192 protein-coding genes, 3 tRNA genes and 1 pseudogene (2 of these 196 only partly in view) are annotated in these 229,906 nt (G+C 67.6%); 110 read left to right on the forward strand and 86 right to left on the reverse strand.

Translation table 11 applies throughout. The annotated features are described in order from the left end of the window. The 8 genes from G5C50_RS14570 to G5C50_RS14605 form a co-directional block, all read right to left on the reverse strand. Positions 1-447, reverse strand: partial view of a right-handed parallel beta-helix repeat-containing protein gene (locus G5C50_RS14570; RefSeq protein ID WP_206107708.1) — the 5' end (the start) only. Its footprint begins 954 nt before the window's first position; only the first 447 of its 1,401 coding nucleotides appear in the window; it begins with the start codon at positions 445-447; its stop codon lies beyond the left edge, outside the window. A gap of 24 nt (positions 448-471) precedes the next feature. Next, entirely contained in the window at positions 472-945 is a 474-nt protein-coding gene (locus tag G5C50_RS14575) for a hypothetical protein (RefSeq protein WP_165070591.1), read from the reverse strand. Between the two features lie 112 nt (positions 946-1,057). Then, a complete protein-coding gene (locus G5C50_RS14580; RefSeq protein WP_165070592.1) occupies positions 1,058-1,381 on the reverse strand; it encodes a hypothetical protein in 324 nt (107 codons plus the stop codon). A 263-nt stretch (positions 1,382-1,644) separates the two neighbouring features. After that, entirely contained in the window at positions 1,645-3,024 is a 1,380-nt protein-coding gene (locus G5C50_RS14585; protein WP_165070594.1) for a c-type cytochrome domain-containing protein, read from the reverse strand. 111 nt (positions 3,025-3,135) lie between these two features. After that, a complete protein-coding gene (locus tag G5C50_RS14590; RefSeq protein WP_165070595.1) occupies positions 3,136-4,224 on the reverse strand; it encodes a hypothetical protein in 1,089 nt (362 codons plus the stop codon). Positions 4,225-4,305: 81 nt separating this feature from the next. After that, a complete protein-coding gene (locus G5C50_RS14595) occupies positions 4,306-5,229 on the reverse strand; it encodes a 5-oxoprolinase subunit C family protein (protein ID WP_165070597.1) in 924 nt (307 codons plus the stop codon). Continuing rightward, on the reverse strand, positions 5,226-5,948 hold the full coding sequence (locus G5C50_RS14600) for a 5-oxoprolinase subunit PxpA (RefSeq protein WP_165070599.1): 723 nt from the start codon (positions 5,946-5,948) through the stop codon (positions 5,226-5,228). The genes G5C50_RS14595 and G5C50_RS14600 overlap by 4 nt, the downstream gene beginning before the upstream one ends. Then, entirely contained in the window at positions 5,935-6,588 is a 654-nt protein-coding gene (locus G5C50_RS14605; RefSeq protein WP_165070600.1) for a 5-oxoprolinase subunit B family protein, read from the reverse strand. The genes G5C50_RS14600 and G5C50_RS14605 overlap by 14 nt, the downstream gene beginning before the upstream one ends. A 188-nt stretch (positions 6,589-6,776) precedes the next feature. Between G5C50_RS14605 and G5C50_RS14610 the strand changes: the two genes are divergently transcribed. Next, the gene (locus G5C50_RS14610; RefSeq protein ID WP_165070602.1) at positions 6,777-7,064 is read left to right on the forward strand and encodes a hypothetical protein; all 288 of its coding nucleotides are present in this window, start codon (positions 6,777-6,779) and stop codon (positions 7,062-7,064) included. A gap of 127 nt (positions 7,065-7,191) precedes the next feature. Then, positions 7,192-8,448, forward strand: a complete 1,257-nt coding sequence (locus G5C50_RS14615) for a hypothetical protein (protein ID WP_165070604.1) — start codon at positions 7,192-7,194, stop codon at positions 8,446-8,448. Here the strand turns inward: G5C50_RS14615 and G5C50_RS14620 are convergent. Together G5C50_RS14620 and G5C50_RS14625 are read right to left on the reverse strand one after the other, a co-directional pair. Then, complete coding sequence (locus G5C50_RS14620) at positions 8,369-9,829, reverse strand: glycosyltransferase family 39 protein (protein WP_165070605.1); 1,461 nt, start codon at positions 9,827-9,829, stop codon at positions 8,369-8,371. The two genes, G5C50_RS14615 and G5C50_RS14620, sit on opposite strands and share 80 nt — an antisense overlap. After that, on the reverse strand, positions 9,826-11,313 hold the full coding sequence (locus tag G5C50_RS14625; RefSeq protein WP_165070607.1) for a hypothetical protein: 1,488 nt from the start codon (positions 11,311-11,313) through the stop codon (positions 9,826-9,828). The genes G5C50_RS14620 and G5C50_RS14625 overlap by 4 nt, the downstream gene beginning before the upstream one ends. A gap of 225 nt (positions 11,314-11,538) precedes the next feature. On the opposite strand from G5C50_RS14625, the gene G5C50_RS14630 reads away from it, so the two are divergent. After that, entirely contained in the window at positions 11,539-12,339 is an 801-nt protein-coding gene (locus G5C50_RS14630) for an enoyl-ACP reductase FabI (protein ID WP_165070609.1), read from the forward strand. Positions 12,340-12,341: 2 nt separating this feature from the next. Continuing rightward, a complete protein-coding gene (locus tag G5C50_RS14635) occupies positions 12,342-12,767 on the forward strand; it encodes a (deoxy)nucleoside triphosphate pyrophosphohydrolase (RefSeq protein ID WP_165070611.1) in 426 nt (141 codons plus the stop codon). Between the two features lie 98 nt (positions 12,768-12,865). On the opposite strand, the gene G5C50_RS14640 is transcribed toward G5C50_RS14635, so the two are convergent. Both G5C50_RS14640 and G5C50_RS32950 read right to left on the reverse strand, forming a co-directional pair. Next, complete coding sequence (locus tag G5C50_RS14640; RefSeq protein WP_165070613.1) at positions 12,866-13,267, reverse strand: bacteriohemerythrin; 402 nt, start codon at positions 13,265-13,267, stop codon at positions 12,866-12,868. A 206-nt stretch (positions 13,268-13,473) separates the two neighbouring features. Then, positions 13,474-13,602, reverse strand: a complete 129-nt coding sequence (locus tag G5C50_RS32950) for a hypothetical protein (RefSeq protein WP_255487498.1) — start codon at positions 13,600-13,602, stop codon at positions 13,474-13,476. Positions 13,603-14,027: 425 nt separating this feature from the next. On the opposite strand from G5C50_RS32950, the gene G5C50_RS14645 reads away from it, so the two are divergent. Beyond that, positions 14,028-15,356: a glycosyltransferase family 4 protein gene (locus G5C50_RS14645; protein ID WP_165070615.1), complete on the forward strand. Its 1,329-nt coding sequence runs from the start codon at positions 14,028-14,030 to the stop codon at positions 15,354-15,356. Positions 15,357-15,410: 54 nt separating this feature from the next. On the opposite strand, the gene G5C50_RS14650 is transcribed toward G5C50_RS14645, so the two are convergent. From G5C50_RS14650 to G5C50_RS14670, 5 genes are all read right to left on the reverse strand, one after another. After that, positions 15,411-16,280 carry a hypothetical protein gene (locus G5C50_RS14650; protein WP_165070617.1) on the reverse strand — a complete coding sequence of 290 codons (870 nt, stop codon included), beginning with the start codon at positions 16,278-16,280 and terminating at the stop codon, positions 15,411-15,413. Between the two features lie 464 nt (positions 16,281-16,744). Next, the gene (locus G5C50_RS14655) at positions 16,745-17,365 is read right to left on the reverse strand and encodes an ATP-dependent Clp protease proteolytic subunit (RefSeq protein WP_165070618.1); all 621 of its coding nucleotides are present in this window, start codon (positions 17,363-17,365) and stop codon (positions 16,745-16,747) included. Between the two features lie 63 nt (positions 17,366-17,428). Further along, on the reverse strand, positions 17,429-18,079 hold the full coding sequence (locus G5C50_RS14660) for a ClpP family protease (RefSeq protein WP_165070620.1): 651 nt from the start codon (positions 18,077-18,079) through the stop codon (positions 17,429-17,431). A 102-nt stretch (positions 18,080-18,181) separates the two neighbouring features. Further along, positions 18,182-19,645, reverse strand: coding sequence for a trigger factor (tig, locus tag G5C50_RS14665; RefSeq protein ID WP_165070621.1), 1,464 nt, complete (start codon positions 19,643-19,645; stop codon positions 18,182-18,184). 106 nt (positions 19,646-19,751) lie between these two features. Then, positions 19,752-19,823 (reverse strand) — tRNA-Gly (locus tag G5C50_RS14670). 305 nt (positions 19,824-20,128) lie between these two features. On the opposite strand from G5C50_RS14670, the gene G5C50_RS14675 reads away from it, so the two are divergent. Together G5C50_RS14675 and G5C50_RS14680 are read left to right on the forward strand one after the other, a co-directional pair. Beyond that, the gene (locus G5C50_RS14675) at positions 20,129-20,788 is read left to right on the forward strand and encodes an FHA domain-containing protein (RefSeq protein ID WP_165070623.1); all 660 of its coding nucleotides are present in this window, start codon (positions 20,129-20,131) and stop codon (positions 20,786-20,788) included. Positions 20,789-20,974: 186 nt separating this feature from the next. Beyond that, complete coding sequence (locus G5C50_RS14680; RefSeq protein ID WP_165070624.1) at positions 20,975-21,778, forward strand: S24 family peptidase; 804 nt, start codon at positions 20,975-20,977, stop codon at positions 21,776-21,778. Positions 21,779-21,802: 24 nt separating this feature from the next. Here G5C50_RS14680 and G5C50_RS14685 read toward each other — a convergent pair whose 3' ends face one another. Further along, positions 21,803-22,183 (reverse strand): P-II family nitrogen regulator, encoded by a 381-nt coding sequence (locus tag G5C50_RS14685; RefSeq protein ID WP_240907083.1) that lies wholly within the window; start codon positions 22,181-22,183, stop codon positions 21,803-21,805. 176 nt (positions 22,184-22,359) lie between these two features. Here G5C50_RS14685 and G5C50_RS14690 point away from each other — a divergent pair, with 176 nt between their 5' ends. Next, a complete protein-coding gene (locus G5C50_RS14690) occupies positions 22,360-23,109 on the forward strand; it encodes a hypothetical protein (RefSeq protein ID WP_165070626.1) in 750 nt (249 codons plus the stop codon). 227 nt (positions 23,110-23,336) lie between these two features. On the opposite strand, the gene G5C50_RS14695 is transcribed toward G5C50_RS14690, so the two are convergent. Next, complete coding sequence (locus G5C50_RS14695) at positions 23,337-23,543, reverse strand: carbon storage regulator (protein ID WP_165070627.1); 207 nt, start codon at positions 23,541-23,543, stop codon at positions 23,337-23,339. A 390-nt stretch (positions 23,544-23,933) separates the two neighbouring features. Here G5C50_RS14695 and G5C50_RS14700 point away from each other — a divergent pair, with 390 nt between their 5' ends. Then, a complete protein-coding gene (locus G5C50_RS14700; RefSeq protein WP_240907084.1) occupies positions 23,934-25,376 on the forward strand; it encodes a DUF1570 domain-containing protein in 1,443 nt (480 codons plus the stop codon). A gap of 56 nt (positions 25,377-25,432) precedes the next feature. Continuing rightward, positions 25,433-25,507, forward strand: a tRNA-Pro gene (locus G5C50_RS14705). 104 nt (positions 25,508-25,611) lie between these two features. On the opposite strand, the gene G5C50_RS14710 is transcribed toward G5C50_RS14705, so the two are convergent. Next, the gene (locus tag G5C50_RS14710) at positions 25,612-26,544 is read right to left on the reverse strand and encodes a DUF1801 domain-containing protein (RefSeq protein ID WP_165070628.1); all 933 of its coding nucleotides are present in this window, start codon (positions 26,542-26,544) and stop codon (positions 25,612-25,614) included. Between the two features lie 39 nt (positions 26,545-26,583). Then, on the reverse strand, positions 26,584-29,184 hold the full coding sequence (locus tag G5C50_RS14715) for a carbohydrate binding domain-containing protein (protein WP_165070629.1): 2,601 nt from the start codon (positions 29,182-29,184) through the stop codon (positions 26,584-26,586). A gap of 209 nt (positions 29,185-29,393) precedes the next feature. Here G5C50_RS14715 and G5C50_RS14720 point away from each other — a divergent pair, with 209 nt between their 5' ends. Next, positions 29,394-29,984 (forward strand): ECF-type sigma factor, encoded by a 591-nt coding sequence (locus tag G5C50_RS14720; protein WP_165070630.1) that lies wholly within the window; start codon positions 29,394-29,396, stop codon positions 29,982-29,984. Continuing rightward, positions 29,981-32,245: a serine/threonine-protein kinase gene (locus G5C50_RS14725; RefSeq protein WP_165070631.1), complete on the forward strand. Its 2,265-nt coding sequence runs from the start codon at positions 29,981-29,983 to the stop codon at positions 32,243-32,245. Before G5C50_RS14720 ends, G5C50_RS14725 begins: the two co-directional genes overlap by 4 nt. 100 nt (positions 32,246-32,345) lie before the next feature. On the opposite strand, the gene G5C50_RS14730 is transcribed toward G5C50_RS14725, so the two are convergent. Then, positions 32,346-33,575 carry a hypothetical protein gene (locus G5C50_RS14730; RefSeq protein WP_165070632.1) on the reverse strand — a complete coding sequence of 410 codons (1,230 nt, stop codon included), beginning with the start codon at positions 33,573-33,575 and terminating at the stop codon, positions 32,346-32,348. Positions 33,576-33,809: 234 nt separating this feature from the next. On the opposite strand from G5C50_RS14730, the gene G5C50_RS14735 reads away from it, so the two are divergent. The 11 genes from G5C50_RS14735 (at position 33,810) to G5C50_RS14785 (ending at position 54,168) form a co-directional block, all read left to right on the forward strand. Further along, positions 33,810-36,401: a tetratricopeptide repeat protein gene (locus tag G5C50_RS14735; protein ID WP_165070633.1), complete on the forward strand. Its 2,592-nt coding sequence runs from the start codon at positions 33,810-33,812 to the stop codon at positions 36,399-36,401. Beyond that, positions 36,398-37,303 (forward strand): DUF4159 domain-containing protein, encoded by a 906-nt coding sequence (locus G5C50_RS14740; RefSeq protein WP_165070634.1) that lies wholly within the window; start codon positions 36,398-36,400, stop codon positions 37,301-37,303. Before G5C50_RS14735 ends, G5C50_RS14740 begins: the two co-directional genes overlap by 4 nt. 102 nt (positions 37,304-37,405) lie before the next feature. Beyond that, positions 37,406-38,416, forward strand: a complete 1,011-nt coding sequence (locus tag G5C50_RS14745) for an AAA family ATPase (RefSeq protein ID WP_165070635.1) — start codon at positions 37,406-37,408, stop codon at positions 38,414-38,416. A 2-nt stretch (positions 38,417-38,418) separates the two neighbouring features. After that, positions 38,419-39,399, forward strand: a complete 981-nt coding sequence (locus tag G5C50_RS14750; protein ID WP_165070871.1) for a DUF58 domain-containing protein — start codon at positions 38,419-38,421, stop codon at positions 39,397-39,399. Further along, a complete protein-coding gene (locus G5C50_RS14755; RefSeq protein ID WP_165070637.1) occupies positions 39,396-41,489 on the forward strand; it encodes a BatA domain-containing protein in 2,094 nt (697 codons plus the stop codon). The genes G5C50_RS14750 and G5C50_RS14755 overlap by 4 nt, the downstream gene beginning before the upstream one ends. Then, positions 41,486-45,463, forward strand: a complete 3,978-nt coding sequence (locus G5C50_RS14760; RefSeq protein ID WP_165070638.1) for a DUF4175 family protein — start codon at positions 41,486-41,488, stop codon at positions 45,461-45,463. Before G5C50_RS14755 ends, G5C50_RS14760 begins: the two co-directional genes overlap by 4 nt. Beyond that, positions 45,460-47,811: a glutamine amidotransferase gene (locus G5C50_RS14765; RefSeq protein ID WP_165070639.1), complete on the forward strand. Its 2,352-nt coding sequence runs from the start codon at positions 45,460-45,462 to the stop codon at positions 47,809-47,811. Before G5C50_RS14760 ends, G5C50_RS14765 begins: the two co-directional genes overlap by 4 nt. A 15-nt stretch (positions 47,812-47,826) precedes the next feature. Next, positions 47,827-48,810 carry a hypothetical protein gene (locus G5C50_RS14770; protein WP_240907085.1) on the forward strand — a complete coding sequence of 328 codons (984 nt, stop codon included), beginning with the start codon at positions 47,827-47,829 and terminating at the stop codon, positions 48,808-48,810. A gap of 6 nt (positions 48,811-48,816) precedes the next feature. Next, positions 48,817-49,617 (forward strand): acetolactate decarboxylase, encoded by an 801-nt coding sequence (gene budA / locus G5C50_RS14775; protein WP_165070641.1) that lies wholly within the window; start codon positions 48,817-48,819, stop codon positions 49,615-49,617. Between the two features lie 877 nt (positions 49,618-50,494). Continuing rightward, a complete protein-coding gene (locus tag G5C50_RS14780) occupies positions 50,495-51,586 on the forward strand; it encodes a Gfo/Idh/MocA family protein (protein WP_165070642.1) in 1,092 nt (363 codons plus the stop codon). Positions 51,587-51,624: 38 nt separating this feature from the next. Continuing rightward, positions 51,625-54,168, forward strand: coding sequence for an alpha-L-arabinofuranosidase C-terminal domain-containing protein (locus G5C50_RS14785; RefSeq protein WP_165070643.1), 2,544 nt, complete (start codon positions 51,625-51,627; stop codon positions 54,166-54,168). Positions 54,169-54,600: 432 nt separating this feature from the next. On the opposite strand, the gene G5C50_RS14790 is transcribed toward G5C50_RS14785, so the two are convergent. Further along, a complete protein-coding gene (locus tag G5C50_RS14790) occupies positions 54,601-55,296 on the reverse strand; it encodes a class I SAM-dependent methyltransferase (RefSeq protein ID WP_206107709.1) in 696 nt (231 codons plus the stop codon). A 115-nt stretch (positions 55,297-55,411) separates the two neighbouring features. Here G5C50_RS14790 and G5C50_RS14795 point away from each other — a divergent pair, with 115 nt between their 5' ends. Beyond that, positions 55,412-56,197, forward strand: coding sequence for a transglutaminase-like domain-containing protein (locus G5C50_RS14795; RefSeq protein WP_165070647.1), 786 nt, complete (start codon positions 55,412-55,414; stop codon positions 56,195-56,197). Further along, positions 56,197-56,766, forward strand: coding sequence for a hypothetical protein (locus tag G5C50_RS14800; protein ID WP_165070648.1), 570 nt, complete (start codon positions 56,197-56,199; stop codon positions 56,764-56,766). Before G5C50_RS14795 ends, G5C50_RS14800 begins: the two co-directional genes overlap by 1 nt. Positions 56,767-56,784: 18 nt before the next feature. Here the strand turns inward: G5C50_RS14800 and G5C50_RS14805 are convergent, their stop codons facing one another. Beyond that, a complete protein-coding gene (locus G5C50_RS14805; protein ID WP_165070650.1) occupies positions 56,785-57,186 on the reverse strand; it encodes a DUF7009 family protein in 402 nt (133 codons plus the stop codon). Between the two features lie 293 nt (positions 57,187-57,479). Between G5C50_RS14805 and G5C50_RS32645 the strand changes: the two genes are divergently transcribed. Genes G5C50_RS32645 through G5C50_RS14820 form a run of 3 tightly spaced genes read left to right on the forward strand, consistent with a single transcriptional unit; the run spans position 57,480 to position 60,266 of the window. Beyond that, positions 57,480-58,157, forward strand: a complete 678-nt coding sequence (locus G5C50_RS32645) for a phosphoribosyltransferase (RefSeq protein ID WP_165070651.1) — start codon at positions 57,480-57,482, stop codon at positions 58,155-58,157. Positions 58,158-58,203: 46 nt separating this feature from the next. Next, entirely contained in the window at positions 58,204-58,869 is a 666-nt protein-coding gene (locus G5C50_RS32650; protein WP_165070652.1) for a dienelactone hydrolase family protein, read from the forward strand. Between the two features lie 38 nt (positions 58,870-58,907). Continuing rightward, positions 58,908-60,266: an erythromycin esterase family protein gene (locus G5C50_RS14820; RefSeq protein ID WP_206107710.1), complete on the forward strand. Its 1,359-nt coding sequence runs from the start codon at positions 58,908-58,910 to the stop codon at positions 60,264-60,266. Positions 60,267-60,273: 7 nt separating this feature from the next. On the opposite strand, the gene G5C50_RS14825 is transcribed toward G5C50_RS14820, so the two are convergent. Next, positions 60,274-61,974: a porin family protein gene (locus G5C50_RS14825; protein WP_165070654.1), complete on the reverse strand. Its 1,701-nt coding sequence runs from the start codon at positions 61,972-61,974 to the stop codon at positions 60,274-60,276. 242 nt (positions 61,975-62,216) lie between these two features. Between G5C50_RS14825 and G5C50_RS14830 the strand changes: the two genes are divergently transcribed. From G5C50_RS14830 to G5C50_RS14865, 8 genes are read left to right on the forward strand one after another with little or no spacing between them, the layout of a single operon-like run. Next, entirely contained in the window at positions 62,217-63,125 is a 909-nt protein-coding gene (locus G5C50_RS14830; protein ID WP_165070655.1) for an urea transporter, read from the forward strand. Positions 63,126-63,143: 18 nt separating this feature from the next. After that, positions 63,144-63,446, forward strand: coding sequence for an urease subunit gamma (locus G5C50_RS14835; protein WP_165070657.1), 303 nt, complete (start codon positions 63,144-63,146; stop codon positions 63,444-63,446). Positions 63,447-63,477: 31 nt separating this feature from the next. Further along, positions 63,478-63,996, forward strand: coding sequence for an urease subunit beta (gene ureB / locus G5C50_RS14840; protein ID WP_165070658.1), 519 nt, complete (start codon positions 63,478-63,480; stop codon positions 63,994-63,996). Positions 63,997-64,015: 19 nt separating this feature from the next. Next, complete coding sequence (locus G5C50_RS14845) at positions 64,016-65,734, forward strand: urease subunit alpha (RefSeq protein WP_165070660.1); 1,719 nt, start codon at positions 64,016-64,018, stop codon at positions 65,732-65,734. A gap of 29 nt (positions 65,735-65,763) precedes the next feature. Next, positions 65,764-66,336 carry an urease accessory protein UreE gene (gene ureE, locus G5C50_RS14850; protein WP_165070661.1) on the forward strand — a complete coding sequence of 191 codons (573 nt, stop codon included), beginning with the start codon at positions 65,764-65,766 and terminating at the stop codon, positions 66,334-66,336. 36 nt (positions 66,337-66,372) lie between these two features. Continuing rightward, the gene (locus tag G5C50_RS14855; RefSeq protein ID WP_407673552.1) at positions 66,373-67,041 is read left to right on the forward strand and encodes an urease accessory protein UreF; all 669 of its coding nucleotides are present in this window, start codon (positions 66,373-66,375) and stop codon (positions 67,039-67,041) included. A gap of 17 nt (positions 67,042-67,058) precedes the next feature. Next, complete coding sequence (gene ureG, locus G5C50_RS14860; RefSeq protein ID WP_165070664.1) at positions 67,059-67,700, forward strand: urease accessory protein UreG; 642 nt, start codon at positions 67,059-67,061, stop codon at positions 67,698-67,700. Between the two features lie 2 nt (positions 67,701-67,702). Next, on the forward strand, positions 67,703-68,608 hold the full coding sequence (locus G5C50_RS14865) for an urease accessory protein UreD (RefSeq protein WP_165070876.1): 906 nt from the start codon (positions 67,703-67,705) through the stop codon (positions 68,606-68,608). 6 nt (positions 68,609-68,614) lie between these two features. Here G5C50_RS14865 and G5C50_RS14870 read toward each other — a convergent pair whose 3' ends face one another. Together G5C50_RS14870 and G5C50_RS14875 are read right to left on the reverse strand one after the other, a co-directional pair. Further along, the gene (locus G5C50_RS14870; RefSeq protein WP_165070666.1) at positions 68,615-69,619 is read right to left on the reverse strand and encodes a lipase family protein; all 1,005 of its coding nucleotides are present in this window, start codon (positions 69,617-69,619) and stop codon (positions 68,615-68,617) included. A gap of 4 nt (positions 69,620-69,623) precedes the next feature. Continuing rightward, on the reverse strand, positions 69,624-72,071 hold the full coding sequence (locus G5C50_RS14875; protein ID WP_165070668.1) for a response regulator: 2,448 nt from the start codon (positions 72,069-72,071) through the stop codon (positions 69,624-69,626). A 168-nt stretch (positions 72,072-72,239) separates the two neighbouring features. On the opposite strand from G5C50_RS14875, the gene G5C50_RS14880 reads away from it, so the two are divergent. From G5C50_RS14880 to G5C50_RS14905, 6 genes are all read left to right on the forward strand, one after another. After that, positions 72,240-73,721 (forward strand): sigma-54-dependent transcriptional regulator, encoded by a 1,482-nt coding sequence (locus G5C50_RS14880; RefSeq protein ID WP_165070669.1) that lies wholly within the window; start codon positions 72,240-72,242, stop codon positions 73,719-73,721. A 161-nt stretch (positions 73,722-73,882) separates the two neighbouring features. Beyond that, positions 73,883-74,500 carry a Dps family protein gene (locus tag G5C50_RS14885; protein ID WP_165070671.1) on the forward strand — a complete coding sequence of 206 codons (618 nt, stop codon included), beginning with the start codon at positions 73,883-73,885 and terminating at the stop codon, positions 74,498-74,500. Between the two features lie 87 nt (positions 74,501-74,587). Beyond that, entirely contained in the window at positions 74,588-76,180 is a 1,593-nt protein-coding gene (locus G5C50_RS14890) for an FAD-dependent oxidoreductase (protein WP_165070673.1), read from the forward strand. A 139-nt stretch (positions 76,181-76,319) separates the two neighbouring features. Then, positions 76,320-76,793 carry a Panacea domain-containing protein gene (locus G5C50_RS14895; protein ID WP_165070674.1) on the forward strand — a complete coding sequence of 158 codons (474 nt, stop codon included), beginning with the start codon at positions 76,320-76,322 and terminating at the stop codon, positions 76,791-76,793. A 22-nt stretch (positions 76,794-76,815) separates the two neighbouring features. After that, positions 76,816-77,478 carry an HAD family hydrolase gene (locus G5C50_RS14900; protein ID WP_165070676.1) on the forward strand — a complete coding sequence of 221 codons (663 nt, stop codon included), beginning with the start codon at positions 76,816-76,818 and terminating at the stop codon, positions 77,476-77,478. Between the two features lie 193 nt (positions 77,479-77,671). After that, on the forward strand, positions 77,672-80,110 hold the full coding sequence (locus tag G5C50_RS14905) for a serine/threonine-protein kinase (RefSeq protein ID WP_165070678.1): 2,439 nt from the start codon (positions 77,672-77,674) through the stop codon (positions 80,108-80,110). 18 nt (positions 80,111-80,128) lie between these two features. Here the strand turns inward: G5C50_RS14905 and G5C50_RS14910 are convergent, their stop codons facing one another. The 8 genes from G5C50_RS14910 to G5C50_RS14945 all read right to left on the reverse strand — a co-directional run bounded on the left by G5C50_RS14910 (position 80,129) and on the right by G5C50_RS14945 (position 88,483). Next, the gene (locus G5C50_RS14910; RefSeq protein ID WP_165070680.1) at positions 80,129-81,169 is read right to left on the reverse strand and encodes a vWA domain-containing protein; all 1,041 of its coding nucleotides are present in this window, start codon (positions 81,167-81,169) and stop codon (positions 80,129-80,131) included. Next, positions 81,153-81,839, reverse strand: a complete 687-nt coding sequence (locus G5C50_RS14915) for a hypothetical protein (protein WP_165070681.1) — start codon at positions 81,837-81,839, stop codon at positions 81,153-81,155. Before G5C50_RS14915 ends, G5C50_RS14910 begins: the two co-directional genes overlap by 17 nt. After that, positions 81,836-82,375: an ExbD/TolR family protein gene (locus G5C50_RS14920; RefSeq protein WP_240907086.1), complete on the reverse strand. Its 540-nt coding sequence runs from the start codon at positions 82,373-82,375 to the stop codon at positions 81,836-81,838. Before G5C50_RS14920 ends, G5C50_RS14915 begins: the two co-directional genes overlap by 4 nt. Beyond that, positions 82,372-82,896, reverse strand: a complete 525-nt coding sequence (locus G5C50_RS14925) for an ExbD/TolR family protein (protein ID WP_165070683.1) — start codon at positions 82,894-82,896, stop codon at positions 82,372-82,374. The genes G5C50_RS14920 and G5C50_RS14925 overlap by 4 nt, the downstream gene beginning before the upstream one ends. 19 nt (positions 82,897-82,915) lie before the next feature. Next, positions 82,916-83,860 (reverse strand): MotA/TolQ/ExbB proton channel family protein, encoded by a 945-nt coding sequence (locus G5C50_RS14930; protein ID WP_165070684.1) that lies wholly within the window; start codon positions 83,858-83,860, stop codon positions 82,916-82,918. Between the two features lie 162 nt (positions 83,861-84,022). After that, positions 84,023-84,865 carry a carbon-nitrogen hydrolase family protein gene (locus G5C50_RS14935; RefSeq protein ID WP_165070686.1) on the reverse strand — a complete coding sequence of 281 codons (843 nt, stop codon included), beginning with the start codon at positions 84,863-84,865 and terminating at the stop codon, positions 84,023-84,025. A 33-nt stretch (positions 84,866-84,898) separates the two neighbouring features. Further along, complete coding sequence (locus tag G5C50_RS14940) at positions 84,899-85,714, reverse strand: glycerophosphodiester phosphodiesterase (RefSeq protein ID WP_165070688.1); 816 nt, start codon at positions 85,712-85,714, stop codon at positions 84,899-84,901. Positions 85,715-85,882: 168 nt separating this feature from the next. After that, positions 85,883-88,483: a proton/sodium-translocating pyrophosphatase gene (locus tag G5C50_RS14945; RefSeq protein ID WP_165070880.1), complete on the reverse strand. Its 2,601-nt coding sequence runs from the start codon at positions 88,481-88,483 to the stop codon at positions 85,883-85,885. Positions 88,484-89,292: 809 nt separating this feature from the next. Between G5C50_RS14945 and G5C50_RS14950 the strand changes: the two genes are divergently transcribed. Beyond that, complete coding sequence (locus tag G5C50_RS14950; RefSeq protein ID WP_165070689.1) at positions 89,293-90,879, forward strand: glycosyltransferase family 87 protein; 1,587 nt, start codon at positions 89,293-89,295, stop codon at positions 90,877-90,879. Between the two features lie 21 nt (positions 90,880-90,900). Here G5C50_RS14950 and G5C50_RS14955 read toward each other — a convergent pair whose 3' ends face one another. Then, the gene (locus G5C50_RS14955) at positions 90,901-92,130 is read right to left on the reverse strand and encodes a serine hydrolase domain-containing protein (protein WP_165070691.1); all 1,230 of its coding nucleotides are present in this window, start codon (positions 92,128-92,130) and stop codon (positions 90,901-90,903) included. Between the two features lie 384 nt (positions 92,131-92,514). Between G5C50_RS14955 and G5C50_RS14960 the strand changes: the two genes are divergently transcribed. Further along, positions 92,515-94,020 carry a Mur ligase family protein gene (locus G5C50_RS14960; protein WP_165070693.1) on the forward strand — a complete coding sequence of 502 codons (1,506 nt, stop codon included), beginning with the start codon at positions 92,515-92,517 and terminating at the stop codon, positions 94,018-94,020. A gap of 219 nt (positions 94,021-94,239) precedes the next feature. On the opposite strand, the gene G5C50_RS14965 is transcribed toward G5C50_RS14960, so the two are convergent. The 6 genes from G5C50_RS14965 to G5C50_RS14990 form a co-directional block, all read right to left on the reverse strand. Then, positions 94,240-96,357, reverse strand: coding sequence for a redoxin family protein (locus tag G5C50_RS14965; RefSeq protein WP_165070694.1), 2,118 nt, complete (start codon positions 96,355-96,357; stop codon positions 94,240-94,242). A gap of 1 nt (position 96,358) precedes the next feature. Next, complete coding sequence (locus G5C50_RS14970; RefSeq protein WP_165070696.1) at positions 96,359-97,282, reverse strand: hypothetical protein; 924 nt, start codon at positions 97,280-97,282, stop codon at positions 96,359-96,361. Continuing rightward, a complete protein-coding gene (locus G5C50_RS14975) occupies positions 97,279-97,884 on the reverse strand; it encodes an RNA polymerase sigma factor (protein WP_165070698.1) in 606 nt (201 codons plus the stop codon). Before G5C50_RS14975 ends, G5C50_RS14970 begins: the two co-directional genes overlap by 4 nt. A 31-nt stretch (positions 97,885-97,915) precedes the next feature. Continuing rightward, entirely contained in the window at positions 97,916-98,374 is a 459-nt protein-coding gene (locus G5C50_RS14980) for a hypothetical protein (protein WP_165070699.1), read from the reverse strand. Positions 98,375-98,490: 116 nt separating this feature from the next. Further along, positions 98,491-100,875 (reverse strand): DUF4440 domain-containing protein, encoded by a 2,385-nt coding sequence (locus tag G5C50_RS14985; protein WP_165070701.1) that lies wholly within the window; start codon positions 100,873-100,875, stop codon positions 98,491-98,493. 57 nt (positions 100,876-100,932) lie between these two features. Continuing rightward, positions 100,933-101,217, reverse strand: coding sequence for a hypothetical protein (locus tag G5C50_RS14990; RefSeq protein WP_165070703.1), 285 nt, complete (start codon positions 101,215-101,217; stop codon positions 100,933-100,935). Positions 101,218-101,495: 278 nt separating this feature from the next. On the opposite strand from G5C50_RS14990, the gene G5C50_RS14995 reads away from it, so the two are divergent. Beyond that, positions 101,496-102,737 carry a serine hydrolase domain-containing protein gene (locus tag G5C50_RS14995; protein WP_165070705.1) on the forward strand — a complete coding sequence of 414 codons (1,242 nt, stop codon included), beginning with the start codon at positions 101,496-101,498 and terminating at the stop codon, positions 102,735-102,737. A 59-nt stretch (positions 102,738-102,796) separates the two neighbouring features. Further along, positions 102,797-103,177 carry a hypothetical protein gene (locus G5C50_RS15000; RefSeq protein WP_165070706.1) on the forward strand — a complete coding sequence of 127 codons (381 nt, stop codon included), beginning with the start codon at positions 102,797-102,799 and terminating at the stop codon, positions 103,175-103,177. Positions 103,178-103,273: 96 nt separating this feature from the next. Here the strand turns inward: G5C50_RS15000 and G5C50_RS15005 are convergent, their stop codons facing one another. From G5C50_RS15005 to rsmH (G5C50_RS15015), 3 genes are all read right to left on the reverse strand, one after another. Next, complete coding sequence (locus tag G5C50_RS15005) at positions 103,274-104,386, reverse strand: DUF4185 domain-containing protein (RefSeq protein WP_165070708.1); 1,113 nt, start codon at positions 104,384-104,386, stop codon at positions 103,274-103,276. A 232-nt stretch (positions 104,387-104,618) separates the two neighbouring features. Further along, positions 104,619-106,706 (reverse strand): LysM peptidoglycan-binding domain-containing protein, encoded by a 2,088-nt coding sequence (locus tag G5C50_RS15010; protein WP_165070710.1) that lies wholly within the window; start codon positions 106,704-106,706, stop codon positions 104,619-104,621. Continuing rightward, positions 106,658-107,629, reverse strand: coding sequence for a 16S rRNA (cytosine(1402)-N(4))-methyltransferase RsmH (rsmH, locus tag G5C50_RS15015; protein WP_240907088.1), 972 nt, complete (start codon positions 107,627-107,629; stop codon positions 106,658-106,660). Before rsmH (G5C50_RS15015) ends, G5C50_RS15010 begins: the two co-directional genes overlap by 49 nt. Before the next feature lie 335 nt (positions 107,630-107,964). Between rsmH (G5C50_RS15015) and nusB the strand changes: the two genes are divergently transcribed. The 16 genes from nusB (at position 107,965) to G5C50_RS15095 (ending at position 123,953) form a co-directional block, all read left to right on the forward strand. After that, positions 107,965-108,480, forward strand: coding sequence for a transcription antitermination factor NusB (gene nusB / locus G5C50_RS15020; protein WP_206107711.1), 516 nt, complete (start codon positions 107,965-107,967; stop codon positions 108,478-108,480). Then, positions 108,477-109,313, forward strand: a complete 837-nt coding sequence (locus G5C50_RS15025; RefSeq protein WP_165070712.1) for a PHP domain-containing protein — start codon at positions 108,477-108,479, stop codon at positions 109,311-109,313. Before nusB ends, G5C50_RS15025 begins: the two co-directional genes overlap by 4 nt. 84 nt (positions 109,314-109,397) lie before the next feature. Continuing rightward, positions 109,398-110,303, forward strand: coding sequence for a signal recognition particle-docking protein FtsY (gene ftsY / locus G5C50_RS15030; protein ID WP_165070714.1), 906 nt, complete (start codon positions 109,398-109,400; stop codon positions 110,301-110,303). A gap of 79 nt (positions 110,304-110,382) precedes the next feature. Beyond that, entirely contained in the window at positions 110,383-111,798 is a 1,416-nt protein-coding gene (locus G5C50_RS15035; protein WP_165070715.1) for a DUF1501 domain-containing protein, read from the forward strand. A 141-nt stretch (positions 111,799-111,939) separates the two neighbouring features. Next, a complete protein-coding gene (locus G5C50_RS15040; RefSeq protein ID WP_165070716.1) occupies positions 111,940-113,454 on the forward strand; it encodes a hypothetical protein in 1,515 nt (504 codons plus the stop codon). Continuing rightward, on the forward strand, positions 113,451-114,086 hold the full coding sequence (locus G5C50_RS15045) for a FliG C-terminal domain-containing protein (RefSeq protein ID WP_240907089.1): 636 nt from the start codon (positions 113,451-113,453) through the stop codon (positions 114,084-114,086). Before G5C50_RS15040 ends, G5C50_RS15045 begins: the two co-directional genes overlap by 4 nt. A gap of 47 nt (positions 114,087-114,133) precedes the next feature. Next, on the forward strand, positions 114,134-114,622 hold the full coding sequence (locus tag G5C50_RS15050; RefSeq protein WP_165070718.1) for a flagellar biosynthetic protein FliO: 489 nt from the start codon (positions 114,134-114,136) through the stop codon (positions 114,620-114,622). Next, positions 114,619-115,467: a flagellar type III secretion system pore protein FliP gene (locus G5C50_RS15055; RefSeq protein WP_165070719.1), complete on the forward strand. Its 849-nt coding sequence runs from the start codon at positions 114,619-114,621 to the stop codon at positions 115,465-115,467. Before G5C50_RS15050 ends, G5C50_RS15055 begins: the two co-directional genes overlap by 4 nt. A 17-nt stretch (positions 115,468-115,484) precedes the next feature. Next, a complete protein-coding gene (locus G5C50_RS15060) occupies positions 115,485-115,751 on the forward strand; it encodes a flagellar biosynthetic protein FliQ (protein WP_165070721.1) in 267 nt (88 codons plus the stop codon). Positions 115,752-115,774: 23 nt separating this feature from the next. Continuing rightward, a complete protein-coding gene (locus G5C50_RS15065) occupies positions 115,775-116,542 on the forward strand; it encodes a flagellar biosynthetic protein FliR (RefSeq protein ID WP_165070723.1) in 768 nt (255 codons plus the stop codon). A 13-nt stretch (positions 116,543-116,555) separates the two neighbouring features. After that, complete coding sequence (locus G5C50_RS15070) at positions 116,556-117,584, forward strand: EscU/YscU/HrcU family type III secretion system export apparatus switch protein (protein ID WP_165070724.1); 1,029 nt, start codon at positions 116,556-116,558, stop codon at positions 117,582-117,584. A gap of 195 nt (positions 117,585-117,779) precedes the next feature. Beyond that, positions 117,780-120,023: a flagellar biosynthesis protein FlhA gene (locus G5C50_RS15075; protein ID WP_165070725.1), complete on the forward strand. Its 2,244-nt coding sequence runs from the start codon at positions 117,780-117,782 to the stop codon at positions 120,021-120,023. Then, positions 120,020-121,156, forward strand: a complete 1,137-nt coding sequence (locus G5C50_RS15080) for a flagellar biosynthesis protein FlhF (RefSeq protein ID WP_240907090.1) — start codon at positions 120,020-120,022, stop codon at positions 121,154-121,156. The genes G5C50_RS15075 and G5C50_RS15080 overlap by 4 nt, the downstream gene beginning before the upstream one ends. A 550-nt stretch (positions 121,157-121,706) precedes the next feature. Further along, positions 121,707-122,483, forward strand: coding sequence for a FliA/WhiG family RNA polymerase sigma factor (locus G5C50_RS15085; RefSeq protein ID WP_165070727.1), 777 nt, complete (start codon positions 121,707-121,709; stop codon positions 122,481-122,483). Positions 122,484-122,736: 253 nt separating this feature from the next. After that, the gene (locus G5C50_RS15090) at positions 122,737-123,447 is read left to right on the forward strand and encodes a hypothetical protein (protein ID WP_165070728.1); all 711 of its coding nucleotides are present in this window, start codon (positions 122,737-122,739) and stop codon (positions 123,445-123,447) included. 62 nt (positions 123,448-123,509) lie between these two features. After that, positions 123,510-123,953, forward strand: coding sequence for a hypothetical protein (locus tag G5C50_RS15095; RefSeq protein WP_165070730.1), 444 nt, complete (start codon positions 123,510-123,512; stop codon positions 123,951-123,953). Positions 123,954-124,118: 165 nt separating this feature from the next. Here G5C50_RS15095 and G5C50_RS15100 read toward each other — a convergent pair whose 3' ends face one another. The 6 genes from G5C50_RS15100 to G5C50_RS33035 form a co-directional block, all read right to left on the reverse strand. After that, positions 124,119-125,234 carry a TlpA family protein disulfide reductase gene (locus tag G5C50_RS15100; RefSeq protein WP_165070731.1) on the reverse strand — a complete coding sequence of 372 codons (1,116 nt, stop codon included), beginning with the start codon at positions 125,232-125,234 and terminating at the stop codon, positions 124,119-124,121. After that, entirely contained in the window at positions 125,234-125,602 is a 369-nt protein-coding gene (locus G5C50_RS15105) for a hypothetical protein (RefSeq protein WP_165070733.1), read from the reverse strand. The genes G5C50_RS15100 and G5C50_RS15105 overlap by 1 nt, the downstream gene beginning before the upstream one ends. A 106-nt stretch (positions 125,603-125,708) precedes the next feature. Next, positions 125,709-126,497: a class I SAM-dependent methyltransferase gene (locus G5C50_RS15110; RefSeq protein ID WP_240907091.1), complete on the reverse strand. Its 789-nt coding sequence runs from the start codon at positions 126,495-126,497 to the stop codon at positions 125,709-125,711. A gap of 89 nt (positions 126,498-126,586) precedes the next feature. Beyond that, positions 126,587-127,213 carry a hypothetical protein gene (locus tag G5C50_RS15115; protein ID WP_165070735.1) on the reverse strand — a complete coding sequence of 209 codons (627 nt, stop codon included), beginning with the start codon at positions 127,211-127,213 and terminating at the stop codon, positions 126,587-126,589. Between the two features lie 226 nt (positions 127,214-127,439). After that, positions 127,440-128,801 carry a DUF937 domain-containing protein gene (locus tag G5C50_RS15120; protein ID WP_165070737.1) on the reverse strand — a complete coding sequence of 454 codons (1,362 nt, stop codon included), beginning with the start codon at positions 128,799-128,801 and terminating at the stop codon, positions 127,440-127,442. A gap of 186 nt (positions 128,802-128,987) precedes the next feature. Beyond that, entirely contained in the window at positions 128,988-132,485 is a 3,498-nt protein-coding gene (locus G5C50_RS33035) for a S8 family serine peptidase (RefSeq protein ID WP_206107712.1), read from the reverse strand. A gap of 369 nt (positions 132,486-132,854) precedes the next feature. Here G5C50_RS33035 and G5C50_RS15130 point away from each other — a divergent pair, with 369 nt between their 5' ends. Further along, positions 132,855-133,874 carry a DUF4886 domain-containing protein gene (locus G5C50_RS15130; RefSeq protein ID WP_165070738.1) on the forward strand — a complete coding sequence of 340 codons (1,020 nt, stop codon included), beginning with the start codon at positions 132,855-132,857 and terminating at the stop codon, positions 133,872-133,874. Between the two features lie 12 nt (positions 133,875-133,886). On the opposite strand, the gene G5C50_RS15135 is transcribed toward G5C50_RS15130, so the two are convergent. Continuing rightward, a complete protein-coding gene (locus tag G5C50_RS15135) occupies positions 133,887-134,471 on the reverse strand; it encodes a hypothetical protein (RefSeq protein ID WP_165070739.1) in 585 nt (194 codons plus the stop codon). A 346-nt stretch (positions 134,472-134,817) separates the two neighbouring features. Here G5C50_RS15135 and G5C50_RS15140 point away from each other — a divergent pair, with 346 nt between their 5' ends. Next, complete coding sequence (locus tag G5C50_RS15140) at positions 134,818-135,966, forward strand: DUF1559 domain-containing protein (RefSeq protein ID WP_165070740.1); 1,149 nt, start codon at positions 134,818-134,820, stop codon at positions 135,964-135,966. A gap of 38 nt (positions 135,967-136,004) precedes the next feature. Next, positions 136,005-136,214, forward strand: a complete 210-nt coding sequence (locus tag G5C50_RS15145; protein ID WP_165070741.1) for a hypothetical protein — start codon at positions 136,005-136,007, stop codon at positions 136,212-136,214. Positions 136,215-136,271: 57 nt separating this feature from the next. Here G5C50_RS15145 and G5C50_RS15150 read toward each other — a convergent pair whose 3' ends face one another. After that, entirely contained in the window at positions 136,272-137,648 is a 1,377-nt protein-coding gene (locus G5C50_RS15150) for a sulfatase (protein ID WP_165070742.1), read from the reverse strand. Positions 137,649-137,685: 37 nt separating this feature from the next. Then, complete coding sequence (locus G5C50_RS15155) at positions 137,686-139,074, reverse strand: sulfatase-like hydrolase/transferase (RefSeq protein ID WP_165070743.1); 1,389 nt, start codon at positions 139,072-139,074, stop codon at positions 137,686-137,688. A 257-nt stretch (positions 139,075-139,331) separates the two neighbouring features. Here G5C50_RS15155 and G5C50_RS15160 point away from each other — a divergent pair, with 257 nt between their 5' ends. After that, positions 139,332-140,273, forward strand: coding sequence for a DUF1559 family PulG-like putative transporter (locus tag G5C50_RS15160; RefSeq protein WP_165070744.1), 942 nt, complete (start codon positions 139,332-139,334; stop codon positions 140,271-140,273). Further along, on the forward strand, positions 140,273-140,740 hold the full coding sequence (locus tag G5C50_RS15165) for a hypothetical protein (protein WP_165070745.1): 468 nt from the start codon (positions 140,273-140,275) through the stop codon (positions 140,738-140,740). Before G5C50_RS15160 ends, G5C50_RS15165 begins: the two co-directional genes overlap by 1 nt. A gap of 627 nt (positions 140,741-141,367) precedes the next feature. Here the strand turns inward: G5C50_RS15165 and G5C50_RS15170 are convergent. After that, positions 141,368-141,799, reverse strand: coding sequence for a hypothetical protein (locus tag G5C50_RS15170; protein WP_165070746.1), 432 nt, complete (start codon positions 141,797-141,799; stop codon positions 141,368-141,370). Positions 141,800-142,071: 272 nt separating this feature from the next. Here G5C50_RS15170 and G5C50_RS32660 point away from each other — a divergent pair, with 272 nt between their 5' ends. Further along, positions 142,072-142,473, forward strand: a complete 402-nt coding sequence (locus tag G5C50_RS32660) for a hypothetical protein (RefSeq protein ID WP_240907092.1) — start codon at positions 142,072-142,074, stop codon at positions 142,471-142,473. A gap of 46 nt (positions 142,474-142,519) precedes the next feature. Here the strand turns inward: G5C50_RS32660 and G5C50_RS33245 are convergent. The 5 genes and pseudogenes from G5C50_RS33245 to nadD all read right to left on the reverse strand — a co-directional run. Beyond that, positions 142,520-142,618 (reverse strand): annotated as a pseudogene (locus G5C50_RS33245) (hypothetical protein); the annotation flags it as partial. A 3-nt stretch (positions 142,619-142,621) separates the two neighbouring features. After that, entirely contained in the window at positions 142,622-142,900 is a 279-nt protein-coding gene (locus tag G5C50_RS15180) for a type II toxin-antitoxin system ParD family antitoxin (protein ID WP_165070757.1), read from the reverse strand. Between the two features lie 91 nt (positions 142,901-142,991). Continuing rightward, positions 142,992-145,331, reverse strand: coding sequence for a TRAFAC clade GTPase domain-containing protein (locus G5C50_RS15185; RefSeq protein WP_165070759.1), 2,340 nt, complete (start codon positions 145,329-145,331; stop codon positions 142,992-142,994). A 121-nt stretch (positions 145,332-145,452) separates the two neighbouring features. Beyond that, positions 145,453-146,436: a hypothetical protein gene (locus tag G5C50_RS15190; RefSeq protein WP_165070760.1), complete on the reverse strand. Its 984-nt coding sequence runs from the start codon at positions 146,434-146,436 to the stop codon at positions 145,453-145,455. 117 nt (positions 146,437-146,553) lie between these two features. Beyond that, positions 146,554-147,174 carry a nicotinate-nucleotide adenylyltransferase gene (gene nadD, locus G5C50_RS15195; RefSeq protein WP_165070761.1) on the reverse strand — a complete coding sequence of 207 codons (621 nt, stop codon included), beginning with the start codon at positions 147,172-147,174 and terminating at the stop codon, positions 146,554-146,556. Between the two features lie 123 nt (positions 147,175-147,297). On the opposite strand from nadD, the gene priA reads away from it, so the two are divergent. The 4 genes from priA (at position 147,298) to G5C50_RS15215 (ending at position 155,600) form a co-directional block, all read left to right on the forward strand. After that, on the forward strand, positions 147,298-149,655 hold the full coding sequence (gene priA / locus G5C50_RS15200) for a replication restart helicase PriA (RefSeq protein WP_165070762.1): 2,358 nt from the start codon (positions 147,298-147,300) through the stop codon (positions 149,653-149,655). A gap of 409 nt (positions 149,656-150,064) precedes the next feature. Then, a complete protein-coding gene (locus G5C50_RS15205) occupies positions 150,065-150,715 on the forward strand; it encodes a PEP-CTERM sorting domain-containing protein (protein WP_165070763.1) in 651 nt (216 codons plus the stop codon). Between the two features lie 246 nt (positions 150,716-150,961). Then, positions 150,962-151,630, forward strand: a complete 669-nt coding sequence (locus G5C50_RS15210) for a sigma-70 family RNA polymerase sigma factor (protein WP_165070764.1) — start codon at positions 150,962-150,964, stop codon at positions 151,628-151,630. Then, complete coding sequence (locus G5C50_RS15215) at positions 151,614-155,600, forward strand: WD40 repeat domain-containing serine/threonine protein kinase (RefSeq protein WP_165070765.1); 3,987 nt, start codon at positions 151,614-151,616, stop codon at positions 155,598-155,600. Before G5C50_RS15210 ends, G5C50_RS15215 begins: the two co-directional genes overlap by 17 nt. 36 nt (positions 155,601-155,636) lie before the next feature. Here the strand turns inward: G5C50_RS15215 and G5C50_RS15220 are convergent, their stop codons facing one another. Together G5C50_RS15220 and pyk are read right to left on the reverse strand one after the other, a co-directional pair. Next, a complete protein-coding gene (locus G5C50_RS15220; RefSeq protein ID WP_165070766.1) occupies positions 155,637-156,974 on the reverse strand; it encodes a Gfo/Idh/MocA family protein in 1,338 nt (445 codons plus the stop codon). A gap of 98 nt (positions 156,975-157,072) precedes the next feature. Then, complete coding sequence (gene pyk / locus G5C50_RS15225; protein WP_165070767.1) at positions 157,073-158,572, reverse strand: pyruvate kinase; 1,500 nt, start codon at positions 158,570-158,572, stop codon at positions 157,073-157,075. A gap of 315 nt (positions 158,573-158,887) precedes the next feature. Between pyk and G5C50_RS15230 the strand changes: the two genes are divergently transcribed. The 4 genes from G5C50_RS15230 (at position 158,888) to G5C50_RS15245 (ending at position 163,243) form a co-directional block, all read left to right on the forward strand. Beyond that, complete coding sequence (locus tag G5C50_RS15230; RefSeq protein WP_165070768.1) at positions 158,888-160,831, forward strand: hypothetical protein; 1,944 nt, start codon at positions 158,888-158,890, stop codon at positions 160,829-160,831. A 220-nt stretch (positions 160,832-161,051) separates the two neighbouring features. Beyond that, complete coding sequence (locus G5C50_RS15235) at positions 161,052-161,330, forward strand: hypothetical protein (protein ID WP_165070769.1); 279 nt, start codon at positions 161,052-161,054, stop codon at positions 161,328-161,330. 601 nt (positions 161,331-161,931) lie between these two features. Next, positions 161,932-162,249 carry a helix-turn-helix transcriptional regulator gene (locus G5C50_RS15240; protein ID WP_165070770.1) on the forward strand — a complete coding sequence of 106 codons (318 nt, stop codon included), beginning with the start codon at positions 161,932-161,934 and terminating at the stop codon, positions 162,247-162,249. 1 nt (position 162,250) lies between these two features. Continuing rightward, positions 162,251-163,243: a reverse transcriptase family protein gene (locus G5C50_RS15245; RefSeq protein ID WP_165070772.1), complete on the forward strand. Its 993-nt coding sequence runs from the start codon at positions 162,251-162,253 to the stop codon at positions 163,241-163,243. Positions 163,244-163,455: 212 nt separating this feature from the next. Here the strand turns inward: G5C50_RS15245 and G5C50_RS15250 are convergent, their stop codons facing one another. Continuing rightward, the gene (locus tag G5C50_RS15250; RefSeq protein ID WP_165070773.1) at positions 163,456-164,211 is read right to left on the reverse strand and encodes a class I SAM-dependent methyltransferase; all 756 of its coding nucleotides are present in this window, start codon (positions 164,209-164,211) and stop codon (positions 163,456-163,458) included. Between the two features lie 269 nt (positions 164,212-164,480). Continuing rightward, the gene (locus tag G5C50_RS15255; RefSeq protein ID WP_165070775.1) at positions 164,481-165,560 is read right to left on the reverse strand and encodes a DUF1559 domain-containing protein; all 1,080 of its coding nucleotides are present in this window, start codon (positions 165,558-165,560) and stop codon (positions 164,481-164,483) included. Positions 165,561-166,453: 893 nt separating this feature from the next. On the opposite strand from G5C50_RS15255, the gene G5C50_RS15260 reads away from it, so the two are divergent. The 6 genes from G5C50_RS15260 (at position 166,454) to G5C50_RS15285 (ending at position 171,710) form a co-directional block, all read left to right on the forward strand. Then, positions 166,454-167,314, forward strand: coding sequence for an MIP/aquaporin family protein (locus G5C50_RS15260; protein ID WP_165070777.1), 861 nt, complete (start codon positions 166,454-166,456; stop codon positions 167,312-167,314). Further along, complete coding sequence (locus tag G5C50_RS15265; RefSeq protein ID WP_206107713.1) at positions 167,311-168,312, forward strand: bile acid:sodium symporter family protein; 1,002 nt, start codon at positions 167,311-167,313, stop codon at positions 168,310-168,312. Before G5C50_RS15260 ends, G5C50_RS15265 begins: the two co-directional genes overlap by 4 nt. A gap of 140 nt (positions 168,313-168,452) precedes the next feature. Next, positions 168,453-169,556: a hypothetical protein gene (locus tag G5C50_RS15270; RefSeq protein ID WP_165070778.1), complete on the forward strand. Its 1,104-nt coding sequence runs from the start codon at positions 168,453-168,455 to the stop codon at positions 169,554-169,556. Beyond that, positions 169,553-170,581, forward strand: coding sequence for a DUF1559 domain-containing protein (locus G5C50_RS15275; protein WP_165070780.1), 1,029 nt, complete (start codon positions 169,553-169,555; stop codon positions 170,579-170,581). The genes G5C50_RS15270 and G5C50_RS15275 overlap by 4 nt, the downstream gene beginning before the upstream one ends. 16 nt (positions 170,582-170,597) lie before the next feature. Continuing rightward, positions 170,598-170,987, forward strand: coding sequence for a hypothetical protein (locus G5C50_RS15280; RefSeq protein ID WP_165070782.1), 390 nt, complete (start codon positions 170,598-170,600; stop codon positions 170,985-170,987). Between the two features lie 69 nt (positions 170,988-171,056). Continuing rightward, complete coding sequence (locus G5C50_RS15285) at positions 171,057-171,710, forward strand: methyltransferase family protein (RefSeq protein WP_165070783.1); 654 nt, start codon at positions 171,057-171,059, stop codon at positions 171,708-171,710. Positions 171,711-171,734: 24 nt separating this feature from the next. Here the strand turns inward: G5C50_RS15285 and G5C50_RS15290 are convergent, their stop codons facing one another. From G5C50_RS15290 to G5C50_RS15305, 4 genes are all read right to left on the reverse strand, one after another. Further along, on the reverse strand, positions 171,735-172,202 hold the full coding sequence (locus tag G5C50_RS15290; RefSeq protein ID WP_165070785.1) for a hypothetical protein: 468 nt from the start codon (positions 172,200-172,202) through the stop codon (positions 171,735-171,737). After that, the gene (locus G5C50_RS15295; protein ID WP_165070786.1) at positions 172,189-173,145 is read right to left on the reverse strand and encodes a DUF1559 domain-containing protein; all 957 of its coding nucleotides are present in this window, start codon (positions 173,143-173,145) and stop codon (positions 172,189-172,191) included. Before G5C50_RS15295 ends, G5C50_RS15290 begins: the two co-directional genes overlap by 14 nt. Positions 173,146-173,524: 379 nt before the next feature. Next, positions 173,525-175,387: a hypothetical protein gene (locus G5C50_RS15300; protein ID WP_206107714.1), complete on the reverse strand. Its 1,863-nt coding sequence runs from the start codon at positions 175,385-175,387 to the stop codon at positions 173,525-173,527. Positions 175,388-175,507: 120 nt separating this feature from the next. After that, positions 175,508-176,812 carry an MFS transporter gene (locus tag G5C50_RS15305; protein WP_165070789.1) on the reverse strand — a complete coding sequence of 435 codons (1,305 nt, stop codon included), beginning with the start codon at positions 176,810-176,812 and terminating at the stop codon, positions 175,508-175,510. A 206-nt stretch (positions 176,813-177,018) separates the two neighbouring features. On the opposite strand from G5C50_RS15305, the gene G5C50_RS15310 reads away from it, so the two are divergent. Continuing rightward, the gene (locus G5C50_RS15310) at positions 177,019-177,822 is read left to right on the forward strand and encodes an NYN domain-containing protein (protein WP_165070791.1); all 804 of its coding nucleotides are present in this window, start codon (positions 177,019-177,021) and stop codon (positions 177,820-177,822) included. A 110-nt stretch (positions 177,823-177,932) separates the two neighbouring features. Next, a complete protein-coding gene (locus tag G5C50_RS15315) occupies positions 177,933-179,288 on the forward strand; it encodes a Gfo/Idh/MocA family protein (RefSeq protein WP_165070793.1) in 1,356 nt (451 codons plus the stop codon). Between the two features lie 80 nt (positions 179,289-179,368). Here G5C50_RS15315 and G5C50_RS33040 read toward each other — a convergent pair whose 3' ends face one another. Then, positions 179,369-181,126, reverse strand: a complete 1,758-nt coding sequence (locus G5C50_RS33040) for a hypothetical protein (protein WP_165070794.1) — start codon at positions 181,124-181,126, stop codon at positions 179,369-179,371. A 292-nt stretch (positions 181,127-181,418) separates the two neighbouring features. Here G5C50_RS33040 and G5C50_RS15325 point away from each other — a divergent pair, with 292 nt between their 5' ends. Then, positions 181,419-181,949, forward strand: a complete 531-nt coding sequence (locus tag G5C50_RS15325) for a cyclic nucleotide-binding domain-containing protein (RefSeq protein WP_165070796.1) — start codon at positions 181,419-181,421, stop codon at positions 181,947-181,949. An 89-nt stretch (positions 181,950-182,038) separates the two neighbouring features. Continuing rightward, positions 182,039-182,569 carry a hypothetical protein gene (locus G5C50_RS15330; protein WP_165070798.1) on the forward strand — a complete coding sequence of 177 codons (531 nt, stop codon included), beginning with the start codon at positions 182,039-182,041 and terminating at the stop codon, positions 182,567-182,569. Between the two features lie 39 nt (positions 182,570-182,608). Here the strand turns inward: G5C50_RS15330 and G5C50_RS15335 are convergent, their stop codons facing one another. Continuing rightward, positions 182,609-184,024 (reverse strand): glucuronyl esterase domain-containing protein, encoded by a 1,416-nt coding sequence (locus tag G5C50_RS15335; RefSeq protein ID WP_165070800.1) that lies wholly within the window; start codon positions 184,022-184,024, stop codon positions 182,609-182,611. Between the two features lie 405 nt (positions 184,025-184,429). On the opposite strand from G5C50_RS15335, the gene G5C50_RS15340 reads away from it, so the two are divergent. From G5C50_RS15340 to G5C50_RS15350, 3 genes are all read left to right on the forward strand, one after another. After that, entirely contained in the window at positions 184,430-185,401 is a 972-nt protein-coding gene (locus G5C50_RS15340; RefSeq protein ID WP_165070802.1) for a PIG-L deacetylase family protein, read from the forward strand. 56 nt (positions 185,402-185,457) lie between these two features. Continuing rightward, positions 185,458-186,255, forward strand: a complete 798-nt coding sequence (locus G5C50_RS15345) for a glucosamine-6-phosphate deaminase (RefSeq protein ID WP_165070803.1) — start codon at positions 185,458-185,460, stop codon at positions 186,253-186,255. Positions 186,256-186,424: 169 nt separating this feature from the next. Beyond that, entirely contained in the window at positions 186,425-189,370 is a 2,946-nt protein-coding gene (locus G5C50_RS15350; protein ID WP_165070805.1) for a beta strand repeat-containing protein, read from the forward strand. Positions 189,371-189,380: 10 nt separating this feature from the next. On the opposite strand, the gene G5C50_RS15355 is transcribed toward G5C50_RS15350, so the two are convergent. Further along, positions 189,381-190,562 carry a hypothetical protein gene (locus tag G5C50_RS15355; RefSeq protein WP_165070807.1) on the reverse strand — a complete coding sequence of 394 codons (1,182 nt, stop codon included), beginning with the start codon at positions 190,560-190,562 and terminating at the stop codon, positions 189,381-189,383. A 177-nt stretch (positions 190,563-190,739) separates the two neighbouring features. On the opposite strand from G5C50_RS15355, the gene G5C50_RS15360 reads away from it, so the two are divergent. The 7 genes from G5C50_RS15360 (at position 190,740) to G5C50_RS15390 (ending at position 198,670) form a co-directional block, all read left to right on the forward strand. Continuing rightward, positions 190,740-191,990, forward strand: a complete 1,251-nt coding sequence (locus G5C50_RS15360) for a sialidase family protein (protein ID WP_165070809.1) — start codon at positions 190,740-190,742, stop codon at positions 191,988-191,990. Positions 191,991-192,055: 65 nt separating this feature from the next. Continuing rightward, positions 192,056-193,162 (forward strand): 16S rRNA (cytosine(1402)-N(4))-methyltransferase RsmH, encoded by a 1,107-nt coding sequence (gene rsmH, locus G5C50_RS15365; RefSeq protein ID WP_240907095.1) that lies wholly within the window; start codon positions 192,056-192,058, stop codon positions 193,160-193,162. Positions 193,163-193,186: 24 nt separating this feature from the next. Continuing rightward, positions 193,187-193,594 carry a DoxX family protein gene (locus G5C50_RS15370; RefSeq protein ID WP_165070811.1) on the forward strand — a complete coding sequence of 136 codons (408 nt, stop codon included), beginning with the start codon at positions 193,187-193,189 and terminating at the stop codon, positions 193,592-193,594. Between the two features lie 128 nt (positions 193,595-193,722). Continuing rightward, complete coding sequence (locus G5C50_RS15375) at positions 193,723-195,318, forward strand: DUF1549 domain-containing protein (protein WP_165070812.1); 1,596 nt, start codon at positions 193,723-193,725, stop codon at positions 195,316-195,318. 229 nt (positions 195,319-195,547) lie between these two features. Then, on the forward strand, positions 195,548-196,792 hold the full coding sequence (locus G5C50_RS15380; protein ID WP_165070814.1) for a DUF1501 domain-containing protein: 1,245 nt from the start codon (positions 195,548-195,550) through the stop codon (positions 196,790-196,792). A gap of 328 nt (positions 196,793-197,120) precedes the next feature. Further along, positions 197,121-197,525: a VOC family protein gene (locus G5C50_RS15385; RefSeq protein WP_165070816.1), complete on the forward strand. Its 405-nt coding sequence runs from the start codon at positions 197,121-197,123 to the stop codon at positions 197,523-197,525. Between the two features lie 20 nt (positions 197,526-197,545). Next, positions 197,546-198,670, forward strand: coding sequence for a right-handed parallel beta-helix repeat-containing protein (locus tag G5C50_RS15390; protein WP_165070818.1), 1,125 nt, complete (start codon positions 197,546-197,548; stop codon positions 198,668-198,670). 7 nt (positions 198,671-198,677) lie between these two features. Here the strand turns inward: G5C50_RS15390 and G5C50_RS15395 are convergent, their stop codons facing one another. The 6 genes from G5C50_RS15395 to gltX all read right to left on the reverse strand — a co-directional run bounded on the left by G5C50_RS15395 (position 198,678) and on the right by gltX (position 205,629). After that, positions 198,678-199,517, reverse strand: coding sequence for a sugar phosphate isomerase/epimerase family protein (locus tag G5C50_RS15395; protein ID WP_165070819.1), 840 nt, complete (start codon positions 199,515-199,517; stop codon positions 198,678-198,680). Next, positions 199,514-200,680, reverse strand: a complete 1,167-nt coding sequence (locus tag G5C50_RS15400; RefSeq protein WP_165070821.1) for a dihydrodipicolinate synthase family protein — start codon at positions 200,678-200,680, stop codon at positions 199,514-199,516. Before G5C50_RS15400 ends, G5C50_RS15395 begins: the two co-directional genes overlap by 4 nt. A gap of 237 nt (positions 200,681-200,917) precedes the next feature. Continuing rightward, positions 200,918-202,069, reverse strand: coding sequence for a Gfo/Idh/MocA family protein (locus G5C50_RS15405; RefSeq protein WP_165070823.1), 1,152 nt, complete (start codon positions 202,067-202,069; stop codon positions 200,918-200,920). Between the two features lie 52 nt (positions 202,070-202,121). Next, entirely contained in the window at positions 202,122-202,862 is a 741-nt protein-coding gene (aat, locus tag G5C50_RS15410; protein WP_165070825.1) for a leucyl/phenylalanyl-tRNA--protein transferase, read from the reverse strand. 52 nt (positions 202,863-202,914) lie between these two features. Next, positions 202,915-203,886 carry a carbohydrate kinase family protein gene (locus G5C50_RS15415; RefSeq protein ID WP_165070826.1) on the reverse strand — a complete coding sequence of 324 codons (972 nt, stop codon included), beginning with the start codon at positions 203,884-203,886 and terminating at the stop codon, positions 202,915-202,917. 258 nt (positions 203,887-204,144) lie between these two features. After that, the gene (gene gltX / locus G5C50_RS15420; protein ID WP_165070827.1) at positions 204,145-205,629 is read right to left on the reverse strand and encodes a glutamate--tRNA ligase; all 1,485 of its coding nucleotides are present in this window, start codon (positions 205,627-205,629) and stop codon (positions 204,145-204,147) included. Between the two features lie 245 nt (positions 205,630-205,874). On the opposite strand from gltX, the gene G5C50_RS15425 reads away from it, so the two are divergent. Together G5C50_RS15425 and G5C50_RS15430 are read left to right on the forward strand one after the other, a co-directional pair. Then, complete coding sequence (locus G5C50_RS15425; RefSeq protein WP_165070829.1) at positions 205,875-206,261, forward strand: BlaI/MecI/CopY family transcriptional regulator; 387 nt, start codon at positions 205,875-205,877, stop codon at positions 206,259-206,261. Then, positions 206,258-209,413 carry a M56 family metallopeptidase gene (locus G5C50_RS15430; RefSeq protein ID WP_165070830.1) on the forward strand — a complete coding sequence of 1,052 codons (3,156 nt, stop codon included), beginning with the start codon at positions 206,258-206,260 and terminating at the stop codon, positions 209,411-209,413. The genes G5C50_RS15425 and G5C50_RS15430 overlap by 4 nt, the downstream gene beginning before the upstream one ends. A gap of 75 nt (positions 209,414-209,488) precedes the next feature. Here the strand turns inward: G5C50_RS15430 and G5C50_RS15435 are convergent, their stop codons facing one another. The 5 genes from G5C50_RS15435 to G5C50_RS15455 all read right to left on the reverse strand — a co-directional run bounded on the left by G5C50_RS15435 (position 209,489) and on the right by G5C50_RS15455 (position 213,925). Then, complete coding sequence (locus G5C50_RS15435) at positions 209,489-210,985, reverse strand: sensor histidine kinase (RefSeq protein ID WP_165070831.1); 1,497 nt, start codon at positions 210,983-210,985, stop codon at positions 209,489-209,491. Further along, the gene (locus G5C50_RS15440; protein WP_165070832.1) at positions 210,982-211,686 is read right to left on the reverse strand and encodes a response regulator transcription factor; all 705 of its coding nucleotides are present in this window, start codon (positions 211,684-211,686) and stop codon (positions 210,982-210,984) included. The genes G5C50_RS15435 and G5C50_RS15440 overlap by 4 nt, the downstream gene beginning before the upstream one ends. 56 nt (positions 211,687-211,742) lie before the next feature. Beyond that, positions 211,743-211,967 (reverse strand): hypothetical protein, encoded by a 225-nt coding sequence (locus G5C50_RS15445; protein WP_165070833.1) that lies wholly within the window; start codon positions 211,965-211,967, stop codon positions 211,743-211,745. Positions 211,968-212,095: 128 nt separating this feature from the next. Continuing rightward, positions 212,096-212,743: a hypothetical protein gene (locus G5C50_RS15450; RefSeq protein ID WP_165070834.1), complete on the reverse strand. Its 648-nt coding sequence runs from the start codon at positions 212,741-212,743 to the stop codon at positions 212,096-212,098. A gap of 24 nt (positions 212,744-212,767) precedes the next feature. Beyond that, positions 212,768-213,925, reverse strand: a complete 1,158-nt coding sequence (locus G5C50_RS15455) for a pyridoxal phosphate-dependent aminotransferase (protein WP_165070835.1) — start codon at positions 213,923-213,925, stop codon at positions 212,768-212,770. Between the two features lie 512 nt (positions 213,926-214,437). Here G5C50_RS15455 and G5C50_RS15460 point away from each other — a divergent pair. The 4 genes from G5C50_RS15460 to G5C50_RS32365 all read left to right on the forward strand — a co-directional run bounded on the left by G5C50_RS15460 (position 214,438) and on the right by G5C50_RS32365 (position 216,419). Continuing rightward, positions 214,438-214,803 (forward strand): ArsR/SmtB family transcription factor, encoded by a 366-nt coding sequence (locus G5C50_RS15460; protein ID WP_165070836.1) that lies wholly within the window; start codon positions 214,438-214,440, stop codon positions 214,801-214,803. A 2-nt stretch (positions 214,804-214,805) separates the two neighbouring features. Next, positions 214,806-215,270: an SRPBCC family protein gene (locus G5C50_RS15465; protein WP_165070837.1), complete on the forward strand. Its 465-nt coding sequence runs from the start codon at positions 214,806-214,808 to the stop codon at positions 215,268-215,270. A 97-nt stretch (positions 215,271-215,367) separates the two neighbouring features. Further along, positions 215,368-216,141 carry a DUF899 domain-containing protein gene (locus G5C50_RS15470; RefSeq protein WP_165070838.1) on the forward strand — a complete coding sequence of 258 codons (774 nt, stop codon included), beginning with the start codon at positions 215,368-215,370 and terminating at the stop codon, positions 216,139-216,141. Further along, positions 216,138-216,419 (forward strand): hypothetical protein, encoded by a 282-nt coding sequence (locus tag G5C50_RS32365; RefSeq protein ID WP_206107715.1) that lies wholly within the window; start codon positions 216,138-216,140, stop codon positions 216,417-216,419. Before G5C50_RS15470 ends, G5C50_RS32365 begins: the two co-directional genes overlap by 4 nt. A gap of 829 nt (positions 216,420-217,248) precedes the next feature. On the opposite strand, the gene G5C50_RS15475 is transcribed toward G5C50_RS32365, so the two are convergent. Then, positions 217,249-218,685 (reverse strand): UTP--glucose-1-phosphate uridylyltransferase, encoded by a 1,437-nt coding sequence (locus G5C50_RS15475; protein WP_165070839.1) that lies wholly within the window; start codon positions 218,683-218,685, stop codon positions 217,249-217,251. A 360-nt stretch (positions 218,686-219,045) separates the two neighbouring features. On the opposite strand from G5C50_RS15475, the gene G5C50_RS15480 reads away from it, so the two are divergent. Then, positions 219,046-220,758 carry a TIGR03118 family protein gene (locus tag G5C50_RS15480; RefSeq protein WP_206107716.1) on the forward strand — a complete coding sequence of 571 codons (1,713 nt, stop codon included), beginning with the start codon at positions 219,046-219,048 and terminating at the stop codon, positions 220,756-220,758. Between the two features lie 9 nt (positions 220,759-220,767). Here the strand turns inward: G5C50_RS15480 and G5C50_RS15485 are convergent, their stop codons facing one another. Next, positions 220,768-221,568 (reverse strand): MBL fold metallo-hydrolase, encoded by an 801-nt coding sequence (locus G5C50_RS15485; RefSeq protein WP_240907096.1) that lies wholly within the window; start codon positions 221,566-221,568, stop codon positions 220,768-220,770. 169 nt (positions 221,569-221,737) lie between these two features. On the opposite strand from G5C50_RS15485, the gene G5C50_RS15490 reads away from it, so the two are divergent. From G5C50_RS15490 to G5C50_RS15520, 7 genes are all read left to right on the forward strand, one after another. After that, positions 221,738-221,811: transfer RNA gene (locus tag G5C50_RS15490), tRNA-Arg, on the forward strand. 137 nt (positions 221,812-221,948) lie between these two features. Beyond that, positions 221,949-223,013: a tyrosine-type recombinase/integrase gene (locus G5C50_RS15495; RefSeq protein WP_165070842.1), complete on the forward strand. Its 1,065-nt coding sequence runs from the start codon at positions 221,949-221,951 to the stop codon at positions 223,011-223,013. 109 nt (positions 223,014-223,122) lie between these two features. Beyond that, positions 223,123-223,917 carry a hypothetical protein gene (locus tag G5C50_RS15500; protein ID WP_165070844.1) on the forward strand — a complete coding sequence of 265 codons (795 nt, stop codon included), beginning with the start codon at positions 223,123-223,125 and terminating at the stop codon, positions 223,915-223,917. Between the two features lie 106 nt (positions 223,918-224,023). Beyond that, entirely contained in the window at positions 224,024-224,209 is a 186-nt protein-coding gene (locus G5C50_RS15505; RefSeq protein ID WP_165070845.1) for a hypothetical protein, read from the forward strand. Next, a complete protein-coding gene (locus G5C50_RS15510) occupies positions 224,206-224,511 on the forward strand; it encodes a hypothetical protein (RefSeq protein ID WP_165070846.1) in 306 nt (101 codons plus the stop codon). Before G5C50_RS15505 ends, G5C50_RS15510 begins: the two co-directional genes overlap by 4 nt. A 56-nt stretch (positions 224,512-224,567) precedes the next feature. Next, the gene (locus G5C50_RS15515) at positions 224,568-224,870 is read left to right on the forward strand and encodes a hypothetical protein (RefSeq protein ID WP_165070848.1); all 303 of its coding nucleotides are present in this window, start codon (positions 224,568-224,570) and stop codon (positions 224,868-224,870) included. Beyond that, on the forward strand, positions 224,867-227,392 hold the full coding sequence (locus G5C50_RS15520; protein ID WP_165070849.1) for a DUF3987 domain-containing protein: 2,526 nt from the start codon (positions 224,867-224,869) through the stop codon (positions 227,390-227,392). Before G5C50_RS15515 ends, G5C50_RS15520 begins: the two co-directional genes overlap by 4 nt. Positions 227,393-228,237: 845 nt before the next feature. On the opposite strand, the gene G5C50_RS15525 is transcribed toward G5C50_RS15520, so the two are convergent. Both G5C50_RS15525 and G5C50_RS15530 read right to left on the reverse strand, forming a co-directional pair. Beyond that, positions 228,238-229,662, reverse strand: a complete 1,425-nt coding sequence (locus tag G5C50_RS15525) for a hypothetical protein (RefSeq protein ID WP_165070850.1) — start codon at positions 229,660-229,662, stop codon at positions 228,238-228,240. A 123-nt stretch (positions 229,663-229,785) separates the two neighbouring features. Next, positions 229,786-229,906 carry the 3' end of a hypothetical protein gene (locus G5C50_RS15530; RefSeq protein ID WP_165070851.1) on the reverse strand. It continues 470 nt past the right edge of the window, so 121 of the gene's 591 nt are visible here — the last part of the coding sequence; its start codon lies off the right edge, out of view — the gene reads right to left on this strand; the stop codon is at positions 229,786-229,788.

A 229,906-nucleotide genomic window follows, 5' to 3' on the forward strand; every position in this document is an offset into this window, starting at 1 on the left:
GCCGCCGTTGGAGATCCCATCCCCCAGGTCGACGATCGTCAGTCCGCTCAGCGTGTTGTGCGACCCTGATATGACGAACTCGTTGGTGTGGATGGGAGGGGCGAGCGCCTTCCGGATCACCGTGTCTTCCTCGATGACGACGCCGTCCAGCCGGAACTCGTTCCGATCGCCGCTGAACGTCAGGAGCTGGAACTCATTGCGATCGTGCCGGCGGCGGGCCTCCGCGATCGAGACGACGTCGGTGAGTCGGTAAACGCCGGGCTTCATCACGACGACGTTCCCGCTGCGCCCGGCGTAATCCGCCAACTCCTTCAGACTGGAGATCTGGACGACGTCGGCGACCGCGGCGAGAGGCCACGCGGCGACGAGGATCGTCGCCAGGCGGAGCGCCGTCGAGGGCCGACTCGGCAGGCGGACGTGATTCATATGAGAGCACTGATCATTCATGGTCGATCGGCTCGAGTGGGTGTGCTACGAATATCTGGGTCCGCTGTTGCGAACCGGGTCGGTTGTATCATCTGGCTTGGCGTTCAGTCTCCGCACCTTGAGCAACCCGGCCAACGCGCCGGCAACCAACCCGACCGGCACGCCGTACACCAACCCCACGTGCAGATAGGGCGCCTGCCTCATCGGCGAGGGGCCGCCCAGCCAGTTGGCGACGATGAAGGTCGGCACGGCCATCGCCGCGACACCGACTAACCCGCCGACGACGGCGGCTCTCACCCACGCGGGCAACGGCGAGTCGCCGAACGCCCAGGCCAACGCAACGGCTGTCAGGGAGCCGACTCCGCCGATCACGCCGAACGCCCAGGGTGGAAGTTCCACGAGCGCCTCGCGAGTATACCCGCCGGCCGCGAACATCGCATGGAGGACGAAGTCCGTCGTCTGCCAGGCGATGAGGGAGCCGACGAAGGCTGCGACACAGAGCCGAGTCAGCCTTCCCATGTTCCAGAATCCTCCGCCGTCGATCATGCCAGGCTCAGCGGACCTGGCGACAGGAGCGACCATCGATGTGGCTGGAAAGCCGGCGACGGGTTGTGGTTGCTACAGCACACCGTTAGCCATCCCGGCCCTCATCGTGGATGCCCGATCGTCGATGGGCCACCGCTTTCAGGGAGGCCGACACGAAGAGAAAGCCGACGCAGGCGGGAAACGCAATGATGCAGCCGGGCAACAGGCGCCACCATCGCAAGGCTCGCTCATCGCCCGGTGATACCAGGCCGCCGAGGCCAGCGACGATGACAGCCGCGATCGCGGTCGATAACGCGAGGACCGCGCCGAGCAAGCCGAGGTAATAGCCTCGGTCTCCGATCATCCAGAGCCGACCCAGGCGGCGGCTACGTTCGCGGATACGCAGGTAGTCGGGATAGTCGAGGGACATACCGCATGTCTCGCCGCCGCCAAATTCGGATTCGCCGGAATCCATCAAGAAACAAACACCGGTTCGCCCCAGCCCTTCCAAAGCGCGACGACCCTCATCCGCCCCTTCGGGGCACCTATTCCCGGGGGGAGAAGGGACGAGGCGCGAGGCGCCTTGATCGAGGTTGGGGGAGTGACGCGTTCAATGCCGGTCGCCCCCACATCCGGCCGTGCGGGCCACCTTCCCCCGCGAGAGGGGAAGGCCGTTATGGTTCAAATGCGGGCTTACTGATCGCCGCCGTAGGCGGAGGCGATCCATTCGCCGGTCTGGGTCAGGAACTCCCCGCGGTCGACGCCGTAGACGTCCTTGACGACGTCGTCGATCTTCGCGCCGCCCTGTTTGCTGATCTCCTTGAGGAACTGCGGGAAGACCGGCCGGAACATGGGGGAGGTGAGGCATTCGACGAGGCCGAAGCTGACGCCGTGGAATTCGTCGGGGGAGACGTTGTCGCCGCCGCCGGCGAGGACCTCGGTCGCCTTGGTGGGCCAGCCGCGACGGAAGGCGTCGAGGGCGTCCATCCGGAGCTTCTGCGCCGGGCCGCTGCGACCTTCGAGGGCGACGACGCCGCCGAGGCCCTCGGCCAGCCAGCGGGGGGCGCCCGCGGCGGCAGCGGCGCCTCGGGTGACGTTCTCCGTGAGGAGGCTGGTGGTCGAGCGTCGGCCGGCCTCGGCGGGCTCGGGTCGACGGCTGCGGCCCTTGCGGCGGGGAGCGGCGGCCGTCGCCGCCGATTCGGTCGCGGCCTCGGGGGGCGAGTAGACCACGACGTAAGGCTGGGTCGTCTTCAGATCGGCGTCGCCGTCCTCATGCTCGTCGACCTCGCGCTGCTTGACCGTGCGGACGAATTCCACGTAGTCCTTACGCTCAGGGAAGACGTACAGACCGACCTTCTCCGGCCAGTTCGTCATCTCCGCGCCCAGGGCGCGGCGGATCGCGCCGAGCGAGCTTTCCATCGACTTGATGAGTCGCGTCGCGCGATCTTTCGGGAGGGTGCTGAACAGGGCGTAGTGTTCGGAGGTCTCGATCTCGGGTTTGAGTTCAGGGTTGGCCTTCTTCCAGCGTTCGAGGCCCGCTTCCTTGACCTTGGCGTCGCGTTCCTCGGGGCTGAGCTTGGCCGTGTTGGCCTTGGCGACGTCGTCCAGCGACGCGGCGTAGCTCTTGAACGGGGCCTTGGGGTTGAGGCCAGCGTCGAGCTTGGCGCCGGCCTTGATCCAGGCCTCCATCGCGGCGATCGCCGGAGCGCCCAGGCGGACGTCGTTCCCCCCCTGGGGCATCCTCGGGGTTTCTTCGCCCTTGACCCGCAGGACGAGGTGGCTTTCCTCGGGCTTGCCGGGTTCGGCGGCGGGGCCGTCGTTGCCCCCCTTGATGAACTTGTCGAACGAGGTCATGTCGAGCTTGCCGCGATTCGCCCCCGGCCGGCCGGGGCTGTGGCAGCCGACGCAGTTCGCCACCAGGATCGGGGCGACGTCGCGGGCGAACGAGGGGCCCTCGGCCTTGGGGGCGTCGGCTTTCCCCGACTGGGCCCTGGCCGGACCGGCTGCGAGGAGGCCCCACGCTGCGGCGAGACCCAGTGCGAACACGCAGGGTCGGCTGGTGGCTGTCGTCATGCTGTCATCCCCCCAGGCGGCGGCGGGCGAAATGGACTTGCACTCCATTTTTCGCCCATCGATCCGGTTTGGCAAGGCGCGCGAAAGCGCCCCAGTATGGGGGAAACGGTCTTATCGGGCGATCGTGACGGGAATCTCGGCGGAGGCGGTCCGACCGTTGGCGGCGTCGGCCTGGTAGAGCCGCAACGTGTAGGGGCCCGGGGCGATCGAATCGGGCAGGGTGATGAGCGTGGCGACGTACGAGTCGCGCCGCTTCGTCCGGCAGCGGTCGGCGGCCTCGCCGGAGACCTCCCACGCTTTCTCGCCGTTTCCGGGGCGGATCAACTCAACGCGGGTGGCGACGTGCGAGGCGAATCCTTCCGCTTCGGGGCGGTATTCCAGGCCGACCAGCTCGCAATAGACCAGGGCGGATTTGCCCGGTCGGAGAGCCCTGGCGTTCAGGGGCTCGAACGAGCCGAAGCCGTTGATCTTGCGGCAGAGCTGCACCGCGCCGATGGTCAGCGGCGGGGGCTCGTCCGAGATGGGCGTGGGGAGCGACGCCTCCGATTCCACCGACTTCGCCTCAGGCTCCGGCTGGGGCTCGATGGGGGCCGATTCAGGCTCGGGAGTCTTCCTGGGCTCGGGGGTTTTCTCGGGCTCAGTCGCCTCGACTGGGACCTCGACCTCGACCGACGCCGGTTTGACGGCGACATCCATCGGGGGAGCCGCCGGGGCAGGCTCGGCCGTCGTCGTGGGAGCGGGGTCCGAGGTGGGTTCAGGGGCCGGGGCGGGGGCGACCTCCGGCTCGGAAGCCGGTTCGGGAGGGATCGGCTGGGCCGTCGCGATGGCCCGGAGGGTCCTCGCACGGTCGTCCTCGGCGGCCTCGGCCCGTCGCAGGGCGGCGTCGAGCATCGGGGTGGGGGCCGGGGTCGCCTCGGCCGTGGCCTCGGGCTGAGGTTCGGCCGGGGAGGGCGTCGGCATCGTCCGCGAGGGGACGGCGGGCGCTGCGGCCGGGACCGTCGCGGTCGTCGGGTTGGCGGCCACGACGGGAGCCAGTTCGGGGATCGCCTCGCGCTCCATGGTTGAAGCCAGCGTGGGAGCGCCGGGAGGCGCATCGGCCAGTCGTTGGAACGGCGATCGGCGGCAGCCGGCGGTGACTGCCAGGACGGCCGAACAGGCCATCAAAGCCAGAACGCGCCGGCCTGGGCGAGCATGCGACATCGAACGACCCCTGCCTGAAACACCTTCGAGAGGCGACGTGAAGAGGCCGTGATGTACCCCAAGACGCCCAAACCGGCAAGCTCAACCGAGTGCGTCTCGCGCCGCGGCGGCGATCCGCAGATCCCGGAGCCGCAAGGTCTCGCGACGTTCCCGGTCCAGCCGGCGAGCCTCGGCCAGTTCCAACGCCCTGAACGCGGTCGAGTCCCCCGGCCAGAGCCTTCCCAGGCGGTCGAGGTCGGCCGAGATCACCTGGGCGACGTGCGGATATCCTCCCATCGTGCCGCTGGCGACCCCCAGCACGATCAGCCCGCCCCTCGTCGCCTGGATCGCTCCCGGTATCACAGGGGCTGAGAGCCGATCCAGGTCGGCTGCAACCTCGATCAATCCCTCCAGTCGCAGACCCATCCGGTTGCTTTGAGGCGAGACGCGGAACGACCCGTCGACCAGCGCTCTCCGGTCGATCCGCGACCAGTCGGGGCCGGGGAGGATTCGGATCGGTCCCGTTTCCTCGTCTGCATCCGGGAATCGTCGCGATTCCAACTGGCTCGGCCCGGCGGGAAGGAAGTCGCCGGCGCGGAGGGGCTTCTCAGTCGACCGGCCGCTCAGGCGGACTTCTGTCCGAAATCCGCCGGGCGTCGCCAGATAGGCGCGGGCCGAGCCTTCGAGGCGGCCCAGGACGAGCTGGTCTCCCTCGCGGAGCCAGCCGCTGCCGGGCGAGGCCACGGGCCGCCGGCTGTCTTTGCCGACGATCTCCGCGTTCATCTCCGCACCGGCCAGGGCGATCCCCACGTCGCCGGTCGCCTGAAAGACCCCGCCCCGGAGCGTCATCTCGAGCGCGGCCGGGCCGGGGGCGTCCCCTGCCAGGGCCGTCGCTAGCTGGTACGACTCCCGATCGGCCGCACCGCCCAGGGGAACCCCGAACGCCCGCAGACCCGGTCGACCCAGGTCCTGAACCGTCGTGAAGAACCCCGGATCGATCACCAGCAGGCCGGCCGAGTTGTTCAAGGCGAGTCCCCCGCGAACGGTCGCACGGCGATCCCCAGACCGTCCAGAATCGCCCGCAGCCGGTCGGCGTGGGCGACGGCGTCCGGGTGGTCGCCGTGCAGGCAGAGGGTGCGGACGCGACCGCCTTCCAGCAGGGCGCGGACGTTGGCGGCCAGTTCGTCGGGGTCGTGGATGACGGCGTCCGGCTGGGTTCGGGGCGTTAACGAGCCGTCGGGGAGGTAGCGGCGGTCGGGGAAGCCTTCCGGGATGTACTCCACGCCCGCCGCCTTTGCCAGCGATTCCAGCCGAGTCCCCGGCTGCCCCAGCAGCGGCAGACCCAGCGAGACGGCCGCCGCGACAACCCCCCGGGCCGTGGCCTCCCCGCGCTGAGCCTGGTTGTAGAGAGCGCCGTGGGGTTTCAGGAACCGGATCGGGACGCCCTCCGCATCGGCCAGTTCCTTCAAGAAGAGCGCCTGGTTTGCAACCAGGAGGTTGACGGTTTCAGCGTCCAGGTCCATGTCGCGCCGGCCGAAGCCCTCGCGGTCGGGATAGCCGGGGTGTGCTCCGACGACCACGCCCCGAGTACGGGCCGCGGCGAGCGTCCGGCGTATCGCGGCCGGGTCGCCGGCGTGGGCGCCGCAGGAAAGACTCGCGGAGGAGACCCGCTCCAGCAGGGCCTCGTCATTGGGGAAACCTTCGCCGAGGTCGGCGTTGACGTCGATGGAGTCAGAGAGGTTCATCGGTCCTCGCCTCGAACTCGTCGCGATCGATGGGCTGGAACCGGATGCTGTCGCCGGCGCGGATGGGGAAGCGGCCGGCGTCGGGATCGGCGATCCGCAGCGGCGTGCGGCCGAGCAGCCGCCAGCCGCCGGGGGATGGGAACGGGTAGATCCCCGTCTGTCGCCCCGCGATGGCCACGGAACCCGCCGGCACGCTCGTCCGAGGGGCGTCGAGTCGAGGGAGGCCGCAAAGCTCCTCGGGAAGATACCCCGCGTACGGGAACCCGGGCAGGAAGCCGACGGCGAACACCCGGTAATCGCGCTCCGAATGCCGAGCGACCACCTCGGCCGGCGTCATCCCGAGCCGTTCCGCCGCGTCGGCCAGGTCGGGGCCGTCGTAGAGGACGGGGATCTCGTGGCGGACACCTTCGCCGGTCGGGGCGTCATCGGGATCCAATCCGGTCAGCGCCTCGGCGAGTGCATCCAGGTCACAGGCGGCCGGATCGGCAAGGACGGCCGTCGAGCGATACGCCAGCACAACGTCGATCACCCCTGGAAGGGCTCGGTTCCGGACCTCTTCCGCCCAGCGTCGAGCAAGGTCCTCGTGATCGAATCGAGCCATAAAGGCCCGATCGCCCAACGGTTCCAGCTTGGCGTGCATCGGTGGGCTCCCCCGGAGTCGCTTCATTCCTATGGTTTTAGGGCGATGTCCACGGGCGAGCAAGCCGTCGAGAATTTTCGGTATTCCAGGTTTTCTTGAAATGAAACCCCATCTCCCGCGTTGATAAGATCGTAGGGTTGCGCGTGGACTGATGAAATCGCGCCCGCAATATCCAGGGAAGGTCGAAAATGAAACTGCGGTCGATCATCGCCCTGAGCTTCCTGATCCTCACGGTCTTCGCGGCGATCCTCGGCAGTTTGCAGCCGGACGTCGAGACGCAGGCGGCCAATGACGACTGGTCGATCTTCGCCGTATGGAACGCCGGGGCCGAGCCTGGGGGTGTTGAGGCGATTCCCCCCCATCTGCTTGAAGTCTACGCCCCGGATGATGGGCTCATCGCCCCTCGTCCGCTCCAGCCCATGGGGATACCGTCGGTGCGTGGGGCTGTGGAAGTGGGTGAGCTGACCAAGCGCTGAGCTTGAGCCTGGCGATTCGGCCCCTTCCGGCTCGAGATTTGTTAGGATCGCTGATGAGTGAGGGTCGGCTGCGCGCGAGCAAGGGCTCGCAACCGGCCGCGACCCGAGGCCCTTGGCGAGGCCGAACATGATCTCGACGATGCTGGCGGCGTTCGCGGTCCTGATGTTCGCTCCTCCCCCTGTGCAGGAACCGAAAACCGGCGTGGCGCCGGTCCAGGTCCCCACGACGGCAGCCGACAGGGTGACGCTCCGCGACGGCAAGGTGATCCTCGGGCTGGTGACGTCGCAGGCGGCAGGGCCCAGGGTCGGGTTCGACATGCTCGTCCGACGTGACTGGGCCGAGGCCCACGTCCCCGACCTGGCCGCGAAGTGGGTCCGCAACGCCGGGACGATGCGCAAGCCGGCCGTCGCCGAACGTCGCCGGCGGCTGGAAGCCTGGCGCGACGAGCGCAGCCGGTTCGTCGGGGGCGGCGACAAGGTCCTGGTCTGGATCGACGCCGAGTTGAAGCGGCTGGAGGACCCCAAGGCGCTCGACGCCCCCTTGCTTTCGATCCACATCGCCCGCGACGGCTGCCGGACGGCCGAGCGGAACTCGGACGCCTCGCGCAGGATGCTCGCGCTGGCCTGGCTTTCCAATCTGCCGAACCCGGAAGATGCGACGCCGGGCGAGTTGACGGATTCCGTCGAGGCCCGCGGGTTCATGGTGGAAGGGACCGAGGTGCCGTCGCTCGATCGCCTGCTGCCGATCGTCACGGAGCCCGAGGCGAAGTGGCTGGCACGTCGCGCCGCGACCGAGCTGACCGTCGATTCCGGCCGACGCTTCATCCGCTACAACAACGTCCTGCTCCCCGAGCAGACCGACGGCCAGGCCCTCAACGCACCGCTCGACCTGAACTCGGCGCTCGGCCAACTCGCCGGCCTCCTCGATCCATCGGCCGCCGCGACGGACCCGCTCGCCCCGGCCCTGGCGAAGATCAGCGCCCAGGGAGGCCGAGGAGCCGTCGTGACCCGGATGGACATGGCCCCGGATCTGTCGCAGGTCCGCGTCGACATCGCCCTCTGGGTCCGCGGCCCGCAGGGGTGGGTCGAGTTCGGCTCGCGCAACGCGGTCGCCCGGCCCGACGACGCAGCACCAGCCGCGACGGCCGTCCTGGAGAACGATCCCCAGATCCAGTCCGTCTTCAACTTCGCCGACGCCCTCGGCCTGGGGACCGTCACCGCCGAGATGAAGCAGCGCGGCCTCCGCATGGGCGCCGCCACCTCGAAGGCGCTCGGGCAGGCTCGCTCGGCCTTCTCGCAGGACCTCAGCGGCCTGGCGTTCCCGGTGCTGGAGGCGGCTCCGGCGCCGGCGGCCGGGCCGGCGAATCCTCCGGGAGCGGGATGAGCTGGTACAGGATGAACGACGATTCCGTCCGTGAAGGGTCTGGGCCATCGTCCGAATAGGACATCCAACTGATCGGCCCCAGGGGGAGCAGGTCGTTTCTGAAGGTCGCCGAATCCGGATTGTTCCAGGCGACGAGCACGAAGCGTGATGGATCTCGGCGTTCGCGCGTCGCATCCTCGAGGCGGAACGGCCGGACGTCGACGGCCGGGCCGAAGTAGTAGCGGGCCGTCTCGGCTTCGACGTTCGGCTCGGCGGACGACATGACGAACACGACGAGTTTTGCGCCCGGGGGCAAGGGGGCACGGAGGGCCGCCTGGACGCAGGGCCGCCAGTCGGACTTCGTCGGGGTCGAGGGCGCGTAGACCGTCACCAGGACCCCCACGCCTACGGCGGCCGCCGTTGCCGTCAGAGCGGGCAGTCGGGCCATCCCCTGAGCCACAAGGATCAGGAACGCCGGGGAGCAATAGAGCGTGTATCGAGGAGGCCCGAAGATCGGGTTGCCGATCCACGAGTAGGCGTAGAGCACGGTCGGCGGCAGCACGAGCCAGGCCGCCAGGCAACTCGGCGCGGGCCAGGATCGTTCCCCGCCCCGATTCCGTCGCCACAGTCCCCAGGCGATCAGGGCGACGACCCCCGCGAGCGTCGCGAAGTTGCCGCCGAGGAATCCGATCGGCGTTCCGAGCAGAAATTTGATCGGCAGCTTTCCCGAGAGGAACTCGGGGGCATGGTCGAAGTAGAACCGCAGCCACCACGACGAGGCCACGACCGGGATCAGGTGCGCCGCCGTCCAGGTCCGCCACGTTCCGAAGAACCCCTTCGCGTCCATCGCCGAGGCGATCGCCAGCGTCGCCGCCATCGGCAGAGCCAGGGGATGCGTGAACATCGTCAGGAACAGGCAAGCGACGTAGGCGACGATCTTCGCACGCCTCGGCTCGGCTCGCATCCAGAACAACAGCGTCCACGCGAGCGTCGTCAAGAAGACGAGCAGGGCGTACATCCGGACCTCGCGCGAGTAGTACACGAGGAGCGGACTCAACGTCCCCAACCCCATCGCCCAGAGCCCTGTCTTCCGGTCGAAGGCCAATCGGCCGAGCGGATAGAGCAGGGCGACCGTCCCCACCCCAAACAGCACGCTGAGCGCCCTGCCCGAGGCCTCCGAAACGCCGAAGGCCCGCAGCCATCCCTGGAGAAGCATCGGATGCAGCGGCGCGCGGGTGGCGTCGATCCGGAAGAGCAGGTCGACGAGCGCCCGGGGCGACGACGTCTCCGCCAGCCGCATCGTGACGACCTCGTCATACCAGAAGGCGTCGTCGCCGAGGCGCCAGGCGCGAAGGCCCAGCGCGATGAACAGGACGGCTACGGCCGTCGCCCAGGCCCTCACGTCTGAGGGCCTTTTCGGCTTGAGAGCTCCTGGGATCGAGCCCCTAACGGCCTTCCCCCCTCGCGGGGGAAGGTGGCCGCGAAGCGGCCGGATGAGGGGGGATCGGCGGTGGGCTCAGGGCAGACTACCGATTGCGCGTCCGTGGCCGGTCGCCCCCTCATCCGGCCTTCGGCCACCTTCCCCCGCGAGGGGGGAAGGCCGATTCGCAACGCTTCCGATGGGTGCGAAGCTGACCGCGCGTCCGCCGGGGCTTCCTCCGCCGGCCTGAGTGCCGGAGGAGGCAGCTGCTTCGGGTTCCGGATGCGGTCCAGCTCGTCGAGCAGGTCGTCTTTCAGGTCGCCGTGGGTGTCGAACGGGCGGGAGCGGTTCTTGGGCATGACGAACTGGTTCCAGAACAGGTCGCCCGCCTGACCGCCGACGAACAGCAAAGCCAGCGCGATCGTCGCCCACGGCCGGGTGATTCGCCCCATGGCCGCCATCCCCTCGCAGAGCAACAGGTGGTACGTCGGGACGAGCGACAGGATCAGCCGACCGTGGAACGGATACTGCCGCAGGGCCGACACCGCCAACTGCACCACCAGCGGGCTGACCACCATGAAGAGCCCGCCCGGCCAGCGCCGGGCCATCGAGACCGCCCCAATGATCGCCACGAGCGACGCCAGCGCGGCCGTTACGATGAAGTCGAACGGCGTCAGCACGCTCCCCGGGTTGATGAAGACGTTGGCGATGGTCTCCAGCGTGAACCGGGCGTCGGTCCAGCTTTTGGGGGGGATCGGCATGAAGGCGAAGTCCCACCAGACCCAGAGGAAATCCCGCTTGGGGGCGATCGACCGTGAGAGCAGGAAGCAGCCCAGGAAGCTGACGAACCACACGCCGCACACGAGCACCGCTTTCGACGCTCCCCGGCGGCCCTCGGCCTTCCAGGATCGTGCGGTCAGGTGCAACCCCACACCCGCCAGCGCGAACACGACGGGGAACGAGAACCAGGGGGCCACCGCCCCCCAGATCCCCAACCGGACGAGGCGGCGTTTGGACGGCTCCCCCGGGCCAGGGGGAACGGCCAGCAGAAGCGTGATCATGGCCGCGAGGAGGTCGCACACGTACGGCTTGATCTCGGACGAGTAGTAGATGAGGTGGTCGGCCAGCGCCAGCATCCACACGGCGATCGGCACGGCGTGGGGATCCAGATATTTTCGGGCGAGCGGCAGGATCAGGAGCATGCTTGCCAGCCCGCAGATCAGCGGGAAGAGCCGGCCGGCCGCCTTGTTGGGGATCGGCAGGCGGACCATGACCCGCTCGACGGCCAGGAAGCCCGGCGGCGCGAGCTGGTCCTGCTTCATCTCGTGGGAGAACTCGAAGATCGGCACGCCGACGAGGTTCTTCAGCAGGGCGCCCTCGTCGATATAGAGGTCGCGCATGTCGCTGTATTCGCTGATCCGGAGCAGGATTCCGACCAGAACGCCCAGGCGGATGAACCAGCCCATGCGGCCGATTCCGCCAGTGGAGTCGTCGGATGCTGCTATTACGACGGGTTGGGACGGTTCGGTTTCCAACGCGAGCCTCGCCTCGTCGCGCCGTCGCGCGGGTAAACTGGACGTTGTCGGTTTTTTGGGGTCCGGGTATTGTACAGGACTTCGCCCGCGACGATGAATCGGGCCGATTACGGAACCGTGGAAAGCCGTGCCGAGAGGCCGCCGAAAGGGATCACGATGGGACTGTTCACCGGGAAGAAGGGCGTCGTGCTGGGGGTCGCCAACGATTTCAGCATCGCCTGGGCCGTGACCCGCAAGCTCCTGGACGAGGGGGCTGAGGTCGGCTTCACGCACCTGCCCGGCGACAAGATGGAGCGCCGGGTGCGGAAGCTCGCCGACCCCATCGGCGCCAAGCTCATCACCCCCTGCGACGTGCAGAAGGACGAGGACATCGCCCGCGTCTTCAAGGAAGCCGGCGAGGTCTACGGCAAGCTCGACTTCGTCCTGCACTCGATCGCCTTCGCGCCGCTGGACGACCTGAAGTGCTCGTTCGTGAACTCCAGCCGCGAGGGCTTCAAGACGGCCATGGAGATCAGCGCCTACAGCCTGGCGGCTGTCTCCCGAGAGGCCGCGAAGGTCATGCCCGAAGGGGGCTCGATCCTCACGCTGACCTACTACGGCGGCGAGAAGGTCGTCCCCGGCTACAACATGATGGGCGTCTGCAAGGCTGCGCTCGACGCCTCGGTGAAGTACCTGGCGTATGACCTCGGCCCGAAGAACATCCGGGTCAACGCGGTTTCCGCCGGCCCGGTGAAGACGCTGGCGGCCTCCGCCGTGGGCGACTTCGACGACCTCTCCGGCCTGTACGACGCCGTCTCGCCCATGCAGCGGAACATCACCCGCGACGAGGTGGGGGCCTCCGGCATGTTCCTGCTCTCCGACCTCGCCACGGGGATCACCGGCGAGATCCTCCACGTCGACTGCGGCTACAACGTGATGGGCTCCCCCGGCCGGGCCCTGGAAAAGGCCAAGGCCTGACCATGACCGAACCGTCCCATGCCTACGAGGGGTTCAAGACGACCCTCGTCGGCATCGGCATCATCCGACGCCCCTCCGACGGCCGCTTCCTGATCCGCGAGCGCCCGCCCGGCACCGTCTACGCCGGTTACTGGGAGTTCCCCGGCGGCAAGGTCGAGCCCGGCGAGACGCCGGCGGAGACGACCGAGCGCGAATGCCTCGAAGAGACCGGCCTCGCCGTCAAGGCCCACCACCTCCGCGCCCAGATCGAACACACCTACCCCCACGGCCGCGTCCGTCTTCACTTCTTCGATTGCACCCCCATAGACCCCTCGGCCCAGGCCGACGCCGCCTGCCGATGGATCCCCGCCTCGGAGTTGACCTCCTACCGCTTTCCCGAGGCCAACGAGCCGATTCTGGCGCAGCTTGTCGCCGAGGCGACGGCCTGAAGCTGGGGGGGGCTCACGCTCGGTCAAGCCTTGCCGAGGAAGGGGCCTCAGAGGATCGGCCGAGCATGGGATGCTCTTGGTGATTGGGCTGGTCGCTCCTAACGCCTGACGCACTCGCGGAGCTTCACGTCGATCGAGCAGATGTGGCGCTGGAGCCAGTCGCCCAGGGTGCGTTCGATTTTGACGAGGTCGACGAGGGGGAGGCCGTCGGCCTTCAGGTGCGTTTTGATCTCGGCGACGTCGCGGCGAAGCGCGTTGTGGGCGGCGAGATTCGCGGCGGCGGCGGGGCACCGGAGTTCGGCCATGCACTTCTCCTCGTGGGCGAAGTGCGTCTCGGTGTAGTCGACGATGAAGGAGAGCAACCGCGATGCGGCGTCGCGGCCCTGGCCGTGGGCCATGGCGTCGTGGAACTCGTTGAAGCGTCGGATCAGCTCCTGGTGCTCCCGATCGATCACATCGACGCCCGTAGTCATCCGCTCTTGGTTCCAGACGATCGCCATCGCACACCTCCCGGAGGTCGCGACGATCCTCTTGAACCTCTCGCACACATGCGCCGCAGCCTCGCTGGACCTCCATCGTACCCCGTTCCGCAGCCCTGCGACACGATGCCGAGGCCGCCTCAACACGAAGCGGCCGGCGTCGCTCCCATTGGTGCGACGCCGGCCGCTGGATTGCGACGGGCCACTGGCCGTCGATCAGGGCGTCGTCATTTGTTGAAGGCCTTCGCGATTGCGAAGACGACCACCGCGCCGACCACGCCGCCGCCGCAGAGCATGTACAGAAGCGAATATTCGATCGCCGCGTAGACGACGGGCGTTTGCATCAGGATGGACATCGTCGAGCACCTCGTTCGGTGTGGTTTGCGAAGAGAAGAAGACCTCGCCGGCGGCTGGCCGCCTGAAGGTCGTTTCATCGCTCGAAACCCAATGCAAACTCGGCGCCGATGACGTGAACGAGCCTAGAACGACGCGACGATACGCCGTTTGCGTCGACTTCATGGAACGGATGGGTTGAAAACCCGGTGGGACACTCAAGTCGGGAACGACGAGGCGCTTAGATTAGACTTGGAGACAGCCCCAGTGTAAGCTACCGAGGGGCCAAAGTTCGTCGTCGTCCACTTGGGGGTGCTTGGTTCGGGCCGTGGCGGCCTGAATAGTCACCCACCGGCGGCGCAGGTTCTGCACCTGCGTACGGCGAGGATCGCCGGCCGGTCCCCTCGGATCGCCGGTTTGCAGCTGGCGGCGCCTCCAGGAGCGAATGATGACACAAGAGAAGGCCGTCGACGTCGTCAGCACAGACGTCGCGGTCGAGGATCCGCGCATCCTCGTCGTGGCCGAGCACGCCTCGGCTCGATTCGGTGGCGAGGCCATTCTGCCGCTGCACATCTTCCAGCGGCTGAGGCAGCGTGGGATCGACGCTCAGCTCGTGGTTCACGCACGGACGCGCGGCGAGTTGGAGGCCCTGTTGCCCGACGACCGCGACCGCATGCATTTCATCCCCGACACCCGCGCCCACAAACTGCTCAACAGCATGGGGAAGCGACTCCCCGCGCGAGTCGGCTACTTCAGCACAGGTCTGATCAGTCGCATCATCACCGGCGTCTACGCTCGGCGAATCGTAAAGCGGCTGGTGGCGGAGCGCGGCATCGACGTGGTCCACCAGCCCATCCCGGTCTCTCCCCGAGAGCCGTCGATGATCTACGGCGTCGGCGCGCCGGTGGTGATCGGACCGATGAACGGCGGGATGTCGTATCCTCCGGGCTTTCGAGGCCGCGAGTCGGCCTTGGTCTCGGCCTACCTCGGGGTGGGTCGCGTCGCCGCTGGATTAATGCACCGGCTCATGCCCGGGAAGCTCCGGGCTGACATCCTGCTCGTGGCCAATGAACGGAGCGGAAAAGCCCTGCCGGCGGGAATCCGCGGGGAAGTTCAAACGATCATCGAAAACGGCGTCGACCTGAAACTCTGGCCGCCCACCGAGCCCACGTCCACGCCCGGCGAACCGCTCCGCGTCGTGTTCATGGGACGCCTTGTCGACTGGAAGGCGGTCGACCTGCTGCTGGAGGCGATGCGGGATCTCGTCGCCCGCACCCCCGCGCGGTTGACGATCGTCGGCGACGGTCCCATGCGGCCGCAACTGGAAGCCCAGGCGGCTGAACTCGGCATCGCGGATAAGATCGACTTCATCGGCTGGCTGTCTCAGCCGGACTGCGCCGAACTCCTGAAGAAATCAGACGTTCTGGTTTTGCCGAGCCTCCTCGAATGCGGCGGCGCCGTGGTTCTGGAGGCGATGTCGATGTCCTTGCCGGTCGTCGTCACGAACTGGGGAGGGCCGGCGGACTACGTCGACGAGACGTGCGGGATTCTGGTTGAGCCCACCTCGCGCCCGGAATTCATTACGGGTCTCACCGAGGCCCTGGCACGTCTCGCCGCCGCACCGGAACTGCGCCGAAGCCTGGGCCGCGCCGGTCGTGAGCGGATCGTCCGTGAATTCGACTGGGACAAGAAGATCGAGCGGATGCTGGAGGTTTACGAGCCGCTGATCCGGGCGCGGCGGGCGTCGAAGCGGGGCGCGGGCGTCAGCTCGACGTGAGCAAGTACGTCGACATCGAAACGCACGCTGAAACGGGACTTCGAGACCAGGCCGTCAACGGACCCGTCGCCAGTCGGAATCGTAGGGCGTGCGGGGGTCGAAACTCGGGTCGTGGGAGTGGACCTCGCGGCCGTCGCGGCTGACCCAGATGCATGCGGGGGTGGTCGACCGACGCATGTCCGGGTTCCCGTAGGGGTCGGACGACCACTGCTGGCCGGTCAGCATCGGTCCGAGCGCCTCCTGCCTCTGCGCATCGGACGCCCACCGCTCGTTGACGACGCCCTGCCAGTTGCTCTGCGACCAAGCGCGGTAGTCGGCGTTGGCCTGGCCCTCGCGCTGGGTGATGTCGTGCATCGTCTGGCCCATCGCGGTCGAGCCGTAGGCGTTGGACCCCATGTTCCGCGCGGCGAGGGCGACCTGCGGGAGCCAGTCTCGGTACGAAGGCCAGAGGTGGGCGGCCGAAGCGGCGAGGGTGATCACCCCGCTGCAGGTTCCATATCCAATCGCCACATGGCTGAAGACAACCCCCTGGATGGGCACGGGCCCCATGGGAGTTTGAAGCGTGTAGGTCGTCTGCATGACCGCCGCGTGCGTGTAACCTGGCAGCGGTTGAAACGGTCGGGACTCGAAAAGGCGAACGTCCGGGGCGATCCGCATCACTCCGGCCATCGCCTGATGGGCGAACTGCTCGGGCGACAATGCGGCCATCAAGCCGCTCTGGCCGAACACGACGATGGCCGCGAGCATATCGGGCGATCGCAGCACCAGCGCGAACGGTCCTTCTTCACCCACCGACCAGCCTGGCGGCAGCAGATAGCTGAAATTCGGCCCCTGCATCGGTCGCGGAGGCGGCGGCCCCTGGGGCGGCTGCGAGCCTGGCGGCGGGGGCATGAACGGCGGCCCGGGATGGAAGGGATTCGACACGCTCAACCTCCCGAAACGCGGAACGGAGTCATCCATCAGCGGATTGATACAGCCGTTTTCGGTTCTGGCGATCGCGTAAGTCGAGTCGATTTTGTGGAAGACGGCGGATCTGTGGATTTCGGCGTGCCGTTTCTTCCTGGACGCCGGCTCGAGCGTCGACCAGTTTCGGCGTCCAGAGACCAGATTATCTACAGGAAGGCCATCCTCGCCGGGCGAGGCTCGATCATCGTCATGAGAACAGCGAGCTTGCCGAGAGCCGCGAACCGGTCAGCGAGAATCGGCCGATCAAAGCCAAAAGCGGTGGCGAAAATATCTTCCGCAAAGTCCTTTGGCGAAGTCTGTTACGGTGAAAGCAGGGCTCTGTGAAGTCGGGCGATCGAAGCCAAATCGAAGCCGCCGAAGCGCATAAAAAACGCCGCGCCCGGAGGGGGCGCGGCGTGAGTTTTGGCGAGGCCGAGAGCCGGTCAGGACTTCTCGGGCGTCTCGGTCTTGGTCGGGAAGGCCGGGGCGCGGTCGACGACATGGTCGATGAGGCCGTAGTCCTTGGCCTCCTCGGGGGACATGAAGCGGTCGCGGTCGGTGTCTTCCTGCAGCCGTTCCAGGGTCTGGCCGGTATGCTTCTGATAGATGCCGTTGAGGGCCTTCTTCATACGGAGGAACTCCTCCGCATGGATCAGGATCTCGGTGGCCGTCCCTTCCATGCCGGCGAGCGGCTGGTGGATCATGATCCGGCTGTTGGGCAGGGCGTAGCGCTTGTTCTTGGCGCCGGCCGTCATGAGCAGCGAGCCCATGCTGGCGCACTGGCCCATGCAGTAGGTGGCGACGTCGCAGGGGACCCACTGCATCGTGTCGTAGATGGCCATGCCGGCGGTGACGCTGCCGCCGGGGCTGTTGATGTACAGGTGGATGTCGGCCTTGGCGTCCTGATGCGCCAGGACGAGCATCTGGGCAACCACCAGGTTGGCGACGTTGTCGTCGATGGCGGTCCCCAGGATGATGATGCGGTCCTGGAGCAGGCGGGAGTAGATGTCCATCGCCCGCTCTTCGCGGCCGCTACGTTCGATGACGATCGGAACCAGTGGCATCGGGGTCGGGCCTCTCTATCAATCTTTGGGCGATGCGTTCCGGCTTTCCGCAGCGGGGGGACGTCAAAAGGTGCCCGGCGTCGGCGCGGAGGCGCCGTCGGCACCCTTGAGGCCGCCGATGCGTCCGACGACCTCGTCGACCAGGCCGTATTCCTTGGCCTGGACCGCCGACAGATAGCGGTCGCGTTCGGTATCCTTGGCGATCCGCTCGATGGGCTGGCCTGTGTGTCGGGCGAGAATCTCGTTGATGACCTGACGGCTCTTAACGATCTCCTCGGCCTGAATCTCGATGTCCGAGACCTGGCCCCCCACCTGGCCGTAGGGCTGGTGGATCATGATCTTGGAGTGGGGCAGGGAGAACCGCCGCCCCTTGCTGCCGCCGGCGAGCAAAACCGCCGCACCGGAGGCGGCCAGGCCGATGCAGTAAGTGGCGATCTGGCACTCGATGAACTGCATCGTGTCGTAGATCGCCAGCGTGCTGCTGACGCTGCCGCCGGGGCTGTTGATGTAGAAGCTGATCCCCTGGGTCCGGTTCTCGTACTGGAGGTACAGGAACTTCATGACGGCCGCGTTGGCCACGCCGTCGTCGATGACGCCTTCCAGGAAGACGATTCGGTTTTCCAGCAGGAGGTCGCCGAGGGTCATCTGCCTCTGGCGCGCGTAATCGCGGTAGCGCTGAAGCTTCGGCTCCGCGAGCGGGTGGTCGAAGGCCATGCGACAATCCCTTTCGATGACGAGGAAGCGGGCGGGCCGAACGCGCGACCCCTTCTTATTGAAGGGGCCCGCGGGCGGAATTCAAGGGGGGCCGGCGACGGGTTATTCCGACGCGGCGGCCTCTTCGCCTTCCCCGGCCTCAGGCGCGGGGCTGGCAGCCTCGTCGAGGGTCTCGACGGCGACTTCGGGCTCGTCGGCGGCGACGTCCTCGTACTCGACCGACTTGAGGATGTGATCGAGGGCCCGACGTTCGAGAATCTGGGTGGCCAGGGCGTCGGCGAGGCCTTCCTTTTCGACCCGGGCGCGGACGCGGCGGACGTTCTCGCCGGAGCGTTCGGCCATGGCCTCCACTTCAGCCTCCAGGTCCTCGTCCTCGACCTTGATGCTCTCGGCCTCGGCGACCTTGGCGAGGATGAAGAACTCCTTGAGGGAGCGGAGGGTCATCTCATGGGCGTTGGCCCGGATTTCTGCCTGACGGGCCCGGACTTCCTCGGGCGAGAAGCCTTCCTCGCGAAGCTCCATCGCCAGACGGCTGGCGGTGCTCCGCTCCTGGCGCGAGACCAGGTCGGCGGGGAGGTCGAACGGGGTGGCTTCGATCAGAGCGTCGAGCACCTGGCGACGGACGGCCTGCCGCTGCTGGGCTTCGACCCGGCGGACAAGGGCGTCGCGGACGGCTTCACGCAGCTCGTCGACGCTCTCGAAACCGATCGACTCCAGGAAAGCGTGGTCGACTTCGGGCAGCTCGACCTTCTTGAGGTCGTGGATCGTCGCCTTGACCTTCACGGTCTTGCCGCGGAGATCGGGGTCGGCGATCGAGGTGCCGAGCTCGGCCTCGACCTCGCGGACGTCGCTGGGCTTGGCACCCGTGAGCGCCTCACCCATCTTGGAGATCCGGCCGTCCTGGAACCGCAGCTCGGGCTGCAGGCGGAACTGGATTTCCTTGACCTCGTTGAGCGTCGAGCCGTCTTCGCGGAAGAACGTCAGGTCGGCCGTGACGTAGTCGCCGATCTCGGCCCCGCCTTCAAGCTTGGGGACGATCCGGGCGTAGCGCTCAAGGAAGCGCTCGTACTGGGTGTCGACGTCCTTATCGGAGACCGTTCGGACGGGCCGCTTGACCTTCAGGCCCTGATAGCTGGGGAGCGGGAACTCGGGCCGAACCTCGACCTCCATGTCGAAGGCGAGGGGGCCTTCTTCGGGAAGTTCGATGGCGGCGACGTCCAGCTTGGGCTGGGTGATCGGATTCAGCTGATAGTCGCGATCGACCTGCTCCAGCGACTCCATCAGGAGTGCGGACTTGACCTGATCGGCCACCTGCTTTTTGAACCGCTTGACGACGAGCGTCTTGGGGGCTCGTCCAGGGCGGAAACCGGGAACGTGAGCCTCCTTCTGGAGGCTTCCCAGCGATTCCTCATATTGGCGGTCGATTTCCGCCCGAGGGATCGTAATCGTGATATGCTTCTTGCAGGCGCCGGCGTCCTTGACCTGGACTTCGAGATCGAGCTTCCGCTTCGGCTCTTCAGTCGAGGTTTCGACGGTGGTCGACTCGTGCGCTTCGCCAGGGGTCATGAGAGGCGTTTCCTCGGGTCACGTCGGGCTGGGAGGCTTGAGTCGCCAACACGCACCCGGAGCGCTCGGACGAAAACGGCCGTCCCAGATATGGCTAATCGGCAAGAGCGGGAGAAGGGATTTGAACCCTCGACAACCACGTTGGCAACGTGGTGCTCTACCCCTGAGCTACTCCCGCAGTACGCCCCGAAGGGCTGCGACGTCGACAAGGGGGGTGGGCCGGTTGGGCCCGTCTCGTCGAGCGGTAGACTCAGTATAGGGACGCCGCGTCGGATTGCAAGCGGTCTCCCCGGAATCCTGGAAAATCGCGATGCGGGAGGAGGCCCAGGTCTGGATTGGCACGCGCCGCGACAGCCTTTCCATTTGCGTGCCTGGGGGCCAGGATGTAACTTGAAACATATACGCGAGCGCGTCGTGCGGCTTTCTTCAGGCCGCTCTCGCGGCCCTTCTCCCGCGGTTCAGACCAGCCGAGATCGATTCGCGATGAAGTACACACTCCAGGTGCTCAAGGGTCGGAGCGACGTCACCGCCCTCAGGCTGATCGACGGCGTCAACAGCGTGGGACGCCACGACGACTGCGTGATCCGCATTCGGTCGTCTCAGGTGAGCCGTCGTCATTGTGAGATCTTCGAGGCCGACGACCGCCTGGTCGTGCGCGACCTGGGGAGTTCCAACGGGACGTTCGTCAACGGTCTGCGCGTGCTGGGGCAGCAGCCGCTGAAGCCGGGAGACGTGATCACCATCGGAGGCGTCGCCCTGAGGGTCGACCCGATCGGCGGCCACGTCCCGGCGGCCGCGGCGGTGGTCGCGCCTGCGTCGGGCGGCGATACGACCGACGCCGACGCGCTCATCGACGACGAGGTGGAGATCGTCGACGCGATCGAGATCGACGAGCCCGACGATTTCGAGATCTCCGCGGACGTCGCCGAGATCGAGCCCGACGACTTCGTGCTCAGCGACGCCATCCCCCTTGAAGAGGAGCCCGCTCCTCCCCCGCCTCCTCCGGCTCCGGTCGAGGGCAAGAAGAAGAAAAAGAAGAAGGCCAAGGAAGAAACCGTCGACGCTTCCGCCGAACCCGAGGGCGAGCAAGACGACGCGGTCGCTCAGTTCTTGATGGATCTCAAGCTCGACGAAAACGATTGACCTGCGCGGCGAATCGCGGGGTCGGATGTTGAACTTTCGCATCGTTTCCAATTCAACAATTGATTTCGTGGCCGAGGGTGCTATAAATAGCTCCCGGATATCCCTCCCGAGGGAGCGGGAAGGGGTGGTTGCGTGCGCCCATTCTCCAGGAGCTTGGAAGCGGAATTTCTTCAGGACGGGATGCTCATGGCTCGTCGCAAAACCCTGCCGGAATCGTTGCGGGCCAAACTTGACCTCGCGGAGCGGCTCGCTCTGTTGCGTCTGGAATTGTTCGGCGAGCGGGGCGGTCCAGAGATGGCCCGTCGCCTGGGGATTCCGGTTCGCACCTGGTACAACTACGAAGGCGGGGTGACGGTTCCGGCCGAGGTCGTGCTCAAGATTATCGAGCTGACGTCGGTGGAGCCGACCTGGCTGCTGCGAGGCAAGGGCCCGAAGTTCCGCCCGGCCGGTCGAGACGACCGCAGCGATGGACCGCCCACGATGATGGTCGGCGCCTTGTTGCGGACCGCCTTGCAGCTTCTGGAAGGAGAAGCCTCCCCCGAGTTGGGGACGGCGACGGCCCGGTTCCTGGAGTCCGAGAAGTCCCTGGTCGATTCGACCGACGACGACGAGGACGACGAGGACGACGACAAGGAGATCTCCTCGCATCGCGGCGGGCCGGATGAACTCCGCGCCGGTCGGGGTGAACGCGAGTGGCTGGAGGCTCGCCGCGAGGGCCGCTGTCTGACCGTTCCCGATGCGGCGATGGAGCCGGTCCTGCCGCGAGGGGCCATGGTCGCCTACACGTCCGAGGAAGAGTCGGCCCGAGAGCTCGACGGCCGAATGGTCGCGGCCTGGATCGACGGCCAGCCGATGGTCCGCTGGTTCCAGGACCTGGGCGACCACGGTTTGCTCCGCGCTCAGGACCCCGCCGAGCGGCCGTTCCAGGTCAATCTCGACGACGAGCTTCCGCGGATTCGCCGTATCCTCTGGATCGAGGCCGTGCGTTGAGTTGAACCGGCTTTCCCCGCGCGTCTACCACGCTAGGTAGTCGTGAAAGCAGCGCAGTACGAGGATCTTGCCGTCGCCGATCCTCCCCGTGCGCGCATGGTCGGTGATTGCCTTGACCGCCGCCGCCAGGTGTTCCTCCTCCACGAACACGGTCAATTCCACCTTGGGAAGGAACGAGGTGTTGTACTCGCTTCCCAGGTACTGGTTCAGCCGGTTCTTCTGTCGACCGTACCCCATGGCCTCTCGGACGACGCCGCCGAGGATTTCCACCTCTTCCAACGCCGCCAGCACGGCCTGGGCGCGGAACGGCTTCATCAGGGCGATGATCTGCATGGGCCGGCCGGTTCGGACCGAATCGTCGTGGCCGGCGGGCTGAGACTCGGGGTCGTCGTCGAACTCGGCCATCGCTCGCTGATCTCCCCGGTCGAACCGCCAAACTCGGCCGCCCGCTGGCGTCGAACCGGCCAGAGGACTATGATCTGAAAATACCACGATCCGCGGTTCGCCGGGAACGCCCGGGGCCGTCGAACGACCATCCGCGAAGCGAGGCGGGACGGACGAGACCAGGGGGCCTTTCGGCGATGAAACGCGCACGGGCGATGCTGATCAGCTTCGGGATGCTCATGGCGGTCGGCTGTGGGATGAAGAACTACGACTACCGCATCGAGCAGACTCTCGACCGCATGAAGTACGAGAAGCGGCTCGACGAGAACCTGGCCGCCCCGATCGCCAAGGGGAAGCTTGAGGAGGAGGGCATCTTCATCAGGCCCCCCAAAGGTCTGAGCGGGCCGACCCAGACGTTCCAGTTCGCTGCGCTCGAGCCGAACCAGTTCGATCTGGCGAACACCTTCCTGGAAGGTGAGAAGCAGAGCCTCCACGTCCTCGTCTGGCATGACAAGCCCAAAGTGCCCGCCAAGAAGGGGGCCGATGCTCAGGCCCAGCCGGCGCCTCGCGGCGACTTCGAGGCGTTCAAGCAGATGGTCGTCGACATGATCCGCAACGCCAGCGGCGCGGAACTCGACCTCTCCCAGTTCAAGCAGGAGACGAAGCAGGTCAAGGACCGTCGGCAGTCCAACGCCTTCCTGACGAAGACCCTCGACCTGAACGCCAAGGAGATGCAGATCTACCTGTACGGCTCCAAGGCGTCGCCCTACAAGATCGCCCTGATCTTCGAGTATCCGAAGGCCGAGAAGAACGCCGTGGCCCCCAAGATCGGCCTCTGCCTCGAGAACTTCCTGGTCGGCGAACCTGCCCGCCTGGCTTTCAGCGGCGGCGAGTCCGAGGAAGGCGGCGAGGGGGGCGAAGGCGGTGAGGCCGCTCCGCCCATTTGAACCGGACCGTCGAAATCACGGGCGTATCCGGCCGACCGTTTCCACGGTCGGCCGCACCCGGCTGTTTCGACGTATCTCCAACGCCCCCAGAAAGCCGAAGGCTGTACAGCCTACCCCTCGCCATAAGCGTTGAGTTCAGGCGTCGGCCGCTCGCCGCGCGCGGAAGACCGACCGCAGCCCCAGGTTGGGCCCGGTCGGTCGTGGTCGAGAATTCTCAATGAGTGGAGTCAGGAGGTCGTCGAGACCTCGAGCGTCAGTTCGGCGTTCGCGAAGCCTTCCTCGGCCGCTTCAAGCAGCTCGCCGCGGAGGATCCGGACGTTCTGAGGGGCTTCGATCCCGATCCGGACCTGATTTCCCTCGACGCGCACCACGGTGATCCGGACCTCTTCGCCGATCACCACCGACTGCAACGCTTTGCGGCTGAGCACCAACATAACTGACCTCCTTGTCTTCACCAATCGCCCTGGAGTCCAACCCAGCTGTCTGGCGTTTCCATTTCCGCCTTCACCTGATACGACGAAGTTCAGGCCCGGGCGACGACAGGTTTTCCCCTCAATCCGAGGGATTTTCATCACACCCGACATCCCCGATTACGCCGACGATCCCAGGATTGTTCGTGAAGTCAGGACATGCGGGTGGATCCATGACCCACGACGGTCGTCGTCGCGTATCGACGCAAACCTTGTTCCCGCCTGGGCTTTGCTCTCTGGCCGAAACCGAATGCGGCTCGGTTGCCTCGGATGAAGTAGACCCTTAGGGAGGGCGCCTTGGCACCCCTCATTCACCGACCGAAAGCGTTGCGATTTCAAGGGATCTGCGTCGTCTTGCTATTTCTGGCGGTCGGCCTCCCTTCGACTCACGCCGACTTGATCTATTTCCGGAGTGGCGGGCGCATCCAGGCCAAGGCCGTGGTGGCGGGGGGGAACGTGGAGATCGAGGTCGGCGGCCGGCCGTTCGCTTTCCGACCGGAGGATTTCGAGAAGCGGGTCGAGGGTTTCATCCCGGCTGCCGAGTGGGAAGGCCGGCGACGAGAGCTGGCGTCCCGGACGCCTGCCGAACGTTTCGCTGGCGCGTGGTGGGCTTTGGAGAACGGCCTGGTGGACGAGGCCGTCGAGGAGCTGAGGCGAATTCACGAGGCGGCACCCGACCACGAACCGACGAGGAGGATGGTCGCGGTGGCGGACCGGTTGAAATCGCCCTGCGAGGATCCCAACTTCGAGCCGTTCCGCCAGGCGCTGGGAGTGCCGATGCGGGTCGCGCGAGGTTCGCACGTCGTCCTTTTGCACCAGCATCCGGAAGACGAGGCGACGGAGCGGGTCGCGTTTCTGGAGCGGGTGACAACGGCTTTTCACCTCGTTTTCGCCGGCGCTGGGCTCTCGTTGGAGACGCCCCGGCGTCGCCTAGTTTTCGCCTGGTTCGAGGACAAGAGCGACTATCGAGCGTTTCTCGTCTCACATGACGCGGGAGCCTTCGCCTCGACCCGGGGCTATTTCCACCCGACCTGGAACGCCGTGCTCATCTACGACGCCCGCTCCAGCGACCTTCAGCGCCAGGATCGGGCGACGTTCGCGAAGCGTCGCGAGGAACTGGCGGTGTTTCGGACCTCGCTGGAGAAACTGCCGGCCAACGGCCGGTTTCGGGTATCCCTCTCAGGCGAGCGGCCTCGCGTTATGGGCCGCACCGAGGCTCGCCCCCTGGCTGACCGCCTCGAACGGGACGTCCGGCGCGGGGAGCTGTTGCTGGAAGCCGAGCGACGGGCCTACGACGAGGGGATCACGGCCCACGAGATGGTCCACCTGCTCGCCGCCGACAGCGGGCTGCTGCCGCGACACGACGCCTTCCCGCTCTGGCTCCAGGAGGGACTGGCGATGCAGTTCGAGGTCGTCCGAGGCGGACGATGGGCGGGGATCGGCCGTCCCCACGACATCCGCCTCCCCGACTGGCGGAAGATCCACCCAGCGCCCGCTTTGGAGCCGCTGCTCCAGGATGGCGGCCTTGGCCGGGGCTACAGCCGCGATCCTTACGTCGCGTCCTGGGCGCTCGTCTATTTCCTCCGCGCTCGCAAGGGGGACCAGTTCATCCGATTCCTCGATCTCCTCCGCGGCCCCGAAACCGTCCCATCCCAGGAAGCCTTTCGGCGAGCCTTCGGCGACGACCTCGCCTCGCTGGAACGTGAGTGGCGGGAATACCTTGCCGCCGCACAGACGCCTCTGGAACATCACCAACCGCACCCGCCCACTCCCTTGGAAATCCGTCCTGCGGATTGATGCGGTTGACAGATTCTCCCAGGCCGCTATGATGCTCTTCACGCAACACGCAGTAACGGGGCGTAGCTCAGCTTGGCTAGAGCGCACGGTTCGGGTCCGTGAGGCCGGAGGTTCAAATCCTCTCGCCCCGATTAGTCCGCAGTAAGAATCCCGCCAACGGTCGCATTGACGACTGTCGGCGGGATTTGTGCGTTTACGAGGCTTTGCTCGTATCCATCTCGCCGGCCAGGGATGATCAGGCAAGCCAGCCGGGCGTTTCGGCGGCCTGTTTCACCCAGGCTTCCATCTGCTGCTCGTCGAGCGGATCGTTCTCGTAGACGTCGATCCAGCGAGCCTCCTTGCTGCGTTCCGTCCCGCCGGGCGGGATTGGGTGCAGGGACGTCCCCTTGAAGAAGGTGACTTTGACGTATCGCGTGAAGACGTGGAACGACAGGAACCAGCCCTGGTTCTCAACCCCGTAGAACGGTGAGTTCCACTTCACGGCCTTCTGCACGCTCGGGACGGTCCGCTCGATCAGCGCATCGAGTCGTCTCCCGAGGTCGCTTTTCCAGTCGGGCATCGCGGCGATATAAGCCTGGACGGGAGCGTCGCCGTCCGCCTTGGCGATCTGAGGGTTGCCGCCCGACAGGAGAGGGACCGCAGCGTTTTGGCTTTCGGGCTTCTTGATCGCCCCAGCCGCCTTCCCGGGAGCCTTGGCCTTCGCGCCTGGCTTGGATTTCGACCGGAGGTTCTCCGCAACCGCGGCTTTGATCAACGCCCTGAACGCGGCGGCGTTGAGCGTTTCACCCTCGCGTATGTCGATCGCCCGCCGGGTGTTCCCCACCAGGCTGGAGTTGAAGAGCCCGTGCGGGTCTTCGACGGAAGCGCCTCGGGCGAAGGTCAGTTTGACGACCTGTTTGTAGGTCTCTCCCGTGCAGAGGTTCCCAGCGTGAGACCAGACGGGCGTGCCCATCCATTTCCACTCTTCTACCACGTCCGGATCCGCCTCGTGGATCAGGCGACGGACCTCGGTGAGCGTCTCGGCCCGCCAGTCGCCGAGGGACTGGAGTCGCTCGTCGATAAGCCCAGAGGCTTCTGCTCCGATCGCGGGTTTCGCTCCGGTGTCCGGATCGGCTTTCACACTCGGCTTGGCTGATTCCTTGGCCGTCGGCTTCTTGCCTCCAGGCATCGATCTTCCCTTCTGTTCGAGCGTTACTGGGGAGGAGGCTCAGCGGCCGATCTCGATCTCGTACCAAAGGGTCTTCGCCTCGGGCCCGATCGTTATCCTTGAGCCTTCGCCGGCTGATTCGGCCTTGAGCGGGGCGTTGAGTCGGCGTTGGCCTTTTTCGTCGAGCGGCCAGGCTCTGACCTTGGATGCGGCGGCCGGGAGCTCGATGACGGCGGGGATTCCCTCGACGAGGGAGGAACCCTTGCCCCAATCTGTGCCGATGGTGGTGCGGGCGGCGTCGCGCCACTTCATGCCGACGTTGCCGGCGTCGCCGGTGGCGGTCAGCAGGATGCGGCCTGGGGAGCGGAAGTCGGGGCCGTCGATCGCGGTCAGGGTGACGGCGGCCCAATCCTGGCGGTTGGGCTTTGGGGTGATCGTCACGTCGCCCAGTCGCGCCGGACCGGCCTTGATTGAGCCGATGAATGCCTTGGACCGCTTGGCGTCGATCGACAGGTGCCCCAGCTTCTCGTCGGTGCCTGGCTGCCAGGCGAAGGTCCGGCCGTCGTCGGGTTCGGTCGCTTCGGCTGGAGAATGCCAACCGAGCGAAATCCCGACGTATCGCGTCAGCGCCTGCTCCTTGGTCAGTCCGAACGCCTCACCGCCGAGTCCCCAGGCACCCTTGAGCCGGCTGGCTTCGATCCAGTCGTTCGTGGTGGGGGTAGCGATCGCCGTCTGCGTGGCTCGCGGCACGTCGCCGCGGATGAACATCGCGGCGGCGGCCGGGAGCGTGGCCATCTTGGCGGGGTTTTGGTCCACGTCGAAAAAGCTCGTGATTCGGCCGGTTCCCCACTCGTCGTTGCCGCGGTGGCTGTAGGCGAACAGGAAGACCGCGTCCCAGTCCTGTCGCGCCGCATAGGCGGCGATGATCGGGGCCGTCTCCGAGCCGTAGGTGTTGGGCGCGGAGTGATTGTACTCGGTGCAGAGGAACGGCTTGCCGACTACCCGCGAGAGACCCAGGCGGGGCAGTGTGCCGCCGTCGGCTCGACCAGCCATCGGGACGTTGTTGATCGTCCAGTCGTTCTGGTCCCACTGGCGATGTGGGAACCTCGGGTGCTGCCAGTACGAGTGCGAATCGATCGCGTCGAGCTTCGCCTGCACCGGCGCGGGGCTCCAGCCCATCTGGGTCCCCAGCACCACGCACTTCACGCCCAGATCTTCTTTGACGAATCGATACATGCCCGACCAGTAATCGTCCTCCAGCTTCCAGAGGAAGCGGATCCAGTCGGACTGAGCTTCCGGCGTGCGGACGCCGAAATCGCGATGCCGGAGCCACGCGACCTTCCCGAGGCCCTCGCCCGGTCGCAGGCCCATCACGCCTCCCTCAGCCAGCGAGACGTCGTCGATCTCCAGCGTCAGCTTTTTGTCTCCTAGTCCCGAAAACGAGATCCGCCCGTTCTCGTCGGCCTCGGCGGGGCGGAAGACCATCTCCACTGTCTTCCACTCGGACGTCAGGTCCTGCTGGACGCTCCAAAGCTGCTTCCAGGGAGCGTGAGCCTGCATCGCATTGATGGACAACTTCGCCGGCTCGTTGGTGCGGGCCCGGAAACGGAGGGTGTAGGGCGTGTCCGGCTTGAAGCGAAGACCCGGCTGGTTGAACTGGATGTGCCACGATTGTTCGGCGGGTTGCTCGACGATGAGTTTCAGCCGGCCTTCGGTCGTCTCATGGCGGGCCTTGCCGCTGTGCTGCTCGAAGTTCCAGCCGGCGACGTCGCGGTCGAACGAGCCGTTCTTGAGGATCTCCGGCCCCTTCGCGACCTCCTTCACCGACCAAGCCCGGCGCATGGCGGCGTCGGACTTGTATTTGTCGGTCAGGAAGGCGTTCCAGCGCTTTTGCATGTCGGCCGAGTATGGGTCGGGCATGTCGTCGAGGCGGTTGCCGGACCAGTCCTGGAAGAGGGCGTTCTCGTTGTTGATCTCGACGATCGCGACGGCCGGCTCGTCGGCGTATCGGGTTTTGGTGTAGGGGTTGACGTGGTGGAGCAGGTCGCGGGCGTACTGCTTCTGGTCCTCGATCATCGCCGCGTCGACGTTGTCGATCCCCTTGAAGTAGCTCGGCATGCCGGGCCACTCGGGACGATCGGGGTACTTGCGGCCGACGTGCAGGTTGAGATTCGCGTAGACTCCGTGCTCCTTGAGCCTGGCGATCAGGTAGTCGAGCCGTTCCAACCGCTCCGGGTCGATCGTCTTGCGGTCGGCCTTCACCAGACCGTTCGGCGAGGCGGAGGTGTCCATGTGGTGGAACCGGACGCAGTTGATCCCAAACTTGGCCATCCGCGCGGCGAGCTTGTCGGCCGCGTCGTGGCTGGGGAAGTTGGCCCCGAAGCAGAGGTTGACGCCGAAGAAACGGACTCGACGGTCCCCCGCGTAAAGGTGCCCGTTTCGGGCCTGGACCGGACCGTCCTTGCCGGCGGGCTTCGGCAAGAGGTCGCTGACGTTCGTCACCCCCGCCGAGGCGTCGTCCCACGGCAGGACGAAGGGGATCATCCCCTCGCCGGCCTTCAACGGCTGAGGCGTTCCGACGTCCTGAGCGTGGACGTTCGCCGCCGTCAACGCTCCAGCAAGCACCGCCGCGCTTCCCCACCACGACTTCATGCGAACCATGATCGGACCTCCCGAGTATCGACTCTCCTGAGTCGACAGCGCCTTGGCGGCCGAATCAACCCCCCGGCGGCGGCGGCCGGGTGAGTCGCCTGCCCTTCTGAAAAAAGATTTACGGAGCTGGTCCGTACGGGACTATGATTGCGACCGCGCGTTCGTCATTGATTCGACGTCCTTGAAGCGCTCTTCAAGAGCATTGCGGGAGGCTCGCGATGTCTTCCGACGGCTCCATCACGCGATTGATAGGCCCTCTGAAAGAGGGGGACCGCGAGACGACCCGGCGGCTGTGGGATGTGTATTTCGACCGTCTTGCCCGTCTTGCCCAGGCTCGGCTCCGAGGGGTTGCGCGGGGGGCGGCCGACGAGGAGGACGTCGTCGTCAGCGTGTTCGACAGCTTCTTCCGTCGCGCCGAGGAAGGGCGGTTCCCCCAGCTTCGCGACCGCGACGACCTCTGGAAGATGCTGTTCGTCCTGACCGTGCGCAAGGCCATCAATCGGGTCCAACACGAAGGCCGTCAATCGCGCGGCGGGGGCCGAGTCCGAAGCCTGTCCGAGTTGGATGACCTCGACGCCTTCGCTCCGCCGGCTCTTGAACCTTCTCCCGAGATCGCCGCCCAGATGACCGAGGAATGCCGCATCCTGCTTGATCGACTCGGCGACCCCGCCCTCCGCGCGGTCGCCGTCTGGAAGATGGAGGGGTACACCAACCGCGAGATCGCCGAGAAACTCGATTGCGTCGAACAGACCGTCGAGCGCAAGCTGAAGTCCATACGACGCATCTGGGCCGCGGAGGATTCTTCTTGAACGCCGACCGCTCGACCGATCAGGACATTCCGCCGGCCGGTTCCGTCGAGCGGTTCGAGTCGATCTGCGATCGATTCGAGGACGCCTGGCGCAACGGCGAGCGACCCACCCTGGAGGCGTTCCTCTCCGGGGCGCCGGTCGACCCCGAATTGCTCCGCGAGCTTCTCGTCGTCGAGCTGGCCTATCGGAAACGGTCGGGCGAACACCCAGGCGTTCTCGAATACCTGTCGCGGTTTCCCGAGCACGCCTCGACCGTTCAGGACGCCGTCGCGTCGGCCGTGGGAGACGACGACGCCGAGGCGACGCATGTGGCCGAGGACGAGGAATACGAGCCTGCGACGTTCGTCCGCAAGGCCGACGCCTCGGTCGACCGCGTCGAACCGAATCGCGGCGCGACGGTCGAGAAGCACGTCGCGGAGGCTCTCGCACAGGCTGGATACGAGGTGATCCGCGAACTCGGCCGGGGCGGCATGGGCATCGTCTACGAGGCCCGTCAGGGGGGGCTCGGGAGAGTGGTGGCGCTCAAGGTCCTGCGATCGGGCCTGTTCGCGACCGATGAGGAGTGCCGACGGTTCCTCAACGAGGCCGAGGCCGTCGCGCGTCTGGACCACCCGGCGATTGTTCCCATCTTCGAGGCCAGGAGGAGCCGGGGCCTGTACTTCTACAGCATGCGGCGGGTCGGCGGGGCCGGCCTCGATCGGAAGCTGGAGCAGGGGCCGCTCGAGCCCGCAGAGGCCGCGAGGCTCGTCGCCCGCGTCGCCTGGGCCGTCGACGAGGCCCATCGGCACGGCGTCCTGCATCGGGACGTCAAGCCGGCGAATGTGCTCGTCGACGAGAGCGGCGAGTCGTTCCTGACCGACTTCGGCCTCGCCCGACGGATCGACGCCGACGGCGAGGACGGAACTCGCAGCGGCGCCGTGCTGGGAACGCCGTCGTACATGTCGCCCGAGCAGGCGGAGGGGAGGATCGGCGACCTGACCACCGCCACCGACGTCTTCGGCCTGGGCGGCGTCCTGTATGCGACGCTCACCGGCCGCGCCCCGCACGTCGGGTCGAGCGTCGTCGACACCCTGGACCGGGTCCGCAAGGTCCCGCCCGAGCCCCCCTCGCGGATCAACCGCAAGGTGCCGCGAGATCTGGAATCGGTCTGCCTCAAGTGCCTGGAGAAGGAGCCGAGCCGGCGGTACGCCTCGGCCCGCGAACTCGCCGAGGACCTCGACCGCTGGCTTGAAGGCCGCCCGACGTTGGCGAGGCCCGTCTCCGCTCTCGCCCGGGGGAGGATGTGGGCTCGGCGGCATCCGCTGCCCGCGGCGCTGGCCTCGGCGCTGGGGGCGGCGGTGATCCTGGGGATGATCGGAGTCGGTTGGCAGTGGCGGGAGGCCGAACGGCAGCGACGCCATGCGCTCCGTCTGCTGGACTACGTGTCGAACCGGCTTCTCGCTCAGGCGTCGACCGAGATGAACCCCCAGGGGGCGAACGTGACCGTCCGCGAGGTCCTCGATCGCCAGGCGTCGATGATCGGCGGCGAGTTTCAGAGCGAGCCTGAAACCGAAGGCCCTTTGCGCGAGGTCATCGGCAACGCTTACCACTCGCTCGGCCTCTTCGACGCCGCCGAGAAGCAACTGCGCCGGGCGTCGGAGTTGATCGAGACGTCGGAGGGGGAGGAGAGCCTGGCTTCGATTCGGGTCGCCACGCGGCTTGGGCGGCTCATGGGGGACAAGGGGGCGCATGCGGAGGCGGAACGTCGGCTCTCACAGGCCCGGGAGACTTCCGCCCGCATCCTCGGCCCGGACGACCCGGCGACGCTCGAAGCCTCCGCTCGGCTGGGCTCGGTGTATCTTGCCGAGGGGCAGGCCGACAAGGCCGAGCCGTTGCTTCGCCACGTGCTGGAGGTTCGTCGCCGCGTTCTCCCCACCGACCATCCCGACACCCTCCAGTCGGTCAACGATCTCTGCCGCCTGGCCGTCGCGACAGCGCGTTTTAACGTCGCCGAGCCCCTGGCTTATGAGTACGAGCACGGCATTCGCTGCGCCCGAGGCCCCAACCATCCGGACAACGTCACCGCGATCGCCAACCGAGGCCTTATCAGCCGCCTGCAGGGGAAGCTTGCCGAGGCCGTTTCGTATCAGCAGAAGGCAGCCGAGGAGGCGAGGCGGATCCTCGGCCCCGACCACCCCACGACGGCGTCCGTCGAACGCGAGTATCTCGCCCTTCGCGAGCGGCTCAACCAGGAAGCCTCCGCGAAGCCGTCCAACCCCTGAGCCTGCATACGGCGAAGACCTCCCCGACGCCCGGCCGGGTGTGCGGCCGAGGGGCGTCGGGGAGGCCCATGAACGCGGGGCGTCGTCTCCCGTCTCCGGCTCACGTGGGGGTCTCGACGGACAGGTCCAGCTGGTTCTGGCCGATGACCGCCGACGTGATCCGGCCGCCGGCGATGAAGCCGTGGATCGCCTGGTTCAGCATGTGGGAGAGGGCGTCCAGCTTGGAGTCGACCAGGCTGGTCACTGCGCTGCTGACCTTGGAATTGATGTCGGGGACCAGCAGGTCGATGACCGAGCCGAAGGGCCCGCCCGCGTGCCATGAGCCGGTGACGGTGGTCGTGGCCTGACCGAACTGGAAGTACTGGTACTGGGCGTTGTAGGTCAGCGGCAGGAAGACCTTCACCTGGAGGTTCGACACGCTGAAGTCCGGGAACAGCGACGACGGCGTGTGCAGGGCGTGCTGGTTGTCCGCGAATTTCACCGTGATCGCGAGGCCCCCCTTCTCATAGCTCAGCGAGACGCCCGAGGTCACGAGGTTGTTGACGTAGTACGTCGCCGAGACCGAGAGCGGGAAGACGCCGACAGTCACCGTCTTGCCCGGGATCTGGAAGTGCTGGTCGATCACGCCGGGGATCGAGATCTCGGAGTTGTTGGCGTCGAGCCGCAGCTTGGCGCCCTGCACCGCGGTGTTCAGCGAAGGGAGCAGGCCAAGAGTGGCCGTGTTGATCGGGTAGGTGTGGGCGATCAGGCTGTCGACCGTCCTGGTGTTGTTCGCCGTGTTGGCGTCTGGGAACGGAAGGGCGAGATGGTTGACCACGGCGGGGACGGCGGACGCGGTGAAGATCGCCCGTCCCTGGGTGACCGTCGACAGTTGAATCGTCTGGTGGAAGGCGAGCGCGGGGATCGGCATCGAGGCGATGACCGTGGCCGGATCCGGCGTGGCCAGGACGGGGCCCGTCGGTACGCCGTTGAGGTTCGTGCCGCCGCTGGTGCGGGCGATCTGGAGCACGCCGCCGCCAGCGTAGGCCACGCCGACCGACGTGGCGACGGACGAGCCGATGCCGGCAGGCTTGGCGACGACCGGGAGCCCCTCGTTCTCCAGGACGGCCGTCACCCGAAACTGGTTGTTGCCAAGGGGCTGCACGCTCAGGCTTTCCAGGACGATGTCGGCCTTCAGGGTGCCGGTCGGCAGGGAGATGATCCCGGGATTCGCTCCAATGGTGACGACGCCGGCCGTTGAGCCGGAAAGCTGGACTCGGGACTCAAGCCCTTCGCTGGCGGGCTTGAACGAGCGGGACGAACGGGCCTTGCGGGCGGCGGCGTGACTCATCGGAACCTCACGGGATTGGCGTTGGGTTTTGATCGAGGGCCAACACCGAGTAGCTCAAGATCGAGCCCGGAAACCCCGCATCGATTCTGAAAAAAGAGAACCCCGTCGCCGGGCGACGTCGCCTAGGTCGATATCACGCCGATTTTCCGCTACGGTTGTCGGCGATCGCTGGAGTATCATGATCGGCGACGGGGGTTTGCGCCGGCGTCCCGGAGTGGAGGAGGGACCGAGATCGTGCAGCGTTCCTCGAACGATAACGACCGCCTGCGGCGATGGGGCCTGGCGGCCTTTGCGATCGCAATCTCGCTATGGGGAGGCCGGGCCGGGGCGGCGGACATCGATGGGGCGAAACGCCTCTACCAGACCGGCCGCTACGACGAGTGCATCAAGCTCGCGACCGAGGAGGTCGGCAAGGGCTGGCGCGGCGACGAGTGGCACGCGTTGAAGATCCGCGCTGAAATGGCTCGCGGCCGCTACGCCGAGGCCGTCGCATCCCTGGCCGACGCCGTCCGCCGCTACCCCGCCAGCCTGATGATCCACCTCCTGGGCCGGGAGGTCCGCCGTTTCGATCCAGCCGCCCGCGAGGGTGCCGGAGAGGGGCCGGCGGAGGCGTCCGCATCGTTGATCGAGCGGATCGTCATCAACGCGCCCGAGCGTTACAGCGACCCCCAGGCGCGGGTCGACCTGGGTCGCTATCTGCTGCGCAACGGGGCCGACCCCAAGCGGGTTCTCGACCGCTTCTACGACCCGGTGATGAAGCAGAACCCCGACCTGATGGACGGTTTCTACGCCGCCGCCGAGCTGGCCCTCGACAAACAGGACGCAGCCCTGGCCGCCGACACTCTCCGTGCGGCCCCCAAGACGGCCGCCGAGGATCCAGCCTACCACTTCCTCCTCGCCCGCGCCCTGTCCGAGGGCGACCGCGCCGGCTCCGCCGCGGCCCTCGACCAGGCGCTGAAGATCAACCCGAACTACGTCGACGCCCTGCTGCTGCTCGTCGACGGCCTCGTCGACCGCGAGCGTTACGCCGAGGCCGCTCAGATGCTCGACAAGGTCGCCGAGGTCAACCCCCGCGAGCCACGCGCCTGGGCCTATCGCGCGGTCCTCGCCCACCTCAAGAGCGACGCCGAGGGCGAAGAGTCCGCCCGCCGCAAGGCCATGGAGCCCTGGCCGGGGAACCCCGAGGTCGACGAGCTGATCGGTCGCAAGCTGGCGCAGAAGTATCGGTTCGCCGAGTCCGAGGCGTATCTCCGCCGCGCCGTGACGCTCGACGGCGAGTCTCTGTCGGCCCGCGTTCAACTTGCCGAGACCCTGCTGCGGCTGGGCAAGGAGGAGGAGGGCTGGAAGCTCGTCGACGGAGTTTTCACCGCGGACGGCTACAATGTGGTCGCCTACAACCTCACGAACCTTCGCGACCGCATCGCCGCCTTCCGTACGATCGAGTCCGACGGGATCGTCGTCCGCATGGATCCGCGCGAGGCCGAACTCTACGGCGACCGCGTGGTCGAGCTGCTCAAGGAAGCCCGCGCGACGCTCTCCGCGCGCTACGGATCGGCGCCTCCCAACCCGTTGATCGTCGAGATTTTCCCGCGTCGGCAGGAGTTCGGCGTGCGGACGTTCGGGCTCCCCGGGGCCGACGGTTTCCTGGGCGTCTGCTTCGGGCCGGTGATCACGGCCATCAGCGCGGCGGCCCAGGCGGAGCACCCCTCCAACTGGCGGGCCGTCCTCTGGCACGAGCTTTGCCATGCGGTGACGCTGTCGAAGACGCGCAACAAGATGCCGCGATGGCTCAGCGAGGGGATCTCGGTGTACGAGGAGGGCCTCAAAGACCCGGCGTGGGCGACTCGCCCCAGCCCCGAACAGCGCGAGGCGCTGCGGGCCGAAGGGCTTACGCCGCTCAGCCGGCTCAGCTCGGCCTTCCTGGAAGCCAAGAGCGGCCAGGATGTGCAGTTGGCCTATCTGGAATCGGCCCTGGCCGTGGAATTCCTGGTCGCCAAGGCAGGTTTCCCGGCCCTTGTCGGGCTGCTCGAAGACCTGGGGGCGGGGAAGAATCTGGACTCGGCGCTGCCGGCGCGAACCGGAATGACGCTCGATCGATTAGACGCCGAATTCGCCGCGTTCGCGAAATCAAAGGCCGAGGCCGGCGCTGAATGGGAGGACGTCGAGCTTCCCGAAACCGCCGACGCCGCCGCGCTGGCGGGCTGGGTCGAGAAGCATCCGAAGAACCTCCCTGGCTGGCGACGGTACGCGGCGAAGCTCGTCGCCGAGCAGAAATGGCCTGAAGCCAAGGCGGCGCTGCTCAAATATCAGGCGCTGGCGCCCGACTACGTCGGCGAGGGGAACGCCTACATGCTGCTGGCCGAGGTCGACCGGAAGACGAACAACGCCGCCGGCGAACGCGCCGCGCTGGAGGAACTGGCGTCCCGCGAGGGGGACGCGACTCCCGTCTACGATCGGCTCATCGACCTGGCCAAAGGGGCGGACGACTGGCAGGCCGTGGCGGTCAACGCCCGCCGGCTCCTGGCCGTCAATCCGCTGGTCCCCGCTCCGCACCGGGCCCTCGCCGAAGCCGCCGAACGCCTGGGGCTCCGCGACGAGGCCATCTCGTCCGCCCGGGCTCTGGCGACGCTCGACGACGGCGATCCGGCCGGCGTCCACTTCCGCCTCGCCCGCCTCCTCCGCGACGCCGGGCGCAAACCGGAAGCCCGTCGCGAGGCACTCAAAGCTCTGGAGGAAGCCCCGCGCTTCCTCGACGCCCATAAGCTGCTCCTTGAGCTCGTCGACGAAACCCAGACGCCGCAATTACCCCCGGGGCTACCGCGATGAGTCGATTCACAAGACGCCCATTCGCCGTCGCGGTCGTCGCCCTCTGCCTGGCCGTGGTCGTCGGCGGAGCCGTTCTGGCCCAGTTCGGCCCAGGCTTCGGACCCGGGTTCGGCCGCGGCGGAGGCCGAGGCCGACGGATGTCGCCTCTGAACGGCCTCCCCACCGATCGCGCCGGCGTCCCCGACTGGGAGGTCAGCGAGAAGTTTTCGGAGGACGTCTTTACCTTCGTCCGCGTCCAGTACGACTCCTCGTACAACTCCTACGGCGGTTGGGGCCGCGGCGGCGGAGGCGGCTGGACGACCGACTGGCCCGACAGTGACCTGAACTTCTCGTACCGGCTCCAGCAACTCACCTCGTTGAAGGTGAACCCGGAGCCGATCTGCCTCCGCCTGACCGACCCTCGACTGTTCGACTACCCGTTCCTCTACATGATCGAGCCCGGCCGGCTGGCCTTCTCGGAAGAGGAGGTCGTCGCCCTTCGCCGCTATCTTCTGAACGGCGGGTTCATGATGGTGGACGACTTCTGGGGCGATGCGCAATACGAGAACTTCTACCACGAGATCAAGCGCGTCTTCCCCGACCGCGAGCCCTTTGACATCCCTCTGGAGCACCCGATCTTCCAGTGCGTCTACAAGCTCCGCGAGCGCCCGCAGGTCCCCAGTATCCACACCTGGATGGGGACCGGGCAGATGTATGAGGACCACGGTCCTGGCTCGGTCGAGGTCCACTATCGAGGGATCAAGGACGACAAGGATCGGCTCGTCGTCTTCATCGGCCACAACACGGACCTGGGCGACGGCTGGGAGCGCGAGGGCGAGGATCCGGAATACTTCCACGAGTTCGCCGAGAAGAAGTCGTACCCGCTGGGCATCAACATCGTCACCTACGCCATGACCCACTAAGAGACTGCGAGAGGGTCGGGGACTGTCCCGATTTTGCGAAGTCCGCGGAGCAAAATGGGACTGTCCCCCTCCCCGAGCGTGAACGATACGAAAGGGACTCTCGTGACCGAAGCGGCCGACTCCTACGAGGACGAGAAACGGATCGTCGAGAAGATCCACGAGAGCCGGGGCCGGATCGAACGCGAACTGGCCAAGGTGATCGTCGGGCAGGCCGAGGCGACGCGGCAGCTCCTGATCGCGCTCTTCGCCGGCGGCCACTGCCTCATCACCGGTGCCCCCGGTCTGGCCAAGACGCTGCTGGTGCGGACGATCGCCCAGGTCTTCCACCTGGACTTCCAGCGCATCCAGTTCACGCCCGACCTCATGCCGGCCGACATCACCGGGACCGAGATCCTGGAAGACGTGGGCGACGGCCGGCGGCGGATGCAGTTCGTCAAGGGGCCGATCTTCGCCAACGTGATCCTCGCCGACGAGATCAACCGAACCCCGCCCAAGACCCAGGCCGCCCTGCTGGAAGCCATGCAGGAGCACCAGGTCACCGCGGCCGGCGTCCGCTATCCGCTGGAAGAGCCGTTCTTCGTCCTGGCGACCCAGAACCCGATCGAGATGGAAGGGACCTACCCGCTGCCGGAGGCCCAGCTCGACCGCTTCCTGTTCAACGTCGTCGTCGACTACCTGCCGGAAGACGACGAGGTCTCCGTCGTCCAGCGGACGACCTCGACGAAGCCCGAGAAGGTTGAGCCTCTGTTCAGCGGCGTGGACGTGACCGAGTTCCACGAGGTCGTCCGCAAGGTGCCCGTCGCCGAGCCGCTGGTGCGATACGCCGTGAAGCTCGCCGCCGCCAGCCGGCCGGGGCCCTCGGCGCCGAAGTTCGTCAACGACTGGGTGAGCTGGGGGGCCGGCCTCCGCGCTCCGCAGTCGCTGGTTCTGGGCGCCAAGGCGCGGGCCTTGCTCTCAGGCCGGTTCCACGTCGCGACCGACGACATCCGCGCCCTCGCTCACCCCACGCTCCGCCACCGCATCCTGCTCGGCTACCGGGCCGAGGCCGACGGGATTACGGTCGACTCGGTGATCGACCGCCTCCTCGAACACGTCAAGGAGCCGATCCGTTGAGCATGCCGGACGACCGACCCCCGCGCGAGCCTGCACCCGCCCCCGCGGCGGGCCGGCGGTCGTTCGTCGACCCTCAGGCGCTCTTCCGGATCAAGAGCCTGCAACTCCGGGCTCGGGCGGCCGTGGAGGGCTTCCTCAAGGGGATCCACCGCAGCCCCTACCACGGCTACTCGGTCGAATTCAGCGAGTACCGCCCCTACACCGAAGGGGACGACGTCCGCGGCCTGGACTGGCGGCTCTACGCCCGGACCGACCGCTACTACGTCAAGAAGTTCGAGGATGAGACCAACCTCCGCTGCCACCTCGTCGTCGACTCCAGCCGGTCGATGGGCTATGCCTCCGGCGAGGTGACGAAGGGCGAGTACGCCCGAACGGCCGCCGCCACGATCGCCTACTTCCTGAACCTCCAGCGCGACGCCGTCGGCCTGGCCCTGTTCGAGGACCGGATCGTCGACTACCTGCCCCCTCGCAACCGTCCCGGTCAACTGCGTCGGATCATGGGGCTGCTCGACCGCGAGCCGAAGGGAGCGGCGACGAACCTCGTCGGCCCGCTCGACGAATTGGCGGCGAACGTCAAGCGGCGTGGGCTGGTCGTCTTGATCTCCGACCTGCTCGCGCCGGCCTCGGCCTTGAAGGAGCCGCTCTCGCGGCTGCATGCCCGAGGGCACGAGGTGATCCTCCTCCGCGTCCTCGACCCGGCGGAGGTCGACTTCACCTTCGAGACCCCCGCGCGGTTCCGCGACGTGGAGTCCGGCCGCGACCTGTTCATCGACCCTTCGTCCGCCCGCGCCGGTTACCTGGCGAAGTTCCGCGCCCACGCCGACGAACTGACCCAGATCTGCGACGGCATGGGCTTCGTCCTGCGGACGATGACGACCGACTCCCCCCTGGAGCTGGCCCTGTTCGACGTCCTCCGCTCGCGGATGCTCCGGCTTTCCGGCCCATCGCGGCGGACCGCCCCGGGGCGGGGAGGGCGGGCATGAGCTTCCTCACCCCGCTTTTCCTGCTGGGCGGCCTGGCGATCGTCGCGCCGATCATCTTCCACCTGATCCGCCGGACGACCAAGGACGAGACCCCGTTCGGCTCCCTGATGTTCCTGGAGCCCTCGCCGCCGCGAGTCTCACGCCGGAGCCGCCTGGAGAATCTCCCTCTACTGCTGCTGCGAGCCGGCGTCCTGATCATCCTGGCGGCGGCCTTCGCCCGGCCCTTCCTGAGGGAGCCCGCCGCGCTGGACGTCGCCGCCGCGCAAGGGGAACGCGTCGCCCTTTTGATCGACGCCAGCGCGAGCATGAGACGGTCCGACCTGTGGCCGAAAGCCGTCGCCGCGGCGATCGCCGAGGTCGACGCCCGCGGCCCCGGCGATGAGCTGGCCGTCATCGCCTTCGACGCCTCGACTCGGCCGATCCTCAGCTTCGCCGAGTGGTCGGCGCTCGACCCGGACGCCCGCCGCGCGCTGGCTCGCACACGGATCGGCGAGCTGCGGCCCTCGTGGTCGGCGACGAAGCTGGGCCAGGCCCTCGTGGACGCCGCCGGCGTGATCGAGGACGTCGGCGACGCCGAACCGGCGGCCGCCCGGACGACACGGCGGATCGTGCTGATCTCCGACGTCCAGCAGGGGTGCCACCTCGAGGCGCTGGGAGACTTCGAGTGGCCGTCCGACCTGGAGCTGGACGTCCGGCCCTTCGTCGCCCGCGGCTCCAACGCTTCCATGGAACGCCTGGCCGACACGGCCGACGACGCCCAGCCTGAATCGATCCGCGTCCGCGTCTCCAACGATCCCGATTCCGATCGTGAGGCGTTCCGGCTCGCCTGGGACGTCGACCGCCCCGGCGAGCCCGTCTCCATGACCGTCCCCCCCGGCGAGAGCCGCGTCGTCCGCGTCCCGCTGCCGCCGGCCGGCGCCGAACACACCGCGCTGAAGCTGGCGGGGGACTCGCACTCGTTCGACGACACCTTCTACGTGGCGACCGAGCCCGAACGTCCGTCGTCCGTCCTGTTCGCCGGTCCCGACGAGGCCGACGACCCCGAGGGCCTGCTCTACTACCTGTCGAGGGCCTATGAAGGGCTCCCCGGCCGGACCGTGAACGTCGAGCGTCGCCCTCCCGGAACGCCGCTCGCCATCGCCGCGGACCGTCCTCCCGCGCTCGTCGTCCTGACCTCGGAACTCCCTGCAGCCGAAGCCCCCGCGCTGGCCGAGTACGTCAACCGCGGCGGGACGGTGCTGGCCGTCCCCGGCGCCGGTAGGTCGGAGACCCTCGCGGCTGTGGCTGGCGTCGCCCCGTTCGACGTGGCCGACGCCGACGTGAAAGGCGACTCGATGCTCGGCGAGATCGACTTCGGACATCCCCTGTTCTCCGCCGTCTCGGCGCCCCAGTTCAACGACTTCACGAAGATCCGATTCCGCAAGTACCGTCGCCTGCCGGCCGACGCGCTGGGGGAGGCCCGCGTGGTCGCCCGGTTTGAGTCGGGCGATCCGGCGGTGATCGAGAAGCGGATCGGCCGAGGCCGGCTGGTTGTGATGACGACGGGCTGGCGACCGACCGACGGCTGGCTGGCTCGATCGTCGAAGTTCATCCCCCTGATGGCGGCCATGCTCGACGCCCCCGGCGATTCCAGCGAGCCCACCGGGCCGCTGCGGGTGGGCGACCCGATCCCGCTCCCCGAAGGGGCGACCGCCGTCCGCAAGCCGGACGGCCCCTCGATCCCCATCTCGCCGGGATTGGCCGCGTTCCTCGGGGCGGATGCGCCGGGCGTGTATGAGATCGAGGCCCCGGGCGGCCCTCGCCGCGTGGCCGTGAACCTGGACCCCTCCGAGAGCCGCACAGCACCCCTGGGCGTCGGGGCGCTGGAGCAGGCGGGGGTGCGGTTGGTGCAGTCGAAGAAAGAGGCCGCGGCCGAGCCGGACCCTGAGACGAAGCGGCAGTTGCAGGCGGCGGAGTTGGAGGGGCGGCAGAAGCTCTGGCGTCCTTTGATCCTGGCGGCGCTTGGCGTTTTGGTCGTGGAAACCTGGCTCGCGGGTCGGCTCAGCCGAACCCGTCGCGTCGTAACCGAAGCGGGGGCGGCCGCGTCATGAACTACGAGCTGAGAGCGTCTCTGGAACGCGTCGCGAGTCGGCTTCGCCGCCGCAGCCTGTGGTCGAGCCTCGCCTGGTGCGGGCTGGCCTGGGGGCTCGTCGCGCTGGCCCTGCTGCCGACGGGTCCGTATCCGATGGGGCTGGTCGTGCTGCTGGCCGGCCTCGCGCTCGCGTCGAGCCTGGGCCTGGCCTGGCGGGCGTCGGCCGGCGACCGCGACCCGCGACGGGTGGCCGGTCGGATCGAGTCCGCCTTGCCCGACCTGGACGCCGGCCTGCTGACCGCCATCGAGGCCGACGCCGACGGCGCCCCGCGGAACTTCCTCCGCCAGGCGGTCGTCGACCGGGCCGTTGAGCACGGCCGCGAGCACGACTGGGAAGGCGCGGTCGTCTCGTCGAGGCGGCTCGCCGGCGCCCGGCTGGGAGGACTGTTGGGCGTCGGCCTGGCGCTGGCCGCGTTTGGATTGCTCGGTCATCAAGCTCGACAGATCGTCGGTGCGTCGGCGACGGGGGGGGCCTGGGGAGGCGCGACGAGCAACGGACTGGAGGTCACGCCGGGGGACGCCGAGATCGAGCGCGGGTCGCCCCTGCTGGTCGTCGCCCGGTTCGGCTCCGGAGCGCCCGCGGAGGCGAAGCTCGTCGTGGAGGGAACCGAGCCCCGTCCCATGACCCGAAGCCTGGAAGACCCCGCGTTCGCGGGCCGGGTGGAGACGGTCGACTCCGACCTGATCTACCACGTCGCGTTCGGCGACGGCCGCAGCCCATCGTACCGCGTGAAGGTCTACGAGCATCCCGAGCTGACCCGGATCGACGCGGCCCTCGCCTTCCCGACTTATACCGGGTTGGAGCCCAAGGTCTCGGAGGACGTTCGACACGTCTCGGCCGTCGAGGGGACGAAGGTCGACCTGACGTTCCGGCTCAACAAGGAGGTCGCCTCGGCTGCGCTGGTGGACGAAACCGGCGCCGAGACTCCTCTGGCGATCCCCGCCAAGAGCGATGAGCCTCCGGCGCTGCACACGGCGATGACTCTGGCCGATTCGCACAAGTACAAGCTCAAGCTGGTCGACCGCGACGGCCGCGCCAACAAGCTCCCGGCCGATCTGGCCGTGAACGTCTCCGAGAACAAGCCGCCGGCGGTCGCCTTCGCCGTCCCGGCCCACGACGTCCGCGTCTCGCCCGTCGAGGAGTTGAAGCTCAAGGCGAAGGCCCAGGACGATTTCGGCGTGGTCCGCTACGGCGTCTCGTACGCCCTCGCCGGCGCCGAGCCTCGTGAGGTGGTCCTCTCGAGCACCGAGGCCCCCGCGAAGCCCGTCAAGAAAGCCGAGGCTGATCACCTGATCGACTTCGAGGCCCTCAAGGCCGAGCCCGACGAGCTGCTCTCGTACTTCGCCTGGGCCGAGGACGTCGGCCCCGACGGCGCGGTCCGCCGCGCCGAGGGGGACATGTACTTCGCCGAGGTCCGCCACTTCGAGGAGATCTTCCGCCAGGGCGAGCAGCCTTCCCAGCAACAGCAGCAGCAGCAACAACAGCAACAGCAGCAAGCAGGCCAGCAACAGCAAGCGGAACAGCTTGCGGAACTGCAGAAGCAGATCGTCAACGGCACCTGGAAGGTCATCCGACGTGAGACCGGCGAGAAGCCTTCGGCCGAGTTCGCCCCGGACGTGAAGACCTTGAAAGAAGCCCAGGAACAGGCGATCGAGCAGGCCGCGACGGTCGGCGAGCGGCTCCAGGACGAAACCTCGAAGAAGTTCCTGGAGGTCGCCGTCAAGGCGATGAGCCAGAACGCCGAGCGGCTGGCCGCGGCCGAGTCCGCGAGCGATCCCGCCGCGCTCAAGCCGGCGTTGGCGTCGGAGCAGGCGGCCTACCAGGCCCTGCTCAAGCTGCGGGCCCGCGAGCATCAGGTCGTCCGCGGCCGTCAACAGCAGCGGGGACGACAGGCGGGCGCGTCCCAGTCGCAGCGGCAGCTCAACCAACTGGAGCTGACCGAGGAGGAGAACCGCTTCGAGGAGCGGAGCCAGGCGAGCGCCCAGGAGACGTCGGAGCAGGAGCAGCAGCGTCGCGAGGCGTCCCAGGTGGCCAGCCGGCTCCGCGAGCTTTCGCGTCGCCAGGCGGATCTCGACGCTCGCCTCAAGGAACTGCAGTCGGCCCTCGAGGCCGCCAAGGACGAGGAGGCCCGCAAGGAAGTCGAGCGTCAGCTCAAACGCCTCCGCGACGAGCAGAAGCAGATCCTCCGCGACGCCGACGAGGTCCGCGAGCGGATGGAGCAGGAGCAGAACCGCGAGCGTATGGCCGAGGCCCGCCAGCAGGTCGAGCAAGGCCGCGAGAACATGCGCCGCGCCTCTGAGGCACTCGACAAGGGCGACCTCGCCCAGGCCCTCACCGAGGGGGCCCGCGCCGGCGAGAAGCTCGACCAGGTCCGCGAGGACCTTCGCAAGCAGTCGGCCAACCGATTCGCCGACGACCTGACCGAGATGCGCGAGCAGGCCCGGAAGCTCGACGAGGCCCAGGACAAGCTGACCGAACGCCTGGAGACCGAGCAGGCCCAGTCCGGACGCTCGCTCCGCGACACGCCCGACCGCAAGGACGTCGAGGAGGGTCTGGCCCGTCAGCGGCAGGACCTGGAGAAGCTCGTCGACCGCATGAAGGCGACCGTCGAGGAAGCCGAGGAGCCTGAGCCGCTCCTGGCCAAGTCCCTCTACGACGCCGCTCGCAACGCCGACCGCCAGGACATCCCCCGGGCTATCCAGGAGGCCGAACGCCTGACGCAGCTCGGCGTTCCCGAGGAGGCCGCGAAGTCCTCCCGCCGCGCCGGCGAGGGGCTCGATCAGCTCCGCGAGGGGCTCGAACGCGCGGCCCGCAGCGTGCTCGGCGACGAGATCGCCGCCCTGAAACGGGCCCAGAACGAGGTGGACGACCTCGCCAATCAGGTCGACCGCGAGATCGCCCAGGCCGACCCCAACCTCGCCGGACGCCCCCCCGGAGAGGACGAAGGCCAGCCGCGTCAGGGCCGTCGTGGACAGCAACAAGGCCAAGAAGGCCAACAAGGCCAGCAACCCGGTCAAGGTCAGCAGCAGGACGAGGCCCAGGCCCAGCAGGGGCAGCAGCAAGGGCAGGGCCAGGGCGAAGGACAGGAGCAGCAGGACCAGCAAGGCCAGCGGGGCCAGGGCCGTCGCGGTCAGCAGCAAGGTCAGGGTCGGCAGCAAGGTCAACAACCCGGTCAGGGGCAGCAGCAAGGTCAAGAAGGCCGGCAGCCCGGTCAAGGTCAGCAGCAGGGACAGCAGCAAGGCCAGGGCCAGCAAGGTCAAGGCGAGCAGGAGGGTCAGCAGCCCGGTCAGGGTCAGCAGCCAGGCCAACAGCAAGGCCAGGGCCAGCAGCAAGGCCAGGGCCAGCAACAAGGCCAGGGCCAGCAACAAGGCCAGGGCCAGGGCGAACAGCAAGGCCAGGGTCAGCAGCAGGGCCAAGGCGAACAGCAAGGCCAGGGCCAGCAGCAAGGGCGCGGCCAACAACAGGGCCAGGGGCAGCAGCAAGGGCAAGGGGGCCGTCAGCAGCAGGGCGGCCAGCAGCAGGGCGGTCGCGGGCGATCGAATGGGGATCGGCTGATGGATGCGGTCGCTGGCGGTCCAGGGGGCAATCCCAACGGGCCGATCCGCGGCGACGGGTATCGCCAGTGGGCCGACCGGATGCGGGACGTGGAGGAGATCCTCGACGACCCCGAGCTTCGCGCCGAGGCCGCCCGGATCCGAGACCGCGTCCGGGGCGTCCGTGAGGAATACAAGCGATATGCCAAGGAGCCCGACTGGACGCAGATGAAGCAGATGGTGGCCGACCCGATCCGCGAGCTTCAGGAGCGGATCGCCGAGGAGGTCCGCCGCCGCGAGGAGCCCGACGCTCCCGTGCCAATCGACCGCGACCCGGTTCCACCTCGGTTCGCCGAGGGCGTCCGGCGCTACTATGAACGTCTCGGGAGCGGCCGATGACAGGATCGTCGATCGTGTTGGGGGGGCCCGCGTGGTGGCCCTGGGCTGCGGGATTCGCGGCGTTCGGATTGCTGCTGACTCTCTGGAGCTACTCGGACTCCCGCTTCAGCGTCGGCGTGCGGCTCGCCTGCGCGCTGCTCAAGGCGACGGCCTTCGCGGCGCTCGCCCTGATCGTGCTTGAGCCGCTGCTGGCCGGGCGTCGTCCTCGCCCCGGCGCGAACGCGTTCGCCGTCATGGCCGACGCCAGCCAGAGCCTCCAGGTACGCGACGAGGGGGAGGAGAAGACCCGAGGCGACTGGATCCGAGGCAAGCTCAACCAGGACCAGCCCTGGCGAACCCGGCTCGGCCAGGACTTCGACGTCCGCGGTTACGCCTTCGACACCCACCTCCGCGCCGTCGACGACTTCAACGGGCTGACGTTCAGCGGGCCGGGCTCGTCGATCGGTTCGGCGCTCGGGTCGCTGGCCAAGCGGTTCCGGGGGCGTCCGCTGGCCGGGGCCCTGTTGTTCACGGACGGTCTCCGTACCGACCTCGGCGACGTTGACCCCAAGGATCTGCCGCCGATCTATCCGGTGCTCCTGCCGATGAACCCCGGCGCACGGGACGTCGGCGTGCGGTCGGCGACGGTCAGCCAGACGAACTTCGAGTCGGCCCCGGTCGTCATTCGGGTCGAGGTCGCGACCCCCGGATTCTCCGGCCGGCCGATCGTCGCCGTCGTGCTCGACGAGAACGGCGCCGAGGTCCAGCGGCGTCGCGAGACCGCTGGCTCCGACGACAAGCCCCTGAACTTCCGCTTCCAGTTCCGTCCCCCCAAACGCGGGGTCTCGTTCTACCGCGTCCGCGCCTTCCCGGCCGATGAGGAGCCGAAAGCCGAAGGGCCGTCGCCGCCGTCCACGGAGCAGGCGCTGGCCAACAACGAGCGGTTTGTAGTGGTCGACCAGGGGGGCGGAGAATACCGCATCCTGTACGTCGGCGGCCGGCCTAACTGGGAGTACAAGTTCCTCCATCGGGGTCTCCACGAAGACGAGCAGATCCGCCTGGTAGGCATGCTACGGGTGGCTCGAAAGCAGCCCAAGTTCGACTTTCAGGCCAAGGGGGAACGGCCGCAGAACAAGTTCTTCGAGGGCTTCGACGACCCCGCCGCCGACACCCAGGACGCCGCCGACAAGCCGGTGCTGGTCCGCCTCGACGTCGCCGACGAGTCCGAGCTGCGCGACGGCTTCCCCAAGACGGCCGAGGACCTGTACCGCTACCACGCCATCGTCCTGGACGACATCGAGGCCGGCTTCTTCGCCCCCGACCAGATGACGCTCTTGCGGAACTTCGTCTCGATCCGGGGCGGCGGCCTGCTGATGCTTGGCGGCCCCGAGACGTTCGCCGACGGCCATTACGACCGGACGCCCGTGGGCGAGATGCTCCCCGTCTATCTCGACCGCCGCACCGAGCCGAAAGACACAACGGGCTTCCATCTGGTCCTCACTCGTGAAGGCTGGCTCCAGCCCTGGGTCCGCACCCGCGCCACCGAGCCGGAGGAGCAGAAGCGGCTGAACGAGATGCCCCCCTTCCGGACGCTCAGCCAGGTCGGCCGGCTCAAGCCCGGGGCGGTGGTGCTGGCCGAGGCGACCGATCCCGAGGGGACCGTCGCCCCCGCGCTGGCGGTGCAGAGCTTCGGCAAGGGGAGGGTCGGCGCGTTGCTGATCGGCGACCTCTGGCGCTGGGGGATGCATCGTAAAGACCCGGCGGAGAGCGACCTCGAGAAGGCCTGGCGCCAGACCGCTCGCTGGCTGGTGGCCGACGTCCCGCGCCGCGTGGAGGTCGCCGTCCGGCCGTCGCCGGAATCCCCCGCGCCGGCCGTCGAGTTGACCGCCCGCGTCCGCGACAAGGAGTACCGGCCGCTCGACGATTCCAAGGTCGCGCTCAAAGTCAAGCTCCCCGACGGCGAGACGGCCGCCGTCGTCGCCGAACCGGTCTCCGGCGAGCCGGGCGCCTACGTGGCGACCTACGTTCCCAAGACGCCGGGGGGCTATCGCGTCTCGGCGACGGCCGTCGCGGCCGACGGCTCGGCGGTGGGTGAGGCCGAAGCCGGCTGGGCCTCGCAGCCGGCGGCCGACGAGTTCGCCCGGCTGGCCCCAGACCGCGCCTTCCTCTCCGACCTGGCCAGGAAGACGGGCGGCGCGGTGGTCGAGGGCGACGACCTGGAATCGTTCGTCGCCGGCCTTCCCGCCCGAGGCGCCCCGATCTCCGAGCCCTGGACGGCCACGCTCTGGGACCATCCGGCCGCGTTCCTCTTCGCCGTCGCCTGCCTCGCCGCCGAGTGGGGCCTGCGCCGGCTCAACGGCCTCGCCTGACCGAAGGACGACCCCATGCCCCTCCTGGCGACCGCCCTGCTGCTCGCGACCCTGGCTCAGGCCCAGGCCGAGGCTCCGCCGCCCGCCGACCGGCCGTCGGTCCTCGTCGTCGTCGGGACGCCCGGCACGCCCGAGTACGCCGCCGAGTTCCGCCAGGCCGTCGACGCCTGGCGAGCCGCCGCGGCCAAGGCCCCGGCCGACTTCCGGGCGATCGGGATCGACGGCTCCGCCGACGCCGCCGTCCCCGACCGTGAAGCCCTGCGCAAGGCCCTGGCCGAGACGCCGACGGGCGGTCGCGAGGCCCTCTGGTTGGTCATGGTCGGTCATGGCACCTTCGACGGTAAGGAGGCCAAGTTCAACCTCCGCGGCCCCGACGTCACGGCCGCCGAGACGGCCGAGTGGCTCAAGCCGTTCACCCGCCCGCTGGCGATCCTCGACGGCTCCTCGGCGAGCGGCCCGTTCCTCAACGCCCTCTCCGCGCCCGGGCGAGTCGTGATCGTCGCCACCCGCAGCGGCGACGAGCAGAACTACGCCAGGCTCGGCCCGAACCTCGCCGAGGCGATCGCCGACCCCCGCGCCGACCTCGACAAGGACGAACAGGTCTCGCTGCTGGAAGCCTTCCTCACGGCCGCCACCCGCACGGCCGAGTTCTACAAGTCCAAGTCCCGCCTGGCCACCGAGCACCCCCTGATCGACGACGACGGCGACAAGCTGGGCACCCCCGCCGACTGGTTCAAGGGCCTCAGGGCGATCAAGAAGCCCACCGGCGGCAAGTCGCTCGACGGCGCACGAGCCCGACAGATCCACCTGGTCCCCAACGACCGCGACCGCAAGATGACGCCCGAAGTCCGCGACCGCCGTGATAACCTGGAGCGCGAGGCCGCCGACCTGCGGGCCAAGAAAGAGAGTCTGTCCGAGGACGACTACTACGCCCGCCTCGAGAAGATCATGGTTGAGCTGGCCCGCATCTACGGCGGCCGTCCTGCGGTGGGGTTCTGAGAATCCATGAATTGGAAGACGATATTCGCCATCGCCCTCGCTTCGGCCTGTCTCGGCGCGGATGAGCCGCCGGGGGGGGGCCGCGACACCATCTCGCAGATCTCGGTCATCAACGCCCTGATGGTCGGCCGGTACGACGGCGAGGCTTCCATCGCCGAGCTGCTGAAGCTGGGCGACTTCGGCCTGGGGACGCTCGACCACCTCGACGGCGAGTTGATCGTCCTGGACGGCCGGGCGTATCAGGTCCGGGGCGACGGCGCGATCGTCGACGTTCCGCCCGATCGCTCCACCCCGTTCGCGGTCGTCACCCCGTTCGACGTCGACGGCGAGTTCCCCTGTCCGCGCGTCGCCAGCCTCACCGAGCTTGAGGAACGCCTGAACAAGACGCTCGCCGGCCGGAACGCGTTCGTCGCGATCAAGATCCGGGCCAAGGTCGACTCGATCACCCTGCGAAGCGTCAAGCGGCAGGAGCCTCCTTATCGACCGCTCGACGAGGTGGCGAAGAGCCAGTCGATGTGGACCCATCGCAACGTCAGCGGGACGATGCTGGGCGTCCGGAGTCCGTCGTGGGTCGGCAACCTGACGGTCCCCGGCTACCACTGGCACTTCCTCTCGGACGACCACAAGGTCGGCGGCCACATCCTGGACGTCCGCCCCGTCGAGGGCCGCGTCCAGTACGACCTCACCCGCGACTGGGACGTCCGCCTCCCCGCCTCGGCCGACTTCGACGCCGCCGAGCTGAACCGCGACCTCTCCCGAGAGCTGAAGCGGGTGGAAAGCTCCCGCGGCGACGCCCCCCCGAAGTAAGCCGCGGCGTACCCGGAGGCTTGGGTCCGTTCGCGCCGTGCTCGTTCGAAGCCGGTCGACGCAACACTTTGGGGTTCTGGGTTTTGCTCCCGACAAACGGCCTTCGGGATTGGCTCCGTTCGGCGATTTTCGGTATCCAGCTTCGCTGTTTGCCGACCTGGCGATCCGGTCGAGGTCGATCGCGGGGACCTCGCCGATCGCAGGCTCGCGCCGGCCGTTCGGCGACCGTGTCCGACGCCGAGTGCGGAACCCCTCGCGCGGCTCCGTTTCGGCTTCGTTCGCCGCGGGAATTGTGCCTGATTCCGATGATCAACCTGTTGCCATTGTGGACTTTGCGGCGTCGCCCGTCCTTGGCTTCGTTCGGCGAAAAACGACCAGGCTTGCTGCTCGCTTCCTTCGCGCATTCGAATTGAGAAAGAGCCGGGCACCGCCATCCTCTATTTCTACTGTGTCGTCCACGGGCCATTTCCGATCACCGGCCTGATAGCTTCCTGGGACGCCTGGCCGGTGCGATCGCTACGGTCGTCGCCTCCGCTTTGAGGGACGGGCCCCAGGCTGACAGGAGAAAGCGGCGGCCCGTTGTGGTCGGCTGTGGGGCGGCGTAACCTGAGGCGTCGGGTAAGGCTGTCCCGCAAGACTTTCACGGGGCTGTTGTGTGTGCCTGCATCCCCCTTCTCCCCTTGTGGGAGAAGGTGCCGCGCAGCGGCGGATGAGGGGTGCGAAACCATCGGCCGTTGGGTTGCGACCCCCCTCATCCGGGCCTTCGGGCCACCTTCTCCCACAAGGGGAGAAGGGAGGTAGGGCGCCTCGTGCGTAACCCCCATTCACGGGAAGGCTCTAGGCGAAGTGCGTTTCCCGGGTGATCGGAGGACGGACGATGAAGCGACGGGCGTTCCTCGGGGCGACGGCGATTGGCGCGCTCGGTGCGGCGGCTCCTTCGGCTTCACCCCCTTTGCGGCTGGGGATGGCGGGGCTGGTGCACGGACACGCCTCGGGGTTCCTGTCGCGGTATCGCGACTCGAATGAAGTCGAGCTGGTCGGCGTGTCCGAGCCCGATCGCGAGGTCGCCGCGCGTTACGTCCAGCGGCTGAAGCTTGACCCGGACAAGGTCCACCCCTCGCTGGAGGCGATGCTCGACCGTGCGAAGCCAGAGGGCGTCGTCGTCTTCACCAACACGTTCGACCACCCGGCCGCCGTCGAGGCCTGCGCCCGGCGCAAGATCCCGGTGATGATGGAGAAGCCGCTGGCCGTCAGCGTGGATCACGCCCGGGCCATCGAGCGATCCGCGGCCGAGCACGGCGTCCCCGTGCTGGTGAACTACGAGACGACCTGGCATTCCTCCAACCACGCCGCGTACGCCCTGGCGAAGACGGCCGGGGCGCTGGGGGAGATCCGCAAGGTGGTCGTTCACGACGGACATCGCGGGCCCAAGGAGATCGGCGTCCAGCCCGAGTTCCTCGCCTGGCTCACCGACCCGGAGAAAAACGGGGCGGGGGCCCTGTTCGACTTCGGCTGCTATGGCGCCAACCTGATGACCTGGCTGATGGACGACGCGCGTCCAACGTCCGTCTCGGCCGTCACCCAGCGGTTCAAGCCCGACGTCTACCCGCGAGTGGACGACGAGGCGACCGTGATCCTGGAATACCCCGCCGCCGTGGCCGTCTTGCAGGCCTCGTGGAACTGGCCGTTCGACCGCAAGGACATGGAGGTCTACGGGCGGACCGGGCAGGTCCTCACGGTCGGCCGCGAGGAAGTCCGCGTCCGTCTCGCCGGCAAGCCCGAGGAGACCCGCAAGGCTCCCGCGCTGGCCGCGCCGGAGGACGACTTCCTCCGCTACTTCGCCGCCGTGGTCCGGGGCGAGATCAAACCCACGGGCCTTTCCGCCCTGCGCAACAACCTCATCGTCGTCGAGATCCTCGACGCCGCCCGTCGCTCCGCCGCCGAGGGACGAACCATCCGGCTGTCGTGAGCGAGCCTCGTCGATCCGAGTTCAGGGAGCACCCGAGAATGCAACGTCGACCCCGTTCCGGCTACGGCCGGACTTCATGGCTTGCGGCCCTCGCGATCGGCGCGGGGATTTCCATCGCCTCGGCTACGGCCGCCGACGGCCCGGCGACGATCGCCGTGCACGTCGACAAGCCCGGCACGGCCATCCCGCCCGACTTCATGGGGTTCATGACCGAGGAGATCAACCACGCCTACGACGGCGGGCTGTACGCGGAGCTGATCCAGAACCGGACGTTTCAGGATCCCGGCAACGCCCCCGGCGGGCTCCCCGTCCACTGGTCGGTCGTGGGCCAGGGGAAGGCGTCGACGGATGCGATCGAGCCCGTGAACTCGGCGCTGCCGGTCAGCCTTCGCCTGGATCTGTCTGGCGGCGAGGCCGGCGTCGCCAACGACGGTTACTGGGGCGTCCCGGTGCGGCCCGACACGCCCTACAGCGCGACGTTCTACGCCCGGGGCTCCGGCGGTTTCGCCGGCCCAGTGACGGTCTCACTCCTGACCGATGACGGGAAAACGGTCGCCTCGGCCCAATCGCAGCCCGTGACCGGTGATTGGCGGAAGCACACCATCGCACTCAAGACCGGCCCCGACGCCCCGACGACGGCGAAGGCCCGGTTCGTGCTCTCGGCGAAGGGGAGCGGCCGCGTCTCGTTCAGCTATGTCTCGCTCTTCCCGCCCACGTATCAGAACGCCCCCAACGGGCTGCGTCCCGACCTGATGAAGCTGATGGCCGAGATGCGGCCCAAGTTCATCCGGCTCCCCGGCGGCAACTACCTGGAAGGGGGACGCTTCGCCGATCGCTTCCGCTGGAAGGAGATGGTCGGCCCGCCCGATCAGCGTCCCGGCCACATGGGATGCTGGGGCTATCGCTCGTCCGACGGCTTCGGCCTGCCCGAGTTCCTCCTCTGGTGCAAGCAGCTCGGCGCGGAGCCGGTCCTTGGCGTGTTCGCGGGCTACGTCCTCAACGGCGATTACGTGAAGGCCGGGACCCCAGAAATGGACGTCTTCACGCAGGAGGCCCTGGAGGAGATCGAGTACGTCATGGGCCCGGCCGACAGCCAGTGGGGAGCCCGACGCTCGGCCGACGGATTCCCCGAGCCGTTCGCGCTGAAGTACGTCGAGATCGGCAATGAGGACTGGTTCGACAAGTCGGGGAGCTACGACGGCCGGTTCACCCAGATCGCCAGGGCGATCCGCGCCCGCTATCCCCAGTTGAAGCTCATCGCCTCCGCGCCGGTGACCAGCTTCAAGCCCGACCTCTACGACGACCACTTCTACCGAAGCGCCCGCCAGTTGATGGGCATGGCCACGATGTACGACCCAACGACGGCCGACTCGCCGAAGCTCTCGTTCGCCGGAGGCGGCTTCAACGGCCGCCAGCGCGACACCGCGATCAAGACGTTCGTCGGCGAGTGGGCCACGCAGGAAGGCCGGCCGACGCCGACGCTCAACGCCGGCCTGGCCGATGCCGCCTTCATCATGGGGATGGAGAAGAACTCCGACGCCGTGGTGATGGAGTGTTACGCGCCCCTGCTGGTGAACGTGAACCCCGCCGATCCGGGCAAGGGGTATCCGAAGGGCTGGCAGTGGAACACGAACCTGATCGGCTACGACGCTCTGCATAGCTTTGGCTCGCCCAGCTACCACGCGCAGGTGATGCTCGCTCAGAACAAGGGGGACGTCGTCCTGCCGACCGAGTTCACCGCCCCGACCTCATCGCCGAGCGCCGAGGCGTCTCGCGGCGGGATCGGGCTGGGCTCATGGCACACGGACGTCGAGTACACCGACCTGAGCGTCACGGCCCCGGACGGTCGAGTGCTGATGGCCCCGGACCAGACCGGCGAGTGGCGGTCCAGCGGCGGTCCCTGGAACTCGCGAGGACGCGTCGTCGCCCCCGCCCGGAAGGACGCGGAGACCTGGGCGTTCACCGGAGATCCCGGCTGGACCGATTACACGATCCGCGTGAAGGCCCGCAAGAACGCCGGTCGCGAGGGGTTCATCGTGATCTGGCACGCGGTCGGCGAGGACGAATACCGCTGGTGGAACATCGGCGGCTGGGGGAACACAGAGGCCCGCTGCGAGGCCGCGAACAGCCTTGGCGGTCGCGATCCGTACGGTCCCAGCGCCCCCTTCCGCGTCGAAGCCGGACGCTGGTACGACCTACGCCTGGAAGTCGCCGGGCGTCGCGTCCGAGGCTACATCGACGACAAGCTGGTGACCGACGTCACGTCTGAACCAAGCGCGGCCTCGATCGCCGCCTTCACGACGGCGACTTACGACAAGGCCGATCGCACGGTGATCGTGAAGTTCGTCAACGCCGGCGCGTCGCCGCTGGACGCCCGCGTCGAGCTTCGCGGAGTCTCTCGCGTTGAGCCGGAGGGGACCGCGCTGGTGATCTCGGGCGAGCCCGGGGCGGTCAACTCGGTCGACGAGCCGCTGAAGGTCGCCCCCCGGCGCGAGGCCGTTAGTGGGGCGTCGACCTCCTTCGTCCGGACGTTCCCGGCGCACTCGTTGACGGTCCTGCGGCTGAAGGCGACGGCTCCGTGACGAGATTGTCTCAACGGCCTTCCCCCCTCGCGGGGGAAGGTGGCCCGCGGGGCAATACTGCTCGGCTCGACTTGCATATAAGCCATCGGAGGCGATTGCCTCCCTTCTCCCCTGGTGGGAGAAGGTGCCCCGTAGGGGCGGATGAGGGGGGTCATAACCGTCGGCGGACGTTGGGATCCCCCTCATCCGGCCTTCGGCCACCTTCTCCCACCAGGGGAGAAGGGAGGTTTCCATCGCTTCTTCTGAAGCTCAATTCCCGTGCCGAACAGTATTGGCCCGAAGGGCCGGATGAGGGGGGATCGGCATCGCTTTGAAGTCGCGACTTTGGATGCGGATCCGGCGGCGGTCGTCCCCCTCATCTGATCGCTTCGCGATCTGTCTTCCCCCGCGAGGGGGGAAGACTGTCTCTCTTCGTTCCGAACAACGTTGGGATCACGTCCCCGGTTTCGGCGGCGTTGCCTCGAAGACGCCGACGGGCCGGGGCGTTTGCTCGTCGCCCACGTTCCAGCGGGAGAAGCTGACGGCCCAGCCGGCGGCTTCCAGGGATTCGAGGAACGCGAAGCCGGGGGGGCGGAATGGGTCGGCCAGGAGGACCCGGCCGCGCGGGGTGAGGTTGGTCTCGAGGATCTTGCGGATGTGAGGGTGGATCGAGTCGCCGTAGAGGACGTCGGCGGCGAGGATCCAGTCGTAGCGGGCGGTCTCGGTCCATTCAGTCCAGTCGGCCTCGCGGTGTTCGATGTCGGTCTGGCGGTTGCGATCGGCGTTGATCCGGCAGACGTGCAGGGCCAACGCCTCGCGATCCGTCTGGACGACCCGCGCGCCGAGGGTCGAGGCGACGATCCCTGGCAGGCCCACGCCGGCTCCCAACTCCAGGACGCTCCGGCCGCGGAACTCGCCCGGCCGGGCGGCGACCTCGTGCGCCAGGGCGATCGCCGAGGGCCAGAGCGACACCCCGTACGGCAGTCGGTTCGTCTTGCGGACGATCGCGCGGGTCTCGTCTTCCTCCGTCAGCACGGCTCCGACGTGCAGCACCGGCCACTCGCGGCCCTCGCGACGCAGGCGGTATTCCAGGAGCGGGAACTTCCCGGCCGTGGTGTCCAGCACCGTCGGCGCGTCCGTCTCAGCCATCATTCCTCCCGTTCGAAACTCCGCGACTTCGGGCCGATATTGTACTTAAGAGCCCATCGTGCCGCGCTATAATGGCCTAATTGACGACGACGCGTGAGCCGAAGGGACCCTGTTCATGCTGCTTTCCGTCCGCGCCGCCGCGTCCTACCAGTTGCCCGCCGATACGTTCGTCCTTCTGATGGTCGAGCCTCCCCTGCAGGGGCTGACGCATTGCGTTCGCGACGAACATCTGGCGACCACGCCGACGAACCTCTCCGAGCTTCGCGCCGACATCTTCGCCAACCCCGAGCGTCGTCTGCTGGCTCCGGCGGGGACGTTTTCGTTCGAGTTCACGGCGACGATCGAGTCGCAGCCCAACGTGCCGCCGCCGGTCGACGCGATCGAGCACGCGCCGCAGGACATCCCGGCGGACGCCATGATGTACACGCTCCCTTCGCGCTATTGCCAGTCGGACCTCCTCTCCCGCATGGCGCAGAGCGAGTTCGGCGGCATTCAGCCGGGGGGAGAGCGGGTTCTGAAAGTCGCCGAATGGGTCCGCCGTCACGTCGAATACCGTTATGGGACGACAGACGCGATGACCTCGGCCTACGACACGGCGACGGAGCGCATCGGCGTCTGCCGCGACTTCGCCCATCTGACCATCGCCTTCTGCCGGGCGCTCGGCGTCCCGGCTCGGTACGTTTCGGGCTACGCCCTGGGGTTGGAACCGCCCGACTTCCACGGCTACGTCCAGGTGTATCTCGGCGGGGCCTGGTGGAACGTCGACGCGACGTTCGACGGCGTCCGCCCGGCGCTCGTTCCGATCGCCGTCGGCCGCGACGCCGCCGACGTGGCCATGACCACCCTCTGGGGGGCGGCCAAGCTGAACGAACAAACGGTCGAGGTAAAGGAGGCCCAATGATGAGCGAGGATCGAATCGGCGAAGTCGCCGCCAAACACGGGTTCAGCCGCGAGGCCGCGCAAGCACTTTACAACGCCTTGAAGAAGGGGCCGATGGCGCAGTTCGACCACCCTGAACTCGGCGGGTTGGGTCAGTGGATGCCCGGCATGATCCAGATCGGCAAGATGTTCGACTCAGCCTTGAAAAGCCGCGTGGCTTCCCTGGCCGCGGACCTGGAGGCCCTGATCCGAGAGGGCGGCCCAGCGCCCGGAGCATCGGCGTCGATGAGGCCCATGGAACCCATGCGTCCGATGGAGCCCATGAAGCCTATCGAGGCCTGGTGGCCGGAGGAATTCGGCCGTCCCAACGCGGCCGGCGGCCAGGACGACGTGCTTTACGCCTATTTCGCTGGGCTTCGCCGCTTGGTCGTCCGTCGCGGCGCCCAGACGACCATTTACGACACGGGCGATCACCAGATCGGCGGCGTCTCTCAGCAGCAGGGGAGCGACCGTCGCGACGTCCTCTTCACCAGCCAGCACGGATCCGTGCCGCTGTCGAGCCTGAAGGTCGTCCCGCCGCCAGGGGGCTGAGCTCGGGCGCCTTGCGCGTCAGCCCGACTCCGCCGTGGGCCCGCACGCGGCCGACGGGTTGGGGAAGGCGTGGGCGTCGTCGTGCTCATGACCCTCCGCGCGGTCCAGGCAGGCGAAGTCTTTTTCCAGCACCACCCGGACCGATCCCCCTTCGACGGCCTGCTCGTGATCGAACCCGATGCGATCGGTCGCGGCCCACGCGCGGACGTCCTCCGGGTCGATCGTGACGACCAACCGACCCTCGGAGTACGAGGCGGTCGGCTTTCCTCTCGGCGCCGAAGCCGCTTCGACCGCGTAGCGGAACTCCGCCCCAGGCCCGAACCGCAGCGCGTCTTCGATTCCGCCTCGCTCGGCGAGCCCGCCCAGGTCGCGCCGGTCCAACCGGATCCGGATCGAGTTCCCCTTGAGACGCAGCTTCATCATTCGATCCCCCGGCGGCGTCCCGAAACAGGAAGTCGCCCGTAGGAATTATAGCGAGCGAGGACGATCGGGCGGAGAGTCCGCTTAATTCATACGGGCGAGGTTCGCCCCAGGTCGACGAAGCTGATATAATGAGGCGTCGTTTGCGAGGCGTTCGCCGATCCGAGGATCGGCGATTCGTCGGTCCCGTTCAGAGCGGGTCATTGTTCACGGTGATCTCCTTCCCGCGGCGTTGCGTGGGGAGTCAGGTCGCCCCCCCTTGCATCGGTCGGAGGGACCGAAGGAGGCGGGCGATGTCTCGTCAGGTTTTCCGCGATCGGAGAGAGGCGGGGCGAGTCCTCGCCGAGTCTCTTTCGAAATACGCCGGACGTTCCGACGTGTTGGTTCTGGGGCTGCCGCGCGGCGGCGTGCCGGTGGCGTATGAGGCGGCCCACGCCCTGGGAGCGCCGCTCGACGTGTTCCTGGTCCGCAAGCTCGGCGTACCGGGTCATGAGGAGCTGGCCTTCGGCGCATTGGCGTCGGGGGGCGTTCGGCTGCTGAATCGAGACGTCGTCGAGGCCCTGCGGATCCAGCCGCAGGTCGTCGAGGCGGTCACGAAGATGGAGGCGACCGAGTTGGGACGTCGCGAGCGGCAGTATCGCGACGACCGCCCCGCGCCCGAGGTGCGAGACAGGACCGTCATTCTGATCGACGACGGCCTGGCCACCGGAGCGAGCATGCGCGCGGCCGTCGCCGCGTTGAAACGAATGGGGCCGGCGAGGGTCGTGGTCGCCGTCCCCGTCGCGGCTCGTCAAACGGTTGACGAGATGTCCCACGAGGTCGACGAGATCGTTTGCGCGAGAACTCCGGAGCCGTTCCAGGCGGTCGGCCTTTGGTACGCCGACTTCAGCCAGACGAGCGACGCGGAGGTGAGTGAATTGCTTCGACAGGCGGAGCGAGAGCAAGAAGCGGCCCGGACGGCGTCCCGCTGAGCGCGGCGTTCGGGGGTGAGATGGATTTCAGCCAGGAGTTGATTCGATGATTCAGACCATCGACGGCGTGCAGACGATCCCCGTCCAGATCCCCGCCGTGGGCGTCATGTTGGAGGGCGACCTGGCGGTTCCGCCGGACGCGCGCGGAGCGGTCCTGTTTGCGCACGGCAGCGGCAGCGGCCGGTTCAGCGAACGCAACCGAGCCGTCGCCGCGACGCTCCAGGCGGCGGGGTTCGCCACCCTGCTGTTCGACCTGCTCACGGCGGCCGAGGAACGCGAAGAACGATACACCCGCCATCTGCGGTTCGACATCGACCTGCTGATCGGCCGGCTGGTGGCCGCGACCGAGTGGATCGAACGTCGTCCGGAGACGGTCGGCCTGAAGCTCGGCTACTTCGGGGCGAGCACCGGCGGCGCTGCGGCCCTGGGGGCGGCGGCTGAGCGTCCCGAGGTCGCCGCCGTCGTCTCGCGCGGCGGTCGACCCGACCTCACGCCCGACGCCTCGCTGTTCGCGGTCCAGGCGCCGACGCTGCTGATCGTCGGCGGCGACGACCGCCAGGTGCTGGCCCTGAACCGACGGACCATGGCCCGGATGAGGGCCCCCGTCGCCCTGGAGATCGTCCCCGGGGCGACCCATCTCTTCGAAGAACCGGGCGCTCTGGATCAGGTCGCCCGGCTGGCTCGCGAGTGGTTCGAGACCTATCTCCGGTAAGGCCTGAGCGGTCGGCCGGAGTGGAAGGAGAGGGAGTCATGGCTTCCATGACGCGCCTTTCGCGGGCGGAGGCGCCGCCGTCGCCCGCACTCGTCGCCGAGGTTCAGGGGCTGGCCCGCCCGCTGCGGGGGCCCGCCGACCTGGACCCCCTGCTGGAACGGATCGGCGACGCCCGCTACGTCCTGCTGGGAGAAGCCTCGCACGGCACGTCCGAGTTCTACACCTGGCGCTCCCAGATCAGCCGCCGCTTGATCGTCGAGAAAGGCTTCTCGTTCATCGCCGTCGAGGGGGACTGGCCCGACTGCTATCAGGTCGACCAGTTCGTCAAGGGCCGCGGCCCGGCCGGCGAAACCGCCCGCGACGTGCTCCACGGCTTCGAGCGATGGCCGACCTGGATGTGGGCCAACGAGGAGGTCGTCGAGCTGGTCGAGTGGCTCCGGAGTCACAACGCCGCACAGCCCTCCGCGCGCCGCGTCGGCCTCTACGGCCTGGACGTCTACAGCCTATGGGATTCGCTCTACGCGATCATGGGCTACCTCCAGCGCAAGGAGCCCTCGGCCCTGCCGGCCGCGTGGGAAGCCTTCCGTTGTTTTGAACCCTACGGCGAAGACGTGCAGGAATACGCCCGCGCCTCGCGGTTCGTCCCCAACTCCTGCGAGGACGAGGTCGTCGATCTGCTCCAGGAGCTGCGTCGTCGGTCTGGACCGTCGTCGGCTGGAGAATCCGAGGATGATCGCGAAGCCCGGTTCGTCGCCGAGCAGAACGGCCTGGTGCTCCAGAACGCCGAGGCTTACTACCGAGCCATGGTCCGGGGAGGACCCGATTCCTGGAACCTCCGCGACAGTCACATGGTTGAAACCCTGGATCGGTTGATGCTCCAGCACGGCCCGGACGCGCGGGCGATCGTCTGGGAGCACAACACCCACATCGGCGACGCCCGATTCACCGACATGGCCGAGCAGGGCGAGTACAACGTCGGGCAGCTCGTCCGCGAACGCCACGGCGACGACGGGGTCGTGCTCGTCGGCTTCGGCTCGCACCGAGGGCGCGTGATCGCCGGTCGACGTTGGGAGGCTCCGATGGAGAGCATGGTCGTCCCCCGCGCCCGCGAGGGGAGCTGGGAAGACGTCGTCCATCGGGCCGTCGGCCGTGACGCGATTTTGGTCTTCAAGCCGGACCGCGCGAGCCCCGAGATCATGGAGCCTCGCGGCCACCGCGCCATCGGCGTCGTCTATCGGCCGGAGTACGAGCACCTGGGCAACTACGTCCCCACGATCCTGCCGCGACGTTACGACGCCTTCCTCCATCTGGAGGAGACTCACGCGTTGCACCCGCTGTCCGGCGTCCGCGTGGAAGAGCGAGGCGAGACGCCCGAGACCTTCCCCTCAGGCGTCTGAGGCTCGGTCAGAAGAACATCGCGAACCGCATCCAGAAGGTGTTGTACTGGTCGACGTATCCAGGGCCGACGAGCGGGATCGGGTTGTTGAACCAGGTCCAGACGTAGTCGAAACTCACGCGGGTGTACTTGTTGGGCCACCAGTTCATGCCGGTCATGAAGCTGTCCATTCGCTCCGTCGAACGCGTGGGGTCGGCGAAGCCGCGGTCGATGTCGCCGCGACCGGCGTTGAACTCGGACCACTGCGCGGCGATTTGCCAGGCGCCGGGGCCGTACTGGCCGCGGCTGGGGATGAACGGCCGCAAGGGCTCCGTGACCGCGTAGCCCTGGAAGCCGCTGCCCATGAAATCGCGCTCGCCGGTCAGGTAGTACGAGGCGTTCACGTAATAGGCCCACTGAGTCGACCGGCCGCGATTGACGCCGTCGGTCAGCTCGCGGCTGAAGTTCATCATCTCCGCCAGGACGCTGAAGCGGCCGAACCAGTAGACGTGCGGCGCGACCCGCGACCGCATGCCGTCGGCCCAGACGTTCTGGTTGTAGACGTACCAGGGGAGGCCGACGACCGTGACGAAGCTGGGGTTCGTCGTCGCCTCGCCGTTGTTCGTGAAGGCGATGCTCGTCTGGTCCAGCTTGTAGTGGTTGTCCCCTGCCGAGAACCCAACGCCGCCGCCCAGACCCTCGAAGTGCGAGTCCTTCCAGGCGTCGCCGCGGAAGGGCGTGAAGTCGACGGCGCCGTTGTACTCGACGTTCCGATTGAGGTCGCCGTACAGCGAGGTCGCGGAGTTGGTCACGCCCGACCACCACTGCATCCGGTTGTCGAACAAGGTGCCGTTGAACATGACGCCGAAAGGCCGCTTGGCCGCCAACTGAAACAGGGGCGAGTTCGTGATCACCGGCTCCAGCGCCGGGGAGAAGGCGTAATACTCGTACAAGGGCGGCGTCAGTCCCTTACCGACGCGCATGTTGACGTACTTGTTGATATGCCAGGCCACGAACATGTCGAGAAGGTTGTAGGTGCCCAGGAAAGCCTGGGTGCCGACCTGATAGCTCCAGTCCTTGGTGATGTTCCCGTAGAAGTACATACGAGTGAACGGGCTGTTGAAGTTCTGCTCGTTGGTGGGCATGTTGGCGCGGTCGAAGAAGGTGCCGTCCAGGGTGAGCTGGCTGGTGACGTTGAGCGAGAACTCGTCGTCGTCGGTGCTGAAGCTGAAGTACCCGCCGCCGCCGTTGGGGCCTGTGGCGTCATGGTGGAACTTGTAGCGTCCCTTCAGGGGATAACGGTCGGCGTCGGGCGGCTCGCCCGTGTCGGGGCCGAAGGCGCCGGACTGATACCGATTGGGGAGGCCGTTGAACCCGCCTCTGCCTTCCTCGGCCGCCGTCAACGGCGAACCGAAACCGCCCCAATTGCGGCCGTCGCCGCCAGGGCCGGCGACGCCGGCTGGGGCACCGCCGCCGCCGCCCACGCTGATGCCCTGAAGTTGGCGCTGGAGTATCTCGACCTGAGCCTTAAGCTGGCGGGCCTCGGCGACTTCGGCGCGGAGCTGCCGCAGCTCGGAAAGAATATCGGCGTCGGTGGCGAGCCCCGCGCTTGGAGGAACCGCGCCTGACGGTATCGGCGGCGTCGTGGGGGTCTGGCCTATGGCCTGCACCGCCGACGCCAGCGCCAGCCCGAGGGCGGCGACGAACCGACAGAAATTGGCGCGTCCCACGAACACCTCCTCGACCCCTCGGACGCATGGGTGACGTCCCATCCTCAGCGCGCGGCCAGCCGTTCAAGCCGATCGGCGTCGTTTGTATCGATCACAAGGACTGTGAGGCTTGAGGGGGATTATGAAAGGAAGCGAAATTTTGGGACGGCTTCAGGGTTGATTCGCCATTACGGGCGTGAGATCCTCGGAAAACACGGACGGTTTCAACACGTCCCCCCAGGCTCGTGCGGTGAATCACGCGAATGCAAGCGTTCAAGCCCTCCTCGGCTGTCGCCCGGTATTTTGACCTGGCGATTCTGCGGGGCGTCGGACAGATCATGTTCCAGGGGCACGCCGGTACGGGCGTTTGCTTCCTGGCGGGGATCGCCCTGGCCTCGCCGATCATGCTCCTGGGAGCTGTGCTTGGCGCCTTGATCGGACCGATGACGGCTCGCGTTGCGGGATTCGACAAGGATCAGATCGAGCAGGGGCTGTTCGGGTTCAACTCGACGCTCGTCGGTCTGGCCACGCTCTTCTTCCTGAAGCCGGCGGGACTGACGTTCACCCTGCTGGTCCTGGGTTGCATCGCCTCGACGTTCATCACCTGGCTGGCGATGCGGTTCCTGCCGTTCCCGGCCTACACGGGCCCCTTCGTCGTGTCGACGTGGATCTTGCTCGTCATCGCCCACGCGATTGCGGGGAACTCGCTCGACGTCTCCCCCGCGTCGGAGGCCGTCGCGCCGGGGGGCTTCATCGAGCAAGTTCTGCGGGGCGAGGCCGAGGTCATGCTGGGGGCGAACGTCGTCACGGGGATTCTGTTCCTCGTCGGGATCGCCCTGAGCGACGTTTGGCACGCCGGCATGGCTCTTCTGGGCTCGATCGTCGGCACCGCCATGGCCGACTATCACGGCGATCCGACGCAGGCGATCTCGATCGGAATCTACGGTTACAACGCGGCCCTGGCGGCGATGGCGATGTTCCTGAAGCGAAAGTCGCTCACGTTGCCGATCCTGGCGGCGTTGATCGCGACCGGGATGACGGAGTTCTTTCCGAAGTCGCTGGGCGTCCCGGCGCTGACGGGGCCGTTCGTGGCCGCGTCGTGGTTGATGCTGGCGGTGATCTGGCTTGAGGATCGACTGTTCGGAGAGGCTCGCTGGTTTAGCAGGCCGTAAGGCGAGGGAGGATCTGACATGCACCTGACACCCCGAGAGATCGAGAAGCTGCTGATCCATCAGCTCGCCGACGTGGCGCTGAAGCGGAAGGCGAAGGGCCTGAAGCTCAACCACCCGGAGTCGATGGCCATCATCTGCGCCGCCGCCCTCGAAGGCGCGCGCGAGGGGAAGACCGTCGAGGAAGTGATGAAGGACGCGGCGACCGTCCTGACGCGCGAGGATGTGATGGAAGGGGTCGCGGAGATGATCCCCTTCGTGCAACTGGAAGCGATCTTCACCGACGGCAGCCGCCTGGTCACCGTGCACGACCCGATCAAGTGAGTCCGCGTCCCATCGCGATCGGAGGCGACCCATGTCCAAATCGAAAAAAGCCGAACCCGAGTCGAAAGAACCTGAAGTCGAGCTCCCGACCGGCCCAGGCGTCCAGTTCGAACATCACCACGAGGCGGCGCCGCAGGCTCCTCGGGGGGCGAAGGAGGCGCCGGTCGGCGGCCTGATCCTCAAGCACGTCTCGATCGAGCTGAACGCCGGCCGCCCGACGGTGACGATCAAGGTTCGCAACACGGGCGATCGTCCGATCCAGGTCGGCTCGCATTTTCACTTCTTCGAGGTCAACCGTTACCTCGAGTTCGATCGCAGGAAGGCGTTCGGCCGCCGTCTGGACGTCCCGGCGACGACCGCCGTCCGCTTCGAGCCGGGCGACGAGAAGGAAGTGACGCTCGTGCCGATGGGGGGCAAGCAGTTCTGCTACGGCTTCAACAACCTGGTCGACGGCTGGACGGGGGACGGGCCCAACCCGGACTATCGGCCCAACGAGGATGCCGGCGTCCGGCGGGTGAAGGAACAGGGATTCAAGTCGACCAAGTCGTGAGCCAGACGGAGGCGAAGACGTGTCCAAGATCACGCGACAGCAGTACGCCGATCTCTTTGGTCCGACAGTCGGCGACAAGATCCGGCTTGGGGACAGCGACCTCTACATCGAGATCGAGCGGGACCTCCGCACCTACGGCGACGAGTTGGTCTGCGGCGGCGGCAAGACGCTCCGCGACGGCATGGGCTCGGACAACCAGCTCACGCAGGAGTCGGGCTGCCTCGACCTGGTCATCACCAACGTCACGGTTCTGGATCCCATCCTGGGCGTGCTCAAGGCGGACGTCGGCGTTCGCAACGGGCGGATCGTGGGGATCGGCAAGGCGGGGAACCCCAGCACGATGGACGGGGTCACTCCCGGCCTGAGCACCGGCGTAGCCACCGACGCCATCAGCGGCGAGCACCTGATCCTCACCGCCGCGGGGATGGACACCCACATTCACTACATCTGCCCCCAGCAGGTCTGGGCGGCGCTCTCCAACGGGACGACCACGTTCTGGGGGGGCGGCGTGGGGCCGACCGACGGCACGAACGGCGTGACCTCGACCAACGGCCCCTGGAACCTGGAGATGATGTTGCGGTCCGTCGAGGGCCTGCCGATCAACTTCGGCTTCCAGGGCAAGGGGAACAGCAGCGGTGCCGCGCCGCTGATCGAGCAGATCCGCGGCGGGGCCGCCGGGTTCAAGATTCACGAGGACTACGGGACCACCCCGGCCGCGATCCGGTCCTGCCTGGCGGTCGCCGATGAGTACGACGTGAGCGTCGCCGTTCACACCGACACGCTCAACGAGTCGGGCTTCGTCGAGGATTCGATCGCGGCGTTCGACGGACGGACGATCCACACGTACCACTCCGAGGGCGCCGGCGGCGGTCACGCCCCCGACTTGCTCAAGGTGGTGGGCCAACCCAACGTGCTCCCCAGCTCGACCAACCCGACGCTCCCCTGCGGGGTGAATTCGGTGGCTGAGCTGTTCGACATGATCATGGTCTGCCACAACCTCAACCCCAAGATCCCCTCAGACGTTGCCTTCGCCGAGAGCCGCGTTCGCGCCGAGACGATCGTCGCCGAGAGCGTCCTGCACGACATGGGCGCCATCTCGATCATCGGCAGCGACTCGCAGGCGATGGGCCGCGCTGGGGAGAACTTCCTCCGCGCCTTCCAGACGGCCGACGCGATGAAGAAGGCCCGCGGCCCGCTCCCCGAGGACGCCTCCGGCAACGACAACTTTCGGGTGCTCCGCTATCTGGCCAAGGTCACGCTCAACCCGTGCATCACCGCCGGGATCTCCAGCACTCTGGGGTCCATCGCCCCCGGCAAGCTGGCCGACCTGGTCCTCTGGGAGCCGGCCTTCTTCGGGGCCAAACCCAAGCTGGTGCTCAAGGGCGGTATGATCGTTTGGGCCAACATGGGCGACCCCAACGCCTCGCTCCCGACGCCCCAGCCGATGATGTATCGGCCGATGTTCGGCGCCTTCGGTTCAGCTCTGGCCCGCACCTGCGTCACTTTCGTCTCCCGCGCGGCGCACGATTTGAACATCAAGGAGAAGTACGGCCTGCAGCGCATTGTGGAGCCGGTCTCGACGACGCGGGTGCTGACCAAGCATCACATGGTCCGCAACGATTTCCTGCCGAAGATCGAGGTCGACCCGCAGACGTTCGCCGTGAAGGTGGACGGCGTCCACGCCACTGTGACGCCGCCCAAGACGATCTCGCTGAACCAACTGTATTTCTTCTGCTGACGCCGCTGCGGGCTGGACGGAGGACGCCGATGATCCTTATCGAGAAGCCGCTCGGCAACGAGCGGGACCCTTCGTGGGCCCAACTGCTGGAAGACGCCGTGATCGACACGCTCGACCTGGACCAGTGGCAGGCCCAGAAGAGCCGAATGCGGCTGAAGACCGAGGCGGGCGTGGAGGTGGCGATCGCCCTTGATCGCAACACCCACCTGCGCGACGGCGACGTCCTGGCCTGGGACGAACCCAACCTGACCGCCATCGTCGCGCGGGTGAGCCTGAAGGAAGTCATGATCCTGAAGCTCGACGGCCTGCTGGGCCTTCCTCCGGAGGAACTCGCGAGGGCGTGCGTCGAGTTGGGCCATGCCTTGGGGAACCAGCACTGGCCGGCCGTGGTCAAGGGGACGTCCGTGTTCGTGCCGTTGACCGTGGATCAGAAGGTGATGGAATCGGTGATGAGGACCCACGCGTTTGAGGGGATCACCCCCGAGTTCGCCCCGGGGGCCGAGATCATCCCGCACCTGGCCCCGCATGAGGCCCGTCGCCTCTTCGGCGGGGCTGAGTCCACGCCGCATTCTCACGTCCCGGCGAATATCGATGAACCCTGAGACGCGGAGAGCGGCTTGGCGACGATCGCGGAATTGATGCGGGTCCTCCAGTTCGGCGATTCGCTGCTGCCTGTCGGGGCGTTCTCGTTCTCGAACGGGCTGGAGACCGCGGTGGAAATCGGCGTGGTGCACGACGTCGAGACGCTTCGCGCGTTCGTGCGCGCGGCCGTCGAGCAAGCGGCCACGTCGGACGGCGTGGCCGTGCTGGCGACGCATCGCGCGGTTTCGGTCGGCGACATTACGGGCGTCGACCGGGCCGATCGGGCGGTGTTCGACCGCAAGCTGAACGAGGAGATGCGGACGATGACCGTCCGGATGGGCCGCAAGCTCGCTGAGATGGCCGCACGCGTCCTCGGCCCGTCGACCCCCTCCGACTGGCTCGATCGCATCAAGGCCGGCGCGACGCCCGGCTGCCTGCCCATCGGTCAGGCCCTGGTCTTCGCGGCGCTCGGCCTCTCTGAACGCGACGCCTTCGCCGTTCATCAGTACGGGCTGGCGACGATGATGATCAACGCCTCGCTGCGGCTGATGAAGATCCACTATCTGGACGCGCAGGCGGTCCTCTTCGAGGTCGACGCCGACGCTGAAGAGGCTTACTGGCGAGTCGCGAAGCTGGGGCTCGACGATATGGCGGCCTTCGCGCCAGGGTTCGACGTCCTGGCCTCGCTGCACGTTCGGGCCCACGTCCGCATGTTCATGAATTGATCGAGGAGTCGAACGAGATGGCGAAGAAGATCACGCGGATCGGCGTCGGCGGCCCGGTCGGCTCGGGGAAGACGGCGATCATCGAGGCGATCACGCCGAGGCTTCTGGACCTGGGCTCGCGCGTCCTCATCATCACCAACGACGTCGTCACCACCGAGGACGCCGCGCACGTTCGGAGGACGCTCAAGGGCGTGCTCGTGGAGGAGCGGATCCTCGGCGTTGAGACCGGCGCCTGCCCGCACACAGCCGTCCGCGAGGATCCTAGCATGAACCTCGCGGCCGTCGAGGACATGGAGGCCCGGTTCCCCGACTCGGACGTCGTCCTGATCGAGAGCGGCGGCGATAACCTCACGCTCACGTTCAGCCCGGCGCTCGTCGATTTCTTCATCTACGTCATCGACGTCGCCGCCGGCGACAAGATCCCCCGCAAGAACGGGCCGGGGATCACGCGGTCGGACATCCTCGTCATCAACAAGACCGACCTCGCGCCGTACGTCGGAGCCAGCCTCAAGGTCATGGAGGACGACTCGCGGCTGATGCGCAAGGGCCGTCCGTTCGTCTTCACCAACTGCAAGACGGGCGAGGGGATCGAGGAACTCATCGACCTGATTCGCGAGAACGTCCTGTTCGATCTTCCTACCGAGAAGGCCGCGAAGTGAGCATGATCCCCGCTCCCGAACTGGCCCCGTACCTCGACGAGCCGGCGCAGCTCCCCAGCGGCGGGTTCGGCAAGAATGCGAAGCTCCTCCTGCGCTTCGAGCGTCGGGGCGAGCGTTCGATCCTCGCCGCCATGGAACGCCGCGCGCCTCTGCTGGTGCAGAAGGCCCTTTATTGCGACGAGGGGATGCCCAGCCTGCCGGTCGTCTTCATCATCAGCAACGCGGGGGGCATCCTCCAGGGGGATCGCTACGCGATGGACTTTTCCGCCGGCCCGGGCTCGTGTGGGCACATCACGACGCAGGCGGGCACCAAGATCCACGAGATGGACGCCAACCACGCGAGCCAGACCCAGGAGATCACGCTCGACGAGAACGCCTATCTGGAGTACATCCCCGAGCCCACCATCCCGTTCGCCCGCTCACGCTTTCTGACCAGGACGCGGGTTCGGATCGCCCCCACGGCGACGCTCCTCTACGCCGAGACCCTCCTGGGCGGCCGGAAGCACTACCGCGACGGCGAGCTGTTCCGCTTCGACCTCTTCTCGTCGACCGTCGCCGCCGAGCGGCCCGATGGGTCGAGCCTTTTCGTCGAGAAGTTCATCATCGACCCCGCGCGCTCGCCCGTCGCGCGACCGGGCGTGATGCAGGGCTTCGACGTCTTCGGCAACGTCCTGTTGCTGACGCCCCCCGCCATCGCCGACGTCGTGGCGAACCAGGCCGCCTTCGGCTGGAACGAGACTGAAGGCTGGGCCGCCGGCGTCGGCCGCCTGCCCAACGACGCAGGGCTCGTCTACAAGGTTGTCGGCCGCGACTCGGCTATTGTCCGGACAAAAATCCGCCACTTCTGGTCGATCGTCCGTCCGGCGGTCAACGGACACGTCGTGCCGCCGGAGTTCGCGTGGAGGTAGGAGACGTCAGCCCTCACGTCTCGCTGCGGCCACCGCATTCCAGAGGAGCGTGGCGTAGTAGACGGGGGCGTGGTCGGCGAGGCCTCGGACGAGCAGGGGGGCTTCGCCGACGGCCAGCCGGCGCTGTTCGAAGGACAGGCGGACGGCGGCGGCCAGGGCCTGGAATCCCTCGTTCCACTCTTGCCAGAGCCGCCGAGGCGCGGCGTCGGGGACTTCCTGTTCCTCGCCGGCGTGACGATAGCCCAGCGGCCAGGGCGGAGGGACCTTGGGGATGAGATCGTCGCGGTGGACGAACCGACGGTGGACGCAGACCGGGAGCGTGTCGACGAACTCGGCGTCGCCCACGCGCGGGCATCCGTAGGTGTAGATTCCCGTCACGTCCGATTCGCGAAGGTGCGACGCCGCCAGCACCGCCAGGGCGCCGCCCAGGCTGTGGCCGGTCAGCCAGAGGGCCTGGCCAGGACGCCTTGCGGCCACGACCTCGTCGAGCTGCTGGCTGATGGCCTGGAACGCCTGAAGGAATCCCGAGTGGACTCGCCCACCCGAGGCGCGGGTTGCGGGGAGGAGTTGAGCGTCGATCTTGAGGTCCTCATTGCCGAGGATCCAGTCGACCAGCCGGGCGACTTCATTCGGCGAGAGGTTCTCCGGCACGGGAGGGACCGGCAAGCTCGTGCCGCGGAAGGCGATCACCAGGGCGTCGGGTCCTTGAAGGACCACGGCCCGCGGTTCGTCCGGGTCGCCAAGCGTCCGGGCCTGCCAGCCGAGGCCGGGCAGGGGGGATTGACGAACGCGGTCGGCGATGAAGTTCGCGTCGCCGTAGGCCAGCAGAGAGGCGTCGGCCAGGAGCCAGGCGTTCGGGTCGTCGAACGCGCCGGCAGGCGTGCGGACGGATCGCCGGGGGTCGGCCTCGAAGGGGACGACCTCGGCGAAGGCGAAGTAGGGGAAGTCGGCGGCGGGGGGCGTGAGCCCTTCGAGGGTCTCGCGCGGCGGCGGTCGATCCGGCAGGGTCACGGGATTAGCTCCGGTGGGCGGGCGCGGTATCGACGGGGCGGGTCAGGGCCGCCAGCGATTCGGGCGTCATTCGTTCGATCTGCCGCGACAGGGACGGGAGACCGGAGACGAGCCGGGCGAGGATCGGGCGGGCGTCGTCGAGGCGGCCCTCGGCGGCGGCGGCTTCCAGATCCAGGGCGAGCGCGGCGGCCGTGGAAGAGAACATGGAGGCCATCCCGGCGAGCTTGTGGGCCGCGGCGCGGAGAGAATCGGCGTCGTCGTCGCGGAGAGCGTCGCGGGCGGCGGCCAGGCGTACGGGGGCCAACTCGCGGAAGTCGCGGCAGAGGCCGGCGAGCAATTCGGCGTCGCCTCCACAGGCGGCGAACAGGGCGTCAGGGTCGAGCGCAGGGGCTTCACCGGCGCCGACGCTGCGGAACGAAGCGAGTCGCTCCACGACGGCGAAGAGGCGGTCGGTGCGGATCGGCTTGGTCAGGTAGTCGTCCATGCCGGCGGCCAGGCAGAGCGCTCGGTCCCCCTGTCGCGAACGGGCGGTCAAGGCCGCGATGGGGAGTCGTCGGCCGCCCCGGGCGGCCTCGGTTTCACGGACGGCTCGGACGACGGCGAAACCGTCCAGTTCGGGCATGTGCACGTCCAGCAGCATCACGTCGAACGCCTGCGACTCATCGAGCGCCAGGGCGAGCGCTTTACGGCCGTCGGTCGCCAGGCGAACGGACCAACCCCGGCGGTTGAGCAGGCGGACGAGGAAGTGAGCGTTGAACTCGTCGTCCTCCGCCACCAGGATCGAAAGCTTGACTCCGGCGGCTTCCTCGTCGGCGTCGGCGGACTCGGCGAGAGGGGAAGGCGCGGGGGCCACGAGTGCGGTGCGGAGGGCCTCCAGCAACTCGTCCTGCCGGATCGGCTTGAGAAGCCGGGCGGAGACGCCCAACTCGCGGCTGCGGGCCAGGTCGCCGGGTTCGTCGCCAGTGGTCAAAATGACGATCGGCGCGGCGGCCAGCTCGTCGCTGGCCCGGATCTTGGCGGCCAGGTCGAGGCCGTCGACGTCGGGCATGCGGGCGTCGAGCAGGACGACGTCGGGGAGCCGCTTGCGGGCGGCCGCGCGCCAGAGGGCGTCGAGCGCGGCGATGCCGTCGCCCGCCGTGGCGACGCGCAGGCCCCAGGCCGTCAGCCAGCCTTCCAGGACGCGTCGAGTGGTCTCGTTGTCGTCCACCACCAGGGCCCATCGGCCGCGAGGGAGGCCCGTGGGACGGACCCCGGGCGTGCGCTTCGGCGTGGGCTTGCGAGCAAACAGAGACGTGAGCGTGAACGTGCTGCCCCGACCCGGCTCGCTCTCGACGGCGATCCCGCCGCCCATCAGCGCGGCCAGTCGGGCGGCGATCGTCAGCCCCAGGCCGGTGCCGCCGAACCGTCGCGTCGTGGAGGCGTCCTGTTGCTCGAAGGCCCGGAAGATCCGCGACTGCTCCGGCTTGGGGATCCCGATTCCTGTGTCGCTGACCTTCACTCGCAGGCCGACCCGGCCCGGCCCTTCAGCGGCGGCGTCGTGATCGAGCTCGACCAGAACGAAGACCTCGCCGACCTCGGTGAACTTCACCGCGTTGCCGACGAGGTTGATAAGGATCTGACGGAATCGGCCGACGTCGCCGATCAGGGCGTCCGGCACGTCCTCACGGACGAGCGAGACCAGATCGAGCTTCTTCGCATGCGCGCGAGGGCCCAGGAACCGCAGGACGTCCCCCACGGCGGCGCGAAGCGAGAATTCGGAGGCGTCCACATCCATCTTGCCGGCGGCGATCTTGGCGAAATCGAGCACGTCGTCGACGATCCGCACCAGCCCCTCGGCCGCCGAACGCACCGTCTTGAGGCACTGGCGCTGGTCTTCGGTCAGCGGCGTCTCCAGGGTCAGCTCGGTCATCCCCAGGATGGCGTTCAGGGGCGTGCGCATTTCGTGGCTGACGTTGGCCAGGAATTCATCCTTGGCGCCGTTGGCGGCCTCGGCCTTCTGCATCGCGCGGCGCAACTCGCACTCCAGCCGCTTACGCTCGCCGATGTCCTCAAGCACGCAGATCACATAGGCGGGCGCTCCGGCCTCGTCGCGCTGGAGCGAGATGTACAACTTGACCCACACGAAGCCGCCTTCGTGGCGGATGTATCGCTTCTCCACCGAGTACGGCCCACGCTCGCCGCGGGCCAGGCGGCGGAAGTCGGGAGGGCCCAGGTGCTGGTCCTCCGGGTGGGTGATCTCACTGAACGGTCGGCCGATGAGTTCATAGGGCTCATGGCCGACGATGGCGCAGAAGGTGTGGTTCACGCGGATCCAGCGACCTTCCAGGTCGCAATGGGCGATCCCGACCGCGGCGTTCTCAAACGTGCCCCGGAACCGAGCTTCGCTGACGCGCAGATCGTCGTCGACCGGCGGGCGGGAGCCGTCGTCCTGGGACGGTTCTGGTTCGGGCATGCGTGCAGTCCCCGTGTGCGGGCGGGACCTTCCAACTCCATCCGTGGGGCGATCGGCGTCGACCTCCCCCCGAACCCGGCCCTTGCCCGCTGGATTGGGAGGCGTACTAGCGAATAGAATACCAATTCGGCCCGCGGGGGCCGAGACGTCATCGCCGCGAGGTAACGTATGGGCCGCCTGTTGCTGATCGACGACGATCCTGCCTTGGTCGCCCGCCAGGCTCGGCAGGTTTTTCCTTCGCCCGAGCACGCCGTCGACATCGCCGAGTCGGGAGCCCTGGGGATCGAAACGGCCCGCCGCATTCGGCCCGACGCCGTCCTCCTGGACTTGCACCTGCCCGACGCCTCCGGCTTCGACGTCTTCCAGGCGATCCGCCGAATCGACGCGCGGATCCCGGTGATCTTCATCACCGTCGCTCGCAAGGCCGACGCAGCCATCGAGGCGATGAAGCAGGGGGCCTACGACTACCTCTTCAAACCGCTCGATCTGCGGCGGCTGCGAGAGGTCGTCGAGGGGGCCTTCGAGGTCTCGCGGCGGATGCGCACGCCGGCCGTCGTGGCGGAGGACGGCGAGGCCGACGTCGAGGGTGCCATCGTCGGCTCGTGCCCGGCCATGCTCGAGGTTTACAAGGCCATCGGCCGCGTCGCCGCCCAGGACGTTCCCGTTCTCATCACCGGCGAAAGCGGTACGGGCAAGGAACTTGTGGCCCAGGCCATCTATCAGCACGGCCCCCGCGCCCGCCAGCCGTTCCTGGCGCTCAACTGTGCGGCGATCCCCGAGACCCTGCTGGAATCCGAGCTTTTCGGCCACGAGAAGGGGAGTTTCACCGGCGCGGACCGCCGTCGGATCGGCAAATTCGAGCAGTGCAACGGCGGGACCCTGTTCCTCGACGAGATCGGCGATATGCCGCTCGCCTTGCAGGCCAAGGTGTTACGGCTGCTCCAGGAGCAGACCTTCGAACGCGTCGGCGGCGGCGAGACGATCCATACCGACGTTCGGCTGATCGCCGCCACCCACCGCGACCTCCGCACCTGGTCGAACGAGGGTCGGTTCCGGGCCGACCTGTACTACCGCCTGAGCGTCTTCACCCTGGCCTTGCCGCCGCTCCGTGAACGCGGCGACGACCTTCGGATCCTCGTCCGCCATTTCCTCCGCCGCCTCAGCGCCGAGATGGGCCGCGATGTCCGCGACCTCGCCCCCGAGGCGATGCAGAGGCTCCGCGACTATCCCTGGCCGGGGAACGTCCGCGAACTTCAGAGCACGCTCAAACAGGCTCTCCTCCAGGCCAGCGGGCCAGTTCTCCTCAGCCGATTCCTCCCCGAATCGTTCGGGGAACCTTCGCCGGGATCGACGGTTGTGGAGGCGTCGCGATCGCGCGACGCCGAGGTCTCGGCCGCCGGCGAACTGGCCGTGACCTTGCACGGCTCGTTCCGTCCCGAGGATCGCGACGTCTACGTCGAGCTGCACCGCGAACTCGATCGGCTGCTCCTGCCGGCCGCAATGGAATTCGCGCACGGCAGTCAGCACCAGGCTGCGCTCCTGCTAGGGATCGCCCGGCAGACCCTCCGACAAAAACTCAAACAACTGGGCCTGCATCCAGCCCATCAGGGCGATCACGAGGAGCCTGACGGTCAGGACTCTGCCACCTGAATCGTTTCCTCGGGTAAGTCTGCCCACCTCCGGCGGATGTGAGACGCCTCCATCGGCCTCCTCCCAATTGGCATGGACGATGCATCAAGAAGACTCGCGAGTGTACCGTCGACTCCGGGGACGTCCCCGGAGCGCGGCGGACCCACGCGAGAGGTTCAACCATGTCTGTCGCCACCAAGAAAGGCCATGACGGCCACGCCCAGACTTCGGCGAAGAGCAAGGAAGAACACAGTCAGCCCTGGATCCATGTGAAGAAGGCCGAGATCCAGAAATTCGGGACCGTCCGGCAGCTCCCGATCGGGCTTTCGTACGACGCCCGCATGTACTCCTGCCAGCGCTTGAATCAGGTTCTGGCGGATTCGCAGATCCTCTACGGACTGTACAAGAAGCATCACTGGCTGATGCGGGGCCACACATTCTATCAGCTCCATCTGTTGCTGGATAAGCACGCCGGCGAACAGCTCGCGATCATCGACGAGTTGGCCGAGCGCATCCAGGCGCTGGGGGGCGTGGCCGTCGGTGATCCTCGGCATGTCGCCGAGCTGACTCGCATCCCTCGTCCTCCCGACGGCTGCGAAGAGGTTCCGTCGATGATCTCGCGGCTGCTCGAAGCCCACGAAATGATCCTGATCGACGCTCGCGACGCCGCCCACAAGACCGCCGACCAGGGGGACGACGGCACGAACGACCTGCTCGTCTCCAACGTCGTCCGTACGGGCGAGGCTCAGGTCTGGTTCCTGGCCGAGCATCTCGTCGACACGCCGCTCGGCCGCGACTGAGGAGACGCGAGGAACTTCCGCCGGGCCCCGGCGGGTCGTAAGCTGGCGACCGATCAAAAGCCAGCCGCGATCCTCCGGGGCCCTCTCATGCGCTCGATTCTCTCCTCGATCGCTCTCATCGCCGTTCTGGTCGTCCCCGCACGCGGGGAGACTCCCGAGTTCGACGTCGTCGTCTTCGGCGCCACGCCCGGCGGCGTCACGGCCGCCGTCGCGGCTGCGCGCGAAGGGGCCGCCGTCGCGCTGGTGGAGCCTCAGGACTTCGTCGGCGGCGTAATGTCGGGCGGGTTGAGCTTCAGCGATTCGAACCAGACCGACCGTCGCACGCTTCGTGGCTTGTTCGAGGAGATCCACCTTCGCATCGAGAAGGACTATCGCGATCGCGGCGTCTCCCTGCCGTATCAGGTGGCCGTGAAGGACCAGACGCACTGGACCTACGAGCCCCACGTCGCCGAGCGCGTCATCAACGCCCTGCTCGCCGAGGCCGGCGTCCGCGTCTTCCTGGAAGAGCGGCTCAGGTCGGTCGAAAAGGCCGATGCACGGATCCAGGCGCTCGTCACGGAGAAGCGTCGTTTCACGGCCCGCGCTTTCGTCGACGCCACCTATGAGGGGGATCTCATGGCGTCAGCCGGCGTCGGCTTCACGATCGGCCGTGAGAGCCGGGCGACGTTCGGCGAATCCCTGGCCGGCCGGCGATATCCCAAGAAGCCGGTCGTCCTCGATCCACTCGACTCGCAGGGGCGTCCCCTGCCACTCATCACGACCGTGGAGAAGGGCGACGACGCGGCTGGCGACGGCGACGTCATGACGTACAGCTTCCGGCTCTGCCTCACGAAAGACCCAAACGCGACGCCGCTGACGAAGCCCCAGAACTACGATCCCGCGCGGTACGAACTGGTCCGGCGTTTCGTCGCGGCTTATCCGCCGAAGAAACCGCTGTTCGACCTGTATCCGCTCCCGGGGGGGAAGTTCGACGGCAACAACAGCATCGGCGGCCAGATCTCGACCGGGCTCGTAGGGGGCGGGAACCGTTGGTGCTCCTCGTCCTATGTCGAGCGCGAGGCGATCTTCCACGAGCATCGCGATTACACCCTGGGTCTGCTCTGGTTCCTGGCCTCCGACCCCGCCGTGCCGGAGAGCGTTCGGCGCGAGATGCAGTCCTACCGCTGGCCGGTCGACGAGTTCACGAAGACGGACGGCTTCCCAACGGCGTTGTACGTCCGCGAAGGCCGACGGATGCTCGGGCTGTTCATCCTCACCCAGGCTGACGTTCAGGAACGGACCACGAAGGACGACTCGATCGCGATCGGGTCGTTCCCGATCGACTCCCACGACGTCCGCCGCGTCGCCACGGCGGACGGCTTCGTGAACGAGGGGACGATCTTTCCCGACCGCGGCGTCGGCGGCAAACGCGGGAAGGCGTACCAGATCCCCTTCCGCGCTGTCCTGCCGGTTCCCGCCGACTGCCGGAACCTGCTCGTTCCGGTCGCCCTCTCATGCTCGCACGTCGCCTTCTCGTCAATCCGCGTGGAGCCGACGTGGATGGCGATCGGCCAGGGGGCGGGCGTGGCCGCCGCGATCGCCGCCCGGACGGGTCGGGCTGTGCAGGACGTCCCCTACGTCGACCTCCGCGAGCGGCTGCTCAAGCAGGGCCAGGTGCTCGACCTTCCCGACGTTCCTTGACCTGCGGTGGCCTTCGCCGGCACGCCGAAGAGATTCGTCGACGATTTCCGTTATTCCCGACGAGATCGTTGTGCGAACGGGTGGTGGTGGACGATGATAGAGATAGGTCTCCCCCATCTCTTTCCATGGAGACGACGCCATGAGTCGCTGCGTCCAGGAAGTCAGCAATTACATCGTGTGGGATTCCCACGAGGCCGGATCTTATCTGACGCTGGCGAAGCTCCAGAAGCTGATGTATCTGGCGCAGGCGCGACATCTGGCGATCCACGGTCGACCGTTGTTCCCGGGCAAGTTCGAGGCCTGGGCCCATGGCCCGGCTCTGCGGTCGGTCCATAAGCGGTTCGAGAAGTACGGCTGGCGGAACATTGACGAGTTCATCCCCAAGCCGGCGATCGACCCCGACGCCGAGAAGTTCCTCAAGTGCGTCCTGGACGAGTTCGGCTCGTTCGACGCTCGCCAACTCCAGGCGATCACCAACCGCGACGAGGCCTGGATCGCCGCTCGTCAGGGAGCCCCGGAAACCATCGACGGACGCTGGGAGGGGGTGATTTCCGAATCACTCATGCGCGACGCCCAGCGCCGGCGGCTCAACCTGGAGCCGGCGGAGGTTTGAGTCGTTCGAGGGCGATGCGACGATGATCGAAGCGGTCGTCTTCGACCTCTACGGCACCTTGATTCGGCTCGAACGCGACACGCGACCCTACTACCGCCTCGCCCGGCTCATCCGACCTGATGCACCGGGTGAAGCGGTCCGGCGATCGCTCTTGATCCCAAGTCTCGGGATCGGCGATTTCGCCACGAGGCTGGGGGGCGATCCGCCGTCGGAAACCGCCGATCTGGAAGAGGACTTGAGACAGGACCTCCTCTCCGCGCGCGTTTTTGACGATGTTTTCGAGACCCTCTCGTCCCTGCGAGAACAAGGCTGCAAGCTGGGGCTCAGTTCCAATCTCGCCGGCCCTTACAAGGAGCCGTATCGGCGGTGTGGGCTTGCGCCGTTCTTCGACGCAGCCCTGTTCTCTTGCGACGTCGGCCGTCGGAAGCCTGAGTCTTCGGTTTTCAAGGAGATGGCGGAGGCTCTCGGCTGTGATCCGGCGCGTGTCGTGATGATCGGAGACAGCCGCCGGTCGGACTATGATGGTGCAAGGGCGGCGGGGATGGCGGCTCTGCATCTGTGCAGAGGCTGTGGTGAACTCGGCGCTGGGCAGCTTGGCTCGTTGCGCGACCTGCCGCAGCGGCTGGAACTTGGCGAGCGGGAAAAAGACTTCCCTGATCCCGATCGCGCCATTAAGGCCGGTTAAGCCGATTGCTCGGCGAGTTTCGCCTCGGCGCAAGTTCTTGCGTGATTGACGCGCGGGGGGGTTAGGGTCATCATGGCGATGTGGTCCGCGGACCCTTCGCCCCCTTCTCGCCGAACCAGGCGACCTTCTCTTGCCGGGGGCTCGGCGTCAGCGCCCGGATCAGACCGGACCCTTCGACGGCGGGGGACGCGCGGTGATCGGCCCAGGCTCGACGCTCAACGATCGATTCCTGCTCCTGAAGGAGCTGGGGCGGGGCGGCATGGGGGCGGTCTATGCGGCGACCGACCAGGTCCTCCAGCGCGACGTCGCCATCAAGCTCCTGAAGGACCAGCAGGCCGGCGGCGAGGTCGCCAAGCGGCTCCGGCTGGAGGCCCAGATCGCGGCCCGGCTTCTGCACGACAACGTCGTGCGGATCTACGATTTCGGACTGGCGGGGAACACCAGCTACCTGGTGATGGAGCAGGTCGACGGTGTCAGCTACGTCCGCCGGTGGCGGGCCCTTGGGCTGGCCGAGCGGCTGGCGATCCTCGCCGGCGTGGCCGACGCCCTCGACTACGCCCACCGTCAGGGGGTCATCCATCGCGACGTGAAGCCGGGGAACGTCCTGCTGACCTCGACCGACGTTCCGAAGCTCTCAGACTTCGGTCTCTCGCTGCTGGCCGAGCACGACGACGTCGCTGGAGTGGTCCGCGGCACGCCCCACTATATGAGCCCGGAACAGGCCACCGCCAAGCGACTGACGTACAAGACCGACCTGTACTCGCTGGGAGTGATGCTCTACGAGTCGGCGACCGGCGCCGTGCCGTTCACCGGAGCGCCCATGGCCGTGATGGCGATGCACGCCAACACCGCCCCGCCGCCGATTCCGCGCGATCGGGGGATCTCGCCCGAACTGGAGCGATTGATCCTGTCGCTGATGGCCAAGCGACCTGAGGACCGTCCCGCCGGCGGCGCGGTCGTCGCCGAGGCCCTCCGCGCCGAGGCCCGTAAACTCCGCGGCGAGCCTGCCCCCGCCGACGCTCCCGCTGAGGAGCCGGCCGCGGACGTCGCGCCGGCCCTCGACCTCGGCGCGCTCGCCGAACTGGGCGAAGGTCGAGCCGCCGCGCCGGCGAAACGCTCTCAGTCGGCCGCGTCTCGTCCCGCCGCCCCCCGGATCGCAACGGCCGAGGCCGCCGATCTGGCCGCGTCGCCGCTGGTCCGCAAGATGCTCCGCACCGTGCTGGCCGAGCCGGTCGCACTCAATCCGGACGAACGGTACTTCTACGGCTATTACCTCGCCTACCTCCTCGTCGGCTCTCGACGGCGGCCTTTCTACGCTCGTCGCGATCTGGAACGCCTCAACGCCGACCGGGCCCGGCTGATCCTCGCCCTGACCTACGCGTTGATCGCGCCCGACACCGAGGCCGCCGTGCAGGAGGCCGCCCAACTCCTGGACCAGCGAATCGAGGTCCGCCCCTCGCTCAACCCGGCGGTCGTCGCCAAGTTCCTGAGCTGGCGCGACTCCCCGAGCCGGAAGCGGACGCTTCGTCAGGTCCGCAAGGCGATCCAGGACGCCAGCAAATACGCCCGTGAGAAGATGACCGACGCCAAGGGCGTGATGAACGTCGGCCTGATTCCGCGCTCGCTGGACGACCTTCGCAAGATCGCCCCCGACCGCGAGGTCGGCGACGATCTGGTCGAGCGCTGGAACCGCCTGGCCGACGCCTGGCGCGAACATCCCGACCTCCGCGACGCAGTCCTCCGTTATGCGGGAGGAGCCGCCTATCGCGATCCCTCCGGCGTGGCGATGTGGGCCGAGGTCGTCTACCCGCTCGTCGAGATGGCCCGCTTGCAGCGAGCCCGTCGGGGGCGATTCAGCGGCGTCTGGCACTTCGTGAGCAGCCGAGTCCTCCACCTGCCCGATCCCGGCGAGAAGCTGCACAAGACGCTCACGCGCCTGCTGGCTCCGCGAGTCGTCGAGCAGCTCGACCGCTCGGCCGTGCAACTCGATCGCGTCCTCTCCCGCGCCGAGGACGACGAGGAGGCCGGCGACGAACAGGACGCCCGCGCGGCGAGGCTCGCCCACGGGACGGAGGCGGCCCGGATCGGCGAGATCGCCTCGGAGCCCGAGGCCGAGGCCCTTGTCACCGACGCCGTCTCACTCGTCGACGTCGACCCGATCCGGTTCCTCCAGGGCGAGCTGCACGAACTCTGGAAGGAAGCCGCTGCCTCGCTCGGCCGAGCCCCCGGCGGGCCTGGCGCCCGCCCGGCGGGGCATCGCCACACCCCGCTGGGCCCGTACCGACTGGCGGTCGTTCCCTCGATCCGAGGCGCGGCGGCCGGCCAGGTGGTGATCCAGGGGATGCCCAGCAAGCAGATCGAGATGCTCACCCCCTCGCTTCGCACCGCCGGCTCCCGCAACCGCGCCCTGATCGCGGCCTGGGTCTACGACGACAACAGCCTGCTGTTGACGTACAGCGACTTCAAGAGCACCCAGCGCTACATCCTCTGGGACGCCCCCCACAGCCGACAGACCACCTACGCCGACCCGGCCGAGGTCTACCGGGATCTCGAGAGCCAGGGTATGGAAGTCCCCGAGGCGATGGAGACCGCCCTCAGCCGCAGCTTCCGCCCTCAGGGGGGCCGACGCTGATCCCGCCGCCTCCCCTCCTCAGTAGCCGTTGGGCGACTTCGGAAACCGGGACGTGTCGACGTAGTGGTACGCGCCGCCGCTTTCGGTGGCTAACCGTCGCAGAGGCGTGTTCTGGCCGATGTCCCGGCCAAGGCCGAACTCGATGGCCTGGATTCGGCTCCCCTTCGATTCGGCCAGGACGGTCTCGACGTTGTCGTTGGTCATCGAGGCGGCGTCGGTGAGGAAGAAGATGACTTCGGGCCTGTCGACCAGGGCGGTCCGGAGCGCGAGCAGGTGATCCGTGCCGCCGAACGGGGCGACGGCCGCAAGCTGCGCGCGGACGCGCGACTTGTTGGCGGCGGTCGCCTGCATGATGCCGCGACGGCCCTGGGCGTCGGTCAGCTTGCGGGCGTTGAGGTCGTAGAAGGTGACCGAGAAGCCGACGTCGGGCGGCAGACGGTCGAGACTCGCCAGCAGCTCGCGCTTGGCGATGTCGAGCGCGTTGCGGGTGCTCATGCTGCCGGAGCAGTCGATCACGTAGGCGAACGACCGGCCGTGTTCGCGGCTGCCGAAGAACTCGGTTCCCGGCCCGACGCCCCGGCCGATCCCCCCGCCGGAGCCTCCCCCTTCGCCGCCTCCCCCGCCGTCGCCGGATCCCGGGATCATGCCCGGGGAAGGGGACGGCAGGTCGGGGATGTCGCGGGCGAGAGTCTCGACGAGTTTGACGTCGCTCTGGGGGAGGATCTCGTTCAGCAGGGCGTCGGCCGTGGGGTCGTGGACCTGCTTCACCGCCGGCGCGACGGTCGGCTTCGAGATCAGGTTCGGGTCGGCCATGCCGCCGATCTCGCCCGGTCCACCGCCTCCGCCGGAGCCCGATTCGCGATCAGCCCGGTTGTCGACCGGCTCAAGCTCGCCGCGCAGGGCCCTGCGATCGGCCTCGTCCTCTTTCGAGGAGACCACCGAGAGGACCGTCAGCGAGGCCAGCATGGCGAGCAGGACGTGGAACGCCGTCGACGTCGCCAGCGAGCGCGGGTCGGTCAACGGCGTGTCGCCCAGATGGTGCTTAGGGGCTGTCGCCATCGGTGGGCTCCGGTTCGAGGAATTCGGGATCGGGGCCGGGCTCAGGACGAGGTCCCTGGCTCCGCCTACGCCGCCGTGGACCCGACGCCATGGCCAACGATCGCCAGGCGAGCAATCCGCCGATCGCCGCCAGCCCGACGAACAATCCTACGATCGCCAACGGCCCAGGCCAGTCGTTTCGAGGGGATTCCTCGGTCGCAGCCGGTGCGGGCTTTTCGACGACCGGCGCTGCCGGGCCGACGATCAACGGGGCCAGCCGGTCGCCCTCGGCCTTGTACCGGACGCGTCGGAGGTAGGTCCCCGTGAATGTCACCGACGCCCCCGTGGCGACGCCCGTCTCGCGGGGAGGAGCCGGGAAGACGACGCAGAGAAGGTCGCCCGACGGCTGTTCGATCCACGACTCGACGAGCGCGGGGAAACTGCCGACGGCGTCCTGGCGGAAGCTCCGAACCACCCGGCCCGAGACCGCCACGCGACGGTTGCGGAACTCGTCGGGACGCTCCCAGAGGTCGCGGAACGTCGCCGGCCGGGGCGGGGACGCATCCCCTTTGCCGGTTAGCGCATCGTGCTCGGCAGCGAGGTCGGTCAGGCCCAAAGGGGCGTCGTCCTGGGCCGTGGCGGAGGTTGCGACGAGCATCGCGACGACGAGAGCCGCCCATCGCCCGATCATGGCCCGACTCCTACAGGAGCCAACCGAACGGCCGAGACGCCCGACGAGGAGCAGACCGCGATGATCCGCGCCGCGGGCTCGTAGAGCAGGCGGTCGTCGGCGATGAGGCGGACGCGCAGCGGACGATTGCCGAGCAACTCGACGTACCGCCGCAGGCGCTGGGTGAGCTGCGTCAGATCGGCCACGGGGGCCTCGCCGAGACGCAGCGATTTCAGATCGCCCAGGTCGTCGGCCTCGGCGCGGATGATAACGTCGTTTTCCAGGTCGACGTCGACGGTTCGCGAGGTCGGCCGGGCCATCCCTCGCGGGGCGCTAGGGAGGGCGGCGGGGGTGGTCGGCAGGTGGAGGTCGACGTGGGTCTCGGCGGTCGGCGGGCGGAACGTCAGGATGAAGAACGCCAGGAGCTGGAACGCCATGTCGAGCATCGGCGCGACCGGGAAATAGACGTCGTCGGGCGGGCCGGGGCGGTAACGCCGCTTGCGGCGAGGCTCGTCGTCGGTCGATGGAGTTCTGGGGATCGGGGGCGCGACGCTCACGGCTGCTCCCGGTTGAGGACGACGAGGCTGAAGTTGGCGAACCCCTGCGACTGGGCCTCCACGAGCGTCTTCCGCACCGCCCCGTACGACGCCTCGCGATCGGCCCGCAGGACGACCACCGTGGGGAGTTCGCCACCCGGATCCGGTTCGTTGAATTGAAGTCGGAGCGTGGGGGGCTCGGGGCGCGTTGCCGTGGTGGGCTCGGATTGGATCAACTCAAGTCCGGCGCGGCGGGACTGGGCCTGTTGCTTCCACCAGGCCGTCGCCGCGTCTCCCTGGAGGGGATGACCATCGACCAGGAGATTCCCGCGGGCGTCGATCGCGGCGGCGAGGCGGTCCAGCGCCAGGTCCGCGCCGGGCAGCGCGGCCGGGGCCACGGGGAGCCTCACGGCGCGGGTTTCCCCCTCGATCTGGTTGCCGAAGTGGACCAGCATCATGAAGAACGTGATTAACTGCAGGACCAGATCCAGCAGCGGCGTCAAGTTCGGGTTCAGGACGTGATCGGGGGACGAGCGCGACATGGGGCGTCCTCGTCCAGGGTCACTCGTCGCGCGCCGGCGGCAGGATCGGCCGCGGCGGAGCGCCGCTCGACGCCGCTAGCGCCGCGTTGAGGGCGAACGGATGCGGATGGGCGCCCGGCCCCGCCGGCGGGGAAGCGGCCGGCGCAGTGGGCTCCTGGGCTTTCACTCCAGGGACGAACTGCTCCAGCAACGGCTCGGCGGCCATCTCGGCTTCCAGCGACATCCGCGCGATCCGGTTGCGGAAGAAGGCGTAGAAGTAGATCGCCGGGATCGAGATGGCGATCCCTTCCAGCGTGGCGAAGAGCGCCGTGGAGATCCCCTCGGCGAGCAGGCTGGCCTGAGGCGCGGTCCCCTTGGTGGCGATGACGCGGAACGCCTTGATCATGCCGTAGACCGTCCCCACCAGGCCGATCATCGGGCCGAGGGTGCCGACGGTCGCCAGGTAGGTCGTCCGGTGCTCCATCTCCATCGTGGCGTCTTCGTTGGCCATCTCCATCGCCCGCCGCGCCGGGGCGACTCCCGTGGGGAGCTTCTGAACGCCGGCTGACAGGATCCGTGCGAACAGCGATCGATCGTTCATGAGTCGGTTGTAGGCGTCGCCGAAGCGGCGCTGGTCCAGCAGGTCGCGGATGTCGCGGACGACCAACCTGGGCGCGGCGGCCGAGGTCCGGTAGTTCAAGGCCATCCAGACGATCAAGGCCACGAGGTAGAAGGACATCACCGCGATCACGACGCCGATCAGGCCCGAGGCGCGGAACATCCACCGCAGGAACGACTCGTCCCCACCACCCTCGTCGGACTGACCGGGGGTTGAGGTCGACTCCGTCGCCTTCGTCGAGATTGGGGCTCCGCTCGGAGCCTCCTGAGCCGTCGCGACCGCCGGAACGGCCGTCAGCCAAAGCGTCAGAAGCCCGATCCCGAGCCAGACCGCGAACGCTCTCGCCCGGCCTTGCCGTGTTTCCATCACCGCCGGACCTCCCGCCTTGGGTCGTCTGCCGCCGCTTCTCTCACCTTACTCGATCGCTCCCGATCGGACAAACGCAACCGCCGCGCCCATTCGCTCGACGCGCAGGCTCTTTCCAATTCAGCGTTTTCGCTCGCCCGACTGGTCCGCTCGCGGTCGGTTTCAACCGGAGATCGGTTCGGCGAGTGGGCCATAGAAGGCGGGGCGGCGATCGGCGAAGCGGTCGATCTCGTGACGGCCGGGGACGCGGACGAGTCGCTTGGTCCGCGATTTTTGGGGATCGAGGTCGGCGAACAGGATGGTCTCCTCGGAGTCGTTCGCCCTGGCGAGGACGGCCCCGGCCGGGTCGGCGATCGAGCTGGCCCCGATGAACCGGAACCCGCTCTCGGTCCCAACTCGGTTCACCGCCATGAAATAGACCACGTTCTCCATGGCGCGGGTCGGAACCATGTGTTCCGCCTGGCATTCGCTGCGGGGAGGCCAGTTGGTGGGGAGGGCGATCAGGTCCGCCCCCTGGAGCGCGAGGAGCCGTGGAGCTTCCGGGAACGCTCCGTCGTAGCAGATCAGTACGCCGACCCGAAGGCCGGCGATTTCGTAGACGGCCGGTGGACGGTTCCCGGGATCGACGTGCATGTCGATGCCGAGATGGGGGAGGTGGATCTTGCGATAATTCCCCACAACGCCTTCCGGTCCGACCAGGGCGCAGGCGTTGTACAGGCTGTCGCCGTCTTTTTCCAGGAAGCCGAAGATGCACGCGCAGCCGGTTTCCCGGGCAGCCTCGGCGACGGCGGCCGTCTCCGGGCCTTCGAGTGGGACGGCGTGGGCGAAGCCCTCCTCGCGGCTCGCGAACCCGTATCCGGAGAGGGCGCATTCGGGGAAGACGGCCAGCTTCGCCCCGCCGCTCGCGGCGGCCTTCAGGCCGGCGACGATCCGTCCGAGGTTGTGGTCGACTTGCCCAAGCAGCGGCTCCATCTGAACCGCCGCGACTCGAATCGACTCCGCCATGTCGCGTCCTCTCCAGGGTGACGAGTCAGACCGTCACGGCAACTGCTGTTTCACCTTCTGAATCGCCGTTGGGATGTCCGTGCAGTGGACGTCGAGCCCCAGGCCGATGGCGAGGTAGTAGTCGTTGACCGCGTGGCCGGGCCAGCCGTTGACCTTCAACCCCTGCTTGTGGGCGTCTTCAACGTCGGTTCGCGACGTTCCCTTCAACTGGCAGGCGATCCGATCCGCGCCGACCGCCTTGGCCTTCTGGATGAACTCGGCCGAGCAGGGCTTGCCGGCGATGAGCGACATCGGCGCCTTCGGGTCGAGAGCATGGACGGCCTTGAGGGGACGCTCGTCGAACGAGGTGTAAATGTAGGTCGAGGATTCCGGCTTGCGAGCCTGGGCCGCCTTGTAGAGCGTCTGGCAGTAGGGCTCGATTCGACCGTCGGGATAGAGCGTCTTGTTGCTCGTCTTCATCTCCAGCTCGATGTAGCAACCCGGCTTGTCGGCGAAGTAGTCGAGAAACTCGTCCAGGAACAGGAGCTTTTGGCCTTTCTTGCCGGTCACGTTCTTCAACTCCGCTGCCGACATCTCCTCGACGGCCCCCTTGGCGTTGTACGTCCGGTCGAGGGCGTCGTCGTGGAGGATGACGAGGGCCCCGTCCTTGGTCATGCGCACGTCGGTCTCGAAGCCGCGGATTCCCTTCTCGTAAGACGAGCGGAAGGCTTCCATCGTGTTCTCTTCGAATTCATAACTGCCGCCGCGGTGGGCGAGGATGATCGGGCGCTGCTCCTGGGCGATCGTCGTGGATGAATCAACGAACAAGGGGCAGGCGGCCAGGAGGAGGATCGCGGACCGGCGGATCATGTCGAAGGCTCCAGAGAGTGAGAGACTCGGCAGGGCCCGATTGTATAGGCGTTGCGCCGGCGGGGACGAGGGCGGGCTCCGAAAAAATTCGAGGGCGCAAGAAGCGGGCCTCCCGGCTCACAGGGGAGCGGGGAGGCCCAAAGGGTTATCGATTCGATCGGTTTGGCGTCAGGCGCCGGCGTGCTCGAAGACCTGATCGGCCTCGGCGGCTCCGGCGAGGTCGGATTCCATCTCGCGGAGTTCCTTGCTCTCGGTCTTGGACCGCCAGACGGCCCAGGCCACGCCCGTGATGCAGAGCAGGCCGACCACATAGAGCACCCAGGCGTTCGGGCCCTTGGCGGTGGTCAGGATGGTCGGGATGGCCAGCAGGCTGACCATGTTCATGACCTTGATCAGCGGGTTGAGCGCCGGGCCGGCCGTGTCCTTCAGGGGGTCGCCGACGGTGTCGCCGGTGACGGCGGCCTTGTGCTTCTCAGAGCCCTTGCCGGTGGTCGCGGTGCGAGGCTCGTCCTCGATGGCCTTCTTGGCGTTGTCCCAGGCGCCGCCGGCGTTGGACATGAAGACCGCCAGCAACTGACCCACGATGATCATCCCCGCCAGGAATCCGCCGAGCGCCTGGGCGCCCAGGAAGATGCCGACCAGGATCGGAACCAGGATGGCCAGCAGCGCGGGGCCGACCAGCTCGTTCTGGGCGGCGGAGGTGCAGATGTTGACCACGCGGCCGTAGTCGGGCTTCTTGACGCCGCTCCAGATGTCCTTGTCGCGGAACTGGGTGCGGCATTCCTTGACGATCAGGAACGCGGCCCGGCCCACCGCACGGATGAGCATCGAGCTGAAGAGCAGCGGGACGATGCCGCCGATCAGGGCGCCGATGAAGACCATCGGGGCGGCCACGGAGAGCTTGCCGGCCTCGTTGAGGTAATCGGCCAGGGGCATCGTGGCGACCTTGTCTTCGCTCCCCACCGCGACGACCGCGATGAAGCTGGAGAAGAGGCTGACCGCGGCGATGACCGCCGAGCCGATGGCGATGCCCTTGGTCTCGGCCTTGGTCGTGTTGCCGACCGCGTCGAGGTCGGCGAGGATCTGGCGGGCGCGGTCGTAGTTCTTTTCGCCCATCTCGTCCTTGTCGTAGCCCATTTCGCCGATGCCGTTGGCGTTGTCGGCGACCGGCCCGAAGACGTCCATCGAGATCGTGTTGCCCGTCAGGGTCAGCATGCCGATGCCGCACATCGCCACGCCGTAGGCCACGAACAGCGGGCTCGCTCCGCCGTAGATCAGCACCGAGACGAAGATCGCCGCTGCGATGACCAGGGTCGCCACCACGGCCGATTCATAGCCGACGGCCAGGCCCTGGATGATGTTGGTCGCGTGGCCGGTCTGGCAGCTCTTGGCCAGACTCTTTACCGGGGCGTACTGGGTGTGGGTGTAATAGCTGGTGACCTTGTTCAGCGAGATCGCCAGGATGATGCCGATGAGGCACGTCCAGGCAGGCCGCAGGTCCAGGCCCTTGATGGTGCCGAGGTCGGCCCAGAAAGGTTGGGCGGCCAGGATCGGGCCAGTGTAGCTCTTGGTGAATTCCTTCAGCGAAACCCCGCCGGCCAGGGCGGCGTCGCGGGCCTTGGCGAAGTCCTCGGTCACGTTGTAACCGTAGGCGGCCTGGGGATACTCGCGGATGTACGAGTCGTCGAAGTGGAGGTACGCCACGCCCAGCAGCATGAAGCCGACCACGCTGATGACCGAGCCGATCACGAACCCGCGATGGACCGAGTGCAGGGCCTCGTCGCTGGTGCTGTCGACGCCGGCGCGGACGCTGTAGGTGCTGATGATCGAGCCCAGAACGCCGATCGCCCGGACCAGCAGCGGGAAGATGACCCCCTTGTGGCCGAAGCTGGCGTAGCCCAGGATCATCGCGGCGACGATCGTGACCTCATAGCTTTCGAAGATGTCGGCCGCCATACCGGCGCAGTCGCCGACGTTGTCGCCCACGTTGTCGGCGATCGTCGCCGCGTTCCGCGGGTCGTCTTCGGGGATGCCGGCCTCGACCTTGCCGACGAGGTCGGCGCCGACGTCGGCCGCCTTGGTGTAGATGCCGCCGCCGACCCGCATGAACAGGGCCAGCAGCGTGCCGCCGAAGCCGAAGCCCAGCAGCACTTCATAGGCCTTCTCGCCGAAGATGATGAAGATCGACGTGCCGCCCAGCAGGCCGAGGCCGTCGGTCAGCATGCCGGTGATCGTCCCGGTCCGGTAGCCGAGCTGCATCGCCTCGCCGTAGCTGGTGCGGGCGGCGGCCGCCACGCGGAGGTTCCCCCGCACGGCCAGGTTCATGCCGACGAAGCCGACCAACCACGAGAACAGGGCGCCCACGAAGAACGCCGCGGCTCGACCCAACTGCACGGCGCCCGTCGCCTGTGCGGTGAAGTAGAGGATCACCGTGATCAGGAAGATCAGCGGGAACAGGGCCTTCGCCTGCCGCATCAGGTAGGCCCACGCCCCCTCGCGGACGGCGTCGGCGACCTCACGCATCTTGGGAGTGCCCTGGTCCGCCCTCAGAACCTGTCCCACCAGCATGCCGGCGTAAGCCAATCCCGCAACCGCGATCAGGAGCGTCAGGATCAGGCCGAACTTCTCAGCCGGGGCGTACTTCGTCAGCGGCTCGAACAACTCGACTGCGCTTTCCGCGGCCGCGGGGGCGGCGACCGCCGCCGGCGTTGCGGCGGCCGGCTGCGTCGCCGGGGCGGCCTCTTGAGCAGCGACTGCGAAGGCGCCCATGGAAATCAAGGCCGCCAGAGCCAGCGACCTGATGCCGATGCGGGGATGCATTTTCCCTCTCCGGGTTTTTGAAACTTTTGTGAATCGAGGCGGTCGGTCGTCGACCTGTCCCGTCGATTGGCTTGGGGCTGCCGCCCAGGGCCCTTTTTCGGGCCGATGTCTCGCGAGCTTTAAGGTGTCGCGGGGGGTGGCGACCAGGCTGAGGCCGGCGGCCTGACGCCGCCGGTGGAGGCCGGCTCCTTACCTGTAATAGTTCGTCGCTCTTCGCGTCGGTCTTGAAGTGCGACGCCGTGATTTCATTCGATTAGACAGCGCGGTCGGTCCTCATGGAAGAGGGAAAAGAGGGAATTTCGAAGGAAATCTCCGAGCCTCAAGTCGCGCTGGAGGATTGGATAATACGGCAAGTCTAAATATCGGGATGTTTTATGGAATCCCGTCCCCGTTCGGGCTTCGGCCGCTGAATTTCCTGGCGGACGCGATCCGCTCGACGCGGAGGGGCTCGGGCTTTCGACGGAGGTCCTTGCGAAGTTCTCTTGGCGCCGGATCGTCGAATTCATCAGTGTCGATCAGGACATGGGGGCGGTACTTTTTAGAACATGCGTCGACGTCGTGGATTTCGAAATTTGTGAAATCGTCGACAAGGAAGCGGCCGGTTTCCCGGGGATTGACGTTCACCAAAAACCGAGGGTTGGTTAGTCTCCCTCGATCCTTCGCGCATTCTCTGGATGGACGCGGTCTCACGGACGAGACGACCCCGGCGATTCGCCGACGTTTTCTCCGGCTGATCGCCTGGGGAGACTCCTAGACTCATGGCGCACCCGGACGAGACCGGCGCGGCTGACGGCTGGAACAGACCTTCGCGAATCCGTCGCGACGAGGCTGCGGATCGACCTCCGACCATTGCGGCCCGGACGCCCTTCCGTTGGGAGCCATGGCTGATCGGCCTGACGGCGATTCTGATGGTGGTCTTTTCGGCCCCCCCTCTCTACAACCTGTTCGCGGGGGCGCCGAACAAGGACTACAGCCTTTGGTATCAGGTCGGCGCTGCGGTGCGCGAGGGGATCGACGTCTACCCCGACCCGGACTCGAACAGGCTCTTCCCGTTCATGTATCCGCCGTCGGCCGCGGCGCTTTTGGGGTACGTCAGTTGTGTCGGTCCCTACGCGACAGGCATCCTGTTGGTCCTGGTGCATTCCGCGGCCTGGGTGGGAGCGGTGCTACTCTCAGTCCGACTGGCGACCGGCGGGACGGCGAGGACGCGAAACCCGATCCTGTACGTCGTCCCTTCCCTGGTCATCATCGCGCTGATCCACAACACGTACCTGCTCGGTCAGCCGAACCTGACATTGCTGACGCTGCTGTTGGCGGCGTTCCTGTGCTTGCAGAAGGGGAAGGACGGCTGGGCGGGAACCCTCGTGGCGACGGGGGCGGCGATCAAGGCGTTTCCGATCCTGGCGCTGGGCTATTTGATCTATCGCCGACGGTGGCGGGCCTCGGCGGCGACGGTCGTCGCGCTGGCGGTCTGGCTGCTGGTCGTACCGCTGGCCTTCCGCACGCCTGCCCAGGCGGTTCGCGACGTGAAAGTCTGGGCCGGCGGGATGCTCTTCACGTACAACTCGAACGGCATCGCCCAGCGGCCGTTTCGGTCGTACAGCTACAAGAACCAGTCGATCATGGCGATGGCGCATCGCCTGCTGCGGGACGTGCCGGCCGACGGCGAGACCGTGCTGTCGAAGCGGGTCGCCGCGATCCGTCGCAAGCTCAGGGAGACCGAGCCGGAGCAAGCCCGCGCGGACGCCTCGCTCGACCTCAAGACGATGCTCACGGCCCAGCCCAAGGGGCGTTCGCCGCTCGAAGGGGCGTTCGAGGGGATCGACGACGACCTCAAGGCCGCCTGGAGGGTGAACGTGGCCTCATGGGGCTTCCGGGCCGTGACGCTGGCGACCCTCGCCGGCATGGCCGTGCTGAGCCTGTTTACGCTGGCCGTGCTTCCTCGCGACCGCGAGCGCACGCCCCGAACCGACGCGCTGGAGTTCTCGATCATCACCCTGCTGATCGTGATGTTCTCGCCGTTGTCGTTCAATTATGCATTCGTGTGGATGATCTTTCCGATGACGGTCGCGCTGCAAGAGGTTATTGAGCATCCCGCCGCCGATCCGAGGCGACGCAAGCGGGAACGGGCCTGGCTCGGCTTCATCCTCTTGCTGCCCGCGACGGCGATCGCCTTCCCGCTCTATGCGCAGGCGTACGGCAACCTCTTCGTCCCGGCCGCGTTGTTGGTTTTCACGCTGGGTTGGAAGCTGCGCGAGGCGACTCGCGACGGGCTGGCCACGACGACGACAGAGCCGCACTCCACCTCGCTCGGACGATTCGCCGGCGCTTCGACCGTTGGTTGAGCCAACGAGGGCTCCCTCGATTCAGGGCGTCGAGCCTGCGCAGGCGGCTTCCCGCAGATCCTTCGTCAACTGCCCTGACATCCCCTCCAAGGTCGTGTTGGTCATGCAGACGACGGAGAGCTTTCGCGTCGGGTCGACGAACCAGTAATGGCCGTAGACCCCGCCCCACTGGCATGACCCCTTGGAGAGAGGCGTTCCGGCGAGTGCCGGGTCGACGACCACCGCGGCGCCGAAGCCGAAGGCCCATCCGGGGCCGCTGGCGACGTTCTGGAGGTCGCCGGTCTGAGGGCTGAACATGGCGAGGGCCGTTTCGGGCTTGAGAATCGGCGCGCCTCCCTTGCGGATCGCCTCCAGGAATTTCAGGAAGTCGCCGGCCGTGCCGATCATCCCGCCGCCGCCGGAAGCGTACGAGGTCGGGACCAGGGCGCGGTCGGGGGCGAACCGCACCCCCGCACCAGGGCCGAACGAGGTGACGTGCACCGCGCCCATGAGGATCGGTTCGGGCGCGGCGTCGAAGTACGCGGCGGCCAGCCTTCCCGACGGCGGGTAATAGAACGAGGTGTCCCGCATCTCCAGCGGGCCGGTGACCGTGCGCTCGACGACGGTCGGCAGCGGATCCCCCCCGGCGCGAGCGACGACGGCGCCGAGGACGTCCGTCGCCAACGAGTACCGCCACGCCGTACCGGGCTCGAAGAGGAGGGGGGCCGAGGCAAGCCGCTTGAGGTTCTCGTCGAGCGTCAGTCCCGGCTGATCGAGACCGTCGGAAACGCCCGCACGGTGGTAAGGGCCGTCCGCGGGCTCGGCGAAGCCGTATCCCAGGCCCGAGGTGTGGGTCAGGAGTTGCCGGACGGTGATCGTCGGGACGCGGCCGTCCGCCAGGCGAGGGCGGAAGTTCGGCAGCCATCGCGTGATCGGATCGTCCAGTCTGATGCGGCCCTGATCGACGAGCGCCAGCGCCGCGGCGGAGACGATCGGCTTGGTTACGGAGGCCAGGCGGAACACGGCGTCCTCGCGCATCGGCCGGCCCGCTTCCCGATCCGCCAGACCCACCGCCCGATGGTAGACGATCTGCCCATCCCGGGCCGCCAGCACGACGCCGCCGACGATTCGCTTCTCCCTGACGGCTCGGCTGAGCGCGGCGTCGAGCCCACCGGCGATCGGATCAGCGACGGGCGTCTGACCGAATGTTGGCGTGGCGATCGCCAGGCAGGCGGCGAGGGCCGTCAAGACGGGCCGAATATGACGAGGCATCGAATTCGTCGCGCGGGCCTTGGCGGTCACCGGGGATCTCCTCTCGGGTGTCGATCGTCGGGGGTAAATCAGAGCTTATCGGCATTCCGCCCGGCTTGGCATTGCCTTTTTCAGGGGGTTCGCCAAGAATGCCGCCACCTACCTGCGACGCACCTCCTTGTTGACGGCGGCCCGCAACGGGCCGAGACGAACGGGAACGGACGGATCGAGCGAGGTTCGCGATGCGTGACGCATGACAGACACGATGCGAGACGAAGTCGCGGACCCTGTTCGGCGACGTCGCGAGGCCGACCCCGACGGAGCGTAAGGGATGACGCCGGGGGCCGGAACGCGGGGGGATGAGGTGTTGGGCAGGCCGAAAGGCCGAGCAAGGAGGCGATGCCCATGGCACGCTGGTTCGTCGATCGACTTCCTCAGCGCGGGATTCCCTCGGTGAGCCTCCGCAGGCTGTTGCCGGGGGCGAAGTTCGTGGGGTGCCCGGACTGGGAGGTCACCGGCTGCGCCGTCGATCATCGCCGGCTCGACCCAGGTCAGGTGTTCGTGGCCGTTCGCGACGCTCGCTATGACGGCCACGGCCACATCGCCGACGCACTCGATCGGGGCGCTGCAGGCGTCGTCGTCGAGCGCGTCGTCCCTGAGGCTGGTCGTCTCCAGGTCGTGGTGGACGACGCTCGTGCCGCGCACGCTCGGATTTGCCACGCTCTGGCCGGCGATCCGTCGGAACGGATGGCCACTCTGGGCGTCACCGGCGTTCGGGGCAAAACGGTCGTCAGCATGATGGCCCGGTCGATCATGGAGGCCGCGGGCCTTCGCTGCGGTCTTGTCGGCGGCGCTCCCGCCGAGTCCGGCGCGACCTGGCCGGGAGGCGCTGCGGGGCTGGCCGCGATCCTGGCGCACATGGTCGAGCAGAAGTGCGAGGCCGGCGTGATCGAGATCGGCGCCGAGTCGCTGGAGGCTCGCGGGCTTGAAGGCGTGACCTTCCAGGCGGCCGTGGCGACAGACCTGGCTCTGCCGCAGGGCGTTCCCACCGAGGAGGCGCTGCGACGTCGCCGGGCCAAGGCCAGACTCTTCCGCAAGATCGCGCCGGGGGGGGCCGCGGTGGTCAACGCCGACGACCCCGCCGCCGAGATCCTGGGCGGCCTGAACCTGGACGCCCGCCGCGTCAGTTTCGGCCTGCAACGACCCGACCAGGTCGACGTCTCGGCGACCATCGAGCGGGTCGACTCCGTCGGCACCCGGTTCCAGCTTCACGGTTTCGACCGCTCGGTGCCGGTGACGCTCCGCCTGATCGGCGAGCGGCACGTCTCACACGCCCTGGCGGCCGCGGCCCTGGCGTGGTCGATGCACGTCGACGTCGACGCCGTAGTGGCCGGCCTGGAGTCGGTCGCTGGCGTCGCCGGGCATCTTGAGGCGGTCGACGAGGGACAGGATTTCGACGTCCGCATCGACGAGGCCCGCGACGCGACCGCGCTCGCCCAGGCCCTGGCCGCCTTGCGGTCGGTCTCCGCCGGACGCATCCACCTGGTCCTGAGCGCCCATGGCGATCAGGATCGCGCCGAACGCCGGGCCCTGGCGATGGTCGCCGAGCAGGCCGCCGATCGCGTGATCCTCACGCTGGGCGATCCTCGGACCGAAGAGCCCGACCGCTGCATGGACGACGTTCTGGGCGGCTTCCGGCGTCCTGGCAAGGTGCACGTCGAACCCGACCGCCGTCGAGCCATCGAGACTTCCCTGGCCGACGCCCGTCGCGGCGACGCCGTGCTGATCGCCGGCAAGGGCCGCAACGCCTTCCAGATCTTCGCCGACCGCGTCGTCCCCTTTGACGACTTCGCTGTTACCCGAAGCTTCCTGGCGAACGGGGGCCGGGTAGCGGCCTCGCGCTCGGCTTGAGGTCTTGCCGGGCGAGTCCGACCGACCCTCCCGTTCCCTCTCCCACCGGGAGAGGGCAGCCGCGCAGCGGCGGGTGAGGGTCGTCGGATTTCGGAGGGCGTCGCGGACGCGAATTCGCCGAAGCGATCGCGAAGCGCGGCGACCCTCATCCGCCCCTTCGGGGCACCTTCTCCCGGGGGGGAGAAGGGACGGCTCGCGCTGGTTACGAGGCAGCGGAACTCACCGCTTGAAATCGGCGATCGGACAGCCCACGCCCTCAACGCGGGCTTCCGCCACGGTGCGGCCGGCGAGGACGGCGTCGAGCGCCTCGCGGAGGTCGTGGCGCGAGGGCTCGGGTTTCTGGCGGCCGAGCTTGCCGAAGCGGTCGTCGATGCGTCCGCAGTAGGCGACCGAGCCGTCGGCCGCGATCACCGCGGCCTCCGGGCTGGTCTTCGCGCCGGTGCGCGCGACGAGATCCTGCTTGCCGTCGAGGACGACCGGCATGTCCAGGGATAGTTCCTTGGCGCTCGACGCGGCCTGGCTCGACGAGACGTCGGGGTCGACCTGCACGAGCAGGAAGTCGACCCCCTTGTCGGCGTAGTCTTTGGCGATCCGCGCCATTTCGGGGGCGAACTGGTTGGCGACGGGGCAGCCGTCGGCGACGAAATAGAGGACGTTCGCCTTCGTCCCCGCGGCCGGATGCATGGGCGTCCACGACCGCCCGGAGAGGTCGGCCACGACCGGCCCTGCGTTGGGTTTGGTGGAGCTTTGCGGGCCTTCGTCACGCTTTTGCATGAGCCCGCGCAAGAGGCCGCCGGGACGGAGCCGCTTGAACTCGTCGAGCTGGAGGGCGCCGTCGCCGTTGGCGTCGAGCCGGCCCACGAAGGGCTTGAGCCGATCGGGGATCTCGATCCCCTCCAGGCGGCCGTTGCGGTCGGCGTCGAGGACGTTGAAGATCGTCTCCAGCCGCTCGGGGTCGAGGTTCCTCAGCAGCATACCGCCGAGCGCGCCGCCGCCGCCGCCTCCCGCGAATCGGCCGTTCCGGCCGCCGGCGAAGACCGAGGGGCCGTCGTAGGCGTCGATGTCGGCCTCGTTCACGGCGGCGAACGCCAGGCCGATCGAGCCCATCTCGTCGGTCGAGCCCTCGCCCCAGTGGACGCGAACGGGCGGGTCGGACGGGTTCCGGGGATTGTCCTTGGAGTTGTCGTACGTGAGCGTGGTGCGGACCATCGTCCCCTTGGGGAGTCGCACGGGCTCGGCGTAGTTGTAGCGCCCTTGCCAGTTGAAGTCCCAATCATCGATGGCGAACAGCTTCAGTTCGCGGCCGTCGGGGAGTTCGGCCACGGCTTTCATCGTCTTGCAGAGGTAATGGGCGTGCCCGCCGATCGAGACCACGTCGATGTCGAAGGGGGCCTGCCATTCGCCGTGGATGGTGAAGTCCTTCACCCCCGGATCGATGCCGTGGCCGCCAAGCTCCGTGGCGATTCCGAACGCCAGGGGCGCCTGCGTCCCCAGCAGCCGGCGCTTGGGACGCTCCTTGGCGAAGTAGAGGCCGAAGGTCGTCTTCTCATGCTCGGCCTTGCCCGAGGGATGGAAGTGGACCTGCACCACCAGGTCAGACCCCTTCGCCAGCGGGTAGGCCAGGCCCATCGGCAGTTTCCGAGGCGTGGCGCCGACGGCCCAGCCGCCGAGCGTCCCCGTGCGTGGAAAGCCCATCCGGCTGAAGCCGAGACCCGGGTCGGCCTCGTCCAGGCGACGGGCCGCGCCCGACGAGTCGAGGAAGTAGATGGCGTGGTGGACGACCGACCGCGCCGTGGGTCGGATCTCGACGGCCGTCACCCAGCGGTCCTCGGAGAGGTTCAGCGGCAGGACGAACATCCGGTAGATGTCCGGGCCGTCGGCCGGCACGTCGAACGCCTCGGGGAGCGTGACGACCATATCGGGCTCCCCCAGCGTCCAGCCGCCGGGGGGGAAGGTCGGCAGAGGCGGGAGCTTGTCGGCGGGACCCTCGGGGGCACCGGCCTCGACCCATTTGTCGATCGTGGCGATCTGTTCGTCGGTCAGCCGGCGCTCGTCCTGGAAGTGGCCCCAGCCCTTCGCGGGAGGCCACGGGGGCATGTAGGCGTCCTTGACGACGTCGCGGATCAGGCTGGCCCGCTTCTGCACGTCGCGATAGCCCATCAAGGTGAAGGGAGCCCCTTCGCCGGGGCGATGGCACGAGGTGCAGTTGTTGAAGACGATGGGCGCGACGTTCTCCGTGAACGTCGGGGCCGAGCCTTCACCGGCCGAGGCCGCCCCGCTCGCAAGGAGCAGGAATGCAGCCGCCGCCAGGCCGGTCGTGGGGTGTTTGGTCGTCATGTCAGTCGCCTTTGAGGAGGAGGGAGCCGAAGAAATGGATCAGTTCGCGACGTCGTCGCGGGATCTGGTCGGGGCCGAGGATCGGGGCGTTCTCGTCGAGATGCGACGGCAGCCGATACGAGGCGTCCGGCTGCCGTTCCGCACCGTCGAACGTGAACGAGACCTCGCCGAGCGGCCGCCCGTCGCGGACGCGGGCGAGGACGACCTTGCGCACGAGTTTGGTTTCATCGTCGATCTCCACGTCGATCCAGCGCAGCCGGGGTCGGACCCGATCGGAGGGCGGCGTCCCCCGGATCAGTGTAGAACGCGGAGAGGCGTTGAGCGTTCTCACGTCGAATTCCGTGGCGAGGATGTGGAGAGTCGCATCGAGGTCGAAGCTGAACAGGTCGAGCACCTCGTCGAGCGGTCGGGGGACTTCCTCGGGGGCGAAGTCGAGTCCCACGTCGGGGCTCGGCGCGAGCCAGACCCAACGCCGTTCGTCCCGGCCGCAGGCCCAGCCTCCCTGGCGAGCCTCGACGCGGAAGCAATCGCGACGCGCCCAGAGGCGGCAGTCGGCCGTCGCTAGCGCCGCGAGCAAGGGGGCCTGTTCGCCCATTCCGGGGGCCAGGTCGACGCGTATCTGATAGGCCCGATCGTCGTCGGTCGCAGCCAGCGCCTGGCGGGCCTCGTGGACAAGCTTCAGCGGGTCGGCCTGGATGGGGCGAGGCCCGCGCCAGATCCAGGTCGAGGCGGCGAGCACGATCGCCGCCGCGGCGGCGACGGCCGTCCACCGAGTGGCCTTGCGCCGTGAGGGGCGCTGGACGGTCGCCTGGCGGGCTCGGACTCCGGCGAGGATCTTGGTGGGATCGACGTCGAGCGATCGGTCGTGAAGGTGGTCTCGGAGCAGGGCCTCGACGTCGGGGCGTTCGGGTGAGCCGGTGGTCATGGCTCGGGCCCTCCCAGGTAGGGGGCGAGCGCCGCTTCCATCGCGGCCCTGGCCCGGTGCACCAGAACGCCGGCGTTGCTTTCGCCGACGCCCAGGGCTTCTGCGATCTCGCGGAGCGAGCAGCCCTGGCTCTTCAACTCGATCGCCGCCCGGTGGCGGACGGGCAGCGTCCTTAAAGCCCGGTCGATCGCCTCGGCCAGTTCGCGGCCGAGCAGCGCGCCGTCGGGGGGAGGGGTGGACGGGTCGGGGAGGTCGCGGGTGCGGCCCTCGGCGTCGAACAGGGAGAAGAACCCGCGCCGGCGGGTCTTCAGGTTGACGCACGCGTTGGCGACGGCCGCCAGCAGGATCTTCAGTCCGTCGGCCCGGAGGTCGTAGGCGTCCTTCCGCGCCAGGAGCCGGCAGTAGCAGGTTTGCACCACGTCTTCCGCCCTCTCGCGGTTGTGCAGCAGCGAGACGGCGAAGGCCACGGCCCGCGGCGCCGTGGCTTCCACCCAGTCCGAGAGGTCGTCCGCCGGGCCGCGCGGACGGACGCCGCCGGCGTCGAGAGCCTCGGTCGGCTCGACGGCCCTGTCGTCTCCTTCAAGGCGGTGTGGACCACCCAAGGTCGTCGGCCCCCGGCGCGTCACCGACGGTTTACTTCTTCAAGGTCCCGAGGTCAGCCAGGATCGCCTGGACGTCCCCAAGGATGACTTTCACCTGCTGCTTCGTGACTCCACTCGCGATCACGAGCGTCTTCACGTCGGCCGCCGTTTGCTGCGCCAGCGACTTCGGGATATTCGCACTGACGAGCACCGCGGAGACGTCCTTCTCAAGCTTTACGGCCTCGGCCGGCGTGATGACGCCGTCGGAGGCGGCGGCCGCGACGTCGGTCTTGAGCGTCGCGACCGTCTTTGGATCCGGTTTGGTGGCGACCTTCGCGATCGCCGACAGGTCGGTCCCGACGGCCTTGATCTCGGCCGGCGTGACGTTCGACCCCTGGTGAATGGCGGAGAGATCCTGAACCAGCTTCGCCACGTCCTGTTGAAGCCCGGAGAGGAGTTCACGCCCCTCCAGGCGATCGAACTCGACGCGGGTCCTGCGTCTGACCGTCATGCTCCATCCCCCCGACTGATGACTCTGGAAGAATCCGTTTCACGTCCCGACAGAGGGTGAACCCCGAACCCCTCGATTTCTTACACGGGCGGAAAAGGATTCTTCGAGTCGATCGGTCAGGGCTTCTTCGCCGGCGCCGGGTCGGCGGCGGACGTGTGGTCGTGAACGATCTTCCAGCCGGCGGGGAGCCGGCGGAGGATCAGGGTGAACAGGCCGTGGGGCTCGGCGCCGTCGGGCATGACGAGATGCCAGCCGCCCCGGGCCATGGCGGAGTCGGGGCCGAGGGTGTCGACCTCGACGTCTGTGAAGTCCAGCCGTCCCATCGCGCGGCCCTCGGCCTTGTATCGGGAACGGTAGCGGTCGCGGGTCGGGCCGAAGCCCATCGTCTTGGTGCCGCCGGACTGGAAGACCAACTCGGGCGAGTCCCAGTAGGTCGTCAGGAATCCGTCAAGGTCCCCCGCGTTCCAGGCTGAGACCTGCTTGGCGAGTACCTCGCGGACGTCGCCGGCGGGGTCGTGCTCGACGGCCGGCGTGGCGGCCTGGCCGCCGGAGGCCGGGTTGCGGAGGAAGTACAGGCGGCCGTCCTCCGCGCCGCCGAGGAAGTCGGGGACGCCGTCGGCGTCGAAGTCGACGACCGTCGGGCTGACGTCGTGGCCCTCGATGTTCGTGTTCGAGAGCAGGCCGACGTTGCGGAACGTCCAGCTACGCGTGGTCGAGGGAACCTGCTTGTAGAAGAGGGCGTTGGCCGCGTTGAGCAGGAGGTCCAGCTTGCCGTCGCGGTCCCAGTCGACGACGCAGAGCTTGCGCCGGCCGCTGCCGCCGGCCGCCTTGGAGTTCAGCCGCAGCGGCTCGCCGGCCTCGTCGACGAAGACCCGCGCCGGAGGCCGCAGAGAGAGCTTGCCGTCGCGTTTTTCGCGTTCGAAGAAAGCAAGGTAGCCCTCCTGATCGAGCATGACGAGGTCGACGAGGCCGTCGCGGTTCCAGTCCACGGCGACGGGCGTGGTCCGCCACTGGGTCAGCAGCTCGTTGCCGACGGGTTTCATCCAGCCCCAGGCCAGCTCCGGCTGAGGCTGCGCGGCCGTCCAGGCGACCTCGATGGGCTGGGCCGCGGCCAGCTTCGGGGCGTTCCGCGTACCGACGTTCTTGTACCAGTGGACCTTGCCCAGGATCGAGTTCACCAGCAGGTCGGGGAGGCCGTCGCCGTCCCAGTCGGCGATGCTCAGCGTGGTGTAGCCCCACTTGGCCTCGCACGGACCCTGGATGCTGCCGTTGGGGCCGGCCATGATCCGGATGACGCTGCCGTCGGCTTCCAGCAGCTTGGGCGCGGCCCACTTCGGCCGGGCGACGCCCGGGCCGCTGAGGTTCTCGAAGAACCCGATGTATCCGGCCGTGTCGCCGGAGACGACGTCGAAGTCGCCGTCACCGTCCCAGTCGAAGCCGAACGGCGTCGCGAGCGCCCCGAACTTCAGGTCGTCGGCTTCCTGCTGGAAGTAGACGGGGGCCAGGAACCGCGGCGTGCGGTCGTCGGCCAGGCCGCCGGCGTTCTCGACGAGCGCCACGCGGCCGTCCTCGTCGCCGACGATCAGGTCGAGGTCGCCGTCGAGGTCCCAGTCGATGGCCGTCGGCGTGATCATCTCCAGGTCCATCGTCAGCGGCGAGCCGTCGCCCCGCTTCAATCGACGTCCCGGAGAGTACTTCGGTTCAGTCCGCGAGCCGATGTTTTCGAAGTAGGTGAAGCCGTCCAGGAACTCGCCGCAGAGGAGGTCCAGATCGCCGTCGCCGTCGAAATCGGCGAAGTTGGGGGAGGGCCAGCCGAAGACTTCCAGCGGGTCTCCCTTCACGGTCAGGCGGGACGGCGTCTCATATTTCGGCTTGTCGTTGTCGCCGACGTTCTTCGCGACGTAGACGTATCCCCGCAGCGGGCCGCGGGTCCAGACGCCGTCGGCGTTGTAGGCGTTGTCCCAGCCGTAGTCGGTCCAGTCGTCGGCGCCGACGACCACGTCGAGCTTGCCGTCGCCGTCGTAGTCGACGTATCGCCAGAAGTTGCCGCGGACCTTGTTGGGGTGGACGTTGGCCGGCAGGGTGAGCTTCTTGCTCTTCTCCAGGCCGGTCTTGAGGAAGTCGGGGTGTTCGGCCCCCGGGGAGAGGATGCGGGGGCGGCCGTCGACGTAGCTGACCTGCACGTTCTGCAAGCCCTTGCTGATCCGGCGGCCCGGCTTGAAGACGGGGAGCTTGGTCCGCGAGGTCGGCCCCGCCGTGTTCTCGAAGAAGTAGACGCCGTTGGAGGGCTTGTCGGGACAGTTGACCACAAGGTCCAGGTCGCCGTCGCCGTCGAAGTCCATCGGCAGGGGCCAGGCCCACAGGCCGACCCCGAGGTCGACGACCAGCCCGGGGTTGTTGTACTTGAGCCGCTCCAGATCCTGCCCCCGGGCGGTCCCCGCCGCGATCGCCAGCAGGGCCAGCGCCGCGGCCATCGGCGAGCGGGTCGACGTCGTCCCCATTCGTACATCTCCCGTCGAGGTCGGCGAGAGAGGGAACGCGCGTCGTCCCGGCCGACCTCAACCGGTGACGAGCCGCCGTTTCAACGAGGCGAGCCACCCGCCCCCTGAGGCCGGCGCGGCCTCCGGGCGACCATTGTAAGCGCACAGCTGGAACAATTCCTCCAGCTTGCGGCGGAACGACCAGTCGCGGGAGAACCCGCACAGGTGGTCGAAATCCGTCTTGCTCATATAACCATGATAATAGAGCCGCCGCGCGTCCGGGTCGAAGACCAGGCGATCGGCGTACTTGGCGGGGATCTTGTACCCCTCGGGCAGCTTCTCGAGCGCGACGAAGCGATCCACGAGACCCTCCATCCGAATCGAGGCGATGTGTCGTTCACGTCCTCACATGAAGCTGAGCGGCTTCACGGCGGAGAAGCGCGCCCGGAATCCAAGGCTGAAAAGGGCGATGACGGGAGAGACGCCCGTGTAATCCATCGGATCGTCGCCATGCGTCGACATCAAGGGAAATCTTCGACGTCGCCGGTTGCGTGCCGGTCGTTCCGGATCTAGGCTCGAAGGTTCGGCGTGGGAGTCGCCGACGCGTTCGGGCCGAAGCCGGTCGATCAGGAGGGCGCGAGATGAACCATCGGCGCGATTGGTTGAGGGCGGTTGTCGGAGGTGCGGCGGCCTTCGCCGGGGGCTGGAATCAGCCCGTCTCGGCCCAGGAGCCCGCGAATCCCAACCAGCGGCGAACCGTGCGGCGGCCGGTGTTGCCCGATCCCGCCCGGATGGCGCTCCGCCCCGTGATCGAGCCCTGGGAGACGCGTCTCCCCGACGATCCCCAGGCCGCGGCCCTGCTGGAAGGCGTTCGCGAGAAGCACAGCCTTCCCGGCATGGTCGGCGCGATCCTCAAGGGGCCCTCGGTCGTCTCCATCGCTGCGACCGGAGTCCGCAGGATCGGCGACGCCGGCGCGTTCCGCACGACCGATCAGATCCACCTCGGATCCTGCACCAAGGCGATCACCGCCACCCTGCTGGGTACGCTGTTCGAGGAGGGCGTGCTGTCGCCGTCGAGCACGATCGGCCGGGTTTTCCCCGAGTTCGCCGATCGGCTCCACCCTGATTTCCGCGACGCCACCCTCTCGCACCTCTTGACGCATCGGGCGGGCCTGCCGCACGACGCCGACTGGTGGAACCTGCCCGGCATGAACCCGACCGAGAAGCGATACGCGGCGCTGGTCGACCTGTGCTCGGTGCCCCCCAAGACACTACCCGGGAAGACTTACGCCTATTCCAACGCCGGCTATACGCTGGCGGGGCTGATGGCCGAGCACGTCACGGGGGCCTCGTGGGAGAACCTGGTCCGCGCCAGGGTCTTCGAGCCGCTCTACATGTACTCGGCCGGCTTCGGTCCGCCGGGGCTGGACGGCTCCTCGCGCGAGAACCAACCGTACGGGCATCAGCTTTCCATGGGCAAGCCGAAGCCGATCCGCCACGACAACCCCGAGGTCATGGGGCCTGCGGGGACGGTCCACTGCTCGATCGTCGACTGGGCCAAGTTCGCGATCGCCCACCTCCGCGGCGAGCGACCCGGGGCGAAGCTGCTCCTTCCTGCGACCTACCAGGACCTCCACACGCCGCCGCCGCGTTTCGAATACGCCGGCGGCTGGCTCGTCTTCAATCGCCCCTGGGCGGGCGGCCGCGCCCTGAACCACGCCGGCAGCAACACCATGTGGTACGCTGTCGTCTGGCTCGCTCCCGAGCGCGACTTCGGCGTCCTCGTCGCCACCAACATGGGCGGCGGCCCCACCGCCAAGGCCTGCGACGAAGCGGTCGGCGCCCTCCTCGGTCGCTACCGCGAGGCGTTTGCGGGGGTGTGAGGTCGCTCACCGTGCCACTCCCACTCTCTCAGGGCTTGGCTATGGACCAGATAGCGTTGATGAGTGAGGAGACCGAGGCGGGGGCCGAATTCATCGGCCGCTTTGACGCGGTGATTCCGGTCAAAGTCGCGTTCTGGCTCAATCCGACGGAAGCGGGCCGGTGGTATCTCTACATCGCGTCCGACGAATTCGACGACCAGAACCTCGGACCTGGTTATCGGGAAGTCCTGCGCCAGGCGAAGGAGCACTCGAACTTCTACGTCGACCCTTTTCGGGTGCGACTCATCCCGGCGCGCGACCCCCGGGCTCTGGCCGCGTTGGATATTCACCGAAGGTATCCGAGCCAGCGGCCGACTCGCATCGGAGCCGGAGCCTTCGGCGGGATGAGTGTGGATGGAGTCTTCATCTATCCAGCCGCAGCGGGAGCGCCGACGGTTTGAGAGGCCGCGACAAAGCCGCCGGTATCTTCGGCAACCGGTACCGCGCGACTTACGTGGGAGCGTAAGCACAACCGGCACGTGATCCGCTATCAGCAATTATGGGCCGGAACTTGTGACCAATCGGATCGTGGCCCGGCGGACGCTGAAGTAGTCTTCGCCCGAGAAGACGAGGTGGAGGGTCTTCCCGTCGGCCCCGGCCCATTTGGTGGGGAAATCGCCGTGTTCGCCGGGGCCGGCGTCCCAGCGGGGGGTGAAGTAGGCCGTGGTCCACGGGCCCCAGGGTTCGGGGGCGTCGTAAACGGCGAAGCCGCCCTCGAACCGGGTGTCGGCCCTGTCGGGATGGCCTATCGGCTGGGGGATCTGCTGCCACCAGAGGTAGCGGCGGAGGCTCGGTTGATACGTCATGGCCGACCGCAGGCAGGAGCCGGGGTTGGTGAAGACGCCTTCGCGGCGGCCGGCGTCGGGGGACCACTTTGGCTGACCGTCGACGGAGCCTGTATAGAACTCCCAGGAGGATCGCTCCGTCAGCCGGCTCTTCGGCGCCCGCATGAGGATGAACCGGTCGGCCGGCGTGTGGGCCTGGGGACCGTCGTGCGAGTAGGCGTAGACGAAGTCGTCTCGTGCGTCCTGGTAGTTTCGGCCGAAGTTGACGAAGCCGACGAACCCAAACTCGTCGAGCCGCCAGTCGGCGAACGTCCAGGTCCGCGCATGGTCGGTCGACCAGGCGAGTTGGGCCCCGCTTCCCTGCCCGTCGACGTGGTCCAGCCAGAGGTACAGCACGCCGGCCACCGACAGCAGGCCGGAGCCCTTCTTTCCGCGGCGGCCGTCGCCGAGCTGTTCGCCATTGGAGGGGACGTTGACCCCGACGAAGTCGCCCGGTCCGCCGGCGATCCGGGCGAAGCCGCAGCTCAGCTTCCGCTTCGACTTCGGCGGGAAGCCGGTCCCGTCGCCGAACGTCGTGTAGAGGGCGTCGTCGTCGGCCCAGGTCAGCGGCCAGTTGTCGCCGTCCCGCGCCTGACGAACCACCGTGTCGAGCGGAGCCCATCCCAGCCCGGCGATGACCGGACTCGGAGGATACGGCGGGACCGCCTCTTCGCCGTTCACGAAGTCTGTGAGCACGAAGAGAAGGACAAGCCCAGCCAGGAATCGACTCACTCGCTGAAAGCGCACAGCCCCCCGGCGCATCTGGAACCGCTTGTCGCACGTCATGGCTTCGCCAATCCCCGAACAGAATTCAGGTTTCGACCCCATGATAGTAATAGCAGGACCGGCCGCGGGAGGGACGACGGAAGAACGAACGCGGCAGGCGCATTCTCGCGAAAACTGACCGATCGAAGCCAATTGCCGAGGTTGGATTTTGGTGCTCAACCCATTGATCCGAGAACGACTTACGCCGATCGGGTTCGGTCGCGCATCGGCGCGAGCGAACCCGATTCGGTGGTCACTCGGCGTCGTCGGGGAGGTTGAGGACCTGGCCGACGGGGAGGCGGGCCGGATCGTCGATGACGTCGCGGTTGAGGTCGAGGATCTCGCGGGCGCGTCGGGAGTCGCCGAGGCGGTCGCGGGCGATCGTGCGCAGGGTCTCGCGGGCGCGGACCTTGTGGACGGGGGGCGATGCGGCGCGGCGGCTGGTCGCGGCGGGTTCGTCGAAGTCCTCGCGGGACGATGCGCGGCGGCGTTCGCCGGTGTCGGCGGTTCGCTCCGTGGAAGGGTCGGAGACGGGGAGGTTCAACTCGCCTTCGAGCTTTCCACGGCGGACGGGGACTCCGGCAGCGGCGGTCCGGGGGGCCTTCGCGGGGGCGGCGGCCGTCTCGGCGGGGTCGCGGTTGCGAGAAGATCGTCCGCCGGGGGGGTCGATGTAGGCCGGGTCGAGGTCCTCGGGGGGCGGGATCCGGATGACGGCGCCGACGTACAGGTCTTCGAGCCGCTGGAACTGGTCGGCGTTGGCCTTGCCGAGCGCCCGGTAATAGCGGCCGGAGGCGTAGTGGGTCCGCGAGATCGTCCAGAAGTTCTCGCCGGCCTGAACCTTGTGGAGAACGGTGTCCATCTTGCCTTCGTCGGACGCGGCGGCCGCTCGCGACGAGGCCCTGGAGGTGACGGCGGCCGCCGTCGCTCCGGCGGCTCCGGCCGCAGCGCCGACGGCCGCGGCGGGCCGGGTCTCGACGGGGACGAACCGGATCGGCTCCTCGTTCGCCGCGCGACGAGCGTCGCGCAGGGGATCGCTGGATTCGCCCGTGATGGGATCAACGCCGTCGCGGGAATCCATCTCCTCGGCGTCGAGCTTGACGGGACCGCCGTTGTGCTTGAGCGGCAACCAGTCGGTCTTCGGCTCCGCCGTCGGCGGCGAAACAGACGAGGGGGCCGTCGGTTCTGGAGTCGGACTCGGCATGTTCGGACCGGGGGCGGCTTCCGCCGCAGCGGCTCCGGCGATGGCCCCCAGGGCCGGGAAAGCGGCCGGAGGCGCGGACGGCTGGACGGGCTCCGCCGGCGGGGTGAACGCGGGTTCGGCCGGGGGAGTCGACGGCTGAGAGGCCGGAACGTCGCTCTTCTGCGGCTTCGGCGAAGCCTCGGCCGGAGGCGCAGGGGCCGGAGCCTCAGGCTCGACGGCGGGGGCCTTGGGCTCTGGCCCAGCCGGGAACGCCGGCGCGGGGGCCTTCTCGGAGTCGGCCGCCTCGGGGGCTGGCGCGGCGGCGGGGGCCGGCATCGCGGGAGGGAGTTCCGGCTCAGTGGTCGGCGTCGGGTCCGGACCTGGGGCTGGGGCCGGGGCCGGGCCTGCGGGGGGGAGTTCCGGCTCAGCAGCCGGCGTCGGGTCCGGGGCTGGGGCCGGGGGCTCCTCGATCGGCTTGGCGCTGGCGAGCAACAGCGAGGCACCGGGCTCGACCGCCGGTTCGACCGCGGGCGCCGGGGCCGGAGCGACGGCCTCGCCCGCCTTGGCGTCGATCATCGACGGCAGTTCCGGCATCGCCGGATCGCCGCCGGCCAGCTTGACCTCGGCCGGCTGGGGAGTCGGTTCAAGGGTGGCCGGGGCGGGACTCGCTCCCACGGGAGTCGGGGCGGGAGCGGGGCCTTCGGCGACGGACTCGGCTGCAGGGGGAGTCGGGCCGGAGTCTTTCTTCGGATCGGCCTCGGCACCCTTCGGCGAAGGGTCGGCGCTCGCCTGGGAGGCCGCTGCATCGGGGGGCTCGATCTCGACAGGGAGGGGAGCCTTGCCCGATCGCAGCGAGAAGACGCCGCAGAGAACCAGGGCCGACAGACCCGACGCGATCGAAGCGCGGGGGTAAGCGCGGGCCAGCCCGCCGACCTGGGACGCAGCGGCCGTCGTTCCGCCCCACGCCTTGGAGGCGATTGGACCGATCGCCCCCAGGATCCGGGCGATCGCCTTGGGGGAGGTCGGATCTTCCTCGAGCGCCTCGGCCACGGTCTCGACGGCCTCGGCGACCTCCTCGGAGGGGAGGACCTCGGCGGCGTCTTCGTCGTGGATCAGTTCCTGGGGCTCGTCGGGGTCGGGATGGGTTCCTGGTTCGACCATCGTTCGGCCACCCTTAGTTTGGCGCTTCGGGCGCGGGGGTTGACGGCGGTTTCCTCGGCCGTCGCAGTGATCGGTTTCTTGGTCAGGACGGTCCATCTCGGGTCGTTGCGGAACGCCCACTTCACGCGCCGGTCTTCCAGCGAGTGGAAGCTGATGATCGCGGCGCGACCGTGCGGGGCCAGGATCTCGGGGAGAGTCGCCAGGATCGAATCCAGGTGCTCCAGCTCGTCGTTGACGAGGATCCGGAGGGCCTGGAAGACCCGCGTCGCCGGATCGATCGGCCCGTGCCGCAGCTTCCCGGGGATGCAGCGGCGGACCAGATCGGCGAGTTGGGTCGTGGTCGTGAGCGGCTCAGCCTCCCTGGTCTCGACGATCCGCCGGGCGATCCGGCGGCTGAACCGTTCCTCTCCGAACTCGAAAAACGCCTTCGCCAGCTCCTCGTCCGACAGCTCCGCAAGCAGGTCGGCAGCGGTCGGGCCGTCCGAGGTCGGGTCGAACCGCATGTCCAGCGGGCCTTCCGTCCCAAAGCTGAAACCCCGGTTCCGCCAGGCGAGCTGGTCGGATGAGAGCCCCAGATCCAGGAGGACGCCGTCCACGGTCCCGGCCGCGATCCCGAGTTCCGCCAGCCCCTCGCGCATCGCGCTGTACGGCGCGTGGACGAGGTCGACGGGGAGCCCGGCGGTCGCCGCGCGGGCCAGTTCCAGCATGTTCGGGTCGCGGTCGAAGCCGATGACCTTCCCGGAGCCGACGAGTCTGGCCAGAGCCGCGGAATGCCCGCCGGCGCCGGCCGTTCCGTCGACGAGGATCGATCCCTCACGCGGCGCGAGCCATTCGATCACCTCGTCCATCAGGACGGAGCGGTGGACGGCTCGGGGCGGCTGGGGTTCGGACCCGTCTGGATCGGGAGGCCTCTCGGTTGACACGGCCAGGACGCTCGTTTCGCTGCCAAAGACGTTGGACCGACCCGTTCCCGGGCCGGCGCCGCGGACTCTACCCGACCGCCCAGACCTGTCAACCCCGAGGCCCTCGCGGGCGCTCGGTCGGCCGGGACGATCCCTCTTCATCTTACAATCGGTCGGCCGCCCGGTGGGCTTGAGACGGACTTCACCGCGGCGGCTCCCCTTTTCGACGCCCCCCGTCAAGGGATATGATGGAAATCCGAGGTCGAGTGGCGCCGTCGTGAGACGTGACGCGGACCAGGGACGGCGAAGCCGTGCTGTTTGATCGAGGCCGACGATACGGCCAGAGCGAGTGCATCATGACCCGACGTTCCCGAGGCCGCGAAGTCGCCCTCCAGGTCCTCTACCAACTCGAACAAAACTCGGGCGTCGTCACGCCGGACGTCCGACGCTTCATCGACCGCCGTCTGCTGCGCGACCGCGACCTGGCGGCGTTCACCCTCGGGCTCGTTGAGGGAGTTCGGCAGCACGGGCCCGCGATCGACGAGGCCATCAAGGAGGTCGCCGAAAACTGGCGGCTCGACCGGATGGCGGCGATCGATCGCAACATCCTGCGTCTCGGCGCCTTCGAGATCCTCCACCGGCCTGAGGTCCCCGCCAAGGTCGCCATCAACGAGGCGCTGGAACTGGCCAAGCGGTACAGCACCGCCCAGTCGAGCCGGTTCGTCAACGGCATCCTCGACAAGGTCCTTCAGAACCGAGACTCCGCCGAGGGCGAACGCCCGGCCGACGAAGCCGCGGCCGACCCGGACGTCGAAACGGCCCCCGAGGCCGCGACGCCGCCTGCGGCCGTTGAGGAAGGCCCCGGCGCGTGAACCGCCGCGACGCCGACCTGCACGTCCACACGACCCACTCCGACGGCTCCTGCTCCCCGTGCGAGGTCGTGATCGCCGCGGCTCAGGTCGGCCTGGCGGCGATCGCGATCACCGACCACGACGCCGTCACCGCGTTGGCGGTCGCTCGTCCCGAGGCCGATCGGCTGGGCGTCGAGTTGGTCCCCGGCGTGGAGCTGACCTGCGAGTACCGAGCCCGGGAGGTCCACCTCCTGGGCTACTACTTCCGCGACGACGACCCCGACCTCCTGGCCGCCGTCGCCCGCCTCCGGGCCAGTCGCGCCGAGCGGCTGGGCTCGATGGCCGCAGCGCTGGAAGGGCTCGGACTGATCGTCGACGTGGAGGCCGTCCGCCGCTGCTTCCCCCGCGCCGCCTTGGGCCGCCGTCACCTGGCCGAGTATCTGTACCGGACCAAGCAATCGCCCAGCGTTCGCGAGGCGTTCGACCGCTGGCTGGCCGACGGACGTCCTGCGTGCGTCGAGAAGCTCCGGCTCGACGCCTTCGAGGCGATCGCCCTGGTCGGCAAGGCGGGCGGCGTCGTCTCCTGGGCCCACCCCCCGTACAACACCAACCTGGAGTCGCTGCGAGCTCTCGCGGACGCCGGCATGGCGGGCGTGGAAGTGGCCGGTCCGGGCGTCCAGAACCGCGTGGGCCGGCGGTTCCGCGACTGGGCGGCGACCCTTAACCTCGTCCCGACCGCCGGCTCGGACTTTCACGCTGCTGACCGGCCCGGACGGCGGGTCGGGGCTTACGTCACCCCCGACGCGGACCTTTTGCATCTCCGCGAACGGGCCGGCGCGTCTCGATCTGGGTGAAGATGTTAGAATCGGAAGCCTCGCTCGTCGGCGTGGCGTAAGGTCGGCGACGGACGGTTGGGAACAGGGAATTGCAGGGCGGACATGGCGATCAAAGGGATCCTGGAGCGGTTCAAGAAGGGGCTGGCCAAGACGGCGCAGCTGTTCAACGTCCGGTCGTGGTTCGGCCGGAAGGTGGACCAGGAGTTCCTGGACGAGCTGGAAGGCCGGCTGATCCAGGCGGACGTCGGCGTTGCGGCCACGCGCCGAATCATCGACTCGGTGCGGGAAGCCTACGCTGAGAAGACGGCCGACGAGCACCTCGTGGCGTTCGTCAAGGACCAGCTCAAGGAACTGCTGCGCGACGTGAGCCCGGAAACGCTGGCGGTCTCGTCCAAGAAGCCGAGCGTCTATCTCATCGCCGGGGTGAACGGGTCGGGGAAGACGACATCGATCGCCAAGCTCTCCCAGAGGCTGCGGAACGAGGGGAAGTCGGTCACGCTGGCCGCCTGCGACACCTTCCGCGCCGCCGCCGCCGACCAGCTTGCAATCTGGGCCGGACGCTCGGGTTGCGAGATCGTCCGAGGCGCCCCGGGGGCCGACCCGGCGAGCGTCGCTCACGACGCCTGCCAGCGCGCCCTGGCTCGCGGCAGCGACGTCCTGATCGTCGACACGGCCGGCCGACTCCACACCCAGACCCACCTGATGCGTGAGCTGGAGAAGATCAAGTCGGTCGTCCAGCGCCAGATCCCCGGGGCGCCGCACGAAGTCCTGCTGGTCCTCGACGGCACCAACGGCCAGAACGCCATCCGCCAGGCCGAGGTCTTCACCAAGAGCATCGGCTGCACGGGGGTCATCCTGACGAAGCTGGACGGCACGGCCAAGGGGGGCGTCGTGGTGGCCGTCCGCCAGACGATGCAGCTTCCCGTGAAGTTCCTGGGCGTCGGCGAGGGGATCGAGGACTTCCAGCCCTTCGACGCCGAAGCCTTCGTCGAGTCTCTGTTCTCCTGATCACGGCCCTTGGCGCGGCGGCGGTCGCTCGGCTACGGTTTGTTCAACGTCCGTTGAACAGGTCGGGCCGGAGGCTGCCATGACTCGCCCTCGTCCGCAATCCGCCTGCAGCGGCCCGACGCGCCGGGGGCTTTTGAGCGCCGCGCTGGCGTCGGGGCTCGGCCTCGACCTGCCGGGCCTGCTGCGGGCCCGCGCCGAAGGGCGTCCCGCCGGATCGTCGCTGCCGCCGATCCGGTCGTGCATCGCGATCTTCTACTACGGCGGCCCGAGCCAGCTCGACACGTTCGACCCCAAGCCCGACGCACCGGCCGAGATCCGCGGCGAGTTCAAGACGATCGCGACGAGCGTCCCCGGCACCCGGATCTCTGAGCACCTGCCGATGACGGCTCGGGTGATGCACAAGATCGCCCTGATCCGGACGATGCACCATGAGAACCGGCTGCACGACCCGGCGTCGATCCACACCTTCACCGGCCGGCTGCCACCTCAGGGGGACTTCGAGCTGTTCTCGGCGGTCCCCCAGCGCTTCCCGAGTTGGGGCGGGGCCGTCTCCTACATGATGCGGGACCGCGATCTGCCGGTCGCCCATGCGATCCTGCCATTCGCCTTCCACAACGTCGTCGAGACGCCCTGCCAGGGGGCGGGCTTCCTCGGCCCGGCGTTCGATCCGTTTCGCATCGGGATCGACCCCGCAGGACAGTCCTACCGTGCGGACCTGCTGGTCGGAGCGGAAGGCGTCGGCCCGGACAGGAGCCGTCGCCGTCGCGACCTTCTGGAGGCGATCGACGCCCAGGCCGCATCGAATCAGGCCCGCGAGATGCGCCGGCATTATGAGAAGGCGTACCGGCTCCTGGCCTGCGAGGAAGTCGCTCGGGCGTTGGAGATCGGTCGCGAGGACCCCCGGACGCTCGCCCGTTACGGCGTGCCGGACGGGCAATGGGCTCAGGGCGGGACCACCGGCGCGGAGCTGGGGTACGCACGCAATATGCGGGGGTGGAACCTGCTGGTCGCGCGGCGACTGGTGGAGGCCGGCGTCCCGTTCGTGAACGTCGCCGACTTCCAGCAGCAGGGGCAGAACTGGGACTCGCACGCGAAGAACTTCGAGCAGCACCGCGACCACCTCTTGCCGCCGATGGACCGGGGCCTCTCCGCCCTGATCGAGGATCTGGACGCCCGCGGCTTGCTGGAAAGCACCCTGATTGTCGCCCTCGGCGAGTTCGGCCGGACGCCGAGGATCAATTCAACGGCCGGTCGCGACCACTGGCCCGATTGCTACACGGCCGTTCTGGCCGGGGGCGGCGTCCGGGGCGGGGCGGTGCACGGCGTCAGCGACCGCTTCGCCGCGCAGCCGGCCTCTGACCCCGTTTCCCCCGCCGACCTCGCCGCCACCATCTTCTGGCGTTTCGGCCTCGACCCAGCTTGCCAGATCCGCGACCCCGAGGGGCGTCCCTTCCCCCTGGCCGACGGAACGCCGTTGACCCACATGTTCGGCTGACGGCTGGGCTCCGTCGCGATTGACAGATCGGTCGGATTGTGGATAACACGGACGCCCTCGTTGCGCCCGGCGTCTTGAGCCCAGGGAAGGGTGAACACGTCGCGCGGTCCGCCGCCGTCGGGGGCGATCCGTGGAGGATGGATGGCGACCTTCCGCATCGACGCCCTCGGCCGAACGCCGGCCCGCCTTCGCAACTGGTTCGACCGCGCCCGCAAGGCGACTGGTGGTCGATCCGCGCCAGCGCGGCTGGGATTGATCGCGGTCACGGCCGGCTGCCTGGCCGTCGCCGGATGTCTGGCCGTCTGGTCCGTCGGCTCGGCTGATCGAGTTTACCTCGCCGCCGGCCGCGTCTTCCGGCCCGACGACCTCCACAAGATCGAGCGGGCCCTGCAATCTCAGGGAGTCGAGTACCGGATTGACGACCGCCGCATGAGCGTCGCCGGCCGACAGGCCGAATCCGCCGCCGCGCTCGTCGCCAAGCTCGACCTGGGACCGCGCTCGCCCCGGGAGCTGCGCGACGTCGCCCCGGCCAGTTCCTTCTTTGAGAGCCCCAGTGAGAAGGAAGACCGGCTTCTACGCGGACGAGCCCAGCTTTGCGAGGCGTTCATCGACGATCTGCCCGGCGTTGAGAGCTCGCTGGTTAGGATCAATCGCAGTCAACAGCGCGGGGGGATTCGTCCGACTGTGAAGTCGACGGCCTTCGTCAGCATCCAAACCGAGGGGGGGCGTGACGTGCCACTCCCCACCGTCGACTCGATCGTTTCCATCCTCATCGGCAACGAGCCCGGCCTTCAGCGGGAATCGATCACGGTCATGGACGGCGCGGGGCGTCGCTACCTGGACGCCGGCAATCCCGAACTGACCGCCCTGACCAACAACCGGGCCCACGAGGACGAGATCAGCCGGCGGATCCGCGACCAACTGGACTGGATCAAGGACGTCCGCGTCACGGTCACGATCCACGACCCTCCTCCGGCCACGACGCCCGCGCCGACCGTCCAGACATCGTCACCGAAGTACGAACCGGCGACGACTCACGCGGGGATGTCCGTCGGCCTCAACCGGGCGATGGAGATCGAGACCGACGAAGAGCCTGCACCCGCGCCGGAGGTCGTCGTTCCTGCTCTCCCCACGCCGGCGAAGCGTCACGGCGAGGTCTGGGTGCTCGTCCCGCGGAGCTACTACTACAACGCCACCCGCAAGCCCGAGGGAGGCGCTGCGTCCCACGAGGACCACGTCGCCCTGATGAACCGGACGGAGGGGCTGGTCCTCAACGCGGTCCGGCTCGCGGCGTCCGACGACGACGGGATCGAGTGGGCTCCGCCGAAGGTCGACGTCTTGCCCGACGAGATGCCCGTCGATACCGCTCCATCCGTCGCCGTCTCGTCATCTCGGCGAGCGGCCCGCGAGTGGGCGTTGGCAGGTGGTGCGGGGGCGGCCGCGGCGGCCATTGTGGCGATCGGCACCTGGATCCTCGGCGGCTTGCAGCCCTCGCGGCGGAGTTCCTCCTCGCGGAGCGGCGATCTGCGCTACCACCGTGGAACGCCCGGAACGCCGGCTCCGACGGAGCGGGTCCTTGAATTCGTCCGACGCAATCCGGAAACCGCATTCAGCGTCCTCAACCGATGGACGACCCAGGGAGGGGGGAGGTCATGAATCCGACGGCCCCGTCCGCTCGACCGACGCAACGCGCTCGCGACATGGGCGACCCTCCGCGCGTGACCTCGCCCACGGCGAACGCGCCCGAGGCCGCGCCGCCGATCATCGATCCGCCGTCGATCACCGCCATCCCGCCCCTGCGCAAGGCGGCGATCGTACTGGTGAGCCTGGAGCAGTCGCTTTCCTCGCAGATGCTCGCCCACCTGGATCACGCCGCGGTCGAGGCCGTCACCTGGGAGATCGCCCGGATGGACCGCGTCGACCCGGCCGAACAGGCCGTGGTTCTGGAGGAGTTCCTGGCGCTCGGCCTGCGACGGCTCTGCTTCGTTTTCGAGGACGTCCTTCGCATGGACGACCGCCAGCTCCGAGCCGCGTTTCGCCCCGAGGACGCCGAGGCCTGGGCGTTGGCCCTGGCCGGCTCGGCTCCGCCGCTGCGGGCCAAGGTGCTTGGCGCGCTGAACACGTCGGCCGCCCTGGTGCTCCAGCGTCATCTGGAGAACCTTGGGCCGTTCCGGCTCTCGGACACGGAAGTCGCGCAGGTGGAGGTCGCGGAGTTGCTCCGGATCCTCTCCGACCAGGGCGCGATCGACCTGCCCGATCCCAGCGGCCGGGAAGAAGTGCTGGTCTGAACGCCCCGGAAGGACTCCACGCTTCGCCACGGATGAGGGGACGTCGTATGGCCCGAACCAAACTCCTGCTGCTGTCTCTCGCCCTGCTGCTGGCGACGGCCCCGGCCGTACCAGCCCAGGAAGCCCCCGCGCCCGAAACGGTAAAGTCGTCGCGGGAGACGCTCGCCTCCCGGAAGTCGCGTTCAACGCTCGCGCCGACCTCGCAGGCCTGGTGGCTGGGGACGGCCGTCATGATCCTGGCGCTCGGCGGCGCTGGTGCGATCTGCATGGCCGCGAAGCATCGGACCGAGAGTGGGCCGACGGTTCGCCTTCAGGTCGTCGGCCGGGTCGCACTCCCCCCGAAACACGCGGTCTTCGCCGTGAAAGCCGGCGGTCGGACGCTTCTGATCGGCGTCGGCCCCCAGGGGGCGCCCTCGCTCGTCGGCGAGCTTGACGCCGACGATGAACCCGTCGTCGAGCCAGCCAAGGTCTCCACGCCTCATCGCCCGGTCCACACCCAGCCACGCTTTGACGTGAGGATCGGAGACGAATCATGAACGGCCGAAACGCCGCGCGATGGTTCGCCGTGATACTGCTCCTGACGCTCGCATCGCCATGCCTCGCCCAGACGCAGGCGCAGCCCGGTCCTCAGCGCAAAGCGGCGGTCACCCAGGTCAACACGCCTGTCGAGGTCCCCGAGCCCTCGCCGACGCCCGAGAAGGCTGCGACGCCGACCATGGCGGCCGACGCGTCGCGGACGGTTCAGCAGGTCTTGATGTTCGGCGCGGCCTCGCTCATCCCGGTGGCGCTGCTGACGATCACGCCGTTCGTGCGGATCAACATCGTGCTGATCCTGCTGCGACAGGCGCTGGGGAGTCCGCAGGTGCCGGGGAACCAGGTGCTCACGGCGCTCTCGCTCTTGCTTGCCGCCCTGGTAATGCGGCCCGTCGCCGAGAAGGTCTACGTCGAGGCGATCGAGCCCTACCAGGCCGGTCGCGTAGGCGTCGCCGAAGCCTGGCGGACCGGGTCGGAACCGATCAAGACGTTCATGGTCGATCAGATCGTCCTGACCAACCATCAGGAATACCTGACGACGCTCTACGACCGGGCGCATCCCGGCGCGTCCTTCGGTTCGAAGCCCGACGCGGCGGAGGACTTCCCGATCGGAGTCGTCGCGCCGGCGTACATCCTCAGCGAGCTGACGACGGCCCTGAAGATCGGCTTCATGCTCTACCTGCCGTTCCTGGTGATCGACCTGGTGGTCTCAGCCGTGCTGGCGGCGATGGGGCTGTTCATGCTGCCGCCGACGCTGGTTTCGACGCCCGCCAAGTTGATCGTCTTCGTCCTGGCCGACGGCTGGCTGCTGGTGGCCGACATGCTGCTCGCCAGCCTTTCGGCCTAGAAGGAAGGAGCCCGCGCGTGGACCTCAACGTGACGATCGACTGGACCCGCGAGGCTCTCCGGCTGGCCCTGATGCTGGGCGGGCCGATCCTGGCCGCGGCGCTGGTGGTGGGGCTGGCGGTGAACGTTCTTCAAACCATGACCCAGCTTAACGAGCCGGTCGTCGGCCTGGTGCCGCGGTTGGTGGCCGTGGTCGTCGCCACTCTCGTCCTGCTGCCCTGGCTGGCGGCCCGTTGGATCGAGTTCACGGTCGATCTCATCGGCTCCATCCCCGACATGCTCTGATCCTGTTGCGAAGGCGGGCCTTGATGGGCGACATCCCGATCGAGCTGGGCTGGTCGTGGGCGACGGCGACGGCCTGCGTCCTGGCGGGCGCACGGACGGCCGGCGTCTGCTTCACGGCTCCGACCCTGGCCGCCCCCGGGCTCGACTGGCGGTATCGTATCGTGACGGCGCTGGCGCTCGGCGTCTGGACGGCTCCGCTCGCCGCGACTGCGATTGGGACGCCCTCCTCACCCTACGGCTTCGGCGGTCTGATCGTCGGCGAGGCGCTCGTGGGGGCGTTGCTGGGGCTGTCGGCGTCGCTGGTGGTGGCCGGCGCTCGGCAGGCCGGCGAACTGGTTGCGGCCCAGGCCGGCCTGACGACAGCCTCGCTCTTCGACCCTGAGACGGGAGAGGAAACCTCGGCCCTCGGCCACCTTTACGGCCTGATCGCGATCGCCGTCTTCCTAGCGATGAACGGCCCGCTCGTGGTGCTCGACAGTCTGCTCCGGAGCTTTGAGGCGATCCCCGCCGGCTCGCTCGTCTTCGAGCGGAGCGTGATCCAGCAGTTGTTCGGACGCGCGGCCGAGGCGCTTCAACTGGCCGTTCGCGCCGCGGCGCCGCCGGCGATCGCCCTGGCGACGGCCGGCGTGGCGCTCGGATGGCTCGGCCGACTGGCCCCAAGCGTCCCTCTGATGGCCCTGTCGCTCCCCATTCGCGCGACCCTCGGCGTTCTTCTTATTATGGCGAGCTTGGCCGCCTTGACTGCCTGTCTGGAAGGCGGCTGGTCGGCCTGGGCGACCGGCGGATTCTGAGCGGGGAGGAGTGATGTCTGAGGACCGCACCCAAGCCGCGTCGCCGCGTCGCCGCCAAATGGCTCGCGAGCAGGGGCAAGCGGCGCACAGCCCAGAGCTGACGGCGGCCGTCGGTTGGCTCGTCGCTGTGGCGATGCTGGCTGCTTTTCAAACGAGCCTTGTCGGCTCGCTCGTCGAGGTTGTCCAGTCGCCGTTCGCGAGCCCCGCCGCTCGTCTCAATAACGCGGTCGATCTGGCGAGGCTGGTTCGAACGGCGATGTGGGGCGTTGCGATGCCGGTGGGGGCGGTGGTCTCGGGTTTCGCCGTGGGCGCGTTCGCGGCGCATCAGTTTCAGACCCTCGGCCTGTTCGCGCCGGGGCTGATCGCCCCGGACGTTTCGCGGCTTTGGAGGCCCGGGCGGGGCGGGGGATTGGGAGCGAAGGTCGAGCGTTGCGTCTGGTCTGCGGCCAAGGCGGTCATCCTGGCCGGCGTGATGATCTGGGGCGTGCGTTCGCGTTGGGATGTGCTTGAAAGCCTGAGTTTCCTGGACTTTCCTGACGCGGTTCGCGGCGGTCTCGGCGCCTTGCTGGCTCCGGCCTGGACGCTGGCGGCGGCGATGCTCGCGGTCGGGATCGTGGACTATGGGCTTCGCTCCTCGCGGTTCGAGGCCATGCTGCGGACGACGCCCGAGGAACATCGAGAGGACCAGCGGACCATCGAGGGGGATCCCCGGACCCGAGCCTCGCGACGGAGGCTGGCGAAGTCCTGGCGCGAGGGGGCTTCCGAACTCCTCGAAGGGGCGACTCTCGTGCTGACGGGCGACGGGGGACTAATCGTGGTCCTCGCCGGCGGACCGCCGCCGCGCAAGGTATTCGTCCGGACCGCGGCGCGAGGGAAGTCGGCCGCGCCGCTGAGAGCCGCGATCGCGCGGGCGAATCTGCCGACGCGCGAGGCTCCGTCGCTCGCTCGGCTGATCGTTTCGAGGCCGGCCGCATCGTCGCGCGGGGCGATCGCCGATCCGCTGCTGATCGCCCAGATTCGCGCCCTCTGGCAGACCGCCTGATCCGGCGTAGAAAAGCAGGTCAAGCAGTCCATTCGCCCTGGACACTTCCGGGCGTCGGAAGTATGGTCCCTGCACACATCACGCGGGCCGGTTCCGGCGCGCAGGTCCAGGCATCCTGAGTGGGTTCGTTGAGATTGCGGCGACGCTTCGCGCGTTGGGTCGCGCTCGATCGTTCGGCCTTTTGGAGAGGAATGGATGCCCCCCTCGACGTCCGGTAGCAACGCCTTCTGGCGGAATGCTTCGAGCCTGGTGCTGCCGCTGACGATCGTCGGCGCGGTGCTGGTCTTCGTCGTACCCATCTCGGCCGAGGTGCTCGACCTTCTCCTTTCAGCGAACCTCACGCTTGCGGTGCTCGTCCTGCTGACCACGCTGGCGATCCGGACTCCCCAGGAATTCAGCGCGTTCCCGACGATCCTGCTGACGACCACGCTGACGCGGCTCGTCCTGAACGTCGCCACCACCCGGCGAATCCTCACCCACGGCGGAGTGATGGGCCTGGATGCGGCCGGCACGGTGGTCCGGGCGTTCGGCCAGTTCGTCGCCGGCGACCAGGTGCTGGTGGGCGTGATCCTCTTCTCGATCCTCGTCGTCATCCAGTTCGTCGTGATCACGAAGGGCGCCACGCGCATCAGCGAGGTCGCCGCGCGGTTCATGCTCGACGGCCTGCCTGGGCGGCAGATGGCCATCGACGCCGACCTGCACGCCGGGATCATCGACCAGCATCAGGCCCACGCCCGGCGTGACGAGGTCTATCGCCAGGCGGACTTCTTCGGGGCGATGGACGGCGCCGGCAAGTTCGTCCGGGGCGACGCCGTCGCGGGCGTGGTGATCCTGCTGGTGAACATCGCCGGCGGCCTGTTCATCGGCGTCGTCCAGCACGGGATGGCACCGACGGAAGCGATCGACGTCTTCACCCGACTGACGATCGGCGACGGTCTGGTCAGCCAGGTTCCGGCGTTCCTGATCTCGCTGGCGGCGGGCCTGATCGTCACCCGATCGTCCTCGGCCAGCGACCTCGGCCGCGACGTCGTCGGCCAGCTCACCCGAAACCCCAGCGTCCTGGGCGTCTCCTCGGCGTTCCTCGCCCTGCTGGCCCTCACCCCGCTGCCGAAGCTCCCGCTGCTGACGCTCGCTGGCGTCCTGGGCTGGCGGGCCTACCGACTGAGCGGGCAACCGGTCGAGGAGACCGACGAAGAACGCGAGGCTGAGCCTCAGACCCGGCCTAACACACGGACCGACGCAGCCCGAGCCGAAGCCGAGCCCCACGTCCGTCCGGCCGCTGCGAGATCGCCTGAACCGGCCCGTCCCGCGAGCGACCCGGCCTCGGACGACATGCAGAACCTGTTGCACGTGGACCTGTTGGAGTTGGAGATCGGCTACCGGCTGATCAGCCTGGCCGACTCCACTCGCGGCGGCAACCTGCTGGAGCGACTGCGGACCGTTCGGCAAGACGTGGCCCGGGAGCTTGGCCTGATCGTCCCGCAGGTTCGGATTCACGACGAGATCGGCCTCTCGGCCCACGAGTATCGGGTGAAGATTCGCGGCACGGTCGTCGGCGGAGGTTCGGCTTACGCGGGCCGGCTGCTGGCCGTCCCGCCGGCGGGGCTGGCTGAGCGTCCCGAGGGACGCGAGGCCGTCGAGCCTGCCACCGGTCGCGCCGCGGTCTGGATCCACGCCGAAGGCCGCGAGGTCGCCGAACTGGCCGGGTGCAAGATCCTGGACGCCGCCGCCTACGTCGCCTCCCACTTCGGCGAGATCGTCCGCAACCACGCGGATGAGTTGCTGACCCGCGAACAGGTCGACCGTCTGCTGGATCGCGTTCGAAGCACGTCTCCGACGCTCGCCAACGAGGTCGTCCCCGGCCTGATGCGGCCCGGCGAGTTGCAGCGGCTGTTGCAGAACCTCCTGCGAGAGCAGGTGAGCGTTCGCGACCTGGAAACGATCCTGGAGACGATGGCCGTTCACGCGGGGAAGACCAAGGACGTGGAGTCGCTCACGGAACTGGCCCGCCAGAGCCTCGCGCGTCAGATCACCGAGAGCCACCGCTCGGAAGACGGCCGGCTGCGGGTCGTGACGCTGGCCCAGGATCTCAACGCCAGGCTAGCGGCGGTCGCCGCGCAGTCGGAGGCCCATCCCTCGGAAGCGCTGGGGGACGAGACGGTCCGCAACATCCTTCGCGCCGTGGCTCAAGGAGTCGCGGCCCTGGTCGACGCCGGCCTGCCGCCGATCGTGCTGACGACGGCCTCCGCTCGAGCCGTGCTCAAGGACCTGACCCGCGCCGATTTGCCCCGGCTCGTCGTCCTCAGCCAGCGCGAGATTCCCCGCGATACGCCCGTCGAAGTTCTCGGGACGATCGTCGAGGATCCGATCGAAGAGGATGAAGCAGACGCGACCGGCCAGGATCCGATCTCGTTCGCCACTACCGAGGCGTTCGCATGAGCGCCGCGGGGCCCGCAGGACGGGCCGTGGTCGCAGGCGCCGCGAAGGTGCGGACCTATCGAGGTCGGACGATGCGCGAGGCCCTGACGCGGGTGCGCCGCGACCTCGGGGGCGATGCCGTGATTCTCGCCGCGCGAGAGGTCCGCCGCCGTCGGCTGTTCGGGCTGGGCCCTGACCAGTCGGTGGAGGTCGACGCCTCGCCGCCGCGATCGGAGTGGCTCGCGACGCCGGCCGACTCGCGACCCCCTCGCGGACTTGGCGGCGATCTCGGAAAGCTCCACATGATGGTCGGCGCGGTGAGCCGCCGGGGGGCGGTCGAGCAATGGACGCCCGAACTCCCCTCTGGCCTGGCGACCGCCTACGCTCGTCTCCTCGATCTCGACGCTCCCGAGCCCCAGGCGCGAGCCCTCGTTCGCGAGGCGGCCCGCGGCGGCGATGCTGAGGAATCCACGATCCCCTCGACAGGCGTCGTCGCCGTCAGGCAGGCCCTGGAAGACGCCCTCTCGATCGCCCCGCCGGTCCGCCCGGTCAGCGGCACGCGGCGGGTCGTGGCGCTCGTCGGGCCGACGGGTGTGGGGAAGACGACGACGATCGCCAAGCTGGCTGCGACTCTGAGGCTTCAGCAAGGGGCACGCGTCGGCCTGCTCACCGTCGACGCTTACCGCATCGCCGCCGTGGAACAGCTCAAAACCTACGCCGAGATCCTCGACGTGCCGATCGCCGCGGCCGACGACCCTGAGTCGGCCCGTGGGGCTCTCGACGGTCTCGACGCTGCGGACGTCGTTCTGGTCGACACGGCCGGACGAGGCCCTCGCGACCGTGAGCGCATCGGCGAACTGGGCGATCTTCTGGCTCGATTGCGGCCTGACGAGGTCCATCTGGTCCTGTCCGCGACCACGTCCGCGCGGGGCCTTGGCGCGTCGGCCGAACTGTTCGCCCCCGCGCATCCTGACCGCTTGATCTTGACCAAGCTCGACGAAGCCGAGACTCTTGGGCCCTTGCTGGCCGTCCTCGGCCGAGCCGACCTCCCCGTCTCCCATCTGACGACGGGGCAGGCCGTGCCCGACGACGTCGAGGCCGCCTCGCGGGGCCGCCTCGCTCGGTTGATCCTCGGCGAGGAGGCGGTCGCATGAGCGTGAAGCCGAAACCGAAACCGATTCGCGTCGACGAGATCCCCCGGAGGCGTTCCATGGACGACCAGGCCGAGAGCCTCAGACGACTGGTCCAAGCACGCCGCGATTGGGAAAGGCTCACCACCGGCCCTCCTCGGCGTCGGCGGGTGGAGGACGAGCCGTCGCGGAGGCCGACTTCGGCGTTCGGAGGCGGAGAATCACGCGGAAGCAGACGCGACGAAACGCGGAATCCGGGCTGACGCCCCCGGGACCGCGTCCAGCCAGGGACGGCGGACGACGGTTGAGAATGGCGGGCGGGTTGTTCGGGTTCTTCGGACGATGAGGCTCAAGACGAATGGGCGGGTCGTCCGATGAATACTGAGGATCGAGTTCCCTGAATGGTGAGGGGCGGGGGGCGGAATCGCCGACTCGGCCGACAGGTCCTCTAACGGGGGCCGACTCGGCGGGAGGAGATTCGCCCCGATCGAAGGAGGGCGGGCGGGCCGTCGCCCGCTCCCTGAGGCCGCACAGGGATGTGCGTCCCCTCGCAGCAGCCGACACGGAGGTCAGGATGTCAACCAAGGTGGATGTGGATGTGACCGAACTCTGGCGGGAGTTCAAGGAGCACCCCACCACGGAGCTGCGGAACCAGTTGGTCGAGCGTTACTTGGCTCTGGTCAAGTACAACGCCGAACGCATCTGGCAGCGCCTCCCCGAGGGGGTCGATCTTGACGACCTGATCTCGGCAGGGGTCTTCGGCCTGATGGATGCGATCGACGCCTTCGACTTGACTCGCGGCGTCAAGTTCGAGACCTACTGCGTACCCCGCATCCGCGGCGCCATGCTCGACGAGCTGCGCACGATGGACTGGGTCCCCCGGCTGGTGCGGTCCAAGGCCACCAAGATGGAGGAGGCCCGCAAGGAGCTGGAGGCCCGCCACGGCCGGCCCCCCACCGACGTCGAGCTGGCCGAGCGACTCGGCCTGCCGATGGAAGAATACGAGAAGATGGCCAACGACGCCAACGCCGTCGGCCTCATCAGCCTCAATAAGAAGTGGTATGAGACCGACAGCTACAAGGACGTCCGCGAGATCGACATTCTCGAGGACAAGAAGGGCGAGGACCCCACGCGTCGCCTCCAGCGCAAGGACCTGATGCGCATGGTGACGAAGGGGCTCAACCGCAACGAGCGTCTGATCATCATTCTCTATTATTATGAAGAATTGACCATGAAGGAGATCGGCGCGACGCTCGACCTGAGCGAATCGCGGGTCTCCCAGATGCACTCTTCGATCATCCAGCGGCTTCAGTCTCAGCTCTCGCTCCGCCGCCCCGAATTCGGCACCTGACCGGCCGTTCGGGCTCGAACTCGACTCGATCCAGCCGCGATCCGCGGCCCCGTCACCGCCGACGGGGCCGACCCGATCCGGCCCGCCGAGCCCGCCCCCCGACTCTCGGGAGCCCCCCGAAGGTCGGGGGGCGGGCTCGCGCGCCGTGGTCGCGTTCCCCTTCCCGCGACATACGGCCTACACTTAGAATGAATCCCGCGACGCCGTCGCCGACGGCTGATCCCAATCCGCAACCGGGTGACCCGACGACATCATGAAGACGCGACACGTTGCGCCGGCCCTCGTCATCTGTCTGGCCGCCCTCGCCGGGGAGTCGCCCGTTCGGGCCCAGGGATTCGGCTGGGGCGGGTTCGCCATGCCCTGGGTTCCCACCCCCACGAATTTCGTCAACGACTGGGCCCTCCAGAACGCAGCCCGGGCCGGCCGGCCCCCGTCGAACAACGTCTACGCCAACAACCCCAACTCGTACATCAACCGCTTGCGCGACCCCGGCTTCACGCCGACCCAGGACGCGCGCGGCTTTTCCTACGGCAGCCGTCGCGCCGCGGAAATCGCCGCGGCCCAGGCCGCGCGGTCCCCGGGCGAGGTCGCCGCACATGGCTCCTCCGCAACGACGGCTCCCCCGCCTCCGCCCCCCGCGAAGCCGGCTCAGCCCGTCGCCAGCTTCTTCGACGCTTCGGGCCGCCTCGTCTGGCCGGCCGAGGCGCCGACCAACGGCGACCTGAAGGCTAAACGAGACGTCTCCGACCAGGCTGCGGCCGCGGTCCGCCGCGAGGTCGACGCCCAGGGCTGGGCCCCCATCGCTCTGGCCGCAGAGGCTCGCCAGAAGCTTCTGGACTACGGCCGTCCGGCCCTTCAGGAAGTTCGAGCCTCATCCACCCCGATGATCGCCCAGACCTTCCACGAGTTTCTGATGAGCCTTTACAACGCCATCGGCTCGGCGACGGTTCCTCCGCCCCATTGAAGACGGGCTGGGGCTGGTTTGGCTGAATTGATCCCCGGTTGGTTGGCGAAGTGCGGGGCGGCGTGTTGAAGTCGAAGCTGCTCGATTGGATCGTGATGACCACCAGGGACGCCGCTTGGGCGCCGTCGCTGGTTTTCCTCGCCCACGCCGTCGCGTCCCTCGGCTTTCACGCCTACCAGCGCTGGCCGTCGCTCGACATCCCGATGCATTTCCTCGGCGGCGTCGTCATCTGCTATTTCTACCACCGAGCCTCCATCAACGCCTCGGCCGTCGGACTTCTCGGTCCGTTCCATCGCGTGACCCATGTGATCCTGGTCTTCGCACTGGTCGCGACGACCACGGTCTTCTGGGAGTTCGCGGAATACATCAGTGACCAGGTCTTCGGGACGCACGCTCAGGTCGATCTCGAAGACACGCTCCTGGATATGTTGCTAGGAATCGTCGGAGGCGTGGTCTTCCTGACCGCCAACTCTGCTCTTCGCCCGGCCCGGCGGCTGGGCTCCTGAGCCCTCGACGCCGGAGAGCCGCCAACGGCTCAACGGCTCCAGCCCGATCAAACCGGCCGACCAGGGCCGTTCGGTAATGGACCTGTCACGGAAGCGCATGAAAACGGGCGGCCTTCGTTGAACGAAGGGCCGCCCGTTTCATTTACGGCTCTTCGCGATTCAGCCTCAGGGCTTGACCAGCTTCGAGACGGTGGGTTCCAGGTTCTTGCGGACGAGGTCCAGGCCGACGATCTTCCCTTCGCGGTCGATGAGGACGCTGGCGGGGATCTCGGTGACGCCGTAGGCGCGGGCGATGTCGCCGGCGCCGGGGCGGTTCATCAGGATCGGCCAGCGGAGGTTGTAGTCCAGGGCGAAGCGGCGGACGTTCGGGATAAAGCTCTCGACGCTCGCCTTCTCGTCCTGGAGCGGGTCCAGGTTGACGCCGACGATCTCGAAGCCCAGGCCGTGATCGGCGTCGAACGTCTGCTGGAGCCAGGCGACCTCGGCGGCGCTGGGGAGGCTCCAGGTGGCCCCGAAGACCACGAGCACCACCTTGCCGCGGAGGGCGGCCAGGTCGAAGGACCGGCCGTCGATGTCGGTTCCCTGGATCGCTGGCGCCGGCTTGCCGATCAGATTCAGCCGGTTCAGTCGCGAGGCGAGATAGCCCTTGACCTCAGGGTGTTCCGCCTGGGTCGCGAGAAGTTGGAACGCCCGGGTCGCGACGTCGTAGCGGCCGGCATGAACCAGGCGCTGATAATAGGCGTCGGCCAGTCCCAGCACCTCGGCCGTGGAGAGGGTGCCTTCGGCGTGCGCCTCGGCCTTCTTCGCCATCAGGGTCGACAGATCCTTCAGCGACTGCTCGAAGTCGCCGCGGTCGCTCTCGGCGATCAGCTTGACGAGGTGGGCCAGCACCCTGACGGTCGGCGAAGGGAGTTGGGCGCGGATGGCGGCGTCGGCGGCCGGTTCGACCTCGGCGAAGACGTCGGACGCGATCGCCGAGCGGAAGAGTTGCTCGTAGACCGGGGCGGCCTCTTTGGGGGAGAGTCCGGCGGCCAGGGCTTGCAGCTTCGCCAGGCGTTCGACTTCCAGCCCCTTGAACTTCTGGGAATACTCGGCGTCGATGGCGAGGATGGCTTCGGCGGTTCCCTTGTCGGGGGTGCTGAGTTCAGCCCGCTCGCTTCTGGCCGTCGCCGGCGCCGTCGGCGCGACGGCCGGCGCTTGCTGGCCCCACGCCGGTCCGGCGGTCAGCAGCAGCCCAAGCGTCGCGGCTCGGGAGGAGCGGGTCACGGAACGGCGCGTCATCATAGGATCTCCTGATCGGTCAGGGTCGAAAATCGGGCGATCGGGGGTGGAGCAGAGTGATCGGCGTCGGTCTTCTTCGGCGTCGTGGACTTCGTGCGGGCCTTCCGGGGCGCCGACGGCTTCGGCGTGGGACGGTTCACCAGCCGCCACAACGCCGCGGCGAAGAGCATCGCCGCAACGATCGAGACGGCCCAGAGAGCCGCCTTGACGCCCGCCGAAAGAGGCTTCGCGGGCGTGTCTCGAAGGAACTCCGAGAACGGCCTGGACGGGCCCGTCGTTGATGGGGCCGTCTCGTCGATGAACAGGTCGTGGCCACGCCGCTTAATTGAGATCTCCTGACCAGGCTGTTCGCGTCGCTCCCCGGACATACCGCCATTCTCCACGCGAGACCGGGCCGCGACGCCCCCCATTTCGGTCGCCATTCCCAGACTAGTGTCGGCGGCCGGCCTGCACAAGGGAGGCCGTCGACCGGGGTCACGCCTCGGCGTGGAAGAACCAGTCCCAGCTCGGCGGTTCGGCGGCCAATTCGGTTGCTCCGGCGAAGTTCTCGTCCCATGGGTAGAGGACTTTGTCCAGGGTTACAGAACGGAAGCCCGCCTTGCCGAATCGATGCTGGAACTCGAACGGCAGCCAGAATTTTTGCCTCAGCCCCTGGTATCGGAACCGGCCGAAGGCGAAGTCGTAGCAGTTGTGTTCGCCGTGGATCGCCGCGAACCGCTCGGCTTCCGACGGCGCCAGGCCGCGTTCCAGGGCCTGGTCGTACAGCAGCATCGTGTGGTACTGGATCGCATCCATCGACGGCGCGATCCCCAGAAAGACGCCGCCGGGCCTCAACGCGCGGTGGATCGCCGTGAGGACGCGGTGAATCCTTTGGACGTCGGGCATCACCAGCGAGTTGACCGCCACGGCCACGTCGAGCGGTCCCGAGAGATCCTCAAGATCCTCCATCGTTCGCTCAAGAAACATCACCCGGTCGCGGTCGGCCTCGGCCACGCGTCCTCGAGCCCGTTGCAGCATTCCGGGAGCGAAATCCAGGGCGACGACGCGTCCAAACCGTTCCAGCAGCCGATTGATCAGCGGGCCGGTGCCGCACCCAAGGTCGGCCACGGTTTTCGTCTCAGGGGCCTCGATCGCGTCAAGCGCCTTCCAGAGTGGGTTCTGGACGCCGGGGCCGTAGGGGTTGAGGAAGACCTCGTCGTACCGTGCCGCATGTCGGCTCCAGGATCGGCTCTGGTCGGGCGTCTTGCCGCTGAAAGTCGTCACGATCGCCATCGTCCTCCGCAATGCGGGCCCGTCTCAGCCGGTTCAGCCGTCTTCTACTTAACTAATCATAGAACGTCGAAGCGACGGCGTCAGATCCTGCTCGTCGCTGATTCGGCCGTCAGGACCAGTTCGGAGCCGTCGAGTGTCAGGCCGCCGAGACGAGGAAGGGCGACGAAGTCGAACTCGTTGGCGTTGCCGAAAGCCCACGAGGCCGCTCGCGTCCGGCGTTTCGTCCCTCCCGAGAGTCGTCTCCAGGCGGACGTCATAAGCGTATCAACGGGCCTCTCGGATTGGACGACGACGCGTCGCCTTCGTGACAGGGCGTCCACGATCGGGGCGATCCTCGCGTCGACTTCTCCCGAAGGCTCTTTCCCCAGATTCACGGGTTTGACGCGACCTCGGGGGAGAGGAGTGTTCTGGTCGGCCGCCGTCCAGTCGTTGCGAAAGGCGGGGGCGAATGCCAGGGGGCAAGCCCCAGCGCGTCGATACGACCACGGTGAAACGAACAGGGCGTGGAAGGCCAGCGCCCCGGGTCGGCCCTGATCGTCGCAGCCAAGCGAGTCCACCTGAACGATCATCCACGCGGAACGGTCCACCGGCATCGCGAAGACGCTCTGGAACGGGTCCACTCGGGAAGGACGCTCGCCGAACCGGCCGCAGGCCCGCTTCATCGCGTCGCGCCATGCCGGCGTGCAGCCTTCTGAGGCCGTCAGCATCGCATAGCCGCGTGACCAAAAGGGAAAACTGCCATACACCGCTTGCTCGTATCCGATCGCGCCGAGGATCACCGCGCAGGGACTCCGCAAAAGTTCGTAGGGGAATGCTCCCGAGCATAACCCAATCATGCGGATGCGTGGAGGCCGCCGCTTTCGAAGGCGAGCGGTCCGACCGCTTCGAACGGTCGGACCGTGGGGGTGACGCATCAGCCGCGCGCACAGGTCGTCATTCGACGATCAGCGAAATGCTGATCGGGACGTCGTCCTTGACGACGGCCGCCGGATGCTCGGCCGGAAGATTGGCGGCGACGGTGTCGATGATGATTCGATCCGCTGGGACGCCGGCGTGCACGAGAGAGTCGCGGACGACTTCCGCGTGATGCAGGGCGGCTTCGCGGGTGACGAGCTTGGGCGCGTCCTTGAGAGATTCCCGCCCGCTGACCTTCAGTTTCACCTGGGGATAGGCCGCGGCGATCTTGGCGATGTCCTCAATCGAGTGGACGCCGTCGGTCGTGAGCTTGCCGTCGCCGTCGAAGATCAGGTCGGAGGCGACGAACGTCTGCGCGACGACGGGCTTGCCGTCGCGAAGGGCCTTGTACATCGCCTCGATGTACGAGTTCTCAGGAACCTCGATCGTCACATTGTTGGGGAGCGTCAGCGAGACGCCCTTCGCCATCGTTTCGACGACGGCTCGGCCCGATTCGATGACGGCGGCCGACGCTGCGGGCTGTTCAGGTTTGACTTCGTGCACGACGCTGGGAGCCGCGGGAGCCGGCTGGGGGACGACCTCAACGGGGCGCTCGCCGGCCCTGGGGAGGAGGTAGAAGCCGGCCAGAAGGGCCAGGGCCGCCAGAGCAGCCGGCACGGCCCATCGAGCCATCGAGGGCTCGGGTTCGGGGCGGACGACTCGCGTGGAGACGGAATCACGAACGACCGCGGGACGCGAGGACGGAGTCGTCGTCCGTTCGACGGAGGCTCGCTCGGCATACGTCGCGCCAGGCGTTCGTTGCGGGGAGTCGAGATCGGCGAAGCTGTTCAAGCCCATGGCCGCGGCCAGCCCGCTCGGGGCCTGCCGAAGGATGGTCTCGCGATGGTCGGCCAGCAAGCTGCGCAGACTATCCAGCGAGAGATCCCGGCCGCTCGACGCCTTGCGGATCATGCCCGCGAAGGCCGGAGCGAGAAGCGAAAGGATCGTCGAGGCGCTCGACGGCTTCACTCCCGCATCGTCCGCGACAAGGTTCGACACGCGATCCAGCTTGTCTCCCAGGATGGAGCGAAGCATGGAATAGCCATGCTTGGCGAGCGACTCAAGAGAACCACTCTTGAGCATCTCGTGGAGGAGCCCCGGCGAAGCCGAGAGGTTGTCGAGCCGCGCCAGTTCCTGAGGCTCGCGTCGAAGCGAGTCGAGCAGGGCGGAACTGTCACGCGCGCCGGTCAGCATGTGCAGCAGGCCGGCGAGGATGGAGGAACCCCCGATCGAGATCGCCCGTTCGACGCGGTCCGGCGCTTCCTCCAGCGTCCTGGCGATGTCGTGAACGACGTCGCTGTTGAAGATCCGCTTGACCTGATTCAGGAGGTCGATCGACATGATGCGTACTCCATCAGATGGCGGCCCGTCGGACGCACGCCCGATTGGGCCGGTCGAGGAATCACCGCCAGAGACCTTCCTGCTTCTCCGGCATGAGAGGGGAGCGTTCCCAACCGAGTTGCAGCAATCCGCATGCCGCGTCCGCCGTCGATGAACGAAGGCGGACGCAGCCGCGGCTGGGCGAGGTCAACCGATGAACAGGCCGTTCAGCAGGGCGTTGGGTCCGCCGGTGTTGGCGATCCGGAAGACCACCTTGCCCGACAGGGCCCAGGAGAGATAGACGCCGTTGGAGAAGGAACTGATCGACCGCGAGTCGAGCACGGCCCCGGTGCTCGCGTCGAGAACGTCGACCTGTTGGTTGCGGTTCGAGCCGTCCCAGTCGAGGAAGTAGAGGGCGACGTTCTTGGCGGTCGAGCCCAGGTCGAGCGTGACCGTGAAGGCGGAGTTCGAATACCAGACGGCGGCGACGCGGTTAGAGGAGCCCGGAACCTGGAGGGCGCGGGAGTCGCTGGAGGCATCGCTCCAGATGTAGGAGCCCGCCCCTGCGACGCCGAAGCCGTAGGAGGCGTCAAGGTTGGAGGCGGAGCCGGCCAGGGTATATCCGGAAGCTCCGTAGGCGGAGGTCCAGGTCCCCTGGGTCGTGGCGTCTGTCCCCAGATAGTTGGCCGTCGCCGCCGCGCCTGAGGGTCCGCCGATGAACAGGCCGTTGAGCAGGGCGTTGGGTCCGCCGGTGTTGGCGATCCGGAAGACCACCTTGCCCGACAGGGCCCAGGAGAGATAGACGCCGCTGGCGAAGGAGCTGATCGACCGTGAGTCGAGCACGGCTCCCGTGCCGGCGTCGAGAACGTCGACCTGTTGGTTGCGGTTCGAGCCGTCCCAGTCGAGGAAATAGAGAGCGACGTTCTTGGCGGTCGAGCCCAGGTCGAGCGCGACCGTGAACGAACCGCTGGAGTACCAGGCGGCGGCGATCCGGTTGGAGGAGCCTGGAGTTTGCAGGGCGCGGGAGTCGCTGGTGGCGTCGGTCCAGACGTAGGGGCTGGCTCCTGCGACGCTGAAACCGTAGGACGAGTCGAGGTTGGAGGCGGAGCCGGCCAGGGCGTATCCGGAGGCTCCATAGGCGGAGGACCAGGTCCCCTGGGTGGTCGTATTGTTCCCCAGGTAATTGGCCGTCGCCGCCGCGCCCGACGGTCCGCCGATGAACAGGCCGTTGAGCAGGGCGTTGGGTCCGCCGGTGTTGGCGATCCGGAAGACGACCTTGCCCGACAGGGCCCAGGAGAGATACACGCCGCTGGCGAAGGAGCTGATCGACCGCGAGTCGAGCACGGCTCCCGTGCCGGCGTCGAGAACGTCGACCTGTTGGTTGCGGTTGGAGCCGTCCCAGTCGAGGAAGTAGAGGGCGACGTTCTTGGCGGTCGAGCCCAGGTCGAGCGCGACCGTGAACGAACCGCTGGAGTACCAGGCGGCGGCGATGCGGTTGGAGGAGCCCGGAGTTTGCAGGGCGCGGGAGTCGCTGGTGGCGTCGGTCCAGACGTAGGAACCGGCCCCGGAAACGCTGAAGCCGTAGGACGAGTCGAGGTTGGTGGCGGAGCCGGCCAGGGCGTATCCGGAGGCTCCATAGGCGGAGGACCAGGTCCCCTGGGTGGTCGTATTGTTCCCCAGGTAATTGGCCGTCGCCGCCGAGCCTGAGGGGCCGCCGATGAACAGACCGTTCAGCAGGGCGTTGGGTCCGCCGGTGTTGGCGATCCGGAAGACCACCTTGCCCGACAGGGCCCAGGAGAGATACACGCCGTTGGCGAAGGAGGAGATCGACCGCGAGTCGAGCACGATGCCCGTACCGGCGTCGAGGACGTCGACGCGTTCGGAACGGTTGGAGCCGTCCCAGTCGAGGAAGTAGAGAGCGACGTTCTTGGCGGTCGAGCCCAGGTCGAGTGCAACGGTGAACGAACCGCTGGAGTACCAGGCGGCGGCGACGCGGTTGGAGGAGCCCGGAACCTGGAGGGCGCGGGAGTCGCTGGAGGCGTCGGCCCAGACGTAGGAACCGGCCCCGGAAACGCTGAAGCCGTAGGACGAGTCGAGGTTGGAGGCGGAACCGGCCAGGGCGTATCCGGAGGCCCCATAGGCGGAGGACCAGGTCCCCTGGGTGGTGGTGTTGCTCCCCAGGTAATTGGCCGTCGCCGTTGGAGTCGGCGGAGGGGTCGTGGTCGGCAGAGCCGCGCCAAGGTTGAGTTCACCGCCGGTAGCGACCTTGCCGGTCAACGACGCGAGAGGCTTGGCGGTGCTCAGGATCTGGTTGACGATCTGGGTGTAGGTCCAGTCCGAATGGGCGGTGGCCAGCAGGGCGGCGGCTCCCGTGACGAACGGGGTGGCCATGGAGGTCCCGCTCATGTAGCCGTAGCTGTTGCCAGGCAGCGTGCTGTAGATGTTTCCGCCTGGGGCGGCGATGTCGACGGTGGTCGCCCCGTAGTTTGAGAACCAGGAGAGGGAGCCGTCGGAGTCGATCGACGCCACCGAGATCACGTTGGGCTGCGTGGAACCGGAGGGAGACGAGGGCGAGACGTCTGTGTTCGTGCTGCTGTTGCCCGCGGCGGCCACGAAGACGGAGCCGGCCGACGCGGCGGCGGCGATGGCGTTGTCGAAGGTCGAACTGATGGTTCCGCTGCCGCCGTAGCTGTTGTTCGAGACCTTCGCCCCCATGGCCGCGGAGTAACGGAGGGCGGCGGCCGCCGCCGTGTCGGTGCCGTTGCCGGCGGAGTTGAGGATCTTCAACGGCATGATCTGGACCTGCCAGTTCACGCCGGAGACGCCCACGCCGTTGTTTCCCGTCGCGCCGATGATTCCCGAGACGTGGGTGCCGTGGCCGTTGTCGTCGAATGGGTTGTTGGTGTTGCTGACGAAGTTCCAGCCGACGATGTCGTCGACGTAGGTGACCCCGTTGATCGCGCCGTCGTTGCTGATGCCGTCGGCCCAGCCGCCGGTGCCGTTGTCGACGCCGTTGGTACGACCCATCGTGACCAGCAGGTCGGCCGCCGTGATCCGGCCGTCGCCGTTCTGGTCGGTGATCTTGCCGATTCCCTGGTTGGGCTTGGAGCCGTCGGCGGCCTGGTAATTCAGGTCGTAGAAAGTGATCTTGCCGTCGCCGTCCTCGTCGATCAGGTTGGCCCTTCGCGAGGCCGGGATCTCGCCCTGGTTAATCCAGATGTTTTGATAGAGGTCCGGGTGATTGTAGTCGACGCCCGTGTCGATGACCGCGACGGTCGTCTTCGTCGAGCCCGTCGACGTGTTCCAGGCCGTCGGCGCGTTGATCCCGTACGTCCCGTTCAACCCCCACTGAGTCCCGTCGGAATACTGAGGATCGTTGGGGGTGGCGTCGATGCTGAAGGTCTGGCGAGGCTCCGCGTATTCGATCCCGGGGATCGCCATGACGCGCTTCTGAAATCGAGACAGCGCGAGATACGACCCAAACGCCTGAATGACTCCCTGGACTTCTGAATCGGCCAAGGTCGCGCCCAACCGCTTCGCCTGCGCCGCCACGTCGGCCTCCGAAGCTCCCCCCAGGCCGACCAGGAGCGAGCCCGTGTAAGTTCCCGAACTCAGGACCGTACGGCGCTCCAGATGTTCGAGTCCCATCCCCAACGTAAACGCGCGACGCGCGCGAGCCAGCCGCTTCATTGGCCGAGTTATCATGGGTGCGTGTTCCTGGGGGAAGGTCGAAGCTTCGAGCCGAGGCTCGGCAAGGCGGATGTCGGGCGGCCGAAATCGGCCGAAAACCGATGATGTCGGTGACTTGCGAGACCTTTCCAGACGTGACCCGCCATCGATGAGTCGAAATGCACGCCGTCATGGTCGTGCGGCGGTTCGCATCTGGATGCGCCTGGATTGTTCCTTCAATCCTCATCATTTCGCAAGGGTGCAGGGGGGCCTTGTCGCGAGAATCCTTGTCGACGCGGACGATTCCATCGGGTCGATTCGCGGGATATCCTGGAGAACGAGCCGTCCCCGCCCCGTTCATGTGGGGAGCGGCCGCGTTTCCCTGGACTCTCGGGGTCGAACTCGATGAAGCGTCTGGAAGGTGCATCTTCGGCCTGGCCTCCGCTGGTTCTCGTCGCGGTACTGCTCGGCCTGCCGTTGGGGGGGCGGACGTCGGCTCAGACGCCTGGGGGGCGGACTCCCACGACGGTGCGGTTGCTCACGGTCGGCAATAGTTTCTCGCAGGACGCGACCCGCTACCTTCCGGACGTCGTCAAGGCTCAGGGGGACGTTCTGGTACATCACCAGGCAGGGATTCCCGGCGGCACGCTCCAGCAGCATTGCGAGAAAGCCGACGCCCACGCCAAGGATCCGGCCGACCCTCGCGGCCTCTACGTCAACTCCAAGCTGAGCCTGGTTCAGGAGTTGAAGGCCGAGCCCTGGGATTTCGTCACGATCCAGCAGGCGAGCATCCGCAGCCACGACTACGCAACCTACCAGCCGTTCGCCGATCGCCTCGTCGCGATCATCAAGGAACTGGCCCCTGGCGCGCGCATCGTCGTCCACGAGACCTGGGCTTACCGTCGAGACGACCCGCGCTTCGATCCGAAGAAGAAGCCGGCCCCCGGCGAACCGGCCGATCAGGAGGCCATGTATCACGGGCTGGCCGAGGCCTACCACACTCTCGCCGGCCACCTGGAGGCCCCGATCATCCCCGTGGGAGACGCCTTCCACATCGCCGACGCCGACGCCAAATGGGGATATCGGCCCGATACGAAGTTCGACCTGGCGGCCGCCGTCATGCCCGCGCTGCCGGACCAGACCCACTCGCTGCACGTCGGCCGGAAGTGGGTCAAGCAGGAGGACGGGAGCTTCAAGATGACCATGGACGGGCACCACTCCAGCGTCGCCGGCCGATACCTCGGGGCGTTGACGTTCTATGAGTCGCTCTACGGAAAGTCGGTCGTCGGCTGCACCTTCCGGCCGAACGGCGTCAACGCCGAGTACGCCGCGTTCCTCCAGGAGTCGGCCCATCAGGCGACGGCCGCCCTCAAGGGAACGTCGTTCCAGATCCCGCGTGGAGTTCCGGCGTCGGCGTCCCGCTGAGGGGCGTCGGCTTCATTTGGGCGACGCGGGAGTCTCAGGCCCGCCGATCTCGACGGCTTCGACGGTGACCGTCACCCCGGCGTCCGCATAACGGGTCACGGATTTGAGCAGGCGCCCGGGGACGTCGTCGGACATCCAGGTTCGGGCGGTCCACTTCAGGCCGCCGTCCCCCACGCCCTTGGTATCGAACCAGATCGCCTTGAATTCCCTGCCGGAGACGGTCAACTTCTCCTCCCCCTGAGCGAGGGCGTCGGTCGGCTTGCCGACGTCTTCCTTTCGCATTTTGCCGATGAGGGGGAAGAGCCGATACTGGTCGCGCCTCTCGGGAGGCGACTCGACGAGCGAACCCGTGGCGTCGCTCACCTTGAGGGTTTCGAGCACGACCTTCTCCGGCTTGACCGCCTTGAGGGTCGTGGTCGTCGTCGTTGTGAGGACTCCCCCCTTCGACTCCGAACGGGAACGTGTGACGACCCTCGTGCCGAGCGGCTGTTTGGCCCAACTCAGGTAAGTCGGATGGTCGACGTTCTCGGCGTTCGCCGTCGGAGCGACGGCGACCAGGGCGGCCTGGACGAACAGGGCGACGAGGGGCTTGTTCACGAGCGGGCCTCCCGGACGGCGAAACCACGCCGACCCCGAGGACCATCCCAACGGGCGACGACGCGGCCGAATCCTATCCCGTCGGAGTTCGCGCCGACAACGCGCCGTGCAGGAATTCACACGTTCTTCCCTGATTCGACCTTGATCTAAGTATTAAGGAGATCGATATATCGATTTCCGAGTCTTCATTCATGATCGATGGTTAGAGATATTTTCGTCAAACATTCTCCTTGGCTTGTGGGTCGTCTTCGCGCTTCGTGCCTAACCTGGCCGCGGCCGACTGGTCCCGAGGCGGGACTGATCCGAGCCTTACGACCTTCACACAACTGCAAGGAGATCGTCGACCGTGAGCGCCCCCCGTAGGCCCATCGCCCTCCGCACGGGCTTCACCCTGATCGAATTGCTCGTCGTCATCGCGATCATCGCCGTGCTCATTGCGCTGCTCTTGCCGGCCGTGCAATCGGCTCGCGAGGCGGCCCGCCGGATGCAGTGCACCAACAACCTGAAGCAGATCGGGCTCGGCTTCGCCAACTTCGAGAGCGTCAACGGCCACCTGCCGCCTGGGCCGTACGACGGCGACCCCGACGCCGTCGACCTCTCCGGAAATCCGGACTCGTCCCGCCGGAATTACGACGAGGACTGGAAGAACGGCGGATATGAGACCTCAACCTGCTGCCGGGCCGACCACCCCAACGGCTTCAACCAGTTCTTCAAGATCCTGCCCTTCATCGAGCAGGCCACGGTCTACAACCTCGCGAACTTCGCGGCGCCTCCCATCAATTCCAACCTCGCACGAGGGTCGGATTACGCGGGCGAGGACAGCGTCGCCCGGGCTGTGATCGCCACCTATTTCTGCCCCACTCGTCGCTCGCCGTCCGCCTACCTCTCTGGCGCGGTCAGCAGCGCCTCGAACGCCGTCGCCAAGAACGACTACGCCGGCTGCGCAGGGATGTTCCAGGGCGAATCCTACGAGTGCCAGGATCGGAGCAACCGCTGGGTCCCGGCTGCACCGGACGGTTCGTCGCCGATCGCCAACGAGCGAGCCGCCATCAATCAGGGGGACACGGGCGGCCGCAAGGGGGCGATTTCCCACGGCGTCCGCAGCAAGCGACGTCTCGCCGATTTCACCGACGGCACGTCCAACTCGATCGTGGCGGCCGAGAAGTCGCTCCCCTGGGCTCGGTTCGCAACCGACGGCGGCGACAACGAGCGCTGGAACAACGCCGGCTGGGACGAGGACGTCGTCCGGTTCCACTTCGTGCCGGTGGCGGACGCCCAGGCTCCGCCGCTGAACGGCCTGTGCAGCAGCCCCTCGTCGCCGAACACGGGCTCGACCCTTTGGCGGCGGATGTTCGGCGGTCCCCACCCCGGCGGCGTCAACGCAGTCCTTGGCGACGGCTCGGTGCGCTTCATCAAGTTCAGCGTTAATCCGAGCGCCTTCCGTCGCCTCTCCGTCATCGACGACGGCGAGGTCCTCAGCTCCGATTCGTACTGACCACATCGGCCGCTCCGAGCCGAAAAGGTGAACCTCCGATGTCAAGGTCCTGGACCGTCGTCGTACTCCTGCTCGCTGCCGTCGCGTCACCTGGTTGCGACTCCGGCGGAACGCCTCCCAGTGAGGCCAGGAAGGTCGAGCTGAGCGCGGAGCAGGCCGCCGAGATCAAGAAGGCGGACGCACAGGTCGACGACGAAGAGCAAGGTCAGAAGATCGTCCAGCCCTCCAAGGGCGCCAGGAAGAAGTGAGACCGGTCGCCGGGGGGCTTCGACCCCCCGGCGCTCGTTCGGATCAAGCCCGGCCCATCATTCGGCTGCCCCGGCACCGCTCTTGACGGGCGGCGCATCGGTCTTGGGGAACCACTTCGCCAACTCGGCCTTTCTGGCGGCGTGCTTGGGGTCGGCGGCGAGGTTGGTCCATTCGTAGGGGTCGGCTCCCTCGTCGTAGAGTTCCTCGCCGCCGTCGGCGTAGCGGATGTACCGCCAGCCTTCGGAACGGACGGCGTGATTGCCTGCGCCGAAGGTCGTCAGAGCGGGGCGGTCCCACGCGGCGTTCGGGTCTTTCAGAAGGGCCTTGAAGCTGGGCCCCTCGACGTGCTTCGGCGTGGCGACGCCGCAGAGGTCGGTCAGGGTCGGGTAGACGCTCATGAAGTCGACGGTCCGCGAGCAAACGCCGCCGGGCGAGGTCAGGCCAGGGACGACCCAGATCATCGGGGCTCGCGTCGCCTCTTCCCACAGGGCGAACTTCCGCCAGTGGGACTTCTCGCCCAGGTGCCAGCCGTGGTCGCCCCAGAGCATGATGATCGTCTTGTCCTTGTCCGGCGAGCGGTCGAGCGCGTCGAGCAGCCGGCCGACCATGGCGTCGGCGTAGCTGATCGCGGCCAGGTACGCCTGCACGGCCTCCTTCCAGCGGCCCGACTCAACCATCTTGCGGTGGTCGCCGTTGGGCTTGGCCATCTTCACGCCGGCCGGCGGGACGTCGGCCAGGTCGTCTTCGCGGAAGGGGGGGAGCTGGATGGAGTCCAGCGGATGCATGTCGAAGTACTTGCCCGGGACGTTCCAGGGCATGTGCGGCTTGTGGAGGCCGACGGTCAGCAGGAACGGCTTGTCGTGCGACTTCCCAAGCTCATAGATGCCGTACTGGACGATCTTCCATTCGCGGAGGTCTTCATCCTTCGCCCCGTCGAGCCGGGCGAACTTGATCCCGCCCTGGCCGCCGACGCCGTCGTTGCCGGTCGGCTTGGGGTCCTTCCCCTCGTTCTTGAGGTAGTCGTCCCACTCAGAGCGGCGGGCGTAGGCCTCGTGGTAGATCTTGCCCGAGCCGAGGACCTCGTAACCCGCCTTGCGGAACGTGGTGGGCAAGGTGAGATCCGGCGAGACCGCCGGCCGCCAGTCCTCCTCGTTCTTGTAGACGCCCGTCGTGGACGGCCGAAGACCGCTCATCAGGGCGGCTCGCGACGGGTTGCACAAGGGCGCGGCGCAGTAGGCGTGGGTGAACCGGACGCCCCGCGCGGCGAGGCGGTCGATGTTGGGGGTGATCGTCTGGGGGTTGCGACCGAGGTGGCCGACCCAGTGGTTCAGGTCGTCCAGCGCGATGAAGAGGACGTTCGGCCGATCGTCGCCGCGGGCGGGCGCCGTCGCGAGCGCAAGGCTCGCGACGGCCGCCAGGAGGGTGAATCGCATGGGTGAGGGTCCTTGAGGGGTGCGTCGATCGGTCGCGTCAATCGCCCTTGCCGCCGCCTTCCGGACCCCAGAGGGGCTTGGCGAGCTGGGCGTCCCAGCTTTCCCACGCGGCGAGGAGTTCCTTGACCTTCTCGGGGTTCTGGGTGGAGAGATCGCGGGCCTCGCCCGGATCGTCGGCCAGGTTGTAGAGCCGGAAGGGTGTGACGACCACGTTCGCGGCCCGCGACCGCGTCCCGGGATTGTCGAGCGTCGAGTCATAGCGGACGAGCTTCCAGTCCCCCTTGCGGACGGCCGCCTGTTCGCCCATTCGCCAGAAGAGGACGTCGTGCGGAGCCGCGGCGTTCGCCCCGGTCAGGTAGGGGAGCAGGTTCACGCCGTCGAGCTTCCACTCGGGCTTCGACTCGACTCCCGCCGCCGCCAGCGCGGTGGGGAGCATGTCGAGCTGGATCACCGGCTTGCCGTAGACAGTCCCGGCCGGCAGCTTCCCCTTCCAGCTCAGGAAGAACGGAACGTGGATGCCGCCTTCGAGCGAAGTCCGCTTCGAGCCCCGGAAGGGGGCGTTGCTCGACCCGTTCACGGTGGTCCCGGGCATCGTCGGGCCGCCGTTGTCGTTGAAGTAGACGATCAGCGTGTCGTTCTCCAGCCCCGACTCCCGGACCTTGCCGACGATCGCGCCGACGGCCTCGTCGAGGGCCGTCAGCATGGCGGCGTACTTGCGGCGGGTGGGATCGGCGATCGAGGCGAACCGCGCCAGGCGGTCGTCGGTGGCGTCCATCGGCGTGTGGACGGCGTTGAAGGTGACTTCCAGGAAGAACGGGGATGAGTCGGCCTTGTGGCGGTCGACGAACGCCACGGCCTCGCGGGCGAAGGCGTCGGTCAGGTACTGCTTCTCATGGACGATCTCGTTCCCGCGGTAGACGTTCTCGGTCGTCTCCGCGAAATACGTATGGGCACCGCCGAGGAAGCCGAAGAACTCGTCAAAACCCCGCTTCTGGGGATGCAGGTCGGGCGTCCCGCCCAGGTGCCACTTGCCTACCAGGCCGGTGGAGTAGCCGGCGGTTTTGAGCCGGTCGGCGATCGTCGTCTCCGACTTCGGCAGGCCCCCCTTGCCGCTTGGGTTCCACTCGTGGCCGAACCGCTGCTGGTATCGACCGGTCAGGAACCCCGCGCGGGTCGGGCTGCAATACAGGCCGGAGACATAGCCCTCGCTGAAGCGGACGCCGCTCGCCGCCAGGGCGTCGATGTTCGGCGTGGGGAAGTCCTTGTTGCCGTTCACCCCCAGGTCGGCGTAGCCCATGTCGTCCGTGATCAGGACGACGATGTTGGGCTTCTTCTCCGCCGCCACACCCTCTGAGGCTCCGAAAACCAGCCCCAGCAAGGCCGTCGCGGCCAGCCGTCCCCACACGTTTCTCGCCGTCATTCGCATCCTGGTCGCTCCCTGGATTTTCGAACCATCGACCCGTCCGTCGATTCGGACTATTCAACCCGATCCGCCCCCTGAAGTGGCGAAGCTCGGCCAAAATACCGATTTCCTACTAAGTCGGTCAAGGTTAGTGAAAATCAATGTTGACAAATTCGGTAGGCAAAGGGAATATTGGCTGCGGCTGAGGGTTGAAGGCGGTCGATACGGGAAGCCAAGGCCGTCAAGGAGTTGTTCGAGAGGTTACCTGGGAGATCGGGACGATGCGGGATTCAGGGCGGATTGACGGTGGGCAGGGGAGCCGCGGGTTCACGTTGATCGAGTTGCTGGTGGTGATTGCGATCATCGCCGTCCTGATCGCCTTGTTGCTGCCGGCGGTCCAGTCGGCCCGCGAGGCGGCGCGTCGGATCCAGTGCACGAACAACCTGAAGCAACTCGGTCTGGCTCTGCACAACTACCACGACGTCCACGGCCGGTTCGCCCCGGGCTCGATCACGGTGGCCGTGACTCCGTCGCGGGATTACCGCCAGCCGTTCATCACCTCGCTGCTGCCGTTTGTGGAGCAGGGGGCTCTGGCGAGCAGCTTCAACTTCAACCAGTCGTTCCAGACGAACCACAATGACACGACCCGGCTGACGCGGGTGGCGGTGTTCGATTGCCCCTCGGATCAGCAGATCCTCTTCATCAACGACGCCGGCACGAATCCGGACGTGAAGGGGAGCTACGGGATCAACTGGGGGACGAACACGTTCGGCGACCAGGGGCTGGTCGGGCCGTTCGCCCTCAACTACGGGTCGTCGATGGCGGAGTTGACCGACGGAACCAGCAACACCTTTCTGATGGCCGAGGTGCTCCAGCTTCCCGCTCCGACGGGCCAGCCGTCGGACGTGGTCGACCGTCGGGGACGGATCTGGACCGACCAGTCGACCTCGTATCACCTGACGACCCGGAACGGGCCGAACAGCCAGGTTCCCGACTTCGGCGTCTGCGGCGAGCAGACCGACCCGCGCCTGGCGCCCTGCACCCGAAAGACCGGCACGCCCACCAACCACTACATCTCCTCGCGGAGCCGGCATCCCGGCGGCGTGAACGTCCTGCTCGGCGACGGCTCCGTCCGGTTCATCAAGAATTCAGTCTCGATCGCCTCCTGGCGGGCCCTGAGCAGCAAGGCCGGCGGCGAGGTCCTGAGCGGAGACTCCCTCTGATGTCGCGCCCGACCGCCTCGCTTCGATCGCTCGCCCTGCTGACGGCCCTGACCACTTCGCTCGCCCTGACCGGCTGCGGCGAAAGGGAGCCGGAGCGACACCCCGTCGCCGGCAAGGTCTCGCTCGACGGCAAGCCCCTGGCGACGGGGAAGGTAACCTTCGTCCCCCTGGACGGCCCGACGGCTTCCGTGGCCGAAGTCCGTGACGGCGTCTTCCAGGTGGACCGGGCTTCGGGGCCTGCGTCGGGCCGCTATCAGGTCGAGATCGTCGCCGTCGCCCTCACCGGCAAGAAGATCCCGAACCCGGACGTCCCCGGCCGATTCCTCGACGAGGAACGCGACCTCGTCCCCGAGCGTTACAACCTCAAGTCCGAGCTGATCGCCGAGGTCGCCCCCGGCGCTCAGAACGCCTTCGAGTTCGCCCTCTCCTCCGAACGTCCCGCCGGCAAGAAGACCCGCCGCCGCTGAGAACCACAAGAAGTCCTCGAACGGCCGACGTCCTCCGGGGCGTCGGCTTCGTTTTTGGCTTCGGTCGCACACCGGGTGGCGAACGTAAAGCCTTTTGCCGGCGAATCTTTGGGGCCGCCAGCCGGCGGCTTCGTTCGCGCTTCCTCGCATTCACCCGCGGCGATTTCCACGATCCAACCGGATTGTCAAAGAGCGTCCCGCGAAGCCGTCGCCTATTCCGACGGGCGGGCGCGGCATTCGATCTGTCGCGAACTCTGTGTCCTGGCCTGGGAGCCGGATCGTCTCCGACCTGACACTGAGTCGGTGTTGCGCAACCTGGCGATTAGGTTCGAGGCGGCTTCGTTCGTTGCCGCCGCGGGTGGCCTTCGTGCGTTGTAAACGTCTTGGTTCATGGCGGTTGTGTTCGATCGAGGCGGCGGCTTCGTTCGGCGAGAAGTCGCGAGTCGCGGGAGTCGATCCAGCCCACTGTGCACGGTGAGCGCGGAGCCTTGCGCGGAATGCACGGACCTTGGCCCACTCCAGGTCTCTCTACGGATATTGTGGGACCGGAACCCAGACCTCGGACCTGGAATATCGCCGCTGCGTCGACATTGGCGTTCGGGTTAGGTCGTCCGCGACGGGGAGTGGTCAATCCTCCCGGGGGTATTCTTCGAGGTGCGAGGACTCGACCGACGGGTTGGGAACGACTGGTTTCCTCGGGCGTCGCTCGCAGGCGATTTTCGCGAGCTTGAGGGCGACGACCAGGACGAGCCAGTCGAAGACCAGCGTCATCGGTTGGAGTCTGTCGGCGTGGAACCTCATCCCGGTGATCAAGCTGAACCAGCAGGGAGAGAGGGGCCAACCGCGAAAGAACATGCCTTTGGTGACGAAATCCAACTCGGCGGGAAGTCTGGAGACGCCGATGTCTCGCTTCCAATCGGTCGGCCGCAGGTTGGCCCAGATCCAGAGCCCGGTGAGCAGGGCGAGGACGATGGTGGCGGTCAGATGGGCGGGGCGGGGTCGTCTTTGGACGACGACGTAGGTGAGAAGGGCGACCGCCGCGACCAGTACGTCGACCATGTCCGGCACGACCTCTCTGGGGACTCGAAAGCCTCAAGCCCGATCTGACCTTGGCTTGAAAGAAAGATAGCCGAGGGCGGCTGTCCCACATCGATGAAGAGGTGGATTCCATGATGGCTTGGCCTGGCCCGCGATTTTACGCTCACTTTCGTCCGTTGGAAACGATTGCCACGTTTTGATTCCAATGATGACGCGATTCTGGTCGGCGTCCGGGTCGATCTTGGGGGACCGACAAACTGGTAATGTTGGCGAATGCCGATCGAGGAGGAGACATGGGAAATGTTGATTCCGACGGCGATCGCGAGGAGGGGCCGGGTCCTTACCTCGCGGTGCTGCTGTTTCTGCTGCTCGGCTTCTCGGCGCTGACGTTTCTGGCGACGTCGAGCGGCTCGCCCGGCGACGTCTCGTCCCGGCCGAGGCTGCTCACGACCCTCGCGACGATCACGGGGCCGTTCACGGGCGCAATCGCCAGAGGGGGGCAGTCGTGCTGCCTGGCGAATTCTTGGGCCCTCGCCCTATGGCTCGCTCCGGCGTTGGCGGTCGGAGTCGCCGCGCCGTTTGCCCTGCCGGGGCGCGGGGCCATGGCGAGGGCCGCCCGAATGTCGCTCTGGACGATCGGCTGGCTCGCCTGGCTCGTGGGGGGGCCGATCTCGTTCCTGCACGCCCTGAACTGACGTCAGGGAACTGGGCGTGGATTCGGGCGAGTGAGATGAATCGATCGATGAGGTGGTCGGCCGCCTGGACGCTTCTCGCGGCGATGTAATCCCACGCCTCATCGAGGTCGGCCTGGGCCGTCGGGCTGATAGCCGGCTCGACCACGAGTTATGAGCCGGCCTTGCGCGCCGCGAGTCGTTCTCGCCCGCGCTTCTTGGCGTCGCTGGCCCATTCATCGGAAAGAGGCTTGGCCTCGCCGCGGTCGGCTTCGTCGATCCCGACCTGAACGTCGCGGCGGAGTTGGACGAGCTTCTGTTCGTCCAGCTCCACTTGCTCCTTCAGGAGTCGCAGCCCCTCGCGAACGACCTCGCTGACCGTCTGGAAACGGCCGCTCTCGATCTCGCCCTCGACGAATCGTTCGAGTTCCGGCGGCAGGGAGACGTTCATGGGCGTTCCTCTTCCAGGTTCGCGTCTGTCTCAACCCTAGCACGGTCGTCGACGACTCGCAATTCAGGGCGTCGCTCGCGGTTTCGTCCGCTTACTCGGGGCGGGCCAGGGTCGGCATGGCGAAGTCGGAGGTGAAGGTCAGCGAGGTGGCTCCGCCCTTGGCGAGCTTGATGGTGTTGGAGAGGAGCCGCATGGCCAGGGGGTCGCCCTGGCGGCTGTGGAGGACGGCGATTTCGGAGGCCGACCAGTCGTAGTCGGTGATCCGGATCGTGATCGGATCGCCGTACTTCCAGACGATTGGCTGGGAGTAGGTGTAATCCCAGATGGGTCGCGTCGTATTGGGGATGACCGGCGAGGGGCCGTAGGTCGCGCCGGCGACTTCCAGGGTCACGCCCAGGTCGGGGCCGCCGCCGGCCAGGTATTTCCCGGCCGAGTTGGGGACCTCGCCCCGGCGCAGGGTGACGCGGTAGTTCTGGGGGACCGAGATCTTGTCCCACCAGTCGAGGTATCCCTTGGCGGACTCGGCGAAGCGGCCGTCGGGGTGGTCGCGAAGGTAGTCGCGGAGGAGTTGCGCGACCTCGACGACGTCGTCGGGGTGTCCGGCGGCGTGATCGTACGCCTGGCGGTAGGCGTGGGCGTCCCAATCGCGGAGGATCCGGTCGCGGGCCTCGATCGCCTCGCTGACGAACCGACCGCCGGCCTGATGGGCCTTGAGGTAGTCCTGATACTTCTCGATCCGCGCGGCGAAGCTCGTCGGCTGGCGCTGGGAGAACTCGCGGGCGCGGGCGATGTCGCGATCGTCCTGGCGGCGGGCGTATTCTTCGAGCCGGCCCTGGACCTCCTGGCGGAAGGGGCTGTCGGGATGCCCTTCCAGGAAGCTCCGCGATCGTTCGATCAGATCCGTGAGCGAGGCGTTGGGGAGCGTCTCCGACCGGATGATGTCGTCGACCAGCCGGCGTTCCACGGCCGAGGCCCGCGTGGCCAGCTCGGCCTTGAGGGCCTGGGCCAGTTTGAGGGCGTCGGGACGCTTGGCCGAGTCGGGGAATTCGCGCAGGAAGGCGTCGATCGCGGCGAGCGCCTTGGCCGGGTCGTCGATGGCTTGCAGCGAGTTGACCTCGGAGTAGACCTCTTTCCAGCGCTCGTCGTGGCGGACCTGTTCGCGGGTTTTCTCGACCTCGCGGATTGCCGGGGCAAGCTGGGGCGCCTGGGTCCGCGCGGCTTCGAGCTTGGCGTCGAGATCGGGCACGACGGCACCGGCGGCGACCTGCACGCCGCTGGCCTTCACGGTCCACTCGGCCTGCTTGTTCTGGGCCTCGCGAGCGTAGCGCGGGAGCAGGAACGGCATTGTGGGGTGGCTGGCCAGCAGTTCCGACCACCGCGAGGCGACGGAGGTCGCCGAGTTGCCCGGATCGCGCTCGAAGGCCGCGGCCCGTTCATAGCCCCAGACGTCGTAGCCGACCGTCAGCCCCGCCAGAACGGCGGCGGCTCCCGCGACCTTCCCCAACCGCCGCAGCGTTCGGCCTCGTTCCAGGGCCTTCAGGCGGTCGCGGAACTCGTACGTCCGGTTCGAGCGTGGGTAGCGCTTCTCATAGGCGTCCAGGCAGCGGTGGAGGCGCGGCAGGTCGTCCTGAGCCGACTCCCAGAGCAATTCCATCTGGGCCCGGTCGCGGACTTCCAACTGCTCGGCGACCCAACCCAGCGGGCCTTCCAGCCCCATCGGATGGATCTCCGACGGCGGTCGGTTCCCCTGCGATCCCGTGCCGAACGAGCTGACGGCGAAGATGACGCCGTCGGGGGCGTGCTGCTGGAGGGCGTGGCGGGTCATGCCGTACTGCCGATCCACCAGCCGCTCGACGAAGTTCTCGTCGGCCGTCGAGCCCCCCTCGCGTTCCAGAACCCGGTCGAACTTCGTCAGCAAGAGTGCGACGGGGCGATCGGTGCTGATGTCCTCGGACTTCTCGATGTACCGTTCCAGGAGGCTCTCCACCTCCTGCTGCCGCCTGCGCCGCTCGGCGGGATCCTGCGAGCCCTCGGGGTCGAGGCAGAGGAAGACGGCGTCGCAGCCGGCGAAGAACTCCTGGATCGGCTCGTCCGTCCCCAGGGTGACGTGCTCCCCCTGGTAATCCTTGACGATCAGCTCGAACCGCGCGGGGCCGTGGTAGAGCCGCAAATGCAGCTCGGTTTCCGAGAGCGTGCCCGAGGTCGCCTCGCCGGACTCGATCTGGGCGATCTTCTCCGCGAGGTACTCGGCGGTGGGGGCGTCGGCCGCGGCCAGCCGAACGCCGGGCACCAGCCCGCCGGCCGCCTGGCGATAGAACATCGCCAGCAACGTCGTCTTGCCGACGTTCCGATGCCCGAAGAGCGCAATCTTCTTGGGGCCGGTCAGCCGGGCCTCCAGGGCGTCCAGTCGCGTCGTACGGCGGTTTGACACGCTCGTCCTCGAACTCCTTTGACGATCGCCCAGGTCCCGGGCGTTCCTTCCTGGAAGACGCCCGGTTGCGACGGTTGCTCCGATTCTATGTTCTATACATCGACGTTTCAGCGTCAACGATTCAGGCCGGCCGCCGCAGGACGACGCGACGGAAGAACCAGACGGTTCCGGTGACGGGACGCAGCATCGTCCGCAACGGGAACCCCAGGACGACCAGAAGCGCCCCGATCGCCACGAGGCCCGCCAGGATCGCCCCCAGGCGACGGAAGATCGGGAAGTCCACGCCGTAGTTCGAAAGCGTTTCGCCGATGGTGGTTTCCAGCCCCTTCACGACCCCGCCGCCGACGGCCGTCGCCAGCGTGACGCCGGCCTTCGCGAACTCGCGGGCCGCGTATTCGGTCGCCCGGCCGGCGTAGTCGACGAAGGCGTCGGGATTGGCGTAGAAAGCCGCCAGCACGCCGGCCGCCGCCAGCTTCTTCTTATGAGGAAGAACCTGGGTGGTGAAGAACTCCCAGCCTCCTCGGCCCGTCTTGCGCAGGACGCCCAGGCTCTCCGGCCCTTCCTTGACGATGACCTCGGCCACGTCGTCGCCGAACGCCCGGACGGCCGTCAGCCCCTCGGGGCCAAGCTGGCGGATCATCGCCTCGGCTTCCTGAGGATAGCGCTGGGCGATCCGGCGGGCCGATTCGCCCATCTCGACGACGACCCGCTTCTCGGCGGGCTTCAACGCCTTGAACGTCTTCATCGCCTCGGCGTCACGGCCGACAAGCTGGCGGAACTCGGTTTCCAGCAACAGCTCGCTCGGGTGCTCAACCCGCCGAGCCGCCGTGGCCAGCTCGTCGGACTGCTTCACCAGGGTCTCCAAACCCTCCTCAGACCCCCTTGTGAACAGCTTGCCCACGCCGCGGGCTTCCGCCGTGGCCGCGTCGCCGCCGCGGATGATCGCCTTGCTCCCGCGAGCCTCAACGATGATCTGCTGTACGACCTCGTCCAGCCACGAGAACGGGCCGGCCTGCACCGGGGTCGTCGCGAAAGCCGTCGTCACCAGAACGATCGCCCATGCCAGGGGCCGGAACGGTCGTCGAGTTTGGGAGGGTGCGTGCATCTGTTGCGGTCCTTCCACGCCAGTCTCGGGCCACACGGGGGCGATTCGTTCGCCACGATCTTGTTATTGTATCGCCCGATCGCGATTCGGCGGTGAAGAACGACGGAATCGTGCGATTCACCCCCCATTCGGCGAGACGTCCGACGCGGCCGGGTAAAGTTTGTGGGCCGCGATGTACGCCTGGACCGGTTTGGGGATCATGTAACGCACGCTGTGGCCCTCAACCATCCGCCGGCGGAGATCCGAGGAGGAGATCCCAATGGGGGGGATCGTCACGTGCTGGAAGGGGCGAGAATCTGGGCCGAAGACGGAGGATGGAGGAGTTTCGGGCGTCGATCCAGGGCGATTGGCGACCACGATCGTCGCCATCTGGGCGATCCGATCGGGCTCGCGCCAGGTGGGAAGGTCGACGAGGCTGTCGCCGCCGATGAGGAAAAACAACTCGTCGTCGGGACGCTCAGCCTGGATCTGGGAGAGAGTGTCGACGCTGTATGACGGCCCCGAGCGCTGGGCCTCGATCTCCGAGACCTCGAACGACGAGTCGCCGGCGACGGCCAGGCGGGCCATTTCCAGCCGGTGATGCACGGCCGTCCGCTGGATCCCCCGCTTGTGCGGCGGCTCCTTGGCCACGACGATCCAGACCTTGTCCAGCCGACAAGCCTCGCGACACTGCTCCGCCAGGATGAGGTGCCCGATGTGGATCGGGTCGAACGTCCCCCCGAACAACCCAAGTCGCATCGGCCCGCAAACCCCCTTCGATCCGCAATCTGATCGCCTGGACAAAGGTATAGAATCGTCGGGCGTCGGCGTATAATACACCGAGGCAGCCGACGGCCCGAAACCCGACGATAGGTCCGCCCGATGAGCGTTGTCAATGAGGATCAGGACGGCGAGGACTCCCGACCCCGGAGGAGGCACGTTCGTCCTCCGTCGTGGTTCGGAGGCGAGGACGAGACCCCGGCGGTTCGAGGCGGGATCTTCGTGGAGGTCGTCGTCAACCGGGCCTTCGACCAGGCGTTGACGTACCACGTTCCCCGCAAGTTCGTGGCTGGGGTCCAGCCGGGTGTGCGCGTCCGCGTCCCGCTGGGCAAGCGCGGGGGGCTGGTGACGGGCTACTGCGTGTCGATCAGCCTGATCCCGCCCGAGGGCCTGGAGCCAGGCCGGATCAAGGACGTGGCCGAGGTTCTGGATCCCGTCCCCCTGATCGACTCCAAAATGCTGGAGCTGACCCGGTGGATGGCCGGTTACTACCTCTGCTCGTGGGGCCAGGCGCTCGACGCGGTTGTGCCGGCGGGGGTTCGGAAGCACGCGGGGACGCGGATCGGCACGTTCCTGGTCGTCCCCGACGAGACGCTCAAGACCTGGCGCGACGGAACCCTGGAGAAGAAGCTCACCGCCAAGCAGACCGCGGCGCTCGACGCCCTTGTCCGCGCCGAGGGGGCTCCGCTGACCGTCGCCGACGTCTGCCGCCGAGCGAAATGCGGGCCGGGCGTCGTCGACGGCCTCCGCAAGGACGGCGTGATCCACACGGTCAAGCGTCGCCTGTCGCTCGACGAGTCGCGAAAGTCCCCAGACGACGAGGCCGCCGCACCCGCTCCGATCGAGCCGAAGGCCAAACCGTCCCTGACGCCCGAGCAGCAGCAGGCTCTCGACGCCATGACGCCGGCGCTTCAGGGAGACGCCTTCGCGCCGTTCCTGGTCTTCGGCGTCACGGGGAGCGGCAAGACGGAGGTCTACCTGTCGGCCATCGAACAGGTGGTGGCGAGGGGCCGCGAGGCGATCGTGCTGGTGCCGGAGATCAGCCTGACGCCCCAGACGATCCGGCGGTTCAAGCGGAGGTTTTCGCGCGTGGCCGTGCTCCACAGCCACCTCAGCGACGTGGAGCGGCACCGGCACTGGCGGAGCATCGCCTCGGGGGAGGTCGACGTGGTCGTCGGCGCGCGCTCGGCCATCTTCGCGCCGACGCGGCGGCTGGGGCTGATCGTCGTCGACGAGGAGCACGAGAGCACGTTCAAGCAGGAGACGGTCCCCCGCTACCACGCCCGCGACGTGGCCGTGAAGCGCGCCCAGCTTGAAGGCGTGCCGGCGCTTCTGGGCTCGGCGACGCCCTCGCTGGAGTCGTGGTCGAACGCCGAGCGGGGTCGTTACACGCGGATCGCCATGCCCAGCCGGGTCGAGGGTCGGCCGATGCCGGCCGTCGAGCTGATCGACCTGCGCCGCGAGAAGAACATGACCGGCGGCCTCAGCGATCCACTCCGCGACGCCATCCACCGGGCGCTCGACGACGACGGGCAGGTGATCCTGCTGCTGAATCGCCGGGGGTACAACACGTTCGTCATCTGCCCCAAGTGCGGCGAGGTGGTGAAGTGCAAACACTGCGACGTCGCGGCGACGTTCCATAAAAGTCGTCGTATGTTGATCTGCCATATGTGCGACGCCGAGCGCGCGTGCCCGCCGGCCTGCCCTTCGTGCGGGGCGGGCGTGCTGCATTACGGCGGGATCGGGACCGAGCGGCTGGAGCGCGAGGTCCGCATGGAGTTCCCCTTTCATGAGGCCCGGCGGATGGACTCCGACACCATGCGCCGGCACGGCAGCCATGAGGAGGCGCTGGCGGCGTTCAAGAGCGGCGACGTGCGGATTCTGCTGGGGACGCAGATGATCGCCAAGGGGCTGGATTTCCCCAACGTGACGCTCGTGGGCGTGGTCGACGCCGACGTGGCCCTGCATCTCCCCGACTTTCGCGCCGCCGAACGGACGTTCCAGCTTGTCGCGCAGGTCGCCGGCCGGACGGGACGTGGCCAGAGGCCGGGCCGGGTGCTCGTCCAGACGTATTCGCCGGAGAGCCCCGCGATCCTCCACGCCGCCCGACACGACTACGAGAGCTTCGTGGCGCAGGAACTCCCCCAGCGCGCGGCGGGGCTCGCCTCACCCTACGGCCGGATCGTCCGGTTGCTGGCCAGGGGTCGCGAGGAGGCCCGCGTGAAGGGGTATCTCGACGACCTGACCGCCGCGCTGCGGTCGAAGGCGGACGCCTCGGTCCGGTTTTGGGGGCCTTGCCCGGCGCCGGTGTTGAAGATCAAGGAGGAGTTCCGCTTCCACCTCCAGTTGCGCTGCGCGACCGCCGCGCCGTTGCGGGCGCTCCTGCGCGACCTCTCGCATCCGCCCCTCCCTCCACGAGTTGAACTTGCGGTGGACGTCGACCCTGTTGTGATGCTCTGAACCTCCCCGGCTTTCGGCCGGAAGAAGTTCAGTGAAAATCCGACAAACCGGCCGAACTCGCGTTTACACGATTGGCGACCCGGAGTATTCTCCCCGCCGTTGGCTCACATCGGACGACGAGGCGACGAGACTCATGGTGGAGTCTTCTGCGGAGGCGGGCATGGATGCGATCGTTTTCCGCTCTCATCCCTTCCCCTCATCCTGCATTAGGCTCAGCCGGCGTCTCACAGACTCCCATGCCAGGGAGGTCCGCCTGGAGATCGTCTGAGTTGTGGCCTCTGAATCTCGCGAAGTCTGCGTCGCTCCGCATCACCTGGACGGGGCGAGGCCGTCACGACGCGAGTCGCATCGTTCGACCGAGGAACTGGGATTGCGTCGTGACAATCCTAATCTTGTTCAGGAGGAAGAGATGAGCATGACGACCGGGTTGACGAGGCTGCGTTCCGCGGTCATCGCCCTGGGGCTGGTCGCCTGCGCCGGAAACAGCGCTCAGGCCACCGCGATCCTCACTTACCAGACGGCCACCGCGATCGACCTGAGCACCGGGATCACCGGGCCGAACCTTGTCAGCTTCACCCCGGCCTCCGCGGCGGGCGTGGATCTGGCGTCCGGTTCGGTCAACGCCGGGCTGGGGACGTTCGTCGTCGCCCCGCCGGCCGCGGGCTCGTCGACGACCTACGACAACGTGAAGTTCGCTATCACGTTCCTGCCCCAGACCCTCAACGGCGACCCGATCAGCGGGCAGTCGACGGTCATCACGGGCGTGCTGAACGGCGTGGTGGACAGCGCCTACCACTCGACCCTGACGGCCTCGTTCGACACCCCGTCGACCAGCCTGGACCTGGGTTCGCAGACGATCTCCTTCAGCTTCCCGAAGGGCGACAAGCTGCTGGTTCCCTCGCAGTCCAACGGCGGCCTGACGACGGCCGAGACCCTGATCACCTCCTCCGGCGGCGAGTCGCCGGTTCCTGAGCCCAGCACCATCGCCCTGGTCCTCACCACCATCGGTGGTCTGGCCCTGCGGCAGCGGGTCTCCGGCCGGCGTAACGCCGCCGCCTGACCCGGAACGAGCGACGCGACCTACTATTCCGAACCCCCGGCCGATCCTCTGATCGGCCGGGGGTTTTCATGCGCGCGCCAGGCCGTGACTTGTCGAGGGGCCTGGTCGACCCCATGATTAAATATGGTGGTCCCCAATCCGCCGGAGTGGAGCGGAGCAGGGGAGGTTTTCGGGACGACCTCGGTCCGACAGGGGCCAAGGCGTCGCCTAGGTAGATTAGGTGGACGTGAGGCGAGGCGACCTCTCATGGCCGACGGCCCGATCGAGTTGCTTTCCAGGGCCCGCGCCGGGGAGACCGAGGCGCTCGGGGAACTCTGCGCACTGTACCGGAACTACCTGCGAATGGTCGTTCGGACCGGCCTGGGGCCCCGGCTGCGCGAGCGGTTGGAACTGTCGGACGTGGTCCAGGAGGCTTTGGTCGAGGTCGTTCGCCAGTTTCCCCAGTTCACCGGCCAGAATGAGGCCGCGCTGGTGGGTTGGCTGCGGCGGCTGGTCGGGCAGAAGCTCGCCGATCTGGGACGGTATCACAGCCGGACCAAGCGGGCCGGCGGAGTTGCCGCCGTCCCGCTCGACGCCCCCTGGGAAGGGGCCGGCGGCGACGACGGGATCCGTCCCGGCGCGGGGAGGCTGCTCGACGTTCTGGCCCTGAGCCAGACCAGCCCCAGCGAGGTCGTCAGCCGTCGCGAGTTGATCGTCCTGCTGGCCGACGCCCTGGCCGCCCTGCCGACCGAGGAGGCTGACGTTCTCTGGCTCTACCACGCCGAGGGCCTCTCGTTCGAGGCGATCGGCGATCGAATGGGCCTGACTCGCAAGTCGGTCCGCGGCGTCTGGGCCCGCGGCCTCAAACGACTGAAACGCTCGCTCGAAGGCCCTCCCGGCGGCTCCCTGAGGTACGACGATGGCTCCACAGGCTGACGACCAGAGCTTTGACGTCGCCCCTGTCGACGAAGACGAACGCCTGGGCGAGGCCGTCGAGGTCTACCTCGAACTGGTCGAACGCGGCGAGGCCCCGTCCGCCGACGAGTTCGCCTCGCGCTACGGCGATCTCGCCGACGACGTGCGGTCGGCGCTCGAGGGCCTGGAGCTGGTCCACGGTCTGGTCGGCGGCTCTTCCAGCGGCGGCGGCGGTCCTGGTCGGAACCTGGAGTCGGGCCGGCGGATCGCCGGTTACCGGATCGTCCGCGAGCTTGGCCGCGGCGGCATGGGAACCGTCTACGAGGCCGTCCACGTCGGCCTCGACCGCCCGGTCGCGTTGAAGGTGCTGGGGACGATGGCCGCCCCCGACTCCTCCGCCCGCCGTCGCTTTCTCAATGAGGCACGCACGGCCGCGGGGTTGCACCATACGCACATTGTCCCGGTGTTCGACGTCGGTCAGGTGGGCGGGCTCTGCTATTACGCCATGCAGCGGATCGAGGGGAGCGGGCTCGACCGCGTCGTCCGCTGGCTGAGGCGCGAACGGGGGAACGCCTCCGGGAGGTCGTCCGAAGCGGTCGGCCGTCGCGGCGGCTCCTCGTCGTCCAAGATCGGCCGGGCCTGGTCGCGGGCTTCCTCGCATCTCCCCTGGCCTCTACACGCCCCGGCACCGCCACGAAGGGCGCTGCCGGCGCCGAGTCTGGAGGACCCCACGCCCGCCTGGTCGGGGGATCGCAGCCTCCTGAGCCTCTCGCGGAATACCGGAGGGCTCGACCCGGGGCTGGGCCGGGTCGACGAGGACGCCCTTCCGCCGTTCGAGCCCCCTCGCGGCCAGGCTTACTTTCGCTGGGCGGCGAGGGTCGGCATGCAGGCGGCGGACGCTCTGGCGCACGCCCATCAGCACGGCGTCATTCACCGCGACGTGAAACCGTCCAACCTTCTGATCGACGCCGACGGCTCCATCTGGGTCGCCGATTTCGGCCTTGCCCGCCGACTGGCCGACCCGGGTTTGACGCAGCACGACGGGATGATCGGCACGCCCCGATACATGAGCCCCGAGCAGGGCCGCACCGGCGTCATCGACGGCCGGACCGACGTCTACAGCCTGGGCGCGACCCTCTACGAACTCATCACGCTCCGCCCGCCGTTCGACGGCGCCACGGCTGCGGAGCTGCTCGACCAGATCGCCGGTCGCGAGCCGGTCGCTCCCCGTTCGATCGACCCCAGGCTCCCCCGCGACCTGGAGACGATCGTCCTCAAGTCGCTCTCGAAGCGGCCGGCCGAGCGCTACGCCTCGGCCGCCGAGCAGGCCGCCGACCTGGGCCGGTTCCTGAACCGCGAGCCCGTCAAGGCGCGCCGGATCAGCCTGGCGGGACGAGCCTGGCGGGTCATGCGACGGCATCCGGGGATCAGCTCGGTCTCGGCCGCCGCCGCCCTGATCATCATGGCCGTGGCCGGCTACGCGTATCATCGCGTCGATCGAGCCCGTCAGGTGGCCATTCACGAGCGCGACCTGAAGGATGCGGCGCTGGATCAGGTCGCCGCCGCCCTTCAGCGGACCGAGGAGGCCGTCCGCGAGTCCGAGGCGGCTTACCGCACCGAGCTTTGGCGTCGCGCCGAGCTGGTGCGCCGCACGGAAACCCCCGACCGTCGCACGGTCGGGCTCGATCTGCTGAAGGCGTCGGCCTCGAAGGGGCCGGACCCGGAGATGAAGGCTCGGCTGCGGGACGAGGCGGTCGAGTTCCTGCTGCTTCGCGACATCGAACCCCGAATCGAACTGGCGACGGGTGCGACGCGGGACGTGCTTCTGGGCACGACCGGCGCCCGGCTGACGACGTTGGGGGTGGCGGACGGTGAGGAAGTGGCGTTCTGGGACGTCGCCTGCCGTCGCCGGACCGACGGCGTCACGCTGGGTCGGAGCCTCTTCCGCGAGGAGGGCCCGATGGGTCGGGGCGGTGGGCCGGGAGGCTCTGGAGGCCGGGGGGGAGGCCGCGGCTGGATCTTCGGCGAGCGGTTGGTCGCCTGCGGTCCGAATCTGGCCGTCGCCCCGTTGAACTCCGGGACGATCCAGATCCTCGACGCCTCGACGGGCGCGCTCATTCGTGAATTGCCGCGCGAGATCGGCCGTAGCATCACGCTCGTCGGCGAGCCCACGGGCAAACGCCTGGCGGCCGTCGAGGTCGGTTTCGAGCCGATGCCGCTCGCAGGCGACCGGCCCTCGCCGGGCGAGTTCGCCTGGCGGACTGTCGGCCGAGTCGTGCTCTGGGATCTTGAACACCCGGACGCTCCGCCCAAGGTCCTCGCACCGCAGGTCGAGCTGAAGTGGCTGGAACGCCCGCTGGCGGCCCTCTCGGCCGACGGCAAGATCGCGGCGACGACGATCACGGGGTCGACGGCCATCCACCTGTTCTCCGCCGAGGACGGACGGGCGACGCGCACCATCGATTCCCCGTCCGAAGTGAAGGCCCTGGCTCTCGGCGACGACATGTTGGCGGCGGCCTCTGAGGGAACGATCCAGCTCTGGAACCTCTCGGGAGTAGGGAAAGACGCCGGGGGCTACGTCGCCGGGCTGTCTTCTTCGCTGAGTCCGGTCGGCCGCCTTCAGTTCAATCCGCAGGGGAATCTATTGGCGGTCGTTTCCGCCAGCGACATCTATCGTAACGAGGTCGCGATCGCTTCTCGCGTGGAGGTCTGGGACACGGTGACGCATCGACGCGTCGCGATTCTCCCCGCCGCCGAGGCTGTGTCGGACGTCGCCTTCTCCGGGGACGGTCGGACGCTGGCCGCCAGCGGTCAGCGGGTGTCGACGTCGATTTGGCGGTTCCGCGACTCCAGCGTTCGAACCCAGGTCGCCGGACTCACGAGTCGCCCTCTCTCGATCGCCGTTCGGGAGGACGGTCTGCTGGCGTTCACCGACATCGGCGGGGACGTCTGGACCTGGCGCGAAGGGAGCGGGGCTGAGCCCCCCGAACGGGTCGCCACGCCCGAGACCGGCCCTCCCAGGGATCTTGCCGCTCGCAAGGACGATCCTCGCCCCCCGATGCTCGACGCCGGTCCGGGGGGGCGCAATCGGTTCGGAGGCCGACCCTCGCCTCCGGGCGCGGCGTTCACCGCAGCCGGCGACCTGATGATTCACGATGCGCGGGGGTTGGAGCTTCAACCCGCTTTGGTCGCCGCCGACCACAAATCGACTCGCGTTGAGATCCCCTCCCCGCAACCGATGGGTCGCGGGGGTATGGGGCCGATGATCGTCGGCGGGCCTTTGGCCCGTAGTGAAGACGGCCGCATCCTGGCCTTCAGCCGTGGCCGCAACGTGTACCTCTGGGACGCCGACCATCCAGACAAGGCCATCCCCGTGATCGTCGACGAGCCTCATCGCCGAGGCGGCGACCGCGGCTTCTTTTTCGGGGTGCGCCCTCGTACTCTGCTGGTCTCCCCGAACGGCGACCGCCTCTACATCTTGAATGAGGAGCCCCAGTCCGTTCAGGTTTGGAGCCTGCATCGGGGGGAAGGTCGAGTTGCCGCGACGATCGAGCACTGGGTCGACGGCCCGCCGGAGCGTCCCCTGATGTCCTCCTCGGCGATCGCGCTGAGTCCCGACGGCAGCCTGTTGGCGATCGTAGAGAACGGGGGCGCGGTCATCCTGTACGACGCCCTGCAGTTGGCCGCGCTAGGCCGGATCGAGCCCAGGGCCGACGAACCGGAGACGCTCGCGACGACGTTGGCGTTCTCGCCCGATGGCTTTCGACTGGCCGTCGGATCGCAGCAGGGGGCCGTCCGGCTCTGGGACCTCTCCAACCCGGAGTCGCCTGAGCTTGCCCTGCGACTCCCCGGCGAAGGCGGGAAGACCGTGGCGCTGGCGTTCCGGCCCGACGGCCGCCGGCTGGCCGCCGCCTGTCAGGACTCGTTGATCGAGGTCTGGGATCTCGCCGCGCTGGACGACGAGCTGCGGCGGCTCGGTCTCGGCGAATGACCCCGCCCCGGGTTTTCCGGGGCGGGGCGCTTTGGTTCAGACGACGATCTCGTACCCCGCGCGCTGGGGACGCGAGAGGAACGAGTTGGCCTGGTCGTCGCCGACGATCTGCTCCTTCACGGGGTCCCAGGTCAGCTTGCGGCCGCCCAGGCGGATGGCGATGTTCGCCAGGTGGCAGGTCGTCATGGCGCGGTGGTGGCTCCAGACGTCGGAGGCCGGCTTGCCGCGGTCGTTGCAGCAGGCGAAGAAGTTCTGGAAGTGATCGTCCAGCCCCTTGCCGTGCCGCAGATCCTCAAGCAGGGCCTCGGGGAGCGGGTTCTTGTATATGGAGGCGACTGCGCCGCCTTCCAGGTCGATCCGGTCTCGGGTGACGAAGATCTTGCCGCGCTCGCCCTCGAACGTCACGCCGTTGGGGGTGTCGTCGCGGATCTCCAGCGGAGTGCCGTCGGCGAAAGTCGCCTTCACCAGGAAGGTCGTCGCCGTGTTGTACTGGTCGTCGACGGTCGGCCAGCCGTCCTTGTATGAGACCGGCAGATCGGCGCGGACGACCTCGATGGTCGTCGGCCCGGTCTGGTCCTTGCCAAGGCCCCAGTGCGAGACGTCGACGTGGTGCGCGCCCCAGTCGGTGAGCTTGCCGCCGGAGTATTCGTACCACCAGCGGAAGTTGGCGTGGCAACGCTCACGGATGTAGCCGACCTTGGGCGCCTGGCCGAGCCAGAGGTCCCAGTTCAACTCCGAAGGGGCGGTCTCCTTGGCGAACGGCCCGCCGCTGGGGGCGCCGCCGATGGCCGCGGTAACCTTCTTGATCTTGCCGATCCTTCCGTCGCGAACCAGGGCGACGGCCATCAGGAAGACCTTGTTGTGGTCGCTGCGCTGCTGGGTGCCGACCTGGAGAATCCGCTTGGTATTCTCGACCGTCTCGATGATCTGCTTCCCCTCGTTGATGGTGAGCGTGAGGGGCTTTTCGCAGTAGGCGTCCTTGCCGGCCTTCATGGCCTCGATGACGATCTTGGTGTGCCAGTGGTCGGGCGTGCCGATGACGACGGCGTCGACGTCGTTGCGGTCGAGGACCTTGCGGTAGTCCTCGTAAACCTCGGCCTTCTTTTTGCCGATGCGGTCGCTGTCGCGCGCCTTCTCCGCGTGAAGCCGGTCGACGTCGCACACGGCCACGAAATCGCCGAATCGGGAGGCGCTTCGGGCGTCGCCCGACCCCTGCCCGCCGGCGCCGATCAGGGCGAGCCGCGGCCGGTCGTTCTTGGCCTGGAACGCCGCCCCCCGGGCCGTTTTCGGCGCCTCGCCCAGCGCGGCGGCCGCCGCGCCCGCCGCCCCGATCCGCAAGAACTCCCGTCGATTGCCGCCGGTCCGCACGATCATCGCCGCGCCTCGCTTTCGCACAGGGTGGACAAGTCTCCAACACCTGGCGAACATACTCCGCGCGAGGGCGCGGCTCAAGGAGGAGCCGGCTCCAGACGTTACTCGACCTCGTGGACGAGCAGGGCGTTGTGGCTGGGGTTGTCGGGGATGACGCCGCGGACGACGACCAGGCGGTCGCCGGTGTTGATCAGGTCGCTGCGGCGGCACCATTCGTCGGCGAAGGCCAGCACCTGGCCGGTGTCGAACAGTTCGGGGATGTGCAGCGGGGTGACGCCCCAGTACAGGGCCATCGCCTGGGCGACCTCGGCGTCGTCGGTCAGAGCCAGGGTCGGCGTGGCGTTGCGCTGCTTGGAGAGCGCCAGGGCCGTCCTTCCCGAGTGCGTGGCCACGACCATCAGCGCCGCACGGAGCCTGGAGGCCACATGGCTGGCCGATTCAACGACGGCCTCAGTGATCGGCAGCACCTGGCCGGCGCGAGAGACCGGCCGGCTCGGGCCGCCGGGAGCGTCCTTGCGGACCGCCAGCCAGTCGCCGAAGCCCTCCTCATAGCGGGCGAAAATCAGGTTTTCGGCCTCGTGAGCGATCTGGCTCATCATCGAAACGGCGTCGACGGGGTACTGACCGATCGCCGTCTCTCCGGAGAGCATCACGGCGTCGGTGCCGTCGAGCACGGCGTTGAAGACGTCGGACGCCTCCGCGCGGGTGGGGCGGCTGGACGACTCCATGCTGTTGAGCATCTGGGTGGCCGTGATCACGGGCACTCGCGCCTTGTGGCAGATCTCGATGATCCGCTTCTGGACGGCCGGAACCTTGGCGACGTCGATCTCCACCCCCAGATCGCCGCGGGCCACCATGATGCCGTCGGATTCGGCGACGATCGATTCCAGGTTGGCGACCGCCTGGGGCTTCTCGATCTTGGAGATGATCCGGGCCCGGCTGCCGCGCGCTTCCAACTCGGACCGTAGCCGCGTCACGTCGGCCGCGTGGCGCACGAACGAGAGGCCGACGTACGAGACGTCGTGCTTGGCCGTCCACTCCAGGTCGGCCAGGTCCTTGTCCGTCAGGGCCGAGACGCTCAGGGCCGCCCCGGGGACGTTGATCCCCTGGTTGGACCGGATCCGCCCGGGGAGCGTCACCTTCATCCGGACCCAGGCCGGCCTCTTCTCAAGCACCGTCATGCCGACCGTGCCGTCGGCGAAGAGCACCACCTGGCCCACGTCCAGGTCGTCGGGCAATTCCTTGTAGGTGCAGGTCAGCTCGTGAGGGTTCTCGGGCTCGGTCGGCTTCGACGTCAGGACGAACTCAGCATCCAGGTCGCACGCCACCACGTCGCCGGCGATCGTCCCCAGCCGGATTTTGGGTCCGCAGAGATCCTGAAGAACGGCGATTTGACGGCCCAGGTCGCGTGCGACCTCCTGGATCGCCTCGAACGTCGCCGAGTGCTCGGCGTGCGAGCCGTGCGAGAAATTAAGCCGGAAGACGTCCACTCCCGCCTCGGCCAGACGCCGCAGCATCGCCGGATCGCGCGACGCCGGGCCCAGCGTGGCCACGATCTTGGTTCTGACTTTGCCGACCGGCTCGACCTGGGCGTTCGACATGTGACATCCTGTATCGTGTTTGTCGCCGTGTGTGGGTGTGCGCCCCGTCGCCGCACATTCAGGAGCCGGAGAGGTTGGTCGATTTTAGGGAATCGTTCAAGCCGTGCCCAGAGTCTCGGCGATGAGACTCCCCGGCTCGACCCGCTCAATCGGTTAGGTCCATCAACGAGGACGTGGTCAAGGTCCGGGCGGAATTGACGAATCCCCGATCGTCGCGGACAATTGCATGGACCGTCGGGGAAGGGGGGCCGACCGGCCCGGGAACCTCGGCAACGGGCCGCAACGTCCCCCCCCACAGCGAGGCCGGCGTCAACTATGAAGCGTACGTTCGCGGTCGTCGTCTTATTGGCTGCGCTCGGGGTGATGGTCAAGCTGGCCGTCAAGCCCGCCGCCCTTCCTCCGCCGCGCGCCGATGAGCCGGCCGCGACGGTCGCGCCGACCGTCTCCGAGGAAGACGCCCTCCTCGCCCGCTACGCCGGCTCCTCGCCCGAGGATCGGGCATTGGTCGCCCGGGTCGTCGAGCGGTATCGCCTCAACGCCGTGGCGGTTGAACGCTCGGACGGAATCCGCGGGCTGAAGTTGCTGGACCGTCTGGACCTGGAAGCGATCTTCCTCCACGAGAAGCATCCCACAGAGTTCCGTCGGCTTCGCGACCTCCTGGACGACGCCGCTGCGGCCGACCTTTTGCTGCACTGGCGTGAGTATTTCGGGATGAAGCGGGCCGACGACACCGACCGCACGATCCTGATCGACGAGCTGGAGAAGCTCACGCCCACCCAGCGTCGGCTTGCCTCGAAGCATCCCTCCGCGCTCCCCTTGATGCTGGCCGATCCCGAGGGCGTGGCCGAGATGATGGCCTCCGCCGAGGACGACGCGACGCTCATCGATCGCCTGGTCGTCCTCAACATGGTGACTCTGGAGCACGGCGCGGCCGACCTCCGCGCGGCGATTCGGACCCTCGACGCCCACCCGACGCTGGCGCTCGACGCCTTCCGGCTCGACGGTATGGAAGGCTTCGCGCTGGTGAGTCTTTACGGTCCGGTGCTCGAGAACATCGGCCCGGCCGTTCCGCTCGACGAGAGCCTGATCCTGCTGCGGGTGAACACCGATTTCGTCGACGAGCAGTTGCAGACCCACCGTCCTGAGACCGTCGCCCGGCGACTCGCCCACGTCAAGGCGGCCGGTCTGGTGAAGGAGGTGGGGGGGAGTCCGAACGGGCTCCGGCTGTCGGTGGAGTTCGGCGAGCTGGGCGATAAGGCGCTCGCGAAGGCCGGGGCCGACGCCGCCGACGTGGTCTTCGACTCCTTCGCCGACCCGGTTCTGCGTCGTCAGGCGGCCTCGGCGCTGGCCGACCACGGGACGATGGCTCTGGCGATGCTCGCCAAGTATTCGACCGATCCCGACTTCCGCGACATCCTCCGCTCCTATGGCGGGGCGGTGATCCCGGCGATCGCCCGGGCCGACGCCGGGCCGGAGACGTTGACCTACCTTCAGGCCAAGGATCAGCGGTCGTTCAAGGAGAACCTCGCCCGGACGGCGCTTTACCTGGCCGGCGACGATGGCCAGTCGGTGATCCGGACGATCCGCAAGGACGGCCTGGAGCGGGTCGCGAGCCTGTCCGACTCCGACCTGCGGTTCCAGCAGTTCCTTCCTCTCTACGACGTGATCCACCTGAGCGACGTCCTCCGCCGCGGCTACACGCCGACGACCGGCGAGGCGGCCTGGGCCTTGCTGGACGCCTGCTTCATCGTCACCGACGTCCTCAGCCTGGCGGCCGCCCAGCCTGAAGGCGTGGTCGCCATGGAGGCCGCCCGATCCGAGGTGAAGGCGGCCGTCCGCGAAGGCTCAAAGTCAGCCGCTCGCGAGGCCGTCGAGACGAGCGTCGAATCGGCCGCGAAGGCCGCCGCCCGCGAGACCGGCGACGAGGCGGCCCAACGCGTGGCCCGCTGGTGGGCCGTCCGCTCGGCCGGCGGCGTTTTCCAGGTCCTCCGCCGCACCCCGGAAGCCCTCGCCCGCATGACCCTCGGCCAGCTCGCCGACGTTGCCCGCCCCCTCTGCACCAAGGCCGGCCTCCGCCTGGCCTCGTGGACTCCCGTCCGCCTCGTGAAAGACGGTGCCGAGGTCGTCCTCAAGATCCCCCCCGAACGCGGCCTCAAATACGTCGGCGCTCAACTCGCCCAGGCGACCGTCGGCGTCGTCGGCTTCCGCAAGATGGAAGAACACCTCAGCTCGCGAAGGCCGCAAGGCCAGCAGCAATAACGGCTTGCGGATCTCCATGAAACCCATGAATCCCGCGATTCTGCTGCATTTCCCGGGGATTTGCTGCAGGAATGCTGCATCCAGGGATTCGCGATTTTTGATTTAACGTCGGGGCGGAGGGGCCGTCGTCGCGGTTCTAGGCCGTCGACCTCGCCGGACGTCGACGCCGGCTCCTTCGGTCGGTCGTCCGTGTGGCTTACTCCCTCCGGGAGGGTTCCATATGAACACTGACGAAGCGACCAAGGCCCTGGCCGAAATCTACCTGACCGGCGAGTCGGACACGCGGGCGGAGCGTGAGGCAGAGTGCCACCTCTGGCAAGCCCGCGAGCGGGCCGAGGCCGAGGACTGGGACACGGCGGATTACTCGCTCGACGCCGCGTACCACGCCCTGGGGGCCGAGTCGCATCCGGAGGCCACCGCCGACGACCTGAGCCGGAGGAAGCATTCGATCCGCGTCGAAGCGGAGCGGTTGTCGCGGGACGCGTTTGGGGAGGAGTGAGGGTTGGCTTCCTCCGATCTCCCAGCACGCGCTTGACCGCCACTTAAACTCATGGTTTAATTCCGGAAGTCGATCGAAGCTTCCAAGCCCGCTGCAGAGCGGAGCCCTTCGGGGCCTGAAACGGTGCGTTCGTTCGGAGTGGCCCGCCTAACACACGGGGCGGTCCGGGCAAGGGGCGCATCGCCGGTTGGAGAGAGCAGAGGCCGATCCGCGAGCCACCCCGTGTGGTTGGGCGGGACCAAGGCGAAGCGCCGTGCAGCACTCAGCTGGCGGCATGATGGAGGGACCGAAGGTCGGTTCCTAGTCGCGTCCTTGGGAGTTGATTCCATGAGTGAATTTAATCGATCGACCGCCAGTAGTTCCGACCTTCGGTACGACGCTGAGATTGGGCTTCTCGCCGAATTTTGGAGTCGTCTCCGGATCGAGGACGAGCTGGGTGCGACCACATGGGGTGTCTTAGAACCCCTGGAGCGGGAAGTGACCGAGGCATTGCGAAGTGATCCGCCGGACATCCGACGGGCCGACGACGCAACCGCCAAAGCCATGTTCCTCATCTCCGGAATCGAGTTCTAAGACACCCCCTCCACTTACGGAGGAGGACATGGGCATACCACTAGGAAAGACGTCGCTCTATCTCCGTAACTGCCTCGAACTGAAGCAGAAGGAAATGGCCGAAGCGTTGGGCATCTCGGTCGTCCACTACTGCAACATCGAGAACGGGAAATCCGTCCCTTCCGCCGAACTCGTCGACCGATATCGCGATTTGTGGGACGTGGACCTGCACGTCCTGGGTTGGAGTATGTTCGGGGACGTGAGCAAGCTGCCCCGCCCGCTCCAGGAATCCGCGGCTAAGCTGGCCGAGCAATGGAAGCGAGAGTTGGCCAAGAAGACCGTCCTACAGCGGAGCGGCAACGACTGAGATGCTCAACGTCCGGTCGGAGAGATGTCTGGCCGACATATTGGGCGTCACCGTTCACGCGCTGAAGGTCGACCTCGGGCGCTTGAACCGGGATGTCCGCGAGTTCCAACTGATCGACCCCGCCAGACCGGACAAGGTGCGGGAGGTAATCCAGATCGTCGGGGCCTGGCGCAGACATCTCGACAGGTTGATGGAGCGGTTGCTCCTGCCCAGGATCACGCCCTCCATCCATAATCACGGAGGGGTGAAGGGTCGGTCGATTTTCACGAACGCATCGGCCCACGCCGAAAACGTTTACGTCTACACAGCAGACGTTAGAGACTTCTTCCCTTCGATCCATCACCGGCGCGTTTACAGGCTCTTCTTCGGTCGCTTCGGCTGTTCGCCGGACGTCGCGAGCATCTGCACCCGGCTTTGCACGCACAACTATCACTTGGCGGTCGGACTCCCCTCGAGCCCGCTGCTCGCGGACCAAGCGATGCGAGAGGTCGACGAGCGAATCCACGGTGCTTGCCAGTCTGCGGGGCTGACCTACACGCGATTCGTCGACGACCTGACGATCTCGGGAGGATTCGACTTTGCGGGCAGCGGGTTCCTGAAACTCCTTCCGCGTATCCTCGAGAAGCATGGCTTTCGCTTGAATCCCAGAAAGATCGAGATCGGCCGTCTCGACGACGGGCCTCAGGTGACGAAGCTGTGGGTCAATAGGGGGCGGCCTGACGTCGCGCGAGAGTTCATTCAAAGGCTTATGGAGCAGATGGAGGACGCCGAACGATTGGCCAACGGCGGTGATTTCGTGGGCCCATACTTCACGCCGGACCAAATCTACGGTCGCGTTTGCTTCGTACGCTCTATTCGATGGGGCCGAGGCAGAGACTTGATGCGACGCTATCGATCGGTGCAGTGGTCGAAGGTCGAAGCGGAAGCCGGGCGTCTCGGGCTCGTGGCAGAGCGGAAGCGCCTCATCCCGAAGCCAAAAGAAGAAGCCGGTTGAATCGCTCGAACCTAGCCTCAAAGGGCTTCGACCTCAGCCCAGTCGGGTCCACTGGGCGGACCTTGTTAGGTCTCATCAGGGTGAAAAAGTAAGTTCCACCCGGCAAGTACGCCCGACGGAAGTCGGGCATCGCGAGACCTGATCTTTCGACTGGTCCGCGGTGCAGACCCTATTCCTACTTGCAATCGGGGCGGGTTGGTTCTGTCTGTCTCTCAGTCGGTGCGGACGCAGGTGTAGCAGTCCTGGTGGCGGTCCCATCCTTCCTCAACGGCATGGACAAGCTGGAGGCCCTGGGAGTCTTCGATTCGGCGGCTCACCCAATTCAGGGATGAGAGGCTCGTGCCGTAGTTCCAGTCCAGGCCGGTGTAGCGGCCGTAGGCGAAGCCGTTTTGGTCGTAACCTGTCGTCAGCGCGTCGAGTTCGGCGTCGCTGTGGCCGTAGGTCGCTCCGCGACGCTTCATGTTCTTGCAGGCCTTGTTGCCGTGCGTTGTGAAGACGAGCACGCCCCTCGGGCGGAGCGCGCGGCGGAACGACTCCAGGAAGAGGTCCCACTTCGGCGCGTCGACGTGCGTGAAGAGCGAACCGACCCAGATCAGGTCGAAGTGGTCGACGGGCAGGGGGAGTTTCGAAGGGTCGTCGTTGGAGTGGAGCGGGATCGCGTCGAACGTGGCGGCGCAGAATTCAACGCCTTCGCGCTCGAGGTCGGACGCCGTGATCCGGGCCTGGGGGAATCCCCGGCGCAGGTGGCGCAGGACTCGTCCCTGGCCGCAGGGCAGGTCGAGGATCGTCCAGACGCCGTAAGGGGCTCCGTCGAAGCCGACTTCGGGTCGGCCCGCGGCGCGAAGGCCGTCCTCAATGCACGCCAGCGCCGACTGGCCCGCTTTCCAGTAATGCTCCATGCCGCAGAAGCTCATCTGCTCGCGGGGGGACAGCGTGCAATTCAGCGTTCCCTGGACTCCCAGGCTCATCGACCGCGCCCTCCTTCGTCCGACTTCAGCCCCGGAAGGTTACTTCCCTCCCCGGAAATCGCACGAAAGGTAGCGAATCAACCAATGCGAGCAAGGCCGAAAATCACTCGTTCCTCCCTGTGGACAGACGATGACCGTTGTTCCAGGGTTGGACGTACAGGAGAGGAGAACGGGGGCCTGGCGAACGTCCGGCCTCGATATGACGACGGCCCGTAAGGGCGGAACCCCCGGCCGACGATGCGTCCGGGGGCATGGCTTCGGGGGGAGGATCAATATGCGTCAGAGGAGACGACTTCACCGCCGGCACGGGTGGCGAGGGCCATGTAGACCGCCGGCGAGATGGAGTTCTTGAGGAACTTGACGCTGCCGTCTCCCATCAGGGTGTTGACCCCGCCGGAGTGGTAGCTCGACGCCTTGGCGTAGGTCGCCTGGTCGGGCCAACCGCCCGTGGTCGACCGGCAGGCTCCCCAGGGATACTGGGTCGAGTTCGGAGTCACGATCGTGTTGAACATCGTGATCCCGTTGGACCCCACCTCCCAGAAGATGCCCCGGCGGTTGTTCAGGTTGCCGCTGTTCGTCTGGTAGTTCTTGTTGCAGTTGGCCAGCCCGGTATTGATCGCGGCCGGGTTCGAGTTGGCGTCGAGCATCTGGTCGGCCGTCCCCCCCGTGTTGACGATCGAGGTGCCCGGGAACCCCGCCGTGGCCGACGCCCCGCCGACGAGCCCCTCGGAGAAGGCGATCGTGTTGCTCGTCCCGTCGATGCAACTCCGGATGCCGTAGCTGACCCAGTACCAGAAAAGCCCGGTGCTCCCCTGAGACCAGGCGTTCGCGGTGGTGGGCATCGCCGCGTTAGGCGAGAGGGTCGTCGTGCCGATGCTCGCGGCGTAGCTGTTGTCGAGCGTGAAATTGACGTTCACCCCCCCGCGCGGCAGCGCCGTCTGGACGCTCCCGCAGTTGGCGTCGGACGGGCACATGAACGACTTGATCGAGGTGTACGTCGCCGTGACGTTCATCGAGTATCCGGGGTCGACGTTGTTGCCGACCATGAAGTTGATCGCGCTGTACAGCGAGTTCTGCTCGATCATCCCGAGCATCTGCGCCTGGGCGCTCCAGGTGTCCCAGTGGAAGGCGGTCGTGGGGGCGAAGTTGGTGGCCCCCATCGGAAACGCGTCGTGCACCGAATGGTAGTTGTGCAGCGCGAGTCCGATTTGCTTCAGGTTGTTCACACACTGGGCGCGGCGGGCCGCCTCGCGCGCCGCCTGGACGGCCGGCAGCAACAGGGCGATCAGGACCGCGATGATCGCGATCACGACGAGCAGCTCGATCAGCGTGAATCCACGGCGCTTCATGAGGCCTCCGGGAAAAGACGGCGTCGAAAAAGAATCGGCGGCACTTCGACCCACGTTTGCGAGACGACGGCTTCGACCTTTCCGCCGCCATCGGTCCAAGAGCATCAAGACGACGCCTCACGGCGTCGGCGGCGCCCCAGCCGCCAGGTCATTCTGGCGCTCGAGAGCGGGCTCCCAGAGACGGTTGATCGGCGGTTCGGAATCCTGTCACGCCTTCCGCGCGACGAAGGTGGGGCGGAACACCCCCCAGATGCACGACTTGTCGACGAGGGCGATGCGAAAGAAGGCTGCTTCCTCCCCCGTCGTCGGGCTTGATTCTACGTTTCGATGGATTCAGGATGAATAGAGAATCACGAAAAGAAGTTCATTCCGAGCACGACCTCTCACGCCCTCCTCGGGTCAACTGCAAGCAGGCAACCGCGCCGATCACCCCTTGCCGATGACCTTCGCCTCACGGCTCTGAACCCGCCCCCCCGCGCGATCGACGGGGGAATCCGGCGCGAGGGGGAGGTTTTCCCACTTTCCGCGCGCCGAATTCAGGATCGTGCGCCACGGTATCCCAATAGAAGGACCGGGCCTCCACGCGAGCGGTCGACGGTCTGAGTGGATCGTCCATAGGGGGGTGGCGATCACGAAAACGGTCGATCAAAGCCATTGGCGGGGCGTCGAGTTTTGTCGCAACCGATATTTTCGTAGGGCTTTGCGCTGCGTGGTCGTCGCCCCGCACGGGCGCGATCAAACCCAAACGGAGCCGACGGCCACGGCGAGGGTCGGAAGTCGGGGCGGGGAGGATCGCGGGGCGCTTGCGGAGGGGGACGGTGGCCGGGAGAATGGGTCGCCCTTTCTCCTCGGGTCGTGCGCTTCGGGCCTCCATTCATCGCTAGGGAACTATCATGGCCGTTGAACAAGCCTCGCTGGGGCGTCGGTGTCTGGCGGAGTTCGTCGGGACCTACATCCTGATCTTCATTGGTTGCGGTGTAGTGCTCACCTCGGTCATGACCGGCGCGCAGAGCGGGATCTGGCAGGCGGCCATTGTGTGGGGCGTGGGGGTGATGGGGGCGGTGTATACGATCGGCGGGATCAGCGGCGGGCACATCAACCCGGCCATCAGCGTGGCGATGGCCGCCTGGGGCCGGTTCCCGTGGCGCGAGGTCGTCCCGTACTGCCTGTCTCAAACGGCCGGGGCGTTCGTCGCGGCGGCCGTGCTGTTCGCGCTGTTCAATCCGATGCTGAAGGAGCGCGAGCGGCTCAAGGGCGTCGAGCGCGGGAAGCCGGGGAGTGAGATCACCGCCATGTGCTTCGGCGAGTTCTTCCCCAGCCCAGGACCGATCTCGAACTCAGCCGGACCGTACTCGATCGAGGAGCACGAAAAGGCCAATGCTCTGGTCACGGAGCAGACCGCCTTCATGTGCGAGGTCCTGGCGACGATGGTGCTGGCCATGGTCGTGATGGGGGTGACCGACGACCGCAACCCCGGCGGGCCCCCGTCCAAGTCCGGGCCGTTGTTCATCGGCCTGACGGTCGCGGCGCTGGTGTCGATCATGGGGCCGCTGACACAGGCATGCTTCAACCCGGCGCGCGACTTCGGGCCCCGACTCTTCACGATGCTCGCCGGCTGGGGGACCGCCGCCCTGCCGCGCGGGGCGGGCGTCTTCACGGTCTACATCCTCGCGCCGATCCTCGGGGCGGTGATCGGCGTCGGAATCTATGATCGAGTCCTGAAGCCGGGCGGCGAGTTGGGGGGCGTCGATTGACTTCTAGGAAGCCGAAGCGGTTCGACTGGTTCCTGGCCGGGATGGGAATCGCGGTCGCCCTGGCGTTCGCGTTCCCCGACCCGGGCGCCGACGGCGGATGGCTCCACCCCGACCTGCTCACCAAGGCCGGCGTGGCGCTGATCTTCTTCCTCCACGGCGTCGCGATGTCGTTCGAGGCCCTGAAGGCCGGGGCCTCGAACTGGCGGCTGCACGTGCTGGTGCAACTCGCCACGTTCCAGCTTTTCCCGCTGCTCGGCGTGATCCTGCTGCACGTCGCGGGGGGCCTGGTCTCGCCGGGCCTGCGCCTGGGTTTCTTCTACCTCTGCGCGCTGCCGTCGACGGTGTCGTCCTCGGTCGCGATGACCTCGGCGGCTCGGGGGAACGTGGCGGGGGCCGTGTTCAACGCCACGCTCTCCAGCCTGATCGGGGTCGTCGCCACGCCGGCGCTGGTGTCCTGGTACATGGGGGGCTCCCAGGCGACGGGCGGTCATTCGCTGGGCGACGTCGTCATCGACCTGCTGATCTGGCTGGTGCTGCCGCTGGTGGTCGGTCAGATCGCGCGGCGATGGCTGGCAGGATGGGCGTCGCGGAACAAGCGGACGATCGACTCCGTGGACAAGGGGACGATTCTGCTGCTGGTCTACACCTCGTTCTGCGACTCCGTGAAGATGCGGATCTGGACGGGCCACGGAGCCGACGCCGCCTGGACGCTCGTGGGCACCCTGATCCTCTTCTGGCTGGTGATGGGCCTCGTCTGGGCGACGTGCAACTTGCTGGGGTTCTCGATTGAAGACCGCATCACGGCCGTCTTCTGCGGCTCGAAGAAGACGATGGCCTCGGGCGTCCCCATGGCCCAGATCATGTTCGGCGAGAGCCCCGAGCTGGGCCTGATCCTGCTGCCGATCATGATCTACCACCCAATGCAACTCCTGATCTGCGGAGCCCTCGCCGGCCGCTGGGGGAAGCGGTCTCCCACGCCGCCTCCCCCCAGCCCCTGACGACTTCGGAATCAATGCGCTTCGATTAGCGCTTGCCTGCCTCTGACGACTGTCGTATGATCGCTCCGCTGAGACGCAGTCTCATCGCGAGCGGCTGTAGAGCCGTTGCGAACCTCTGAATCGAAAGTCGGGAGGCCGTCATGAAGCAGGGGTGGTTGATCGTCGAGGCGTGGTTGTTGGCGTCCGCCCTGGTGATCAGCGGTTCCTCGGCGCCGGCCGAGGAACCAGCGGCGACGAAGGAGTTCGAGATCCGCGACAATCGCCCGTTTCTGGGCGGGAAGCCGGTGGATCTCTGGGGACTGCGCTGCGGCAACGGGCTCTACAGTACGGCCGTCACCGAGCGGCTGATCAACGCTCTCGACACGATGACGGCGCACGGGATCAACCTGGTCGGCGTCTACATCCAGGGGCCGAACGCCGGCTGGCCCGATCCCGAGATCGGCTTCGACGGCTTCCGGCGCGACGGTCGGCTCAAGCCCGAACTGGCTGGCCGGCTGGAATGGCTGATCCGCGAGGCCGACGCCCGGGGCATGGTCGTTCAGGTCGGTCTGATCTCCCCGCGTAAGGATCAGACGTTCTACGACGAGGACTGCATTCGTCGCGCGATCCAGGAGACGGGGAAGTTCCTCACGGACCGAAAGCTCAAGAACGTGTTTGTGGACCTCGTCCATGAATACGACCACCCCGAGCGGATCGACCACGAGATCCTCCGCGAGCCCGACGCCGCCGCCAAGAAGGCCAGGCTGACGAAGTGGTTCAAGGAGGCCGCTCCGGACATCGAGGCGGGCGTCTGCCAGAACTTTCCCGCCGAGTCGACCGACGTCTACCCGGGGCAGGAGGTGCGGATCATCGAGAAAGGCGCCGCCATCCCGAGCGACGGATTCGTCGTCAACGTGGAGATCACCCGCCAGGACGTCTTCGAGAACGACGGCGTCTTCCTCCCCGCCGCCGTGGACAAAATCCTGGCGACCTGCCAGGACTACCTCGACGCGCCCCACGCCGTGATGATGTTCCACAGCGCGTACTCGCAGGGGGTGACCAACAAGAGCGGCACCGCCCCCCATCCCGAGCCCGGCGGCTACGGCACGGGCCCCAACGACCGCGGCGTCCGCTTCTACTTCGACTGGGTCCGCGACCACGTCGGCCGCTACGAATACCCCAACCACGTCAAGGACGCGTCCTCGGCGGGTCGACCGGCGCCTTTCAAGCCCCTGGATGCGAAGACTGGAGGAAAACGGCCATGAGCGAGCGTCATCGCGGATTCACGCTGATTGAGCTGCTTGTCGTCATTGCGATCATCGCAATCCTGATCGGCCTGTTGCTGCCGGCCGTCCAGGCGGCGCGGGAAGCGGCCCGGCGGATTCAGTGCACGAACAACATGAAGCAGCTGGGTTTGGCCATCACCAATTACGAGCACACGCTGGGCGGGCTGCCTCCCTCGGCGATCGTCGTCAACGCCGCGGGCGGGGCGCTCTGGACGAGCGACTTCGGCGGCCTGGGCCGGATCCTGCCGCACCTGGAGCTGGGCGCGATCTATAACTCGATCAACCTCAACTCCAGCTACGGCGACCCGGGGAACATGACCGCGACCGCCCTGACCATCGCCCCGTTCATCTGCCCCAGCGAGATCCGCAACGACCGCGAGAACAACGGCACCTTCGGCATCGTCGGCCCGACCAACTATGGGTTCTGCCTCGGCGACTGGTTCGTCTGGGCCGGGCCCAACGGCGGGGCCGTAACGCGGAGCGCCTTCGGCCCCAATCTGAGCCGGTCGTGGTCCGCGTTCACCGACGGGACCAGCAACACAATGCTCATGTCCGAGGTCAAGAACTGGCAGGTGAACATCCGCGATTGCGGCGTCCTGTCCAAGATCAACGATCCGGCCAACATCCCGAGTCCCTACGCGGACCCGAAGACCGTGGCCCCGGAATACGAAGGCTCGACCTGCCTGGTGAAGATCGAGGGGCACTGCGAGTGGCCCGAGGTCGCCGTGCATCACATCGGCATGACCACCGCCTGGCCGCCGAACAAGAGGACGCCCGGCGGTCCCGGCTACTCTCTGCCGGACGTCGACCTGAACAGCCGCCGCGAGCGGATCGGCGGGCCGACCTACGCCGCCATCACCGCCCGCAGCTATCATCCGGGGGGCGTGAACGCCCTGCTGGGGGACGGCTCCGTCCGCTTCGTCAAGCAGGCCATCGACGGCCTCGTTTGGCGTGCGCTGGGGACCGTCGCCGGCGGCGAGGTGATCAGCTCCGACGCCTACTGAGACGGAGGACGCCTCGATGCGGACGACGCCGATCATCCTGGCTCCGGCCCTCGCTCTCGTCCTCGCCGCCGGCTGTGGACGAGAGCCCGAGGGGAGTGGCGCTCCGTCCTACGACTCCGACCAGGCCAAGACGACCCTCGTCGCCGCGCTCGACGCCTGGAAACAGGGCCAGGCGAAGTCGCTGCCCCGCCGCAAGCCGCCGATCCGATTCGAGGACGACGACTTCGCGGCCGGGTTCAAACTGACGGACTACGAGCTGGAGGAACCCGATGCGACGATCGGTCTTCATCAGGACGTCCCCGTGTTTCTCTCCCTGCGCGACAAGAAGGGGGACGTCGTGAACCGCAGGGTCCTTTATCAAATCTCAACCACGCCTCAAATCGCGGTTCTTCGCAGCGATCGGTGATCGGAGCGTTCGGCATCCGATTCGCGTCTCCCTCGACTTGTCGGGAAGGTCGTCGGGGAGGATGAAGCCATGGGGCTGAAGCTGGGCGTCTTCACTGTCGTCTCGGTCGTCGCCTATCTGGGGCTGGCCGTCCTGGGCTGGGGAGGACTCCACCCTTTCTTCAGCCACCCCGCGCTGGTCGCGCTGACGGTCGTGCTCTTTGGTCTGACGGCGGCGTCCTTCTTCACGGCCGGCAACCTGAGCCCGGGCGAGAAGGAGGACCGCGGCAATCGCTGGGTTCTCTGGGCTTTCGGCCTCATCGGCGTGTTGCTGGGGTGGCTGCCGGCGTACACCGATCGGACCGAGTTCCTGACCATCGACGGCGACCTTGCACGATGGGCGGGGGTGGCGCTCTTCGCCGCCGGCGGGACGCTCCGGTTGTGGCCGGTCTTCGTCCTGGGTCGACGCTTCAGCGGCCTGGTTGCAATCCAGCCGGGGCACGAACTGGTCACGACCGGAATCTACCGGGTGATCAGGCATCCCAGCTATCTGGGCCTGATCCTCAGCACCCTGGGCTGGGTCCTGGCGTTCCGATCGGGCGTCGGCGCGGCGCTGACGGCGATCATGATGATCCCGATCGTCGCGAGGATCCGATCGGAAGAACGGCTCCTCGGCGACCAATTCGGCGCTGTCTATCAAGCCTATCGCGACCGCACCTGGCGTCTGATTCCCGGCGTCTATTGAGGAGACGTCCTCAACGAGAGCGATTCAACGACTCCCCCGCCTCTTGCTCTCCGGCCCGGGCGAAGCCACCTTGAACGCCAACGGCTCCTTGGGACCGCCGGGAGGGATCTCAGCCTTCAGGGTCGTGGCCGCGTTGAAGTTCTTGGAGACGATGTTGGCCGTCTCATCGACCTGGATCGACGGGTCGTCGGAGCTGGGGATCTTCTTCCCCGTCGGCTGGATGCTGTAGACCTCGACTCGGTAGGCGCCGGGGCTGAGGCCTTCGGTCGTGGGGATGCTGAAGGCGCCGTCGACGACGTTGGCCGTGCCGGCGGCGCCGTCGCCGCCGGGGAGGAACGTGATGACGCCCGTCTTCAGAGGCTTGCCGTCGTGCTCGACCGTCCCCTGGACGGCGAAGCGCTGATAGCCGTCGCCGGCACCGCCGCACCCCCAGCAGGCCGCCAGGGCGACCAGCCAGATTCGGAGCGATCCCCTCGCGTCAGTACGAGTCACTGGAGATGACCTCCCCGGCCGCGCTGGTGCTGAGGGCCTGCCAGGTCGGGATCGAGATCGAGTTCTTGAAGAACCGGACGGAGCCGTCGCAGAGCAGGCTGTTGACGCCCCCCGAGTGCTTGCTCCGCGACCCGAGGTAGAACAGGTTGGTGTTCGCAGTGTCGTTGATGCAGGGGAGCTGGTTCGCGAGGTCGTTGACGCAGGTGGAGTAGTCGGGCACCCGGCTGTTGGGTCCGAAGCGGGTCGAGACCTGGTAGCAGCCGCTGTCATCGTTCCACATCCGCGCCCGGCGATCGGCGGCGGACGGCGAGCCGTTGGGGGAGATCGCCTGGATCAACTCCATCAGGGCCATCGTGTTCGACGTCCCGTCGGTGACGTCCGCGATCTTCGCTCCGTAGGAGATGTAAAACGGAGCATATTTGTTCCCGGGGCCTGCCCCCTGATCATAGAAGGCGTTGGTCCCCCAGTTCACGCCGTAGTTCCCCTTCACGTCGCCGCTGACCCCCGTGGTGCCGCTGGGCTGATTGAAGACCTGCGGGGTGTCCGACGGGCATTGGAGGGTCGTCAACTTTGTCTGACGCGTCGTCGCATTGGAGATGTCGTTGAACGAGAGCGTGGCGTTGTAGCTGCTGAACAAGGCCCCTTGCTCCACGAACGGCATCACCGCCGGGATGAACGGCTGCCGGTTTTGTTGCGGCGCGGCGTAGTAGAGGCCCGTCGCCGGGTTCCGGCCCTGCGCTCCCAGGGGGAACTGGTTGTGGACGTCGTGGTAGCTGTGCAGCGCCAGGCCGAGCTGCTTCATGTTGTTGACGCACTGGATCCGCCGGGCGGCCTCGCGCGCCGCCTGCACGGCGGGGAGCAGCAGGGCGATCAGGACCGCGATGATCGCGATGACGACGAGCAATTCGATGAGCGTAAACGCCTTGCGGGGCATCCTGGACATGGCGGACTCTCCTCAAACCAACGGGTCTGGGGACCGCTCGCGGAACACCGCGGACGGTGTAGGCTCCGACTCGGCGCACGACAGAACAGCGAAGGGACGCTTCGCTTGACGGAAAGACGTAGGACCTACCCTCAGGGTCGAGGTCGCTGAAACCGGAGCGGCACGAATGAATAAATTCGGAATGATGTCGGCAAAACCTGTTGATTCAACTCGCGACTGAGAATCATGACTGTGCCGATCAGCCCTGTCAACATCGGCGTGCAAGCCTTGATGATTTCAGAAATCATCGCATGCGAAGCCGGCCGGATCGGGGTCGGTGCGCGAACGGCGATCCCTCTTTCTCAGGACGGCAGCCCGGCGTCGCAGCGGCCGGCTCCGCTCACTTGTCGACGTCCGGAATGCGGCGGCGGATTTCGATCTCGCCGAAGCGGGCGACGGGGACGTAGCTGCGATCCAGAGTTTCACGGGTGCGTGTCAGTCGCCGGCCAAGGTTCCCCTCCACGTACTCGGCGTCGCAGATCACGACGGTTTCGGACGGCTGTTCTCGCATCGTGGTGGCGACCAAGTCGTCGAAGTCGATATCCGGCAACCAATTGACCAGAATCACCGACTCGATTGGGAGCGGGGAGATGCGGCCGATGGCGGCGTTGATCGAGGGGTAGGGGAAGTGGGTTAGCAGATTCGCCACCGGGGTCGATGCGTCGGTGTGCTGACGCAGGTATTCAAGAGTCGCCTGGTAGTCGCCCCAGGTGTAGACGGCTCCCCCTCCTCGGGTGCTGGGGAAGGCATGGATCGAGCCGGGGGGGGATTGCTCGGGGACTGAGCGTGTCGTCAATGATTTGATCGCGGAGACGTCCGCCCTGACATCGCAGTACGGGTTGCCCCAGGGGAAGGCCAGATCGAACAGGATGATGAGCACCCCGAACCGAAGCAGGGCCGTTCTTCGTGCGACGATCGCGTCGCAGGTGACGGCGTCGACGATCGCAACGATGGCGAGAGCCTGGAAGAGCACGAGCGGTTGCGTCAGGTAGTTGTGGTCGACCGGATGCATGGGCCGATAGAGCAACGCGCAGGCGTTCGCCGCGAGCAAGATGGCGGCGAATCGCCGTGACGCAGGCGACGTCGCGAGCCAGGCCACGGTCAGCAGCGCCGAGCAAACGGACAGCGTCCAGACGTCCCGCAACTCGCCCGTGAAGAGCCTCCACGACCGGGAGAGCGATCCGCCGCCGTAGAACTCGCCGGAGTGGCTCACGGTGCGTAGCGCGCGGAGGAAGTCGCCTGTGAGGCCGCTGAAAAAGACCGGCGAGAACATCGCCAACAGTCCCGCTCCCAGGACGCTGAGCCAGAACAAGATCCCCTTCCAGCCGGCCGCCGCTCCACGGGGAGGGAATATCAGCGCGACGACGAACGCCGGAAAGAAGACGACGGCATGCGGTCGGATCGTCATCGCGGCGGCGTAAAGCAACGCCGAGACGATCCAGGTCCATCGCGAGCCCCCCAGGGCCAGCAGCATCAGAGCGATGGCCACCAATTCCGCCGTATGCCAGTCTCTCTGGGCGACCAGTGTGAACGGAAGCGTCGTGTAATAGCCGACGATCCACAGGCAAGCCGTCAGTCCGGCGAGCCAGCGGCCGAGGCACGTCCGGCACGAGGCGGCGACCGTCGTCAGCAGGGCGCAGAGGAGGGCGAAATCCGCCGCGTAGAACGAAAGACTAGAACCCCACCCGAAGACCCGCCCCAGCACCCAGAAGAATTCGATCTCTCCGGGGAACTGGAACCCGAACTGGTCTCGCCAGGGGAGCCTTCCACGATCCCAGCCCAGGGCAAGCGAGGCGATGAAGTCGTGGTCGGTCCAGTACGGCCAGGTCAGGTAGTGAGGGGCCCATGACGCCAGGATGATCGCCAGCGCCGAGGCGATCGCGATCGTCGGGCGTTTCCCGGCCAGGGCCCACTCCGCAGAGGACTCGGCGAACGCGGTCCATCTTTCGAGGCGACTTCGGAGCATCGGCTCGACCCAGGGCAGACGCGCCGCCCATTTGGCCGCTTCCAGAACCGCGACGATCCCAATCACAATGGCGACGTCCGTACGTTTCGGGGGCCAGTAGCCTGTCAATTCCAGGTATTCGAGCAGCACCATGCCCAGGCATGCCAGGCACGCAATCGCAGCGGCGATTCCCGCAAGCCTGACCGGGCGAGAAACGCCGGATGAGGGGGTAGAGGTGGAGGGTTCGCTGAGTTCCATCATTGGCCGTCGGTCTGTGTGGTCGATCGTCGTCGGTTCGCTTCCATCGATGCAATATACCCGGTCGACGGCGCATTTCCGACCCGAGGCGGCGATCGGCTCGAATCCAACGGTCAGGCTTCAGAGATGTTCCGCAGGGGATGCGTCCCCGATGGGACGGCTTGGGTCGACGAGCAGCCAGGAGGCGGCGCCGAGGAGGTACAGACCGCCGGCGATGCAGAGCGGGATGGCCGGGTTCGCGAAGTGGGGGAAGATGATCGGGCTGATGAATGCTCCCACCTGGCCGGAGGTGTTCATGCAGGCCGCGACCAGCGCGGCGTGCGGGCCGGCGACGTCCTGGCAGACGCTCCAGCAGGCGCCCAGCAGGAAGCTCGCCGCCGCGCCGGAGAGCGTGATCAGCAGGGCCGCGGCGAGAGCGTCGGGGACCGTCGCCCCGGCCATCATCGCCAGGCCGGCGACCACCAGCGAAGCGCATCCCAGCCCGCAACGCCCAATCCAGCGGCCTCGGGCGCGGACGAGCCGATCGGAGGTCAGACCGCCGGCGACGTCGGCCACGGCGCTGACGATCAGCGGCAGCCCCGCCAGAACTCCCGCCAGCAGGCCGAGGCGTTCGGGCGTCAGTCCCCGGTCGCGCGCCAGGTAGGTCGGCAGCCAGGTGATGTTGAAGTAGAACCCGTACGCCTGGGTGAAGTACATCAGGCAGAGCGCCAGCAGGCTGCGGTTGGACGCGATGGTCGTCAAGGCGGCGAGGTCCAGGCGGTGCGGCTTGCTGGGGGACCGGCCGGACTCGATGTATTCCAACTCCTCCGGGCTCACGGACGGGTGTTCCGAGGGCTCGTCGCGGAACCATGAGTACCAGGCCCACGCCCAGACGAAGCCGATCGAGCCGAAGACCACGAAGATCCATCGCCAGGGGACGAAACCTAGAAGTATCGAGACGAGGATCGGGGAGAGCCCGCCCCCCAGATGGGCGCCGGCGAAGAAGAACCCCTGCGCCGCGCCTCGCTCGGCCGTGGGGAACCATCGCGAGAGGGTCCGGGCCACGTTCGGGAACGCCCCGGCCTCGCCGGCGCCGAAGAGAAAGCGGACCGCCAGCAGGGAACGCAGGTTGAAGGCCGCCGCCGTGGCGATCGTGAAGGCCGACCACCAGGCGACGATTCGCGTCAGCACCCGACGCGTCCCCACGCGATCGCCCCATGCGCCGGTCGGGATCTCGAACAGGGCGTAGGCCAGCGTGAACGTGCTGAAGACCACCCCCATCTGCTTGTCTGAGATCCCTAACTCCTCCTTGATCGACGCCGTGACCCCCGCGTGCGAGAGGCAGACCCGATCCAGGTACGTCAACGCTCCCAGGGCCACGGTCATCGCCAGCACCTTGCGGCGGATCATCGTGGGCGTCCCGGACGGGTCGGCCTGCATGCTCATGGTTCGTCGCCGCCTCGCAGTTTGGTCGGACGTCGGCCCAGATCGGCGCGACGAGGGCGTCCATACCTACCAGCGGGGAGACCCGAAGTCGACGACCCGGCGCTGAAATCCCGAGACGCATTCGGACTCCGCGCGATCGGGGGCCTACATTCCAGGCGGGGGACGTCGCGGAGACGAACCCCGCGAGGCCCGCTCTGGATCCGCCGATGTCCCACGATGCACCGAAGACATCCCGACTGGCCGTCCTCATCGACGCCGAGAACATCGGCTCTCGACACGCCGCAACGCTCTTTCAGGAGATCGCCGGTCTTGGAGCGGCGACGACGAGACGCATCTACGGCGATTGGAGCCAGCCCAACCTGGCTCCGTGGCGCGGTCCGATCGATTGCTACGGGTTGTGTCCTGTGCAGCAGTTCTTGTTGAGAGCCGGTAAAAACGGGGCCGACGGCGCGCTGATCATCGACGCCATGGACCTGCTGCACTCGGCTCGTTTCGACGGCTTCTGCATCGTTTCCAGCGACGGCGATTTCGCAAGGCTCGCGCGCCGGATCCGGGAGTCGGGCCTGCTCGTCTTCGGGTTCGGCCAGAGCCAGGCCTCCCAGTCGTTCGTCCGATCCTGCGACCGATTCTTCACGTTGACCGCCGACGTCGTCGAGCCGCCGTCGCTCAAGCTCGCCGCGATGCCCCCATCGCCGGCCGGGGTGAGCCCCGCCCTCGCGAAACTGGCCCGAGACGCCTGCGCGGCCGCGACGGCGGGAGACGGTTGGGCTCCCATGTGCAACGTCGGCGATCGGATACGCAAGGCCTCGCCGGGATTCGACCCGCGAACGTTCGGCTACAAGACCCTTGGTGATCTGATTGCGGCTGTCGGAATGTTCGAGATCAAGAAGGTCCCAAATCCCAAGGACGCCCCATCACAGACCTGGTACATCAAGGCGAAACAGCCAGGAGCCTCCAGGTCGGACGTTCCTGTCTCGCCGTCGACGGTCGTTTCCGTCGGATCGAATTAAAAGGCTGCTTGCTTCGTCGCGTCGGCTCGGCGATGCTCGGGCGTCGGACCCAGGGGCCGGGCGAGCGTCGTCCGGCGGGGGCCAGGCGCACGAGAGGAGGGGAGCAGCTCATGGCCGACGAGTCGACGATCAGCCCGACGCGCGTTTCGAGGCGGCGGTTTCATCAAACTGCCGCGCTGGCCCTGGGCGCGTTCGCAGCGCCGGCGGTGGTGCGGGGACGGAACCTCAACGAGAAGCTCGACATCGCCTGCATCGGCGTCGGCGGGCGCGGGGCGTCGAACCTGAAGGACGTCGGCGGCGAGAACATCGTCGCCCTCTGCGACGTCTACGACGCGGCCGTCGCTCGGGCCGCCGACAAGCACCCCGGCGCGAAGCAGTACCGCGACTTCCGCAAGCTGTTCGACGACCTCAAGAGCTACGACGCCGTCGTGGTCAGCACCACCGAGCACACTCACCCCTTCGCCACGCTGCCGGCCCTGCAACTCGGCAAACACGTCTACTGCGAGAAGCCTCTCACCCACGACGTCTGGGAGGCCCGGATCATTCGCGAGGCCGCCGCCAAGGCCAAGGTCGCCACCCAGATGGGGACCCAGATCCACGCGAGCGACAACTACCGACGCGTCGTCGAGCTGGTCCAGGCCGGCGCGATCGGCCCGGTGAAGGAAGCCCACGTCTGGGTCGGCCGCGCCTGGGGACGGCAGTCGCCCGAGGACGCCGCCAAGAACAAGGACATCGTCTCCGTCCTGGAACGTCCCTCGGGCTCGTCGCCGATCCCGACGGGGCTCGACTGGGAACTCTGGCTCGGCCCCGCGCCGGCGCGGCCGTTCCACGAGGTCTACTTCCCGGGGCCGAAGTGGTACCGCTGGTGGGATTTCGGCAACGGCACGATGAGCGACCTGGGGAGCCACTGGATCGACCTGCCGTTCTGGGCGCTCAAGCTCAACGCCCCCAGCACGATTGAGGCCTTTGGACCGGCCGCGCATCCGGAGATCGCCCCGGCCACTATGAAGACTGTTTACGAGTACGAAGCCAAGGGAGAGCAGCCGGCCGTCAAGGTGACCTGGTACCAGGGAGCGATGAAGCCCGAGCCGTGGACCGCAGGCGAGATCCCCAAGTGGGACAGCGGCGTCCTCTTCGTCGGTGAGAAGGGGATGCTCGTCTCCGACTACGGCCGCCACCTCCTGCTGCCCGAGGAGAAGTTCCGCGACTACAAGCGGCCCGAGCCCACGATCCCCAAGTCGCTCGGCCATCATGCGGAGTGGATCCACGCCTGCAAGACGGGCGCTCCGACCACCTGCAACTTCGACTACGCCGGCCGGCTCACCGAGGCCAACCACCTCGGCAACGTCGCCTACCGCGTGGGCAAGAAGCTGATCTGGGACGCCGAGGCCCTCCGCGCGACCAACGCGTCCGAGGCCGACCCGTTCCTGCGTCGCGACTATCGCCCGGGGTGGTCGCTCTCCTGACCCAACGAAAAAAGGCCCCGGTCGCGCCTCCCCCGTCGAGGAGGACGCGGCCGGGGCCCGGATTCACGTCGGTCGGAGGCTCAATAGAGCCCGAAGCGCGAGCCTCCGATGACCGGCAGATTCTGGGACGTGGGCAGCACCTGCGGCGAGGGCATGGGGACGGCCTGGGGCGTCGCCTTGACGCTCGCCTCGCAGTCGTGGCACTTCCCGCCCTTCAGCGCCGCCTTGAAGTCCTTGATGTGCCGGCAGATGTGCTCTTCCTTCCAGGCCTTGATCCGCTCGACCTTGCCCTTGAGCTTCTCGACGAGCCAGCACGGGGCCTTGTCGGCGACGGCCTCACACTCGTGCGAGTGGGCCGTGGCCTGCGGCGAGGCCATCGGGAACCGTTCGCTCGGCGGGCAGGGCTTCAGCGGCTTGGCCCAGTAAGACTCATACGACGAGGGGAACGTGGCCGGCGGCAGGTGCGCGGGCATCGACTGCGGCGAGGCGTACGTCGAGCCCCCCTTGGACCCCTTCCAGTTCCAGAACGACCACCGCTTGGCCTTCGAGGGAGCAGCCTCCGCGACGACCATCGTCGGCACATACGTCTGGGGCTGGGCGACGGGGATCTGAGCGACCGGCGCGACCGGGACCTGAGCCATCGGCGCGACCGGCGTCTGGGCGACGGCCGACGGCGCCGTGGCGTCCTCGACGGCCAGGGCCGGAGTGAACGGCGGAGGCGGAATCGTGGGCTGAGCCTTCGGCTGGGGGGGCGTGGGCACGGGGAACGACTCGACAGCCGGTGGCGGGGGCGGGGCGACCGCCGGCTCGACGGGCTTCACGGGTTCTTCCACGGGCTTGGGCGCGGGGGCCGGCTCAGCGGGCTTCGCGGGCGCCTCCTCGGCGGGCTTGGGCGCGGGGGCCGGCTCGACGGGCTTCGGCTCCTCAACGGGCTTGGGGGCGTCGGCCGGCTTGGCCGGAGCCTCCTTGGGGGTGTCGAGGGGGACGACGGGCGCCGCCGGCTTCTCAGGCTCAACGCCGCCTCCCGGAAGGGGACGGATCGGCGGCGGCGGCGGAAGCTGGGCGGACCGCAGCAACTCCTCGTCGGCCGCGGGATCGGGTCGAGCGGCCTCCTCGTTGCGCTCGGTCATTGCAACCCGCTCCGGAGGGGCGGCCGGCGCTGGTTCGCGCTTTGCTTCGATGGGGCTCCTGCGAATGGTCGCCGGTACGGCGGGATCGAGCAGGAGGCTAGGGGCGTCGTCAGGGACGCGCGGGTGGGGCTCGTCCACGACGACGGCCGGGCCGGACTCCGGTTCAGCGGCGAGCGCTCCAGGCAGTGGAATGGGCCTGTAGAGGGCGGATGAGCTTTCCGAATCGCCCGCCGTGGGGGGGTCCTGGAAGTCGGCGGAATCGCCGCGGACCGGCATGATTCGATCGTCGTTCTTGCGAGCCCGCACCATCCGGGCGATCGCCTCGTTGGCCTCGGCCGCGGTCATCTTCGACTGCGACTCCGGCGTCGTCGTGTTTCGGCTGAAGATGGGGGCCCGTTCCGGCTGCCGTGTGACCCACGGCGGCTTTGAGAACTGGTAGATCGCCGGCCACCCTCCGCCCGACGGCGCGGACGCCGGCCAGGCGTTGGCGGGGACGGCGAACCCAGGGGCCGACCCAGCCGTCGTCTGGTAGGCCGTCCCTCGATGGAACTTCCGGGACCACCATGCCCGGATCCCCCCGGCCGAGGGCGCCGCGGTCGTCGCGACAGGCCCCTCCGCGGTCGCGGCTGGGCGATGGTGGAGCCCCGCGCAGCCGGAGACTCCCAGCAGCAAGCAAACCGCCAAGCCTGCAACCCGCGACGTCCTCATGGCGTATCCTCCCGCCTGGAGCGGCGCGATCCACGCGACCGCGGCCCTTCTGGCATCCTTGCCGGACCGTTCCGGAATCATCCGACCGTTTCCATCGGCATTCGCGACCGGCCGTCTCGGGCGATTCCAACCCCTCCGGACGTCCCCCCGAGGGTGCGACCCCGCTATCGCGGAGAATCGCTTCAGTCGACAAAGTCTGCCGCGGGCCGCAGAATTTGAACTATCGGGGCGAAGACGATACGCTGAAGCCCCAAGTGCGAGGCGTGCGCGACGGATGGAGGAAGGACGGACGATGATCAACGCCGAAGCCGCAGAACGGTTCATGGCCGCCCCCTGGCTCGAATCGACCGAACGCGAGATCAAGCACCAGATTCTTGAGTCCCTGGCTGAGGAACGAGCGCACAAGGGCGCCACCCTGCTGGCGCAGGGGCAGCCGAACGACCACCTCGCGTTTCTGATCGAAGGGACCGCCGAGATCGTCCGCCGCTCGGAGACCGGCCGAACCGACCACATCACGACGCTGAAAGCCCCGGCGGTCTTCGGCACCACCTCGTTCTTCCGACCGAATCCCCCCCAGGTCACCGTCCAGGCGACCTCCGACGTCTGGGTGCTGACCCTCCATCATCCGGCCTACAAAACGCTCCGCCGCGACCACCCCCGCGCCGCGGAGGCTCTCGCCGTCGCCGTCCTCCGGGCCGTCTCCGAACGCTTCGACCTCCTCGACCAGCTCTTCGCCGACTACCTCCGGCAACACCCTCACGCCGAGGACGTCTCCGAGTGGTCCCGGTTCCGCACCCGGCTGTTCGAGGAGCACTCCATTTAAAGCCGGATCCGGAAGGCGGCGCGGTCTATGATCCCTGGAAGCCTCGAGGTATCTGCCCCGGTCCTCACAGTCCTGCGGAGCCGACGGCCATGCCCGCTCCCCTGCGACGGCTGAGTTTCGCCGACACGATGATGCTCGTGGCCGCCGTCGGCGTAGGAGTTGGCGCGACGCAACTCAGCCTGCGGGTGATGCCGGGCATGTCCCGAAGCTTCGCCGCCAGGCTGACGATTATCCTCTTCGCGCTCGCGCTGACGATCGTCCTCATCCCGTTGCGGCTTCGCCGGCCGCGGCCTCGTCGCATTGGCCGTCTGCCGGGCCTGGCAGCCTGTGACGCCGTGGCCCTGAGCCTGGCGTTCATCGTGGTTGAACAGGCAAACGGATGGCTCAGGCCCGAGGTCCAAGCAAGGCCCGCCGAGCCGTACTTCTGGGCGATCGACCTCATCTTCAGCGTCGCGCGGATCGATTTCTACAGCCTCGCCGTGGCCGTATCGTGGCTGACCCTCGCCGTCAGTGGGCGGTGGCGACCCGAGCCGGATTTGATCGACCGTGCGGGCCGAATGCTGGGCGTCTTGTGGATCCTCTCACCCTTCCTCGTTACCTGGATCGAACTGATTCTTTAGACTCTCCGAAGGAACAATCCTGCAACGAAGGAGTCGCAGTCACTTGCCGTCAGGGGCCGCTACGGGCTTCAGCTTGATATAGCGGTCGGCGAAGGCCAGGAACGTGGGCCAGTTGGGGCCGGTGGTATGCCCGCCCTTGTGCTGACGGAAGCTGAGTTCGCCGTCGGTCAGGGCGGTCTCGACTTCGGGGAACTCCGAGGTTCCCAGGTCCTTCCGGCCTAGCAGCCGGAAGACCGGTCCCGCGGCGACGGCGGCCTGGAAGCTGCCGCGTTGGTCGAGCCACTGGCCCTCGGCTCCAGGGCCGGACGACGCCCCATAGCTGATGAACGTGGGTCGAGGCGCGCACAGGGCGATCAACTCATGGGCGTCGACCGGCAGGTCGTCCGGGGTGAGCGGCCCGCCATATTTAAGGAAGTTGCCGGCCATCCAGTGGTACTCGCCGGTGGCCGTCAGATTCTCCACCAACTCGCCGAAGTTGCGACGGTGGAGCTTGGCCCCTCCTTCTCCCGAGGAGCCGATGAAGCCGATCGCGAATCGAGGGTCGTAGGCCATCGCCACCAGCGCGGCCTTGCCGTACCGAGAGAGGCCCTCAATCCCCACCTGTTTAGCGTCGACGACGGGATCGGTCTCGAAGTAGTCGAGGACGCGGCTCGCTCCCCAGGCCCAGGCGCGGAGCGCTCCCCAGTCGTCGGGCTTGCGGGGCTTCCCCAGGTTGCAAAGTCCGATGATCCCCTGGGTCAAGCCGCCGCCGTTGTCGGCCTGGATGCTGTTCGGTACGACCACGGCGAAGCCCCAGCCTTTCGCCAGCACCTGTTCCCGCGACGACGGGCCGCTGCCAAACCCCGGCGGGGCGGCCTTGGGCGCGGCCCCCTTCGCCGTTGGGCCTCCCGGACGAGGGCCGAAGGTGCCGAACCCGAATTCGAGCATCACCGGGACGGGGCCCTTGGCGTCGGCGGGAGTCGTCAAAGTAAGCTGGATGGCGACCTCGATCTGCGGCGCTCGCGAATTATCCACTCGACCCGCCAGCCGTTTGACGACGGCCGGGATCGCGCCGACCTTCTCCTCCTTCGTCTCGACGACTTCCCACTTCACCGCGGGGACGTCCGCCGGGACCCGGCCGTAGACTTCGCGGTCGAAGTCCTCGACGATCTCGGGCCTGCGCTTCTTCCACCACTCGTCGGGAGTGGCGACCTTCGTGCCGTCCTTGCAGACGAGCGGATCGGGGAGCGTGAACGAACGAACCTTGGACTCGTCGTAGTTGACGGCGTTCGGCCCATTGCCGCGGGAGTCGGCCCCAGGTCGCAGAGACTTGATCCCCAGGGCGTCCATCATCTGGCGGTGGTCTTCCTGCGCCGTCGGCCGGGAAGGAGTGGAACCGGCAGGCTTCGGCTCCTGGGCGACGCTGGAGGCGGCGAACAGCACGAAGCACAGGGTGGAAAGCGTCGTCTTCGGCATGGGAGGGGGCCCCGAGGAGGCTTGGGATCTCGACGCGGCGACGCCATCGAGTTGTAGCAGTCGCCGGCGCCCGGAGGAAGCCGCCGGCGGTTGTGGAATCGTCGAGCCGCAAGGTTGCTTCGAGTAGACGTCGGTTGACGACGCCGAGGGGCCGATGCACAATGAAGGGGCGAGGCGCAGACCGCGACGCCTTTCACGGCGGGAAGCCGCCTTTGGGCGGAATCCCACCGGACGCCCCGTCTCACGACGACCTTCGGCGCGACGCGCCGATCCGCCCCGCGCCTCCCCCAGACCATCGACCGCAGCCGACCGACCCCGTCCAGGTCGAGCCGTGGTCCCGCCTCACCCGTGGGCGTGGTTCACCGAGCCGAAGAATCCCGGACGAAAGCTCATTCAAACGCAGCCATGAACAATTCATCGCCGACGAGGCACCCTGAGTTCGACGGCCTTCTCCGCGCGGCCACGACGTCTGGAGCCCATGGCCAGCTGGTCGACGTCCGGGAGGTTCTCCGCACTGCGCTGGGGCCGAACCGCCCGCTGGTGATGCTCTGCCCCCACGCCGACGACGGGGCCATCACGGCCGCCTGCCTGCTGCACGAGTACGCCGTCCGCCGCGGCCATCCGGTGATCGAGGTTCTGGTCTTCGCCGGCGAGCGCAACGTCGCTGCGCCCTGGTTGAACGACCAGAAAAAGATCACGATGCGCGAGAACGAGTTCCTCCTGGAGTGCAACGTCCTGGGGGCCGAGGCCGTCTGCTGGAACCTGGAAGGCTACCGTCAGCCCGGCTACCAGCCGACCGACGGCGACGTCCAGAAGGTCGTCGACTGGTTCTCGAAGCGTCGCCCCGGCGCGATCATCGTCCCGCCGGTCAACGACGCCCACGCCGCCCACCGCGTCACCCGCGCCCTCGCCGCGGTTGGCCTCCTCGGCGCTGGTCTGCACGACACCCTGGTCATGACCGGCTGGACCCCCTGGGGCCCGCTGCCGCAGCCCAACGCCTATTTCGCCTACGATGGCGAGTCCGAGCGCACCAAGGAGTGGGCGATCCACTGCCATGCGTCGCAGATTCTGCTGACGGACTACACCCAGTATTGCTCCCACCTGGGCCGGGCTTACGCCGCCCTGACCCGTGAATGGGCCGAGGGCCACAGCCTCTCCGGCCGCGCCCACCGGACCGACGATCGCTTTGTGGGGGTCGAGCTGTTCGAGCTTGAGACCTACAACCCCTGCCGCGCGACCAACAACCCGCCCGACCCGATCCACCAGGCCCTCGGTCTGCTTCGCGAGCGGGCCGCCGCGGCTTCCGCTCCGGCCCAGGCCGCGCCGCTGGCCGTCGAGCCTCCGCGAGCCGTTCCGGCCAAGGCCCCCTCGGCCTGACCGTCTCGGTTTGGTCCGCCCTCTGAATCCGTCACCCCGCAGCGAGCCCGTCGCCGATGCCCGCCGAACGTACCCTGCACGTCGCTGACTCGACCGTGATCGTCTTCCCCGACGCCGCCGCCGCCAGCCGCGCCGCGGCTGATCGGATCGCCCGCGTCGTCGCGGAAGCGGTCCCCGCCCGCGGCAAGGCGATCCTCGGCCTGGCCACCGGGGCGACGCCCGAGAGGGTCTACGACGATCTCGCCGCGCGGGTGAAGGCTGGCTCGCTGTCGTTTCGGGACGTGGTCAGCTACAACCTGGACGAGTATTACCCGATCCAGCCCCTCGACCCGTTGAGCTACCGGTACTACATGCACCGGAACCTCTTCAGCCGGGTCGACCTGGCCCCGAACCGCGCCCACGTCCTCGACGGCACGGTTCCCGAATCGGCCGCCGCCGATCACGCCGCCGAGTTCGACCGCTGGATCGAAGCCGACGGCGGCCTTGACGTTCAACTGCTGGGCATCGGCCGCAACGGCCACATCGGCTTCAACGAGCCTTCCGAGCTTTCCCCGGCCGAGTTCGCCGCGCTCCCCACCCGGATGGTCGACCTGCATCCGATCACCAAGGCTGACGCCGTCCGCGAGTTCGGCTCGGCCGAGGCCGTCATCCCCCGCGCCTTGACGATGGGCGTCCGCCAGATCCTGGCGGCGCGCTCGATCATCATGCTCGCCACCGGGCCCAAGAAGGCCCCGGTCGTGACCCAGGCCCTCAAGGGGCCGATCACGGCGTCCCTCCCCGCCTCGCTGCTGCGGACGGTCGCCGACAAGGTGGTCTGGCTCCTCGACGAGCCCGCCGCCGCGGAACTGGGCTGAAACGCAGTCGTCAGATCCACGGATTAAGAAGGCTTAGCTGTCGAATTCTCGTCGGACGGCGTCGCGTCCTATAGTCGACCGTACCGGCCGTTGCAAGACGTCGTGGAGGGGCCGTCCTCTCCTGTCGAGACGTCTTCACGCGCCGCGTCGACCTCAAAAAGGACGCACCATGACGACGCCTCGCCCCTTCCGACGTCCGCGGACGACTTCCGAGAACTCGACCATTCGTCGCTCGTCGCGAACGCCCATAGGGAGAAGCGTCGAGATCCTGGAAGACCGGCGGCTCCCCGCCTCGTTCGCGGTGACGAGCCTGGCCGCCTCGGGGGAGGGGACGCTGCGGTGGGCGATCCAGATGGCGAACGCCCATCCCGGGGCGGATGAGATCGACTTCGAGGTCGCCGGGACGATCAACCTCAACCGCAAGGCGAGCCTCCCCGCGATCACCGACCGCGTGACGATCGACGGCTCCTCCGCGCCGACGTTCGCCGGATCGCCGGTCGTGACGGTGAACTTCCAGGGAACGAAGGGGGTCCGGTTCGCGGCTGGCAGCGACGGGTCGACCTTGACCTCGCTCTCGATCGTCAAGGCCGGCAACGCCGGAGTGACGCTTGAGGCCTCGCGGATCACCGTGCAGGGGAACTACATCGGGCTCCTCGCGAACGGTTCGACGGTCGCCGGCAACCGGGGCGACGGCGTGACGATCGCCGCCTCGTCGCACGACAACCTGATCGGCCGCGTCGACCCGGTCACGGACGTGACCTACTACAACACGGACTCCGTGAGCATCCAGCCGGTCACCGGCTGGCAGGGGATCCGGGCCTCGAGCGTCGCCGGCAACTACCTGATCTCCGGCACCTCCGGCAGCAACGGCCTGCTCTACGACGGACCCATCAGCGGCCAGGGCGGGACGAGCTACCTGGTCAACTACCCCGGCGCGGCGACCACCAGCGTCTACGGGCCCGACCTCCTCAGCGACGGCAGCGTGCGGCTCGTCGGCAGCTATCGGACCGGCGAGGACACGGTCTCGGGTTTCGTCTTCCAGGGGACGACCGCCGAGTTGACGGACGCCTCGCACTATCAGTCGATCGCCTATCCCGGCGCGCAGTTCACCTACGTCCACAGCACGATGGGAGACCTGGCCGTCGGCAATTACGACAGCTCGAACTCCACCGGCGCCCCCCTCGACGCAGGTCACGCCTTCATCTACAACCTGGCGACCAGCACGTTCGTCACGGACGTCGTCTATCCCGGCTCGGTCAGCAACACGGCCTACGGCATCTGGGACAACGGCCGTTCGCATTACACGATCGTCGGCGGGACCACCCTGCCGGCGACTCCCGGGCGTGATACGCCGCTCGGCATGGGTTACATGGTCGACTACGACGCGACGACCGGCGTGTTCTCGAACTGGAAGACGTTCGCCTATCCCGACGGCCCCGCCGGCGTGGAGTTGCTGACCCACTTCGAGGGGATCAGCAGCGTCGAGGACGGCGTCTATACGCTGGCCGGCATGTCCGCTCAGATCGGCGGCGGCGCCTTCAGCGAGGCGGCCCTCGTGACCGTCAAGCGCAACGCGGACGGGACGTTCGGCGACGGGACGTGGGTCACCGTGAAGGTGCCCGGCGCCAGCGGCATCACCACGTCGGACGCGGTGATGGGCAATCAGGTGGTCGGGATCGCGGCCTCGACGGAGGGGACCGTCTCCTATCAGGCCACGGTCAATACGGCCTACCAACTCTCCAACGTCATCTCCGGCAACGGCGGCGAGGGGATCGGCGTCTACGGCTCGAACAACAATCGGATCGCCACGAACTACATCGGGACCGACATGACCGGGACCCAGAAGCGCGGCAACGGCCGCAACGGGATCCTGATCACGAATGGGGCCCGGGGAAACATGATCGGCGGGACGGACTCCGGCGGCAACGATCCCACGGCGGGTGTGATCGTCCGTCCGCCGCAAGGGAACCTGATCTCGGGCAACCGGGCCAACGGCGTCCTCATCACCGGCGGCGCGACGGGGAACACCCTGAGCGGCAACTTCGTCGGCACCGACGCTTCAGGGAACTCCGCGCTGGGGAATCGCAAGGACGGCGTGGCGATCGACCGGGCCGACGGCAATTCGCTCATCGGCTGCACGGTCCAGAACAGCCCGTTCGTCTATTACAATGTTCTCTCGGGCAACGGCGGCAACGGCCTGCGGGTCACGAACTCCAACGACATCACCGTGCACGCCAACTTCATGGGCGTCGGCGCCAACAACGCCGTGATCGTGGCCAACGGCGGCGACGGTCTCCTGATCTCGGGATCGTCGCGGAACACTCAGGTAGGCGGGATCATCCCGCTGGGGAACGTGATCTCGGGGAACAACCGCAACGGCATCGAGGTCAAGGACCGGGCCAGCGGCTTCGTCTCGTTCAACACGTTCGGCGGCGTCTTCGCCTTCGGCGGGGCCGCCCCCAACCGTGGCGACGGCATCCTGATCACCTCGACGGGCGGGAACAACCTGGTCCGGACGTCGATCATCTCGGGCAACTACGGCAACGGTATCGAGCTGGGCGGCCAGGCGACCGGCGTGGAGATCACCGACACGGCCACCGGGACCAACACGGCGATCAACGCCCCCATCCCCAACCGCGGCAGCGGGATCAAGATCTCCGGCCGAGCCCACGGCAACGCCGTCGGCGGATACCAGCCGTCCATCGAGCCCCGCGACACGTCCTCGGCCAACGGCCGATATGGGATCGAGATCGTCGGTTCGGCTCGCGACAACGTCATCTACAACACATACATCGGCACCGACGCCCGAGGGACCAGCGCCCTGGGCAACCTGCTGGGGGGCGTCTACCTCGGCCCCGGTACGTCGAACAACTCCATCGGCGGCGCCGAGGACGGTCAGGCCAACCTGATCGCATACAATCTCGCCAATGGCGTGCTGATCAAGTCGGCCCGCAACGGCCGGGTCGCCAACAACCGGATCCAGTCGAACGCCGGCTACGGCCTGCAGGCGATCGGAAACGTCGCCGTGACCGTGGTTCGCGACAACACCATCGAGGACAACGCCCTCGGCAACGTCGACACCTCGAAGGCCACGGGGATCATCGTGGAGTCGTGATCCAGCCGTATCAGAGGTCGAAGTACAGGAACGGGGCGGGCGTCAGAAACGCGTGCTGCTCGAAGAGGCTCCAGACGCCTCCCCACGAGGTGTACTGCGAGAAGAAGATGACCAGCACGTAGATGACGGCCACCGGCACGATGGCGAGCTTCCCCAGCAGCCGGAAGAACCAGTGACTCCGCCGCTCGCGCCGGAGCGACCGCGCGTAGGCCCAGCCGACGAGCAGTCGCGCCGGTGCGAGGAAGACCACGAAGACCAGCCCCGGCAGCCACGCAGCCTCGCGGGGGATCATCTCGATCTTGAGCAGGTGGAGCGGGATCGAGGCCGCGAGCAAGACGAAGAGCGCGAACGCGAAGGCCCAGGGCGCGTGTCGGAACCGCTCGCGGGCCGCCCTGCGCCCGAACAGCGCAGACGCCTTCCCTTCCACGGCATAGCTCGTCTGAAGGAACGGGATCACAGGCGCGACGATCGCCAGGCAGAGCATCCCGATCGGCCCCAGCAATGGGAACCGCGTCGTCCCGGCGATCATGGCCGACGGTAGGGCGATCCAGGCGAACGTTCCCACGAACCCCACGAATCCCAGCCGGAAGTAATAGGCCGGCCGGAACCGGGCGAGGAACCCCCAGAAGCCGTCGGTCGACTCTGCAAGCAGGCCCCCTTCGCGGAGCTTCCGCTTGAGCCAGAACGGACCGCCGAACGGCCAGAGGAAGGAACGCAACCGCCCTCCGCGCAGGAAGGCCGTCAGGACGTGCCCGCAAGACAGCCCCCAGACGGCGATCGTCGCCAGCCGCAATCCTCGCGCCGCCGGCCCCCCCGGATCGATGACCGCCGCCGAGGCCGCATACGACGAGACCAGCCAGAGCGGGACCATCGAAACGACCGTCCCCAGCGCCATTCCGCCGACCCGGCCCGCCAGTCGAACCCCGAACACCCCGTCCCGCAGCCTCCCGCTCCGCGCGACCCTCGCCGACGACTCCAGCAAGTACCCCAGGCTGAGGAACTGCAAGACGGGCGTCGACGACAGCACCGCCAGCCCCAGCACCAGCGAGACCATCCCGAAAACCCACCCCACCGCCGACGCAATCCCACGCATCAGCCACATGAACAAGCGCGGAACAAGCCGCCTTCGAGGCGGGACCTCGAAACGGCTGACCTCAGCCGGCGCTTCGTCGAGCAGGATGGCGGTGTCCATAAATGGAGATACCGAAAGGCGAGGCGATTGGTTTCACGCCTCTTCGTCATCGTCCCACCATCCAGCCGAATCGTCAACGAGGCTGCCTTGACGTATCAGCGCCGTGGCTTGTGACTCCTCCACCCCCGTGTTACGATCCGCCGGCCGTCGTATCGAGAAGCCACGGGGGGATTTGCGATGAGAGAACCGGCTTTCGACTCGATCTCATCCCGGAGGCGGTTCCTCGCCCAGACGGCGGGGCTCGCGGGATTGGCTCTGACAGGCGCAGGGGCGCGGGCGGGAGGATCGGACTTCATTTCGTCGATCTCCCGCGAGGTCGCCATCCCCGGCCGACCGGGGACGCCCGCCTGGTTCCATCCCAGGGCCTGCCTGGTCCCCGGCGGCCAGGAGAATGAGGTCCTGGCGACCTTGCAGACGATCCACGGCTCGGACGTTTTCGGCCCGATCCACTGGACGGCCTCGCGCGACCTCGGTCGGACGTGGACCACACCCGCGGCGATTCCCGGCCTGGGGCGATCCCCGTTCACCGACGGCCTGGAGGCAGGCGTCTGCGACGTCGTCCCCGAGTTCCACCCGGCCACGCGCACCGTGCTGGCGATCGGCCATGACGTTTTCTATCGCAACAACGTCCTGGCCCGACCGCAGCCGCATCGCAAGCCCGTCTACGTCGTTCGTTCGGCCGACAGGACGTGGTCTGCTCCCCAGCGGCTTGAATGGGACGACCCTCGCGCCTCGGCCATCCACTCCTGCGGTTGCTCGCAGCGGATCATGACGGCCGACGGCGACGTCCTGATCCCGCTCACGTTTGGATCGGAAAACCGCGAGGACCGCCTGGTTACGTCGGTTCTCTGCTCGTTCGACGGTCGTTCCTTGCGGATCCGCCGCGTCGGCGCGGTGCTCGAACTTCGGGCCAAGCGCGGCCTGCTGGAACCCTCGTTGACGACCCTCGACGGCCGCTATTACATGACGATCCGCGCCGAGGACGATCGCGGTTACGTCGCCACGTCGCCCGACGGCCTGGCCTGGGAGCCGATGCGGCCCTGGTGCTGGGACGACGGCGAGCCCCTCGCCATGAGCACCACCCAGCAGCACTGGCTGACGCACTCGGACGCCCTCTTCCTCGTCTACACCCGCAAGACCGACGAGAACGCCAAGGTCGTCCGCTGGCGGTCGCCTCTCTTCCTGGCCGAGGTCGACCGCTCAAGCCTCCGCCTGATTCGCTCGACCGAACGCGTCGCCCTCCCCATCGTCGGCGACGCCCGCGCCGAGCCCGCTCGCATCCCGCTGATGGGCAACTTCCACGTCGTCAACGCCTCGCCCGAGGAATCGTGGGTCACCGTCGGCGAAAACCGACCCAAGGAAGCCTGGTGGGGCGACTTCCTCCTTGCCCGCATTCGTTGGTCGCGGCCGAATCGGCTGGTGGGGTGAACGTGGGGAATGGTCGGGACGGCGGCGCGTCCTGACTGGGCGTCCGCCGATGGACGGCCAGCCGGATGGGCCGTAAGCTGAAGTTCGTCCCGACGCCTTCGAAACCCAGCACCCGGTATTTCATGACCGAGCCCTCGCCAGAAAAACCGAAGCGTCGGGTCCGTTACCTCGGCCGGAATCCACGCCACTTCCATGAGAAGTACAAGGAACATCAGCCCGATCGCTATCCGGACGACGTGGCGAAGGTGATCGCCGGGGGTAAGACCCCGGCCGGGACGCATCGGCCGATCATGGCGGCCGAGATCTTAACGATGCTCGAGCCCCGATCGGGGGAGGTTGCGGTCGACTGCACCTTGGGCTATGGCGGCCACGCCCGCTTGCTGCTCGCGGCCGTGCAGCCGGGCGGTCGGCTGCTGGGCATGGACGCCGACCCGATCGAACTGGCCAGGACGGAGGCGAGGCTGCGGGGGCTGGGCTTCCCTCCGGAGTCGCTCGTCGTGCGACGCATGAACTTCGCGGGCCTGCCGCGATTCCTCGCCGACGAGTCGCCGGCGGGGGCGGACGTCCTGCTCGCGGATCTCGGCGTCTCGTCGATGCAGATCGACGACCCTGATCGCGGATTCAGCTTCAAGGTCGCCGGCCCGCTCGACATGCGGATGAATCAAGCGAAGGGGCGTCCCGCCTCCGTCCTGCTCTCGGGGTTGAGCCGGCCGGCGCTCGCCCGGATCCTCGCCGAGAACGCCGACGAGCCGCACGCCCTCGCGATGGCCGGAGCGATCCTCCGCGCGCACTCGGCCGGGCCGATCGAGACCACGCAGGGGCTCGCGGAGGTCGTCCGCGGGGAGGCTGAGAGGCTCGGGCTCTCGAGCGACGCCGCGGAGGACGTGGTCCGTCGGGTGTTCCAGGCGATCCGGATCGAGGTCAACGACGAGTTCGGGGCCCTGACCGAATTCCTGCGCGTGCTGCCGGCTTGCCTGAAGCCGGGCGGCCGGGTCGCCATCCTTACGTTCCACTCCGGCGAGGACCGCCGGGTGAAATCGGCGTTCAAGGACGGCCTCCGCGACGGCGTCTACGCCTCGATCGCCGATGACGTGGTGCGGGCCTCGGCCGCGGAGAGGCGGGACAATCCCCGGTCGTCGTCGGCCAAACTGAGGTACGCAGTCCGGGCTTAGCAGCGATGCGAAGGGGGCGATCGGATGGCGGTCGGAGCGCGGAGGGTCGCGGGACTGGCAGGCAAGGCGGCGTTCGCAGCCCTCTTCATCGTCGGAGGCGTCGCCCACTTCGCGAGGCCTGAAGCCTACATGAAGATCATGCCGCCCTACCTGCCGTTCCACCGCGAGTTGGTGCTGGTCAGCGGCTTCTTCGAGATCGCCCTGGGCGTGGCGCTCATGATCCCAGCGACATCTCGGCTGGCCGCCTGGGGTCTGATCGCGCTCCTGGTCGCCGTTTTCCCGGCGAACGTCTTCATGTACCAACACGCCGAGAGGTTCGGGATCTCGCCGACCTTGCTGCTCCTGAGACTGCCGCTGCAGGGGCTTCTGATCCTCTGGGCGTATGCTTATACCAGGTGGGGGTCTTCTTCGACGCCGGGCGGCAGCTCATGAAAGAATCGCGAGGACGTCGAAAGACGGCCTAACCGAAGTCGATGCCGCGTCCTTGAAACGATGAGCCGTCAGCCGGGGTATCAGCTTCCAGGATCGGTGCGGCCGACAGGTCCGAAGGGTTCGTTTCCATGCGACTCCGCGACGTCGGATTCCTCTGCGTGGTGCTTGGCTGCGGGCTGGCGACGGGGCGCGGGGTGATCCGCTCGGCCTCGCCGGTTCGGGGGCCGTTGCGGGAAGTCGCGGCGCGGCCTGAGGTTTCGGCGCGGGTCGACGAAGCGTTTCGGCGAAGCTGGACCGACCAGGGGATTGAGCCCGCCTCGCCGGCCGACGAGTTGACGGTGATGCGCCGGCTCAGCCTGGGGCTGGCGGGGACGGTTCCCTCGCTGGAGGAAGTCCGACGGTTTGAGGCGATCGAGCCCGGCAAGCGCGTCGACGCCTGGCTGGATGTGCTGCTCCGCGACCGTCGCACGGCCGACCATCTGGCGGAGCGGTTCGCCCGGGCCTTCGTCGGCGTTGAAGGTGGGCCGTTCATCGTCTTTCGGCGACGGCGGTTCACCACCTGGCTGAGCGACGCCATCATGGAGAACCGGCCGTACTCGGCGATCGTCCGCGAATTGATCGCCGAACAGGGGATCTGGACGGATCACCCGGCCGTCAACTTCGTCACCGTCACCCGCGACGAGATGACCCAGCGGCCCGACCCCGACCGGCTCGCGGCGCGGGTCTCGCGGGCCTTCCTGGGGGTTCGGATCGACTGCGCTCAGTGTCACGACCACCCGTTCCAGCCCTGGAAGCAGGCCGACTTCCGGGGGCTCGCCGCGTTCTTCGGCGGCGTTCGATCGAACCTTCGCGGCGTTTCCGACGCCAAGAACGAGTATCGACCGCTCGACCGCAAGACCAAGGAGCCGATCGACGTCGAGCCGACCGTCCCCTCGCATCCGGAACTTCTCCCCGCTGAGGGACCGCCCCGCGAGCGCCTGGCGAGCTGGGTCGTCGACTCGCGCAATCCTTACTTCGCCCGAGCCGCCGTCAACCGCGTCTGGGCCGTCCTGGTCGGCCGACCGCTCGTGGACCCGATCGACGAACTCCCCGCCGCCGCCGACACACCCCCGGCGCTCGACCTGCTCGCGGCCGACTTCGTCGAGCACGGCCACGACCTTCGCCGACTGATCCGAGCGATCGCCTCCACGGAAGTCTACCGGCTGGAGAGCGTCGACCTGCCCGAAGAGGCCGTCTCCCCCAACGACGAGACCTGGGCGGCCTTCCCCATGACCCGCCTGCGGCCCGAACAGGTGGCCGGCGGGCTGGCCCAGTCGGCCTCGATCTCGACCCTCGGGCCGGGCTCGTCGTGGCCCTCTCGCTTCGTCGCCTATGTCGACGGCAACAACTTCGTCCGCCGCTACGGCGACGCCGGCGAGGACGAGTTCTCCCCTCTCGGCGGCACGCTCCCCCAACGGCTGCTGATGATGAACGGCGAACTGGTTAAGAAAAAGACCCGCGGCGACTTCTTCAACGCCTCGCGACGAATCGCCGATCTCGCCCCCGATGGCTCGAAAGCCGTCGAGTTGGCCTATCTCTGCGTTCTCAGCCGTCGCCCGTCCGACGAGGAGGCCGCCCACTTCACCCCTCGTCTGCAGGGGGCGAAGCGCGACGACCGCATCAACCTGATCGCCGACCTCTTCTGGACCCTGCTCAACTCGGCGGAATTCTCATGGAACCATTGAGGAACGTCGGGCTTTCCGGCGTCTTCCCCCCTGGAGGGGGAAGACAGACCGCGCAGCGGTCAGATGAGGGGGACGACCAGCGGTGGATTTCCAGATACGTTTTAGATCCAGAAGTTCCTAGATCTCCACCCCTCATCCGCCCCTGCGGGGCACCTTCCCCCTCAAGGGGGGAAGGCCGTTATGGTCTCGACTCGTATCCCAGGCCCAGTCTGTACGAAGGAGCCGGCCCATGCACCTCGACCGTCGCGGCTTCTTGACGACCCTCGCCGGGCTGAGCTGGATGACCCCTGCCGCCGAGTTGCTCGCGCGCCAGGCCGAGAAGACCGACGGGCCGGCCGGCTCGATCATCCTCCTCTGGCTCGGCGGCGGCCCTAGCCAGCTTGAGACCTTCGACCCTCATCCCGACTCGAACGCCGCCGGCGGGACGAAGGCGATCGCCACGGCCGTGAAGGGGGTCAGTCTGGCCGCCGGGTATGATCGGCTCGCCGAGGAGATGGGCTCGATCGCCTTGATCCGGTCGATGACCAGCAAGGAAGGCGACCACGAGCGCGGGACGTACATGCTGAAGACCGGCTATCGCCCCGATCCGACCGTCATCCACCCATCCATCGGCGCGATCTGCTGCCACGAACTGCCGACCGGAACGACCGACATCCCGCGTCACGTCTCCATCCTGACCGGCCAGTGGCCTAGTCGCGGCGGATTCCTCGGCGGCGAGTACGACGCTTTCCAGGTCGACGACCCCAAGGGGAAGCTGCCGGACGTCGTCACCCCCGTCGCACTTGGCCGCGATTCCCAGAGGGCCCTCGATCTGGACGTCGTCAACCGCGCGTTCGCCCGCCGTCGGACCGCCAGGGTCGAGGCGACGCTCCATCAGCGCTCGGTCGCAGCGGCGCGAGCGATGATGTCCTCGGAGCAGCTCAAGGCGTTCGACGTCTCGCGCGAGCCGGCCGAGATCCGGGCGGAGTACGGCGACTCTCCCTTCGGCCGCGGCTGTCTAGCAGCCCGCCGTCTCGTCGAGGTCGGCGTCCGCTGTGTGGAGGTCACGCTCAACGGCTGGGATTCGCACGTCAACAACCATGAGATCCACCGTCGCCAGGCGGGGATCCTCGACCCGGCCTTCGCGGCCTTGATTCGCGACCTCCGCCGCCGCGACCTGCTCGAGCGCACCATCGTCCTCTGCTGCGGCGAGTTCGGCCGGACCCCGCGCATCAATCCGTTCGGCGGCCGCGACCACTGGACCAACGGCTTCAGCCTGGCCCTCGCCGGCGGCGGCCTCCGCTCGGGCTTCGCCCTGGGCGAGACCGACCCCGAGGGCGTCAAGGACCCGACAAGCCCCATCCCTGTCGCCGACGTCCACGCCACCATCCTCACCTCCCTGGGCCTCGACCCTTCCCGGGAGAACATCGCCCCCGTCACCAGCCGTCCCATCAAGCTCAGCGAAGGCCGCCGCATCCCCGAACTGCTGGCCTGATCCCCCAGGTCGATTCACGCCGAACACGACGGATTGCGACGCCTGCGCCGATTCCCCGTGCGTGGGGGTGGCAACTTGAATTCGGTCGTATCATCCTACTTGAGGCGTGCTGTGGTCCTGGTGCGATTACCGCACGAAGACAGGATAGGCACGACCGCCGAAGACCCTGTTCCGCTTGCAGAGCCGGCTGTCGCAACGACGACGAAAGTCGTCGAGCGAACCCAATTTCGGCGTCCGGCAAATCGCTGTAGCTTCTTGGTGATAAATGGTTTGCAGCGAGCGACCGCTGGAAACGTCGTCGCGAACGGACCCAAAGGAACCCAAGGCCATGCCGACCAGCGTCACGACGTTCCTGATGTTCCAGGGGAAGCAGGCTGAGGAGGCGATTCGGTTCTACGTCGACCTTTTCCCGAACTCGGCCGTCGATTCGATCGTCTTCTACGGGCCGGGCGAGATGGGGCCGGAAGGGACCGTGAAGCTGGCCAATTTCACCCTGGCCGGCCGCCCGTTTCGCGCGATCGACAGCCCGCCGGTCCACGCCTTCGGTTTTACGCCGTCGATCAGCCTGTTCGTCGACCTCGAGGAACGGGCCGCGTTCGACGCCGCTTGCGCCAGGCTGTCGGAGGGCGGGACTCTATTGATGCCCCCCGGCGAGTACGGCTTCAGCGCGGCGTTCGCCTGGCTCAACGACCGGTTCGGCGTCTCGTGGCAGTTGAACGTCCCGTTCGCTTGATCGTTCATGGAGGAGTCACAATGCGATTGATCCTGCCTCTGCTGGTCGGACTGATCGGAGACGTGGACGTCGCCGACGACGCGGCCCTGCGCCGGGCGATCGAGACGGCGAAGGCCGGGACGACGATCCGGATCGCGCCGGGCGAGTACAAGGGAGGCGTCTTCGCGCGCGACCTCGTCGGCCAGCCCGATGCGCCGATCGTGATCCGCGGCGCTGACCCGAAGCATCCGCCCGTCTTCCGCGGGATGGCGTTCGCCATTCACCTGTCGCGCGTCGCTCACCTGGAGTTGCGTGACCTGGTGGTGGAGCGGGCCACGGACAACGGGATCAATATCGACGACGGCGGCGATATGGAAGCGCCCTCGCACCACGTAGTTCTCAGCGGGCTGCGGGTCCGAGACGTCGGCCCGGACGGCAACCACGACGGGATCAAGCTTTCCGGGTTGGCCGACTTCCGCGTCGAGAACTGCACCGTCGAACGTTGGGGCCTGGGCGGTTCGGCGATCGACATGGTCGGCTGTCGCGATGGCGAGATCGTCGGCTGCTCCTTCCGCCACGGCGACCGCGCCGGGGCGAACGCTGTGCAAATCAAGGGAGGAAGCCGGAACGTGGCGGTCCGTCGCTGCCGCTTCGAGCACGCCGGCGAACGCGCGGTGAACCTCGGCGGCAGCACGGGTACGGCCTTCTTCCGCCCCAGGCCCGAGGGCTTCGAGGCGAAGGACCTGCTCGTCGAGGACTGCACGTTCGTCGGTTCGGCGGCGGCCGTCGCGTTCGTCGGCGTCGACGGGGCGACCGTGCGGCGGAACGTCGTCTATCGCCCGCGCTACTGGGGATTCCGCATCCTCCAGGAGAACCGAACGCCGGGCTTCGTCGCCTCGCGGAACGGCCGGGTGGAGGGCAACCTGATCGTCTTCCGTACCGATGAGATGAAGACGGCCGTCAACGTGGGCTCCGGCACGGCGCCCCAGACGTTCGCGTTCGCCGGCAACGCCTGGTACGCCCTCGACACGCCCGATCGCAGCCGACCGACGCTCCCCGTCGCCGAGGCTGGCGGCGTCTACGGCGTCGAGCCTCACTTCAGCAACGCCGAGGCCGGCGACCTGCGTCTCGACCCGAAGTTCCCCGACCCTCGCCCGAAGCCGTGAACCGTGATCAGCAGCAGGATTGATGGCGCTCGATGCAGGTCTTCAGGACCTCGTCGGGAGGCCGCTCCCACCAGTCCTGGCCGGAGAAGATCTCGACCTCGTGGAAGCCCTCGTACCCCTGGCCCTCAACCGCGGCGCGGAGCGATGGGATGTCGATGACGCCGTCCCCCATCATGCCGCGGTCGAGCAACAGGTCGCGCGTCGGCACGAGCCAGTCGCAGATGTGGAAGGCCAGGATCCGCTTCTTCCCCGCGCGGTTGATCTCCCTGTGGATATAAGGATCCCACCACACGTGATAGACGTCGAGCGCGATCCCCAGGCCGTCGTCCCCCAACTCGTCGCAGAGGTCGTTGGCGTGGGCCGTGGTGTTGACGCACGCGCGATCGGCGGCGTACATCGGGTGCAGGGGCTCGATTGCCAGCGGCATGTTGCGCGGGCGGGCGTAGTCGAGCAACTCCCCGATCCCGTCGCGGACCTGCGCCCGCGCCCCGAGGATGTCCTTCGAGCCCTTCGGCAGGCCGCCGACGACGAGGACGAGGCACGTTGCGCCCAGTTCGCAGGCCTCGTCGACGGCGCGTCGGTTGTCGTCGCGGGCGGCCACGATCTCCTCGGGTGTGGAGCCGGGGAACATGCCGCCCCGGCAGTAGCCCGTGACCACGAAGCCCAGGTCGCGGACCATCTTCGCCGACTCCGTCAGGCCGAACGTCTGGACCTGGTCGCGCCAGGGGGAGACACCCTGGATGCCGTGGCGGGCGCAGCCCTCAAAGATCTCGCCGAGGTTCCAGCGCTTGCGGACGGTGGCCGTGTTGATCGAGAGCAGCTTCGGATCGGGCGGGCGGTGGCTCACGGCTCGATCCCCTGCACGGCCATAAAGGACCGCATCCGCGAGGCGGCGCGGTCGGGGTCGTCGAGCAGGCCGGCGGCGTCGGCCAGGCGGAACAGCTCCGAGTAGTGCAGGGCGCTGCGGGCGCTCTGCTGGCCGCCCACCATCACGAAGTGGTCCTGCCAGCCGTTGAGCCACGCCAGGAACACGACGCCCGACTTGTAGAACCGCGTGGGGGCCGCGAAGATATGCCGCGACAACGGGACCGTCGGCTCCAGGATCCGCCGATACTCGCCCAGGTCGTTCGCCCCCAAAGCCTGCAGCCCAGCCGAGGCCGCCGGGGCGATCGCGTCGAAGATCCCCAGCAGGGCGTGCGAGTATCCTCGGTCGTCCCCCTCGATCAGCTCGGGGTAGTTGAAGTCGTCGCCGGTGTACATCTTCACGCCTTCGGGGAGGCGGCGACGCATGTCGATTTCCTTGTCCTTGTCGAGGAGGGAAATCTTGATGCCGTCGACCTTCGCGGCGTGGTCGCCGATGATCCGGAGGCAGACGTCCATCGCCTCGTCGAGGTCGTCCGAGCCCCAGTAGCCGGCCAGCGCCGGGTCGAACATGGGGCCGAGCCAGTGGAGGATCACGGGCTCGCGGACGCGGCCGAGGATCGCGCCGTAGGCGTGCTCGTAATCGTCGGCCGATCGCGCGGAGGCCGCCAGCGCCCGGCTGGCCATCAGGATGATCCGCCCGCCGACGGACTCGACGGCCTCGGCCTGTTCCTCATACGCGGCGATGACGTCGGCGGTGGTCAGCCCTGGTCGCGGGGCGAGTTGATCGGTCCCCACGCCCGACGCCACCTTCGCGCCGGGCTTCCCCTTCGCGAGTGCGACGGTCCGCTTGATGAGTTCCAGGGCCGTGGGCCAGTCCAGCCCCATGCCGCGCTGGGCGGTGTCCATCGCCTCGGCGATCCCCAGACCGAGCGACAGCAGGTGCTCGCGATAGCGGAGCGTGGCGTCCCAGTCGACGGCCGCGCCGATCCACGGATCGACCGCGCTGCGTGCGTCGGCCACGACGTGCGCGGCCGAGAAGGCGACGCGGTTGAACTCCGGTCGCGCGGGGGGCTTCCACGACCGCGCTCCCTGCATCGTGTAGGGCTCGACGGCGCCGGAGCGGCTGAGGAGATTCACGCGGGGCATGGCTCTGAGTCGATCCTGAAAGGATGCGGACGAAAGGAAAGCCGGCCTTCCCCCCTGGAGGGGGAAGGTGGCCCGGAGGGCCGGATGAGGGGGATGAGCGGCGTTGGACGCACACCCGACGGGGCGTTCTCGATCCCACGGCGGTCGTCCCCCTCATCTGACCGCTGCGCGGTCTGTCTTCCCCCTCCAGGGGGGAAGACGTCGAAAGGCCGCCACTCGATCCTACGGGACAGCCTCTCAAACCTCCAGTTCGGGGACGTCGACCCATCGCCGCTCGCGCCAGGACTTCAGGCCCAACTCGACGAGCTGCACGCCCTTGGCGCCTTCCAGCAGGTCCCAGGGGAACTCGCCCTCGCCGTAGACGTGCTTCAGGAACAGCTCCCACTGGGCCTTGAAGGCGTTGTCGTAGGTCACGGTGTCGGGGACGCTCGCCCAGTCGGCGTAGAAGTCGTGGGTGTTGCGGACGTCCGGGTTCCAGACGGGCTTGGGGGTGTTGACGCGCGACTGGGTGCGGCAGTCGGTCAGCCCGGCGACGGCCGATCCGAGGACGCCGTCGACCTGCAAGGTCAGCAGGTCGTCGCGACGGACGCGGACGGTCCACGAGCTGTTCATCTGCACGATCACGCCGTTGGCCAGCTCGAAGGTCGCATAAGCGGCGTCGTCGGCCGTGGCCTTGTAGGGCCGCCCGCGCTCGTCGCGACGTTCGGGGATGTGGGTCGCGCCCAGGCAGGAGACGCTCTTGATCGGGCCGAAGACGTTGTCGACCAGGTATCGCCAGTGGCAGAGCATGTCCAGGATGATGCCGCCGCCGTCCTCGGCCCGGTAGTTCCACGACGGGCGCTGGGTGGGCTGAAGGTCCCCTTCGAAGACCCAGTAGCCGAACTCGCCGCGGACAGAGAGCATTCGGCCGAAGAAGCCGGCGTCGCGGAGGAGCTTCAGCTTCATCACGCCCGGCAGCCAGAGCTTGTCCTGGACGACGCCGTGCTTGACGCCGACCTTGCGAGCCTCGCGGACGAGGCCGAGGGCCTGTTCCAGGTCGACGGCGACGGGCTTCTCGCAGTAGATGTGCTTGCCGGCCGCGATGGCCCGGCGGAGGATCGCGGGCCGGCCCTGAGTGGTGGCGGCGTCGAAGAAGATCTCGTCGTTGGGGTCGGCCAGGGCCGCGTCCAGGTCGGTCGTCCAGCGCGGGACGCCGACGCGCCGGGCCAGCGCGGCGATCTTCTCGGCGTCGCGGCCGACCAGCAGCGGGTCGGGGACGATCCGGTCGCCGTTGGAGAGCGTCACGCCCCCCTGGTCGCGGATGGCGACGATCGATCGGATCAGGTGCTGATTCATCCCCATCCGGCCGGTGACGCCGTGCATGACGACGCCGATGCGATGCTCTGACATCTTCGTCCTCAAACGAATCGAAACATGGATGCGATGCGTGGGCTCGCCCGGATCAGGGGCGTTCGCGAGAGAGGAGCCGCCCGAGAACCCCGACGCGCGGGGTCGCGAGACGGCGGACCGGCGGCCGGGCGGAGGCGGGGTCGTCTCCGAGCCCGCGAGCCAGCCGCATCAGGAACTCGTCACGCGGGATCTCCCGGGCGCCGAAGCTGACCATGTGCTCGCTGCGGACCTGACAGTCGAGCATCTCGACCCCTTCGGCGGCCAGATCCTCGACGAGCGCCGCGAGGGCCACCTTGGAGGCGTCCGTCGCGACGTGGAACATCGACTCGCCCGAGAAGCAGCGGCCGGCCAGCACGCCGTAAACGCCCCCCACAAGCTCGCCGTCGCGCCAGGCCTCGACGCTTCGAGCCACGCCCATGCGGTGCAACTGCCCGTAGGCGGCTTGCATCTCGGACGTGATCCAGGTGCCGTCCTCATGGCCCCGCGGGGTCTCCGCGCAGGCGCGAACGACGTGGTCGAAGGCGGTGTCGCGACGGATCTCGAATCGGCCGGAGCGGATCGTCCGCCGCAGCCGGTGCGAGACCCGCAGCTCGCTGGGAAACAGGACGAGCCGAGGGTCGGGCGACCACCAGAGGATCGGCCCGCCCGGCTCGTACCAGGGAAAGATCCCCCGGCGATAGGCGGCGATCAGCCGGTCCGGCGAGAGGTCGCCGCCGATCGCCAGCAGCCCCTCCGGCTCGGCCAGGTGGGGGGGCGGGAAGATCGGGTCGGGGCCGAGTCGGAAAAGCGACATGGGGCTTCTCTCGGGGTGCCCGACCTTCCCGTCGCCGAGCGACGTCGACCGATCAGGCCGACGCGCCGGTCTTCAGGGCTTCCAGTTGATCGGACGAGCCGAAGTTCGTCCGATAGCGGGCGATGAAGTCGTCGAGCGAATACGCGTGTTCCTGAGGTCCAGGATGCTCGATCGCATAGACCGCCGTCAAGGAGGCCATCCGGCCGACGACCTCCCACGGCAGCTTTCGAGCCATCCCCGCCACGAAACCGCCGCGGAAAGCGTCGCCCGCGCCGGTGGGGTCGGCGACCTTGTTCGGCTTGGCGGACGGGATCTGGTACTCCTTCCCCTCAACGGTGATCAGGGCGCCCTTCTCGCCCAGGGTCATCACGGTGATGGGGACGCTCTTGCGCAGCTCTTCCTCGGAGATCCCCAGCTTCTCAGCCATCATGCCGAACTCGTAGTCGTTGCCGGCGAGGATCTTGGCGCCCTTGCAGCCCTCCTGCAGCTCGGACTTGTCCATGCGCGGAAGCTGCATCGAGGGATCGTACAGGTAGGGGACGCCGGCCACCGTGCACTCGGCGGCGTAGCGGCCCATCGCGGCGGGGTCGTTGGGAGCGATCACGACCAGGTCGTCCTTGGTCGCGCCCAGGTCCTTCGGCGAGATCGTCGAAGCCTTCGACATCGCCCCGGGGTAGAACGCGATGATCTGGTTGTCGGCGAGGTCCGTGTTGACGAAGCAACTGGCCGTGTGTTCGTCCTTGATGACGCGAACGCCGCCGTCGTCGACGCCCTTCTCCTTCAGCCGGCCGCGGTAGTCCTCAAAGTCCTCGCCCACCGTCCCGACCAGAATCGGCTTCTCGCCCAGCAACGCCAGGTTGTAGGCGATGTTCGCTCCCGTGCCGCCCCGACGCCGCGTCAGCGAGTCGACCAGGAACGACACGCTCAGGACGTGCACCTTGTCCGCCAGGATGTGATCCTGGAACTTGCCGGGGAAGACCATGATGTAGTCGTAGGCGATCGAGCCGGTGACGAAGACGCGCATGGATCAGGGGACCTTCTGTTAGTTAGATCAGGCGAAATTGAGGGTGAGAGTCTTCGTCGAAGTCGGGCCGTCGCCGACGTCCCTTCTCCCCTTGTGGGAGAAGGTGCCCCGCAGGGGCGGATGAGGGGTGCGGAACCGGAAGCCAACGCCTTGATGGTCCCCCTCATCCGGCCTTCGGCCACCTTCTCCCACAAGGGGAGAAGGGAGGCATGTTCAGGGCTTGCGAAGCTTGATTTGGCAGGGGCACCTCGAACGTCCTCAGGCTTCTTCCAACATCCCCAGCGCCTGGGCGATCCGGGCGCGGCAGCGGTCGCGGCCGACGAGGAAGAGGCAGTCGTACAGCCCGGGGCCGACGCCCTGGCCGGTGGTCGCGACGCGGAGCGGGTTGACCACGTCGCCCATCTTCCGGCCGGTCTTCTCGGCGTAGGCGTGGACGGCCTGCTCGAGCGTCGCCAGGTCGTAGGGCTCGGTCTCGGCGAGGAGCGTATCCAGCTCGCGGAGCATCTCCGGGACGCCCGGCTTGCGGAGCCGCTTCTTGACGGCGTCGGGGTCGAAGGTCACCTGGTTCTCGAAGAAGAACCGGCCGAGCTTCACGACGTCGGAGAAGACCTTCATCCGGTCGCCCAGCGCGATGATCACGGCCTCCAGCAAGGCGCGGTCGTCGTCCGAAATCGGATCGTCCACCAGCTTCTCGGCCTGGAGGAACGGGATCGCGCCGGCGACCTTCTTGTCGAGCGGCGTCTCCTTCATCCGCTCGCCCTCGATCCAGAAGAGCTTGTCCGGGTCGAGGCTCGCGGGCGAGCTGTTGACGCGTTCGAGCGAGAACTTCTCGATCAGCTCGGCGCGTGTGAACAGCTCCTGGGAGTCGTCGAAGCTCCACCCCAGGCGGGCCAGGTAGTTGACCAGGGCGTCGGGCAGGTAGCCGCGTTCGATGTACTGGTGCAGGAAGATGAGGATGCCGCGCTTCTCGTACTCCTCGGTCTTGCGCTTGGACATCTTGGCGTGCGAGCCGGGCTCGGCCACGTATGGGACGTGCGCGAAGGCCGGCGGCGTCGCGCCCAGGGCCTCCAGGATGAGGAGTTGCGGGAAGGTGTTGGAGAGGTGCTCCTCTGCGCGGACGACGTGGGTGATCTGCATCTCCACGTCGTCGACGACGCTGGCGAAGTTGTACAGCGGCTGGCCGCCGGGACGGACGATGACGAAGTCGCCGATCTCGTCGGTGTCGAAGCGGACCTCGCCCTTGACCAGGTCGTTCAGGACGAGCGTCCGGCCCGAGGGGACCTCGAACCGCAGCGCGTAGGGCCGGCCTTCGGCCTCGAACCGGGCGAGGTCGGCGTCGGAATACTGGATGCGGCGGAAGCGGTACGCCTTCTTGGCCTTCTTGGCGGCCTCGCGATCGACCTCGCGCTCGGCGTCGGTGCTGTAGTCGCGGTAGACCTTGCCGTCGGCCACCAGCTTGTCGACGGCCGTCCGATAGAGGTCCTTGCGCTCGGACTGGTAGTACGGCCCGTGGGGGCCGCCGACCTCGGGACCCTCGTCCCAGTTCAGTCCGAGCCAGCGGAAGCCGTCGAGGATCTTGGCGACGGCCTCGTCGACGTGCCGCTCCTGATCGGTGTCGTCGATCCGCAGGATGAACTGGCCGCCGTGGTGTCTGGCGAGCAGCCAGTTGAAGAGCGCCGTGCGGACGCCCCCAATGTGCAGGTAGCCGGTGGGACTGGGGGCGAAGCGGGTGCGTACGGTCATGGCTCTCAATCTGCCGGCCGATGAAACGCCGACGCGACCGCCACGGCCCTCCCTGAGCCCCGCCGGTCGCTAACGACTTGGACGCGAACGAATTGGGTCCACGATAGGGCCCCGCCCCCCCGGCTGTCAACGGCCGCAGGCTCGCCCGACCCACCGCCCCGTTTCGCGGCCTCCCTCTTGATTTTGACGACACTCGTCGTCAAAATGGCGACACATGTCGTCAATCGGCCCGTGGAGTCCGTGTGATGAGCGACCCGCTGCCGGAGTTGTCCGAAGCCCAGATGGAAATCATGGGTGTGGTCTGGGATCGCGGAGAGGCGACCGTCGCCGACGTCTGGAAGGTGCTTTCGAGCCGGCGCAGAGTGGCGAGGAGCACCGTGGTGACGATGCTCACGCGGCTCCAGGAGAAGGGCTGGCTGAGCTGCGACGACGACGGCCACGCCTTCCGATACCGGGCGACCCAACCCCGGGCGACGACGCTCAACACGATCGTCTCCAAGCTCGTCGACACGGCGTTCGGCGGATCGGCCGAGAATCTGGTGATGGCCCTGCTGCACGGCCGGGGCGTGTCGAAGGCGGAGGCGGCCGAGATCCGGCGCATGATCGACCGCGCGGAGGGCCGCAAATCATGAGCGCCCTCTTCGCCCTCCCCCCCGAGAGTCCTTTCCTCCGGTTTACGGCGGTCGTCCTCTTGCAGACGTCGCTCGCCGTCGCCGTCGCGGCGGCGGTGAGCCTGTTTTTCCGAAGGCGTGCCGACGCTCGCCACGCGGCCTGGCTGGGCGCGCTCGCCTGGGCGGCCCTGTGCCCAATCGTCGTCGTGTTGGCAGCTTACTCCGGCGCTTCGCTCGGGACCCTCCGACTGCCGCTGCCGTCGAGACGCGCGGCACCAGTCGCCGAGACGCCGCTCGACGCTTCGGCTTCGCGGGCCATCGCCGAAGCCCCATCCGAACTTCCGAGGCCGACGGTCCTCGCTCCTTCCTCCATGCCAGTCGCGGCGGCTCGCGAGGCCGCGCCGCTGGCCGCCCCTCGACCAACCTGGCGGCCGGATCTGCCCGTGGCGCTGGCCGTCGTCTGGTTAGCCGGCGTGGGGTTCGGGCTCATCAGGATCGCTCGGATGTATCGAAGACTTGGGGTGCTCGCGCGGGCCGATGAGCGGACGCCCGTCCGAGGCCGTGAGGACGTCGTCGAGGCCGCCCGCGCCGCGCTCGGGGCTTCGGAGTTCCCCGCCGTGCTCGCGTCTTCGGCGATCGGCGAGCCGCTGGTCGTGGGCCTATTGAAACCGACGATTCTCTTGCCCGCGCGGCTGGCGGAGGATGGGACGCCCGAGGCGTTGCGAGACGTCCTGATCCACGAGGGAGCGCACGTTCTGCGCCGGGACCTTTGGGTCGGGTTCCTCCAGCGGCTCGTCGGGGCGTTCTACTGGCCCCACCCGCTCATCCACCTGATGAACCGCGAGCTTTCGCGGGCTCGGGAGGAGGCGTGCGACGACTTCGTGCTGAGGGCGAGCAGGCCGGCCGACTACGCCCGCACGCTGCTGGCGATCGCCGAGGCCTACCGACCCGTCAAGCCGCCCTTCGGCCTCAGCCTGCTCGGCGTGCGGTGGTCGCTCGCCGATCGCATCGCCGGTTTGCTCGATCCCAGGAGGGCCTCCATGAACGTGACGAGCCTTGCGACCAGGGCCGTGATCGTCTTGACGCTCGTGATCGTCGGGGCGGCGACCGCCCTGGTCCGCCTCGACGGCTCTGCGCAAGCCGAGGAGCCCAAACTTGCCGCGGCGATGCCGCCAGCCGGCGGCGCGACAATCCCGGGCGTCCTCTGGAGCCTGCAAGGCGTCGTCGTCGACGAGCAAGGAAAGCCGGCGGCGGGCGTCAACGTTTATACCCGATCGCGCCGCGACGGCCTGCGAACGCGGACGCGCGACGACGGCGCCTTCACGATCCCCCTGGAAGGCAGAGCGGACGTCCGCGAGTTCGCGCGATCGGTCGTCGCCGAGTCCGACGACCTCACGAAGTCCGGGATCGCCGTGTTCGATCCGCCGATCATCCGCATGGCCAACCGGCCGATCCGCATCGTCCTCAAGCCCTCACGGACGGTCACGGTCCGTGTGACGGATCAGGCGGGAGCCCCGGTTCCGGACGCCTCGACCGAGGTCTTGAGCTTCTGGTACGAGAACAGCGCGCGTGCCGGCGTCGACGGGATCGCGACCATCCGGTTCCCGGCCGACGCCGAGATTATCTGGGTCCTCGCCCTGAAGTCGAAGGTCGGCTTCGACTACTTCGAGAACTACAAGATCGCTCCGGGACGCGTCGAGCATTTCGATCCATTGCCGCAGACCGTCGCACTCACGTTTCGCGGGGCGACCACCGTCCGAGCCCGCGCGGTGGACTCCCAAGGCCGCGGGATTCCCGACGCCTGGTTCGGTCCTCGGGACGGCGCGTTCCCCAACAAGGTCGACCACTGCCGTCTCGACTATAGCGAGATCGCCGGCATCAAGACCGATGAACAGGGCCAAGGCGTCTGCGATTGGATCCCGGAGAACTTCGGGGGCATGTTCAGATTCGAGACGCCCCACCACTCGGGCCGCGCTGAATTCGCTTTCTCTGCCCAGAGACCCGCGCCGGCCGACAGGACCTTCAAGCTGCTGCGCGACACCGAGTTGGGCGGAACCGTCCGGTTCGCCGACGGCCGGCCGGCGCCAGGACTGGCGGTCCGCCTGGAGGCCGGCCCGTCGCCGAACGCCGGAAAGGGCGTCGTGTCGGTCCGGACCGACGACCAGGGACGATATCGCGCCAGCGTCGGCCCGGAGACGACCTACATGATCGAGGTCGACGACCCCGACTGGACGTCGCGGTCGCTCCACGAGGTTCTCCTCCGCGAAGACGAGCCGCGCGGCGACCTGGATCTGACGCTGGTCAAGGGGACGATCCTGGAAGGGCGGGTCGTCGCGGGCGACGAGCCACGTCCCGTACCGAACTCGGGCGTAACGCTCATCCAGGAAGGCGATCTGCTCCCTCAAGAATTTCGGCGTCTCAGCGCTTCGCGGGGGACGCTTCGAAAGGGGGCGGTCACCGGAGCCGACGGCGTCTATCGATTCCGGGTGACGCCGGGGTCTTATCAGGTCAAGGTCATGATGAACGACGCGCCCCTCCAGGTGGTCGTGAAGGATGAATCCGAGGAGCGTCGAATCCTGCCCGACATGGCGCAGACGCCGGCGACGGAGATGTCCGGGATCGTGGTCGAGGTCACTCCGGAGGGCGAACGTCCCGTCCCCTCCGCGCGGCTATGGCCGGTGATCCGCGGCCGATCGGGAGGTTTCAACCCGATCCGATGCGATGAGAACGGCCGCTTCCGCGGGTCTTGGTGGCTGGGCCCGGACAAGGGGATCGTTTTCTATGCCTCCGCAACGCCGTCTCTGGCCGGCTTCGTCTCGCCTTCCAGGGGAGCGAAGGAGGTGAAGGTCGTGGTTGCGAAGGCTGCCATCGCCTCCGGTCGCGTCGTGGATCACAACGGCAAGCCCGTGGCGGGGAGAGGGGTCGGCGTGACCATCGACAGCGGTCCTGATTTCGCCGCGGCCGGCCACGTCGGCTATGGAGTCACCACCGACGCCGAAGGCCGATACCGCTTCGGGCCCGTCCCCGTCGGCGCCGAGGGCGAGGCCCGCCTGACACTGTCTGACGTGAAGTCGACGCACCGCCTGTCGACGGTCATCCGTTTCGACGCGCCGACGGCCGACGATATCACGCTCCCCGATCTCGTCGTCCCTTCGCAAGCCGCCGCGGAATAGCCCTTCCTCGGCAGGTGATGCAGCACGATCGCCACGGGGGCCGGCAAGCCGTTGTCACTCACGCGGACGGCCTTCTTATGGTGCCGCGGCGATCGAGGGGGCGGGCTCTGCGAAGTCGCGCGACAGCGACGGCGCTGGGCCGGCGGCTTCGGGGAGGCGGATCGTAAAACACGAGCCGACGCCGGGGACGCTGTCGACCTGGATCGTGCCTCGGGAGGCTCGGACGACGCGGCGGACGACGGAGAGACCCAGGCCGACGCCGCCTCGGCCCAGCAGACGGGCGCGCGGGGACTGGTAAAAGGGCTCGAAGACCGACGCCTGCTCCGCCTCGGTCAGCCCGACGCCCCGGTCTTGCACCGAGAGGGCGGCGGAACCGGACTCGCGGCGGAGACGGACGGTCACCGGCGAGCCCGGCTCGCTGTACTTCAGGGCGTTGTCGACGAGGTTGTCGACGGCCTGCGCCAGCAGCGGCGGGTGGGCGCGAATTCGGTCGGGGGTCGACTCACAGATGAAATGGATGTCGCCGGCGCGGGGGCGGCCGTCCCAGTTCTTGAGCAGTTCGGGGACCCAGGCGGCCAGGTCGATCGGCTCCTCGGCCAGCGGCTCGGCCTCGGACTCGGCGCGGGCGAGGAACAGCAGCGACTCGACGATCCGGTTGAGCCGCTGGGCCTCGCGACGGACCTGGTCCAAGGTCTGCTCGTACTCCTCCGGCGGTCGGGGTCGGCGGCGGACGACGTCGATCAGGCTGAGCATCCCGGCGATCGGCGTCCGAAGCTGGTGCGAGGCGTCGCCGGTGAATCGTCGCTGACGCTCCAGGGCCTCGCGGCGTCGGTCCAGCAGAGCGTTGAAGGCCTGGCCCAACTCCTCCAGCTCGTCGCCCGTTTCGGGGACGGGGAGTCCGTCCTGATCGTCGGCCTCGGCCTTCGACCGCGCAGACGCCGCCAACTCGGCGATCGGTGCCAGGGCCCGACGGCAGAGCCGCCTCCCTAACGCGGCGCAGAGGAGCCAGGTCGTCGCCGAGGCCGCCGCCAGCGACATCCCCAGCCGGGTGATGCTGGCGTCCACGGGCTCGGTCGACATCCCGGCGGTGAGGATCAACTCGTCGTACTCGTCGGCGTCCAGCGGTTCGTTCTTGGCCTTGCGAGGGCGAACCATCTCCGTGAGCGTCAGCCGGATGTGGGCGACGCGCCAGCCCTCGGCGTCGACCATCGTGGCCCGAGCGTGCGACGTGCTGATGTCCGTCGTCGGATCGGCCAGCGGAGGTTTCGGCCCGGACTCCCAGTTCGCCGAGTGGTCGACGAGTCGGCCGCGGTTGTCCTGGATCGCCCAGCGCATCTCATCGGGACCGGGGTCGAGTCCGATGGAGATCCGGCGCTCCGTCGGCTTCCATTCGAGCGCGTCCGTTTCGACGTGGACGGCCGCTTCGAGCGCCGCGAGGGTCTTGGTGAGTCGGCCGTCCAGGCGGGTGTGGAGGTAAGACCAGCCCAGCGCGTACATGGTGATCGAGAACCCCAGCAGGACCACCGCCAGGGCTCCCAGGAAGTACAGCAGCAGCCGGCCGGCCAGGCTCACGATCCGTCGCCTCCCGCCGCGCCTGGCGGCCTGCCGAAGGAGTAGCCTCGGCCTCGCAGGGTGTGGATCAGCCGCTCCCCGTGCGCCTCCAGCTTGCGGCGAAGCTCGAAGACGTGGACCTCCAGCGTGTTCGAGAGTCCGTCGTAGCGCTCGTCCCAGACGTGCTCGTAGATCCTCGTCCGCGACAGGACCTGATCGGGGTTGCGGACGAAGTAGACGAGAAGCGCGTATTCCTTGGCCGTCAGGTCGATCGGCTTGCCGCCCCGCGTTACGCGCTGAGTGGCCAGATCCACCTCGACGTCGGCGTAGCCCAACCGCGTGCCGCCGCCCCGGCCTTCGCGACGCCGGACCAGGGCGTGGACTCTCGCCAGCAGTTCGTCGAAGACGAACGGCTTGCACAGGTAGTCGTCGGCCCCGCCGTTCAGTCCTTTGACCCGATCGGAGACCGAGTCGCGGGCGGTCAGGAAGAGCACGGGCGTTTCGTGGTCGCGCTCGCGCAGGCGCTTGAGGATCGAGAGCCCGTCCTGCGAGGGGAGCCACCAATCGAGCACGACGACGTCCCAGCCGCCGGGCTGAAGCGCGCGCCACGCGGCCTCGCCGTCGGCCTCGCGTTCGACGGTGAAGCCCTCTTCGCGGAGGCCCCTCGTCACCGAAGCGGCGATCAGCTCGTCGTCCTCAGCTACCAGGATGCGAATACCCATGCCTCAGCCTCGTCCTACCGCCCGGCGGAAATCCCGGCCCGGCGCCACCTGTCATTTTACAGCGACGTCCGGCCACATCCAGCGGGCTTGGCGTAGCCGCTCGCATGACGCCGTGCGGCGGTTCTCGCAGCCGCGACGCATCCATCGACTCGCCGGGCCGAGCGACTCCCGAACAGGGTGTCGAACAGATGAATCAGCGACTCCAGGCCGAAGCCCAGCGCCAGCCCCAGGAACACGGCCGCGCACGCCGGCAGCAGCAAAGCTTCAAATGCGGTAATCATCTCGGCCGCCCTCCTTTGACTTGTTCGTCTGAGAAAGGATAGGCCGGGAATCTAAGACCACGATTATGCGATGATAAACTCTAATTAATGAAGCCGTCGAAAGAGGGATGCCGAGGCGGGCGCACTCGTCAGTCTTTCAATGGCGCCAGCCCGGTGCAAGCGTGGATCACGAAGAGGACGATCCACGCCGTTCCGATCGCCCTGCCGAGAAGATCCACCCAGTCGCTCGAAGGGCGGCGACGCCCTGTTACGGCCAGGAGCAGCCATGTCGCGATGATCGCCGGCCCGACGAAGCCTCCGAAATACAGGACCACGCTCACCCACCAGTTCGGGTCGGGCGTCGGGACGGGCCTTCCGACGCGAACGGGCATTCCTTGCCGTGATTGGCGAACCAGGGCCAGGAGTCCGACGGCGATCGCCCCGAGGACCACGAGTGACGTTCCCGCCAGGCATGCCGCGAAACCGGGGCGCCTCGTCAGCCGTCGCAGCGCGGGGCGGGGCCGGCGGAACTGCATGGCGAGGACCGTGGGAGTCCACACGACGAGGCCGGCGATGGTCGCGGCCAGATACCTCGTCCACGCCGGATGGGCGCGGAGGGGGCCGACCATCATCGGCCGTACGATCACGAAGGCGACCGCGGACGCGGCCACCAGGATCATCACGTCGAGGATTGAGAACCGTCTCGCTCCTCGCGGCGAGGGGACCACAACTCCACAGCAGGGGCAGCGGTCGCCTGGCTTCGGCGGGGCCGTCGCGACGCCGTTTGGATCGTCCATGATTCGTACTCCTTTGCAGACGACTCAGGCCTGGCGGACGCGGTCGAAGGCCTCTCGGAACTTGGCCATCTCCTCGGCCGTACCGATGGTGATGCGGATGTGGTTGGGGTGCGATGCCCAGGTCCGGCCGACGGCCACCTTGTTCCTCAACAGCGCAGCGGCGAATTCCCGGCCAGGCCGACCGACGTCGATCATCAGCATGTTGGCCTCGGACGGGAACGCCGAGCATCCCCGCGAGGAGAGCCACGAGACGAGGTCCTCGCGGAGGTCTGTCACAATGGCGCGACGCTCGGGGACGAGCCGGTCGGCGACCTTCAGGCTCGCGATGGCTCCGACCATGCCGGTGACCGGCAAGGCCCCGGCCCCGTAGTCGCGCAGCCGCTCGATCAGGTCGAAACGTCCCATCGCCGCCCCGGCGCGGAGGCCCGCCATGCCGAACAGCTTGGAGAACGTCCTCAGGATGACGACGTCCTTTTCCTGGAGGATCATCGGGACGGCCGTCGCGGCGTTCTTCGAGAAGTGGATGTAAGCCTCGTCGACCAGCACGATCGCGTCCTTCGGCTTGGAGGCGACGAGGAGTTCCACGTCCTCCGGACGCGTGATCGAGCCGGTGGGGTTGTTGGGGTTGCAGAGGTAGATGAGGCCGGCCTGGGGATCGGCGGCGGCCATGGCGCGGACGTCGTGCGAGCCGTCGGCCCGGAGCGGGACCTTCGTCGTCCGAGCGCCGAGAACCCTCGCGGCGCGTTCGGGGGCCTCGTATCCCGGATCGGCGACGACCAGGCCGCGGGCCGGGCCGCAGAAGGCGAAGACGGACCGGTGCAGGGGATCGCTCGACCCGGCGAAGGCGGCCACGCAGTCGCGCGGCAGGCCCTCCATCTCGGCCGTCGCCCGGGCGAAGGCGAAGGTCTCGTCGTAAAGGTATCGCCCGCCGCGGACGACGATCTCGCGGATCGCTTCGACGGCCTCGGGGCAGGGGCCCATTGGGTTCTCGTTGGCGTTGATCCGGACCGCGTCCTTGGGGATGTCGACGCGGGCGGAAAGCCCCTGAGCCTGGGCGGCCTCGAACGAGGCGACGCCCCCAGCGCCGGTCGCGAGCAATGCGGCGAGCCTTCCGAAGTCGCGTCGGCTGAATCCCCGACGCAGGAAGTCGCGACCCTGATCGACGCTCAAGCCTTCGCGCATGGTCGTCCTCGGCGAGTGAGATCCGGGCCGGGGCGAGCTGCGAAGGAGTCGTTTCTCGTCCGTCTCGTCCCCGTCACGAGTTTACGGAAACCATCTCCCATTCGTAAACATTCGATACGCCATCGCCTCTCCGACGTCCCGCCTCGCAATTGGGGTCGAACTCGTCCCGCTTCGCTTCCCGGGGATTGGAAGCGTCGGCCGAGCGCCGTCGCGTTTCCTGGCGACGCTTCACGGCCCGATCCGGAACGAACGCGCCGACGCTGCAAACCACCATCGCCAGGAGCGCCGCCTTGCAGATCGGCGAGAACAACAAACACAACACGGTGGCCGTCATGATCCATCCCTCCTCAGGTTTCAAAGGTTGAGAAGGACGAGGGTCATTCGCCCCCACCCGACGTGAGGAAGGATAGACGGTCAACCTTAGACGGCCGTTACGCGGGGGTTAGATCGTCTTAAGCGATCTCCGACGACCCGCCGCTTGACATATTCCGATAAGGGTATATTATCTCGGCATGGCCCGATCGCCCACCACTTCCGACGCGTTCAACGCCGTGGCCGAGCCGCGACGGCGGCAGATCCTGGAACGGCTGATCCCCGGCGAGATGCCCGTGAACGACCTGGTCGTCGCGCTGGGGATGGGCCAGCCGCAGGTGTCGAAGCACCTGCGGGTTTTGAAGGAGGTGGGCCTGGTCACCGTCCGGGGCGCAGGGCGGCAGAGGATCTACAAGTTGAACGCGCAGCGGCTGAAGGCCATCCACGACTGGGTCCGGACGTTCGAGCCTTTCTGGGACGACCAGCTCGACCGGATCAAGGAACGCGCCGAACGCCTCGCGGCGGAGCGATCCGCCGAGTCGAACCGATCGGATAAGGAGGACTGAGCATGTCGATGAGCGAAGTCGAATCCGAGATCCAGACCCTCACCATCACCCGCGAAATCGCGATCGCCGCGCCGATCGAGATCGCCTTTGAAGCGATCCTGGAGGAGATCGGCCCGGGGGGGAAGATGCCCGACGGCAAGCCGTTCCCGATGGTCGTTGAGCCCTTCCCGGGCGGGCGGTGGTTCCGCGACCTCGGCGACGGGGCGGGGCACCTCTGGGGGCACGTACAGGTCATCAAGCCGCCGACCTTGCTGGAGCTTTGCGGCCCGATGTTCATGTCGTTCCCGGCCGTCAACCACGTTCAGTACCGACTGATCGCCGATGGTGAAGGATCCGTTCTTCACTTCGCCCACCGCGCGATGGGGCCGCTCCCCGAGCGGATCCGCGAGGGCGTCAACCACGGCTGGAACGACCGTCTCAGGAGGATCGGCGAACTCGCCGAACGTCTCGTCCGCGAGCGGTCGTGACGATCCGCTCGGGCTTCATCGCCTCGGGCCGCCGGCTTGCAGCCCGGGGTTTCCCCCTTGTTCGACTCGTTGACAGATCATTGGAGGATCTCGTCCCATGCCGGATCACGCCGTCGTCTCGCGGTCGGAGTGGCTGAAGGCCCGCAAGGATCTGCTGGAGAAGGAGAAGAAGCTGACCCGGATGCGCGACGAACTCAGTCGCGAACGTCAGGCCCTCCCCTGGGTGAAGGTTGAGACGCCCTACGTCTTCGACGGGCCCGACGGCCGGGAGACGCTCGCCGATCTCTTCGCGGGGAGGAGCCAGCTTGTCGTCCACCACTTCATGTTCAGCCCCGAATGGGAAGAGGGGTGCATCGGCTGTTCGTTCCACGCCGACCACGACGAGGGCGCCCTTGTTCATCTCGCCAACCACGACGTGAGCTTCGTCCGCGTCTCGCGAGCGCCTTTGGCGAAGATCCAGGCGTTCAACCGCCGGATGGGCTGGACGCCGAAATGGGTCTCGTCGTTCGGCGGCGACTTCAACCGCGACTTTCAGGTCTCGTTCACGAAGGATGAGCTGGCCGGCGGCGAGGTCGTCTACAACTACCAGCCCACGAAGGGGGCCCTTGAGGAGCTGCCCGGCGTCAGCGTCTTCTTCAAGGACGAGGCCGGCGACGTCTTCCACACCTACTCGTGCTTCGGCCGAGGCGACGAGGGGGCCGTCACCACCTACTTCTACCTGGACATCACTCCCAAGGGGCGGAACGAGACCGGCCCCCACGGAAACCTGATGGACTGGGTGCGGCACCACGACCGCTACGGTTTCCAGGGTTTCGTGGACGGGACGAGCCTCTATCGCATCGGCAGGGTCACCTACGAGGCTGCGAAGTGAGCCTTCGAGGCTGTTGCGGCTCCGGGTCGCGCTCTCCTCGGCCGACCCGGAGGCCCTTCCTCGCATTCGGCGGGTGGCTGGCGCCGACCGTCGTGCTGGCGCTTCTGCCGAAGTGTCCCGCCTGCCTCGCCGCCTACGTCGCAATCGGCACCGGAGTCGCCCTCTCCGGAGCCGCCGCGACCCAGTTGCGGACGGCGATCGTCGCGGTCTGTCTTGGTTCGATCGGCTTCCTGGTCGTCAGGAGCCTACGGAGGTCCCGACCCTCCTGCGCCGATTGACGGCTCTGTGAACCACATCCGTCACGGCTCGCCTGAACCTCGCTCCGTCGTCGAAGCCTTTGGTTTCGATGATTCCGATCGCGCGGAGGAGGGAATCGACTCTCCGGCCGATTTGGCGTTTTTCGTCGGCGATCAGAGCCCCTGATATCCAATGGAAGCAACGGGAATGGCCGCCTGCGGGCGGCCCTGGCCTCCAAGGTCGACTCCCTGCGGAAATCAGCTTTGATCGGACCGTGGCGACGCCGAATGGGCTCTCATGAAAATGACACTCCTCGCTGAACACCACCGGCACTCGCCGGAAGCCATTTCTGGGTTGAAGGCTGGAATTGGGTGCCATGGCCACGCTTGCGTGGCCATGCGATCGGCGACGGTCACGCGGCCGCCCACGCCGGTTCATGGCCACGCAAGCGTGGCCATGGCACCCAGATGTGCCTTGCTTCGGTGGTGTTGAGCGAGGAGTGTCACGAAAATGAGCGATCGAACCCGATTCCTTCGCCCGTCGATTGAGCGCAACGCATTCATGGGACGTGAATTACGCGTTCCATCGCGTCCTTCGCGGCCCGACGATCGGACCCGAGCGAACCCATTGGCCGCGATCGGCGGAGAGTGGGAGTCGGTCCATGTTCGGCGGCACGTCCGCAATGGCCTGATCCGGCAGCCCGGCGTCTGTCCTTCGGCTCTCCGCGTCGAGCGGGAAGGCCTGCGAAATGGGTCGATCGAACCCGCCGTCGGAGCCGGGAGTTCGGCAGGAAGCCCTGGTCAATCAGGGAGTTGCGTCGATTGGGTTCCCTCCCCCGTTCCGGCGAGCGAACCCAATCGAACCGGATGCTCAGCGGAGGTAGATCGGACGCTCGACGACGAGGCCGGGGTCGATCTTGGATTTCAGCTCGTGGGCGTCGAGGGCGAAGAGGGGGCTGATCTCGATGGCGAACGGGACCGTGCCGTCGGGCCGGCGGGGGACGACGGCGCCGGCCTGTTCGAGCCAGCCGCCGAAGAGGTCGCTCATCCGCTGGTGGACGGTCGCCGGCGAGTCCGGGCCGACGGCGTTCTTCAGCGGCTCAAACTCGACGGCCCGGTCCGTCTCCACAATCACGTAGCGGGACGATTCGGGGAGGGCGTCGAAGATGAACTGCTCGAACTTCACCGCGTTGGGCTCAGCCGGCTTGACGACCTGGCCGGCCGGATCGAGGTACGACACCTTCTTGATCGCCCGGTGGTAGGGGAGTCGGTGGACGCCGATCAGACGCTCGATGAACGAGCACTCCAGCACGTGGATCGCAATGCTCCCCGCCCAGTAGGCGAGTTGCCCCTCCTCGCTCCGCTTTTCGGCCAGGGCCTTGGGGAGGTCGGAGTATTCAATGACCTGAGGCTTGCCGTCGACCGTGACGACCACGCCGACCTTCTCTTCGGGGGTGAGCTTCTCGATCACCTTGAAGGACATCTCGGCGTCGGCCTGGCGGTGCAGGCCGATGAAGGTCGGATCGGCGATCTCGACCATCGGGTTGTCGACCTGGAAGTAGAACAGGGTGCGGACGCCGCGACCCCCCATCTCGTCCAGGCAACTTGGGAGGCAGCCTTCCTCGCCGGGGGCGGCCAGCGCCTTGAGCGTGCCGCCGTGGCCGTCCGGGCTCATGGCGAGGCGATCGGGGGCGGCCAGGAGGATCTTGCCCGTCTCCCGGTCCACGGCGGGCATCTGGCCCTGAAGGAAGAACCGGACGTGATCCAGGCCGAAGCGGTCGTGATCCTCGAAGAACTTCACGGTCGTCGCGTGGTTCTCCGGGCTGGTCATGACGTACAGCGGCGGCTGCTTGCCATGGCGTCGGCCCAGCGCCACGACCTTTTCGGCGTGGATCTGGAAGAGGCTGGCGGAGGAGACCGGGCCGATGGGGAACGTCCCCTTGGGGCCGTTGTATCCCAGGCGAGTCCCCGACCCGCCGGCCACGATCACGATCCCGACCTCGCCGGCCGACAGCGCCTCTTCGCCGGCCTCGGTCGCCCGCCGACGCGCCGCGCGCTCGGCGTCGGTCTGCGGCATGCGGACGACCTCGATCGGATCGACTTGCACGGGCTGGATCTCGCCTGCGGCGGCGGCGTCGTCGCCCCGGACGTGCTCGACGATCAGCCGATCGAGCTGGCCGAAGTCGATCGAGGCGATCTCGGTCGCCAGGAACTTGCGCCGCTCGTCGTCCAGGTCGTCCCAGAACTGCAAGAGGTGCCCCTGTCCGTGCCGCTCCAGCTTCTCCGTCAGTTCCTGCTTGAGACCCATCGCGTGCCGCACTCCTCGTTGATCGCTTGCGGGCTCTTAACGCCCGACCCACTCCCCTTAATCGTACCAGTTCGCGACGGTTTCGGCATCCTGTTGACCCCCCAGATGAATCCACGCGCTCGCGAAATTCTTAAAGAATTCCAACCAGGCCGAAGCGGTGAGGCACTTCCTTCCGTGTGGACGTCGGCGGCGGCCCTGGGTCGTCGCCGGATTCTTCTCTCCAGGATGGGCCACTCGCTCCTAGTGGGGTCACACATGCTTCGCCTGAACAGGACTTACGCGCGGCGTTCGTCACGGCCGCGACCGACCTCGAAACTCAACCTCCCGCCCTTGTTGGAAGGGCTGGAGGATCGCCGTTTGATGTCGGCCGATCTGATCGGCCGCAGCACGCCGATCGCCCCGGTCCCGGTCGCCGGAACGGCGTTCACGGCGGTCGTCGCCCGGTTCACCGACGCCGACGGCGAGACCGATCCAACCAAGTACGCCGCCCTGATTCGCTGGGGAGACGGTGCAACCTCTCGGGGGACGGTCACGGCCGATCCCGCCGGAGGCTTCGACGTCGTCGGCAGCCATGTCTACTCTCACGGCAAGGCGGTTCGGGTGACGACGCAGGTCGGCGACGCCGACGGCGACTCGGTCACGATTACGACCACGAATCTAGTGAGCCCCGCGCCGTTGTCGGCCGTGGGCTTGCCCGTCCGCGCGGGTCGCAACGGTATAGTGTCGCGGGCGACAGTGGCCGTCTTCACGTCTCCCGAGCGGGGCCTGAAAGCTTCGGCCTTCTCGGCGGTGATCGACTGGGGCGACGGGACGACCTCGCCGGGGACGATCATGAGCCTGCGGGGCGGTCAGCAGTTCCGGGTAATCGGTTCGCACCGGTATGCGAGCCCCGGTTCGTACACGGTCTCGGCGACCATCACGCAGGGGCCGGCCTCGGCGGCCGCATCGTTCACGGCGACGAATCTGGTCTCCGACGGCGCCGTCGCGGCCGACCACATCAACCCGAACTTCGTCAATCCGTGGGGGCTCGCCGCTCCCAACCCGGGCGATTTCTGGAGCAGCAACAACGGCACCGGAACCTCCAGCGTCTTTGACTCGGCCGGGAACCTGAGCGCTTCGCTCCCGGTGGTGACCATCCCGGGGCCGGCGGGCTCGACAGATCCGTCGGCGCCGACCGGGATCGTCTTCAACGGCTCCCGCAATTTCGTCGTAACCGACGGGACGGCGAGCGGGCCCGCCGCATTCATCTTCGCCACGGAGGACGGGACCATCGCCGGATGGAACCCTCGCGTCGCACTCAACGGGGCGTTGGCCCCCTCGACGCACGCCGTGCTGGCCGCCGACATGTCCGCGTCCGGCGCGATCTTCAAGGGCCTGACGATCCTCGCCGTTCCGACCGGCGGCCCACTCGCGGCCGGGTCGTATCTGGCCGCCACCGATTTCCACAACGGGGCCGTCGACCTGTTCGACTCGTCCTTCCATCCCGTCGCGTTGCCGTCGGGTGCGTTCACCGACTCGAGCATCCCCGCCGGCTTCGCTCCCTTCGGCGTCCAGTCGATCGACGGCAAGTTGTACGTCACCTACGCCAAGCAGGATGACGACCGTGAGGACGACGTCGCGGGGCCCGGCAACGGATTCGTCGACGTCTACTCGACCACCGGCGCTCTCATCCAGCGTCTGGGCGGCTCTGGCATCCAGACCGAGTTGAACTCGCCCTGGGCCGTGGTTCAGGCCCCGTCGAACTTCGGGGCTTTCAGCAACGCCATCCTCGTCGGCAACTTCGGCGACAGCCGCGTCAGCGCGTTCGATCCGAACACCGGCGCCTTCCTCGGCCAACTCCACGACGCCCAGGGCGCGCCGCTCCAACTCCTGGGAGGTGCGACCGGAATCGACCCGCGAGGACTCTGGAGCCTCTTCTCGTTCCCCAACGGGTCGGGGCCTAACAATACGATTTACTTCACCAGCGGCCTGAATGACGAGGCCGACGGCCTCTTCGGGGCGATCACGCCGACTCAATTCGCCACGGCCACCGTGCATTCCACGGCGACCGTGCGCGGGTTCGGGAGGAGGTAGCCGAACGGTTCAAAAGGGGACGACCAGCCCGTCGTAGGCGAGCCGCACGTTCGACGGCAGCATCGCCTCGACGCGCTGGTGGTCGAACTCATGGGAGACGTGCGTGAAGAAGGCCCGCTTCGGCTCCAGGCGTTCGACGACCTTCAGCGCCTCGTCGAGGCAGAAGTGGGTGGGATGGGGGTCGAAACGGAGGGCGTCGAGGATGAGGACGTCGAGCCCGCGGAGGGCGTCGAAGGTCTCCTCCGGGATGCGGTTGACGTCGGTGCAATAAGCGAGGTCGCCGACGCGGTAACCCAGCACGGTGAATCGGCCGTGGTGGAGCCGGACCGGCAGGACCGTCTGCCCCAGAACCTCGAACGGCTTGTAAGGCTCGACGCGCTCGAAGTCGATCTTGGGGACGAATCCGGCGGGCCAGTTCCGGGTCTCCTCACGGAAAGCGTAGGAGAAGACTCGCTTGATGTAGTCCTCAGTATCGGCCTCGCAAAAGACGGGAACCGGCCCGCCGATCCATTTGGGGAAGACCCGGGCGTCGTCGAGGCCGAAGAGGTGGTCGGCGTGGTGATGGGTGAAGGCGATGGCGTGAATCCGCCGCACTCCCTCGCGGAGGAGCTGGATCCGCATCTCAGGGGTGGTGTCGATGAGCAGGTCGCCCGCGGGGAAGCTCATCAGCACGCTGGGCCGGGTGCGGTTGTTGCGGGGGTCGTCCGACATGCAGACCGAGCAGTCGCAGCCGAGGACGGGGACTCCCGATGAGGTTCCGGTTCCCAGAAACGTCAATCGCCGGTTCGGCGCATGGGGGCTTTCGATCAACCGACTCAAGCTCCGTAGAAGTCGCCCGCCTCCCCGACGCGGCCGGTCGCCGCGGGACGGACCCATTCTACAACGCCTTCCCCAGGCCTCGCGAGCCGAACCGGCCCCGCATCCAACCGCCGGCGTCTTGACAAACCCTCCCGTCCACGATGGAATGAGTCCCAGTGACGCGCCCGTAGCTCAATTGGATAGAGCGTTAGCCTCCGGAGCTAAAGGTTACAGGTTCAAATCCTGTCGGGCGTATTCCGCCGGGGAGATCGCGAAACCCCGGATTTTTCCGTCGGCCGACGTGCAACGTACCCGCCGATACGTATCGGCGGCGCGGCATCCCTTCATGGTTCGGACGGGTATTTCGTACCCGCCTGTATGGAGGCCGCGCCGTGCCAGATCCCATCCGAGTCCCCGCCTACAGACTCCACAAGGCCTCGGGTCGCGCCAGGACCCGCCACAAGGGCCGGGACATCTACTTTCCCGGCAAGTTCCAGAGCCGCGAGTCCCTGGAGGCCTACGCCCGCTTCGTGGCCGGGCTGACCGACCCTAACGCCCCCGCCCTCCCGGAGGCTTCTCCGCCCGGTTCCATCACGATCGCCGAGCTGATCCTCCACTTCGCGGCCTGGGCCGAGCGTTACTACGTGAATGAGGGCGTCCCGACCGGCGAGGCGACGAACTGCAAGTACGCATTCCGCCCGCTGGACGACCTGTACGGCCTGATCCCTGCGTCCGAGTTCGGCCCGAAAAAGCTGCGGCTCGTGCGCGAGGAGATGATCCGCCGACGATGGACCCGGCGGCACATCAACGCCGCGGTGAACCGGATCAAGCGGCTGTTCCGGTGGGGGGCGTCCGAGGAGCTGATCCCCGGCTCGATCGCCGTGAACACGGCCACGCTCCCCGCGCTGAAGCGTGGGCGGCAAGACGTCGCCGAGAAGCCGGAAGTCGCAGCCGTCCCCGACTGGATGGTCGAGAAGACGCTGTTCCACCTGGGCCCGAAGTTCCGTGACCTGATCCGCGTCATGCGTTGGACCGGCATGCGGCCCGGCGAGGCCGTCGCGATGCGGGCCGAGCACCTCGATCGATCCGACCCCGAATGCTGGATCTACCGGCCGGCGACCCACAAGACGCAGTACCGCGGCAAGGAACGGGTCGTCTTCATAGGGCCTCGCGCCCGAGAGATCGTCTTGCCCAGGCTCGTGGCGACCGACCGGGGGGCCATCTTTCCCACCCGCCGCGACAACCTGCGATCCGCCGTCGTCCGGGCCTGCGCCACGGCCGGCGTGCCAGTCTGGACGCCCAACCAGCTCCGGCATGCGTTCGCTACCGAGGTCCGGGCCCGGCTGGGCCTGGAGGCCGCCCAGGTCGCCCTGGGCCATTCCGAGGCGAATGTCACCCAGGTCTACGCCGAAAGAGACATGGCGAAGGCCAGGGCCGCGGCGTTGATGGTCGGGTGAACACTGTGTATTCTTGAATCGTCCGCCTGATCAGCGGGTCGAGCGGGCGGGCCGTCCGGGGTCGTGTTTCCCCCGGGCGGTCGCGCCCGCGTCATCAGGAAACACGCCGATGAGCGAGGCCGCCTATCCCGTCGAGCCGTGCCTGAACTGCGGTGCCATGTCCTGGCCGTTCGGCCGCATCTGCCCGGGGTGCCGAGAGACTCGATGGGAATACGTGGTCAAATTCATCCCCCACTTCATGCCTTGGTTCGGTCTGCCGGACGAGTTCACGCCGCCCCCGGGCCTCGTCTTCACCCACCCCGACACGTTCGATTACTACGGCGAGGATGATTTCGAGACCTCCCCCGAGCTGGTGGGACGGGTGAACGTCTTCACGGAACTTCGATTGCTGAGGAAGCTTGAACTTCTCCGCGAGGACGAGCGGCTCAGCAATCTCGACCAGAATCTCTTACCTCTGCTAGACGACCACGGCCTATCCCTGGGAGCCAGGTTGCCGCGAGACGGTTCATGGTGGTGGCTGAATGATCGGAATCCGGTTCTCGTCACCGCCGTCGCCTTGCGAAACCGCTTCACGAACGCTCGCGTCGATCTGAAGAACTTCCCCCGCGCGGGGAACGCGACGCCGCCGTCGTCCAGGCCGGAGGAGATCGACTACGGGAGAATCGTCTCTCAGCTCCGGAAGAGGAACCTGAAGAACCCGGCGGCGCTTGTGGAGTACATGGCGAGCCGCGACCAGGCGACGGTCGAGGAGCTGGCCGAACAGGTCCACGGAAACGACGGCGTCGGCGCCGACGCCGTCCGAAAGAATGTGTCGCGAACGAACATCGAGCTGGGCGTGATCAGCTCGCCTTTGTCGTTTCGATGGGCGTCGAGCCGTGTCTTCCGGGAAATTTCTCCGGAATAGACGCCGTGTCCGCGATATGTCCGCGCTGTGTCCGCGCCGTGTCCGCCCCCCTCTTTAAACTTGCCCTCGGATTCGATTCACGTTCAACCGTGATCCGGGGGCAACCATGTCTGAACACGATGATCTGATTCCTCGCCCGCCGGTCGTGCGAGAGCGGCTCGCCCAGGTGAGCCGAGAGGCCGCCCGCCTGCGGCGACTCCTACGCCTTTCCGAGGCGGCCGCCCGCGAGCGACACGAGCGGGCCCTCCGGAATTCCTCCGCGAACGCCCAGGCGGCCGGAGGCGGCCGATGAGCGAACCCGCCTACCTGACCCCTGCCGCCGCCGGCCGCTTGTTCCCCTCGGCGGACGGCCGAGGGCTCTCGCCCCAGTCCGTCATGCGGTCCATCCTTCGCGGCACGCAGAGCGTTCGCCAGGCGACGGAGCGGATCAAGCTCCGCGCCGTGCGGACCCCGGCCGGCTGGCTGACCACCGCCGAATGGGTCGCCGAATACGTCGACGCCCTGACCGCCGATCGCGTCGGGGCCCCTCACAAGCAATCCGTCGAGGAGCGAGGCCTGAAGGCCCGGGCGCTCCTCCGCGCCAAGGGTTGGTGACGAACCAAGGGTCTTCGACGGCCGGGAGATCAACCCGCCGACTTTGAGGGGACGTCATGAGGGGTGGAAAGAGGGCGACGGACGCGGCCGCCCGCTTCAAGGCGGCGATGTCCGCCGTCGACATCGAGGACCGGATCGCCGACGCCGTGCGATCCGGATGTCGTCTTTGCGGGCGACCGGCCTCCTTCGGGGGATTCTACCGGCCGCACTCCCAGGCCGGCCGGGTCGCCTACATCTATGCGTTGTGCGCGGCCTGCGAGCGCACGCCGGGCTCGCTCGGTCGCATCGAGTCGATGGCGGACGAAGCTATCGAAACCCGCGAGGCGGCGCGTCGGAAGCGGAAAGGGGGCCATCGATGAGCCCCGAGTTGAAGGAACTGCCGGCGACGGCCGGCCCGGCGCTTCCGCCACGCGACTCGCACGGGAGGACGCCGCGGGCGGTCGCGCTGGCCCTGCTCGCGAAGGGGTTCCATCCCGTCGCCCTCTATTCGGCGGCCGAGGAGCCGAATGGCAAGGGCAAGCGTCCGATCGGGTCCGCCTGGGGCGATCACAGGCAGACGCTGAACGCCGACGGGCTCGGGCGGAAATTCGACGACCACCCCGATGCGGGCGTCGGGATCTGCCTGGGGCCGGGGAGGACCCGTTGGGGCCGCTGGCTGATCGACGTCGAGGTCGACGGCCCCGAGGGCGAGGATTCCTTCCTCCGCCTGGTGGGCGGCGAGATCGTCGAGACGATGGGCTGGACTTCGGCCAGGGGCCGGCATCGGCTGTTCCTCGTGGTAGATGATTTCCTCGGCTTGCTCCAGGCGGCCGGCGCGGTCGAGGGGAAGGGAAGTCAGAAGGGGGTGTTTCATCTGCCCGACTTCCGGGGGCTCGAAATCCGGGTCGGCGGCGAGAAGGAGGGCGGTAGCCTCAAGCAGCTGCAATCCGCCTGCCCGCCGACCGTCGGGACCGACGGCAAGCCTCGCGAGTGGACCGGCGGCTGGGACGTCGCCGAGCTGCCGGACGCGGCGCTCGCCGCGCTGGAAGCCGTCGCCGAGAGGGCGGCCGTCCGCGCGGAGTCGGGTTCGCCCCCTGCGCCGGCGGTCGAATCGCAGCCGTCGGAGGGATGGGCCATCCCCGTCACGACTCCGGGCGATCCCGCCGGGCGCAAGGAGAGGTACGCGCGGAACGGCTTCGAAGCCGAGCTGGCCAGGGTCGCGGCCGCCGTCGAGGGGGAGCGGAACACGACCCTCAACCGCGCCTCGTTCGCGATCGGCCAACTGGTCGGGGCCGGGGCGGTTTCGGGAGCCGAAGCGACGGCCGGATTGACGCAAGCGGCCCTCTCGATCGGCCTGGGCGAGGAAGAGGCGAGGAACACGATCCGAAGCGGCCTGGAGGCCGGCATGGGACGCCCTCGCGACCTGTCGAACGTGGGCGTCCAGGCCCCGATGATGTCCTCGGCCGCCCCGAATGGGCCTGGGGGCGAGGGTGACGACGAGTGGCCTCCCCTGAAGATCGGGATGGCCCCCGACGTCGAGCCCTTTCCGCTGGAACTGCTGCCGCACCCGGCCCGGCGCCTCGTCGAGGTGGCTGCCGAGTCGATCGGCTGCCCGGTCGACTTCGTCGCGGCCGGCGTGCTGGGGGCCGCCTCGGCGGCGATCGGCCGATCGGCCGAGTTGGAGGTGAAGCCGGGATACCGGGAATCGGCGGCCCTCTTCATCGCGGCCGTGGGCGGCCCGTCGAGCGGCAAGTCGCCGGCGATCTCCATCGCGATGAAGCCTATCAGGGATCTTGAGATCCAGGCGCGGGCCGAGTGGGAGGAGGAGCACAGGGCCTGGAAGCAAACGAAGGAAGAGGACCGAGGCGAGGAGCCGGCGCTCCGGCGGATCTACACGACTGACCCGACGACCGAGGCCCTGGGGCCGATCCTCCAGGCCAATCCGAGGGGGATGGCGATCACGCCCGACGAGCTGACGAAGTTCATCCTCGGCATGGACCAGTACAAGGGCGGCAAGGGGGGCGACCGCCCGTTCTACCTCAGCGCCTGGAGCGGCCACCCAGTCCAGGTCGACCGGGCGAAGAACGCCCTGAAGCCGATCTTCGTGCCCCACCCGTTCCTGACCGTCGCGGGCGGCCTCACGCCCGACATGGGCTCGTCCCTCGTCGAGGGGAAGGGCCGCGACGACGGGTTCATCGCCCGGTTCCTCTTCTGCTTCCCGGAGCCGATTCCTCGTCCCTACTCTCGCCGAGGGGTCCACCCGGAGGTCGCAGAGGACTGGCGGCGCCTCGTCAACGGCCTGTGGGCTCGTCCGATGCTCGAAACCGACGCCGGCCCTCGGCCGAACGTGGTGCGGATGACCCCCGCCGCCGCCGACGCCTGGTTCGGCGCCTGCAACGCCCACCGCGCCGAGATGTACGCGATCGACTTCCCCCGCAGCCTGGAAGGTTGCTGGGGCAAGCTCGAACAGTACGCGGCCCGGCTCGCCCTGGTCCTCCACCTGATGCACGACTCCGCCCCGCTCCGCGGGATCATCCAGCAACCCCCGGACGTGCAGCCGGCGACGATCGAGGCGGCATGGCGGCTGGTCGGCTACTTCAAGAGCCACGCCCTGCGCTTCCACGCCCAGGGCCGGGCGACCGTCATCCCCGATATCGCGATGGCGATCTTGGAATGGGTCATGAAACACGAGATCGAACGCTTCACCGAACGCGATATCCGGCGCTCCAGCACGAGATTCGAGAACAACATCGCCGGTGTCGCCGAGGCGATCCGATGGATGCGGGACCATGGAGCTATCCGAGCCGCTTCGCCACCCTCGGTCTCGCCTCGGGCCGGACGCCCCCAGGCTCCCGCCTGGGATGTTCATCCCGTCATCCTCAAAGGCGGCATCGCGCGATGAGACCCTCCCGCTGGAGTTTTGTCGGTTTCGTCGGCGATTTGTCGGCGACCGCCGATAAATGCAAGTCGTGTTCCGAAAACGACTTGCGAATACTGTCGGTTTCGTCGGCGGATTCCTGGAATTGTCGGTTGTGTCGGGACTCACTAGAACAATGATTTAACATAAATAAGTGTTATTATGCTTATTCATAAGTTGTGTCTTACTTCGTTTTCCCGGGAAACCGCCGACGAAACCGACAGTATTCGCAAGTCGTTTCTAGGTAAATTTTTATGGTGTCGGCAGCCTGCCGACAAATTGCCGACAAATCACCGACGAAATCGACAAAACATCGTGATCGAGAGGAGCCCATTATGATCCGGCCGGACCAAGGCGATGCGTTCGTCAACGCCCTATACGCCCAGCTGGCCAGGGACTGCCTGGACGTCGCGGCGAGCGAGAAGAGGCGAGTCCCGAGGCTGCGTATCTCGGTCGTCCCCCCACGCCGAATACGGGGCCGTCAAGGGGGCCCGGATCACTGTCCAATCGTTCGGCGACGTCTTCGAGGTCGATATCGCCCCGGGTACGCCCGTCACGCAGATCGAGCGGAAGCTGCGAGGCTGCGCCGATCGGCAGGCAACCTAACCCCTCTGGCTTGGTCGCCCCCACCATACCGCGCCGCCCACGGGTGCAAGCTTGGATGCTGCATGCACCCATGGGACCCAAATATGTTGACGCCGACCGCCCTCTGACCACCACACCTGGCAGTACCGTGGAAAACCGGAGTTTGGATTTCGGATTTTTTGTGCAAATGTCATCCCCTGGCGGACCGGGCCGGATCGCTCGATCGCATGCCGGCCTGAAGGCCCTCAGGTCGCCGTAGGACCGTTCGGCGAACTTTCACGGCTTTCCGCTCGTGCGTCGCTCAGCGGCCTGTCTTCGGCGACTTCGGCGGCGTCAGGGAAGGCTTGTGTGGGGGAGACGCCGTCCTCAGCGTCGTTGCGCAAATAGGGGATCAGGGGCGGGCTCACTGGATCTTCGAGCTTCATGTGTCGTTCGTTCACCTCGAGGTCGAATTTGGCCGGAGGTGCAGAATACTCCTTGTCGATGAGGACGATCTGCGTCAGGGAGAGTTCCTCGAGCTTCAGCTCGTAGAGCATGCGGTAGAACCCCTCGAACTGCCGTCGGTTCTCCCGCTCGCTGATGTTCTTCATCGCTGAGTCGATGATGAGAAGGGACGGCAAAGGGGCCTTCTCAGCCTCGGCTAGACGGTGGAGAGCGATCGCAAAGCAGCTCTTGAACAAGTTCTTCTTGCCGCCGCTGCTGATCGTTGCGAATGAGGTGACCTGGGATTCTGGGTCCGTCTTCGGTCTGATGGACGGGAAGAAGCTGGGCGGGGACAGCTCGACGACGTCGTCGGCGGATATGCCGGGCACTCCCGCTCGGGTCAGACAATCGATGTAGAGTTCTTTCAGCTTTTCAACGTTCGACGCGTTGCTCTCGGCAGCCTCTCTTGCGGCCTTCAAATCGTCGCGTAGCAACCGTTCTCTGGTCTCGATCCCGGCGATGGATTCCTTCTGGGCTTCGACCATTTGGGAGAGTCTGCTGAGGGCGGCAAGGCTCGTGGCTTCCTGAAGGAGGGCTGCTCGTTCGCGTTCCTTCCCGAGGATGGCCGAGAGCAGAGCGGAATCGAACCTCCTGGACGCCTCGTTCCGTTCAGCCTCGATCTTAGCTTTCTGCGCCGCCAGTAGCTCTCGGGTGCGTCCCAGGTCGGCTAGGCTATTTTGATGGCGAGCGATGATGTCCTTGAGTTCGACGACCCGAGCCTTCACGTCACGTTCGATGACGACCTGCTCGACCGAATATGGGGCCGCGTCGACATCGATCTGACCGCAGACGTCGCAGCATCCAGCCTCGCGCGGAGGAAGCGACTGGGCGCATCGGGGGCATGCCGTGAAAGCAACGCCGGAGAGGACCGCGCGGGCCGAAGCGGACCTCTTGAACTTCAGCGAGAGAGTTTCGATCTCGTTCAGATGGCGGGTGTCGCGGTCGTGGGACGCTCGGAGATCCGCCATTGCCGCGTCGATGCGTCCCAACTCCTCGTCGAGTCGTCGGGCCTCCGGACGCAGTTCGTCCAGCGCGTGCCTGGTGAGTTGGTTTTGTGCTCTCGACCTCGCATCTTCGATCTCTTCCTGAAGGTCGTCCGCTCGCCCTCGAAGAGAATCCACCTTCTTTCTCAAAGCCTCCTCGGACTCGACCCCCACCTCTGTCAGTACGCGGACCGTGCTCACCATGGTCGAGTTTAGGGCTTGTCGCTCACCTCGCAGTTGATCGAGTTGGGCCTCGAGGTCTGCGACCTTTTCGTCGTGGAACCCAATGACGTAACGGACGACGTCGCGGCTCTTGTTCCTGAGGTATCATGCGGCGTCGTCGTCCAGATTGTAGAACGAGGAGTCCATCGAGTCCTGGTCGAGGTAGCAGTACCAAAGCAAATCGCGGAGGGAGAGGCGGGCCGAGTCGCTGTCTTGACGCGTCTTG

Source organism: Paludisphaera rhizosphaerae, assembly GCF_011065895.1.
Classification (GTDB): Bacteria; Planctomycetota; Planctomycetia; order Isosphaerales; family Isosphaeraceae; genus Paludisphaera; species Paludisphaera rhizosphaerae.

Coding starts and splice junctions, on each gene's coding strand:
- G5C50_RS14640 (WP_165070613.1), bottom strand. CDS start 13,267: ATGGCGATCGTCTGGAACCAAGAGCGGATGACTACGGGCGTCGATGTG.
- G5C50_RS14655 (WP_165070618.1), bottom strand. CDS start 17,365: ATGCCACTGGTTCCGATCGTCATCGAACGTAGCGGCCGCGAAGAGCGG.
- G5C50_RS14835 (WP_165070657.1), top strand. CDS start 63,144: ATGCACCTGACACCCCGAGAGATCGAGAAGCTGCTGATCCATCAGCTC.
- G5C50_RS15295 (WP_165070786.1), bottom strand. CDS start 173,145: ATGTCCAGGATGCCCCGCAAGGCGTTTACGCTCATCGAATTGCTCGTC.
- G5C50_RS15470 (WP_165070838.1), top strand. CDS start 215,368: ATGCCGGATCACGCCGTCGTCTCGCGGTCGGAGTGGCTGAAGGCCCGC.
- G5C50_RS15465 (WP_165070837.1), top strand. CDS start 214,806: ATGTCGATGAGCGAAGTCGAATCCGAGATCCAGACCCTCACCATCACC.
- G5C50_RS32645 (WP_165070651.1), top strand. CDS start 57,480: ATGTCTCGTCAGGTTTTCCGCGATCGGAGAGAGGCGGGGCGAGTCCTC.
- G5C50_RS15505 (WP_165070845.1), top strand. CDS start 224,024: ATGTCTGAACACGATGATCTGATTCCTCGCCCGCCGGTCGTGCGAGAG.
- G5C50_RS14715 (WP_165070629.1), bottom strand. CDS start 29,184: ATGGTTCGCATGAAGTCGTGGTGGGGAAGCGCGGCGGTGCTTGCTGGA.
- gltX (WP_165070827.1), bottom strand. CDS start 205,629: ATGACCGTACGCACCCGCTTCGCCCCCAGTCCCACCGGCTACCTGCAC.
- G5C50_RS14900 (WP_165070676.1), top strand. CDS start 76,816: ATGATCGAAGCGGTCGTCTTCGACCTCTACGGCACCTTGATTCGGCTC.
- G5C50_RS15520 (WP_165070849.1), top strand. CDS start 224,867: ATGAGCCCCGAGTTGAAGGAACTGCCGGCGACGGCCGGCCCGGCGCTT.
- G5C50_RS14960 (WP_165070693.1), top strand. CDS start 92,515: ATGGCACGCTGGTTCGTCGATCGACTTCCTCAGCGCGGGATTCCCTCG.
- G5C50_RS15285 (WP_165070783.1), top strand. CDS start 171,057: ATGGGGCTGAAGCTGGGCGTCTTCACTGTCGTCTCGGTCGTCGCCTAT.
- G5C50_RS15115 (WP_165070735.1), bottom strand. CDS start 127,213: ATGCTGACGGCCTCAGAAGGCTGCACGCCGGCATGGCGCGACGCGATG.
- G5C50_RS15005 (WP_165070708.1), bottom strand. CDS start 104,386: ATGACGTGCGACAAGCGGTTCCAGATGCGCCGGGGGGCTGTGCGCTTT.
- G5C50_RS15120 (WP_165070737.1), bottom strand. CDS start 128,801: ATGTCGATCGACCTCCTGAATCAGGTCAAGCGGATCTTCAACAGCGAC.
- G5C50_RS15375 (WP_165070812.1), top strand. CDS start 193,723: ATGCGACTCCGCGACGTCGGATTCCTCTGCGTGGTGCTTGGCTGCGGG.
- G5C50_RS15055 (WP_165070719.1), top strand. CDS start 114,619: ATGAACGGCCGAAACGCCGCGCGATGGTTCGCCGTGATACTGCTCCTG.
- G5C50_RS15255 (WP_165070775.1), bottom strand. CDS start 165,560: ATGAAGCGCCGTGGATTCACGCTGATCGAGCTGCTCGTCGTGATCGCG.
- G5C50_RS14675 (WP_165070623.1), top strand. CDS start 20,129: ATGAAGTACACACTCCAGGTGCTCAAGGGTCGGAGCGACGTCACCGCC.
- G5C50_RS14765 (WP_165070639.1), top strand. CDS start 45,460: ATGACAGGATCGTCGATCGTGTTGGGGGGGCCCGCGTGGTGGCCCTGG.
- G5C50_RS15000 (WP_165070706.1), top strand. CDS start 102,797: ATGAGTGAGGAGACCGAGGCGGGGGCCGAATTCATCGGCCGCTTTGAC.
- G5C50_RS14880 (WP_165070669.1), top strand. CDS start 72,240: ATGGGCCGCCTGTTGCTGATCGACGACGATCCTGCCTTGGTCGCCCGC.
- G5C50_RS14635 (WP_165070611.1), top strand. CDS start 12,342: ATGACCGAACCGTCCCATGCCTACGAGGGGTTCAAGACGACCCTCGTC.
- G5C50_RS15430 (WP_165070830.1), top strand. CDS start 206,258: ATGAGCGCCCTCTTCGCCCTCCCCCCCGAGAGTCCTTTCCTCCGGTTT.
- G5C50_RS15330 (WP_165070798.1), top strand. CDS start 182,039: ATGCCCGCTCCCCTGCGACGGCTGAGTTTCGCCGACACGATGATGCTC.
- G5C50_RS14605 (WP_165070600.1), bottom strand. CDS start 6,588: ATGCACGCCAAGCTGGAACCGTTGGGCGATCGGGCCTTTATGGCTCGA.
- G5C50_RS14785 (WP_165070643.1), top strand. CDS start 51,625: ATGCAACGTCGACCCCGTTCCGGCTACGGCCGGACTTCATGGCTTGCG.
- G5C50_RS15460 (WP_165070836.1), top strand. CDS start 214,438: ATGGCCCGATCGCCCACCACTTCCGACGCGTTCAACGCCGTGGCCGAG.
- G5C50_RS14980 (WP_165070699.1), bottom strand. CDS start 98,374: ATGACGGTCAGACGCAGGACCCGCGTCGAGTTCGATCGCCTGGAGGGG.
- G5C50_RS15100 (WP_165070731.1), bottom strand. CDS start 125,234: ATGACGCGCCGTTCCGTGACCCGCTCCTCCCGAGCCGCGACGCTTGGG.
- G5C50_RS15160 (WP_165070744.1), top strand. CDS start 139,332: ATGCGGGATTCAGGGCGGATTGACGGTGGGCAGGGGAGCCGCGGGTTC.
- aat (WP_165070825.1), bottom strand. CDS start 202,862: ATGTCGCTTTTCCGACTCGGCCCCGACCCGATCTTCCCGCCCCCCCAC.
- G5C50_RS14875 (WP_165070668.1), bottom strand. CDS start 72,071: ATGCCCGAACCAGAACCGTCCCAGGACGACGGCTCCCGCCCGCCGGTC.
- G5C50_RS15400 (WP_165070821.1), bottom strand. CDS start 200,680: ATGCCCCGCGTGAATCTCCTCAGCCGCTCCGGCGCCGTCGAGCCCTAC.
- G5C50_RS15425 (WP_165070829.1), top strand. CDS start 205,875: ATGAGCGACCCGCTGCCGGAGTTGTCCGAAGCCCAGATGGAAATCATG.
- G5C50_RS15310 (WP_165070791.1), top strand. CDS start 177,019: ATGTCCCACGATGCACCGAAGACATCCCGACTGGCCGTCCTCATCGAC.
- G5C50_RS14615 (WP_165070604.1), top strand. CDS start 7,192: ATGATCTCGACGATGCTGGCGGCGTTCGCGGTCCTGATGTTCGCTCCT.
- G5C50_RS14985 (WP_165070701.1), bottom strand. CDS start 100,875: ATGGGGACGACGTCGACCCGCTCGCCGATGGCCGCGGCGCTGGCCCTG.
- G5C50_RS15450 (WP_165070834.1), bottom strand. CDS start 212,743: ATGGACGATCCAAACGGCGTCGCGACGGCCCCGCCGAAGCCAGGCGAC.
- G5C50_RS15270 (WP_165070778.1), top strand. CDS start 168,453: ATGAAGCAGGGGTGGTTGATCGTCGAGGCGTGGTTGTTGGCGTCCGCC.
- G5C50_RS15130 (WP_165070738.1), top strand. CDS start 132,855: ATGAAGCGTCTGGAAGGTGCATCTTCGGCCTGGCCTCCGCTGGTTCTC.
- G5C50_RS14865 (WP_165070876.1), top strand. CDS start 67,703: ATGATCCCCGCTCCCGAACTGGCCCCGTACCTCGACGAGCCGGCGCAG.
- G5C50_RS15190 (WP_165070760.1), bottom strand. CDS start 146,436: ATGCACGCACCCTCCCAAACTCGACGACCGTTCCGGCCCCTGGCATGG.
- G5C50_RS15355 (WP_165070807.1), bottom strand. CDS start 190,562: ATGGACACCGCCATCCTGCTCGACGAAGCGCCGGCTGAGGTCAGCCGT.
- G5C50_RS15380 (WP_165070814.1), top strand. CDS start 195,548: ATGCACCTCGACCGTCGCGGCTTCTTGACGACCCTCGCCGGGCTGAGC.
- G5C50_RS14885 (WP_165070671.1), top strand. CDS start 73,883: ATGTCTGTCGCCACCAAGAAAGGCCATGACGGCCACGCCCAGACTTCG.
- G5C50_RS15500 (WP_165070844.1), top strand. CDS start 223,123: ATGAGCGAGGCCGCCTATCCCGTCGAGCCGTGCCTGAACTGCGGTGCC.
- G5C50_RS32950 (WP_255487498.1), bottom strand. CDS start 13,602: ATGTCCATCCTGATGCAAACGCCCGTCGTCTACGCGGCGATCGAATAT.
- G5C50_RS15480 (WP_206107716.1), top strand. CDS start 219,046: ATGTCGGCCGATCTGATCGGCCGCAGCACGCCGATCGCCCCGGTCCCG.
- G5C50_RS14695 (WP_165070627.1), bottom strand. CDS start 23,543: ATGTTGGTGCTCAGCCGCAAAGCGTTGCAGTCGGTGGTGATCGGCGAA.
- G5C50_RS15215 (WP_165070765.1), top strand. CDS start 151,614: ATGGCTCCACAGGCTGACGACCAGAGCTTTGACGTCGCCCCTGTCGAC.
- G5C50_RS14830 (WP_165070655.1), top strand. CDS start 62,217: ATGCAAGCGTTCAAGCCCTCCTCGGCTGTCGCCCGGTATTTTGACCTG.
- G5C50_RS15180 (WP_165070757.1), bottom strand. CDS start 142,900: ATGAACGTCTCCCTGCCGCCGGAACTCGAACGATTCGTCGAGGGCGAG.
- G5C50_RS15370 (WP_165070811.1), top strand. CDS start 193,187: ATGGCGGTCGGAGCGCGGAGGGTCGCGGGACTGGCAGGCAAGGCGGCG.
- G5C50_RS15305 (WP_165070789.1), bottom strand. CDS start 176,812: ATGAGCATGCAGGCCGACCCGTCCGGGACGCCCACGATGATCCGCCGC.
- G5C50_RS15250 (WP_165070773.1), bottom strand. CDS start 164,211: ATGAGCCTGGGAGTCCAGGGAACGCTGAATTGCACGCTGTCCCCCCGC.
- G5C50_RS14645 (WP_165070615.1), top strand. CDS start 14,028: ATGACACAAGAGAAGGCCGTCGACGTCGTCAGCACAGACGTCGCGGTC.
- G5C50_RS14930 (WP_165070684.1), bottom strand. CDS start 83,860: ATGGAAACACGGCAAGGCCGGGCGAGAGCGTTCGCGGTCTGGCTCGGG.
- G5C50_RS15510 (WP_165070846.1), top strand. CDS start 224,206: ATGAGCGAACCCGCCTACCTGACCCCTGCCGCCGCCGGCCGCTTGTTC.
- G5C50_RS15475 (WP_165070839.1), bottom strand. CDS start 218,685: ATGGGTCTCAAGCAGGAACTGACGGAGAAGCTGGAGCGGCACGGACAG.
- G5C50_RS15335 (WP_165070800.1), bottom strand. CDS start 184,024: ATGCCGAAGACGACGCTTTCCACCCTGTGCTTCGTGCTGTTCGCCGCC.
- priA (WP_165070762.1), top strand. CDS start 147,298: ATGAGCGTTGTCAATGAGGATCAGGACGGCGAGGACTCCCGACCCCGG.
- G5C50_RS15155 (WP_165070743.1), bottom strand. CDS start 139,074: ATGCGAATGACGGCGAGAAACGTGTGGGGACGGCTGGCCGCGACGGCC.
- G5C50_RS32660 (WP_240907092.1), top strand. CDS start 142,072: ATGGGAAATGTTGATTCCGACGGCGATCGCGAGGAGGGGCCGGGTCCT.
- G5C50_RS15065 (WP_165070723.1), top strand. CDS start 115,775: ATGGGCGACATCCCGATCGAGCTGGGCTGGTCGTGGGCGACGGCGACG.
- G5C50_RS14910 (WP_165070680.1), bottom strand. CDS start 81,169: ATGGCGACAGCCCCTAAGCACCATCTGGGCGACACGCCGTTGACCGAC.
- G5C50_RS15035 (WP_165070715.1), top strand. CDS start 110,383: ATGACTCGCCCTCGTCCGCAATCCGCCTGCAGCGGCCCGACGCGCCGG.
- G5C50_RS14950 (WP_165070689.1), top strand. CDS start 89,293: ATGGCGCACCCGGACGAGACCGGCGCGGCTGACGGCTGGAACAGACCT.
- G5C50_RS14965 (WP_165070694.1), bottom strand. CDS start 96,357: ATGACGACCAAACACCCCACGACCGGCCTGGCGGCGGCTGCATTCCTG.
- G5C50_RS14730 (WP_165070632.1), bottom strand. CDS start 33,575: ATGAGTCACGCCGCCGCCCGCAAGGCCCGTTCGTCCCGCTCGTTCAAG.
- G5C50_RS14895 (WP_165070674.1), top strand. CDS start 76,320: ATGAGTCGCTGCGTCCAGGAAGTCAGCAATTACATCGTGTGGGATTCC.
- G5C50_RS15445 (WP_165070833.1), bottom strand. CDS start 211,967: ATGATTACCGCATTTGAAGCTTTGCTGCTGCCGGCGTGCGCGGCCGTG.
- G5C50_RS14970 (WP_165070696.1), bottom strand. CDS start 97,282: ATGACCACCGGCTCACCCGAACGCCCCGACGTCGAGGCCCTGCTCCGA.
- G5C50_RS15345 (WP_165070803.1), top strand. CDS start 185,458: ATGCCCGCCGAACGTACCCTGCACGTCGCTGACTCGACCGTGATCGTC.
- G5C50_RS15525 (WP_165070850.1), bottom strand. CDS start 229,662: ATGGTGAGCACGGTCCGCGTACTGACAGAGGTGGGGGTCGAGTCCGAG.
- G5C50_RS14795 (WP_165070647.1), top strand. CDS start 55,412: ATGCTGCTTTCCGTCCGCGCCGCCGCGTCCTACCAGTTGCCCGCCGAT.
- G5C50_RS15080 (WP_240907090.1), top strand. CDS start 120,020: ATGAGCGCCGCGGGGCCCGCAGGACGGGCCGTGGTCGCAGGCGCCGCG.
- G5C50_RS15090 (WP_165070728.1), top strand. CDS start 122,737: ATGAAGACGCGACACGTTGCGCCGGCCCTCGTCATCTGTCTGGCCGCC.
- G5C50_RS14805 (WP_165070650.1), bottom strand. CDS start 57,186: ATGAAGCTGCGTCTCAAGGGGAACTCGATCCGGATCCGGTTGGACCGG.
- tig (WP_165070621.1), bottom strand. CDS start 19,645: ATGACCCCTGGCGAAGCGCACGAGTCGACCACCGTCGAAACCTCGACT.
- G5C50_RS15515 (WP_165070848.1), top strand. CDS start 224,568: ATGAGGGGTGGAAAGAGGGCGACGGACGCGGCCGCCCGCTTCAAGGCG.
- nadD (WP_165070761.1), bottom strand. CDS start 147,174: ATGCGACTTGGGTTGTTCGGGGGGACGTTCGACCCGATCCACATCGGG.
- G5C50_RS14600 (WP_165070599.1), bottom strand. CDS start 5,948: ATGAACCTCTCTGACTCCATCGACGTCAACGCCGACCTCGGCGAAGGT.
- G5C50_RS14780 (WP_165070642.1), top strand. CDS start 50,495: ATGAAGCGACGGGCGTTCCTCGGGGCGACGGCGATTGGCGCGCTCGGT.
- G5C50_RS14890 (WP_165070673.1), top strand. CDS start 74,588: ATGCGCTCGATTCTCTCCTCGATCGCTCTCATCGCCGTTCTGGTCGTC.
- G5C50_RS14925 (WP_165070683.1), bottom strand. CDS start 82,896: ATGTCGCGCTCGTCCCCCGATCACGTCCTGAACCCGAACTTGACGCCG.
- G5C50_RS14575 (WP_165070591.1), bottom strand. CDS start 945: ATGGGAAGGCTGACTCGGCTCTGTGTCGCAGCCTTCGTCGGCTCCCTC.
- G5C50_RS15235 (WP_165070769.1), top strand. CDS start 161,052: ATGAACACTGACGAAGCGACCAAGGCCCTGGCCGAAATCTACCTGACC.
- G5C50_RS14820 (WP_206107710.1), top strand. CDS start 58,908: ATGGCTTCCATGACGCGCCTTTCGCGGGCGGAGGCGCCGCCGTCGCCC.
- G5C50_RS15165 (WP_165070745.1), top strand. CDS start 140,273: ATGTCGCGCCCGACCGCCTCGCTTCGATCGCTCGCCCTGCTGACGGCC.
- G5C50_RS14710 (WP_165070628.1), bottom strand. CDS start 26,544: ATGCCTGGAGGCAAGAAGCCGACGGCCAAGGAATCAGCCAAGCCGAGT.
- G5C50_RS14630 (WP_165070609.1), top strand. CDS start 11,539: ATGGGACTGTTCACCGGGAAGAAGGGCGTCGTGCTGGGGGTCGCCAAC.
- G5C50_RS14750 (WP_165070871.1), top strand. CDS start 38,419: ATGCCGGACGACCGACCCCCGCGCGAGCCTGCACCCGCCCCCGCGGCG.
- G5C50_RS15240 (WP_165070770.1), top strand. CDS start 161,932: ATGGGCATACCACTAGGAAAGACGTCGCTCTATCTCCGTAACTGCCTC.
- G5C50_RS15340 (WP_165070802.1), top strand. CDS start 184,430: ATGAACAATTCATCGCCGACGAGGCACCCTGAGTTCGACGGCCTTCTC.
- nusB (WP_206107711.1), top strand. CDS start 107,965: ATGACCCGACGTTCCCGAGGCCGCGAAGTCGCCCTCCAGGTCCTCTAC.
- G5C50_RS14685 (WP_240907083.1), bottom strand. CDS start 22,183: ATGGCCGAGTTCGACGACGACCCCGAGTCTCAGCCCGCCGGCCACGAC.
- budA (WP_165070641.1), top strand. CDS start 48,817: ATGAATTGGAAGACGATATTCGCCATCGCCCTCGCTTCGGCCTGTCTC.
- G5C50_RS14690 (WP_165070626.1), top strand. CDS start 22,360: ATGAAACGCGCACGGGCGATGCTGATCAGCTTCGGGATGCTCATGGCG.
- G5C50_RS15045 (WP_240907089.1), top strand. CDS start 113,451: ATGAATCCGACGGCCCCGTCCGCTCGACCGACGCAACGCGCTCGCGAC.
- ftsY (WP_165070714.1), top strand. CDS start 109,398: ATGGCGATCAAAGGGATCCTGGAGCGGTTCAAGAAGGGGCTGGCCAAG.
- G5C50_RS14580 (WP_165070592.1), bottom strand. CDS start 1,381: ATGTCCCTCGACTATCCCGACTACCTGCGTATCCGCGAACGTAGCCGC.
- G5C50_RS15325 (WP_165070796.1), top strand. CDS start 181,419: ATGATCAACGCCGAAGCCGCAGAACGGTTCATGGCCGCCCCCTGGCTC.
- G5C50_RS14660 (WP_165070620.1), bottom strand. CDS start 18,079: ATGGCCTTCGACCACCCGCTCGCGGAGCCGAAGCTTCAGCGCTACCGC.
- G5C50_RS14855 (WP_407673552.1), top strand. CDS start 66,373: ATGCGGGTCCTCCAGTTCGGCGATTCGCTGCTGCCTGTCGGGGCGTTC.
- G5C50_RS15415 (WP_165070826.1), bottom strand. CDS start 203,886: ATGCGCGTCTTCGTCACCGGCTCGATCGCCTACGACTACATCATGGTC.
- G5C50_RS14790 (WP_206107709.1), bottom strand. CDS start 55,296: ATGGCTGAGACGGACGCGCCGACGGTGCTGGACACCACGGCCGGGAAG.
- G5C50_RS15230 (WP_165070768.1), top strand. CDS start 158,888: ATGAAGCGTACGTTCGCGGTCGTCGTCTTATTGGCTGCGCTCGGGGTG.
- G5C50_RS15300 (WP_206107714.1), bottom strand. CDS start 175,387: ATGGAACTCAGCGAACCCTCCACCTCTACCCCCTCATCCGGCGTTTCT.
- G5C50_RS15220 (WP_165070766.1), bottom strand. CDS start 156,974: ATGATCGTGCGGACCGGCGGCAATCGACGGGAGTTCTTGCGGATCGGG.
- G5C50_RS14915 (WP_165070681.1), bottom strand. CDS start 81,839: ATGATCGGGCGATGGGCGGCTCTCGTCGTCGCGATGCTCGTCGCAACC.
- G5C50_RS15360 (WP_165070809.1), top strand. CDS start 190,740: ATGAGAGAACCGGCTTTCGACTCGATCTCATCCCGGAGGCGGTTCCTC.
- G5C50_RS15070 (WP_165070724.1), top strand. CDS start 116,556: ATGTCTGAGGACCGCACCCAAGCCGCGTCGCCGCGTCGCCGCCAAATG.
- G5C50_RS14755 (WP_165070637.1), top strand. CDS start 39,396: ATGAGCTTCCTCACCCCGCTTTTCCTGCTGGGCGGCCTGGCGATCGTC.
- G5C50_RS14935 (WP_165070686.1), bottom strand. CDS start 84,865: ATGGCGGAGTCGATTCGAGTCGCGGCGGTTCAGATGGAGCCGCTGCTT.
- ureE (WP_165070661.1), top strand. CDS start 65,764: ATGATCCTTATCGAGAAGCCGCTCGGCAACGAGCGGGACCCTTCGTGG.
- ureG (WP_165070664.1), top strand. CDS start 67,059: ATGGCGAAGAAGATCACGCGGATCGGCGTCGGCGGCCCGGTCGGCTCG.
- pyk (WP_165070767.1), bottom strand. CDS start 158,572: ATGTCGAACGCCCAGGTCGAGCCGGTCGGCAAAGTCAGAACCAAGATC.
- G5C50_RS14800 (WP_165070648.1), top strand. CDS start 56,197: ATGAGCGAGGATCGAATCGGCGAAGTCGCCGCCAAACACGGGTTCAGC.
- G5C50_RS15385 (WP_165070816.1), top strand. CDS start 197,121: ATGCCGACCAGCGTCACGACGTTCCTGATGTTCCAGGGGAAGCAGGCT.
- G5C50_RS14585 (WP_165070594.1), bottom strand. CDS start 3,024: ATGACGACAGCCACCAGCCGACCCTGCGTGTTCGCACTGGGTCTCGCC.
- G5C50_RS15145 (WP_165070741.1), top strand. CDS start 136,005: ATGTCAAGGTCCTGGACCGTCGTCGTACTCCTGCTCGCTGCCGTCGCG.
- G5C50_RS15105 (WP_165070733.1), bottom strand. CDS start 125,602: ATGTCCGGGGAGCGACGCGAACAGCCTGGTCAGGAGATCTCAATTAAG.
- G5C50_RS15205 (WP_165070763.1), top strand. CDS start 150,065: ATGAGCATGACGACCGGGTTGACGAGGCTGCGTTCCGCGGTCATCGCC.
- G5C50_RS32650 (WP_165070652.1), top strand. CDS start 58,204: ATGATTCAGACCATCGACGGCGTGCAGACGATCCCCGTCCAGATCCCC.
- G5C50_RS14760 (WP_165070638.1), top strand. CDS start 41,486: ATGAACTACGAGCTGAGAGCGTCTCTGGAACGCGTCGCGAGTCGGCTT.
- G5C50_RS14610 (WP_165070602.1), top strand. CDS start 6,777: ATGAAACTGCGGTCGATCATCGCCCTGAGCTTCCTGATCCTCACGGTC.
- G5C50_RS15210 (WP_165070764.1), top strand. CDS start 150,962: ATGGCCGACGGCCCGATCGAGTTGCTTTCCAGGGCCCGCGCCGGGGAG.
- G5C50_RS15260 (WP_165070777.1), top strand. CDS start 166,454: ATGGCCGTTGAACAAGCCTCGCTGGGGCGTCGGTGTCTGGCGGAGTTC.
- G5C50_RS15390 (WP_165070818.1), top strand. CDS start 197,546: ATGCGATTGATCCTGCCTCTGCTGGTCGGACTGATCGGAGACGTGGAC.
- G5C50_RS15170 (WP_165070746.1), bottom strand. CDS start 141,799: ATGGTCGACGTACTGGTCGCGGCGGTCGCCCTTCTCACCTACGTCGTC.
- G5C50_RS15275 (WP_165070780.1), top strand. CDS start 169,553: ATGAGCGAGCGTCATCGCGGATTCACGCTGATTGAGCTGCTTGTCGTC.
- G5C50_RS14955 (WP_165070691.1), bottom strand. CDS start 92,130: ATGCCTCGTCATATTCGGCCCGTCTTGACGGCCCTCGCCGCCTGCCTG.
- G5C50_RS14740 (WP_165070634.1), top strand. CDS start 36,398: ATGAGTCGATTCACAAGACGCCCATTCGCCGTCGCGGTCGTCGCCCTC.
- G5C50_RS14945 (WP_165070880.1), bottom strand. CDS start 88,483: ATGGGCGCCTTCGCAGTCGCTGCTCAAGAGGCCGCCCCGGCGACGCAG.
- G5C50_RS15150 (WP_165070742.1), bottom strand. CDS start 137,648: ATGCGATTCACCCTCCTGGCGGCCGTCGCGAGCCTTGCGCTCGCGACG.
- G5C50_RS15455 (WP_165070835.1), bottom strand. CDS start 213,925: ATGCGCGAAGGCTTGAGCGTCGATCAGGGTCGCGACTTCCTGCGTCGG.
- G5C50_RS15405 (WP_165070823.1), bottom strand. CDS start 202,069: ATGTCAGAGCATCGCATCGGCGTCGTCATGCACGGCGTCACCGGCCGG.
- G5C50_RS14940 (WP_165070688.1), bottom strand. CDS start 85,714: ATGATCCGCCGGTCCGCGATCCTCCTCCTGGCCGCCTGCCCCTTGTTC.
- rsmH (WP_240907095.1), top strand. CDS start 192,056: ATGGGCCGTAAGCTGAAGTTCGTCCCGACGCCTTCGAAACCCAGCACC.
- G5C50_RS14625 (WP_165070607.1), bottom strand. CDS start 11,313: ATGGGCTGGTTCATCCGCCTGGGCGTTCTGGTCGGAATCCTGCTCCGG.
- G5C50_RS33035 (WP_206107712.1), bottom strand. CDS start 132,485: ATGATAACTCGGCCAATGAAGCGGCTGGCTCGCGCGCGTCGCGCGTTT.
- G5C50_RS15440 (WP_165070832.1), bottom strand. CDS start 211,686: ATGGGTATTCGCATCCTGGTAGCTGAGGACGACGAGCTGATCGCCGCT.
- G5C50_RS14680 (WP_165070624.1), top strand. CDS start 20,975: ATGGCTCGTCGCAAAACCCTGCCGGAATCGTTGCGGGCCAAACTTGAC.
- G5C50_RS15245 (WP_165070772.1), top strand. CDS start 162,251: ATGCTCAACGTCCGGTCGGAGAGATGTCTGGCCGACATATTGGGCGTC.
- G5C50_RS15315 (WP_165070793.1), top strand. CDS start 177,933: ATGGCCGACGAGTCGACGATCAGCCCGACGCGCGTTTCGAGGCGGCGG.
- G5C50_RS14590 (WP_165070595.1), bottom strand. CDS start 4,224: ATGTCGCATGCTCGCCCAGGCCGGCGCGTTCTGGCTTTGATGGCCTGT.
- G5C50_RS33040 (WP_165070794.1), bottom strand. CDS start 181,126: ATGAGGACGTCGCGGGTTGCAGGCTTGGCGGTTTGCTTGCTGCTGGGA.
- G5C50_RS14995 (WP_165070705.1), top strand. CDS start 101,496: ATGAACCATCGGCGCGATTGGTTGAGGGCGGTTGTCGGAGGTGCGGCG.
- G5C50_RS15350 (WP_165070805.1), top strand. CDS start 186,425: ATGACGACGCCTCGCCCCTTCCGACGTCCGCGGACGACTTCCGAGAAC.
- G5C50_RS15050 (WP_165070718.1), top strand. CDS start 114,134: ATGGCCCGAACCAAACTCCTGCTGCTGTCTCTCGCCCTGCTGCTGGCG.
- G5C50_RS14770 (WP_240907085.1), top strand. CDS start 47,827: ATGCCCCTCCTGGCGACCGCCCTGCTGCTCGCGACCCTGGCTCAGGCC.
- G5C50_RS15010 (WP_165070710.1), bottom strand. CDS start 106,706: ATGGTCGAACCAGGAACCCATCCCGACCCCGACGAGCCCCAGGAACTG.
- G5C50_RS15280 (WP_165070782.1), top strand. CDS start 170,598: ATGCGGACGACGCCGATCATCCTGGCTCCGGCCCTCGCTCTCGTCCTC.
- G5C50_RS15075 (WP_165070725.1), top strand. CDS start 117,780: ATGCCCCCCTCGACGTCCGGTAGCAACGCCTTCTGGCGGAATGCTTCG.
- ureB (WP_165070658.1), top strand. CDS start 63,478: ATGTCCAAATCGAAAAAAGCCGAACCCGAGTCGAAAGAACCTGAAGTC.
- G5C50_RS14720 (WP_165070630.1), top strand. CDS start 29,394: ATGTCTTCCGACGGCTCCATCACGCGATTGATAGGCCCTCTGAAAGAG.
- G5C50_RS15085 (WP_165070727.1), top strand. CDS start 121,707: ATGTCAACCAAGGTGGATGTGGATGTGACCGAACTCTGGCGGGAGTTC.
- G5C50_RS15040 (WP_165070716.1), top strand. CDS start 111,940: ATGGCGACCTTCCGCATCGACGCCCTCGGCCGAACGCCGGCCCGCCTT.